The organism is Phaeobacter piscinae (genome assembly GCF_002407245.1).
Taxonomy (GTDB): domain Bacteria; phylum Pseudomonadota; class Alphaproteobacteria; order Rhodobacterales; family Rhodobacteraceae; genus Phaeobacter; species Phaeobacter piscinae.
In genome coordinates this window covers 3,343,334-3,570,956 of the sequence record NZ_CP010681.1, presented here as the reverse complement: position 1 = coordinate 3,570,956, position 227,623 = coordinate 3,343,334, and the positions used below count along the sequence as shown (strand labels likewise).

Annotated in this window: 218 protein-coding genes, 4 tRNA genes and 2 riboswitches (1 of these 224 only partly in view); of the genes, 126 read left to right on the top strand and 96 right to left on the bottom strand. The window is 58.8% G+C overall.

Annotated features, from left to right (window positions below):
- The first annotated feature begins 36 nt into the window (after positions 1 to 36).
- The 3 genes from phaeop14_RS16970 (at position 37) to phaeop14_RS16960 (ending at position 3,747) form a co-directional block, all read left to right on the top strand.
- Positions 37 to 1,191 carry a phosphoserine transaminase gene (locus tag phaeop14_RS16970; RefSeq protein WP_096790169.1) on the top strand — a complete coding sequence of 385 codons (1,155 nt, stop codon included), beginning with the start codon at positions 37 to 39 and terminating at the stop codon, positions 1,189 to 1,191.
- A 116-nt stretch (positions 1,192 to 1,307) separates the two neighbouring features.
- Positions 1,308 to 2,903 (top strand): phosphoglycerate dehydrogenase, encoded by a 1,596-nt coding sequence (gene serA / locus phaeop14_RS16965; protein WP_040174974.1) that lies wholly within the window; start codon positions 1,308 to 1,310, stop codon positions 2,901 to 2,903.
- Positions 2,904 to 3,006: 103 nt separating this feature from the next.
- The gene (locus phaeop14_RS16960; RefSeq protein WP_096790168.1) at positions 3,007 to 3,747 is read left to right on the top strand and encodes a metallophosphoesterase family protein; all 741 of its coding nucleotides are present in this window, start codon (positions 3,007 to 3,009) and stop codon (positions 3,745 to 3,747) included.
- A gap of 507 nt (positions 3,748 to 4,254) precedes the next feature.
- Here phaeop14_RS16960 and fzlA read toward each other — a convergent pair.
- The 4 genes from fzlA to phaeop14_RS16940 form a co-directional block, all read right to left on the bottom strand.
- Positions 4,255 to 4,920 (bottom strand): FtsZ-binding protein FzlA, encoded by a 666-nt coding sequence (gene fzlA, locus phaeop14_RS16955; RefSeq protein ID WP_040174976.1) that lies wholly within the window; start codon positions 4,918 to 4,920, stop codon positions 4,255 to 4,257.
- 66 nt (positions 4,921 to 4,986) lie between these two features.
- Positions 4,987 to 5,757 carry a monofunctional biosynthetic peptidoglycan transglycosylase gene (mtgA, locus tag phaeop14_RS16950; protein WP_167385681.1) on the bottom strand — a complete coding sequence of 257 codons (771 nt, stop codon included), beginning with the start codon at positions 5,755 to 5,757 and terminating at the stop codon, positions 4,987 to 4,989.
- A gap of 154 nt (positions 5,758 to 5,911) precedes the next feature.
- On the bottom strand, positions 5,912 to 10,444 hold the full coding sequence (gltB, locus tag phaeop14_RS16945) for a glutamate synthase large subunit (protein ID WP_096790167.1): 4,533 nt from the start codon (positions 10,442 to 10,444) through the stop codon (positions 5,912 to 5,914).
- Between the two features lie 63 nt (positions 10,445 to 10,507).
- A complete protein-coding gene (locus phaeop14_RS16940; RefSeq protein ID WP_040179080.1) occupies positions 10,508 to 11,953 on the bottom strand; it encodes an NAD(P)-dependent oxidoreductase in 1,446 nt (481 codons plus the stop codon).
- Positions 11,954 to 12,192: 239 nt separating this feature from the next.
- Between phaeop14_RS16940 and phaeop14_RS16935 the strand changes: the two genes are divergently transcribed.
- Positions 12,193 to 12,999 carry an undecaprenyl-diphosphate phosphatase gene (locus phaeop14_RS16935; RefSeq protein ID WP_096790166.1) on the top strand — a complete coding sequence of 269 codons (807 nt, stop codon included), beginning with the start codon at positions 12,193 to 12,195 and terminating at the stop codon, positions 12,997 to 12,999.
- Between the two features lie 80 nt (positions 13,000 to 13,079).
- Here phaeop14_RS16935 and phaeop14_RS16930 read toward each other — a convergent pair whose 3' ends face one another.
- A complete protein-coding gene (locus phaeop14_RS16930) occupies positions 13,080 to 14,069 on the bottom strand; it encodes a complex I NDUFA9 subunit family protein (protein WP_096790165.1) in 990 nt (329 codons plus the stop codon).
- A gap of 206 nt (positions 14,070 to 14,275) precedes the next feature.
- On the opposite strand from phaeop14_RS16930, the gene phaeop14_RS16925 reads away from it, so the two are divergent.
- From phaeop14_RS16925 to phaeop14_RS16880, 10 genes are all read left to right on the top strand, one after another.
- The gene (locus tag phaeop14_RS16925) at positions 14,276 to 14,686 is read left to right on the top strand and encodes a globin domain-containing protein (RefSeq protein WP_040174988.1); all 411 of its coding nucleotides are present in this window, start codon (positions 14,276 to 14,278) and stop codon (positions 14,684 to 14,686) included.
- A 141-nt stretch (positions 14,687 to 14,827) separates the two neighbouring features.
- Positions 14,828 to 14,914: transfer RNA gene (locus phaeop14_RS16920), tRNA-Leu, on the top strand.
- 191 nt (positions 14,915 to 15,105) lie between these two features.
- A tRNA-Leu gene (locus tag phaeop14_RS16915) sits at positions 15,106 to 15,192 on the top strand.
- A 222-nt stretch (positions 15,193 to 15,414) separates the two neighbouring features.
- Positions 15,415 to 16,029 (top strand): ribonuclease D, encoded by a 615-nt coding sequence (locus tag phaeop14_RS16910; RefSeq protein ID WP_040174989.1) that lies wholly within the window; start codon positions 15,415 to 15,417, stop codon positions 16,027 to 16,029.
- Complete coding sequence (locus tag phaeop14_RS16905; protein WP_040174992.1) at positions 16,026 to 16,997, top strand: KpsF/GutQ family sugar-phosphate isomerase; 972 nt, start codon at positions 16,026 to 16,028, stop codon at positions 16,995 to 16,997. Before phaeop14_RS16910 ends, phaeop14_RS16905 begins: the two co-directional genes overlap by 4 nt.
- Positions 16,998 to 17,013: 16 nt before the next feature.
- Complete coding sequence (gene lptC, locus phaeop14_RS16900) at positions 17,014 to 17,613, top strand: LPS export ABC transporter periplasmic protein LptC (RefSeq protein WP_040179073.1); 600 nt, start codon at positions 17,014 to 17,016, stop codon at positions 17,611 to 17,613.
- A gap of 24 nt (positions 17,614 to 17,637) precedes the next feature.
- Complete coding sequence (locus phaeop14_RS16895) at positions 17,638 to 18,117, top strand: LptA/OstA family protein (protein ID WP_096790346.1); 480 nt, start codon at positions 17,638 to 17,640, stop codon at positions 18,115 to 18,117.
- Positions 18,117 to 18,875: an LPS export ABC transporter ATP-binding protein gene (gene lptB / locus phaeop14_RS16890; protein WP_024098965.1), complete on the top strand. Its 759-nt coding sequence runs from the start codon at positions 18,117 to 18,119 to the stop codon at positions 18,873 to 18,875. The genes phaeop14_RS16895 and lptB overlap by 1 nt, the downstream gene beginning before the upstream one ends.
- A 338-nt stretch (positions 18,876 to 19,213) precedes the next feature.
- The gene (gene hpf / locus phaeop14_RS16885; RefSeq protein WP_014876480.1) at positions 19,214 to 19,777 is read left to right on the top strand and encodes a ribosome hibernation-promoting factor, HPF/YfiA family; all 564 of its coding nucleotides are present in this window, start codon (positions 19,214 to 19,216) and stop codon (positions 19,775 to 19,777) included.
- Positions 19,778 to 19,820: 43 nt separating this feature from the next.
- Positions 19,821 to 20,285 (top strand): PTS sugar transporter subunit IIA, encoded by a 465-nt coding sequence (locus phaeop14_RS16880; protein ID WP_014876479.1) that lies wholly within the window; start codon positions 19,821 to 19,823, stop codon positions 20,283 to 20,285.
- A gap of 21 nt (positions 20,286 to 20,306) precedes the next feature.
- Here phaeop14_RS16880 and phaeop14_RS16875 read toward each other — a convergent pair whose 3' ends face one another.
- The 6 genes from phaeop14_RS16875 to fliK all read right to left on the bottom strand — a co-directional run bounded on the left by phaeop14_RS16875 (position 20,307) and on the right by fliK (position 27,831).
- Positions 20,307 to 21,737 (bottom strand): nodulation protein NodH, encoded by a 1,431-nt coding sequence (locus tag phaeop14_RS16875; RefSeq protein ID WP_096790164.1) that lies wholly within the window; start codon positions 21,735 to 21,737, stop codon positions 20,307 to 20,309.
- A 6-nt stretch (positions 21,738 to 21,743) separates the two neighbouring features.
- Positions 21,744 to 23,444: a DUF5927 domain-containing protein gene (locus tag phaeop14_RS16870; RefSeq protein ID WP_040179069.1), complete on the bottom strand. Its 1,701-nt coding sequence runs from the start codon at positions 23,442 to 23,444 to the stop codon at positions 21,744 to 21,746.
- Positions 23,441 to 24,427 carry a glycosyltransferase family 2 protein gene (locus tag phaeop14_RS16865; RefSeq protein ID WP_096790163.1) on the bottom strand — a complete coding sequence of 329 codons (987 nt, stop codon included), beginning with the start codon at positions 24,425 to 24,427 and terminating at the stop codon, positions 23,441 to 23,443. Before phaeop14_RS16865 ends, phaeop14_RS16870 begins: the two co-directional genes overlap by 4 nt.
- Positions 24,428 to 24,610: 183 nt before the next feature.
- Positions 24,611 to 25,459: a phosphotransferase family protein gene (locus phaeop14_RS16860; protein WP_420874971.1), complete on the bottom strand. Its 849-nt coding sequence runs from the start codon at positions 25,457 to 25,459 to the stop codon at positions 24,611 to 24,613.
- 70 nt (positions 25,460 to 25,529) lie between these two features.
- Positions 25,530 to 26,222 carry a flagellar hook capping FlgD N-terminal domain-containing protein gene (locus tag phaeop14_RS16855; protein ID WP_040175009.1) on the bottom strand — a complete coding sequence of 231 codons (693 nt, stop codon included), beginning with the start codon at positions 26,220 to 26,222 and terminating at the stop codon, positions 25,530 to 25,532.
- 4 nt (positions 26,223 to 26,226) lie between these two features.
- Positions 26,227 to 27,831 (bottom strand): flagellar hook-length control protein FliK, encoded by a 1,605-nt coding sequence (gene fliK / locus phaeop14_RS16850; RefSeq protein WP_244905784.1) that lies wholly within the window; start codon positions 27,829 to 27,831, stop codon positions 26,227 to 26,229.
- Positions 27,832 to 28,067: 236 nt separating this feature from the next.
- Between fliK and phaeop14_RS16845 the strand changes: the two genes are divergently transcribed.
- The 5 genes from phaeop14_RS16845 (at position 28,068) to flbT (ending at position 30,591) form a co-directional block, all read left to right on the top strand.
- Positions 28,068 to 28,358 (top strand): rod-binding protein, encoded by a 291-nt coding sequence (locus phaeop14_RS16845; RefSeq protein WP_040179059.1) that lies wholly within the window; start codon positions 28,068 to 28,070, stop codon positions 28,356 to 28,358.
- Complete coding sequence (gene flgN / locus phaeop14_RS16840) at positions 28,351 to 28,710, top strand: flagellar export chaperone FlgN (RefSeq protein WP_040175017.1); 360 nt, start codon at positions 28,351 to 28,353, stop codon at positions 28,708 to 28,710. Before phaeop14_RS16845 ends, flgN begins: the two co-directional genes overlap by 8 nt.
- A gap of 208 nt (positions 28,711 to 28,918) precedes the next feature.
- Positions 28,919 to 29,731 carry a flagellin N-terminal helical domain-containing protein gene (locus phaeop14_RS16835; protein ID WP_040175019.1) on the top strand — a complete coding sequence of 271 codons (813 nt, stop codon included), beginning with the start codon at positions 28,919 to 28,921 and terminating at the stop codon, positions 29,729 to 29,731.
- Positions 29,732 to 29,812: 81 nt separating this feature from the next.
- Positions 29,813 to 30,184: a flagellar biosynthesis regulator FlaF gene (gene flaF, locus phaeop14_RS16830; RefSeq protein ID WP_040175021.1), complete on the top strand. Its 372-nt coding sequence runs from the start codon at positions 29,813 to 29,815 to the stop codon at positions 30,182 to 30,184.
- A gap of 2 nt (positions 30,185 to 30,186) precedes the next feature.
- Positions 30,187 to 30,591: a flagellar biosynthesis repressor FlbT gene (gene flbT, locus phaeop14_RS16825; protein ID WP_014876468.1), complete on the top strand. Its 405-nt coding sequence runs from the start codon at positions 30,187 to 30,189 to the stop codon at positions 30,589 to 30,591.
- Positions 30,592 to 31,287: 696 nt separating this feature from the next.
- Here flbT and phaeop14_RS16820 read toward each other — a convergent pair.
- The gene (locus phaeop14_RS16820; protein ID WP_096790160.1) at positions 31,288 to 32,616 is read right to left on the bottom strand and encodes a FliI/YscN family ATPase; all 1,329 of its coding nucleotides are present in this window, start codon (positions 32,614 to 32,616) and stop codon (positions 31,288 to 31,290) included.
- Positions 32,617 to 32,704: 88 nt separating this feature from the next.
- Between phaeop14_RS16820 and phaeop14_RS16815 the strand changes: the two genes are divergently transcribed.
- From phaeop14_RS16815 to phaeop14_RS16775, 9 genes are read left to right on the top strand one after another with little or no spacing between them, the layout of a single operon-like run.
- On the top strand, positions 32,705 to 33,094 hold the full coding sequence (locus phaeop14_RS16815) for a FlgB family protein (RefSeq protein WP_040175301.1): 390 nt from the start codon (positions 32,705 to 32,707) through the stop codon (positions 33,092 to 33,094).
- A 12-nt stretch (positions 33,095 to 33,106) separates the two neighbouring features.
- Complete coding sequence (gene flgC, locus phaeop14_RS16810; RefSeq protein WP_014876465.1) at positions 33,107 to 33,499, top strand: flagellar basal body rod protein FlgC; 393 nt, start codon at positions 33,107 to 33,109, stop codon at positions 33,497 to 33,499.
- Between the two features lie 44 nt (positions 33,500 to 33,543).
- Positions 33,544 to 33,840, top strand: a complete 297-nt coding sequence (gene fliE, locus phaeop14_RS16805) for a flagellar hook-basal body complex protein FliE (RefSeq protein ID WP_014876464.1) — start codon at positions 33,544 to 33,546, stop codon at positions 33,838 to 33,840.
- Between the two features lie 4 nt (positions 33,841 to 33,844).
- Positions 33,845 to 34,117 carry a flagellar biosynthetic protein FliQ gene (locus phaeop14_RS16800; RefSeq protein ID WP_040175025.1) on the top strand — a complete coding sequence of 91 codons (273 nt, stop codon included), beginning with the start codon at positions 33,845 to 33,847 and terminating at the stop codon, positions 34,115 to 34,117.
- A complete protein-coding gene (locus tag phaeop14_RS16795) occupies positions 34,117 to 34,833 on the top strand; it encodes a flagellar hook-basal body complex protein (RefSeq protein WP_040175026.1) in 717 nt (238 codons plus the stop codon). The genes phaeop14_RS16800 and phaeop14_RS16795 overlap by 1 nt, the downstream gene beginning before the upstream one ends.
- Before the next feature lie 10 nt (positions 34,834 to 34,843).
- Positions 34,844 to 35,629 (top strand): flagellar basal-body rod protein FlgG, encoded by a 786-nt coding sequence (flgG, locus tag phaeop14_RS16790; RefSeq protein ID WP_024098951.1) that lies wholly within the window; start codon positions 34,844 to 34,846, stop codon positions 35,627 to 35,629.
- The gene (flgA, locus tag phaeop14_RS16785) at positions 35,629 to 36,045 is read left to right on the top strand and encodes a flagellar basal body P-ring formation chaperone FlgA (protein ID WP_040179057.1); all 417 of its coding nucleotides are present in this window, start codon (positions 35,629 to 35,631) and stop codon (positions 36,043 to 36,045) included. Before flgG ends, flgA begins: the two co-directional genes overlap by 1 nt.
- Positions 36,045 to 36,785 carry a flagellar basal body L-ring protein FlgH gene (flgH, locus tag phaeop14_RS16780; protein WP_040175032.1) on the top strand — a complete coding sequence of 247 codons (741 nt, stop codon included), beginning with the start codon at positions 36,045 to 36,047 and terminating at the stop codon, positions 36,783 to 36,785. The genes flgA and flgH overlap by 1 nt, the downstream gene beginning before the upstream one ends.
- A 9-nt stretch (positions 36,786 to 36,794) precedes the next feature.
- Complete coding sequence (locus phaeop14_RS16775; protein WP_024098949.1) at positions 36,795 to 37,283, top strand: flagellar basal body-associated FliL family protein; 489 nt, start codon at positions 36,795 to 36,797, stop codon at positions 37,281 to 37,283.
- Positions 37,284 to 37,358: 75 nt separating this feature from the next.
- Here the strand turns inward: phaeop14_RS16775 and phaeop14_RS16770 are convergent, their stop codons facing one another.
- From phaeop14_RS16770 to phaeop14_RS16725, 10 genes are all read right to left on the bottom strand, one after another.
- Positions 37,359 to 37,760, bottom strand: coding sequence for a hypothetical protein (locus phaeop14_RS16770; protein WP_024098948.1), 402 nt, complete (start codon positions 37,758 to 37,760; stop codon positions 37,359 to 37,361).
- Positions 37,760 to 38,839, bottom strand: coding sequence for a flagellar type III secretion system protein FlhB (gene flhB, locus phaeop14_RS16765; protein WP_040175033.1), 1,080 nt, complete (start codon positions 38,837 to 38,839; stop codon positions 37,760 to 37,762). The genes phaeop14_RS16770 and flhB overlap by 1 nt, the downstream gene beginning before the upstream one ends.
- Complete coding sequence (locus tag phaeop14_RS16760; RefSeq protein WP_096790159.1) at positions 38,836 to 39,615, bottom strand: flagellar biosynthetic protein FliR; 780 nt, start codon at positions 39,613 to 39,615, stop codon at positions 38,836 to 38,838. The genes flhB and phaeop14_RS16760 overlap by 4 nt, the downstream gene beginning before the upstream one ends.
- On the bottom strand, positions 39,612 to 41,690 hold the full coding sequence (flhA, locus tag phaeop14_RS16755) for a flagellar biosynthesis protein FlhA (RefSeq protein ID WP_420874970.1): 2,079 nt from the start codon (positions 41,688 to 41,690) through the stop codon (positions 39,612 to 39,614). Before flhA ends, phaeop14_RS16760 begins: the two co-directional genes overlap by 4 nt.
- Positions 41,691 to 41,717: 27 nt before the next feature.
- Positions 41,718 to 42,308, bottom strand: coding sequence for a transglycosylase SLT domain-containing protein (locus tag phaeop14_RS16750; protein WP_420874964.1), 591 nt, complete (start codon positions 42,306 to 42,308; stop codon positions 41,718 to 41,720).
- 351 nt (positions 42,309 to 42,659) lie between these two features.
- The gene (locus phaeop14_RS16745; protein WP_096790157.1) at positions 42,660 to 45,116 is read right to left on the bottom strand and encodes a hypothetical protein; all 2,457 of its coding nucleotides are present in this window, start codon (positions 45,114 to 45,116) and stop codon (positions 42,660 to 42,662) included.
- Positions 45,116 to 45,985, bottom strand: a complete 870-nt coding sequence (motA, locus tag phaeop14_RS16740; RefSeq protein WP_024098942.1) for a flagellar motor stator protein MotA — start codon at positions 45,983 to 45,985, stop codon at positions 45,116 to 45,118. Before motA ends, phaeop14_RS16745 begins: the two co-directional genes overlap by 1 nt.
- Positions 45,986 to 46,062: 77 nt before the next feature.
- Positions 46,063 to 46,710 (bottom strand): MotE family protein, encoded by a 648-nt coding sequence (locus phaeop14_RS16735; protein ID WP_052463932.1) that lies wholly within the window; start codon positions 46,708 to 46,710, stop codon positions 46,063 to 46,065.
- Positions 46,710 to 47,174 carry a hypothetical protein gene (locus phaeop14_RS16730; protein ID WP_040175041.1) on the bottom strand — a complete coding sequence of 155 codons (465 nt, stop codon included), beginning with the start codon at positions 47,172 to 47,174 and terminating at the stop codon, positions 46,710 to 46,712. The genes phaeop14_RS16735 and phaeop14_RS16730 overlap by 1 nt, the downstream gene beginning before the upstream one ends.
- 9 nt (positions 47,175 to 47,183) lie before the next feature.
- On the bottom strand, positions 47,184 to 47,708 hold the full coding sequence (locus phaeop14_RS16725) for a flagellar basal body-associated FliL family protein (protein ID WP_040175042.1): 525 nt from the start codon (positions 47,706 to 47,708) through the stop codon (positions 47,184 to 47,186).
- A gap of 118 nt (positions 47,709 to 47,826) precedes the next feature.
- Here phaeop14_RS16725 and fliF point away from each other — a divergent pair, with 118 nt between their 5' ends.
- The 4 genes from fliF to fliP are packed head-to-tail and all read left to right on the top strand — an operon-like array spanning position 47,827 to position 51,137.
- The gene (gene fliF / locus phaeop14_RS16720) at positions 47,827 to 49,512 is read left to right on the top strand and encodes a flagellar basal-body MS-ring/collar protein FliF (protein ID WP_096790344.1); all 1,686 of its coding nucleotides are present in this window, start codon (positions 47,827 to 47,829) and stop codon (positions 49,510 to 49,512) included.
- Complete coding sequence (locus tag phaeop14_RS16715; RefSeq protein WP_040175043.1) at positions 49,512 to 50,108, top strand: hypothetical protein; 597 nt, start codon at positions 49,512 to 49,514, stop codon at positions 50,106 to 50,108. The genes fliF and phaeop14_RS16715 overlap by 1 nt, the downstream gene beginning before the upstream one ends.
- Positions 50,101 to 50,397: a FliM/FliN family flagellar motor switch protein gene (locus phaeop14_RS16710; RefSeq protein ID WP_040175044.1), complete on the top strand. Its 297-nt coding sequence runs from the start codon at positions 50,101 to 50,103 to the stop codon at positions 50,395 to 50,397. The genes phaeop14_RS16715 and phaeop14_RS16710 overlap by 8 nt, the downstream gene beginning before the upstream one ends.
- The gene (fliP, locus tag phaeop14_RS16705) at positions 50,394 to 51,137 is read left to right on the top strand and encodes a flagellar type III secretion system pore protein FliP (RefSeq protein WP_040179048.1); all 744 of its coding nucleotides are present in this window, start codon (positions 50,394 to 50,396) and stop codon (positions 51,135 to 51,137) included. The genes phaeop14_RS16710 and fliP overlap by 4 nt, the downstream gene beginning before the upstream one ends.
- A 437-nt stretch (positions 51,138 to 51,574) precedes the next feature.
- Here fliP and phaeop14_RS16700 read toward each other — a convergent pair whose 3' ends face one another.
- The 11 genes from phaeop14_RS16700 to phaeop14_RS16650 all read right to left on the bottom strand — a co-directional run bounded on the left by phaeop14_RS16700 (position 51,575) and on the right by phaeop14_RS16650 (position 64,912).
- Positions 51,575 to 52,678: a flagellar basal body P-ring protein FlgI gene (locus phaeop14_RS16700; RefSeq protein WP_024098934.1), complete on the bottom strand. Its 1,104-nt coding sequence runs from the start codon at positions 52,676 to 52,678 to the stop codon at positions 51,575 to 51,577.
- The gene (locus phaeop14_RS16695) at positions 52,675 to 53,682 is read right to left on the bottom strand and encodes a flagellin (RefSeq protein WP_040179047.1); all 1,008 of its coding nucleotides are present in this window, start codon (positions 53,680 to 53,682) and stop codon (positions 52,675 to 52,677) included. The genes phaeop14_RS16700 and phaeop14_RS16695 overlap by 4 nt, the downstream gene beginning before the upstream one ends.
- A gap of 3 nt (positions 53,683 to 53,685) precedes the next feature.
- On the bottom strand, positions 53,686 to 55,134 hold the full coding sequence (gene flgK / locus phaeop14_RS16690; protein WP_024098932.1) for a flagellar hook-associated protein FlgK: 1,449 nt from the start codon (positions 55,132 to 55,134) through the stop codon (positions 53,686 to 53,688).
- Between the two features lie 48 nt (positions 55,135 to 55,182).
- Entirely contained in the window at positions 55,183 to 56,505 is a 1,323-nt protein-coding gene (locus tag phaeop14_RS16685; protein WP_082035087.1) for a flagellar hook protein FlgE, read from the bottom strand.
- Between the two features lie 102 nt (positions 56,506 to 56,607).
- Complete coding sequence (locus phaeop14_RS16680; protein ID WP_040175048.1) at positions 56,608 to 57,444, bottom strand: flagellar motor protein MotB; 837 nt, start codon at positions 57,442 to 57,444, stop codon at positions 56,608 to 56,610.
- 201 nt (positions 57,445 to 57,645) lie between these two features.
- Entirely contained in the window at positions 57,646 to 59,265 is a 1,620-nt protein-coding gene (locus tag phaeop14_RS16675; RefSeq protein WP_096790156.1) for a long-chain-fatty-acid--CoA ligase, read from the bottom strand.
- Between the two features lie 25 nt (positions 59,266 to 59,290).
- Positions 59,291 to 60,907: a GMC family oxidoreductase gene (locus phaeop14_RS16670; RefSeq protein WP_096790155.1), complete on the bottom strand. Its 1,617-nt coding sequence runs from the start codon at positions 60,905 to 60,907 to the stop codon at positions 59,291 to 59,293.
- Between the two features lie 144 nt (positions 60,908 to 61,051).
- Positions 61,052 to 61,127, bottom strand: a tRNA-Thr gene (locus phaeop14_RS16665).
- 71 nt (positions 61,128 to 61,198) lie between these two features.
- Positions 61,199 to 62,722 (bottom strand): heme biosynthesis protein HemY, encoded by a 1,524-nt coding sequence (locus tag phaeop14_RS16660; RefSeq protein WP_096790154.1) that lies wholly within the window; start codon positions 62,720 to 62,722, stop codon positions 61,199 to 61,201.
- A 10-nt stretch (positions 62,723 to 62,732) separates the two neighbouring features.
- The gene (locus tag phaeop14_RS16655) at positions 62,733 to 64,091 is read right to left on the bottom strand and encodes a COG4223 family protein (protein ID WP_244905783.1); all 1,359 of its coding nucleotides are present in this window, start codon (positions 64,089 to 64,091) and stop codon (positions 62,733 to 62,735) included.
- Between the two features lie 53 nt (positions 64,092 to 64,144).
- A complete protein-coding gene (locus tag phaeop14_RS16650; RefSeq protein ID WP_096790152.1) occupies positions 64,145 to 64,912 on the bottom strand; it encodes a uroporphyrinogen-III synthase in 768 nt (255 codons plus the stop codon).
- 41 nt (positions 64,913 to 64,953) lie between these two features.
- On the opposite strand from phaeop14_RS16650, the gene tsaD reads away from it, so the two are divergent.
- The 5 genes from tsaD to phaeop14_RS16625 are packed head-to-tail and all read left to right on the top strand — an operon-like array spanning position 64,954 to position 68,146.
- Positions 64,954 to 66,051 carry a tRNA (adenosine(37)-N6)-threonylcarbamoyltransferase complex transferase subunit TsaD gene (gene tsaD / locus phaeop14_RS16645; protein WP_096790151.1) on the top strand — a complete coding sequence of 366 codons (1,098 nt, stop codon included), beginning with the start codon at positions 64,954 to 64,956 and terminating at the stop codon, positions 66,049 to 66,051.
- Entirely contained in the window at positions 66,048 to 67,010 is a 963-nt protein-coding gene (locus tag phaeop14_RS16640) for an NAD(P)H-dependent glycerol-3-phosphate dehydrogenase (RefSeq protein WP_096790150.1), read from the top strand. Before tsaD ends, phaeop14_RS16640 begins: the two co-directional genes overlap by 4 nt.
- A gap of 1 nt (position 67,011) precedes the next feature.
- Positions 67,012 to 67,284, top strand: a complete 273-nt coding sequence (locus phaeop14_RS16635) for a YciI family protein (protein WP_040179032.1) — start codon at positions 67,012 to 67,014, stop codon at positions 67,282 to 67,284.
- Positions 67,284 to 67,706, top strand: coding sequence for an EVE domain-containing protein (locus phaeop14_RS16630; RefSeq protein WP_096790149.1), 423 nt, complete (start codon positions 67,284 to 67,286; stop codon positions 67,704 to 67,706). The genes phaeop14_RS16635 and phaeop14_RS16630 overlap by 1 nt, the downstream gene beginning before the upstream one ends.
- A gap of 44 nt (positions 67,707 to 67,750) precedes the next feature.
- Positions 67,751 to 68,146: a DUF1761 domain-containing protein gene (locus phaeop14_RS16625; protein WP_096790148.1), complete on the top strand. Its 396-nt coding sequence runs from the start codon at positions 67,751 to 67,753 to the stop codon at positions 68,144 to 68,146.
- A 351-nt stretch (positions 68,147 to 68,497) separates the two neighbouring features.
- Here the strand turns inward: phaeop14_RS16625 and phaeop14_RS16620 are convergent, their stop codons facing one another.
- From phaeop14_RS16620 to phaeop14_RS16605, 4 genes are all read right to left on the bottom strand, one after another.
- Positions 68,498 to 68,839, bottom strand: coding sequence for a DUF2853 family protein (locus tag phaeop14_RS16620; RefSeq protein WP_024098919.1), 342 nt, complete (start codon positions 68,837 to 68,839; stop codon positions 68,498 to 68,500).
- A 249-nt stretch (positions 68,840 to 69,088) separates the two neighbouring features.
- Complete coding sequence (locus tag phaeop14_RS16615; RefSeq protein WP_040179023.1) at positions 69,089 to 69,748, bottom strand: PRC-barrel domain-containing protein; 660 nt, start codon at positions 69,746 to 69,748, stop codon at positions 69,089 to 69,091.
- 254 nt (positions 69,749 to 70,002) lie between these two features.
- Positions 70,003 to 71,394 carry an adenosylhomocysteinase gene (gene ahcY, locus phaeop14_RS16610; protein ID WP_040179021.1) on the bottom strand — a complete coding sequence of 464 codons (1,392 nt, stop codon included), beginning with the start codon at positions 71,392 to 71,394 and terminating at the stop codon, positions 70,003 to 70,005.
- A 144-nt stretch (positions 71,395 to 71,538) separates the two neighbouring features.
- The gene (locus phaeop14_RS16605; protein ID WP_040175077.1) at positions 71,539 to 71,853 is read right to left on the bottom strand and encodes a hypothetical protein; all 315 of its coding nucleotides are present in this window, start codon (positions 71,851 to 71,853) and stop codon (positions 71,539 to 71,541) included.
- 272 nt (positions 71,854 to 72,125) lie between these two features.
- Between phaeop14_RS16605 and phaeop14_RS16600 the strand changes: the two genes are divergently transcribed.
- Positions 72,126 to 72,722 (top strand): HD domain-containing protein, encoded by a 597-nt coding sequence (locus phaeop14_RS16600; RefSeq protein ID WP_040175079.1) that lies wholly within the window; start codon positions 72,126 to 72,128, stop codon positions 72,720 to 72,722.
- A 42-nt stretch (positions 72,723 to 72,764) separates the two neighbouring features.
- Here the strand turns inward: phaeop14_RS16600 and phaeop14_RS16595 are convergent, their stop codons facing one another.
- Both phaeop14_RS16595 and phaeop14_RS16590 read right to left on the bottom strand, forming a co-directional pair.
- A complete protein-coding gene (locus tag phaeop14_RS16595; protein WP_040175081.1) occupies positions 72,765 to 73,319 on the bottom strand; it encodes an ActR/PrrA/RegA family redox response regulator transcription factor in 555 nt (184 codons plus the stop codon).
- 81 nt (positions 73,320 to 73,400) lie between these two features.
- A complete protein-coding gene (locus phaeop14_RS16590) occupies positions 73,401 to 74,021 on the bottom strand; it encodes an SCO family protein (protein ID WP_096790147.1) in 621 nt (206 codons plus the stop codon).
- A 388-nt stretch (positions 74,022 to 74,409) separates the two neighbouring features.
- Here phaeop14_RS16590 and regB point away from each other — a divergent pair, with 388 nt between their 5' ends.
- The 10 genes from regB to phaeop14_RS16540 all read left to right on the top strand — a co-directional run bounded on the left by regB (position 74,410) and on the right by phaeop14_RS16540 (position 87,199).
- Entirely contained in the window at positions 74,410 to 75,807 is a 1,398-nt protein-coding gene (regB, locus tag phaeop14_RS16585; RefSeq protein ID WP_040175308.1) for a sensor histidine kinase RegB, read from the top strand.
- A 92-nt stretch (positions 75,808 to 75,899) separates the two neighbouring features.
- Positions 75,900 to 77,450, top strand: coding sequence for a PAS-domain containing protein (locus phaeop14_RS16580; RefSeq protein WP_040175086.1), 1,551 nt, complete (start codon positions 75,900 to 75,902; stop codon positions 77,448 to 77,450).
- Between the two features lie 100 nt (positions 77,451 to 77,550).
- Positions 77,551 to 78,030: a tRNA (adenosine(37)-N6)-threonylcarbamoyltransferase complex ATPase subunit type 1 TsaE gene (tsaE, locus tag phaeop14_RS16575; RefSeq protein ID WP_096790146.1), complete on the top strand. Its 480-nt coding sequence runs from the start codon at positions 77,551 to 77,553 to the stop codon at positions 78,028 to 78,030.
- On the top strand, positions 78,027 to 79,025 hold the full coding sequence (locus phaeop14_RS16570) for an aminoglycoside phosphotransferase family protein (protein ID WP_096790145.1): 999 nt from the start codon (positions 78,027 to 78,029) through the stop codon (positions 79,023 to 79,025). The genes tsaE and phaeop14_RS16570 overlap by 4 nt, the downstream gene beginning before the upstream one ends.
- Positions 79,026 to 79,048: 23 nt before the next feature.
- The gene (locus phaeop14_RS16565) at positions 79,049 to 79,723 is read left to right on the top strand and encodes a nucleotidyltransferase family protein (RefSeq protein WP_096790343.1); all 675 of its coding nucleotides are present in this window, start codon (positions 79,049 to 79,051) and stop codon (positions 79,721 to 79,723) included.
- A complete protein-coding gene (gene addB / locus phaeop14_RS16560; RefSeq protein ID WP_096790144.1) occupies positions 79,713 to 82,646 on the top strand; it encodes a double-strand break repair protein AddB in 2,934 nt (977 codons plus the stop codon). The genes phaeop14_RS16565 and addB overlap by 11 nt, the downstream gene beginning before the upstream one ends.
- Complete coding sequence (gene addA / locus phaeop14_RS16555; protein WP_096790143.1) at positions 82,643 to 86,011, top strand: double-strand break repair helicase AddA; 3,369 nt, start codon at positions 82,643 to 82,645, stop codon at positions 86,009 to 86,011. The genes addB and addA overlap by 4 nt, the downstream gene beginning before the upstream one ends.
- A gap of 62 nt (positions 86,012 to 86,073) precedes the next feature.
- Positions 86,074 to 86,394, top strand: coding sequence for a thioredoxin (gene trxA / locus phaeop14_RS16550; protein ID WP_014876414.1), 321 nt, complete (start codon positions 86,074 to 86,076; stop codon positions 86,392 to 86,394).
- A 92-nt stretch (positions 86,395 to 86,486) separates the two neighbouring features.
- The gene (locus phaeop14_RS16545) at positions 86,487 to 86,834 is read left to right on the top strand and encodes a Lin0512 family protein (RefSeq protein ID WP_040179013.1); all 348 of its coding nucleotides are present in this window, start codon (positions 86,487 to 86,489) and stop codon (positions 86,832 to 86,834) included.
- Positions 86,831 to 87,199, top strand: coding sequence for a Lin0512 family protein (locus phaeop14_RS16540; protein ID WP_040179012.1), 369 nt, complete (start codon positions 86,831 to 86,833; stop codon positions 87,197 to 87,199). The genes phaeop14_RS16545 and phaeop14_RS16540 overlap by 4 nt, the downstream gene beginning before the upstream one ends.
- 79 nt (positions 87,200 to 87,278) lie before the next feature.
- Here phaeop14_RS16540 and phaeop14_RS16535 read toward each other — a convergent pair whose 3' ends face one another.
- Positions 87,279 to 87,473: a DUF1127 domain-containing protein gene (locus phaeop14_RS16535; protein WP_024098903.1), complete on the bottom strand. Its 195-nt coding sequence runs from the start codon at positions 87,471 to 87,473 to the stop codon at positions 87,279 to 87,281.
- A gap of 334 nt (positions 87,474 to 87,807) precedes the next feature.
- Here phaeop14_RS16535 and hslV point away from each other — a divergent pair, with 334 nt between their 5' ends.
- The 4 genes from hslV to phaeop14_RS16515 all read left to right on the top strand — a co-directional run bounded on the left by hslV (position 87,808) and on the right by phaeop14_RS16515 (position 91,997).
- The gene (gene hslV / locus phaeop14_RS16530; RefSeq protein ID WP_024098902.1) at positions 87,808 to 88,371 is read left to right on the top strand and encodes an ATP-dependent protease subunit HslV; all 564 of its coding nucleotides are present in this window, start codon (positions 87,808 to 87,810) and stop codon (positions 88,369 to 88,371) included.
- Position 88,372: 1 nt separating this feature from the next.
- Complete coding sequence (locus phaeop14_RS16525) at positions 88,373 to 89,443, top strand: hypothetical protein (RefSeq protein ID WP_096790142.1); 1,071 nt, start codon at positions 88,373 to 88,375, stop codon at positions 89,441 to 89,443.
- 12 nt (positions 89,444 to 89,455) lie between these two features.
- A complete protein-coding gene (hslU, locus tag phaeop14_RS16520) occupies positions 89,456 to 90,766 on the top strand; it encodes an ATP-dependent protease ATPase subunit HslU (protein WP_040179009.1) in 1,311 nt (436 codons plus the stop codon).
- Positions 90,767 to 90,851: 85 nt separating this feature from the next.
- Positions 90,852 to 91,997, top strand: coding sequence for an alpha/beta hydrolase (locus tag phaeop14_RS16515; RefSeq protein ID WP_040179008.1), 1,146 nt, complete (start codon positions 90,852 to 90,854; stop codon positions 91,995 to 91,997).
- A 21-nt stretch (positions 91,998 to 92,018) separates the two neighbouring features.
- On the opposite strand, the gene phaeop14_RS16510 is transcribed toward phaeop14_RS16515, so the two are convergent.
- The 3 genes from phaeop14_RS16510 to phaeop14_RS16500 are packed head-to-tail and all read right to left on the bottom strand — an operon-like array spanning position 92,019 to position 94,329.
- On the bottom strand, positions 92,019 to 92,621 hold the full coding sequence (locus phaeop14_RS16510; protein ID WP_040175098.1) for a Smr/MutS family protein: 603 nt from the start codon (positions 92,619 to 92,621) through the stop codon (positions 92,019 to 92,021).
- Positions 92,621 to 93,676, bottom strand: a complete 1,056-nt coding sequence (gene mltA, locus phaeop14_RS16505; RefSeq protein WP_096790141.1) for a murein transglycosylase A — start codon at positions 93,674 to 93,676, stop codon at positions 92,621 to 92,623. Before mltA ends, phaeop14_RS16510 begins: the two co-directional genes overlap by 1 nt.
- A complete protein-coding gene (locus tag phaeop14_RS16500) occupies positions 93,673 to 94,329 on the bottom strand; it encodes a Tim44/TimA family putative adaptor protein (RefSeq protein WP_040175100.1) in 657 nt (218 codons plus the stop codon). The genes mltA and phaeop14_RS16500 overlap by 4 nt, the downstream gene beginning before the upstream one ends.
- 115 nt (positions 94,330 to 94,444) lie before the next feature.
- On the opposite strand from phaeop14_RS16500, the gene phaeop14_RS16495 reads away from it, so the two are divergent.
- The gene (locus phaeop14_RS16495) at positions 94,445 to 94,951 is read left to right on the top strand and encodes an FxsA family protein (RefSeq protein ID WP_096790140.1); all 507 of its coding nucleotides are present in this window, start codon (positions 94,445 to 94,447) and stop codon (positions 94,949 to 94,951) included.
- Between the two features lie 79 nt (positions 94,952 to 95,030).
- Entirely contained in the window at positions 95,031 to 95,525 is a 495-nt protein-coding gene (secB, locus tag phaeop14_RS16490) for a protein-export chaperone SecB (protein ID WP_014876402.1), read from the top strand.
- A 76-nt stretch (positions 95,526 to 95,601) separates the two neighbouring features.
- On the opposite strand, the gene dnaQ is transcribed toward secB, so the two are convergent.
- From dnaQ to phaeop14_RS16470, 4 genes are read right to left on the bottom strand one after another with little or no spacing between them, the layout of a single operon-like run.
- On the bottom strand, positions 95,602 to 96,339 hold the full coding sequence (dnaQ, locus tag phaeop14_RS16485) for a DNA polymerase III subunit epsilon (protein WP_040179004.1): 738 nt from the start codon (positions 96,337 to 96,339) through the stop codon (positions 95,602 to 95,604).
- Positions 96,332 to 96,925 (bottom strand): dephospho-CoA kinase, encoded by a 594-nt coding sequence (coaE, locus tag phaeop14_RS16480; RefSeq protein WP_040179001.1) that lies wholly within the window; start codon positions 96,923 to 96,925, stop codon positions 96,332 to 96,334. The genes dnaQ and coaE overlap by 8 nt, the downstream gene beginning before the upstream one ends.
- Positions 96,922 to 97,755, bottom strand: coding sequence for a shikimate dehydrogenase (locus phaeop14_RS16475; RefSeq protein WP_014881539.1), 834 nt, complete (start codon positions 97,753 to 97,755; stop codon positions 96,922 to 96,924). Before phaeop14_RS16475 ends, coaE begins: the two co-directional genes overlap by 4 nt.
- Positions 97,752 to 98,351, bottom strand: a complete 600-nt coding sequence (locus tag phaeop14_RS16470) for a Maf family protein (protein WP_096790139.1) — start codon at positions 98,349 to 98,351, stop codon at positions 97,752 to 97,754. Before phaeop14_RS16470 ends, phaeop14_RS16475 begins: the two co-directional genes overlap by 4 nt.
- A 405-nt stretch (positions 98,352 to 98,756) precedes the next feature.
- Between phaeop14_RS16470 and phaeop14_RS16465 the strand changes: the two genes are divergently transcribed.
- The 7 genes from phaeop14_RS16465 to phaeop14_RS16435 all read left to right on the top strand — a co-directional run bounded on the left by phaeop14_RS16465 (position 98,757) and on the right by phaeop14_RS16435 (position 106,156).
- Positions 98,757 to 99,212: a CopD family protein gene (locus tag phaeop14_RS16465; protein ID WP_040178994.1), complete on the top strand. Its 456-nt coding sequence runs from the start codon at positions 98,757 to 98,759 to the stop codon at positions 99,210 to 99,212.
- A 129-nt stretch (positions 99,213 to 99,341) separates the two neighbouring features.
- Positions 99,342 to 100,613, top strand: a complete 1,272-nt coding sequence (gene rho / locus phaeop14_RS16460) for a transcription termination factor Rho (RefSeq protein ID WP_014876396.1) — start codon at positions 99,342 to 99,344, stop codon at positions 100,611 to 100,613.
- Between the two features lie 32 nt (positions 100,614 to 100,645).
- On the top strand, positions 100,646 to 101,938 hold the full coding sequence (gene mnmE / locus phaeop14_RS16455) for a tRNA uridine-5-carboxymethylaminomethyl(34) synthesis GTPase MnmE (protein ID WP_096790138.1): 1,293 nt from the start codon (positions 100,646 to 100,648) through the stop codon (positions 101,936 to 101,938).
- A 12-nt stretch (positions 101,939 to 101,950) separates the two neighbouring features.
- Positions 101,951 to 103,825, top strand: coding sequence for a tRNA uridine-5-carboxymethylaminomethyl(34) synthesis enzyme MnmG (mnmG, locus tag phaeop14_RS16450; protein WP_096790342.1), 1,875 nt, complete (start codon positions 101,951 to 101,953; stop codon positions 103,823 to 103,825).
- Entirely contained in the window at positions 103,826 to 104,440 is a 615-nt protein-coding gene (gene rsmG, locus phaeop14_RS16445; RefSeq protein WP_096790137.1) for a 16S rRNA (guanine(527)-N(7))-methyltransferase RsmG, read from the top strand.
- The gene (locus phaeop14_RS16440) at positions 104,433 to 105,242 is read left to right on the top strand and encodes a ParA family protein (RefSeq protein WP_040175111.1); all 810 of its coding nucleotides are present in this window, start codon (positions 104,433 to 104,435) and stop codon (positions 105,240 to 105,242) included. The genes rsmG and phaeop14_RS16440 overlap by 8 nt, the downstream gene beginning before the upstream one ends.
- Positions 105,243 to 105,262: 20 nt before the next feature.
- Positions 105,263 to 106,156: a ParB/RepB/Spo0J family partition protein gene (locus phaeop14_RS16435; protein ID WP_096790136.1), complete on the top strand. Its 894-nt coding sequence runs from the start codon at positions 105,263 to 105,265 to the stop codon at positions 106,154 to 106,156.
- On the opposite strand, the gene phaeop14_RS16430 is transcribed toward phaeop14_RS16435, so the two are convergent.
- Genes phaeop14_RS16430 through rph form a run of 4 tightly spaced genes read right to left on the bottom strand, consistent with a single transcriptional unit; the run spans position 106,146 to position 108,974 of the window.
- Positions 106,146 to 106,499, bottom strand: coding sequence for a YbaN family protein (locus phaeop14_RS16430; protein WP_096790135.1), 354 nt, complete (start codon positions 106,497 to 106,499; stop codon positions 106,146 to 106,148). The two genes, phaeop14_RS16435 and phaeop14_RS16430, sit on opposite strands and share 11 nt — an antisense overlap.
- Before the next feature lie 3 nt (positions 106,500 to 106,502).
- Positions 106,503 to 107,657, bottom strand: coding sequence for a radical SAM family heme chaperone HemW (hemW, locus tag phaeop14_RS16425; protein ID WP_096790134.1), 1,155 nt, complete (start codon positions 107,655 to 107,657; stop codon positions 106,503 to 106,505).
- Positions 107,650 to 108,264, bottom strand: coding sequence for an RdgB/HAM1 family non-canonical purine NTP pyrophosphatase (gene rdgB, locus phaeop14_RS16420; protein WP_096790133.1), 615 nt, complete (start codon positions 108,262 to 108,264; stop codon positions 107,650 to 107,652). The genes hemW and rdgB overlap by 8 nt, the downstream gene beginning before the upstream one ends.
- Positions 108,261 to 108,974: a ribonuclease PH gene (rph, locus tag phaeop14_RS16415; protein WP_096790132.1), complete on the bottom strand. Its 714-nt coding sequence runs from the start codon at positions 108,972 to 108,974 to the stop codon at positions 108,261 to 108,263. The genes rdgB and rph overlap by 4 nt, the downstream gene beginning before the upstream one ends.
- A 154-nt stretch (positions 108,975 to 109,128) precedes the next feature.
- Here rph and hrcA point away from each other — a divergent pair, with 154 nt between their 5' ends.
- Both hrcA and phaeop14_RS16405 read left to right on the top strand, forming a co-directional pair.
- Positions 109,129 to 110,205, top strand: coding sequence for a heat-inducible transcriptional repressor HrcA (gene hrcA / locus phaeop14_RS16410; protein WP_040175121.1), 1,077 nt, complete (start codon positions 109,129 to 109,131; stop codon positions 110,203 to 110,205).
- Positions 110,206 to 110,214: 9 nt separating this feature from the next.
- Positions 110,215 to 110,778: a nucleotide exchange factor GrpE gene (locus phaeop14_RS16405; RefSeq protein WP_024098878.1), complete on the top strand. Its 564-nt coding sequence runs from the start codon at positions 110,215 to 110,217 to the stop codon at positions 110,776 to 110,778.
- 102 nt (positions 110,779 to 110,880) lie between these two features.
- On the opposite strand, the gene mutS is transcribed toward phaeop14_RS16405, so the two are convergent.
- Positions 110,881 to 113,496 (bottom strand): DNA mismatch repair protein MutS, encoded by a 2,616-nt coding sequence (mutS, locus tag phaeop14_RS16400; protein ID WP_193438278.1) that lies wholly within the window; start codon positions 113,494 to 113,496, stop codon positions 110,881 to 110,883.
- A gap of 162 nt (positions 113,497 to 113,658) precedes the next feature.
- On the opposite strand from mutS, the gene phaeop14_RS16395 reads away from it, so the two are divergent.
- Both phaeop14_RS16395 and phaeop14_RS16390 read left to right on the top strand, forming a co-directional pair.
- Positions 113,659 to 115,914, top strand: a complete 2,256-nt coding sequence (locus phaeop14_RS16395) for an NADP-dependent malic enzyme (RefSeq protein ID WP_040175129.1) — start codon at positions 113,659 to 113,661, stop codon at positions 115,912 to 115,914.
- A 4-nt stretch (positions 115,915 to 115,918) separates the two neighbouring features.
- The gene (locus tag phaeop14_RS16390) at positions 115,919 to 116,791 is read left to right on the top strand and encodes a ribokinase (protein WP_096790130.1); all 873 of its coding nucleotides are present in this window, start codon (positions 115,919 to 115,921) and stop codon (positions 116,789 to 116,791) included.
- A 78-nt stretch (positions 116,792 to 116,869) separates the two neighbouring features.
- Here phaeop14_RS16390 and msrA (phaeop14_RS16385) read toward each other — a convergent pair whose 3' ends face one another.
- Positions 116,870 to 117,535 carry a peptide-methionine (S)-S-oxide reductase MsrA gene (gene msrA / locus phaeop14_RS16385; RefSeq protein ID WP_082035291.1) on the bottom strand — a complete coding sequence of 222 codons (666 nt, stop codon included), beginning with the start codon at positions 117,533 to 117,535 and terminating at the stop codon, positions 116,870 to 116,872.
- A 144-nt stretch (positions 117,536 to 117,679) separates the two neighbouring features.
- On the opposite strand from msrA (phaeop14_RS16385), the gene phaeop14_RS16380 reads away from it, so the two are divergent.
- Entirely contained in the window at positions 117,680 to 118,588 is a 909-nt protein-coding gene (locus phaeop14_RS16380) for a D-amino acid aminotransferase (protein WP_096790129.1), read from the top strand.
- Positions 118,588 to 119,301 carry a sulfotransferase-like domain-containing protein gene (locus phaeop14_RS16375; protein WP_096790128.1) on the top strand — a complete coding sequence of 238 codons (714 nt, stop codon included), beginning with the start codon at positions 118,588 to 118,590 and terminating at the stop codon, positions 119,299 to 119,301. Before phaeop14_RS16380 ends, phaeop14_RS16375 begins: the two co-directional genes overlap by 1 nt.
- An 88-nt stretch (positions 119,302 to 119,389) precedes the next feature.
- On the opposite strand, the gene phaeop14_RS16370 is transcribed toward phaeop14_RS16375, so the two are convergent.
- From phaeop14_RS16370 to phaeop14_RS16360, 3 genes are all read right to left on the bottom strand, one after another.
- On the bottom strand, positions 119,390 to 119,674 hold the full coding sequence (locus tag phaeop14_RS16370) for an SCP2 sterol-binding domain-containing protein (protein ID WP_040175136.1): 285 nt from the start codon (positions 119,672 to 119,674) through the stop codon (positions 119,390 to 119,392).
- 91 nt (positions 119,675 to 119,765) lie between these two features.
- Positions 119,766 to 120,224 (bottom strand): DUF1810 domain-containing protein, encoded by a 459-nt coding sequence (locus tag phaeop14_RS16365; RefSeq protein WP_096790127.1) that lies wholly within the window; start codon positions 120,222 to 120,224, stop codon positions 119,766 to 119,768.
- Positions 120,221 to 121,447 carry an argininosuccinate synthase gene (locus phaeop14_RS16360; protein ID WP_096790126.1) on the bottom strand — a complete coding sequence of 409 codons (1,227 nt, stop codon included), beginning with the start codon at positions 121,445 to 121,447 and terminating at the stop codon, positions 120,221 to 120,223. Before phaeop14_RS16360 ends, phaeop14_RS16365 begins: the two co-directional genes overlap by 4 nt.
- Positions 121,448 to 121,566: 119 nt before the next feature.
- Here phaeop14_RS16360 and phaeop14_RS16355 point away from each other — a divergent pair, with 119 nt between their 5' ends.
- Both phaeop14_RS16355 and ilvA read left to right on the top strand, forming a co-directional pair.
- Positions 121,567 to 122,331 carry a hypothetical protein gene (locus tag phaeop14_RS16355; protein WP_244905782.1) on the top strand — a complete coding sequence of 255 codons (765 nt, stop codon included), beginning with the start codon at positions 121,567 to 121,569 and terminating at the stop codon, positions 122,329 to 122,331.
- Between the two features lie 72 nt (positions 122,332 to 122,403).
- Positions 122,404 to 123,630, top strand: coding sequence for a threonine ammonia-lyase IlvA (gene ilvA, locus phaeop14_RS16350; RefSeq protein ID WP_096790124.1), 1,227 nt, complete (start codon positions 122,404 to 122,406; stop codon positions 123,628 to 123,630).
- 12 nt (positions 123,631 to 123,642) lie between these two features.
- Here the strand turns inward: ilvA and phaeop14_RS16345 are convergent, their stop codons facing one another.
- Positions 123,643 to 123,966, bottom strand: a complete 324-nt coding sequence (locus phaeop14_RS16345) for an Hpt domain-containing protein (protein ID WP_014876374.1) — start codon at positions 123,964 to 123,966, stop codon at positions 123,643 to 123,645.
- Positions 123,967 to 124,143: 177 nt separating this feature from the next.
- Between phaeop14_RS16345 and phaeop14_RS16340 the strand changes: the two genes are divergently transcribed.
- Positions 124,144 to 125,415 (top strand): PP2C family protein-serine/threonine phosphatase, encoded by a 1,272-nt coding sequence (locus phaeop14_RS16340; RefSeq protein WP_040175149.1) that lies wholly within the window; start codon positions 124,144 to 124,146, stop codon positions 125,413 to 125,415.
- A gap of 51 nt (positions 125,416 to 125,466) precedes the next feature.
- On the opposite strand, the gene phaeop14_RS16335 is transcribed toward phaeop14_RS16340, so the two are convergent.
- Positions 125,467 to 125,919, bottom strand: a complete 453-nt coding sequence (locus tag phaeop14_RS16335; RefSeq protein ID WP_040178971.1) for an NUDIX hydrolase — start codon at positions 125,917 to 125,919, stop codon at positions 125,467 to 125,469.
- A gap of 78 nt (positions 125,920 to 125,997) precedes the next feature.
- On the opposite strand from phaeop14_RS16335, the gene hslO reads away from it, so the two are divergent.
- The 8 genes from hslO to phaeop14_RS16295 all read left to right on the top strand — a co-directional run bounded on the left by hslO (position 125,998) and on the right by phaeop14_RS16295 (position 135,387).
- A complete protein-coding gene (gene hslO, locus phaeop14_RS16330) occupies positions 125,998 to 126,999 on the top strand; it encodes an Hsp33 family molecular chaperone HslO (RefSeq protein WP_040178970.1) in 1,002 nt (333 codons plus the stop codon).
- Complete coding sequence (locus tag phaeop14_RS16325) at positions 126,992 to 127,588, top strand: CoA pyrophosphatase (protein ID WP_096790123.1); 597 nt, start codon at positions 126,992 to 126,994, stop codon at positions 127,586 to 127,588. Before hslO ends, phaeop14_RS16325 begins: the two co-directional genes overlap by 8 nt.
- Positions 127,585 to 128,739, top strand: a complete 1,155-nt coding sequence (locus tag phaeop14_RS16320; protein ID WP_096790122.1) for a CCA tRNA nucleotidyltransferase — start codon at positions 127,585 to 127,587, stop codon at positions 128,737 to 128,739. Before phaeop14_RS16325 ends, phaeop14_RS16320 begins: the two co-directional genes overlap by 4 nt.
- 211 nt (positions 128,740 to 128,950) lie before the next feature.
- Positions 128,951 to 130,789, top strand: coding sequence for an ABC transporter ATP-binding protein (locus tag phaeop14_RS16315; protein WP_040178964.1), 1,839 nt, complete (start codon positions 128,951 to 128,953; stop codon positions 130,787 to 130,789).
- On the top strand, positions 130,786 to 132,654 hold the full coding sequence (locus phaeop14_RS16310; protein WP_096790121.1) for an ABC transporter ATP-binding protein: 1,869 nt from the start codon (positions 130,786 to 130,788) through the stop codon (positions 132,652 to 132,654). Before phaeop14_RS16315 ends, phaeop14_RS16310 begins: the two co-directional genes overlap by 4 nt.
- Before the next feature lie 87 nt (positions 132,655 to 132,741).
- Positions 132,742 to 133,989 carry a class I SAM-dependent RNA methyltransferase gene (locus phaeop14_RS16305; RefSeq protein ID WP_096790120.1) on the top strand — a complete coding sequence of 416 codons (1,248 nt, stop codon included), beginning with the start codon at positions 132,742 to 132,744 and terminating at the stop codon, positions 133,987 to 133,989.
- Between the two features lie 5 nt (positions 133,990 to 133,994).
- Positions 133,995 to 134,804, top strand: a complete 810-nt coding sequence (locus tag phaeop14_RS16300; protein ID WP_096790341.1) for an ion transporter — start codon at positions 133,995 to 133,997, stop codon at positions 134,802 to 134,804.
- Positions 134,805 to 134,868: 64 nt separating this feature from the next.
- A complete protein-coding gene (locus phaeop14_RS16295; RefSeq protein WP_096790119.1) occupies positions 134,869 to 135,387 on the top strand; it encodes a L,D-transpeptidase family protein in 519 nt (172 codons plus the stop codon).
- Between the two features lie 112 nt (positions 135,388 to 135,499).
- Here the strand turns inward: phaeop14_RS16295 and dalA are convergent, their stop codons facing one another.
- Positions 135,500 to 135,991 (bottom strand): divisome-associated lipoprotein DalA, encoded by a 492-nt coding sequence (gene dalA, locus phaeop14_RS16290; RefSeq protein WP_040175164.1) that lies wholly within the window; start codon positions 135,989 to 135,991, stop codon positions 135,500 to 135,502.
- 167 nt (positions 135,992 to 136,158) lie between these two features.
- On the opposite strand from dalA, the gene phaeop14_RS16285 reads away from it, so the two are divergent.
- Positions 136,159 to 136,800, top strand: a complete 642-nt coding sequence (locus tag phaeop14_RS16285) for a L,D-transpeptidase (RefSeq protein ID WP_040175167.1) — start codon at positions 136,159 to 136,161, stop codon at positions 136,798 to 136,800.
- 141 nt (positions 136,801 to 136,941) lie between these two features.
- Complete coding sequence (locus phaeop14_RS16280; RefSeq protein ID WP_014876361.1) at positions 136,942 to 137,124, top strand: hypothetical protein; 183 nt, start codon at positions 136,942 to 136,944, stop codon at positions 137,122 to 137,124.
- A 99-nt stretch (positions 137,125 to 137,223) separates the two neighbouring features.
- On the opposite strand, the gene phaeop14_RS16275 is transcribed toward phaeop14_RS16280, so the two are convergent.
- The 3 genes from phaeop14_RS16275 to phaeop14_RS16265 all read right to left on the bottom strand — a co-directional run bounded on the left by phaeop14_RS16275 (position 137,224) and on the right by phaeop14_RS16265 (position 142,346).
- Entirely contained in the window at positions 137,224 to 140,253 is a 3,030-nt protein-coding gene (locus phaeop14_RS16275; RefSeq protein WP_096790118.1) for an aminotransferase class III-fold pyridoxal phosphate-dependent enzyme, read from the bottom strand.
- A gap of 73 nt (positions 140,254 to 140,326) precedes the next feature.
- Positions 140,327 to 141,388: a ferrochelatase gene (gene hemH, locus phaeop14_RS16270; RefSeq protein ID WP_040175172.1), complete on the bottom strand. Its 1,062-nt coding sequence runs from the start codon at positions 141,386 to 141,388 to the stop codon at positions 140,327 to 140,329.
- Positions 141,389 to 141,515: 127 nt separating this feature from the next.
- Positions 141,516 to 142,346 (bottom strand): methyltransferase domain-containing protein, encoded by an 831-nt coding sequence (locus tag phaeop14_RS16265; RefSeq protein WP_096790117.1) that lies wholly within the window; start codon positions 142,344 to 142,346, stop codon positions 141,516 to 141,518.
- Between the two features lie 14 nt (positions 142,347 to 142,360).
- Between phaeop14_RS16265 and phaeop14_RS16260 the strand changes: the two genes are divergently transcribed.
- From phaeop14_RS16260 to phaeop14_RS16245, 4 genes are all read left to right on the top strand, one after another.
- Positions 142,361 to 143,089 carry a ComF family protein gene (locus tag phaeop14_RS16260; RefSeq protein WP_096790116.1) on the top strand — a complete coding sequence of 243 codons (729 nt, stop codon included), beginning with the start codon at positions 142,361 to 142,363 and terminating at the stop codon, positions 143,087 to 143,089.
- 84 nt (positions 143,090 to 143,173) lie between these two features.
- The gene (gene grxC / locus phaeop14_RS16255) at positions 143,174 to 143,431 is read left to right on the top strand and encodes a glutaredoxin 3 (protein ID WP_014881502.1); all 258 of its coding nucleotides are present in this window, start codon (positions 143,174 to 143,176) and stop codon (positions 143,429 to 143,431) included.
- Between the two features lie 38 nt (positions 143,432 to 143,469).
- Positions 143,470 to 144,300 carry a carbon-nitrogen hydrolase family protein gene (locus phaeop14_RS16250; RefSeq protein WP_096790115.1) on the top strand — a complete coding sequence of 277 codons (831 nt, stop codon included), beginning with the start codon at positions 143,470 to 143,472 and terminating at the stop codon, positions 144,298 to 144,300.
- The gene (locus phaeop14_RS16245; protein ID WP_027248348.1) at positions 144,300 to 144,740 is read left to right on the top strand and encodes a MarR family winged helix-turn-helix transcriptional regulator; all 441 of its coding nucleotides are present in this window, start codon (positions 144,300 to 144,302) and stop codon (positions 144,738 to 144,740) included. The genes phaeop14_RS16250 and phaeop14_RS16245 overlap by 1 nt, the downstream gene beginning before the upstream one ends.
- A 269-nt stretch (positions 144,741 to 145,009) precedes the next feature.
- Here the strand turns inward: phaeop14_RS16245 and ubiG are convergent, their stop codons facing one another.
- On the bottom strand, positions 145,010 to 145,756 hold the full coding sequence (gene ubiG, locus phaeop14_RS16240) for a bifunctional 2-polyprenyl-6-hydroxyphenol methylase/3-demethylubiquinol 3-O-methyltransferase UbiG (protein WP_040175183.1): 747 nt from the start codon (positions 145,754 to 145,756) through the stop codon (positions 145,010 to 145,012).
- A gap of 49 nt (positions 145,757 to 145,805) precedes the next feature.
- Between ubiG and pip the strand changes: the two genes are divergently transcribed.
- The 6 genes from pip to infB all read left to right on the top strand — a co-directional run bounded on the left by pip (position 145,806) and on the right by infB (position 153,180).
- Positions 145,806 to 146,786, top strand: coding sequence for a prolyl aminopeptidase (gene pip / locus phaeop14_RS16235; protein ID WP_040175187.1), 981 nt, complete (start codon positions 145,806 to 145,808; stop codon positions 146,784 to 146,786).
- Positions 146,783 to 147,628: an ABC transporter substrate-binding protein gene (locus tag phaeop14_RS16230; RefSeq protein WP_096790114.1), complete on the top strand. Its 846-nt coding sequence runs from the start codon at positions 146,783 to 146,785 to the stop codon at positions 147,626 to 147,628. The genes pip and phaeop14_RS16230 overlap by 4 nt, the downstream gene beginning before the upstream one ends.
- Positions 147,629 to 147,828: 200 nt before the next feature.
- Positions 147,829 to 148,419, top strand: coding sequence for a ribosome maturation factor RimP (rimP, locus tag phaeop14_RS16225; protein ID WP_040178951.1), 591 nt, complete (start codon positions 147,829 to 147,831; stop codon positions 148,417 to 148,419).
- On the top strand, positions 148,419 to 150,044 hold the full coding sequence (gene nusA / locus phaeop14_RS16220; RefSeq protein ID WP_096790113.1) for a transcription termination factor NusA: 1,626 nt from the start codon (positions 148,419 to 148,421) through the stop codon (positions 150,042 to 150,044). Before rimP ends, nusA begins: the two co-directional genes overlap by 1 nt.
- Before the next feature lie 26 nt (positions 150,045 to 150,070).
- Positions 150,071 to 150,691, top strand: coding sequence for an RNA-binding protein (locus phaeop14_RS16215; RefSeq protein ID WP_014876348.1), 621 nt, complete (start codon positions 150,071 to 150,073; stop codon positions 150,689 to 150,691).
- An 8-nt stretch (positions 150,692 to 150,699) separates the two neighbouring features.
- Positions 150,700 to 153,180, top strand: coding sequence for a translation initiation factor IF-2 (gene infB / locus phaeop14_RS16210; RefSeq protein ID WP_040175196.1), 2,481 nt, complete (start codon positions 150,700 to 150,702; stop codon positions 153,178 to 153,180).
- 404 nt (positions 153,181 to 153,584) lie between these two features.
- Here the strand turns inward: infB and mutT are convergent, their stop codons facing one another.
- From mutT to phaeop14_RS16195, 3 genes are read right to left on the bottom strand one after another with little or no spacing between them, the layout of a single operon-like run.
- The gene (gene mutT / locus phaeop14_RS16205) at positions 153,585 to 153,983 is read right to left on the bottom strand and encodes an 8-oxo-dGTP diphosphatase MutT (RefSeq protein ID WP_040175198.1); all 399 of its coding nucleotides are present in this window, start codon (positions 153,981 to 153,983) and stop codon (positions 153,585 to 153,587) included.
- Positions 153,980 to 155,209 (bottom strand): bifunctional glutamate N-acetyltransferase/amino-acid acetyltransferase ArgJ, encoded by a 1,230-nt coding sequence (gene argJ, locus phaeop14_RS16200; RefSeq protein ID WP_096790112.1) that lies wholly within the window; start codon positions 155,207 to 155,209, stop codon positions 153,980 to 153,982. The genes mutT and argJ overlap by 4 nt, the downstream gene beginning before the upstream one ends.
- A gap of 2 nt (positions 155,210 to 155,211) precedes the next feature.
- On the bottom strand, positions 155,212 to 156,063 hold the full coding sequence (locus phaeop14_RS16195; RefSeq protein ID WP_040178946.1) for a peptidylprolyl isomerase: 852 nt from the start codon (positions 156,061 to 156,063) through the stop codon (positions 155,212 to 155,214).
- Positions 156,064 to 156,240: 177 nt separating this feature from the next.
- Between phaeop14_RS16195 and secA the strand changes: the two genes are divergently transcribed.
- From secA to phaeop14_RS16180, 3 genes are all read left to right on the top strand, one after another.
- Positions 156,241 to 158,940: a preprotein translocase subunit SecA gene (gene secA / locus phaeop14_RS16190; RefSeq protein ID WP_096790111.1), complete on the top strand. Its 2,700-nt coding sequence runs from the start codon at positions 156,241 to 156,243 to the stop codon at positions 158,938 to 158,940.
- 147 nt (positions 158,941 to 159,087) lie between these two features.
- On the top strand, positions 159,088 to 160,017 hold the full coding sequence (locus phaeop14_RS16185; protein WP_096790110.1) for a hypothetical protein: 930 nt from the start codon (positions 159,088 to 159,090) through the stop codon (positions 160,015 to 160,017).
- A 24-nt stretch (positions 160,018 to 160,041) separates the two neighbouring features.
- Entirely contained in the window at positions 160,042 to 161,598 is a 1,557-nt protein-coding gene (locus tag phaeop14_RS16180) for a substrate-binding domain-containing protein (RefSeq protein ID WP_040175212.1), read from the top strand.
- A gap of 4 nt (positions 161,599 to 161,602) precedes the next feature.
- Here the strand turns inward: phaeop14_RS16180 and radC are convergent, their stop codons facing one another.
- The 3 genes from radC to dnaK form a co-directional block, all read right to left on the bottom strand.
- A complete protein-coding gene (gene radC / locus phaeop14_RS16175) occupies positions 161,603 to 162,367 on the bottom strand; it encodes a RadC family protein (protein ID WP_096790109.1) in 765 nt (254 codons plus the stop codon).
- A 137-nt stretch (positions 162,368 to 162,504) separates the two neighbouring features.
- Entirely contained in the window at positions 162,505 to 163,668 is a 1,164-nt protein-coding gene (dnaJ, locus tag phaeop14_RS16170) for a molecular chaperone DnaJ (RefSeq protein WP_096790108.1), read from the bottom strand.
- A 76-nt stretch (positions 163,669 to 163,744) separates the two neighbouring features.
- The gene (dnaK, locus tag phaeop14_RS16165; RefSeq protein WP_040175219.1) at positions 163,745 to 165,664 is read right to left on the bottom strand and encodes a molecular chaperone DnaK; all 1,920 of its coding nucleotides are present in this window, start codon (positions 165,662 to 165,664) and stop codon (positions 163,745 to 163,747) included.
- A 212-nt stretch (positions 165,665 to 165,876) separates the two neighbouring features.
- On the opposite strand from dnaK, the gene phaeop14_RS16160 reads away from it, so the two are divergent.
- Positions 165,877 to 166,479: an alpha-ketoglutarate-dependent dioxygenase AlkB family protein gene (locus phaeop14_RS16160; protein ID WP_040178935.1), complete on the top strand. Its 603-nt coding sequence runs from the start codon at positions 165,877 to 165,879 to the stop codon at positions 166,477 to 166,479.
- Between the two features lie 19 nt (positions 166,480 to 166,498).
- On the opposite strand, the gene phaeop14_RS16155 is transcribed toward phaeop14_RS16160, so the two are convergent.
- Positions 166,499 to 167,320, bottom strand: coding sequence for an ABC transporter permease (locus phaeop14_RS16155; RefSeq protein WP_040175224.1), 822 nt, complete (start codon positions 167,318 to 167,320; stop codon positions 166,499 to 166,501).
- A 134-nt stretch (positions 167,321 to 167,454) separates the two neighbouring features.
- Here phaeop14_RS16155 and cysQ point away from each other — a divergent pair, with 134 nt between their 5' ends.
- From cysQ to phaeop14_RS16130, 5 genes are all read left to right on the top strand, one after another.
- Positions 167,455 to 168,252, top strand: coding sequence for a 3'(2'),5'-bisphosphate nucleotidase CysQ (cysQ, locus tag phaeop14_RS16150; RefSeq protein WP_096790107.1), 798 nt, complete (start codon positions 167,455 to 167,457; stop codon positions 168,250 to 168,252).
- Complete coding sequence (locus phaeop14_RS16145; protein ID WP_096790106.1) at positions 168,252 to 169,052, top strand: 3-deoxy-manno-octulosonate cytidylyltransferase; 801 nt, start codon at positions 168,252 to 168,254, stop codon at positions 169,050 to 169,052. Before cysQ ends, phaeop14_RS16145 begins: the two co-directional genes overlap by 1 nt.
- A 186-nt stretch (positions 169,053 to 169,238) precedes the next feature.
- Positions 169,239 to 170,132, top strand: coding sequence for a UTP--glucose-1-phosphate uridylyltransferase GalU (galU, locus tag phaeop14_RS16140; protein ID WP_040175230.1), 894 nt, complete (start codon positions 169,239 to 169,241; stop codon positions 170,130 to 170,132).
- Between the two features lie 97 nt (positions 170,133 to 170,229).
- The gene (galE, locus tag phaeop14_RS16135) at positions 170,230 to 171,213 is read left to right on the top strand and encodes a UDP-glucose 4-epimerase GalE (protein ID WP_096790340.1); all 984 of its coding nucleotides are present in this window, start codon (positions 170,230 to 170,232) and stop codon (positions 171,211 to 171,213) included.
- Between the two features lies 1 nt (position 171,214).
- Positions 171,215 to 172,276, top strand: coding sequence for a glycosyltransferase family 2 protein (locus phaeop14_RS16130; protein ID WP_096790105.1), 1,062 nt, complete (start codon positions 171,215 to 171,217; stop codon positions 172,274 to 172,276).
- A 3-nt stretch (positions 172,277 to 172,279) separates the two neighbouring features.
- Here phaeop14_RS16130 and phaeop14_RS16125 read toward each other — a convergent pair whose 3' ends face one another.
- The 4 genes from phaeop14_RS16125 to phaeop14_RS16110 all read right to left on the bottom strand — a co-directional run bounded on the left by phaeop14_RS16125 (position 172,280) and on the right by phaeop14_RS16110 (position 176,300).
- Positions 172,280 to 173,095 carry an ABC transporter permease gene (locus tag phaeop14_RS16125; protein WP_014876330.1) on the bottom strand — a complete coding sequence of 272 codons (816 nt, stop codon included), beginning with the start codon at positions 173,093 to 173,095 and terminating at the stop codon, positions 172,280 to 172,282.
- Entirely contained in the window at positions 173,092 to 173,973 is an 882-nt protein-coding gene (locus phaeop14_RS16120; RefSeq protein WP_096790104.1) for an ABC transporter permease subunit, read from the bottom strand. The genes phaeop14_RS16125 and phaeop14_RS16120 overlap by 4 nt, the downstream gene beginning before the upstream one ends.
- The gene (locus tag phaeop14_RS16115; RefSeq protein ID WP_040175237.1) at positions 173,973 to 175,100 is read right to left on the bottom strand and encodes an ABC transporter ATP-binding protein; all 1,128 of its coding nucleotides are present in this window, start codon (positions 175,098 to 175,100) and stop codon (positions 173,973 to 173,975) included. Before phaeop14_RS16115 ends, phaeop14_RS16120 begins: the two co-directional genes overlap by 1 nt.
- Before the next feature lie 114 nt (positions 175,101 to 175,214).
- Positions 175,215 to 176,300, bottom strand: coding sequence for a polyamine ABC transporter substrate-binding protein (locus phaeop14_RS16110; RefSeq protein ID WP_096790103.1), 1,086 nt, complete (start codon positions 176,298 to 176,300; stop codon positions 175,215 to 175,217).
- A 141-nt stretch (positions 176,301 to 176,441) separates the two neighbouring features.
- Between phaeop14_RS16110 and phaeop14_RS16105 the strand changes: the two genes are divergently transcribed.
- The 6 genes from phaeop14_RS16105 to phaeop14_RS16080 all read left to right on the top strand — a co-directional run bounded on the left by phaeop14_RS16105 (position 176,442) and on the right by phaeop14_RS16080 (position 183,792).
- Complete coding sequence (locus phaeop14_RS16105) at positions 176,442 to 177,128, top strand: GntR family transcriptional regulator (protein WP_175304803.1); 687 nt, start codon at positions 176,442 to 176,444, stop codon at positions 177,126 to 177,128.
- A 65-nt stretch (positions 177,129 to 177,193) separates the two neighbouring features.
- The gene (locus phaeop14_RS16100) at positions 177,194 to 178,588 is read left to right on the top strand and encodes an aspartate aminotransferase family protein (RefSeq protein ID WP_096790102.1); all 1,395 of its coding nucleotides are present in this window, start codon (positions 177,194 to 177,196) and stop codon (positions 178,586 to 178,588) included.
- 354 nt (positions 178,589 to 178,942) lie between these two features.
- The gene (locus phaeop14_RS16095; protein ID WP_024098818.1) at positions 178,943 to 180,043 is read left to right on the top strand and encodes an ABC transporter ATP-binding protein; all 1,101 of its coding nucleotides are present in this window, start codon (positions 178,943 to 178,945) and stop codon (positions 180,041 to 180,043) included.
- A gap of 89 nt (positions 180,044 to 180,132) precedes the next feature.
- Positions 180,133 to 181,239: an extracellular solute-binding protein gene (locus phaeop14_RS16090; protein WP_040175246.1), complete on the top strand. Its 1,107-nt coding sequence runs from the start codon at positions 180,133 to 180,135 to the stop codon at positions 181,237 to 181,239.
- Positions 181,240 to 181,339: 100 nt separating this feature from the next.
- Positions 181,340 to 182,611, top strand: a complete 1,272-nt coding sequence (locus phaeop14_RS16085) for an ABC transporter permease (RefSeq protein WP_096790101.1) — start codon at positions 181,340 to 181,342, stop codon at positions 182,609 to 182,611.
- Between the two features lie 5 nt (positions 182,612 to 182,616).
- On the top strand, positions 182,617 to 183,792 hold the full coding sequence (locus phaeop14_RS16080; RefSeq protein WP_096790100.1) for an ABC transporter permease: 1,176 nt from the start codon (positions 182,617 to 182,619) through the stop codon (positions 183,790 to 183,792).
- A gap of 66 nt (positions 183,793 to 183,858) precedes the next feature.
- On the opposite strand, the gene phaeop14_RS16075 is transcribed toward phaeop14_RS16080, so the two are convergent.
- Entirely contained in the window at positions 183,859 to 185,034 is a 1,176-nt protein-coding gene (locus tag phaeop14_RS16075; protein ID WP_096790339.1) for an acetyl-CoA C-acyltransferase family protein, read from the bottom strand.
- Positions 185,035 to 185,170: 136 nt separating this feature from the next.
- On the opposite strand from phaeop14_RS16075, the gene phaeop14_RS16070 reads away from it, so the two are divergent.
- The 5 genes from phaeop14_RS16070 (at position 185,171) to phaeop14_RS16050 (ending at position 191,377) form a co-directional block, all read left to right on the top strand.
- Positions 185,171 to 185,737, top strand: coding sequence for a helix-turn-helix domain-containing protein (locus tag phaeop14_RS16070; protein WP_014881477.1), 567 nt, complete (start codon positions 185,171 to 185,173; stop codon positions 185,735 to 185,737).
- A 121-nt stretch (positions 185,738 to 185,858) separates the two neighbouring features.
- Positions 185,859 to 187,046: a glycine C-acetyltransferase gene (locus tag phaeop14_RS16065; protein WP_096790099.1), complete on the top strand. Its 1,188-nt coding sequence runs from the start codon at positions 185,859 to 185,861 to the stop codon at positions 187,044 to 187,046.
- A gap of 14 nt (positions 187,047 to 187,060) precedes the next feature.
- Positions 187,061 to 188,089, top strand: coding sequence for an L-threonine 3-dehydrogenase (gene tdh, locus phaeop14_RS16060; RefSeq protein ID WP_040175319.1), 1,029 nt, complete (start codon positions 187,061 to 187,063; stop codon positions 188,087 to 188,089).
- Positions 188,090 to 188,239: 150 nt separating this feature from the next.
- Positions 188,240 to 189,292 (top strand): tRNA epoxyqueuosine(34) reductase QueG, encoded by a 1,053-nt coding sequence (queG, locus tag phaeop14_RS16055; protein WP_096790098.1) that lies wholly within the window; start codon positions 188,240 to 188,242, stop codon positions 189,290 to 189,292.
- A gap of 78 nt (positions 189,293 to 189,370) precedes the next feature.
- Positions 189,371 to 191,377, top strand: a complete 2,007-nt coding sequence (locus tag phaeop14_RS16050) for a hydantoinase/oxoprolinase family protein (protein ID WP_096790097.1) — start codon at positions 189,371 to 189,373, stop codon at positions 191,375 to 191,377.
- Between the two features lie 85 nt (positions 191,378 to 191,462).
- Here phaeop14_RS16050 and msrA (phaeop14_RS16045) read toward each other — a convergent pair whose 3' ends face one another.
- The 7 genes from msrA (phaeop14_RS16045) to phaeop14_RS16015 form a co-directional block, all read right to left on the bottom strand.
- Positions 191,463 to 191,984: a peptide-methionine (S)-S-oxide reductase MsrA gene (msrA, locus tag phaeop14_RS16045; RefSeq protein ID WP_096790096.1), complete on the bottom strand. Its 522-nt coding sequence runs from the start codon at positions 191,982 to 191,984 to the stop codon at positions 191,463 to 191,465.
- The gene (gene msrB, locus phaeop14_RS16040) at positions 191,981 to 192,430 is read right to left on the bottom strand and encodes a peptide-methionine (R)-S-oxide reductase MsrB (RefSeq protein WP_014876313.1); all 450 of its coding nucleotides are present in this window, start codon (positions 192,428 to 192,430) and stop codon (positions 191,981 to 191,983) included. Before msrB ends, msrA (phaeop14_RS16045) begins: the two co-directional genes overlap by 4 nt.
- Before the next feature lie 112 nt (positions 192,431 to 192,542).
- Positions 192,543 to 193,427: a DMT family transporter gene (locus phaeop14_RS16035; RefSeq protein ID WP_040175320.1), complete on the bottom strand. Its 885-nt coding sequence runs from the start codon at positions 193,425 to 193,427 to the stop codon at positions 192,543 to 192,545.
- Between the two features lie 209 nt (positions 193,428 to 193,636).
- On the bottom strand, positions 193,637 to 193,924 hold the full coding sequence (locus phaeop14_RS16030) for an HU family DNA-binding protein (RefSeq protein ID WP_014876311.1): 288 nt from the start codon (positions 193,922 to 193,924) through the stop codon (positions 193,637 to 193,639).
- Between the two features lie 141 nt (positions 193,925 to 194,065).
- Entirely contained in the window at positions 194,066 to 195,547 is a 1,482-nt protein-coding gene (locus phaeop14_RS16025) for an AMP nucleosidase (RefSeq protein WP_040178912.1), read from the bottom strand.
- A 70-nt stretch (positions 195,548 to 195,617) separates the two neighbouring features.
- A complete protein-coding gene (gene ade, locus phaeop14_RS16020) occupies positions 195,618 to 197,426 on the bottom strand; it encodes an adenine deaminase (protein ID WP_096790095.1) in 1,809 nt (602 codons plus the stop codon).
- Positions 197,427 to 197,534: 108 nt separating this feature from the next.
- A complete protein-coding gene (locus tag phaeop14_RS16015; RefSeq protein WP_096790094.1) occupies positions 197,535 to 198,479 on the bottom strand; it encodes a GlxA family transcriptional regulator in 945 nt (314 codons plus the stop codon).
- 91 nt (positions 198,480 to 198,570) lie between these two features.
- Between phaeop14_RS16015 and phaeop14_RS16010 the strand changes: the two genes are divergently transcribed.
- The 3 genes from phaeop14_RS16010 (at position 198,571) to phaeop14_RS16000 (ending at position 202,684) form a co-directional block, all read left to right on the top strand.
- A complete protein-coding gene (locus tag phaeop14_RS16010) occupies positions 198,571 to 199,734 on the top strand; it encodes an acyl-CoA dehydrogenase family protein (protein WP_040178908.1) in 1,164 nt (387 codons plus the stop codon).
- 105 nt (positions 199,735 to 199,839) lie between these two features.
- Positions 199,840 to 201,906, top strand: a complete 2,067-nt coding sequence (locus phaeop14_RS16005) for an acetate--CoA ligase family protein (RefSeq protein WP_096790093.1) — start codon at positions 199,840 to 199,842, stop codon at positions 201,904 to 201,906.
- Positions 201,899 to 202,684: a carnitinyl-CoA dehydratase gene (locus phaeop14_RS16000; protein WP_096790092.1), complete on the top strand. Its 786-nt coding sequence runs from the start codon at positions 201,899 to 201,901 to the stop codon at positions 202,682 to 202,684. Before phaeop14_RS16005 ends, phaeop14_RS16000 begins: the two co-directional genes overlap by 8 nt.
- A gap of 197 nt (positions 202,685 to 202,881) precedes the next feature.
- Here phaeop14_RS16000 and phaeop14_RS15995 read toward each other — a convergent pair whose 3' ends face one another.
- Positions 202,882 to 203,517 (bottom strand): class I SAM-dependent DNA methyltransferase, encoded by a 636-nt coding sequence (locus phaeop14_RS15995; protein WP_040175274.1) that lies wholly within the window; start codon positions 203,515 to 203,517, stop codon positions 202,882 to 202,884.
- A gap of 73 nt (positions 203,518 to 203,590) precedes the next feature.
- On the opposite strand from phaeop14_RS15995, the gene phaeop14_RS15990 reads away from it, so the two are divergent.
- Positions 203,591 to 204,478: an SDR family oxidoreductase gene (locus phaeop14_RS15990; RefSeq protein WP_096790091.1), complete on the top strand. Its 888-nt coding sequence runs from the start codon at positions 203,591 to 203,593 to the stop codon at positions 204,476 to 204,478.
- On the opposite strand, the gene dxs is transcribed toward phaeop14_RS15990, so the two are convergent.
- The 6 genes from dxs to phaeop14_RS15960 form a co-directional block, all read right to left on the bottom strand.
- Entirely contained in the window at positions 204,475 to 206,403 is a 1,929-nt protein-coding gene (dxs, locus tag phaeop14_RS15985) for a 1-deoxy-D-xylulose-5-phosphate synthase (protein ID WP_096790090.1), read from the bottom strand. The genes phaeop14_RS15990 and dxs overlap by 4 nt on opposite strands.
- Positions 206,404 to 206,450: 47 nt before the next feature.
- On the bottom strand, positions 206,451 to 207,353 hold the full coding sequence (locus phaeop14_RS15980) for a polyprenyl synthetase family protein (protein ID WP_096790089.1): 903 nt from the start codon (positions 207,351 to 207,353) through the stop codon (positions 206,451 to 206,453).
- A 3-nt stretch (positions 207,354 to 207,356) separates the two neighbouring features.
- A complete protein-coding gene (locus phaeop14_RS15975) occupies positions 207,357 to 207,611 on the bottom strand; it encodes an exodeoxyribonuclease VII small subunit (RefSeq protein WP_040175280.1) in 255 nt (84 codons plus the stop codon).
- Positions 207,608 to 208,534, bottom strand: a complete 927-nt coding sequence (locus tag phaeop14_RS15970; protein ID WP_096790088.1) for a histone deacetylase family protein — start codon at positions 208,532 to 208,534, stop codon at positions 207,608 to 207,610. Before phaeop14_RS15970 ends, phaeop14_RS15975 begins: the two co-directional genes overlap by 4 nt.
- A gap of 93 nt (positions 208,535 to 208,627) precedes the next feature.
- On the bottom strand, positions 208,628 to 209,329 hold the full coding sequence (locus phaeop14_RS15965) for a response regulator (RefSeq protein WP_040175285.1): 702 nt from the start codon (positions 209,327 to 209,329) through the stop codon (positions 208,628 to 208,630).
- Entirely contained in the window at positions 209,326 to 209,838 is a 513-nt protein-coding gene (locus phaeop14_RS15960; RefSeq protein ID WP_024098794.1) for a MarR family winged helix-turn-helix transcriptional regulator, read from the bottom strand. The genes phaeop14_RS15965 and phaeop14_RS15960 overlap by 4 nt, the downstream gene beginning before the upstream one ends.
- A 158-nt stretch (positions 209,839 to 209,996) precedes the next feature.
- Here phaeop14_RS15960 and phaeop14_RS15955 point away from each other — a divergent pair, with 158 nt between their 5' ends.
- Positions 209,997 to 210,863, top strand: a complete 867-nt coding sequence (locus tag phaeop14_RS15955; RefSeq protein ID WP_040175287.1) for a branched-chain amino acid aminotransferase — start codon at positions 209,997 to 209,999, stop codon at positions 210,861 to 210,863.
- A 114-nt stretch (positions 210,864 to 210,977) separates the two neighbouring features.
- Here phaeop14_RS15955 and phaeop14_RS15950 read toward each other — a convergent pair whose 3' ends face one another.
- The gene (locus tag phaeop14_RS15950) at positions 210,978 to 211,406 is read right to left on the bottom strand and encodes an organic hydroperoxide resistance protein (RefSeq protein ID WP_040175289.1); all 429 of its coding nucleotides are present in this window, start codon (positions 211,404 to 211,406) and stop codon (positions 210,978 to 210,980) included.
- A 119-nt stretch (positions 211,407 to 211,525) separates the two neighbouring features.
- On the opposite strand from phaeop14_RS15950, the gene phaeop14_RS15945 reads away from it, so the two are divergent.
- Positions 211,526 to 211,972, top strand: coding sequence for a MarR family winged helix-turn-helix transcriptional regulator (locus phaeop14_RS15945; RefSeq protein WP_096790087.1), 447 nt, complete (start codon positions 211,526 to 211,528; stop codon positions 211,970 to 211,972).
- Positions 211,973 to 211,980: 8 nt separating this feature from the next.
- Here phaeop14_RS15945 and phaeop14_RS15940 read toward each other — a convergent pair whose 3' ends face one another.
- Entirely contained in the window at positions 211,981 to 212,916 is a 936-nt protein-coding gene (locus phaeop14_RS15940) for a DMT family transporter (protein WP_096790338.1), read from the bottom strand.
- 116 nt (positions 212,917 to 213,032) lie between these two features.
- Between phaeop14_RS15940 and phaeop14_RS15935 the strand changes: the two genes are divergently transcribed.
- Positions 213,033 to 214,535, top strand: a complete 1,503-nt coding sequence (locus tag phaeop14_RS15935; RefSeq protein ID WP_096790086.1) for a malonate--CoA ligase — start codon at positions 213,033 to 213,035, stop codon at positions 214,533 to 214,535.
- 55 nt (positions 214,536 to 214,590) lie between these two features.
- Here phaeop14_RS15935 and aroC read toward each other — a convergent pair whose 3' ends face one another.
- Positions 214,591 to 215,697, bottom strand: coding sequence for a chorismate synthase (aroC, locus tag phaeop14_RS15930; RefSeq protein ID WP_096790085.1), 1,107 nt, complete (start codon positions 215,695 to 215,697; stop codon positions 214,591 to 214,593).
- A 280-nt stretch (positions 215,698 to 215,977) separates the two neighbouring features.
- Positions 215,978 to 216,070, top strand: a riboswitch (TPP riboswitch).
- Positions 216,071 to 216,101: 31 nt separating this feature from the next.
- Between aroC and thiB the strand changes: the two genes are divergently transcribed.
- From thiB to phaeop14_RS15915, 3 genes are read left to right on the top strand one after another with little or no spacing between them, the layout of a single operon-like run.
- Positions 216,102 to 217,079 carry a thiamine ABC transporter substrate binding subunit gene (thiB, locus tag phaeop14_RS15925; RefSeq protein WP_040179167.1) on the top strand — a complete coding sequence of 326 codons (978 nt, stop codon included), beginning with the start codon at positions 216,102 to 216,104 and terminating at the stop codon, positions 217,077 to 217,079.
- On the top strand, positions 217,055 to 218,611 hold the full coding sequence (locus phaeop14_RS15920) for a thiamine/thiamine pyrophosphate ABC transporter permease ThiP (RefSeq protein ID WP_096790084.1): 1,557 nt from the start codon (positions 217,055 to 217,057) through the stop codon (positions 218,609 to 218,611). The genes thiB and phaeop14_RS15920 overlap by 25 nt, the downstream gene beginning before the upstream one ends.
- Positions 218,598 to 219,290 (top strand): thiamine ABC transporter ATP-binding protein, encoded by a 693-nt coding sequence (locus tag phaeop14_RS15915; protein WP_096790083.1) that lies wholly within the window; start codon positions 218,598 to 218,600, stop codon positions 219,288 to 219,290. The genes phaeop14_RS15920 and phaeop14_RS15915 overlap by 14 nt, the downstream gene beginning before the upstream one ends.
- Before the next feature lie 19 nt (positions 219,291 to 219,309).
- On the opposite strand, the gene phaeop14_RS15910 is transcribed toward phaeop14_RS15915, so the two are convergent.
- Positions 219,310 to 219,747 (bottom strand): 6,7-dimethyl-8-ribityllumazine synthase, encoded by a 438-nt coding sequence (locus phaeop14_RS15910; protein WP_040178887.1) that lies wholly within the window; start codon positions 219,745 to 219,747, stop codon positions 219,310 to 219,312.
- 80 nt (positions 219,748 to 219,827) lie between these two features.
- A riboswitch (FMN riboswitch) is annotated at positions 219,828 to 219,977 on the bottom strand.
- 188 nt (positions 219,978 to 220,165) lie between these two features.
- Here phaeop14_RS15910 and phaeop14_RS15905 point away from each other — a divergent pair.
- The 4 genes from phaeop14_RS15905 (at position 220,166) to phaeop14_RS15890 (ending at position 223,709) form a co-directional block, all read left to right on the top strand.
- A complete protein-coding gene (locus tag phaeop14_RS15905) occupies positions 220,166 to 220,768 on the top strand; it encodes a glutathione S-transferase (RefSeq protein WP_040178884.1) in 603 nt (200 codons plus the stop codon).
- Positions 220,769 to 220,992: 224 nt separating this feature from the next.
- Complete coding sequence (gene petA, locus phaeop14_RS15900) at positions 220,993 to 221,553, top strand: ubiquinol-cytochrome c reductase iron-sulfur subunit (RefSeq protein WP_040169956.1); 561 nt, start codon at positions 220,993 to 220,995, stop codon at positions 221,551 to 221,553.
- Between the two features lie 11 nt (positions 221,554 to 221,564).
- Positions 221,565 to 222,899 carry a cytochrome b gene (gene petB, locus phaeop14_RS15895; protein ID WP_040169957.1) on the top strand — a complete coding sequence of 445 codons (1,335 nt, stop codon included), beginning with the start codon at positions 221,565 to 221,567 and terminating at the stop codon, positions 222,897 to 222,899.
- Positions 222,900 to 222,917: 18 nt separating this feature from the next.
- Positions 222,918 to 223,709, top strand: coding sequence for a cytochrome c1 (locus tag phaeop14_RS15890; RefSeq protein WP_040169959.1), 792 nt, complete (start codon positions 222,918 to 222,920; stop codon positions 223,707 to 223,709).
- Positions 223,710 to 223,881: 172 nt separating this feature from the next.
- Here phaeop14_RS15890 and phaeop14_RS15885 read toward each other — a convergent pair whose 3' ends face one another.
- The 3 genes from phaeop14_RS15885 to dapF are packed head-to-tail and all read right to left on the bottom strand — an operon-like array spanning position 223,882 to position 226,557.
- Entirely contained in the window at positions 223,882 to 224,406 is a 525-nt protein-coding gene (locus phaeop14_RS15885) for a chloramphenicol phosphotransferase CPT family protein (protein ID WP_096790082.1), read from the bottom strand.
- Between the two features lie 43 nt (positions 224,407 to 224,449).
- The gene (mtaB, locus tag phaeop14_RS15880; RefSeq protein ID WP_096790081.1) at positions 224,450 to 225,715 is read right to left on the bottom strand and encodes a tRNA (N(6)-L-threonylcarbamoyladenosine(37)-C(2))-methylthiotransferase MtaB; all 1,266 of its coding nucleotides are present in this window, start codon (positions 225,713 to 225,715) and stop codon (positions 224,450 to 224,452) included.
- Entirely contained in the window at positions 225,712 to 226,557 is an 846-nt protein-coding gene (gene dapF / locus phaeop14_RS15875) for a diaminopimelate epimerase (protein WP_040169965.1), read from the bottom strand. Before dapF ends, mtaB begins: the two co-directional genes overlap by 4 nt.
- A gap of 211 nt (positions 226,558 to 226,768) precedes the next feature.
- On the opposite strand from dapF, the gene phaeop14_RS15870 reads away from it, so the two are divergent.
- Positions 226,769 to 226,844: transfer RNA gene (locus tag phaeop14_RS15870), tRNA-Lys, on the top strand.
- A 217-nt stretch (positions 226,845 to 227,061) separates the two neighbouring features.
- A protein-coding gene (locus phaeop14_RS15865; RefSeq protein WP_040178879.1) for a fumarylacetoacetate hydrolase family protein crosses the window boundary here: on the top strand, positions 227,062 to 227,623 show its 5' portion. 128 nt of this gene lie beyond the right edge of the window; 562 of the gene's 690 nt are visible here — the first part of the coding sequence; it begins with the start codon at positions 227,062 to 227,064; its stop codon lies beyond the right edge, outside the window.

The window sequence follows — 227,623 nt, the reverse complement described above, 5'->3', positions numbered from 1 at the left end:
CCCAACGAGAGGCGCTTATCTGGAAGGATAGCAGTAATGGCTATTGAACAACCGGCAACGCGGCCGGGTAATCCGCGTTTTTCTTCTGGCCCCTGCGCCAAACCCCCCGCATTTGATCTGACCAAACTCGCAGGCGCGCCCTTGGGCCGCAGCCACCGTTCTGCCGTTGGTAAGGACAAGCTGCTCGCCGCGATTGAAGGCACGCGCGAAATCCTTGGCGTACCCGCTGACTACAAGATCGGCATTGTGCCCGCTTCGGACACTGGTGCGGTCGAGATGGCGATGTGGAACCTGCTGGGCGCACGCGGCGCGGAGATGCTGGCTTGGGAAAGCTTTGGCGCGGGCTGGGTTACGGATGTTGTCAAACAGCTGAAACTGGACGCGGTTGTGAAGACTGCCGACTACGGCGAGCTGGTCGATCTGGCCTCTGTCGATTTCAACAATGACGTCGTTTTCACCTGGAACGGCACCACCTCCGGCGTACGGGTTCCCAATGGCGACTGGATCCCAGCAGATCGTGCAGGGCTGACCATCTGCGATGCGACCTCTGCCGCCTTCGCGCAGGATCTGCCGTGGGACAAACTGGATGTGACCACCTTCTCCTGGCAGAAAGTTCTGGGCGGTGAGGCCGCACATGGCATGATCATCCTGTCCCCGCGCGCCGTGGAGCGACTGGAGAGCTACACCCCAGCCTGGCCCCTGCCGAAGATCTTCCGTCTGACCAAAGGCGGCAAGCTGATCGACGGTATCTTCAAGGGGGCGACGATCAATACACCGTCCATGCTGGCGGTTGAGGATTACCTGCTGGCGCTGGACTGGGCGCGGTCTGTTGGTGGTCTGGGAGGGTTGAAGGCGCGCGCGGACGCAAATGCCCAGGCGATCTTCAACTTTTGTGCCAACCGCCCCTGGATCGCCAATCTGGCAACGGATGTCGCGACACGGTCAAACACCTCAGTCTGCCTGAAGTTCACCGATCCCCGCATTCAGGACGGCGCTGGATTTGCCAAGGCAATCGCCAAGCGGCTGGAAACGGAGGACATCGCTCTGGACATCGGCGCCTATCGCGACGCGCCGGCCGGCCTGCGCATCTGGTGCGGCGGCACGGTTGAGACCTCGGATATCGAGGCCATGCTGCCCTGGCTCGAATGGGCCTTTGAGGTCGAAATCGCAGCACAATCGGCAGCGGCCTGATCAAGACGCCGCCTGCCCGACCAACCACATCGGGCAGGCACCATATACCCTGACGTCTAGCGCGGCGTCATTCCAGACATTCGGCCCAACCGGCCCCCGCATGAAGGACCTAACCCATGGCTCCCAAAGTTCTCATTTCCGACAAGCTGTCCGAAGCCGCTGTTCAGATTTTCCGTGATCGCGGTATCGACGTTGATTTCCAGCCCGACCTTGGCAAAGACAAGGACAAGCTGGCCGCAATCATCGGCGATTACGACGGGCTTGCGATCCGCTCGGCGACCAAAGTCACGCAGAAAATTCTCGACAACGCCACCAACCTCAAGGTGATCGCCCGCGCCGGCATCGGCACCGATAATATCGACAAGGATGCTGCCTCGCAAAAGGGCGTGATCGTGATGAACACGCCTTTTGGCAATATGATCACCACCGCCGAGCATGCCATCGCCATGATGTTTGCTGTCGCGCGACAGATCCCTGAGGCCTCCACCTCGACCCATGCCGGAAAATGGGAGAAATCCAAATTCATGGGGGTTGAGCTGACCAACAAAACCCTTGGCGTGATTGGGGCTGGCAATATCGGCGGCATCGTCTGTGATCGCGCGCGTGGGTTGAAGATGAAAGTCGTCGCTTACGATCCCTTCCTCAGCCAGGAGAAGGCTGACAAGATCGGCGTGGAGAAGGTCGAGTTGGATGAGCTGCTCGCGCGGGCCGATTTCATCACCCTGCATGTGCCGCTGACCGATCAGACCCGGAATATCCTGTCCAAGGAAAACCTGGAGAAGACCAAGAAAGGCGTGCGGATCATCAACTGTGCCCGTGGCGGGCTGGTAGATGAGGCCGCCCTGGCAGAGTTGCTGACCTCTGGCCATGTCGCCGGCGCGGCCTTTGATGTCTTCTCCGAAGAACCGGCCAAAACCAACCCATTGTTTGGGTTGCCGAACGTGGTCTGCACCCCGCATCTGGGCGCCGCCACCAGTGAGGCGCAGGAGAATGTTGCCTTGCAGGTCGCGGAACAGATGTCCAACTATTTGCTGGATGGCGCTGTCGAGAATGCGCTGAACATGCCCTCTATGACCGCTGAGGAAGCCCGCGTCATGGGCCCATGGGTCGCCCTTTCCGGCCATCTCGGCGGCTTCATCGGGCAGATGACGGATGAACCCATTCAGGCGATCAACATCCTATATGACGGTGTTGCCTCCGAGATGAACCTTGCCGCACTGAACTGCTCGGTTGTCGCAGGCATCATGAAGAAGCTGAACCCGGACGTGAACATGGTCTCCGCCCCGGTGGTAGCCCGCGAACGCGGCATACAGATTTCCACCACCAATCAGGATAAATCCGGCACTTTCGATGGCTATATCAAGGTCACGGTGGTCACCAGCAAGCGCGAGCGTTCGGTGGCCGGGACGGTCTTCTCCGACGGCAAGCCACGCTTCATCCAGATCAAAGGCATCAACATTGATGCCGAGGTCGGGGCGCATATGCTCTATACCACCAACGAAGATGTTCCGGGTATCATTGGGACACTGGGGCAGATCCTGGGCGATATGGGCGTCAATATCGCCAACTTTACCCTTGGCCGGTCCGAGGCTGGCGGAGAGGCCATCGCGCTTCTCTACGTTGATGAACCGGTGCCCGCAGCTGCCCGCGCCGCTTTGGCAGAAACCGAGTTTTTCAACCAGATCAAGCCCCTGCAGTTCGATGTCAGCTGATGTCTAGCTCAGTTTTGGTTTAAGCAGATGCGTCGCCCGAGTATAAGGGCGGCGCATTTTCCGTTTTACCTCTGTTGATGACGCCCTGAGGAGCCCCTGCCCTATGACCAGATCTACGACCAGCCCAATCTACGCCATTGGTGATATTCACGGCCAGCTGGAGATGTTGGAACAGGCACTGGAACGTATCGAAGCAGACGGCGGTCGTGACGCACCGGTCGTGTTCCTGGGGGATTTTATCGACCGCGGCCCTGATAGTCGCGGTGTCATTGATCTGCTGATCCGTGGACAGGCTGAAGGACGGGACTGGATCACGCTCCTTGGCAATCACGACCGCATGTTTGCATGGTTCATGGAAGATATTCCCCGCCAAGATCCCCATATGCTGGTTGGCTATCACTGGCTGCATGAGCGTATCGGCGGGATCGAAACCCTGGAAAGCTATGGCGTTGCCGTCGCTGAACGCACTCGACTGGAGGAGGTCCATGCCGCAGCAAGAGCTGCCGTACCCGATCGCCACATCACCTTCCTTCAGGCGTTGAAAACAATGCACCAGACCGATGATCTCGCCTTTGTCCACGCCGGGATCAAGCCTGGCGTTCCTTTGCACAAGCAAGCCGAAAACGATCTGGTGTGGATCCGCCAGCCCTTCCATAAACACACCGAGCAGCATCCAAAACTAATCATCCACGGCCATACACCGGTCGATACACCCACGCATTACGGCAATCGTATCAACCTCGACACAGGGGCGGGCTACGGCAAACCGCTCACCACAGCTGTCTTTGAAGGCACGTCAGCCTGGTCGCTCAGTGACACTGGCCGACAAAGCCTCACCCCATAGCCGTCAGTAAAAGAGCAAGAATCGCTACCAAATTACTGCCTGAAATTTGTCTTGCAGGTGGTATCCTTTCCATTCAACCAACGCCCGCGAAACTGTGCCGACAACCCACCTCTTCGCACAATGTCCTTGCTGTACACGCCCGCAATATCACCGGTGGCAACGTCGAAACCTCCGAAGAAATTGCAGAGGTTCAAGCGAGGTTTGGCTATCTAACGATTAGTCAACGCGCGAAGCATAGGAGAAAAATGCTAGGTATCGGCCTTGTTAGACGTATCGATATTGGTGTGTGATCCCTGAGCTAGGCAGGGTGCCGTCGGCATATGATCCGCTGCAAAGGGCTACCGCCAAATGACAATTGCTTAGCCCCAATGTGTAAGCGACTGCGCCTAATCTCAGAGAAAAAACTGACAGAAGTTGTTGCGCGCTGACTTTTGAGAGAACAGAGGTCGAAATTCTCGATGAGAGGGCAAATGGCCTCCCCCCCATGTATCAGACATCCAGATCGTATCAAAAATCCAAGTCGGCGTAATGCGCAGGTGGGCTGAAGCCTGGGATCTGGTCGGCGAGGATTGAGCGGAAGGCCGGGCGCGATTTGATCTTGGCGTACCAGTCCTTAACCACGGCCGAGCGGTTCCAGTCCACGTCCGAAATATAATCCAGCGACGACAGATGCGCAGCGGCTGCGAAGTCTGCCAAAGTCATCTGATCTCCGGCCAACCAGCGGCGGTGATCAAGCAACCACGCCAGATAATCCAGGTGGTATTTGATTGCGCGGGCGCCCGCTTTGACGTTGCCGCTGTCAGGATAGCCCTGTCCTGTCACCTTTTTGTTGACCCGCTCATAGAGCAGTTTGGAGGTGACCTCATGGTGGAATTTATCGTCGAACCAACTGACCAGACGACGCACCTCATAACGGCCTTCGGGATCGCTGGGCATCAGGGACGGGTCCGGGCGGGTCTCTTCCAGATATTCGCAGATTGCCGCGCTTTCGGCCATCAGCTTACCATCGAGACGGATGACCGGCACTTTGGCGGCAGGGTTGCGGCGCAGGAAATCCGCCTCTTGTTCCCAGTAACGCTCCTCGACCAGCTCAACCTCGATCCGCTTTTCGGCCAGCGACAGGCGCACTTTGCGGCAAAAGGGGGAGAGGGGCACATGATAGAGGCGGGCCATGGGACAGCGGATCTCCTGTTGCGGGTGGCTGGGGTCAGACAGCAATGCCCAAAAGCGGCAGAAGTTTCAATCCTCGAAACAGGCGGCGCGGCCATCTGCGCGAATGGTGGCCGCACCATCCATGATCTGCGCAGCGCGTTTGCGCATGAACGCTGTGGGTTTTGCTGCCGAGCGCTCCTTCGGGTTGGGCAAAACGGTGGCCAGAAGGGCGGCCTGCCCGCGGCTCAGCTCATCCGGACCGACACCGAAATAATGCCGCGCCGCAGCCTCGGCGCCAAACACCCCCTCGCCCATTTCCGCGACATTCAGATAAACCTCAAGGATACGCCGCTTGGTCCAGATCGCCTCAACCATCGGGGTCATTAGTGTTTCCAGCGCCTTGCGGAACCAACTGCGCCCCTGCCAGAGAAAGACATTCTTTACCACCTGCTGGGAAATGGTCGACCCACCGCGCTGGCCGCCCTCGGCAATCGCGGCGCGGATAGCCTGCGCATCCAAGCCCCAATGTTGGCAGAAACGGGCATCCTCCGCCGCGACAACTGACCGCCCCAGCGCCGGTGCGATATGTTCGATCGGCACCCACTCACGATCAATGTCCCCAAGGCGGCGATATTCGGACCAGATCGTATGGGTGGTTGGCGGGTTGATTACCGAAAACAGAAGGATCGGCAGCAGCGTCACAACTAGAAAACCCAAAGCAGCCCGCCCCAACCAACGCCGCAACAGGCGACGGGGAGAGAGCTTTGCGCGGACCTTGCCCTTGGCAGTTGCCTTGCTGCGGGGTTTGCCCTTGGTCGAGGATTTGCTTGCCCCGGATGATTTTGCTGCCTTCGCCATAAGGTCTCTATACGGCAGAGATCAGGCTTGCTCCAACCGGGAAATCCTTTCGCCCGCAAGAGATTGCCCAGCAACAGCCTCCAGATGTGAAAAGGCCCCGGCCGCAGCAGCGGTCGGAGCCCATCCAAGGCACATGCAGAGGAGGTGGCGGGGCCTATTCCGCCGGAACGGCTGTCGCCTCGAGCGTCAGAGGCTGCGGCAGTTTGTTCAGCATTTCCTTCGGGCAGATTTGCAGGAAATTGCCCTTCTCATTGTCCCAATGCTGCAGGATTTCAGCGGCCTTGCGGCTGCCGGTTTCCTCCAGATGGCGTTCGACCAGACCTTTCAGCTGATTTTCCCAATGGGCGACAGTCACCGGACAGGTCACCAGCGACTCCATGTTCATCAGCGTCTCGGACTTGCCCTCTGGATCATAGATATAGGCCATGCCGCCGGTCATACCCGCGCCGAAGTTGGCACCGATAGACCCGAGGATCACCGCGATACCGCCGGTCATGTATTCACAGCCACAGGCGCCACAGCCCTCAACCACCACGCTCGCACCGGAATTACGGACGGCAAAGCGTTCACCGGCACGGCCCGCAGCAAACAGATAGCCATCCGTTGCACCATAAAGCACGGTGTTGCCAACGATGGTGTTTTCACTCGCATTGAGCGGCGACGCCATTGGCGGGCGCACGACGATGGTACCGCCGGACAGACCCTTACCAACATAGTCATTGGCATCACCTGACACTTCCAGCTTCAGACCCGGTGCGGCAAAGGCACCGAGCGACTGACCAGCGGAGCCCTGCAGCTTCACCGTCAGGTGATCGGACTGCAGCGTATTGCGCATGCCGAAGTTGCGAACGATATGGCTGGAAGTGCGGGTGCCAACGGTCCGATGCGTGTTCTGCACCGCATAGGACAGCTGCATCTTCTCACCATCCTGAAGGAAACGCGCGGCATCGCGCACAATTTCCTTGTCCAGCGTATCGGGCACCGCATTGCGGTCCTTGTCACGGTTGTAGACGATATTGGCAGAGCCATCGACGGTGATCAGCAGCGGGTTCAGGTCCAGATCATCCAGGTGCGCAGAGCCACGGGACACCTGGGCCAGAAGATCCGCCCGACCGATCACCTCGTCCAGAGAACGGGCACCGATGGAGGCAAGGATCTCGCGGACTTCCTGCGCATAGAAAGTGATGAGGTTCACGACCTTATCGGCATTGCCGGTGAACTTACCACGAAGGGCTTCATCCTGGGTACAGACGCCCACCGGGCAAGTGTTGGACTGGCACTGGCGGACCATGATGCAGCCCATGGCGATCAGCGCTGCGGTACCGATGCCATATTCCTCGGCGCCCATCATCGCGGCCATCACGATATCGCGGCCCGTGCGCAGACCACCATCGGTGCGCAGGGTGACACGGTCACGCAGGTTGTTCATCGCCAGAACCTGATGCGCCTCCGTGAGGCCCATCTCCCACGGCAGACCGGCATATTTGATCGAGGTCGCAGGCGAGGCGCCAGTGCCGCCGTTGTGACCTGAAATCAGGATGATGTCAGCCTTGGCCTTGGCAACACCGGCGGCAATCGTGCCAACGCCGGAAGACGCCACCAGCTTCACCGTCACCTTGCAGCGCGGGTTGATCTGCTTCAGGTCATAGATCAGCTGCGCCAGATCCTCGATCGAGTAGATATCGTGGTGCGGCGGCGGCGAGATCAGCGTCACACCCTTGGTCGAATGGCGCAGGCGGGCAATCAGGTCGGTGACCTTCATCCCCGGCAGCTGGCCGCCCTCACCAGGCTTGGCGCCCTGGGCCACCTTGATCTCCAGCTCTTCACACTGGTTCAGATATTCCGCAGTCACACCAAAGCGACCCGACGCCACCTGCTTGATCTTGGCAGAGGGGTTGTCGCCGTTCGGCTCCGGCACGAAATGCGCCGGATCTTCACCACCCTCGCCCGAGTCGGATTTGGCACCAATCCGGTTCATCGCCACGTTCAGGGTCTTGTGCGCCTCAGGCGACAGCGCGCCGAGGGACATGCCCGGTGTTACGAACCGCTTGCGGATCGAAGTGATTGATTCAACTTCCTCAATCGGAACGGCCTCACCCATCGGTTTGATCTGCAGCAGATCGCGCAGATGGATCGGTGGGTTCGACTGCATCTTGGCCGAATACTGCTTCCACAGCTCAAACGAGGCGCGGTTGCAGGCCATCTGCATCATATGCATGGAGGTCGCTTCCCACGCATGGGTCTCACCGGATTTGCGGGCTTTGTAGAATCCACCGATGGGCAGAACATCCTGACCGCTCTGCCAGGCGGTGGCGTGGATCTCTTCCAGCTTGGTCTGGATGCCGGTTACGCCAATGCCCGAAATCCGGCTGGTCATGCCAGGGAAAAACTCGGCACACATGGCGCGGCTGAGGCCCACCGCCTCAAAGTTCAGGCCGCCGCGATAGGAGGAAATCACTGAGATCCCCATCTTCGCCATGATCTTCAGAAGGCCTTGGTCGATGGCCTCGCGGTAGCGCGCGACGTTCTCGGTCAGGCTGCCATCCAGCAGACCACGCTCAATCCGGTCGGCCAGCGAATCCTCGGCCAGATAGGCGTTGACCACAGTGGCGCCGCAGCCGATCAGCACCGCAAAGTAATGCGGGTCGATACATTCCGCAGAGCGCACATTGAGCGAGCAGAAGGTGCGCAGCCCCTTGCGGGTCAGATGCGAATGCACGGCAGAGGTTGCCAAGATCATCGGCATCGCCACCCGGCCCTCACCCGAATGCTGATCGGTCAGAACAATATGGCCGGCACCGGAGCTGACAGCCTCTTCCGCCTCGGCGCGGATCCGGGCAAGGGCCGCGTTGAGCGATCCCTGACCAGGCGCAAAGCTACAGTCGATTTCAGCCAGCGGCGCGTTCAGGTTCTGGACCAGCTCATCCCACTGGGAATTGCCGACAAAGGGACTTTCCAGCACGATGATTTCGGTCTGGGAGCTGTCCTCATCCAGCACGTTCTTGAGGTTACCAAAGCGGGTTTTCAGCGACATCACGCGATATTCGCGCAAGGAGTCGATGGGCGGATTGGTCACCTGAGAGAAGTTCTGACGGAAAAAATGGCTCAGCGGGCGGTACATTTTCGACAGCACCGCAGAAGGCGTATCATCGCCCATGGAGGCCAGCGTTTCCTTGCCATCCTCAGCCATCGGCGCGAGGATCTGCTCCAGCTCTTCGACGGTATAGCCCGCGGCAATTTGGCGACGACGCAGCGCATCACCGGTGAACAGCGGCTTTTCGGTAGCGGTGGCCAGCGTGCTGTCCAGATCGTTGATCTTCTTCACCCAGTCACCAAATGGGAGCGCGGCGGCCAGTTTGTTCTTGATCGCGGTGTCGTGGAACAACTTGCCCTTTTTCATGTCGACAGCCAGCATCTGGCCGGGGCCAAGCGCACCTTTCTCAACCACGGTGGCCTCGTCAATCGGCACCATGCCTGCCTCGGACCCGGCAATCACCAGCCCGTCCCCGGTCACGACATAGCGCATCGGGCGCAGGCCATTGCGGTCCAGACCAGCACAGACCCAGCGGCCATCGGTCATCGCCAGCGCGGCGGGGCCATCCCAAGGTTCCATAACGGAATTGCAGTAGGAATACATGTCACGCCAGGCCTGCGGCAGCTCAACCGCCTGTTTCGACCAGCTTTCAGGCACCATCATGGTCTTCGCCATCGGCGCAGAGCGCCCGGCCCGCACCAGAACCTCAAACACCGAGTCCAGCGCCGCCGAATCCGACGAACCACTGGCCACGATCGGTTTGATGTCCTCGGCGTAGTCCCCAAAGGTCGATGAGGCCATGCGGATCTCATGGCTCTTCATCCAGTTCATGTTGCCCTTCAGCGTGTTGATCTCGCCGTTGTGGGCCAGCATGCGGAACGGCTGCGCCAGCCACCACTGCGGGAAGGTGTTGGTCGAATAACGCTGGTGGTAGATCGCAAAGGCGCTCTCGAACCGCTCATCCATCAGGTCGGGGTAGAAAACGGCAACCTGTTCAGCCAGCATCATGCCCTTGTAGATGATCGACCGGCAGGACAGTGAGGCCACATAGAGCTGCCCGACCTGCGCGGCGGCGGCGGCTTTCTCAATCCGGCGGCGGATCACGTAAAGCTCGCGTTCAAAGGTTTCCTCGTCCACACCCTTGGAATTGGAGATCAGGATCTGCTCAATTTCCGGGCGGGTTGCGTTGGCTTTTTCGCCGAGACAAGTCACATCCACCGGCACATGACGCCAGCCATAGATGTAATAGCCCATCCGCAGAACTTCGCTTTCGACGATGGTCCGGCAGCGTTCCTGCGCTCCAAAATCGGTGCGCGGCAGGAAGACCTGGCCCACTGCCATCAGCTGATCTTCGCGCGGCTCATGACCGGTGCGACGCACCTGATCATAGAAGAACGGTGCTGGGATCTGCACGTGAATGCCGGCACCATCACCGGTCATGCCGTCCGCATCCACCGCGCCACGGTGCCAGATCGCTTTCAGCGCATCGATGCCAGCCTCAACCACCTTGCGGCTGCGCTTGCCGTTGACCGAAACAACCAGGCCAACACCACAGGAAGAATGCTCTTCCTCCTCGGCATAGAGACCGTTTTCGGCCATCCACTGACGCTTTGCCTCTTCGGCGCGCACCCATTCTGCATCATATTTTGTCATGTCTTGCTCCCGTTCCGGTGGGCGGCCCCAAGGGGGCGGCACCTGCCCGGTAGAATATCTGTCTTACTCGGCGGCCATGCTGCTGGCGGCGGTGTTGAAGCGGTTCAGGATCGCCTCGGCGCAGTCGCGCCCATCCTTGATGGCCCAGACGACCAAGGAGGCACCACGAACGATATCACCGACCGCATAAACGCCATCCAGCTCGGTCGCGCCGGACTGGAACGCCGCCTTGACGGTGCCCCAACGGGTCACTGGCAATTCCGGCTGATCCCAGAGCGTCGGCAGAGCTTCCGGTTCAAACCCGAGCGCCTTGATCACCAGATCGGCGGGTTCGATATAGTCGGCACCTTCGATCACCTCGGGGGCCTGACGGCCAGACGCATCGGGCTGGCCCAGGCGCATTTTCTGCACCATCACACCTGCGACCTTGCCGCCGTCATCGGTGAAGCCTTTGGGCGCCGATAGCCATTCAAACACCACGCCTTCTTCCTCGGCGTTCTGGGTTTCGCGCTGCGAGCCCGGCATATTGGCGCGGTCACGGCGATAGAGACATTTCACCGAGGTTGCGCCCTGGCGGATGGAGGTCCGCACGCAGTCCATCGCGGTGTCACCACCGCCGATGACGACAACGCGTTTGCCCTCGGCATTCAGTGTGCCGTTGTCGAACTCTTCAATGCTGTCGCCGAAGTTCGACGCCTTGTTGGACACGGTCAGGAAGTCGATCGCTTTCACGATGCCGGTGGCACCAGAACCGGGCATTTCCAGATCGCGGGATTTGTAGACACCGGTGGCGATGATCACCGCATCATGTTTGGCGCGGATATCATCAAAGGAAATATCCTGACCGACATTGCAGTTCATCACAAACTCAACACCGCCATCCGCCAGCAGCTGATTGCGGCGCATCACCACGTCTTTCTCCAGCTTGAAGCCGGGGATGCCGTAGGTCAGCAGACCACCGGCGCGGTCATACCGATCATAGATGGTGACCTTCACGCCAGCGCGACGCAGCATGTCCGCCGCGGCCAGACCGCCCGGGCCTGCGCCAATGATACCAACAGATTCGCCACGCTCATGCGCCGGTTGGATTGGCTGCACCCAGCCCTGATCCCAGGCTGTATCGGTGATATATTTCTCAACCGCACCGATGGTGACCGTGCCATGACCCGACTGCTCGATCACACAGTTGCCTTCACAGAGGCGATCCTGCGGGCAGATCCGACCACAGATCTCAGGGAAGGTATTGGTGGCCTGGCTGGTCTCATAGGCTTCGTGCAGGCGACCCGTGGCGGTCAGGCGCAGCCAATCCGGGATATTGTTGTGCAACGGGCAATGCGACTGGCAATAGGGCACACCACATTGGCTGCAGCGGCTGGCCTGTTCTTCAGCCTTTGCGGCCGCGAATTCGGCATAGATTTCGTCGAAATCTTCCCTGCGGTCTTCTGCGGCCCGTTTGCTGGGCATGTCGCGGTCGATCTGCACGAATTTGAGCATCGGTTGCTTGGCCACGGGGCGGACTCCATGTTGGGCTGGCTACGATAATTGAGTGATCGGAGCGGAGCGAATTAAAAGTCAACTATACTGACCTAATCTGGCAGCAGTTATGTTCTGATACTCTCTTGAGCGGAAATGTACAGTAATTTTAGGTCCACTTCGGACCAATTTGTGTCAGCGGTCAATAAAATCAACGGATTTACACGCCTGCTGTTCTTTGCCATCCCTGCGGGATCCCCAATCGGACGAGCATAATGCCCCTCTTTCAGCTGATCCTTATCGCCCTGATTCAGGGCATCACCGAATTCCTGCCGGTGTCTTCCTCCGGCCATCTGATCCTGCTTCCCGGACTGACAGGGCTGGACGATCAGGGGCAGGTGATCGACGTCGCCGTCCATCTGGGCACGCTGGCGGCGGTGGTGCTGTTTTTCTGGCAGGATGTGCGTGCGGGGCTGATTGGCCTGCCGCGCGCCCTGACCGGACGGATGGACACACCCGGCGCCCGGTTGGCCATGGGGTTGATCGTTGCGACCATTCCAACCGTTTTGTTCGGCGCGTTTCTGCATTTCAGCGGACTGAGTGACGCCCTGCGCTCGATGAAGGTGATTGGCTGGACAATGCTCGGCTTTGGCTTGGTCCTCTACGTCGCGGATCGCTATGGGCCAACACATAAGCGAGGCAGCGACTGGAACCTGCGCGATGCGCTGATAATGGGGCTGTGGCAGATGCTGGCGCTGATCCCCGGCACCTCAAGATCTGGTATCACCATCACTGGTGCCCGCCAGCTGGGGTACACCCGGATGGATGCGGCGCGCCTCTCTATGTTGATGTCGGTCCCGACAATCATCGCCTCTGGCGTATTGCTGGGCGCTGAAGTGGCCATAGATGCCAACGCGGCGGTGATGCGAGATGCGGCCATAGCGGCGCTACTGTCGATGATTGCCGCGCTTGCGGCCCTGACCCTGATGATGCGGCTACTGCGCTCGGTCAGTTTCACACCCTATGTCATCTATCGCGTAATTTTGGGTACTGTATTGCTGACCATCGCTTACCTGAGCTGATCAGCCTGCGCCAAACGACGCCCAACAAAAAAGGCGCGGACCAGTGCCGCGCCCTTGCTATTTTGAACCGGACTGAGAGATCAAAGATCGTTGCGCAGGTTGCGCGCTGAATCCATCAATTCACGATATTGACCGGAGGGGCGGAACTTCCACAGGTAATCCGGCAAAACCGACGCCAGAGAAACCGGGTGGATCCCCAGCTCATCAAAACCTTTAGCGTCCTCAGAGACCACATTATCAGCCTCAAGGTTCTTCAGCTGGTCGCGGGTCAGCATCTTGTTCTCGATCAGCTGGAAGCTCACGAACTGCAACACGTCAAAGCCAAGCGCCACCAGCTTTGCGATCGGACCGGGCAGCGACAGCACCAGGCGACGACGATCAATCACCTCAAGCATCTGCTGCATCAGCGCGCCAAAGCTTTTCACCTCAGGACCGCCCAACTCATAGACGCCCGGTTCCGCCTGACCAAGCACCGCAGCAACGGCAGCCTTGGCGACATCGTCGACATAAACCGGCTGGAACTTAGTATCGGCATGGGCGATCGGCAGCACCGGCGACAAACGTGTCATCGCAGCAAACCGATTGAAGAACTGATCCTCGGCACCAAAAATGATCGACGGGCGCAGAATCACCGCCTCTGGCATATGTTCCAGTACAGCCGCTTCGCCTGCGGCCTTCGACTGGGCGTATGCGCTGTCGCTATCCTGATCCGCACCAATGGCAGACACATGCACCATGGCGCTGACGCCCTGACCGGCAGCGATTCGCGCGATGCGCTCAGCACCATCTGCCTGAACGGCATCAAATGTGTTCTTGCCCAGCTCATTCAGGATGCCAACGCAGTTCACCACCGCATCCGCCCCCTGCATCACCGCGGCAACCGACGCATCATCGCGGATATTGCACAGAACAGGCTCCACCTGGCCGGGCACGCCATAGGGTTTGACATACATCGCCTCATTCGGGCGGCGTACGGCGACGCGTACACGCCAACCTTCCTTGGCCATGCGGCGCGCGATGTAACGGCCGACAAAACCGGACCCACCATAGATCGTGACCAGTTTGGACATCTTTTGGCTCCTACATTAGCTGTTGATCCGATTTACCGCCCTGCGCCCTTTGGAACAAGGCGCAAATCGACCCACAACGACACAACTCTCTCTGCGCCTTATCCCACAGGGCCATTAACGGCTGATTTAGCTCCGTGAGCTATGTTGGGGTCCAATCCTGAATACCAATTCGTCGACTACCCGCGACAGATCGGAGGACTGGCATCATGGTGTCAGAGGACGACAGAAGCCTGATTCACAGAAGTGTTGAAAGCGAACGTATGGAGCTGGATCACTTTGTGCGCCTGTTCTACGCGAAATTTTTTAAAATCTGCCCTGACGTGCGCGCGGTGTTCCCCGACGATATGGCGGGTCAGCACGAAAAATTGCTGACGTCGCTCACCCATATTATCGAAGCCTTGGACCATCCGGAAAAACTGTCGGCGATCCTGAAACATCAGGGAGAGCGCCATCGTGCGATCCAGATCACCGATGCACATTTTGATGGGTTCATTCACAGCTTCACCAGTGCGTTGGCAGACATCCTCGGCCCGGAATGGAGCGACGACACACATAGCGCCTGGCGCAGCTTTCTGACTGATATCGCGCTCAACATGAACTTTCTCAGAACCGCGTGACGGCCAGCGCCAGTTCGACGAACAACATACGCAGTCGCGGACAGCTGCCGCTCGCCCTGGGCGATGTGACGAGCCCCAGAAACCATGAATTTTCCGTTTGACGCCCCCGTCGCTTCTGCTTATACGCCCCTCACGACACCTGCCCAGGTGGCGGAATTGGTAGACGCGCTAGCTTCAGGTGCTAGTGTCCGTATGGACGTGGAGGTTCGAGTCCTCTCCTGGGCACCATATCCCCCGATATTCAAGAAATCTATGATGCCGCTCTCATGGAGCGCTGAGTCGGTTCACGCCCGTGATACGTCGCCCAAGATTTCCCCGCTATTCCTGCTGATCAAGCATCGAATTCCCAGATCCGCTGCGCGGTGAATTTTCCGTTTGACGCCTCTGCCGCTTCTGCTTATACGCCCCTCACGACACCTGCCCAGGTGGCGGAATTGGTAGACGCGCTAGCTTCAGGTGCTAGTGTCCGTATGGACGTGGAGGTTCGAGTCCTCTCCTGGGCACCATATCCCCGACAGCATCATTTGCACGAACAGCATCCCATGGTGCTGGGTATTGTGTATCTGCCTGTCCATGGCCCACCCTGCTCCGCCTTGACCTGACATGAGGTTCAGCCTGAGTGCAGACGCGTCGATGGATCCTACGCCCTGCAAGAGTTGAGTTTGCCCGCCGAAACCCCTATCTCGGTGCCAAACACGCCGCATCGGCAAGACAAAGGATCCTGTCACTTGGCCAATCACCTCTATCAAAACGACCTGCCCGACGGGCTCGATCTGGGGCCGGTGGTCGCGATCGACTGCGAGACGATGGGCCTCAACCCGCATCGGGATCGGCTCTGTGTTGTCCAGCTGTCGGGCGGTGACGGCAATGCCCATATGGTGCAGATCGCCAAAGGTCAGACCGCAGCGCCGAATCTTTGCGCGATGCTGGAGGACCCCAAGGTTCTGAAATTGTTTCATTTTGGCCGGTTCGATATTGCCGCGATGTATCATGCCTTTGGCGCATTGGCTGCCCCGGTCTATTGTACCAAGATCGCCAGCCGCCTGGTACGCACCTATACGGATCGCCATGGGCTGAGAAACCTGACACAGGAGCTGATCGGCGTGGATATTTCCAAACAACAGCAGATGAGCGACTGGGGTGCCGCGCAGCTGAGCGACGCACAGCTTGATTATGCCGCCTCTGACGTGCTGCACCTACACCGTTTGCGTGCCGCTCTGGACAAGCGTCTGGATCGCGAAGGCCGCAGTGAAATGGCCCAGGCCTGCTTCGATTTCCTGCCAATGCGCGCCAAGTTGGACCTCGCAGGTTGGCCCGACACAGACATCTTTGCACACTCATGAGCAGCGCAGAGACATTCCTCGCCACCGCGCGACAGGTGATCACCGACGAATCCCGCGCGCTTGATGCGCTGGCAGACGGGCTGGATGCACGCTTTGCAGAAGCGGTTGATCTGGTCTTGCAGGCCGAAGGCCGCGTTATCGTCAGCGGGATCGGCAAATCCGGCCATATCGGGCACAAGATCGCCGCCACCCTCGCATCAACCGGGACACCCGCCTATTTCGTGCATCCGGCAGAAGCCAGTCATGGCGACCTCGGCATGTTGTCCAAGGGAGATGTGGTTCTGGCGATCTCCAATTCCGGCGAAGCGCCTGAGCTGGCCAACCTTCTGTCGTTCACCCGTCGCTTCGGCATCCCGCTGATCGGCCTGTCCAGCCGTATGGACAGCACCCTGATGAAAGAGGCGGATGTGCATCTGCAAATTCCCGCCTTGGGGGAGGCCTGCGGCTTTGGCATGGTGCCGTCGATTTCAACAACGCTGACGCTGGCTATGGGCGACGCGCTGGCTATCGCCCTGATGAAGCATCGCGATTTCCGCCCTGAGAACTTCCGCGCCTTTCATCCCGGTGGCAAATTGGGCGCGCGGCTGTCAAAGGTTGACGATCTCATGCACGACGGGGCGGCGCTGCCGCTGGTCGGTGCCGACACCCCGATGTCCGATGCGCTGATCGAAATCAGCCAAAAGGGATTTGGCGTCGCAGGCGTTACGGGTGCCGATGGCACCCTGCAGGGCATTATTACCGACGGTGACCTTCGGCGACATATGGATGGGTTGCTGGACAAAACAGCGGCTGATGTGATGACCAGCGATCCGACAACGATTGCCCCCGGTTCACTGGCCGAAGAAGCCGTCGCAATCATGAATGACCGTAAGATTACCTGCCTGTTTGTCGTCGATCCGGAGGGTAACACCGCGCAGGCGGTGGGGTTGCTGCATATCCACGACTGCCTGCGCGTCGGGCTGGGCTAACGGAGACTAGGGGACGATGGACGGCTATTCCCGCCTTGTGGCCTACCTGAAGGTCTTGCTGCCGCTGATGGCTTTGGCGTTGATGTCGACCATGTTTCTGATTTCGCGCGGCGTGAACACTGATGCGGTGATCCCTTTTGCGGAGCAGGATCTGGAAGACCGCACCCGTGGTCAGCAGATCACCGCGCCATTTTTCTCAGGTACCACGGCGCAGGGTGATGAAATAATGGTAACCGCTGCCCTCGCCCGCCCAGGCGGCGCAGATGCGCCGGCGACGGCTGTGAACCTTGAGGCAGAGATCAAGATGACCGGCGGTGGCCGTTTCCTGCTAAGTTCCGACACCGGCGCCTTGCGTCCGGATAAGGATATGGCAAACTTTCACGGTAATGTTGAAATCCTGTCCAGCGATGGTTTGCGTGTCACCACTCAGGAATTGAATGCAGCGCTCGATGGTGTGCGCGCGGATAGCCCCGGCCCGGTTCAGGCCAGCGGTGCCATGGGGGATCTGACCGCCGGCGCCATGCAGATCGATACAAAAACCGATAGCGGGGCGGTACATATGGTTTTCAACAAAGGGGTCAAGCTGCTATATGACCCGCAACAATCGGAAAGATAACCTGTGTTGTATCTGCGTGTTTTGATGTTCTGCCTGCCGGTCACCCTGTTTTCCACAGGACTTTCGGCGCAATCTGCGTCCATTGCATTTGGCGCGGTCAAGGCAGACCCCTCCCAGCCGGTTGAGGTCACTGCAGAAACACTGGATGTAAATCAGGCTGATGGCTCGGCGCGGTTTATCGGTGATGTGGTGATTATTCAGGGTGTGATGCGCCTGTCGGCCAATGATGTTCTGGTGATTTACAAACAGGACGAAACCGGAAAGACCGGCGTCGAGCGGCTGGAAGCCACCGGAGACGTGATCCTGGTCAATGGCCCCGACGCTGCTGAGGCCGACAAGGCCGAATATACCATCGATTCCGGCACTGTGGTGATGACGGGCAATGTCCTGCTGAGCCAGTCAACGGGTACGTTGACCTCCAACCGTCTTGTGGTGGATCTGACCACTGGCACCGCAAGCCTGTCCGGCCGCGTCAAGACCATCCTCAACGGCGGCAGCGACTGATGGCAAAACCGGAACTGACAGTCACCAACGGCAGCTCGGGCCTGCGCATCGAGAAGCTGCGCAAATCCTACAGCAAAAAGGTGGTGATCCGCGACGTCTCCATGTCGCTGGACCGGGGCGAAGTCGTGGCTCTGCTCGGCCCCAATGGCTCGGGTAAGACCACCAGCTTCTACGCCATTGCCGGGCTGGTGTTCCCGGAGGCAGGCTCTGTCACGATTGACGGGCAGAATGCCACCACCCTGCCGATGTATCGGCGCGCCCGCATGGGGATCGGTTACCTGCCGCAGGAGATGTCGATTTTTCGTGGTCTCTCGGTGGAGGACAATATCTCCTCCGTGCTGGATATCGCGGTGAAGCACGCTCACAAACGACGCGAACGGCTTGAGGAATTGTTGTCAGATTTCTCGATTGAGCATCTGCGCCGCGCGCCGGCCCTGGCCCTGTCGGGTGGTGAGCGTCGCCGCGTTGAAATCGCCCGCTGCCTGGCGGCAGACCCAAAGTATCTGCTGCTGGATGAGCCCTTCGCCGGGGTGGATCCGATCTCTGTCGGCGACATTCGCCATCTGGTCGGCGATCTGAAAAAACGCGGTATCGGTGTACTGATCACTGACCACAATGTGCGCGAAACACTAGAGATTGTGGACCGGGCATATATCCTGCATGACGGAAAGGTGCTGATGTCCGGCACCCCGGCCGAGGTGGTCGACAATGAGAATGTCCGCCGCGTCTATCTCGGCGATAATTTCCGAATTTCCTGATCGCACCAGCCGCAATTCCGGATGGGTCGCCTCTGCATCCTATCGCCGTTCTTGCTGAGTGCCATTCGTCAACTATCTGACAACAGGTGGAAACCCGCTACCTCCTCATATTTGGGTAACCGATTGACGCCGATTTGCATTGACTCTCCCGCCTCGTTGGCATCGAATTGAGACATGGCAAACCCGCAGTCCGATGCTGTCCTCGCTCCAGCCTTGTTAACAAGGCCCAGACGAATGCAATCGACTGTCTTGCCTAAATCCCACTTTCAAAACTGAAGCGAGAGCAGCCAGGCTTGGCCTGGACTGGGTTTTGAAGGTCTATTTGTGAAGGAGATCACATGCGTTACCAAATCAGCGGAAAACAGATCGACATTGGCGAAGCGTTGCAGTCCCATGTGCAATCGGAGCTTGGAGCGGCGGTCGCGAAATATGCTGAACGTCCGACTGACGCCAATGTCGTCTTTTCGCGGTCTGCGCATGAATATGTTTGTGAAACGACCGTGCATCTGTCCACTGGTCTGACCGCACAAGCAAAAGCGCATGCCACTGAAATTTATGCCGCATTTGAGGCCTGCTGTGAAAAAATGGAAAAACAGCTGCGCCGTTACAAGCGCCGTTTGAAGGACCATCACCGCGACCGGAGCGAGCCGGTTGAACTCTCCGGCGCTAGCTCTTATATCCTCGCCTCTGAAGACGCCGGCACCGAGTCTGAACCAGAATCATTGCAGCCAATCATCGTCGCCGAGATGGAAACGCAAATTCCATCCCTCTCGGTTGGTGAGGCCGTGATGCAAATGGAACTGGCAGGCGCCCCGGTTCTGGTGTTTCGCAAGGAAGGCAAAGACGGCCTGAATGTCGTCTATCGTCGGGAAGACGGGAATATCGGGTGGATCGATCCGTAACCTGTCACGGCGTCTTACGTGAGTTGAGCGGAGCGATCGAAGTATGCAGATTTCTAACATCCTGAAGCCAGAGGCCGTTCGTGTCTTTGGTGCTGCATCCAGCAAGAAGCGTCTGTTTCAAGAGATTGCAGATGTTGCTCAACTCGCCTACGGGCTGCCCGCGCAACCAACGGTCGAGGCTTTGCTGGATCGCGAAAGCCTTGGCCCCACCGGGGTCGGACACGGCGTTGCCCTGCCCCACGCACGTCTGGATGGACTGGACAAGGTGGTTGGCGTGTTTCTGGTGCTGGACACTCCGCTGGAGTTTGGCGCTGTAGACCGCCAGCCAATCGACATCGCATTCGCGCTGTTTGCACCTGAAGATGCCGGTGTTGAGCATCTGAAGGCCCTGGCACTGGTGTCGCGCACCCTGCGCGAGCAGAGTTTCTGCACGAAACTGCGGGCAAATCCGGATCCGGCAACACTCCACACCATCCTGACCGAAGATCAGTCCGTTCAGGCAGCCTGATCCGATCTGGTCATCTGGTGGTCATGCACCCCAGTCTCCAAATCCAAACAACAAATAATCGCGCTGATACACCGACGCGATCTGTGCCTCCAGCTCGGCATCATAAATATCTGCCAGACTGTAGGGATGATCCATCTCCGGCGCAGCAGGCAAAACACTCTCTGACCCTCCAAGCCAACTGGCCAAATCCGGCAGCGTGAGCGCCAAATCTGCCTCCCGCAGGATCAGGTCAGGCGACTGGATCGTTGCGAACCCGGCAATCGTTTGTGCCTGCGTCGCCCAAGACGCATCGGTGCGAAACCCGGTCTGGCCCGCAAGATTGGCGCCAATCACCTCAATAAACTTCGCAAAGGCCGCACAGTGCTGGTCCCGCGTGTATGACCCATCTGCGGCATCTTTCGGCAGAGGCACCTTGAACTGATTGCGCATCAGATTGCGAATCTGGCGCAGCGATCCCGGCCCGGTGTCCAGAATACGGGTGCAGAAAACATGATGCAGGCGAGCGACGGGATGGCGCAGCACGGTCAGGCTGCGAAATCCGGGATGGCCCCGCTTCCACTGGCGCAGCTGTTTCTGGTTCATCCCCGAGATCAGCGCCTCTCCGCCATCGGGTTCCTGCCCGGCCATCCAGCCGCAGACAATATCAGTTGGCCCGCCACTGACCGGCAGAAACAGCAACGGCAGCTGTTGCCCGGCAACATATTCAGGGACCGCCGGCCCGCGCCGCGGTTCGAAATTCGGGGTACGCGACAGGTTGAACCGATCCAACCCTGCCATCGCGCGGTCCAACTCCTGCGGGTTGGCGACTTTCTCCTCAAGCGAGGCGGGGTTCTGCGGCTTGAGACTGTCATCAAGCCGGTCCAGCCGGGCCTCAATCCCCAGCCATTTGGCCAGACCATTGAGAACCTCCAGATCCTGCAGATCCTCATAGGCGACATAGAACGCCGTCTGCCCAGATTTCTGCAACCGGTTCAAAAGGGTAACCTGAAAGCTCTGCAGCTCTGCCACATGTCGCGCGAACTCTTCCGCATTGATCGTTGCCAACCCCGTTTTGCGACGTTTCACGTTTGTCAATTTCCACTGGCCGGTGTTCTGAGCGATCTGGTGGGAGACATAGCTGTCAGCCGGATTTCGGGTCAGGATAATCTTGGCGCAACGCGGATTGTCCAGGATCTGGTCCAGCACGCGCGGATCATGGTCATGGAAATAACGAAACCCGTTCAGCCCCCCCTCTGCACTGTGAAAACGGTTCAGAAACCCCAGTGCATCACCGTCACGCCGCTGCTGCGTCCACCCCAGCGTCGTCTCGCGGTTTGGGTAGCTGATAAAATGCGGGTTAAACGCCTCACCGTGGCAGGTGACTCCATCCAGCGCGTTCAGGTTGGCTTCAAGAAAATTCGAGCCGGTGCGCATTTCGGCAAACACAACGAAGTAATCAAAGTTCTGAGGCATGGTTCGTTACTGTACCAGATAAGGTTTGCGCGGCGTTTTGGGCATGTTCAACGGCCCTTGTTCCGCCGGAAAATCGCCCATCAGATAGGGGTGCATCCCCTGGTTCTTGAGGTTTTGCAGAAACTGGCCAAAACCCGCCAGATCCACCATTGTCGGCGCGGTATTCAGATGACGCTGCGCCTGCGCCCCAAATTCATCCAGGATGGTCTGGATCGGCTCCATCGGCGACTCGACAAATTCCGCCATCGACCAGATCCGCACCCGCGCCTTCACGTATTTGGAGCGGAGGATCTCAATATGCTTGGCCTCAATCTGCTGCAATCGCGCCGCCTCGCGTCGCAGGTCAGCGAAATTTCTGTTGGACCGGAACAGAGGCACCGCCCAGGCGCCGGAAATCACCGAGACCTGCGCATTGGGATCACGCGCCACCAGCCAGTTGATGGCCTGATTGTCCTGTGGCCCAAACTGAAAACACTGTCTCTCCCCGCGTGTGTTCCAGATCAGATTGGTCAGAAACCCCTTCGGATGGTAATCACGCAGCTTCGCACTATCGCTGAGACCGCCGTTGATCAGCGTCTGGCGATCGGCAAATTCAACGCTATCAGGTGCAAACAGATGCCCGTGTACCTTGGCGCCCGTTACCTGCGTAAGCCACTCCTCAAAATTCTCGAACAGCTCAGAAAATCCCTGAAACATCGAATAGGGATTGCAGGTAATGCCATTTTCCAGCCCGTTGGCGGGAAGTCGGCTTTGCATATACAATCCTGGACGTCCTCGGGTCCGGCGCTCAACCGCCTTAGCAAAAATCCGATCAATTTTGCCCGGATTGGGTTCACTGGTCTTCATCACATCCGGCCGATCCCCCAGAAACGTTGCATAAAGCCGGTCCGCATGAGGCCAGATCTTGCGCGCAACAAAACAATCCGAGCGGCGCAAAAGCTGAAGATGATCATCGTAGAAATTATGCGGTTTGCCCTGAAAATCAAACTTGGACAGAGTCAGGGACCGGCTTTCGATATTACCGGAATAGAGCCGCGCAAGCGTCTGGTAGTAACTTTCATCCGGGATCCAGACCTTGCGGAAATATCGGTCATACCGTGGCCGGTCCGGATCCTCCAAAATGGCCGACAGGGTCTGCCGCGTCAGGCACCACCACTGGCTGCCCATATGCGGGACCAACCCGTCGGGGATCTTGCGCCGGATGCCCAATTTGCGTTGCAGCGAGACGTATCTGTCAAAGAGATAGCGCCGTTTTTTCCATGAGAAGGGGAAGCGCAGTGTAAAACGCTCGACATCCAACCCCCCGACAATCCACGGCACATCAGCGGTGGTGGCGCTCTCGATAAAGTCAGTACGCGGTCGCGCGGCGAGATAGTCGACCAGATCTGCTATTGGCCGCAGCGGCAAGCAGGATCCGGAAGCCAGAAAAACATGTCGCACTGATGGGTATGTGGCCAACAGTAGCTCCGAAGCAGACTGCGACGCCGCGACAATTCCCCAAGTGCCCCATTCGCAGCGATGCCGGCGCGAAAACCGCACCATCGGGTCACCGGAGAACGCAGCCTTGAACGCCGCATACGTTGCCTGTGGGACCTTCCTGTCGACATGCAAAACAACAGGGCACCCCCCTGCCACCCAATGCCGGGCCACCTGTTCTGCACGATCCAGCGCCGTGTGGACCAGCATGACGATTCCGACAGCGCTCATGCCCAATTCCCCTTGGACATCAGGCCCAGAATCTCCAGCTGGCGCCAGTTGATATATTTCTCACTCCACTTGCACCAAAGCTCGGGCTGATCTTCGGCGACCTCAGCATAGGCTTTGTATTCGGCAGACCCGGCGTAGTGCTGCCCACGCAGCATCTCTTCCTCAGCTTTGGAGACAAACGTGTGCAGAAACTTGGTGTGCAAGAGCGCGCCGCTGGCCTTCTCACCGCCGTCGGTCTCATAGACCTGATTTAGGCCGCGCGGCAGCAGGGCATGGGTCGAGCTGACGTAGGTATAGCGCCGATCCCATTTTACCAGCGGGATCTTGTTCAAGGCTGGCGCCTTCTTCGGTTGATCCGAAAAGAACACCCGCGCCCGTGGACCCCCTTGTATCCAGAGGTTGCCATAGGTCGGATTGCGCTTGAACGAGTAATTGCCGCTATCGAACCAATTGGCGATCTCCAGCGGATCCTGCCCGGCGTGGTAGGACACAGCATCCAGCTTACCCTTGGGGTAAACATCAATCAGCATCGCGGAGAAGCTGCGGATAGCCGAACTGTCCAGCCAGTCCGTCAGCGCGCGCAGGGGTCGACTGTCGCAGAAAGGGTAGATGAACAGCTCATCCGGATCGACCACCAGAACCCAATGGCCATGAGCATAGCGTCGTTTCAAATGGTTCATCCAGTCAATGCCGAATCCAGCGCGCTTGTAGCTTGCCATAGTGTGCCAGACAGAGACATCCGGCATGCCGCGCAAATACTCGCGCGCGCCGTCCACCGATCCGTTGTCGACAATAAGGAAGTGATTGACGCCCAGTTTACGGTAGTAGTCGAGAAAATAGGGCAACCGGATCTGCTCATTGCGCAGGGTGGTTACCAGCAGGATATCGCCCGGCCGGATATTATCCGTCTGGTCCTGAACCGCTGACAGCTCGCGGGACTTGCGCATGGCACGCAGGATGCGACGTTTCCGCCGCAGCCGCATGCGATAAGACTCCCAAAGGCTCAAGACTGCTTCCATCCCCGGTTGCAAAGGTGCCATCTCGGACTGCCGTCAACCCGACTGCATCACCGCCAGCGACATTCCGCACAATATGCCATGTAAGCTATTTGGAAACAATGAATTTGGGATTGACGCTGTTGTTGCGAGATCATGTCCCTGAGTGGGTCACACATGCTCCAGGCAGGCCTCCAGGGCGGCCCGTTCCAGGCGATAGGCAAGGCTGTTTTGCTCACCATCCCGTTCGCCGCGCCATTGGCAGTAGGCGGCCATGCGCCAGTGGTACCAAGGTTTCAGCGACAGGTAGCGCGCGGTGATCTCCGGATCCGGATAGGCCGCAAGGAAGGTTGCCTCCTCTGCCCCTGTCAGGGGCGCACCACGATAGACCTGCTGCATTGCGGGAGACAGGAACAGCGCAAGATCCTCAGCCGGGTCTCCGATCTGCGGGCATTGCCAGTCGATCAGCGTCAGACAGCCGGCGGAGGCCACGATATTTCCGGGTACAGGATCGCCGTGGATCAACACCCTGCGCCCTGCTGCCGGTATCTGCCTGCCGGGCTCAAGCCGGTTCAGATCACCGGCATTGCCGCAATTGGCCAGAATGGACTGGGTCTGGTCTTTGATCGCCGCACTGCCGGACACACCTGCCGGCAAACCCGGTATCACGGGCTGTGCATGCAACCGGCCAAGTAGTGCCGCCACCTCTGCGCTGCCCGACGACCAGGTCACGCCCGGCGAGTGCCGGTATGCCAGCCAATCATGCCCCTCAAACTGACCGGATGTCAGCAGTTCTGGCACAAATGCTGTGCCATTCAGGGCCTGAAGCGCTGCGTATTCGCGTGCGGCATCATTGGCAAAGAGCGGGTTGGCATGACTGTCGCCATAGAGTTTCACCACAATCCCGCCCAAACGCCAGACACGGTTGGAGCGCCCCCCCAGAAGAGGTGTAGGTCTGGCATCGCTCACGCCGCAGTCCGACAGATATGCCAGAAAGCGGGCGATAAAATATGGCGACAGGTTTGGCAGGTCAGGCTCCGTGGTTTCGGCTCATGCTACCCACGAGCCAGGTCTCCGGTGCCCTTGTGCGTCAGACTGCGGGTGCCACAGGTTCGCGCAGCGCTGTCACCGATGATGCCAAGATCGCCGAGCCGCCTTCCAGGATCAAGGCCACTTCGTTGCCACGCATCTGGGTTTCTTTCACCCGGGTGTAGGTCTCCGCAGTATCGGAGAGGACAACTTCACCGTTTTTCTGGCTCTCCAGCGTGAAGCTGTAGCTGCCTGGATCAAACGCATATCCGTCGTCATCAATACCCTGCCACTGATAAGGTTCAGCCGAAACCGGAAGGCTGATTCTCTGCACCTCCTTGCCAGTGTCATCCTTGACCACCAGATGCACAGTGTCAGCGATCTGGGCCGGGTTCGGCGAGACGGTTACTGGGTTGGCCCCGTCAAAGTAGGCGGGTGCTGCCGACCGGGTTTCCATACCCACCCAGCCGGACATGGCAGCCATGTTTGCCAAACCCAACTGTGCTTGGATCCCCTCCAGAACCTCATTGCCCTGAACCTGTTGTTCAACCATTGAGAATTGCGCCAACTGCGCCGAGTATTCTGTTGAATCAATCGGTTCCAAAGGATCCTGATACCGCGCCTGTGCGGTAAGCATCTTCAGGAAGGTCTCAAAATCAGAGGCGATCCCTGTGGTTTTCTTTGGCTCAGCCGAGGCGGTCGACGCCGCTTGCTGTTGTTGCGATGCAGACGCACCCGTTACGCTCGTCGTCATAATCTCAAATCCTCATATCAAGCCCAACCTCACCGAGGTTGAGTGATTGCGTCATCGGTTCTGCAGGAAGGTCGGCCAGATCCTCATCACCAAGCCCGGCGGATCGGCCGGCTTGGGTATGCGCCTCGCCACGGCCACCGCTTTGATTCGAAGCTTCATCGCCCGAGAACTGGAACGAAATATCCTCAAACCCCATCCGCTTAAATTCATCCGCCAGCTCATTGATATGACGCCGCATCAGGTCACCAGTTTCAGCGCGCTCAGTCTGAATCATGACACTGACTCCCGTCTCGGTGACAGAGACGCGCATATTCACATGCCCCAGCTCCTTGGGATTGAGCGCAACATCGACGTTACGCTCTCCCTTCGTTGCCAGCGCTTCGGCCATCTGATTCGCGATCAGGCGGGGCGTTTCAGGTTTATGCACAGTCCCTGGACTTAGCGTTGCTTCTGTCAGCAGCTGTGACAGGCCAGGCAACTCAAACCCGCTGCTACCACCGGACACCGCGCTGCCGCCCACCTCCGCTGAGAGCGCCGGATCGATAGCAAGCGCCGAGGTAGATGTCGGCATAGCCGCGGAAAGAGCCCCTGCGCCGAGACCAAAGCTGGCAACCGAATATGTACCCTGAGGCAGTATCGCAGCGGTCTGCGTGGGCGTGGGTGAACGCATCTGTTCAACAGCTGTGCGCCGCGCCTCCAGGTTTTCCCGCACCGGCGAAGGCGTCCCCTCCAGCGGTGTCGGAGTGGCCGCCGTGTTCGCCTGTTGCACCGGTTGGGTTTGCCCCACCACCGACGGTTTCGCAGCGTCCTTCACCATCTCGGATTGCGCTGCCGCCGTTGCAGAAGCCGCGGCGGGTTTCACCTCTGGCTGAGTGCTTGTTGCAGGATTGGAGACGGCATCGGTTTGCACGATCCGACCTCTTGGCCCGAGTGGTGTAATGTTTGCCTGGGCCCCAGTTCTACGCCCATCCACAGCGACATCACGCGCCGCCTCGGCCTCAGCGGCTGCCGAATCGCTGCGCAGCCCCGGTGTTGATTGGCCTTCCGCATCTGCGACCAACTGCTGCGAGGGGCTGCCCGTTTCCGTAGACGCTTTTGGTGCATTGCCAGGGCTGCCCTTAGATCCATCGCTTTTTACCTCAGACGGCAAACCGACCTTTGCAGAGACCTCAGCAGCGGCCGCTGCATCAGTACCTGTACCCGGCGCCACAGCGGCACGATCCGGCGAACCCTCGGCAGATGAATTGACTTCACCCGCTGCCCCCGCGCCTTCAACATCTGGCTGAGGCAAAGCGGCGGACTGGCGTTCGGCGTTCTCCGCAGTTGCGCCATCGCGTCGACCGTTTTCAGTCAACTTTTGCGGGGTTACATTGACATTCAGCTGCGCGGGAATCGCCGGAACCTCAGGATCTGCTGCGGCCTCCTTGGCCGCCGCCTGATCCACTGCCTCTTGCGGAACCTCGCCCCTGGCCGCCTCAGCGTCACCATCCTGTGTTGTCTGATTTGTCTTTTCCGACGCACCCGCAGTGGTGGCCTGCTGTTCAGCAACCTCCTCTACCTGCGCTACGTCGCTTCCTGCGTCTTCTGACGAATTTGCAGTCTTTGCCATAACCGCGTCAAAGCTTGCGCCTTTACGCGATTTTGCCGATTCGCCTTGCTGGATCTTCTCCGATCCCTGAGCGCCACCAGAGGTGGGGCTTGTAACTGCGTTGATAAACATTGGCTTCCAGACATTCTATCTCGATGCCAACACCATAACGCCAATCGGTTACGGCAATTTTAACCGATCATCCGCCAAAATAGAAAAAATCGAAGCAATTTCGACATCTCAGAACGAGGTACATCATGGAACCGATTGCTCAACTTCCGGCGATGCAGCGTCCAGCTGCCATCACCCCCCCGCCACAAGATCCGCTGCGCAAGGCCGCACAGGAACTTGAGGCGACTTTCCTTACAGAAATGTTGAAATCCGCCGGTCTTGGCGAAAGTCGCGAGACAATGGGCGGCGGCGCTGGTGAGGACCAGTTTTCCAGTTTTCTGGTGCGCGCGCAGGCGGAGCAAATCACCAAAGCGGGCGGCGTCGGCTTGGCAGAATCACTTTATCACGCATTGAAAGAGGCACAGGACAATGACTGAACAAACACCGCAACAGCTGATCGAAGAACTTGATACCCTCCTGGATGCTGAGCGCGCGGCGCTGGTGAGTGGCAATCTGCAGGAGCTGGAACCTCTGCTTGCCAAGAAGGAGGCGATCATAACGACACTTAATACGACCGCTGATCTGGAGCGTGAAGCGCTGGAACATGTTCAGGGCAAAGTGTCTCGCAATCAGGTTCTGCTGGACAGCGCCATGGAAGGCATCCGAGCGGTCGCGACCCGGATGGCGGAACTGAGACGTGTGCGCAAGGGGCTCGATGTCTATGATCAGTCAGGCCGCAAAACCCGCTTTGCAACCGGTGGCACGCCCAGCCTGGAGAAACGCGCATAACCAACCCAATTTAGAGAAAATTCTAGCAATGGAATTTCCGGCATTAGCACTCCTTTAGCACATAGTAGGCCAATGTCACTTTGCACCTTCAACAGAGGGTGGCGCGGAAGCCGGACGGCGGAACGCATGGTCAGAAAGACGTCAGAGAGCGCCCTTCGGGGCAGGGAAACCAGAGGTCAAAACGCCTCGAATCAAAGGAATACATGCTATGTCCAGCATTCTGACTAACAATGGCGCAATGGTTGCACTGCAGACTCTGCAGTCCGTGAACAACAACCTTGACGACACCCAGAGCCAGATCTCCACCGGTAAACGGATCGGTTCGGCCAAGGACAACGCCGCGGTTTGGGCGATCTCCAAAACCATGGACTCTGATATTTCCGGCTATAAGTCGGTTCAGGAGTCTCTGGGCGTTGGCGAAGCGACTGTTGCCGTGGCTCTGTCCGGTGCCGAGCAGATCGTTGAAACTCTGACCGAGATGAAGCAGCTGGCGATTTCCGCAAACTCGGAGAACGTTGACCACGCAAAGATCCAGGATAGCATCGCCAAGAAAGCAGCACAGATTGAATCCATCATCGATTCAGCTGAATTCAACGGTGCAAACCTGCTTGATGACAACGTCACTACATCGCTGACCGTTCTGGGTGGCCTGGATCCATCTGCGGATGCCATCACCGTGACCGCGATCGACTCTGCGACAAATATCAGTACCGCCGGGATCACCGCAATTTCTGACGTTGCAACTGCTTCGACTGCTCTGACCGAGATCGAGACCATGCTCGGTAACGCCATCGATGCAGCAGCCCAGCTGGGTGCGGATTCCAACCGACTGTCTGACCAAGGCATGTTTGTATCGAAACTCTCCGACTCCCTGACGATGGGTGTCAGCACGATGACCGACACGAATATGGAAGAATCTTCTGCGAGGCTTAAAGCCCTTCAAACTCAGCAACAGTTGGCGGTGCAATCCCTGTCGATTGCAAACCAGGCGCCGCAAACCCTGATGCAGCTGTTCCGTTAATAGCAGCTTGACTAGGGGCGTCGTCAGGCGCCCCTGGTTCCCTATCGCAGAGAATCTGTAGATTACATGTTAGGATAACACGTGAATGCCCTTCTAAAGGCGAAGAGCGCCTATTCGGCGGCAAAGGCCCCGACTCGAACTGCAAAAAACCTCGAATACGAAGTCATCGCCCGCGTAACCCGTCGCATCGTCGCCGCAGCCCAAAAAGGTAAGCCAGGCTTTACCGAACTTGCCGCAGCGCTGACCGACAATCGCAAACTCTGGTCGATCTTTTCCGTCGAAGTTGCCAGTCCTGGAAATCCTCTCCCGGACGAATTGAAAGCTCAGCTGCTCTCGCTTGGGGAATTCACCCATCAACACACCAGCAAAGTCCTGGCCCGCAAAGCGGATGTACGACTTCTGGTGGAAATCAACACGGCCATCATGCGTGGCCTTCGCAGCGGAGCGTCCTGAATATGAGCGGATTGGTCCTGAAACTTGCCCCGAAAGAGCGGGTATTGGTGAACGGTGCAGTGATTGAAAACGGAGATCGCCGTAGTCGATTGTCCATCGTAACCCCGGATGCAAATATCCTGCGGCTACGTGATGCCATCCACCCGGAAGAAGCAAATACTCCTGTACGCCGGGTATGTTACGCGGCCCAGTTGGTACTGTCTGGCGATGTCGATGGCGAGGAGGATCGCCTTCAGATGCTACGCCGAATCGAGGAACTGAGCCAGGTGTTCACGGACCCTGACAGTCGTGCATCCCTGGCAGAGGCCACCGATGCCGTCCTCTCCGACAATCACTATCGATGCTTGAAAGCGTTGCGCACTTTGTTGCCACGTGAGGATCGGTTGATGGCCGTACGCCCATCATGAGTTCTCAGCCGACTGTGTGGCAAAGCTGCACTGTCGGCTGGAATTATTCCGCGCTCAAGGAACCTGGACATTACCTGTCGCGGTAACCTTATATTTATAAAGAAAAATTGACGAAATTCGGCCACTGAAGACTCCTCTCCGATAACTGCGGAAAGTGCCTTCGCTGCGCTGCCGTGCTTCACGGTTCCGTTTTGGATTGCCGCCTTCAGGTCGGTAAGCTCATTCTGAAATGCGTTCCGCATCAACCATGCCGACAACACGCCTCACCAAATTGTGGGGTGGGCGGCAGCGATGTTGACTTAGGCGCAGGTGCCCGAGCCGGGTATCGAAATCCCTGGCGCGCACATCACGCTTTCGGCGTTACAAGTCCATCGGTCCAACCAACACCAACGAAGCAATCACCTTGCGATTCTTTGGGGATAGAGCCATTCGGCATGAGGAGACGTCCTCGAGGCCACAATCTCCTTTCAGCAACAGTGCAGGAGCTGCCTCCAGCGTGACGAATTGCGCAGGCCCGCAGGTTCAAATGTATCGACCCTACAATTTTACCGGTAGTCCGCACCATATCGATGGGATAGAATTTTTCCCAACCCATCACAATATGACCACCTCAATGAACGCCTCAGCGCCTACTATACCTACTTCACGGAAAAGCGTTTGATTTGTTTCAGGCTTGCCTGCCACTACACAGCAGACTTACCGGATCGCCACTGCTCGACGCATCATCAGCATCAGGCGGTTAAAACTGCTTTGCACACCTTCAGGATCTGACCTGCCAAAAAACGAATCCAACTCTGGCCAGAGTTTCACAGCCTGATCCAGGGTCACATCATTGCCTTCGGAATACAGGCCCGCGCGGATCATAACCTCAGATTGTTCGTAAGCACCGAGATATTTCCGAACGTCCAGGATGGCTGAATTTTCATCCGCTGTAGCAGCCGCAGGCAGGCTTCTGGAAACCGATCGCGAGACATCTACAGCCGGGAATCGCCCTCGTTCCGCAATCTCACGGTTGAGCACGATATGTCCGTCCAGAACGCCGCGCAGGATATCAGCGATCGGCTCATCCATATCGGAACCTGCGACGAGCACGCTGAAAATAGCGGTGATGTCGCCTTGGTCGCCACTGCCGGGACCCGCACGCTCACAGAGACCGGTAATCAAGGGTGTCACCGAGGGCGGGTATCCGCGCAGGGCCGGCGCTTCGCCAGATGAAACGGCGATCTCGCGATGTGCTTCAGCGAATCGGGTCACCGAATCTGCTAGGAACAGCACATTTTTTCCCTGATCGCGGAAATGCTCTGCCACGGCCATTGCCGACCAAGCGCATCGGCGGCGCACCAGCGCTGATTGGTCTGATGTGGCGGCGATGACAACTGCACGCCGCATTCCTTCGTCGCCCAAGACATCCTTTACGAAGTGGTTGACCTCACGTCCGCGCTCCCCGATCAGCGCGATAACCACGACATCAGCCTCCATATTCTGTGCCAGCGTGGCCAACAGCGTCGATTTCCCCACACCTGACCCAGCAAAAAGACCGACACGCTGTCCTTTTACGATCGGCAGGATTGTGTTGAAAACCGCGAGACCTGTTGCGAGTCGCTCTCCCATCGGACGGCGTGAGGCGGCTTTTGGTGGCTCGGCCATCAAATCCCGCGTCGCCTCGCCACGCATCATCGGCCGCCCGTCCAGAGGTGCACCAAAGGGATCGATCACGCGTCCGATCCAACTGTCAGCCGGGGCGAAATCCGGTGTAGGGTGCAATAGAACGGCATCCCCGACGGCGACGCGATCCGGCGCTTTATCTGGTAACATGCTGACTTCACTACCAGAAATTCGCATAACCTCACCTTCCAATGGATCGCTCCCCGCCCGACGAAGAATCAACCGATCCCCGATACGTGCCTGGCCATTCAACCCCGACACCGTGATCGCGCCACCTGAAATTTCGGACACGCGACCTACGGCTGACGACAGCTTCTTGTTCGCCAAATCCTGGGTCAATGCGTTGAGGGCTGAGATCATGTTCTGGTGTCTCCAACTGTTCCTGAAAACAATTTCTAAAGGAATCAGGGTTAAGCCTTGATTGAAATTGATCGAGGGAGAAGCCCCGGTGTTTAAAGAACTGAACGTCTTTAAGATTGCCTACTCAATGGCCACCCATGCAGGGAAGCGCCAGGCCTTGGTGTCGCAGAACATCGCCAATGCCGATACACCTGGCTATCACGCCAAGGACATTAAGCCTTTCAAAGAAGTCTATGCGCAAGGGCCCCGCGCGGGTGATATGATCGCCAGCCGATCCAACCATCTGCATGGCACCGCCGGCTCCGGCATGGACTGGGCTGTCACGACAACGCGCGGCGGCGGTGATCCTAATGACAACACCGTCTCGATCGAAGGCGAGATCCTGAAGGGGGTTGAGGTCAAGCGACAGCATGACCGTGCATTGGCGATCTACAAATCTTCGATGAACGTGTTGCGCAGCAGCCTTGGCCGGAACTGAGAAGGTTAGAACATGAGCGAATTTTCCAAATCCCTCTCTGTCTCTGCAAGCGCATTGAAAGCCCAGGCGAGCCGCCTGCGTCATGTGTCGGAGAATATATCCAACGCAGATACCCCCGGGTATCGCCGCAAGACCGTCCCCTTTGAAGCGGTGCGCGATCTGCGCTCCGATGTTGAGAAGGTAGAGGTTGGTCCTGTACGTCTGGACCGATCAGATCTGGAGCAGGTTTTTGACCCCTCTCACCCGCTGGCTGACGAGAGCGGCCATTATGAAGGATCGAATGTAGACCTGATGATTGAGATCGCCGACGCCCGCGAGGCTCAGCGCAGCTACGAGGCCAACCTCAAAATGTTCGAACAGGGGCGGCAAATGTCGTCATCACTGATGGACCTGTTGCGCAGATAACACCGAGATTTACTGAAACACACTGACATACTTGGAGATCCAGAATGGATATTCGCAGTCTTTCCGCCACCACTGGCTACGCCGCCGCACGCCCCGCGACTAAGGTCGATCCGGAGCACATGCCCAGCAGCGCTGAGGCCAAGATCAAAGCCAGTTTTGAGGAATTCGCCGGCACACTGCAGCAAAGCGAGCAAGTTTCAGTCACCGCAATGACAGGCAATGGCGACCCTCACGCGCTGGTTCAAGCATTGGCCCAGACCGAACTTGCGGTGGAAACCGCAGTGACAGTCCGCAACAAGGTAGTGGAAGCCTACCAGGAAATTCTGCGGATGCCGGTATAAGCCCATGATGAGCGATGGGCTTTTCTACGACACTCTGCGCCAGGCTCTCTGGGCAGCCGTAATGATGTCGACACCGATTTTGCTGGTTGCGTTGGTTGTTGGTCTCGCCATCGGCCTGTTTCAGGCCCTGACATCGGTGCAGGAAATGACCCTGACCTTTGTACCTAAGCTTACTGCTATTCTTGTCGTTTTTTGGATGACCATGGGTTTCATGACGCAGACCTTGGTTGCCTTTTTTGATGGGCACGTCGTGCCGCTGATCTCAGGAGGTCTGTAATGGGAGACACCGGTTACACCACCCTGTCCCGCCAATCCGGTCTGATGCGCGAAATGCGCGTGGTCGCAAATAATATCGCCAACTCAGCCACCACCGGATACCGGGCCGAAGGGGTTATTTTTTCCGAATTTATTCAATCCGCTCCCGGTCAGGAATCCCTGTCGATGGGGCGGGCAAATATCCGCAACACCTCAATGGCCCAGGGGGCCCTGACCCAATCGGGCGGTGACCTGGATCTTGCCATTGAAGGCGATGGGTATTTCATGGTCGAAACCCCAATGGGTGAGCGGCTGACGCGGTCGGGCGCGTTTTCCACCAACGCCCAAGGTGACCTGGTCACCATGGACGGTCATCGGGTCCTGGATGCCGGTCGCGCGCCTGTGTTCATTCCTGGCGATGCCAAATCAATCAAATTCGGCGCCGACGGCACACTGAGCGCAGATGGACGAGCGCTCGGGCAAATCGGTATTTTTAAGCCGGAAGAGAATTATCAGATGGTCCGCGAAGACGGGGTTATGTTCCGCGTCGATGGCGAAATCGAAGGCGCTGGCGAAGCCCGCGTGCTCCAGGGTTTTCTGGAGGGATCCAACGTCAATGCCATCTCCCAACTGGCACGAATGGTCGAAATTCAACGCGCCTATGAAATGGGCCAGAGCTTTCTCGAGACCGAAGACGAACGTGTCCGCAATGCCATCAAAAACCTGACGAAGTCGTAGGAGTAAGCCCATGCGCGCCCTGAAGATCGCCGCAACCGGAATGACCGCGCAGCAGCTGCGCGTTGAGACAATTTCAAACAACCTCGCGAATATGAACACTACGGGCTATAACGCTCGGCGTGCGGAATTTGCGGATCTGCATTATCAACAGGTTACGCGGGCCGGCACGGTAAATGCCTCCGACGGAACGGTGCTGCCCACTGGTGTGCAGGTGGGCCTTGGCGTCCGTGCCTCTGCCATCTCCATTCATCTGGCGCAGGGGGCCCTGACACAGACCGGGAATGATCTGGACGTTGCCATCGACGGCAAAGGCTATCTTGAGGTCACACTCCCCTCCGGGCAGTCCGCCTATACCCGAGACGGGGCGCTGAAACGGTCGGCCGAAGGTCTGGTTGTCACCTCCGACGGTTTCACTGTCTCCCCGGATATCACCATCCCCAGCGACGCGCGCAATGTCTCGATCAATGCCGATGGTGAGGTCTACGCCTATTTTGACGAAACCGCCGAAGGGCAGCTGATGGGACAGCTGACGCTGGCTGGGTTCTCCAACCCCAAAGGCCTGGAAGCCCTGGGTAGCAATCTTTTTGTGGAGACCGAAGCCTCGGGTGCGGCCACCGTTGCCTCTCCCGGTGAGAATGGCCTCGGCACCCTGCGTCAGGGCTATCTGGAGGCCAGCTCGGTGGATGCCGTCCGCGAGGTCACGGAACTGATCGAAGCCCAGCGCGGCTATGAAATGAATGCCAAGGTCATCTCTGCCGTCGATCAGATGATGGGCGCAACCACGCAGGTACGCTAATGAACCGGATCCTCGCCATTGTTATGCTGTTCTGTGCCCAGCCCGCCTGGGCCGACATCCTGGTCCCGGTGCGAACCATCCGGGCCAAGGAAATCGTGACGGCCGAGGATCTGGTTCTGAAGCAGGCCGAGGTGCTGGGCGCGATCTCCGATCCGTCTTTGGTAATTGGCCAAGAAGCCCGCGTGGCGCTTTATGCAGGGCGGCCCGTGCGCCCGGGCGATGTTGGCCCGCCAGCCATCGTCGAGCGCAACGACTTGGTCACCATTCGGTTCAAACGTGGTGGTCTGACCATTCTGGCCGAGGGCCGTTCGCTTGGTCGCGGTGCTGATGGCGAAGCAATCCGCGTCATGAACTTATCGTCACGCACGACCATCAGCGGGCGTATCGCCGCAGATGGAACAGTTGAGGTAAACTGATGAAAAATAAAACCCTTTTGGCGAATTCGGCCCTTGCGGCTATGATCACGCTGAGCGCCTGCGGACGACTGGATCATGTTGGCAAACCACCGACATTCAGCCCCGCAAGTGAATCTCCTGAACATGTCGCTATGCTGTTTCAGGGCTTGCCTGTAAACACGCAGACCCAACGCCCGGTTGATCAGGCGTCCCTCTGGAGCGGATCGCGTCAGTCTCTGCTGGGGGATCGTCGGGCAACCAAACAGGGTGACATCCTGACCGTCGTTATCGAAATCGACGAAGAGGCAGAAATCTCCAACGATACCAAGCGGTCGCGCTCCGGCTCCGAAAGTCTGGCGGTTCCGCAACTGCTCGGTCTGCCCCAGCGATTAGATCGGAAACTGCCCGAAGGGGCGTCGATGGCTGATGCCGTTGATATCGGCAGCAGCAGCAGCTCCGGCGGCAAAGGTTCTGTGAAGCGCAGCGAGAAACTGGAACTGCGAGTCGCCGCAACCGTGGTGGATGTGTTGCCAAACGGTGTACTGTCGATCAGCGGCACACAAGAGCTGCGCGTCAACTTCGAGATGCGCGAATTGTTGGTGACAGGCTACGTGCGCCCCGACGATATTAGCCGCCAGAATGAGATCACCTATGACAAGATCGCCTCCGCGCGGGTCTCATACGGTGGCCGCGGCCAAATCACCGATGTTCAACAACCCCGTTACGGCCAGCAGGTGCTGGACGTGATCCTGCCATTCTGAGGCCTGCATATGTTGTCAAAACTACTGCCCGTCATTCTGCTCCTTGTAGGGACCGCCGGTGGAATCGGCGCGGGGGTCATGCTGGCCCCGGCCCCCGCCCCGGAAGAGCACGCCGAGGACAGCGGCGAGCACGCCGAAGAAATCACCCCTGAACTGCCGGGCGAAGAGGAAGAGCAGCGCGAATACATCAAGATGGCGAATCAATTCGTCGTTCCAGTTGTCGAGCGTGAACAGCTCTCCTCACTGGTGGTGATCTCTCTCAGCCTGGAAACCAAGGCCGGGATGAACGAGAAAATCCACGCCTACGAGCCAAAGCTGCGGGATGTCTTCCTGCAAGTGCTGTTCGATCACGCCAATATGGGCGGTTTTCGCGGTGCCTTCACCCGGTCGGACATGTTGACGCCCCTGCGAACCGCTCTGCGCGAAGCTGCACAGAAGCAACTGGGCAAGGATATTTATGATGTGCTGATCGTGGAAATGTCACGACAAGATGTCTGAAGCTCGGTTCTACATCAACGAAAAGGCCGGTTCAGATGAACCGGCCTTTTTTGATACAAACATGTTGCGTTAATTTCATTCCATATTCATCAACCGGTTGTGCAGCTTTTGCGCCCTGTCCTTCTTCACCCGCTGGCGCTCCTGGATCGCCATCGTCTCTACCGCGTGCTTGCGGCCGAACGCTTTGCGCAGATTGTCCATTGCCCGCAGCTTCTGCGCGGTAATCTGCGCCAATTCCATATTCAGTTGGCGGCGGGTGCGGCTGTGCCAGCCCTGCCACAGAAGATCCGCGCCAAGTGCTTTCATCGCGTGGTCGGAATTAGCCATTTCGCGACTGTCCTTGATCTGCTGATCCAGTTTTGCCAGTTGGCCGCGCACCCGCGCCTCAGCATCCAGAACCGGTTTCACCTTGGCATGCTCCTGCAGGTACATGGCCTCTGTCACATCTGCCATCTGGTCCAGCATCTTCTGTTTCATTACACCATCCCCTTAGCCCGTTGACGCATTTTTTCCGCAAAGCGGATGGCAGCGGCAACTGGTGCATAATGCTCTTCGTGAATTTCCTGGCCGATATCGACCGCCGCATGCAACGCGCGCGCGGTGGGCGGATCACTGTGGATCGGAACACCGTTCTCATTGGCAACTTCTCGGATAACGGCGGCCACCTCATCCACACCTTTGGCCACGCATATGGGGGCCTGCCCAGGTGCGCGGTCCCACTTCAGCGCCACCGCGTAGTGGGTCGGGTTGACGATCACGACATCAGCTTCGGCCACATCGGCGACACCCTGGCTCATAGCAATTTCATGTGCCTTCTGCCGACGCGCGCCCTTCAGATGCGGATCGCCCTCAGCTTCCTTGGCTTCGTCCATGACCTCCTGGCGGGACATCATGTTCTTTCGATTGTGCTCTGCCTGCTGAAAGGCCGCATCAATCACACCGATACCCAGCGCGATGATCAACGCAAGGATCAGGAACTCCAGCGCCAGCTGCGCCATCATCATCACAACAACAAACGCCCCGGTGGCCGAAGAGGCAATCATGTCTGGCAGCCGAAAATTGAGGTAGATGCCCATGCAGACCGAATACAGCACCAGCTTGACCGTACTTTTGAAAAACTCGAACAATCCCGAACGCCCGAATTTGTTCTTTGCGTTAGAAATAATCGAAATTTTTGAGAGCTTTGGTTCCAGCTTACTCGGCGCAAAAACCAGAGCACGCTGCGCGATGATCGAGAGCAAAACGGCGGCCATCGGTACAATGAATATCGGCAGGCTGGACGTGCCGACCGCCATCAATATGCCACCAAGCGGGACAGTGCCCGCGCCGCCGAAGAACAAATCGGCCAAGCGATCGGGTTGGTCCAGGAACGACATCAATATCGTCCCGAGCTCCTCCACCACATCCGCGCCCGATACATAGATTGCAACAATCAGACCAAGATAGGCTGCTGCCACATTGAGGTCCGTCGACTTCGGAACCTCCCCCTTCTTACGAGCTTTCTCAAGCTTTTGCGGTGTTGGCTCATATGACTTGTCTGAATCGTCGTCGCTCATGGCATCCCCTCACCCGGATTGGCGAAAAAGCCCATGAGCGCCGTGCTCCAGATATCCAAGATCATCGGGCTGGCCACCATCAGAATTGCCAGACCTCCGAAGGTCACAACCGGGGCACCTACAAAGGCCACCATAAGCGCAGGCATCGCGCGGTTAATGACACCCAATGTCAGGTTATAAACCATCGAGCCGATCAGGAATGGTGCTGCCAGCGAGAAGCCCATCGCAAAACTACGCGATACCCGGTGCACCCCCCAGTCCGACAGCCCTGACGCGCTCGGAAATTCACCCACCGGAAACATCATGTAGCTGTAGATCATGAATTCAGCCACCCGGATGTGCAGACCCAACATCACCGCTAGCGCCAGACCAGAGATCAGCAAGACCGCACCGATTGCCGGCATGGGTTCTGCGCCGATACCTCCCAATACCTGCGCGAGAGAGGTCGACTGTGCGGCAATAGTGCCGGCAATCTGAATAGCATGAACAAACATGCGGATCGCCATTCCCAGCGCCAAACCGACAACCGCTTCGCTGAGTGCGAGGCTGCCATAATGCAATGGGCTGGCCGGTGGCGGAAGTATCGGCAAGGCCGGCGCCACGATGAATGTGAACGCCAGGGAAATCGCCAGTTTGATCCGTACCGGTACATATTTTTCGCCAAAGGCAGGCAGCACAGAAACCATTGCCCCAATCCGCAGAAAGACGATGGCCCCATGCCAAAAGCCGGCGCCCAGAAGGGCGACCAGCTCAGGTGGCAGAAAGTCGAGATTCATGCGGGAACCATACCAACGAGCGCCGGTCTGGCTTCTAGTCCGATCTCCTCGAATGACAGGACCGGGTTGAGGATGCCACGCGATTTGAGGATTGTCCGCAAATATCGACGGCGCCGGGTTGAGGTCACAACCGCTGCAAATACGCCCTGTTCCGTGGTGGTGTTCAGCCGCTCACTCAGCCCTTCGGCCAGCCGGTTGAACTGTTCCGGCGGCAGCGCAATATCGACGGCACCGCCCTGGGCATCGATCTGGTAGGTGGAGAATGTCTCCTCCCACTCAGGCGCCAGCTGGATCAGCGGAATGGTCCCATCTTCGCGTTTCATCTCACCAACCAGCTGGAACCCCAGCCGCTGGCGTACATGTTCACAGATGATCTCAGGCTGTGGCGTGTGCAGGCGGGCCTCGGCGATGGTCTCCAGAATCAGCGGCATATTTCGGATAGAGACGCGTTCCTCCAGAAGCAGCCGCAGGACTGTGTGCAATGTGTCGATCGGAACCTTGTCCGGCACCAGTTCATCCAGCAGCTTTCGATTGGCTTCGGCGCGGAACTCATCCGTCAGTTCGGTCATCTCATTCAATAGACGGCGAAGCGATTTCAGTGTCAGCAGGCGGGGGAAGTTCTGTTTGATCACTTCCAGCAGATGCGTTGCCAAAATTTCTGGCGCCGTCACAATTGTCGCCCCCGACAGTGCAGCATCTTCCTGCGCCTTTGAGGAAATCCAGCGCGCCGGAGCACCATAGACGGGTTCGGTGACATCTGTGCCCGGCGGCAGGGCATCATGATTGTCCGGCATCAGGGCCAGAACCATTTCCGGATGCAGAATGCCGCGCACCTGTTCGACGCCCTGAACCTTGATCACATAGGTGCCTGTCATCAGTTCCGGCTCATCCGTCAGGCGGATTTCAGGCAGGATCAGCCCGAATGTCGTGGCCACATGCGTTCGCATGTTGGCGATACGGGCATCAAGGCCGGTCCCTGCGTCCAGCACCATGCTCACCAGATCGGGCGCAAACTCCAGGTGCAGGTCGTCCAGATCAAGGATATCGCCAAGGGCCCGGTTTTCCTTGGGCTCCATGACCTCTTCGATCTGCTCTTCCATCTCGGCTTCTTCGCGGTCCTTCAGGTTTTTGCTCATCCGGTAGGCGGTGTAGCCCAGCACAGCCGCACCAGCCATGAAAGGAATGAAAGGCAGGCCGGGAACCAAAGCAAACAGCGCCATGAGAATGGCCACAGTGGCCAAGGCCGCCGGGTGTTTGCCCAACTGGTCAGCCAGCGCGATATCGGTGGACCCGGTGGCACCCCCGCGCGCCAGCAGCAGCGCCGCGGCGATGGAAATAATCACGGACGGAATTTGCGATACCAGACCATCGCCAACCGTCAGGATCGCATAGGTTTCAAACGCGGAGACCACCGGCATTCCGTGGATCAGAACGCCCATGATCAGGCCCATGATCAGATTCAGCAAAGTGATCAGCAGACCAGCAATCGCGTCGCCTTTCACAAATTTGGACGCACCATCCAGAGAGCCAAAGAACGTCGTCTCGCGCTGTTCCGTCTCCCGGCGGTCGCGCGCGGTTGCGTGATCAATGGCACCAGCGGACATGTCGCTGTCGATGGCCAGCTGTTTACCCGGCATAGCATCCAGGGCGAAGCGGGCGCCAACCTCGGCCATCCGTGCGGCACCTTTGGTGATGACCATAAAATTCACGATCAGCAGCACGCCGAACACCACGAGACCAAGGAAAACACTGCCGCCCATCACAAATTGCGCAAATCCTTCGATCACGCCCCCTGCCGCATCGGTACCGGTGTGCCCCTGACCGATGATCAGTTTTGTCGACGACACATTGAGCGACAGACGCAGCATCAGGGAGGCCAGGAGAACCGTCGGAAAAGACGAAAAATCCAGCGGACGTTCAATAAATAGCGTGATGGTGAAGATCAGAATCGCCAACCCAAAGGAGGCGGCCAGCCCGATGTCCAGCACCCAGGCGGGCATCGGCAGGATCATCATCACGATGATCGACATCAGCGCAATTGCCAGCAGTACGGTTGGGCTGAACAGTTTTTGCATATCAATGTTTGGCACGAAAATCAGCCCTTATTTCAGTACGATGAGCGCTTGCGCCGAAGTGCCGCCGCCGGTCAATGGAACCAGAGATCCCAGGCGGGCAGCACCAGACGGTGCCCCACCCTGAGCGATCAGCGGCGAAGGATTGTGAAGCATGGCGAGGGGTTGTGGGGCGGTAAACGTGGCTCGGCTGCGCTCTACCGGCATTGCTGCGACCGTCTCCACCGGCTTTAGGTCCGCACGCACCCTGTCAAAACGCGCAGTATAGCGGTTTGCATAGGTGGGTGTGCGCGAGTGATAGGCGCCGGCAGCCTGTGACCAGTCACCAAATTCATCGTGCAGTTCACGCAGGAACCGCGCCGCATATTGCGCATTCGCAAGCGGGTCGAACATCTGGTCGATCGAATCGAAAGCCTGACCATGCCATTTGAAATTGATCTGGAAACACCCGACGTCAAAGCTCCGTGCACCGCGTTTGAAGTGGGAGAAGACATAGGCCCGGGCCTCATCTTCTGTCTGAAACCACTTGCCGGCACCTTCCATATTGACGGTCCAAGGCCAGGGCTGGAGCCCTTGTTTTCCACCGCGGCCGGTCTCCGTCCTGGTGATGGCGCGCAACACGTCCAGCGGAACGCCCTGATCACGCGCTGCCCGTCGCGCGGCAAGATCACATAGGGCCGATACCTGCGGTGAAGCCGCGTATATTGTCTGAGGAATAAGCAGCCCCAGGAGGCCAAATACTGCGACAAGCAGCACGGACCACTTTGGCAAACTGCCTGCGCAGCGGACACACCGCCGCTGTTGTCGGAAATAATAGCTCGATTTCGGCATTCTGCCTGTCCAAATGAGGATTCACCCTAGGTTCGAGCGTAAGCTGAGAGCGTTGACAAACCGTTATCACCAAACGCGCAAAGACCGCCTCGATCAGGCGATCTTTGCAAATGCTCCGCTCAGATACGTGGTTCTTGGACGCTACGATCCATCGTCGGAAGGATCCGCCTGCGGCGTTACTTTCTGCAACAGATCTGCGATGCCGCCACGCGTCCCCTCGCTGCTTTCAACAAGCGCCCTCGCATGGGCCAAGGGCGGCAGACCGGTGGGTTCTTTCGCCGTCTCTTCGATTTGTGTTGTCACGCGCGCGACGCCACCGAACTGTTCCGTGTCATCCGCATCCATCGTGGCAAGCGTATCGCGATCCTCGGAATGCCAGAATCCACGCGTGGCAGCATCTTTTTCTTCTTCTTCAAGCAGATACTCACCAGCCCTGGCGTATTCTCCATTGCGCCAAAGTGCCTCTGCACGCAGCTTGTTTGCTGCAGAACCTGACAGTCCCATCAACTCAACCAAAGCGGAATGCGGCTTGTCCATCGCCAACGCTGCTTTGGCCAGGATCAGCCGACGTTTCGTGTTTCCAGGCTCCATTGCCAGCTTTTTCAGGATTGATTGAGCCTGCTGTGCAAACCCCAGATCCAGCAGGCGTTCGGCCACGATATCCGCGACTGGTGCGACCTCTGCGGTGGTACCATTGGCCGCGATAACCAGCGCATATTGCAGGAAGGTGACATCATCTGCCCGCTCTGTCAGCAAGGTTAGCAACGGTTCCAGCGCCGCAGTACGCGCGGCTGGACCGTCGCGTCGGCTTAGCGCTTCCAGTTCACTGAAACTGTCATGAAACTCACCAGTCAACGCCAGGGCGGCAACCACTGCGCGCCTGAGATCAGCGCCCAGCGGACTGTCGCGATTCTCGACCTCATAGGAGGCGGCCAGATCCGGCACATCCGGCGACAGTGCGCTGCGCTCAGCAAAACTGAGGTCGATCAGTTCGATCAGGGCCCGCGGTGCGTTTTCCGTCCGTTCGGCCACCTCATCCGTCAACTCTTGGGCGACGGTTTCAACGTCGCCTTCCAGTCTGGCAATCTCCGCCTCGGCCAAGTTGATTTCAGGGACATGTTCGACACCTGTACGATCAACAGACCGCAAAGCCGCGCCCGCCAGATGGGGATCACCCGCCTTAGCAAACAAAGTGCTGATGCGCGGACCAACTTGCACCCGCAGATGGGGTGGTAGCTTGGCAAAAGCCTGTTGAATCGCATCCGTTTTGGCATTTTTCTTGATCGTTCCATCTGCCAAGGCCGCCCAAAGCGCCACTTCGCTATCGCAAACCTGCTGCCCCGCGAACGTGTGATTGACCTCCATCGGCTGGCCATCCAGCACAGCCCCCATGGCCGTCAGCGCCACGGCATCGTCGTGCTCCGCAGCACCAGATGGCATCATCCGCAGAATCGCCTGCGCCTCAGCACCAAATCCAAAGAAAAGATATGCCCGCGCCAGGGTCAAAACCGCTTCCGGATCGACGTCATCAAATTCACGCACCAAATCCGCGCGCAATGGCGAAATCTGATCCGCAAACGGCTCGTCCGTGCCCCATGCATGCACCGCCAATTGTCGGCTTGGCAGGCAATGCGTTGGCTGGCCCGACGTGTCGGACCTGCGTGCAATAAGACCGGTTTCCCGATCCACCGAGGAGGTGACGGAAATCTGGTCCAGCGGATTAAGGGGGCGGTCTCGGCCGCTCAGAGGATCAAGGACATGCCCGTCCGTGCCATCGTGCACCTCAACGCCGACCAATTCCAATAACCCTTGATTGGTGGCACGGCTGATTTGTTGCAACAGCCGCTGTTCGGATTCGTTGACCGTTGCCGCTCTTTCGGTTTCCGACAAATCAAGCAGCATGTCCGTGTCAACTTGGACCGGAACCGGTTTCGGCTCAGTGGCAGACTCCACCGCAACGCGGGCCTCTTCAACCGGCGCGGCAGGTACCTCAGCGCGTGGGGTTCGGGTCAGGTCTAGGGGCAGTTGGATCGCTGACGGTGTATCCGCCACAGCGACAGGAAGACGCTGCACCTGATCAGCACCGGTAGTGCTGCGAGACGTCACACCAGCAAGATCAAGTGCGGCACGCGCGTCCGCAGCTGCCCGCGCCGCAAGATTAAACCGATATCCGGTACTATTGATATTTCCGGGCAAGAGCGGCAACGGCGATCCGGCCGTCAAAGGCTGATCGGCACGGGGCGTGCCATCGGCGATATCGACCACCAGATACCCGTCCTTCTGAACGAAGGAGCTGACATCGCAGTTACACCCAAGCTGCAGCTGCAACGGTTGCCCAGGCCCGGCTTGGGAGACCGACTGCAGCCGCGTACGCGGGATCAGGTCAAAGACTCGCGAGGTGTCGAACACGACTGTGGGCGTATCGATCACCACCTGGGCTGACTGCCCAGACTGACGCAGAGACCAAGGCGCACCAGCGGGAAGCCGCATGACCAACCGGGAAAACCCGGCATGCTCTCCCGAACGGGCGACCACTGTCTGAGCATCCGCGGATGCCGCAGCCAGGGTCAATGCTGCAATGGTCAGCGCGCGCCACATCATGCTGCGTCCTGTTTCACCGATTTCAAGGCATCTTCCAGTTCAGAAAATCCGGGGCGGATGTGGGATGGGGTGTTCTGACGCCCCACTTCGATACAGATCGCCGCTGCGTGATTGTGCAGGTTGGCCACCAGAACTTCGCGGATGAGCGAATAGAAATGCGCGTCCTCTTCGACAACCGATTTCACCTTGCCTGCGAAGGGGCCGACCAGACCATAGGCAAGGAAAACACCAAGGAATGTCCCAACAAGCGCACCACCGATCAGTTTACCCAGAACCTCAGGCGGCTGATCAATTGATCCCATGGTTTTAATAATGCCGAGAACAGCCGCAACAATGCCCAGCGCCGGAAGACCATCGGCAAGCGATTGCAGCGCATGGCTGGAGTGCAGGGCGTGGTGCAGATTCGCCTCAATCCGTTTTTCCAGAACTTCCTCAACCTGATGCGGATCATCATAGTTCATCGAGGCTGACCGCATGGTGTCGCTGATCAGATTTACCGCCTCTTTATCCGCGAGGATTTTGGGATAGCGATTGAATACCGAAGAATTTTCCGGATCTTCGATATGCTGTTCAACCTCAACCGGGTTCGCCCTTGCGATCCTGATCAATGAAAAGAGCAGACACAGAAGATCGCGGTAGTCATCGGGCTTCCATTTGGGACCCTTGAACACCTTGCCGACGTCTTTCAGCGTATGTTTAACGCCGCCCATATCATTGCTGATCAGAAAGGCGCCAACACCAGCGCCGCCAATCATCATGAATTCGAATGGCAGAGCTTTGATGATGATCGCAAACTTGCCACCTGCGAGGAGATATCCCCCGAACACCATGACAAAGATAACCACGATGCCTACAATACCGAGCATTAGGTCCACTCCGAATTTCGTTTGTTTCTACAAGTTTAGGCGATTCACGTTAAAAAAGCCTGAGGAGCAGCACTTGCTTACTCCTTTGGAACAGACCCATTGCGACCCGCCAGGACCACGCTGATTGTATAGGCCGCCTGCGGGCTGAGCCCTGCCATGATGCCGGCCGCTGCCTCGGGGCGCATGCGTGCGAGGAAGCCCGCTGCAAAGGCTGGATCCATCTCCTCAAAAAGGGCAGACGATTCTTTTGGTTTCATCTGTTCATAGACCGACGTCAGCCGCGTCAGATCTGCCTCAGTTGCACCATCCGCAAGAGCGAGTGTCGATTTCAGCTCTTGCTCTGCCTGCTCCAGCGCCACCAGTTTTTGCTCAATCGCTTCGTCTGCGATTTCGAGCGCCTTCATACGGTCTTCGATCTCAGCCTCACGGGCAGATAGAACAGCTTCACGTTCCTGAAAGGCCGCGAGCATGTTCTGCAGTTCGGCAGAAGAGGGCATCGACTGACCATTCAGCGTGCCTTTCGGCTCTTCTTTCAGGGTCGATTCGTCCTGCAGATTCGCAACCTCACGCGCGATAGCCGGACCAGCCTCCAGACCGAGACGCACAATTGCTGACCCCATCAACAGCAACGCCAGCATCATGAGAGCGCTGCTACGCGACCGCCTGATGCGCTTTGCCTTCTTCGGCTTCACCGGGGCGGCTTTTGTCTTTGCTGTCTTGGCCATTATGCAACCCGACCCTGAGACCGGTTATGACGGACAAACATCAGACCTGCGGGTTTCGCAGGTTCCGGCTCCGCCGCCACTTCCGGCTCCGCGTCGGCCTCATATGCCGCTGCCAATGCATCGCTTTCTTCGGCGACAGCAGACGGAGCGACAGTGGATTTCGGCTCAGTCGCCGCCGCCTCAGGCATATCATGCATGGAAGCCATCATTAGCTCCAACCGCTGTGCGACCGATTCGGCGCGCCCGGTCAGTTGGTCGAGCGCCTTGCTGGAACCATCCGACACATGACGCGCGGCCAGCAGCGACTTGTTGAGATCATCGACCTGCGCAGAAAGCACCGCAACTGCACCGCCAACCCCCTTTTCCAGATCATTAAAACGCTTCAGCCGACGCGAGAGCACCAGGCAGTAAAAGCCCGCCCCCATGGCCCCGGCCGCAAGCAGGATATCTGCAATCAGTTCCATCCCGTTCTCCTAGTTCAATACGAAGTCCATAATCAGCAGATCACGCACCCGGCCCTGGCCAGCTGCAATATTGATCCGCCGCAGCATCTGTGCGCGCAGTTTGGGCAGGGCCATTGGATCGGTCAGATCCTCCAGCTCCAGTGCCCTGAGATAACTGTTGAGAACATCGACAATCCGCGGGAGGATTTTCTCAACCTCAGCCCTGTGGGCGAGGTCAACCTCCAGCTGAGAGCGGAATCGAAGGTGCTTTAGACCACTTGCCTTGCGCAAACTGATCACAATCGGTTCCATTTCGATAAAAGCGAGATTGGCGATATCTTCCGCCGACTCACCATTGTCCACGCCTTCTGGCGCCACTTCGGTCGCATCCACCCCTTCTGGGGCTGCGCTCTGACCAAAGGGAAGAAGGCCTGACTGGACAGCGAAGAATCCCCCACCGGCTCCAACAAGTGCAAGGACAACCCCGATAATAAGGGGCAACTTGCTCTTCTTGGCCGGGGCGTCCTGTTCTGTGTCTACTACAGCGTCTGTCATGACTATCCCTAATACGTCGTGCCTCATCTTCTTAGCTGGCGGACACTAACCGAATGTTAAGGGCAATCCGGCAAAAGGGTTGCACATCGGACAGAACGCCGATGCTACGGAGGTTAATGTGCAGCAGATCAAGAATGTCTGGGCAGGTTTGGACACGCGAAAGCGCCTGATTGCCGTGGGGGCCACGGTGATCGTGATTCTCAGCGTCCTGGCGATGTCCCGTGTGGCGAATACGCCCACGATGCAATTACTATATGCCGGGCTGGAAAGCGGTTCGGCTGGGGATGTAGTGCGCGCGCTGGAACAGCGCGGCACCGAATATGAAGTGCGCGGCGGATCAATTTATGTTCCGGCTTCGGCACGCGACGAACTCCGCATGACGCTGGCGAGCGAAGGCCTGCCTGCAAACGGCGGGCGCGGTTACGAACTGCTTGATTCGCTCAGCGGGTTCGGGACCACATCGCAAATGTTTGATGCCGCCTACTGGCGCGCAAAGGAAGGGGAGCTGGCCCGTACCATCGTGGCCAGCCCGCATGTGACCCAGGCCCGGGTCCATATCGCAAATACCGGATCAAATCCGTTTCAACGCACGGCTGAACCGACTGCCTCTGTGTCGGTTGTGCCGATGGGCTCGCCCATCACGCCCGCGCAGGCCAATGCGATTCGCTTTCTGATTTCCTCGGCTGTGACAGGTCTGGCGGTGGAAAACGTAGCGGTGATTGATGCCAATGGCGCGCTGATCGGCTCTCCCGAGGCCGCTGCCGCTGTCGGCGCCGGAACCGATGATCGCTCGCAGTCGATTCGTGAACGGGTCATGCGGTTGGTCGAAGCACGCGTTGGCCACGGCAATGCTGTGGTTGAGGTGAGCGTCGAAACCGTGACCGACACCGAGTCTATTCGCGAGAAACGCATTGATCCCGAAAGCCGTGTCGCCATCAGCACCGATGTGGAGGAACGTGCGGATTCTTCGCAAAATCAGTCGGGTGAGGTGACCGTAGCCTCCAATATACCCGATGGCGATGCCGCCTCGGGCGATGGGTCAAAGGCCAGTACCAGCGCAACCCGCGAACGGGTGAACTATGAAATATCCGAGACCGAAAAAGAAATCCTGCGTGGGCCTGGCGCGATCAAGCGTCTGACTGTCGCTGTACTGTTGAACGGTGTGCCGACGACAACAGCAACCGGTGAAACTGTTATGGTCCCACGGGCCGAGGAAGAGCTTGGCGCCCTCCGCGAATTGATCTCTGCTGCGGTAGGATTCAGTGAGAAACGTGGTGATGTTATCACACTGAAATCGATGGAAATGCCCACAGTAGAGCCACAAGGCACCGTGGTCAGCGCCTCCGTCTTCGACAACATCTATCTGGATGCGATGTCACTGATCCAGATGGCTGCTCTTGCTCTTGTCACTTTGATCCTCGGTCTCTTTGTCATTCGTCCCATTCTGTCGAACCCGAGCAGTGCTCCGGCACTCGGTGCACCGGTAGGCGACGCCATGGATGAGCTGCCCGCGCTTGGCGGTGGCGGTTTCATGGCCAACCCAAATCTGGGCGCTGACCTCGCGCTGGATGGCGAAATAGAGAACAACGATACCGGTCAGTTCGAACCCATGGGTGGCATGGGCATGGGCAGCGGTATGGGCATGGGAGACATGGGCGGAATGGGCGATATGGGTGGCTTGCCTGCGCTTGGAGGCGGTGGTGACAACCCTGTTGATCGCCTCCGCTCGATGATTGGCGAACGCCAGGAAGAAACCGTTCAGATCCTGCGCGGTTGGCTGGAAGAGAATGAGGAGAGAGCCTGATGACCATTGCCCATCTTCTTGAAGATTTTGCCATGGACACACCTGCGGTGCCGGTTGCAGAAGTCAGTGAAGAACTGCTGGAGGAGAAACGGCTGGAATCCTATGAAAAGGGCTACAGTGCGGGCTGGGACGACGCGGTAACGGCCAAGGACAAGGAGACCACACATGTTTCCTCCGAATTGGCCAACTCGCTCGAGGATCTTAGCTTCACCTTTCATGAGGCACAGACCCAACTGCTGGAATCTCTGGATCCGATGTTCAAGGTTCTGACCAGCGCAGTTCTTCCCGATGCCATGGCCGCCAGCTTTGGCCATCACATCGTCGATCAGCTGACGGATATGGCCAAGAGCCAGGCCGATCAGGCGATAAACATCGTTGTCTCACCTGGCGAGGGTGCAACGGTGCGCGCCCTATTGACGAAGAGCTTCACCGTTCCTGTACAGGTCCGGGAAGATGTCATGCTGTCGTCTGGTCAAGCCTATCTCAAAGTCGGTGGCATCGAGCGGGAGATCAACAGCTCAGCACTAATCAATTCTATACAGGACTCTATCGAGGCCTTCTCTTTCCACATCACAGAGGACAGCAAATATGGATAAGTCTGCTGAAATGAACAGGAAGTCTGGCGATGCAGGTAATCCATTTGTATCGGTACCGGTCGAGGTTGTCGTCTCTGTTGGCAAGGCAAGACCGTTGATCCGGGATCTGGTAAACCTTGGCGAGAACGCGATCCTGACACTCGACAAGCGGGTAGAAGATCCCGTGGATCTCTATGTTGGTGACCGGCTTGTCGCAAGGGGACAGCTGGAGGAATTGGAAGGCGAGCAGGCTGGTCAATTGGCCGTTCGACTGACCGAAATCGCGGATTTGCAAAGCGGTCTGGGATGACACGCACCGCCCTTTTTGCCGCCGTTCTGGCTGCCATGCTGGCCATCGGCCTGCCAGAGGCTGTGAGCGCGCAGGATCTCAACCTGTCCTTGGGCGATGGGCAGTCGATCTCAGCCCGCTCGATCCAGTTGATCCTGCTGATCACCGTCCTCAGCCTCGCTCCGGGGCTGTTGATTATGATCACCTGCTTCCCGTTTCTTGTCACCGTATTGTCGATACTCCGGCAGGCTATTGGTTTGCAGCAGGCACCACCGAACATGCTGATGATCAGCCTTGCGCTGTTCCTCACCTATTTCGTCATGGAACCGGTTTTTACCGAAGCCTGGACCACCGGAATCAATCCACTGATTGAGGAACAACTGGATGTGGAAACCGGGCTCGAGCGTGCGTTGCAGCCGTTTCGAGTGTTCATGGCCGCGCGTCTTGACCCCGATACATTCTACGCGATTGCGGATCTGCGACCCGCCACTGCGGGTATAGACCCTACCGCTGAGGCCCCTTTGTCGACCCTGGTGTCGAGCTTTATGCTCTCGGAAATTGCCCGAGCCTTTCAGGTTGGCTTTCTGGTCTTCCTGCCGTTTCTGGTCATCGATCTGGTGGTTGCGGCAGTTCTGATGTCGATGGGGATGATGATGGTTCCGCCAGCTGTTGTGTCCATGCCCTTCAAACTGGCGTTTTTTGTTGTCGCCGACGGTTGGAGCCTTATAGCAAGCGCCTTGGTCCGCAGTTACTTCCCCTGAAACACACCCGTTTGCAGGAAGCCCCCTGCGAAACGCCCCGGTCACAACAGTGGCCGGGGCGTTTTGCATTGGCGCGACAAACGTGATCTCGACAGCTTCTCGACCTAACGCCATGCACCTCTCCCTCAGCGGCGTCTCTATCGGACGGTCAATCATGCGGCCACCAAAGGGGCTACATGCGCGCCGGACTAGCAGTTGAAACGAATACTCTAAATCCAGCACTCTGGTGTCCCCTTGTTCAAGTCAGACAAGAGGATCAGGCCAAGCTGAGATAGCTCCCGGCCGGGCATTAGATTCACCTTGTATCATGAAGCCGGTCAGGGTCGAAAAATAGCCAGGCAGTGAATGAACGTGGCGGCCCATAGCCCAAGCAAAAACCCCCGGAACGCTAAGGTCCGGGGGGTATATCTGCTTGACGGTAGCTTTATGTCGACGCGCTACCGCACCACGAATTCAGCATGTAGCGCACCAGCCGCCTTCAGGCTCTTAAGGATATCAATCATATCCCGCGGCGACACTCCCAGCGCATTGAGACCCGCCACCACTTCCGACAACGATGTGGTTTCCGGGACCTCTGCCAGCTGAATGCCTTCTTCTTCTTCGATCGCAGCGCCAGTGCGCGGCACAATCACCGTCTCACCGTCGGCGAATGGATTAGGCTGCACAACCAACGGTGTTTCCTCAATCCGCAAGGTCAGATTCCCCTGCGCGACGGCAACCCGCGAGATACGCACATCGCTGCCCATCACAATGGTACCAGAGCGTTGATCGACAACCACACGTGCCTTGCGCTGAGGTTCAACCAGAATATTCTCGATCCGCCCGACAGCATGGGCGGTGGAGCGGGTGTTCGTCCGCTGCACGTCGATCTCAACCGTCCCGGAATCACGCATCAGTGCCACGTTACGTCCAAATTCCGCGTTGATCGCGCGTTCGATGCGGCCAGCGGTGGTGAAATCAGGCTCGCGCAACGCAAGACGCATGGACGAGAGCGAGGACAGATCGAAGTCGATCTCACGCTCAACCCGCGCACCCGAAGGGATGACACCAGCAGTGGGGACACCCTGTGTGACAGAGGCGCCTTCCCCCTCCGCGACGGCTCCGCCTGCCAGAATGGTACCTTGGGCGACCGCATAGATTTGGCCATCTGCGGCATTCAACGGTGTCATGACCAGCGTCCCACCCAGCAGGCTCTTTGAATCGCCGATCGCGGACACTGTCACATCAACAGTGCCGCCTACGCGAGCAAACGGCGGCAGCGTGGCGGTGACGAATACCGCAGCAACATTCTTGGGCCGAAACTGTTCGCCGGTCACATTGACGCCCAGCCGCTCCAGAATATTCGACATGATCTCTTCGGTGAAGGGGGAGTTCCGCAGACCATCACCTGTCCCGTTCAACCCTACGACCAGACCGTAGCCAACCAGATCGTTACCGCGCACACCATCAAACTCAACCAGATCTTTTAGCCTGATCGCATTCGCCTGAGCCATTGCCGGCAGCAGCAGTACAGCAAGAAGAACCCGAATGAACCGCATCATGACAGGAACCTCATCAGCGACAGCTGCGATGTGCGCGCGGTGACGGTGAACAGGCTTTCCAGTTGGAACTGCGCCTCATCCAGACGGGTGGATGTTTCATAGGGGTCAGCCTGAACAAGCTCATTGAAGACCAGGCTGAGGCTGGTCTGGGCGGCGCCATTGCGGGTCGCGGTCTCTTCAATGCGGCCCTCCACAAAACCCAGATCCGACTGCATCTGAATCAATTGGACCTGACTTTCGCGCAACTCAACTCCTGTGCTGCGCAACATCTCGAACTTCACATCTGAGGTGAGGCTGAGCCCTGGGTCATTAACCAAAGTTGCGATGGCAAGGCTCTGCAGAGTCTGTTTAAACGCATCGTCATTGGCCTTCAGAGAGACGGTGACCTCTTCTGTCGGACCGATTCTCACCGGATCCATCAGGTCCGACGCGCCCTGATACATAACCGCATCAAACCCAAGCGGATCGGCGAACCAATCTTTAACGGCCTGCACGATATCTGGCGCAGTGGTGAATGGCGTCACCTCCGTCACCAGTGCCGACATCAATGTGTTGATATCAGCAAGGGGTTGGGCCTCGGTATCTTTGCCGGAAAACAGGCTTCGGCCAGCGACTTCGCCATTCAGCGAGCGGATGGCTTCGGTCAGGTACACTTCAGCCTGCTTTGACAATTGCTGAGATGTTTCGTCATTCGGCGAGGTCGTGACTGAAAAAATATCGCCCGTGAGCTTGACCACATTGTCAGAAATCAATTCGATATTGTTCTGCATGGACGATGCAAACAGCGCTGCCTCGGTGTTCGCAACCTGAAACGATTTGAGGCGATCCAGGTTACGCTCAACATCCGAGAGATATGTCAGATCCCCCCCTAGTTTCTGTGTCAACTGCGAGGTTTTTCCCGAGCTCAGCTCCTGGGTCAGGGTTGAGATATCATTCTTCAGACCAACCGACCGATTGCGCAGGAACAAGTGTTGAGCCATATCCCCATAGGAATTCATAATCATTCGTTAAATCCTCAGAAGTGTTTCCATCAGCTCATCAACCACGGAAATCATCCGCGCATTGGCCTGATAGACTTTTTCAATCACAATAAGGTTCTGCAGCTCAGCATCACTGTCGACGCCCTGCGCCAACTCTCGCTGGTACATTTCGGTATAGGTTGCTGCCGCAAAGGCGACGTTCTGTTCGGCAGAATTTTCACTCTGCGCGAAGCGAGACAACAGGTTCGCACTCAGCGTACTAGCATCCAGATTTGCCGTCCCCAGGCCGACGGATGACACCGTGCGCTTGGCGTCCAGAGCATCCGCATATCCGCGCAGCAGCGTCGCATCCCCGGCATTACCGGGCGAGGCTGCATTCAAGCCGTCGCGTAGCCGCCAGGTTTCGGCCTGCCCCTGCATGGCAATCTTGTCATTCAGCTCGATACGGTTGGCGATGCCGACAGTATTGACCGGATCGAAAAATGCACCCTGATCGGTGAAGATGCCAGGATCCGTTGCTGCCAAGGTTGGATCCAGCGCAGGATCTTGAAAGCGTTCGATAAGATCCTTTGCCATAGCGTCCAGATCTTCCTGCGCCTCGACGGTCAGGACATCGCGCACCTCAAATTGGGCGGCAAGTGTGCCGCCGCGGATAGGCCCGCCGGGCCCTGTTGCGACATCAATACCATTGATCTGCAACCCGGAGAGCAGACCGTTGCCCAGAGTCATGTATGGCAGTGTATCGGCCTTACCGTCAAAACTCAGCTCAGCTGCTTGGCCGTCCAGCAGCACAGCGCCCCCTTCGGAGAACAGGGCAACCTGACCCCTGTCACGATTGACGACCTTGACCGGAATGATCTTGTTCACTTCGTCAATCAGCAGGTCTCGTTGATCCAGCAGCGACGCCGAATCAGACCCGGTTGATTGGCTGACCGCAATTTTTGCATTCAGTTTTTGAAGCTTTTCCAGTGACTGATTGACCGTATCGACTTGTACGTCAATTGCTCTGTCGGCAGCCGTGCGCTGATTGCGTAGACCCTCTGCCGCATCCGCAATCGACCGCACCAACTCTTCCGCTTGGATTGCGAGATCATTCAGCCGCGGTCCGGAATCGGGTCGCGAAATCACCTCGATCAGTCCGGAATCGAAATCCGTTAGTCGCTGCGTGATTGAATAGGGGTCGTCGGCGCTACCAACCAATTCGGTCATGCGACCAAAAAAAGCGGATTTCACCTCTGCAACGCCGACCTCTGAATTGGCAGAACGCACGCTGGATTGCAGCGCCGGATCGTTGATCCGCTGCACGTGACCGACCTTGACCCCGCTGAACCCGTCGCCGGCGCTGGTAAGCGCAAGGCTCCGGCGCGAATACCCCGGCGTCAGGACATTCGACAGGTTTTCGGAGACGACCGATGTCGAGCGACCAGCCGCCGTCAGTCCGGTCATTGCGGAATTGAGAGCACTTGTAATGGACATGGGTCATCCAGCCTTTGCGCGAATGTTAATCAGAAGGAAGGACGCCTATCAGCGCTTGATGTTGGTGGTTTCCTGCAACATCTCATCCACGGTCTGAATGACTTTTGCGTTAGACGAATAGGCCCGCTGGGTCTGAATCATATTGGTCAGCTCACCCGCCACATCCGTTGCGGATTCCTCGCGGGCATAGCCGAGGATGTCGCCTGTCGGACCTTCACCAGCATTCCACAGGAAATAGGAGCCACTTTCACTGGACGGCATATAGGTCTGTCGGTCCATAGCGATCATGCCATTCGGGTTCGGCAGGTCAACCAGTGGAACCTGATAAACCACGCGGCTGACACCGGTGTCGTAGTTGGCATGCACATAGCCGGCCTCATCAATCTCTACGCCGGTGAAGTTGCCGACCGGAGCCCCATCCTTGGAGATCGAGGCGGGGGCAAAGGTGTCCGACAATTGCGTCAACCCGTTGTCGTCACCCAGCGTGCCGATATTGATCTCCATCGGGCCACCAGCGACGTTTACAATGATGGAGCCCGTTGCCGGGTCATAGGGACCACCGGTCGTATCCGTGACTGCGTTCAGTGCGCCGCCTGACGTTCGGTTGTCATCGAAGGTCAGAGTGTACTCCCCGATCGGGGTCGCACCGGTCGCGGTATCGGTGATGATCATGGTCCATTCGTTCGACTCGCCCGTTGCCGGAACGGTGGGCACAAATTCGATCTGCAGGCTCTCGGATTTACCCAGGTTGTCGTAGTATTCGATCGAAAGGTTCTCACTGGTGCCCGCCGCTGTGGACTCTGTCGCTGTCGCGGGCAGGTTCACGCCTAGGGACATCTCGGTCGTCGGCTCTCCGGACAGTTTGTTCACATTGAACCGTACCGGCTCCAGCGCATCAGATGTGTCGCGCGCATAGGGTGGAATGGTACCATCAGATTGCGCAGGCCAGCCCATCAGAACCAGACCGGACTCAGTTGCCAGCAGGCCATCGGCATTGGTTCTGAACGACGCCGTAGTTGTCAGCATCATCTGGGGGTTGGTGGCGCCCGTCTCAACCTCGTTCATCGAGGTGACAGGCAGCATACCACGGCCTCGCACAGCAAGATCGGTTGCATTGCTGGTTGACACCAGCGGTCCCCGCTCGTCGATCAGGCGCACATTGGTCGTGCGCACACCGCCGGCCGAATAGGTGCCGCCAGAGGAGCTCATAACCATCGAATGGAAATCCGTCTGAACGCGCTTGTAGCCGGCGGTCGAGGAATTCGCGATATTGTCTGAAATGGAGGCCAGTCGGCTGGCATTCGCGGTAAGTCCGGCAACGCCGGCATTAAGCGAGGAAGAAATCGTCATGGATACGCCTTTCTGCTGCATCGAATCTTTCTTGATGCAACAGCTAGCCGATTGCCCATTAACGGGCGGCTAACAGATAAAATTGTCTGGTCTGTTGGCCGCCCATTCCTGGCGTTCTTGCGCTCATTTCCGCAAAAGGATGATTTCGACCCGATTGTTTCGCGCTGACATCGGGTTGTTATCCGTCAGTTTGCGGTCTGCATGGCCGGTCACACGATGCATGCGTTTGGACTTGGTTCCACCTGATTCGAGCATCATTCGGGTGGCATCCGCCCGCGCGTGGGAGAGTTCCCAGACCGGATTATTCGCGACGACAACCGCATGAGATCTGATATGCCCGCCAATGGCGATGTTGTTTTCAACAACCCCTGTAACGCGCGATACCATCTTCACAATATCCCTGAACAGAAGCGTCGGTTCTGCGGTGCCGTCTTTGAACAGCGGTGATTCCTCAGTATCGAAGAGCTCGACAACCAACCCCTCATCCGTAACACGAGTAATGATATGTTGCGCCATTTCGATCGAGACCATGCTTTCACCGCCACGACCTTTTAGCTGTTCTTCCAGGGCGCGGAACTGCTCATCAGCGGCTTCACGCTCCTTATCCTGCTCGGTTCCCGAATCCCCTTTCGCCTGCTGCGCGTCGGTAGGATTAATATCAGTCGCACCAGTTCCGTTCTGAGGCTTGATCTCCTCAGTGAACATACTGTCACCGCTGAATGCCCCGTTTCCGCCACCCGACACCCGGCTCAGCGGTATGGATGGCGAAAAGTAATCCGCCAGCCCTTTTCTCTGTTTTTCAGTCGTTGCGTTGAGCAGCCACATCAACATGAAGAACGCCATCATAGCCGTCACGAAGTCCGCATAGGCGACCTTCCAGGCTCCACCGTGGTGGCCATCGCCACCACCTGACTTTTTCTTCTTGATGATAATGGGCGCCACATTTCCTTGTGCGCTCATAATCCACCACCTATTTTCACCCACTACTGGGATATCAGGCGGGGTCTTAAGCGGCCCTTAACAGATAAATTTGCCGGCAGTTATGCTGTCCGGCGCGCCTCAACCGGGCTTTTCACCTGCAAAATATGCGCCCATTAAAAGGGACAGGCGCCGCCACCGGGCAAAATACTCGGTGGCGGTACTCGGTGGCGGTACAGGATATCAAGAGTCCAGCAGGATGCCTTCGTATCTCTCCCGGAGTGTATTCTTCTGAACCTTGCCGGTGCCGCCCAATGGCAAGGATTCAACAAAAACCACACGGTCGGGGATCTGCCAGCTGGCGACCTTGCCCTGATAATGTGCCAACAGATCAGCCTCAGTGACATCGGCAGACCGTTTCACAGCGATCACCACCGGGCGTTCGTCCCATTTGGGGTGTTTCGCCGCAATTGCCGCCGCCTGAGCGACATCAGGGTGCGACATGGCGATATCTTCCAGCTCCACAGTGGAAATCCATTCGCCACCAGACTTGATGATATCCTTAGAGCGGTCGCGAATGATCATATAGCCGTCACCGTCAATTGTGGCGACATCGCCGGTATCAAACCATCCATCCTCTGTCAGGGCGGATTCTCCGGCGCGGAAATAGCTGTCGATCACCCAATGTCCGCAGATCTGCAGGTTACCTTGCGTCTCGCCATCATGCGGCAAGATCGCGCCGCCATCGTCGACGATCCGCAGATCGATGCCATACATTGGTCGCCCCTGCCCTTCGCGCAGCTTGGCCTGGGCTTCGGCATCCAACTCATTGTGTTTCTGCAGCAGCTGGTTCAGCGTTCCAATGGGGCTGGTTTCCGTCATACCCCAGGCATGCACCAAATCGACGCCATATTTGTCTCGGAAGGTCGGGATCATGACTGTCGGCAGGGCAGACCCGCCCACAATCGTGCGTTCAAGGCTCTCGGCGGTGCAGCCGGTTTCCTCCAGCCCCTGCAACAAGCCCATCCAGATCGTCGGCACGCCCAGCGCCACAGTCACCTTTTCCGCATCAATCAACTTGGCCAGGCTCGCCCCATCAAGGTGCGGACCCGGCAGCACCAGCTTTGCCCCAACAGCTGCGGTCATATACGGCGTGCCCCAGGCATTCACGTGAAACATCGGCACCACCGCCAACACCGTATCCCGCGCCCGCAGGGCCAGACCGTCGGGTTGATTACCACCAATCGTGTGCAGCACGCTGGTCCGGTGGGTGTATTCGACGCCCTTGGGGTTGCCGGTGGTGCCTGAGGTGTAGCACAGGCTAGAGGGCAGATTTTCATCCAGATCGGGCCAGTCATAATCGGCGGTCTCCGCATCCAGCAAATCATCGTAGAACAGCACGCCCTCAATCTGCGCTGCGATATCGGCATCTTTCGATCCCATCACCACGATATGTTGCACAGTGGTGAACTGCGCGCGCAACTGCGCCACAGCCGGAACAAAGGTCGTGTCAATAAACAGCACCTGATCCTCGGCATGGTTGATGATGTAGATCAGCTGCTCCGGCTTCAGACGCGGGTTAATCGTATGGCAGACATACCCGCCACCTGACACGCCAAAATAGATCTCAAGATGACGGCGGTTGTTCCAGGCGATGGTGCCGCAACGGGCGCTTTGGACGATACCGAGGCGCCCCAGAGCCGCCGCAAGTTTACGGGCATTGGCATCGATGTCACCCCAGGTCACATGCTCGGTTTCACCCGACGTTTCAACCGAGGTGACCGTCGTTGAGCTGTGGAAACGCCCCGCATGTTCTATCAGCGAGCCTATGGTCAGCTGTTTGTGCATCATCTTGCCAAGCATCGTCGTCTTCTCCGAAATTGAAATGTCAGTCGCGGGCCGAAGCACCGCGTATAATATCTGCGGCTTTTTCGGCGATCATAATGGTGGGGGCGTTGGTGTTGCCACCAATCAGGCGGGGCATGATCGACGCATCAACCACACGCAGCCCCTGCAGCCCGTGCACCCGAAGCGAGGGATCAACCACCGACAGCGGATCGGTGCCCATCTTACAGGTGCCAACCGGATGATAAATCGTATCCGCCCGCGCACGAATGTGCTGCTCCAAGGCAGCGTCATCCGGCTCATCGTTTATGAACAATTCCTTGTCTGCGTAGCCCGCCAGTGGCTCTGCCGCCATGATCTGCCGCGTCTTGCGGACGCCCTTGATCAACACGGCCAGATCCTCTGGATCGGCAAGGAACTGCGGATCAATTCGAGGGGCAGCCTTGGGATCAGCGCTGTTGAGGCCAACAGAGCCGCGGGACTTCGGTCTCAGCACACAGATATGACAGCTGAACCCATGTCCCATGTGCAGCTTGCGCGCGTGGTCATCGACAATTGAGATGACGAAATGCAGCTGTATGTCAGCCCGTTCGTCATTGGGGTTGGTCTTTAGAAACGCGGCCCCTTCGGCGAAGGGCGTGGCGATCATACCGCGCCCGGTCTTGCGCCAATTCCAGATATGGCGCAGCAGCGAAACACTGCCAGGCAAGGAGATACCAAAATTGTCCCGATCCCGCGACTTATAAGCCAGTGTGAAATCGAGGTGATCCTGCAGATTCTGGCCAACTCCCGGCAGTTCGTGCACCATATCGATCCCATGCGGGCGTATGTCTTCGGGACGGCCAACACCAGACAGTTGCAGCAGCTGGGGTGAATTGAACGCCCCACCGCTCAGGATCACTTCGCGACGGGCACGCACCATATGCGCGCGACCACCCCGACTATAGCGCACCCCAACTGCCCGCTTGCCCTCAAATGCAACAGAGGACGCCTGCGCGCGGGTGATCACCGTCAAATTTGGCCGATCCATGACCGGATGCAGATAGGCCGCCGCAGCCGAGCACCGCTCGCCATTGCGATCATCCCGGTGAAACTGCGTCACCTGATAGTGGCCGATGCCTTCGTTATCGCCTGAGTTGAAATCCTCACGGTGCCGGATTTGGAGGGACTGCCCGGCCTTCACAAAAGCCTCTGTGATCGGGCGAGGCGATTTCTGATTGCTGACCTGAAGCGGACCAGCCGCGCCATGCAAAGCATCATCACCACGTTCGTTGTTCTCAGACTTTCGGAAATAGGGCAGCACCGATTGCCAGTCCCACCCGTCACACCCCAAGGCCGCCCACTCGTCATAATCTTTGGCATGGCCACGAATATAGAGCATGGCATTGATGGCGCTGGATCCACCCAACCCCTTGCCACGTGGCTGATAACCCCGCCGCCCGTTCAGACCCGGCTGCGGCACCGTCTCATAGGCCCAGTTATTGATCTTTGGGCGACCCGGCAGCATGGCAACAACCGCAGCCGGGGCCCGCACCAACAGACCGTCACCGCGCCCGCCGGCCTCCAGCAGGCAAACCGTCACATCGGGATCTTCACTCAGTCGGGACGCCAGCGTCGACCCCGCCGAGCCACCGCCAACGATCACATAGTCCGCCTCCATCACGACCTCCCCGCACACCTACATCAACAGCTCTCCCAGGCTGCCAGCAGATCAGCGCCGCTTTTGTGAGAACTGTCCACTCTGACGGTACGTCATCGCGCGGGCGGAGTGGGTGGACAAAAGTCGGTCTTGAAAAAGAGAAATTGGTGCCGCTGAAGGGACTCGAACCCCCGACCCCATCATTACGAATGACGTGCTCTACCATCTGAGCTACAGCGGCGACTGGTGCAGGTGAGCCCCGCAACGGTCTGTGCGGCGCGCTTTAGCATCGGCGCACCGCTTGGAAAAGATCTATTTCACGCTTTGGGTTTTGGGTTTCCCATCATCCGTGTCCGAGGCCTCGGGCAGTGTTTCGCCCATGTCGGACGCAGAAGTATCGTCCCCATCCAACAGCTCCACCTCTGGAATATCAGAGGTATCCGGGCCAGCTGCGCCTTCCGGCGTGCCGGTGATCAATGGCAGAACCTGCGCCCCTGTGGCACCAACAACCTCCGGTGCCTCCGGACGGCGCCAGCTGAGGGTATCAAAGCTGGCGCAGTTCTCGCAGACCGGCGCCCATTCTGCATGGATGTGGTTGCAGTTTCCACAGACCCACTGCGGCCCGCGTGGCGCATTCAGCGCCCGTGCCAGCCAGCCCTGGATCACCGCATCGCTGGCGCCCTCCCCCTTTTCGATCGCCGCCATCAGGGTCAACGCACGTGCGTCCGGTTCGCGTTCAACCAGATCGCCCAGCGCGCGGCGCGCCTCTGGGAAATCCTCAGCCACGATATGCAGTTCGGCCATCACCAAACGGGTCTCATCATGTTGCGGCGCAAGACGTGACAGCTGGGCAAACCGTTTCACCCGCTCCTGTGCGGTTTCAGTCGGCTCAACCTCTGCAAACGCGTGGGCCAGATCAGGGTGCGGCTGCGCCTCCCAGGCTTTCTTCAACACCCGGATTGCATACCGTTTCTTGTCCCGGGCCAGATAAGCCCGTGCCGCCATGGCTGCCGCCGGAACCAAATCCGGCGAAAGCCGGTTTGCTTCTATCGCCTGTTCCTGCTGCTCGACCGTCGCGCCCTCTTCAACGATCGCCTTGGAGGCCGACAGCGCCAGCACAGCATCGCGGCGTTTGTAGACATCACGTGGCAGGGTGCCGGTCTTCAGCTTGGTGGTCAGCGTCTTGCGGGCCCCGGCCCAGTCCTGCGCCCGTGCCTGAAGCGTCAGCAGGGTATCTTGCACCTCCTCATGCTTGGGCCGCAGGCTGAGCGCCTTTTCCGCCAGTTGGCGCGCGGTGTCGGTATCCCCTTCAGACAGCTTTTGCTTCATGATGCCTCGGACACCAACAAAGCGGGTCGACTGGTTGCTTACCAAGCGTTTGTACGCCTCGGCCGCCTTTTTTGTGTCCCCGGCCAGTTCCGCCGCCTGCGCGGTCAACAGATCCGTCAGTTCCGGCTTCTCCAGATATTTCTCCGCCCGCGCAGCCTTGGCCATCGCCAGGCGCCCCTCACCGGAGGCCAGCGCCATCAGACCGTCAGAGAGCGCCTGATATCCCTTCCGCTCGCGACCCTTGTCAAAATAGCGCGAAATTGCGGTTTCATCTCCATTGAGAAACCGCAGCGTTGCCAGCAACAGTGACAACAGTTTGAACAGGACCCAGACTGCAAACACCAGAATGGCCAATGCGATTACCGACTGCAGCGCACTCAGGGTATATTCGGTACCGGCGACAGTGATCTGCACGCCTCCTGCCGTCTCCGTCAGCAAGGCAGCACCAAAGGCCAGCACCGCCACGATGGCGACAAATACGAGGATCTTCAACAACGACCAGAGCATGGCAGCTTCCTTATTTGGCGTTCAGGCTTTGGGCCAGTTCATTCACGGCAGCAACAGCGGCCAGACGGGCGCGCGCAGCGGCCTCCCAATCGGCCAACGGTCCACGGGCGGTTTCCGGCAGAGCTTGCAACTCAGTCAGGGCGCCTTGCAGATCGCCGCTCTGCACGGCGGCTTCGGCGCGCGAAAGCACCGCATCCGGGTCATCTCCATCACGCGGGGCGACCGAACGCGCGCCGAGCTGACGCCGCACATAGGCCGTAATGCCACCTGTTCCCTTGGTTTCCTGACGGGCCGAAGCCAGGGCCTCACGCGCAGCCGGGGCAAAACCATCACGCAGGCTTGCACGTGTGCTGACGCCTGCCTCTGCGGACCCGGTCAATGCCTCCGGCGCGATCACGCCAACGGCCTGCAACTCTTCGATCAACCCGCCAAAGCTGGTACCCGCATCAATCGACGACCGCAGCCGGGCGACGATTGTCTGGGCGCTTGCAATACGGGCGGCTTCGGCACTGGCAGCATCCATCGCCCGCGCCTCCTCGACCATCTTTTCCACTTCGGCGCGCTGTTCGGCGAGGCTGTCCTGCAGCTTGCTCAGCTCAGCCTCAAACGCGGCAACAGCGGCCGGGCTGGCAGCATCCGTGATGGGTCGGCTCTCCAGAGCATCCACACGGACCGCCAATGCCTCAATCGCCCCTGCCAATTCATCAGATCCAGTCGCCGTCTCACTGGACCGCAGGGAGGCAACCTCTTCTGTCAACGCATCGATTTGCTGCGTGAGCGGCGCGATATCCGGGGCATCGTCAGCGGCAACCCGCTCCTCCAGCTCCGCAATCTGAGCGCTGAGGCTTTCCTTCAACTGCTCAAGCGCGGCTGCATCGACGGGCGCTGAACTGCGCCAAGAAGGCGGCATAAAATCATTCAGCACATTCGACTGTCCCGCCACAAAGCCAAGCCCGGCGGCAACGACCCCCCCTAGGAGAGCGGCTCCAAAACCACCACGTTTTTCGACAACACGTTCGACCTCATGGACCGGTGCCGCAGCAACAGGCGGGGTATCAACTGTTTGGTCCCCCGACGCATTTTCAGCAGTCTTGCCCTCAGCTGTCTCAATGGGATCGAGATCCCCGTCCCCGAGCGCAGCATCGTCATCCGACACATTGGAGACAGCATTCTCTTCGGCAGGCGCGGGATCCGTGTTGTCCGGATCGGTCAAGTCCGCCACAGCAGCCGTATCGGAAGTCTCATCATCTTCAACACTCAAGCTGTCAGAGACCGCATCACCAGCAGTTGTGTCGTCGATATCCGGTTTGGAGACAGACGTCTGGCTCTCTTCTGCCTGCGTCTCATCGGATGTTTTCTTGTCAGCCACGCCGACGTCCCCCTCGATTCTCAAAATCTCTTAACAGCAACTCAGCAATAAACTTACTGTGCCGATGGCCCACCCTCAACCCGCGCCAGACCAGCTGCGGCATCACGCACCAATGTACGCATTGCTGCCGCGGTTGGAGACTTACATATCTGTAAGCCCTTGCATTTCAAGCCTTTCAGAGGCTCTGCAACCGCCTTGCTGAATGCAATCAGATGCAGGCCTGCGCGATATGGCGCCAATTTGACAAATTGCTGAGCGGTCCGCGGTGAAAAAAGCGGCACGATCAGCGACGCTTGCGCATCCATCGCAATCCGCGCCTCGTCTTCATAGGGAAGCAAAACCTGATCATAAATCACCTGTTCCCGGCAATTGACCCCGGCCAGGCGAAGCCGCTCGGCTATGTCGCCGCGGCTATGGACGCCGCGCAAATGTGTCAACAGGCCTGTAGGCGGCGCCTCGGTTAGATTCTGCACCAACGCGTCAGCGTCCTGCCCACAGCAAATCGCGCGCCACCCTTTCGCCGTTGCGGCCTGCGTTGTGCGTTGCCCGACGCAATAGGCGCTCTGCCCCGCAAACGGCGCAGTCGCATACCGCACCCCATTGGCGGATGAGAAGATCACATCCCCTGACGAAAGCTCCCATTCAGAGGCATCAGGTCGCGGGTTCAGCGGAATTGTTTTGATTAACGGCGCGTAGATCACCTGCACAGTCGCTTGGGTCGAGGTGGGCAGATCTTCGACAAATCGCTCTGCCACCCCACGGGGGCGCGTCATCAATAGGCCGACCATCACACGCCCCTCGGGATTGTTCGCCACTGTCATAGGTGGTAGCCCCGGCAGAGACAGGATGCAACGGTAACACCATGAAACAAAGCCTCACCCTTCTGGGATTGGAAAGCAGCTGCGACGATACGGCGGCTGCCGTGGTGCGCCAGTCCGGGCAAGCCCCGGCAGAGGTGCTCTCCTCCGTCGTGTTTGGCCAAACCGAACTCCACAGCGCCTTCGGCGGTGTGGTGCCGGAAATTGCAGCCCGCGCCCATGCGGAGAAGCTCGATCACTGCGTCCGCGATGCGCTGGCCGCGGCCAATCTGCGCTTGCAGGATATGGATGCCATCGCCGTCACCGCAGGTCCGGGACTGATTGGCGGCGTGATTTCCGGCGTGATGTGCGCCAAGGGGCTGGCGGCCGCAACGGGGCTACCGCTGGTTGGCGTCAACCATCTGGCCGGCCATGCGCTCACGCCCCGACTGACGGATGCGGTCCCCTATCCCTATCTGATGCTGCTGGTCTCAGGCGGGCATTGTCAGTACCTGATCGTACGGGGGCCGGATGAGTTCAAGCGACTGGGCGGGACAATCGACGATGCGCCCGGCGAGGCCTTTGACAAGACTGCCCGCCTGCTCGGCCTGCCGCAACCCGGCGGCCCCTCGGTGCAGAAAGAGGCCGAAAGCGGGGATCCCCGCCGCTTCCGTTTTCCCCGTCCGCTATTGGACCGTCCCGATTGCAACCTCTCATTCTCCGGCCTGAAAACCGCACTGATGCGCATGCGGGATCAGGTGATGGCTGAGAAGGGCGGTTTGACACGACAGGACCGCGCCGATCTCTGTGCCGGTTTCCAGGCTGCTGTCGCTGACGTCCTGGCGGAGAAAACGCGCCGCGCAATCCGACACTATCTTGAAGAAGCCCCGGCGACCCGCACCGTCGCCGTCGCAGGTGGCGTCGCAGCGAATACAGCTATTCGCGCCGTGTTAGAGACTGTTTGCTCTGAGGTTGACGCACAGTTCCTTGCCCCGCCTCTGGCGCTTTGCACGGACAATGCGGCGATGATTGCCTACGCCGGGCTTGAACGGTTCCGCAATGGCGCGCAGGACGGCATGGGCCTGACCGCCCGGCCACGTTGGCCACTGGATCAGAGCAGCCCCGCCATGTTGGGCAGCGGCAAAAAAGGCGCAAAGGCATGAGTGTTTCGGTACTGGGATCCGGCGCATTCGGCACGGCGCTGGCAATTTCGCTCGCAGGTAATGGCCCGGTTACCCTATGGGCGCGGGACGCTGATCAGGCGCGCGATATGCAGGCGACCCGGCGCAACACCCGGCGCCTGCCCGGCGCCGATCTGCCCGAAACACTGTCGGTGACCAGTGATCTGGAGCGCGCGACGCAGGCTGATACCATATTGCTTGCCGTGCCGATGCAGACCCTACGGAGTTTTGTCAGCACCCATGCTGATCTGCTGCGCAACCGGGCTCTTGTGGCCTGCTGCAAGGGGATTGAACTCAAGACCGGTCAGGGTCCCTTGGTGGTTCTCCACGGCTGCCTTCCGACGGCTCGAACCGCCTTGTTGACCGGCCCCAGTTTCGCCGCCGATATCGCAAAAGGCCTGCCAACGGCGCTGACGCTGGCCTGTCGTGACCCGGAAACAGGGGCGCAATTGCAACAGCAGCTGACCACGAAAAACCTTCGGCTCTACCGCACTACGGACACCAGCGGCGCCGAAATTGGCGGCGCGCTGAAAAACGTGATGGCGATTGCCTGCGGTGCCGTCATCGGCGCTGGACTTGGCGACAGCGCCCGCGCCGCACTGATGACCCGCGGCTATGCGGAGATGCAGCGCATGGCACTGGCGTCCGGTGCGCAGGCCGATACGCTGGCAGGTCTTTCCGGGTTTGGCGATCTCACTCTGACCTGCAGCTCAGAGCAGTCGCGGAACTATCGTCTTGGGCTGGCGATTGGAGGGAACGAAACGTTTGACCCCAATATCACGGTTGAAGGCGCCGCTACGGCGCGTGCCGTCCACGCCGAAGCCCAGGCGCGAAATCTGGACATGCCCATCACCGCCATTGTCGTGGCTCTGCTCGATCAGCGCTTGACGATTGCCGACGCCACCGCTCAACTGCTTGCAAGACCATTGAAAGAGGAATGACATGCTGATTGCCCTGATCGCGCGCGATAAACCCGATCATTTGCAGACCCGGATGGACAACCGGGCGGCGCATCTCGCGTATATTGAGGAAACCGGTGTTGTGGCGCAGGCCGGTCCCTTGCTGGACCAGGATGGTGGTATGGTTGGCTCGCTGATCATCCTTGATGTCGAAGACATGGCCGTCGGTCAGGCCTGGGCCGACAACGACCCCTACGCCAAGGCAGGTCTGTTTGAGGCGGTTGAGCTGATCACCTGGAAGAAAGTCGTCGGCTGATGGCGTATTGGCTGTTCAAATCCGAGCCCTCCACCTGGAGCTGGGCTGACCAGCAAGCCAAGGGCGAGACGGGTGAGGAATGGGACGGCGTGCGCAACTATCAGGCGCGCAATTTCATGCGTGAGATGAAGCTCGGCGATCGCGGGTTTTTCTATCATTCGATGAAGGAAAAATCCGTGGTCGGGATTGTTGAAATCTGCGCTGAGATTCATCCGGACAGCACCACAGATGATCCCCGCTGGGAATGCGTTGATATCAAAGCGGTGCGCAGCTTTGCTGTGCCAGTGACGCTTGATCAGATCAAGGGGGACCCCCGTCTTGAGAATATGGTTCTGGTGAAGAACTCCCGGCTGTCAGTACAGCCTGTCACCGCAGAGGAATGGGCCCATATCTGCGCGTTGGGGAAGACAGATCCCGATTGATCTGACAAAATTCTCTCACTGATGCTGGTTTCAGGGAGAGATCAATGGAAATTCTGAATGTTATTGCCGCGGCTATCGCTGGCTTTGTTCTAGGCGCAGTCTGGTATGGCCTGCTTGCCGAACCCTGGATGCAGGCGGCGAAAGTTCCGCGTGATGAGGCTGGCAAACCTACGGGGGGGCAGACACCAGCGGTGTTCGCCGCGACGTTTGGTCTGCAGATTGTCGTGGCCGGTATGATGCGCCATGTCTTTGCGCTCTCGGGTATCGATACGGTTGGCGGCGGTCTGGTCAGCGGTCTGGGCATCGGATTGTTTTTCATTACGCCGTGGATCATGATCAACAACCTCTACGCCGTTCGCCCATTGCGTCTCTCGATGATCGACGGTGGCTACGCGACGCTTGCCTGTGGCGCCATCGGTCTGGTCCTGACGCTATTCTAAGATCCGTGGCCAGCAGCCGTGCAATAAAAAAGGGAAGATCCGAGCATATGCCAGGATCTTCCCTTTCACCCCACGTGCTCCAATTCCACCACACGTGTTCGTAAATCTGTGATCCTGGCCATCCTGACCGGTCTTTAGACGATAGTCCGGTCAGCGGTGATTCCGCAAAGGCAATACAGGTAAAATGCAACACATGTACAACCTGAGACTGTCTTCTTGGCGTTGCAGCGTCCCGCGAAGCCCACTGGATCACAGACGTGCCTCCAGTGTTTCAGAGGCAAGATGGCAACGACAAAGAAGCCCGCCGGATCCGTCCGACGGGCCTTTTCGATCGATCGTTCGGCTGATTGATCAGCCGTAGACGGATTCTTTTCCGAAGTGTTTGGTCAGCATATAATAGACAACGGCGCGATATTTGTTCCGCTCTGATTTACCGTAGGTTTCAATCACGCTGTCAATCGCAGACATCAGCTCGGGCCCATCAGACAGTCCCAGCTTTTTGATCAGGAAGTTGTTTTTGACGGTTTCCAATTCCGCCGGCTGACTGGAGGCGACGGTCGATGCATCAGCATCATAAATAGCCGGACCACAGCCGATGGTGACCTTTGTGAGCAGATCCATGTCCGGATCCATGCCACATTTGGTTTTCAGATCATTTGCATATTGCTCGATCAGATCGTCGCGTTTTCCCAAAGCTCTCTCTCCCATGTTACTCGCGGAACTATTGTTATCGCCAGGCGCAGCGCCTGATCGGTTCTTATTCCAGCAGCTTAGCCGCAGATCGGAACAGGGCAACTGGGAATTTCGAAGACCGCCTCTCATTTCTGCGAACACGCCCTGGATTACCCGCTACCAAATGCAAAAAGGCGCCCCTACAAGAGGGGCGCCAGTTGCTTCAGTCGGCACCGTAGTCAGGTGCCGGATCAAAAGATCAGAGCGTCATTAGACGCTGTTACCGATCAGGCGATCATCCTGCAGCGGTTTGATCATGTCTTCGTCGATCTCCGGCATGGAACGCAGCGCCGCTTCGGTGCGGGTGCTCAGCTTCAGCTGACCATTGCGGGTGAAATCCATATCGGACAGCGGCACGGCGACAGTATATTCGTTCATACCAAGAAAGCCGCCAACACCGATGACACCTGCGATTTTGCCATCCTGCTCAATCACATAATCGATTTCACCGACGTCCTTGCCAGTGGCGGAAAACACGTTTTTCCCAACCAGATCAGCGACGGTCATCTCATCCAGGGGCGGCAGTGGTTCACCTGCCGCGTCCGAGCTGTCGTATTCGCCGCGTGGGATGGTGGTGGAAGCGTCAGAACTTGCATTGACGTTTACATCGCCATCCGCAGGCATTTCGTCGTTCACGGTCTCCACGCCGCTGTCGATTTTATATTCACCACGCGGAATGGTCGTACCCTCGGTGGTGTCAAGCGACGCGCCGCTGGTGGTGTCTTGACCGCCAACAGTCTCGATCTCGGTGTCCGACTTGCTTTCACCGCGCGGGACGGAAGTGCCCGCCTGTGCGATCCCTGCGCCCGCCATCAATGCAGCAGCAGTAACACCAGCCAGAATACGGGTTTTGGTTTTCAGTTCGGTCATGTCGTTTTCTCCTTTGCTTGAAGTACGCCAACCAAACGTCACCAACCTTGCAGACGTTCCAAGATTTCCGTGGAATTTCGCCCCTAAATTTTTGGAACTTCTGCGTGCAGGATTGCGTTGCGCGTCCGCGGAGCGCGTTAGATCAATCCAAGAAAAAGGCAATTAAAATACAGTCACATAACCGAAAACACCCCGCCAATGGCGGGGTGTTGCTTTGGTCACTCACCTGCGCAATTGCACAGGGTGACTGATGATCAATACCGGTAGTGCTCAGGCTTGAACGGGCCTTCCGGTGTGACGCCGATATAGGCGGCTTGTTCAGGCGCCAGTTTCGACAGTTTTACACCGATCCGCTCCAGATGCAGACGGGCGACTTTCTCGTCCAGGTGCTTGGGCAGAATGTAGACATCGTTTTTGTAGGTCTCACCACGGGTCCACAGCTCAATCTGGGCCAGAACCTGGTTGGTGAAAGAGGCCGACATCACAAACGACGGATGCCCGGTTGCGTTGCCAAGGTTCAACAAGCGACCTTCGGAGAGCAGGATCAGACGGTTGCCCGAGGGCATCTCGATCATGTCGACCTGCTCTTTAATGTTCGTCCACTTGTGGTTCTTCAGATTGGCAACTTGGATCTCATTGTCGAAATGGCCAATGTTGCCAACAATCGCCATATCCTTCATCTCGCGCATATGCTCGATCCGGATGACGTCTTTGTTGCCAGTCGTGGTGATAAAGATATCGGCGCTGTCGACAACATCCTCCAGCAGCACCACCTCAAAACCATCCATGGCTGCTTGCAGGGCACAGATCGGGTCGACTTCGGTAACCTTAACCCGGGCGCCAGCACCACGCAGCGACGCGGCGGAGCCTTTGCCCACATCGCCATAACCGCAGACCACCGCTACCTTGCCAGCCATCATCGTATCCGTGGCGCGGCGGATCCCGTCGACCAGCGATTCCTTACAGCCGTATTTGTTATCAAACTTCGACTTGGTGACCGAATCGTTCACGTTGATCGCCGGGAAGGGCAGTTGCCCCTCTTTCACCAGCTCATACAGGCGGTGGACACCAGTTGTGGTTTCCTCAGAAACGCCCTTGATCGCGTCGCGGGTCTTGGTGAACCAGCCCGGGCTTTCAGCCATGCGCTTCTTGATCTGGTTAAAGATCGCCTCTTCCTCTTCCGAGGTTGGGATTTCGATCAGATCCGTTTCACCCGCCTCAACGCGCGCACCCAGCAGCACATAGAGGGTGGCATCACCACCATCGTCCAGAATGAGGTTGGCACCTTCGGGGAACTGGAACGAGCGATCCAGATAATCCCAATGCTCAACAAGGGTCTGACCCTTGATCGCAAACACAGGCGTGCCACCAGCGGCGATGGCCGCTGCGGCGTGATCCTGTGTCGAGAAGATGTTGCAGGAGGCCCAGCGCACATCGGCGCCCAGCGCCACCAGCGTTTCGATCAGAACTGCGGTCTGAATGGTCATGTGAAGCGACCCGACGATCCGGGACCCTTTCAGCGGCTTGCTATCGCCGTATTCGTCGCGCAGGGCCATCAGCCCCGGCATTTCTGTCTCAGCGATATCGAGTTCCTTGCGGCCAAACTCGGCCAGCGCGATGTCCTTGACGATATAATCCCCGGGCATTGCCTGCTCCATTCCGGTTACAATTTGTCTACCGCAGCAGGTAACACCGCAATGGTTTATAAGCAACGAAGATGCCCAAAAGCGCCGGGGCGCGGTGACCAGCGGTCATGCGCCCCGGCCTTCCCAACGGTCCGGGGGGACAGGTCAGCTGGGTGTGCCTTGTGGTTCGGGGTCGTCCGTCACTTGGAAAAACCCCGTACCAGAGGCCACGACACAGCTGAGCCCGTTGGGATGGGAAACCAGCACAGTAAATGTACCGGTTGTCGCGGAAGCCCAGAACTCAATCACGGTGGACACAGGCTGGCTGGATTGCAGCCCGCCTGCGGTCAGCCGCTCCGCGTACGAGGATTGCAGGCGATCCACAATATGATCGCGCGGGCTACACCCCGCCGCCAGCGCAGGTGGCGCGGTTGCAAGCATTCCAAAGACAAGCGAGGTACAGGCAAGACGTTTAAACATGGCAGTCTCCTTTCGTGTGCGTCTCAGCGACGAAAGAGGCCTGCCAAGGGAGCAAGAGCCCCTGTCGTATCTATAAATATGGGGTCTTGGCATGGTGTTATCAAATGCCAAGCGGTCAACTGTTTGTGGCGATCCGCGTGATCAGGCAGGGGCAATCAGCCATATTCTCTGCAAAACCGCATCGATGATCAGCGCCCACTGCACCACAAGCAATTGCACGACGATCCTCCACCAGCTAGTCAGAAAGCAGCGTCAACAAGAAGGCACAGACCATGCCCCCCACACCTCCGCGCGCCTGGCAACGGATGCTCTCTGGACGTCGGCTGGACCTGCTCGACCCGACGCCGGTTGATGTCGAGATTGAGGATATCGCCCACGGATTGGCCTTTGTGGCGCGCTGGAATGGTCAGACCATCGGTGATTTTGCCTATTCCGTCGCAGAGCATTCGCTGTTGGTCGAGACGATCTATGGTCGCCTCAATCCCAAGGCTCCTGTGCGCTGGCACTTGGCCGCGCTGCTGCATGATGCCCCGGAATATGTCATCGGCGACATGATCTCACCCGTGAAAAACGCGGTCGGCCCCAGCTATGGCGAACTCGATCAGCGGCTGACGGCTGCGATTCACATCCGCTTTGGCCTGCCTGCGGCCCTCCCCAAAACAATTAAGGCGCAGATCAAAAAGGCAGACCGGATCAGTGCCTGGATGGAAGCGGTGGAGATTGCCGGATTTTCCCGCCGCGAGGCAGATCGGCTATTTGGAAAGCCGGATCAAACACTGCTGGACGGTCTCTCCATCCGCCTACGGCCGCCGGTTGAAGTGCGTAGGGACTACGTGACCCGTCACGCCAAGCTCTTGGCGCAGCTCTGATCTCGAGAAAAAAGCCTCTCCAAGTTAGGAGAGGCTGAGGCCCTATTTGGGGCTGCGTTTTGCAAGGATCCGCTGCAACGTGCGCCGGTGCATATTGAGGCGCCGAGCGGTCTCGGAAACGTTGCGGTCACAAAGCTCATAGATCCGCTGAATATGCTCCCAACGCACGCGATCCGCGCTCATCGGGTTTTCCGGCGGGGGTGGCAGCTCTTCCTCATTGGCGAGCAGCGCATTCATAATGTCCGACGCATCCGCAGGCTTTGACAGGTAGTCAGTTGCACCAATTTTCACAGCAGCCACGGCGGTCGCAATCGCACCGTAGCCGGTCAGTACAACCACACGACTGTCAGGACGGCGTTCCCGCAGGATCTCAACCACATCCAATCCGTTGCCATCCTCAAGTCTGAGATCCACCACCGCAAAGGCGGGTGGACGTGCTGTGGCAATCGCACTGCCTGCCGCAACAGAGCCAGCGGTTTCAACCTCAAATCCCCGTTTTTCCATGGCTTTGGCCAGACGCCGCAGAAAGGGCTCGTCGTCATCGACCAGCAAGAGTGTCTTGTCTGGTCCTATCTCCTGCATAGCAGCTTCGCCCATACTGTCGGTCCCCCGCAATGTCGTCAGGTCGTGAGGCTTGATATTACGTCTCACCCCGGAAACGTCAAACCTTCATCCAGGTTACAGATTTTCCAGGAAGCAACCGACCTTATCAGCGATCTGCTCCGGGGTCTCGTCGCGGCGGAAGAATTCGACAAACCCCTGCTCTGGCAAGACCAGATAGGAAAAGGTCGAATGATCAACAAGATAGTAGTCTTCATCACCATCCTGTTTCTTGTAGTAGGTCTTGTAGGCACGGCTGGCGGCCTTGACCTGCTCATGCGATCCGGTGAGGCCAATCATACGCTCATGCAGATTGGCGGCGAAGTCGCCGACCACTTCAGGCGTATCGCGATCCGGGTCGATGGAGATGAACACCGGCGTCACATCCTGCCCGCGTTCATCGAGCAGATCGATGGCCTCCGCATTGCGCGCAACATCCAGCGGGCAGACGTCAGGGCAGAAAGTATAGCCGAAGTAGACCAGCGACGGCTTGGCGATCACATCTTTCTCTGTCACGGTTTCACCTTTGGCGTTCACCAATTCAAACGGACCGCCAATGGTATCCGAGCCGCCAGCGATCTGACTGGCGCGGCATTGCGCGAAGTCATCGCCCGCGCCGCCACCTCGTGTGGCAAACCAGGCGCCGCCCACTAGGGCGGCAACAACAACGGCAGCAAGGATAGCGTAGAGACGGGTCATGAGATCACACTTTGCGCAAGGAATAGGTTTGTCGACAGGCTGCGCCAGACCTACCAAGAATTTCAGGCGATGCAACGGGCGGAGCGATGCAACCGCCGCGCATCAACCAGACCGGGTCATGGCGATCCTGCGCGGGGTCGGACCTATCGCAGGCCACCCCCCAATGACCAGACGGACAAAACAGCGCAGCCGAGGTTGGTCCACAGGTTTTCACGCCAAAGAAAGGCCCGTAAATCTACTGGTCAATTGTCTGTGAGCGCCAGGAGTGCGAGACTGCCGCAACGGTTCTGCTTCGTCATTTTCGGTTTCACCTTGCTAGGGACCGGCCTGTATGCAAGCAGATTCCAACAAGACCACCAATGCCCCCCTTTTCGCCATGGAGTGCGAGATGAGCGCGACAAATATCGATCTGCTGAGCGGTCAGGAACGCAGCCACTGGATCCGCCTACGCACCTTGATCCTGCTGCGCTGGGTGGCGATTGTTGGTCAGGTTTCAGCGATTACCGTGGCCCAGCAGCTGTATAATCTGCAGCTGGAACTGGTGCTGTGCTATATCGCTATCGGTGTGTCCGTGCTCGGCAACCTGATCGCAATTATATTGTTTCCCCAGAATAAGCGCCTGTCGGAGTTCGAGAACTTTCTGATGGTTCTATTTGATCTCTTACAGCTGAACTTCCTGCTGTATCTGACCGGCGGGCTGAACAATCCCTTCGCGCTTCTGGTATTGGGTCCTGTGACCATCTCAGCCTCGATGATGCGGCTCCGCTCTACGCTGATCATCGGGGCAACCGCGATCATTCTGGTGACACTGCTGGCAGAATTTCATCTGCCATTGCGCACACCGCAAGGTTTTGTGCTGCGGGTGCCGGACATCTTCGTCTTCGGCAACTGGACAGCCATTGTGATCGCGGTACTGTTTATTGGCGCCTACTCCTATCGTATCAGCGCCGAGATCCGGTCGATGTCTGATGCGCTGGCCGCAACCCAGATGGCCCTGTCCCGCGAACAGAAGCTGACCGATCTTGGCGGTGTGGTGGCTGCCGCGGCGCATGAGTTGGGCACGCCACTGGCCACGATCAAACTGGCCAGTGCTGAGCTGATAGATGAACTTGATGACCGGCCTGATCTGCGCGAAGATGCGGCGTTGATCCGCGAACAGGCAGACCGCTGCCGTGATATCCTGCGGGGCATGGGCCGCAGCGGCAAGGACGACCTGCATCTGCGCCAGGCCCCTCTTTCCACCGTGATCAACGAAGCGGCTGAGCCCCATATGTACCGGGGCAAGACTATCCAGTTCAAAGAGGCCCCCGAAAGCGATGGCGATCTTCAGCACCCGACTATTCTGCGCCAGCCGGAGATCATTCATGGGCTGCGTAATCTGGTTCAGAATGCCGTGGATTTCGCCCGCTCAACCGTCTGGATTGATGCCAGTTGGAATGATGAGACCATCACACTGCGCATCAGCGATGATGGACGGGGATACCCGTCACATCTGTTGGGCCGAATTGGCGACCCCTTCGTGCGCCGCCGTCGCAGCGACAGCGACCGGCGCCAGCGACCGGAGTATGAGGGCATGGGTTTGGGACTGTTCATTGCCAAAACTCTGCTTGAGCGCAGCGGTGCTCAGCTGACGTTTGCAAATGGCTCAGATCCAAATCAAACGCTGACCCGTGATCCCGCGCGGCGCGGAGCTTTGGTACAGGTCAGCTGGCCTCGCAGCAAAATTGACGCTCTGACGGGCGAAAATGCCGTTCCCATCGGGGAAAATAAACGTATAGAAATTTAACTATTCACTTTTAGGCAACCAATTAAACTTCATTTAACCATTATCAGGAAACATCGGGGGCAAGAGCGAAACACTTGTGGGTAACGGACATCATGCAGCAGATCCTATCGACCGACTGGCTTGTATTGGCGACGCTTTGTGCGGCAACGGCAGCGACCGCTGTCTGGTGGTTGTCTCCCAACCCCAAACCCAAGGGGTTTGAGCAGGACCTGCTGCAGGGGGATGGACGGTCCGACGCCGTGTTTCTCTTTGATGATACGACGCTGATCGGCTGGTCCTCTGGCGCGCGCCGTTTCATTGGAGAACAGGCCGAAACCTTCAGCTGGGCGAACCTGCGCGAACAACTGGCCCGCAGTTATCCCGGCTTGCCGCAATCCCCCGGCTTCCTGAAGGATGTCGGCCCGCTAGTGCTCTCTGGCACAGCCAACGCCGAAAGCCGCGAAGCGCTTTGCGAATGGATCGACGGTGTGACCCGCGTGCAGCTGCGCAGCACCACATCCGAAGAACATAATCACAGCATCGACCAGGAGCTGACCACCCTGCGCTCCGCCGTGCATCAAGCGCCCTATCCGGTTTGGTTGCAGTCCGATGACGGTGCCGTCACCTGGTCCAACCTCGCCTATGATGATCTCAGCCAGAAGATCCGTGGTCGCAATGTCGATTTCTCCGAACCTTTGTTCACTGATCTCGATGACCCGATGGCCAGCGGCAAGCCTGAGCGGATCTCGATCCCGCTGCCCGAGAGCAAGAAAAAACTCTGGTACAATATCTCGACCACCGAAACCGAGTCTGGCTGGCTCTGCCATGCGGTCGATGTGAACGCGGTTGTTGACGCCGAGATCGCCCAGCGCAACTTTGTGCAGACGTTGGCAAAAACCTTTGCCCAGCTGTCCATTGGCCTTGCGATCTTTGACCGCAATCGCCAGCTTGTTCTGTTCAACCCCGTGCTGATCGACCTGACCGCCCTGCCCGCCAACTTCCTCAGCTCACGTCCGAATCTGCTGACCTTTTTTGATCGGCTGCGCGATCAGCGCATGATGCCGGAACCGAAAAACTATTCCAGCTGGCGTCACCAGATGGCTGATCTGCTGGAAGCAGCGGCTGAGGGGCGCTACCAGGAAACATGGTCGCTGCCATCTGGATCGGTTTATTCCGTCTCCGGTCGCCCGCACCCCGATGGGGCCATCGCCTTCCTGTTTGAGGATATCACCGCCGAGATCACCCTGACCCGACAGTTCCGCTCGGAGTTGGAAATGGGTCAGTCGATCATGGATCAGATGGACGAAGCCATCGCGGTTTTTGCCAATGATGGCACCATGACCTTCTCCAACGCCGCCTATCATGATCTCTGGCAGATGGATCCCGACGGCAGCTTTGCCAAGATCACCATCATGGACTCCAGCCGCGTCTGGCAGGACATGTGTGCTGCAACGCCTGCCTGGGGCGAGATCCGGGATTTTGTTGCCGGCAGCGAGAATCGCACAGCCTGGTGGGCTGATGTACAGCTGCGCAGTGGCACGCCTCTGGTCTGCAAGGTCAGCGCCATCCAGAATGGCGCCACCATGGTAAGCTTCCGCTCCCCTGAACCAGCCCCCGCTCCGGTTGATCAACAGCGGTTTGCGATTACAAAACAGGGCAAATAGAACAGCCCTCATTGTCTGAAATCAAAGAGATTGCCCGGTTCGATCCCGGGCTTTTTCGATCCAGCTTGCAGCGCCGCGCGCAGGGCGGCATTGTCGCGCCATGACAATCCAGAAGACCCTCGTAATCCCCCTGCCCTCGCCCGAAGCGACTGCCGATCTGGCCACCCGTTTGGGCGCAGAACTGAGCAATGGTGACTGTCTGCTTCTGTCGGGCATCATCGGCGCCGGCAAAACGCATTTTGCCCGCAGCCTGATCCAGTCGCAGATGACGGTGCCTGAGGATGTGCCCTCACCGACATTCACCCTTGTTCAGACCTATGATCTGCCAACTGGCGAATTGTGGCATGCTGATCTCTATCGCCTGTCGTCGCTGGATGAGATTGAGGAACTTGGCCTGATCTCCGCCTTTGAGACCGCCATATGTCTGATCGAATGGCCGGATCGGCTGGCCGAACTGACGCCAGCTGCCGCTTTGCATATATCGCTGGCCTTGGATCCGGACGAAAACGACGCCCGTACCGCTACGCTGCGCTGGAGTGACGCGCGTTGGGAGCCCTTGATGAAACAGATTGCCGCATGACCGACCGAGAAAACCTCATTGCCACCTTCCTCACCGATACCCCATGGCACAGCTGGACCCGCGTGCCGCTCGCTGGGGACGCCTCCAACCGGCGCTATGAGCGGCTTCGCGATGCAAATGGCGCCACCGTGGTGTTGATGGACGCACCGCCGGATCAGGGAGAGGACGTCGCCCCATTTGTCGCGATTGCGACCTACCTGCGGGAGCAGGGTCTGAGTGCGCCGGAAATTCTGGCCGAGGATCATGACAATGGCCTCCTGATCATCGAAGATCTGGGAGACGCGTTGTTTGCGCGCGTGATGCGCGACACCCCTGCGCAGGAGCGTCCGCTATATCAGGCGGCAACGGATGTGCTGGTCGCGTTACATGAGGCCCCGATGCCGGAACTGGAACCGCTCGGACCACGGTTGATGGCGGAACTCTCCAGCCTCGCCTTTGCCAAATACCGCGATGTGATACGTGAGGAGGCCTCACCGGAACATGCCGCCCGCTTCACTGATCAGTTCGAGGATATTCTACGCCGCACGATCAAAGGCGACGTGGTGCTGGTTCAGCGCGATTACCACGCCGAAAATCTGATCTGGTTGCCGGAGCGCAGCGGCGTTGCACAGGTCGGTCTGCTGGATTTTCAGGCCGCGCGCGCCGGTCATCGCGCCTACGACCTTGTGTCACTGCTACAGGACGCCCGTCGCGATGTCCCTGCAGTGATCGAAATGCAGATGATGGAACGGTATATCGCTGCAACCGGTGTCGATGAGGGCAGCTTTCGCGCCGCCTACACCGTGCTGGGCGTGCAGCGCAACATGCGTATCTTGGGCGTTTTTGCCCGCCTCGGGCGTGACTATGGCAAACCGCATTACGTTGATCTGATCCCCCGCGTCTGGGACCATTTTCACCGCGGGTTGGATCACCCGGCGATGGCACCACTGGCGGAATTCCTGCATCAGGAAATGCCTGCGCCCACCCCCGATGTACTGGACCGGTTGCGCGGCTGATGGCAGAGATCGCTTATCCCGTTATGATCTTCGCTGCCGGATTTGGCACCCGGATGCGGCACCTGACCAACCACCAGCCCAAACCGATGATCCCGGTCGCCGGTCGCCCACTGATCGACCATGCGCTGGATCTGGCGCTAGAGGTCACACCGCCGGTGATCGTGGCCAACAGCCACTATAAGAGTGACGTTCTGGCCAACCATCTTGCAGACAGCGAGGTGGCGATCAGCCGTGAGGATCCTCAGATCCTCGACACCGGTGGTGGGCTGCGACATGCGCTGCCGCTGCTCGGAACGCAATCGGGACCGGTCTATACCGTGAACCCCGATGTGGTCTGGCGCGGGCCGAACCCGCTTTGCCTGTTGCGCGACGCGTGGGACCCTGCGCGCATGGATGCGCTGCTGACCTGTATTCCCATCAGCCGAACTGTCGGACGCAGCGGCGGTGGTGATTTCCGCACAGACGAAGACGGGCGACTGCATCGCGGCGGCGATCTTGTCTATGGCGGTGTTCAGTTGCTGCGGACAAACAGGCTGGACGAAGTTATCGAGACCGTGTTTTCGCTGAACACCCTGTGGGATTTGATGGCTGCCGAAGGACGCCTGTTTGCGCTGGAATATCCCGGCCATTGGTGCGATGTCGGCACCCCCGAAGGGATCCCCCTGGCTGAGGACCTGATAGCCCAAGATGAGATTTGAGCCGCAAGACACACCACGCCTTTTCGCAGTTCCCTGCGGCGTCGATTTCCCACGCGCTCTGGTCGACGGGCTGGTTGCCCGCAGTCGGAACACGCCGCCAGAAGCGCTGGCCAAGGTCGAACTGATCGTCAACACCTCCCGCATGGCACGCCGGGTGCGGGATCTGTTTGATCAGGGGCCAGCTCTGCTTTTGCCGCGGATCTCGCTGCTGAGTGATCTCGACATGCGCGCCACCTTACGGGGTCTGCCGCCAGCCCTGCCGCCGTTACGGCGACGGCTGGAGCTCTCACAGCTGATTGCCAAATTACTGGAAGCACAGCCAGATCTGGCCGCCCGATCCTCCCTCTATGATCTCTCAGATAGTCTCGCAGCATTGTTTGATGAAATGCAGGGCGAAGGCGTCAGCCCGGAGACGATCCGCTCGCTGGATGTCTCCGACATGTCCGGCCATTGGGCGCGCGCGCAGCAGTTCATCGCCATCGCCGACGACTTTGCCGAGACCCACGAACACGCAATGGATGCACAGGCCCGTCAGCGACAGGTTGTGCTTGATCTGATCGAAGAGTGGCAGGACTGCCCACCGCAACACCCGGTCATCCTGGCCGGCTCCACCGGATCGCGTGGCACCACACTGATGCTGATGGAGGCAATTGCGCGCCTGCCGCAAGGCGCGGTGATCCTACCCGGTTTCGATGACCAGCAGCCGGGCCACGTCTGGGAACATCTAGATGATCCGCTGATGTCAGAAGACCACCCGCAATATCGGTTTTTCAAGATCATGCGCGATCTAGACATGACCCCGGATCAGGTGCGTCCATGGGTCGATGCACTACCAGCCTCCACGGCGCGCAATCGGCTGGTCTCTCTGGCGCTGCGCCCGGCGCCTGTTACCGATGCCTGGATGCGCGAAGGGCCGGAGCTGCGCGATATCGATCAGGCCACCGCCGATGTAACCTTGGTCGAGGCACCCAATCCCCGCGCCGAGGCGCTGACCATTGCCCTGCGACTGCGCAAGGCCGCCGAGAATGGACAGACAGCCGCGCTGATCACACCGGATCGTATGCTGACCCGACAGGTGGCGGCCGCGCTGGATCGCTGGGATATTCTGCCGGACGATTCCGCTGGCCAACCACTACAACTGTCACCTCCGGGCCGGTTTCTGCGCCACATCGCGGAACTGTTCTGCAAGCCGCTGGCCTGCGATACGCTGTTGACGCTGCTGAAACATCCGCTTTGTCATGATGGGGCAGGGCGCGGTGATCACCTGCGCCACACCCGCGAATTAGAGCTGCGGCTGCGCCGCTACGGCCCCCCTTTTCCGGATGCCGACAGTTTTGCCGCGTTTGAAATCGGGCGGGAGCTGATGCCTGGGTGGACCGCCTGGATGACGCAGTGTTTTGCCGACAAACCCATCCGTGGAACGCAGCCCCTGTCACAATGGGTTGAAGCCCTCAGGAATCTCGCCGAGGCAATCAGCCGTGGCAGTCAGGAGGCTGCTGCCGGTGGCCTCTGGGACAAGAAGGCTGGGCGCAAAGCGCTGGAAATCATGAACAACCTTCAGGCGGAGGCTGGCTATGGCGGTGAGATGACCGCCCGCGATTTTGCCGATCTTCTGCGCGCGCTGCTGTCGCAGGGGGAGGTGCGGGACCGCGATGCGCCCTATGGCTCCATCCTGATCTGGGGAACGCTTGAGGCGCGCGTGCAGGGGGCTGATCTGGTGATCCTTGGCGGCCTAAACGAAGGCAGCTGGCCGGAAGCTGCTGCACCCGATCCATGGCTCAACCGACAACTGCGTCATCAGGCGGGGCTGTTGCTGCCGGAACGTCGCATTGGGCTGTCGGCGCATGATTTCCAACAAGCCATCGCTGCACCCGAAGTCTGGTTGACTCGCTCCGAACGGTCGGATGAAGCGGATACAGTTCCGTCACGCTGGCTCAACCGAATGACCAACCTTCTGTCCGGCTTGCCGGGGCAGGGCGGCCCTGCAGCGCTGACGGATATGCGGACCCGTGGTCAGGAATGGTTGGGCTGGGCGGAGGTGTTGGAGGCGCCTATCTCTCTGCCCCCCGCAAAACGACCGGCACCACGCCCCCCCATCGCCGCGCGCCCCCGACGCCTGACGATTACGGAAATCCCGCGTCTGATCCGCGATCCTTATGCGATTTACGCCAAACATGTGTTGAAGCTACGTCCGCTTGATCCTCTGGTGCAGGAACCCGACGCCTTGCTGCGCGGCATCGTGCTCCACAAGATCCTGGAGGACTTTATCAAGGCAACCGTCGCTGACCCCGGTAGACTGACAGCACAGGATTTCCTTGCGACAGCGGCAGCCCATCTGGAGGCAAAGGTTCCATGGCCCATAGCGCGCAGCCTCTGGCTGGCCCGGCTTGAACGCATTGCAGATGACTTCATCAATGGAGAACGCCAACGGCAGCAAACCGCACGCCCGACTGGTTTTGAAGTCTCCGGTGCCGTGCGCGTTGCGCCGCTTGATTTTGAGATTGCAGGCACTGCCGATCGAATTGATGTGGATGAACGCGGCGGCCTGCATTTATTTGACTACAAAACCGGCGATCCGCCAACTGAAAGCCAACAGAAAACCTTTGAAAAACAACTGCTGATCGAGGCCGCCATGGCCGAACGCGGTGCGTTTGAGCGCTATGGCGAGGGCAGGGTGGAACGGGCGCTGTTCCTTGGCCTAAAAAGCCCGCTGAAAGAGGTCGCAGCCCCGCTCATGGATGAGCCACCGGGTAAGGTTTGGGAAGAATTGACCAAGCTGATTTCAGCCTATTTCGAGCCGGATCAAGGGTATAGCAGCCGTCGCATGGTGTTTCAGGACACCCAGACGGGCGATTACGATCATCTGGCACGCTACGGAGAATGGGACCGAAGCGATCAACCGGTATCGGAGATTTTGACATGACCGCCCGCGACGCCGCCTCAGAGGCGCAGTTTCGCGCCGCGCGCCCCGATGCCTCAACCTGGCTGGCCGCAAATGCCGGCTCTGGCAAGACCAAGGTGCTGACAGATCGCGTGGCCCGTCTGTTGCTGCGTGGGGTCCAGCCGCAGCATATCCTGTGCCTGACCTACACCAAGGCCGCTGCCAGCGAGATGCAGAACCGCCTGTTCAAACGGCTCGGCGAATGGGCCATGCTGGGCGACGATGCGCTCACTTCTGCACTGACAGATCTGGGCGCCCATGATGTCATCTCGGCCGAGGGTATGGCGCAAGCCCGCACCCTGTTTGCGCGTGCGATTGAGACGCCCGGTGGCTTGAAAATCCAGACCATCCATTCCTTTTGCGCCTCGCTGCTGCGCCGGTTCCCGCTAGAGGCCGGCGTCAGCCCGCAGTTCTCCGAGATGGATGACCGCGCCGCGGTATTGCTGCGGGGCGAGGTGGTTGAAGCCATCGCAAACAGCGAAAACCCGGAGGAGGCCGGTCTGATCGCGAGACTGGCCCGGCAGGTGACCGATAGCGATTTTGAGACGCTGACCGCCGCAATCTGTCAGCGCCGCTCCGATTTCGAGGTGCCACTGGATCGCGCCGGATTGCGTGCGCTGTTCGATCTTCCGACGGACTTTGACGCCAAAATGTTGGAGCAAAGCGTCTATCTGGGGGGTGAGGGGGACCTGCTGGCGCGCACCTGTACCATGTTGGAACAGGGTGGCAGCACCGATGCCAAGGCCGCTGCGAAGCTGCATAAAATCACCGAGCCGACGCTTGCAGATTTACCCGTTCTTGAATCGGTGTTTCTGACCGGGGCCTCCGCCAAGGCGCCCTTTACCGCCAAAATCAACGCCTTTCCCACCAAGAAACTGCGGGAAAGCAATGTCGCGCTGATGGATCAGCTGGAACCACTGATGCGTCGGGTTGAGGCGGCCCGCGCCCAGCGCCTCGCCTTGGCCGCAGTTGAGAAATCGCTGATTCTGCATGACTTCGCCGCCGCATTCCTGCCGGAATATGATCGCCGCAAACAGCTGCGCGGCTGGCTCGACTTTGACGATTTGATCCTTAAGGCACGCCAGCTGCTGAATGATCCGGCCGTGGCTGCCTGGGTTCTCTACCGGCTGGACGGCGGCATTGATCACATACTGGTGGATGAGGCGCAGGATACCAGCCCGGTGCAATGGGATGTGGTTGAGAAGCTGGCGCAGGAGTTTACCGCAGGGGAGGGCGCGCGATCCGAGGTCGAGCGTACGATTTTTGTCGTCGGCGACAAGAAACAGTCGATCTATTCCTTTCAGGGGGCAGATCCGGACGCCTTTGACAGGATGCAGGCCGAATTCGCCGACCGGCTCGCGGAAACCGGCAGTGCGCTGCAAAACGCGGCGCTGGAATTCTCGTTCCGGTCCTCCGCGGCGATCCTTGGGCTGGTTGATCTGGTGTTCAAGGATAGCCCCGGCGCCGGGTTTCACCGCGATGCCCTGCACCGCGCCTTTAAATCGGAATTGCCGGGTCGCGTCGATCTTTGGCCAGTCGTGGACAAAGTTGACACCGAAGAAGAGCGTGACTGGACCGACCCAGTCGATCGCCCCGGCGCGCGCCATCACACTGTCATTCTGGCGGACCGGATCGCGACCACGATCAAGGAGATGATCGACAGCAAGGTTACCCTGCCGGAGGATGGGCCCGAGCGTGGCAGTTTCCGCCGTCGCCCGGTACGGGCCGGTGATTTTCTGATCCTCGTGCAGCGCCGGTCCGAGCTGTTCTCAGAAATCATCCGCGCCTGCAAGGCTGCAAGACTGCCCATCGCCGGCGCGGACCGGTTGAAGATCGGCGCAGAACTGGCGGTGAAGGATCTGGCGGCGCTGCTGTCCTTTCTCGCTACGCCTGAGGATTCCCTGTCGCTGGCTGCAGCGCTGAAATCGCCGCTGTTTGGCTGGGACGAACAGACCCTGTTTGATCTGGCCCACCGGCGCGAGGGCGGCAGTTATCTCTGGACCGCGCTGCGGGATCGCGCAGCGGAATACCCTGACACGATGGCCATCATAGATGATCTGCGCAGTCAGACCGATTTCCTGCGTCCCTATGACCTGATTGAGCGGATCCTGACACGTCACGGCGGACGTCAGCGCCTGCTTGGCCGATTGGGACCTGAGGCGGAGGATGGCATTAACGCTTTGCTCAGCCAGGCACTGGCCTATGAGCGCACGGATATTCCCAGCCTGACCGGATTTCTTGTCTGGATGCAGGCCGACGATCTGGAAATCAAACGCCAGATGGGCGCGGCGGGCAATATGATCCGGGTGATGTCGGTGCATGGATCAAAAGGCCTCGAAGCACCGATTGTGATCCTGCCCGACACCGCAAAACGCAAACCTCCACGCGATGATGAAATCATGCGCGCTGAGGCTGGGCCGATGTGGAAACTACCCAGCGCCCAGATGCCCGATGTGATGCAAGCCGCCCGCGAGACCGCGCAGGAGAAGGCCCGGAATGAACGACTGCGGCTGCTCTACGTGGCGCTGACACGCGCAGAAAAATGGCTGATTGTTGCCGCTGCGGGTGAGCTGTCCAAGGATGGGGACAGTTGGTACCAGATGGTTGAGCGCGCGCTGCAAGAGGCCGGTGCCAACCCCTATGATACCGGCAATGGCGAGGGACTGCGGCTGCAGCATGGGGATTGGGACGGGTTACCGTTCCACGCAGATCCCCCGGTGGTCACGTCCACGCCGCAATTGCCGGAGGTATTCAAACAGTTGCCACCGCCTTATCAGCCACCAACCTCAACACTCAGCCCGTCGGAATTGGGCGGGGCCAAGGCCTTACCGGGGGATCTGGGACAGGACGAAGATATCGCCAAGGCACGCGGCAGCCGGCTGCACAGCTTACTGGAACATCTACCCAGCGCAGATCAGGATAGCTGGCCCCAACTGGCGGATGCTTTGCTCGCGGGGCATGAAGACACCGCAGATCTTCTGGCTGAGGCAACACGTGTTCTGACCAATCCGGACCTGGGTGCGATCTTCGCTCCTGACACTTTGGCGGAGGTTGCGATAACCGCAGATCTGGATGGCCGTCGCATTCATGGCGTGATTGACCGGCTGATCGTGACGCCGGACCGGGTTCAGGCGGTTGATTTCAAATCGAACGCCACCGTTCCCACCAGCGTGGAGGCCTGTCCGGAGGGGCTGTTGCGGCAGATGGGGGCTTATGCCCATGCGCTGGCAGCCCTCTACCCAGATCGGCGGATTGACACGGCGTTGCTCTGGACCCGTACCGCGACGCTGATGGACCTGCCACACGATATTGTGTCATCCGCTCTTAAGCGCCGCCAGATACCTTGACGATCCGTTAAGGCGTTCATAGGTTCACAGCCGAACTGCCACACTCTTAGGGAGACATTCCAATGTCCACCGTCGCCGTAACCGATGCCACTTTCGATGCCGAAGTGAAGAATTCCGAAGTCCCCGTCGTGGTGGATTTCTGGGCCGAATGGTGCGGTCCCTGCAAACAGATTGGCCCCGCTCTGGAAGAGCTGGCGGCTGAATACGGCGATAAGGTCAAGATCGCCAAAGTCGATGTCGACAGCAACCCCAACGCAGCTTCGGCCATGGGTGTACGCGGCATTCCTGCGCTGTTCATTTTCAAGAATGGCGAGGTTGTCTCCAACCGCTCTGGTGCCGCGCCCAAGGCTGCGCTGCAAAGCTGGATCGACGAGTCGATCTGAACCAGACAGACGATCAGAAATATCAGAAGGCGTCCCATTGGGGCGCCTTTTTCATAACTGGCTTTCAAAACGACAGAATTGGAGGAGGGATCATGGCTGAAACGCGGGTGTTGGTAGAGTTCGGGATGGGGACATCGCTGCGGCGACAGGACTATACCGAGGCCGCAAAACGGGCGATCAAGGACGCGCTCTGGCACAACTCGGTCAATGTTGCCGAACTGTTCGATTTCCCAAAATCCGCCATGCGCATCCGTGCTGAAATCGGCGTGCAAAACCCCGACGCCATCGACTGCGACGCGCTTAGCGCGGTCTTTCCATATGGCACAGCGGAGATTCATGTGACCAAGGGCGGCCTTGATATCGACAAACCCGGCACTGGCCACACGGTGATCGCCAATGCAGCCATCATCGTCTCATTTGACATGGAGCCGACAGAATGACCGAGGAGAAACGCATTATTCTGGAAATGGGCACCGGCAATGATCTTTATGGGCAGGATTACACCAAGGCGGCCCGCCGCGCGGTGCAGGATGCGCTGCACCACTCCTCGATCACGCTTTTTGCGAAACTAGGTATAGACCATACTGAAATGAGGGTTGAGGTCACAATCGGTGTTCAGGAACCCGACAAGGTAGACTGCGATCTGGTCGCCGCCGATCTGCCACGTGGACGCGCCACTGTGCGGGCGGTTTTTGGAGGGTTGAATGTGGATGATCCTGCGGACGGCAACAAACATGTGGTCGCCACAGCTGCGGTAGAAGCCTGGTTACCGGATCAGGCTGGGCGCTTTCAATTGCGCTCCTGATCGCAAAACAGACTCTAACAAAAGAAAAAGCCGCCCTGAAAGGAGCGGCCAAATCATCTTGGTGCTGAGGAACCTGTCCTCAGATCTTTGCGATATCCGCGCGTGTCAGGCCGATGTCTTCCAGCTGGGTATCGGTCAGCTCGGACAGGGCGTTGCGGGTGTCGCGTGCTTCTTTCCACGCCAGGATCGAAGACTTGGCGTTGAAGACTGCGTCCACCAGGCGGAGTACGGTCACTGCACCGATCGGCGCATGGATGTTTGCTGTGGTAGCCATTTGCGCATCCCTTATGAGAACCAGCCGACACCGTGTCGGTTGTGAGCCTCATGTAGGGTGGGCTGCCGAGTCTCACAATTGCCGGTTCGACAGCCCCGAATTGCAGTTTTTGCATAGCATGTTTTTTAGGCAGCCTGCCCGCATACCGGGCACAAGTCTCTTCTCAGCCATCGTCGGCGAGCGGTCGTCGTCCACTCGACAGGCGCTTGTCAGATGGGCCGCGCAAGGCGCCGGAGGTGGCTATTCACTTGATCCCCGGCCCCCGCAACGGATAGCACCCGGTTGAGGTATAAATGACCAGTGCCCATATAGGCCTGGAAACGAGGAGAACATGATGGCAGACGATCAATTTCCGGGCTGGCACGGCACCACGATCATTGGCGTGAAAAAAGACGGCGAAGTCGTCATCGCCGGCGACGGGCAGGTGTCCCTGGGCCAAACCGTGATCAAGGGCTCTGCCCGCAAGGTGCGCCGCCTGTCGCCTGGTGGATTTGATGTTGTGGCAGGGTTTGCCGGCTCCACCGCCGATGCCTTCACTTTGCTGGAACGGCTGGAGGCGAAACTGGAAGCCACTCCGGGGCAGCTCGCCCGCGCCAGTGTTGAACTGGCCAAGGACTGGCGCACTGACAAATACCTGCAAAAACTGGAAGCCATGCTGATCGTGACCGACGGGGCGGATATGTTCGTGATCACCGGCGCCGGCGATGTGCTGGAACCCGAACATGACGTGGCCGCCATCGGATCAGGCGGCAACTTCGCGCTGGCGGCCGCACGCGGCATGATGGACAGTGATCGCAACGCCGAGGCTGTGGCCCGGGATGCCATGGCGATTGCCGCTGATATCTGCGTCTATACCAACGGTCGTCTGACAGTTGAAAGCATCAGCCAAAAGGACTGACATGAGCCATATCGATCAAAACGATATTCGCGCAGCAGTTGGCTCGGGTCTCTTGAGCGAGGCCCAGGCGGCCTCTCTCATGGCCTTGGCGCATAGCCGACGGGGGGCGCGTGAAAATCTCGCTCCCGGTGATGAACCTTTTGAGCTGTTCAAAGGGTTCAACGAGATCTTCATTGTCATCGGTTTGATCATTCTGGCCACCGGATGGGCCGCCGTCACCGGCATTTCCATGGCCGAAGGGTTGGGTGGTCTGGTTCAAAAGGCGACCATGTCCTCTCTGGTTGGGGCCGTGGTATTATGGGTGCTGAGTGAGTATTTCATCCGCCGTCGTCGTATGGTCGCGCCGGCGATTGCGCTTTCGATCCTTTGGACCCTGAATGCCGGCGTCGGGCTTTCGGCGGAATATTCGCAGGTGTTCATGGTCGCGCAGGGAGACTATTCCAGCCTGCCGCTGGCTGTTGCGTTAACCACCGTCTCAATTGCGATCTACTGGCTGCGGTTTCGCGTTCCCTTTGCGATGGCGCTGATCGCGCTTGGCGTGTTCACGCTGGCGCTGATGCTGGCTGCAAACCAATCCGGCAGCCTGACTGGCATGAGTGATCTATTTCTACTGTCAGCCTCCGGCCCCTTTGCCTGGGTAACCCTGCTGGTTGGCGTCGGCGTCTTTGCGGTGGCGATGCTGTTTGATCTGAGCGATCCGCACCGGGTGACCCGGCGCTCTGCGCAAGGTTTCTGGCTGCACGTGGTCGCCGCCCCCGCCTTGGTCAACACCATCGCTCTCAGCCTGCTGGACAGCGGCACGTCCAGCGCAAATCTGGCGCTGATGGCCGTGCTCTTCGCCTTCGCGCTGGTTGCGATCATCATTGACCGGCGGTCATTTCTGATTGCTGCGATCGGTTACAGCGTTACCTTGGCGGCCACAGTCTTCGACGGCGACGGCGCCGCGACAACCATTCTTGTGCTGGGCCTGTTCCTGGTGATCCTTGGTGCCTTCTGGGCACGGATCCGGGCCTTGCTGATTTCCCCTCTCTCACGGGTGTTGCCGCTGGACCGGCTGCCGCCCGCTCACTGAAACGGACCTCTCATGACTGACCTCACCCCTCGCGAAATCGTCTCTGAACTGGATCGCTTCATTATCGGCCAGACTGATGCCAAACGGGCGGTTGCTGTCGCACTGCGCAACCGCTGGCGCCGCAAGCAGCTGGGCGATGACCTGCGCGACGAAGTTTACCCCAAGAATATTCTGATGATCGGACCCACCGGTGTCGGCAAGACCGAGATCTCTCGCCGGCTGGCAAAACTGGCTCGCGCGCCCTTCATCAAGGTGGAAGCCACCAAATTCACCGAGGTTGGCTATGTCGGTCGCGACGTGGAACAGATCATCCGGGATCTGGTGGATATCGCCATTGTCCAAACGCGCGAACACATGCGCGATGACGTAAGGGCCAAGGCCCGTCAGGCTGCTGAAGAACGGGTGATCGATGCCATCGCCGGCACCGACGCCCGAGATGCCACCCGCGATATGTTCCGCAAGAAGCTGAAAGCCGGCGAGCTGGATGATACCATCATCGAACTGGATGTTTCTGACACCTCCAACCCGATGGGGGGCATGTTCGAAATCCCCGGCCAGCCGGGTGGCAACATGGGCATGATGAACCTCGGCGATCTGTTCGGGAAAGCGATGGGCGGACGCACCACGCGCAAGAAGATGACTGTTGCTGACAGCTATGATGTGCTGATCGGCGAAGAAGCGGACAAGCTCTTGGACGATGAGACCGTGACCAAGGCGGCGCTTGAATCTGTTGAACAGAATGGCATCGTGTTTCTCGACGAAATCGACAAGGTCTGCACCCGCCAAGACGCGCGTGGCGGCGACGTCAGCCGCGAGGGGGTGCAGCGCGATCTGCTGCCCCTGATTGAAGGCACCACCGTGTCGACCAAGCACGGTCCGATCAAAACCGACCATATCCTGTTTATCGCTTCGGGTGCATTTCATATTGCCAAACCATCAGATCTGCTGCCCGAACTGCAGGGCCGCCTGCCGATCCGTGTCAATCTGCGCGCGCTTAGCGAAGAGGATTTCGTGCGTATCCTCACCGAGACGGACAATGCGCTGACGCTGCAATATACTGCTCTGCTGGGTACTGAGGAGGTGACTGTCAGCTTCACCGATGACGGGATCGCATCGCTGGCAAAGATTGCAGCCGAGGTCAATCAGACCGTTGAGAACATCGGCGCACGGCGTCTTTATACGGTGATCGAACGTGTGTTCGAGGAACTGTCCTTCAGCGCACCGGATCGTTCAGGTGAAACGGTCACCGTGAATGCCGAATTTGTCCGCAAGAACCTGGGTGAGCTGACCAAATCCGCAGATGTCAGCCGATACGTACTCTGATCGCCGTTAGGGCGCCTGCGCAACCAGTGGACATGGCGGTGGGCGCCCAGTAGCCTGCCGCCATTGTCAATTGGTGGTCCGAAACATGCGTTTTTCACGAGTCCTTTCCCGTCTTTGCATCGTGTTGATTGTTGCAGCTGGATGCACTGATAGATCCTTTACCCCAACCGTTCCGGACGCTTTGGAAATCGGCAAAGCCAAAACCATATTCGGCGCAACCACTCGTGAACCGCTGCCCAATGGCACCTTTGGCCCGGAACGATCTGATACTCTGCGCCTGCTGGAGCTGACAGTATCCATCCCGCCCACTCATTCTCCGGGGCAGTTGGATTTTGCCTATGCCGAGCCCAACCCCGAAACCCAGTTCACCATGGCCGGCCGGAAGCGGCTGGATGGGATGGCTGAGCTGAACCGTCGGATCGCTCAAGAACTGTCAGCCTATCCTGTCGGGGAGCGCGACATTACGGTGTTTGTGCATGGGTTCAACTCAACCCAGGCCGAGACTGCATTCCGGGCCGCACAGCTAACCAATGACATCGACATTCCCGGCGCCACGATCATTTATTCCTGGCCCAGTCAGGGCAATCCTCTGGGCTATGCCTACGACGGCGACAGCGTGTTATTCGCACGTGATGGCCTGGAACAATTGCTGCGCAATCTGAAACCCGGTGTGTCCAACCGCGTGGTGCTGGTGGCACATTCCATGGGATCGCAGCTGGTGATGGAAACCATGCGCCAAATGGAGATCAAGACACCCGGCTGGAGCAGCAAAAACCTTGGTGCGGTGATCCTGATGTCGCCGGATCTGGATGTCGAAGTCTTCCGCAGCCAGATGCGCAGGATTGATCCGGTGCCGCAGCCATTTGTCGTAATGGTGTCGCGCAAGGACAATGTGCTGAACCTGTCGCAACGCCTGCGTGGAACCCACAACCGGGGCCGGCTCGGCAATCTGAAATCACTGGATGACGTGTCTGAGCTGCCCATCGAAGTGGTCGATACAACGGCCTATGCCGATACCGCGGAATCCGGGCATTTTGTGGCTGCAACCTCACCGGCGGTGCTGTCCATCCTCAATTCGGCGCGCCAGACTGCTGCGGCCTTCGACCGCGAGGCGCTCTCGATCCAGCGCCTGTTCCCCGGTCGACTGGTGGTCGACAAGGAGGACAACGCCGTCGAGATTACACTGTCAGAAAACTATCAAGCAAATGTCTATCGCGGCGAAGATCGCTGAGCCAAGCGCCTTGAACCGGTCTCAGCGGTGGCGGCGCAGATAGACGTAATATGCCCCGCCGCCACCATGGCTGACATGGGCCGGCGTCACCTGAAGCACCACCTGCGACAATGGCGGCAGCGACAACCACTGCGGCACCTGGTGCCGCAACACGCCACGGGGAACCGGCATCGGGCCGGGTTCGTCGCGATCCTTCCCCTTGCCGGTGATTACCAGCACCAGCCGCTTGCCGGCAGAATGCGCTGACAGGACAAAACCAACCAGCGCCGGATGGGCGGAATCAACCCGCATTCCATGGAGATCCAGCTTACCCTCAGGCTTCAGTTTGCCGCGTTTCATCTTGCGGTAGGCCTTGCCGTCCATCTGCATCGGCGCGGCGATCAGACCACTGGTGACACTTGGCTTCAGATCATGCCTGGCCGGCTTTGATCCCGCCTTGGACCCCAACTCGAACAGCTCTGGCGTGAACCGCTCCTGCGGCGGAAGCGGCGATTTTGTCGGCTTTGGTTTTGGCAAATGGGCAGTGGCAGGAGCGGTGCGTGTTTTGGGATGTAGCCGCTCCGCCTGTTTGGCGACGCGGTGCCAGAGGTCGATTTCCTCAGATGTCAGTTTGCGGCGGGTCATCAATCGTCTCCCGGTAGCAACGCATAGGCACGCTGAATAGGCAGCAGAACCACCATGCGGCCGGGATCTCGCAGCTTGCCGGCCTCAATTCCGGCTTCGTCACCGCTGCCAAAAAACACATCGGCCCGCTGCGCGCCCTTAATCGCTGATCCGGTATCCTGCGCAATCATCAGCCGGCGCATCGGCTTTGCTCCGTCTTTTTCCAACCAGACCGGCGCACCCAGCGGCGTGAAACGTGGATCAACTGCCAGACTGCGTAGGGTGGTCACCGAACGGTTCATTGCCCCCAGCGGGCCGGCAGAGGCGGGGATGCGGCTCACCTCGCGGAAAAACACATACGAGGGATTGTGCATCAGGAGATCCTCGCCGGCGAGAGGGTTGCGCCGCACCCAGCGTTTGATCACTGCGGCGCTGACCTGATGGATATTGTAGATACCGCGACGGACCAATTCGGTGCCGATGGACCGGTATTCATGGCCGTTTGCACCACCGTAGCCGACACGGATCGACGACCCATCAGGCAGGCGAATTCGCCCAGATCCCTGAATTTGCAGAAAAAACAGCTCTACCGGATCGTCCACCCAGGCGATTTCCAATCCGCGCCCCTCCATCACACCGCTTGTCAGCATCTCGCGTCGTGTCAGCCACTGGCTGATCTTGCGCGCCTCCGGTGGCTGGCGATAAACCGGGTACCGGTAACGCGAGCTGGGCCGGCGCGCACCCGAGAGTTCGGGTTCAAAATAGCCGGTGAACAGCGCTGGCGCGCCGTCTTCAATCAGGACTGGGCGAAAGAACAGCTGGAAGAAGCCGCGCGCGGCCTTTGGGTCTTGTTCGTTGGCCAACGCACAGAGCGCACGCCAGTCGGGATCATTCAGATCCCGGCAAGTCTGCAGAAATGCACCCAACGCCGCTTTGTGGTCATCCTCTGCCCAGCCCTCCAGCTGAGCGAAGGACAGCATGGTGTAGCTGGTTTCCGCCTGTCCGCCCTGCGGAAACAAATATGCGCCAGCTCCAAGAGCCAGCGCACAAAGTGCCCGCCGAAGCCCACGCATCATGCGTCCGTGGCGACCAGATGCCAGTTCGGGTCCGCGCTACCCATGGTACGGCCAAAGACCCAAGTGTCTTTCTGGCGTTTCACCGCCTTGGGATCACCCTCAACAATATCTCCACCGCGATCACGCACAACCGAGGTCAACTCAGCGACAAACCGCATCGTAATCTGTGCATCGCCAGTTGCCGGATCAAAGCTGGTGTCGGTCAACGTCGTCTCGCGGACACCGATAAATTCCGCCTCAATCGTCAGCCCCTGATCCTCACGATGGGCAACAGCGGTGACAAAACTGTCAAAGACGTCGGGCGCGAGGAAAGCTTCAATATCATCCAGCTCGCCGCGTTCAAAGGCCATCAGGATCATTTCATATGCGCCGCGGGCACCCTGCACGAACTCGCGCACCTCGAAGGATGGTTCGGCCTTCTTCATCGCGGCAAGATCGCTGGCCTGGGGGCTGTCCTCAGGGACGTAGTCAACGATGTCGTGATCCGGCCCGCCTTCGATCACCTCAAGTTCGGGGCGTCGGTTCTGGCGATCAGCCTGCGGCACAGCCGGCTTTTCAAACCCTTCGCGGGTGCCCAAAACGCTTTTCAGGCGTAGGATCAAAAACACGGCAATACCGGCCAAAACCAACAGCTGAATCACGGGCGACTCCATAACAACCTCTACGGTAGATGTTCATGCTTCGTTTGAAACTAAAGCGTTCCAACCTTATGTAGGTGACGGGTCGGCGCAAGTCCACCGTCCCGCGCAAGTTCTGAGGAAACCCAGCATGTATCTCTTTCTCGCCTTTCTGATGGTTCCGATCATTGAAATCGCACTTTTTATTCAAGTCGGTGGCGCGATCGGCCTCTGGCCAACGCTGGCCATCGTGGTGCTGACAGCCGTGTTGGGAACCTGGCTGGTCCGTACGCAGGGCCGGCTGGCCCTCGGCCAGCTTCGTAGCTCTTTCGAACAGCTGAACGACCCCACCGAGCCGCTGGCGCATGGCGCCATGATCCTGGTGGCCGGTGCCCTGCTGCTTACGCCTGGGTTTTTCACAGACGCGGTTGGCTTCGCCCTTCTGGTCCCGCAGATACGTATTGCCGTTTATCGCTACCTCCGCTCAAAAATGACGGTGGCCCGGTTCCAGATGGGCCCTGGCAGCATGCACGGCCGCAGCTATCCGAGCGACAATTCCCCTAAACCGCAGGGCGATATCATTGATGCAGACTATGAAGACGTCAGCAAGGATCGACCGCGAAAAGGCCCCTCCGGCTGGGTTGATGGGCAAGGCTAGGCGGGTGGCGCGACACCCCCGTTGAGGTACCGCCGCCAAGCTGATAAGCACGGGCAAAACATAGTTTAGGAGTAGCTTCATGGCCGAAAACGGCGCAACAGAAGGCGTGCAGCAGCCGCAAGTCCAGATGAATATCCTGGGCCAGTTCATCCGCGACATGTCGTTCGAAAACGTCATGGCACAAAAAGGCGTCGGCGCTGACGTTCAGCCCGATGTCAGCGTGCAGGTTGCCCTTGATGCAAAGAAGCGTCAGGCGGAAAACCAGTATGAGGTGATGACCAAACTGAACATCGAGTCCAAGGACAAAGAAGGCAATGTCGTCCTCTTCGTTCTGGAACTGGAATACGTCGGGATTTTCAACATCTCCGGCATTCCCGAAGATCAGCTGCACCCGTTCCTGCTGATCGAATGCCCGCGTATGCTCTTCCCGTTCCTACGTCGCATCGTGTCCGACGTCACCCGCGACGGTGGTTTCCCGCCGCTGAACCTCGACAATATCGATTTCGTCGCGATCTACCGCAACGAACTGGCGCGCCGTCAGCAGGCTGAGGCCGCTGAACAGCCGCAGCAATAAGAGCTCGCCAAATTCGGATATGGAAAACGCCGCTGTTTTCAGCGGCGTTTTTGCATTCAGGACCTAGGGTCAGGGATCAGCTACCGGCGCCGTTCCAAAGGGCGTCATCCCCCATTTTTGCAACAAACTTGGCATGTGCCTCCTGTTCCTTCTCTGTCAACCGCGACGGCAGCGGGGAGGGCCGGGCGGTCGGGCGCCAGTCATCTGTCACCGTCGCCCCGCTGCTGGCCTTGTCATTGGAGGTTGAAAGGCCAAAATCAGGCTGCCGCCCCCCGATCAGTTCCAGATAGACATCGGCCAGGATTTCGGAATCGAGCAACGCGCCGTGCAATGTTCGATTGCTGTTGTCGATATTGAAGCGGCGGCAGAGCGCATCCAGCGTCGCCGGCGAGCCAGGAAAGCGTTTGCGGGCAATCGCCAGCGTATCAACCGCCTGTTCCATCGGCAGCTTTGGTAGCCCCATCCAATCCAGCTCCGCATTGAGGAACTTCATATCGAAGGCCGCGTTATGGATCACCATTTTGGAATCCCGGACGAAATCCAGAAATTTCTGGCCCACTTTCGCGAACACGGGCTTGTCGCGCAGTGTTACAGCGCCTGGACCGGGTTGCTGTGGCGGCTCCAGAAGATCCGGCCCGATGCCGTGCACCTTAAACGCGTCCTGCGGCATGGAGCGTTTAGGGTTGATATAGACGTGAAATGTCTCACCCGTCGGCATGTGATTGAACAGTTCAACCGCACCGATTTCGACAATCCGGTCACCAGAAAACGGATCAAAGCCGGTGGTTTCCGTATCAAGAACGATTTCACGCATCTGCGATCTGCCTTCTAATTTGTGCGAGGATGGACCGTACCTGTGCTTTGGCGTGATCCGGGGTGTCGGTCTCGATCAGATAATCGGCCCGCGCTTTCTTATCCTCTATCGGCATCTGTTTTTGCAGGATTTGTTCAAATTGCTCAACCGTCATCGTCTTGCGCGCAAGGACCCGCTGGCGCTGGGTCTCGGCATTGATCCAGACGCAGGCGACGGCATCCATTCCTGCGTCACCACCAGTTTCAAACAGCAGCGGGATATCAAACACCAGAACATCATGTGACGACGACGCTCTGAAAGCCTCGCGATCAGCCGCAACAAGCGGGTGCACGATTGTCTCAATCCGGGGCAGGGCGCTGCCATCGCCGGCGATGATGTCACGCAAGCGACCCCGGTCAACCCGTCCTTCGATAACAGCCGCTGGCCATGCATCCCCGATGGGGGCAACCGCTGCGCCGCCCACATCATAAAGACGGTGAACCGCAGCATCCGCGTCCCAGACTGCGCAGCCTTCTTCGGCAAAGATTTGCGCAGTTGCGCTTTTCCCCATACCGATGGATCCGGTTAACCCTAACGCGTAGCTCATGCCAATGCGGCCTCCCGCGTTGCAGCGTCCACCTCAGGTCGTTTGCCAAACCAGCGCTCAAACCCCGGTACGGCCTGATGCAACAGCATTCCCAGACCATCAACGGTGGTACAGCCGATATCCTCGGCCCATTGCAGCATATCCGTTTTCAGCGGTGTATAGACCAGATCCGTCACAACAGTGCTGGAGCGCAGCCCGTCCAAGGGCACACGCAGGCGTGGCTTTCCGACCATCCCAAGAGAGGTTGTATTCACCAGGAGTGCAGCCTGTTCGATCACGTTGCCAACCTGCACCCAGTCGACGACCTGAATGCGGGAGCCAAATTCACTGCGGAACTGATCCGCGCGTTCCCGCGTGCGATTGCTCAGCAGAATCTCTGGTACGCCTGCCTCAAGCAGTGAAGCGATCACCGCGCGACTGGCACCGCCGGCCCCAAATACTACGGCTGGACCGGTGGCAGGATCCCAATCCGGCGCGGCCTGGTGCAGATTGGTGATAAACCCGTAACCATCTGTATTATCAGCAAGAATTGAGCCGTCAGGACGGAAGATCAGCGTGTTGGCCGCACCGATCAATGTCGCACGATCCGTCACCTGATCGGCGATCTCCATAATCTGTTCCTTATGCGGGATGGTGATGTTGGCCCCAACAAATCCCATCTTGGGCAGACTGCGGACAACCTCCTCCAACTGACCGGGTTCGACATGCAGCGGCACATAGTGACCAGCAATCCCATAAGTCCGGAGCCAATGGCCGTGCACCAATGGCGATCGGGAATGGGCCACCGGGCTGCCGATCACGCCAGCCAGCGGAATCCGAGTATCATTCATTGCTCAATCACTCCCTGAAGGGCCAGATGGTTCAGCAGCTCCAACAACGGTAATCCAAGCACGTTGAAATAGTCTCCCTCGATGGCGCTGAACAATCGAACCCCTTCTTCCTCCAGCTTATATCCGCCAACGGCATGCTGAATGCTGTCCCAGTTTCGCGCAACATAACTGCGCAGATATGCATCCGAACTGGACCGCATCCTAAGCCGCACCTGGCCGATATGCCGCCACAGCGGCTCATTGTCGCGATAGATGACCGCAGCGGACAATAACATATGTCGCTTACCGCGCATCATCTTCAGCTGAGCAAAGGCGTCATCCGAATCTTTTGGTTTTGATAACAATTTTCCATCAAACTCGAGGACCTGATCACAGCCCAACACCAGGGCACCGGGGAACTTGGCGCTGACCTTGCGCGCCTTCGCCTCTGCCAGCGTATCGGAGATATCACGCGGCGTGGCCTCCTCAGCCAGAAGCGCCGCCTTGATCGCCGCTTCGTCGATGCGGGCCGCGGCGACCTCAAACGGAACGCCAGCCTGCCGCAGCAGCTGGGCGCGTATCTGCGATCCGGAAGCCAGAACGATGTGGGTAGACATGTGGAAAACCCCGTGGGCAAGAGTGTGATGAGCTTAGGATGGTTTGTATGAAATTTCGGCCATTTCGCAAGCCGTGGAGAACCTCAAAATCCCCATTTGCTTGCCGGCAGATTCGCCCTGAGAGGATAGGGATAACTTTGAAATCGTGGATATCTCAGTTGCTCCGATTTCACCCCAGGTTTATCCCCACATCCAAACCCCAAAATGAACGTGATATTTCTCATGTTTTTATAGCCTGCCGGCAAGAGGCATCATGTCGCTGGGGGTAATGCTGGTAAGTTATCCCAAGCGGGGATAAGCCGGTGGACGAGTCAGTTATCCACCGTTTTTAGGGTGCACTACTAAAACATCATCCTTTTAAAATACTTATATTTTAAGGGGAGAGAGGGAACCGAGAGGCCTGCCATGGATCTGAGCGATCTGCTCTTTGAAATTTACCCCTACGCCAAATCTCTGCACATCATGGCAGTGATTAGCTGGATGGCAGGACTGTTCTACCTCCCGAGGCTTTTCGTTTATCACGTGGAGCAGGCAGAGAAGGTGCCGGACAGCCTTCCCATCTTTGTCATGATGGAAGAGAAGTTGCTCCGCATCATCATGAGGCCCGCTATGTACGTCAGCTGGGCTGCAGGGCTGTTAATGGTGCTGACGCCGGGGTTGGTCGACTGGAGTAGTCTTTGGCCCTGGACGAAGGGCCTGAGCGTTCTGGGGATGACCTGGTTCCACCACTGGCTGCTGATCCGTCACCGTGACTTCGCAAATGGGAAGAACACCCGCAGTGGTCGCAGCTATAGAATGATGAACGAAGTCCCGACACTGCTGATGGTGGTCATCGTCATATCGGTCATTTTCAAGTTCTGAGCGGGGATTTGACTCAGCAGGGTGGACCCCTTATGTATGCGGCTAACGGGCCCGTCCGGGCACTCGTGTCTTCCTTATACCTATGACACCGCTCCCCAGATCTCAGGGGAGAACAAAGGCCGTATATATATGACCGTTCAATCCCTGAACCTTTCCGATCTTAAGGCCAAGAGCCCTAAGGACCTTCTGTCCATGGCCGAAGAGCTGGAGATCGAAAACGCCTCCACCATGCGCAAGGGTGAGATGATGTTCCAGATTCTCCGCGAACGCGCGGATGAAGGCTGGGAAATTGCCGGCGATGGTGTGCTTGAGGTTCTTCAAGATGGATTCGGGTTCCTGCGCTCGCCCGAGGCCAACTATCTGCCGGGTCCCGACGATATCTATGTTTCGCCCGATATGATCCGGCAATATGCGCTGCGGACCGGCGATACGGTTGACGGCCAGATCAAATCGCCGCTGGAAAACGAACGGTATTTTGCGCTGACGAATGTCACCAAAATCAACTTCGAAGAGCCGGAGAAGGCCCGTCACAAGATCGCTTTTGACAACCTGACACCGCTCTATCCTGATGAGCGCCTGAAGATGGAGATCGAAGATCCGACCATCAAAGATCGCTCTGCCCGCGTGATCGATTTGGTCTCCCCGATTGGTAAAGGCCAGCGATCCCTGATCGTGGCGCCACCGCGGACCGGTAAGACAGTTATTCTCCAGAACATCGCGCATTCCATCGCGAAGAATCACCCCGAATGCTATCTGATCGTTCTCCTGATCGACGAACGCCCGGAAGAGGTCACCGATATGCAGCGCTCGGTCAAGGGTGAGGTCGTGTCCTCCACCTTCGACGAACCTGCGACCCGCCACGTTGCGGTGTCCGAAATGGTCATCGAGAAGGCCAAGCGTTTGGTAGAGCATAAACGAGATGTTGTTATTCTTCTCGACTCGATCACAAGACTTGGTAGAGCATTCAACACAGTGGTGCCGTCTTCTGGTAAAGTCTTGACTGGTGGTGTTGATGCAAACGCGCTGCAACGTCCCAAACGATTCTTTGGTGCGGCCCGAAATATCGAAGAAGGCGGCTCTTTGACGATCATCGCGACGGCTCTCATCGACACCGGTAGTCGGATGGACGAGGTGATCTTTGAAGAATTCAAAGGGACCGGTAACTCTGAAATCGTCCTTGATCGGAAGATCGCAGACAAACGCGTGTTCCCAGCGATCGATATTCTCAAATCCGGTACACGGAAAGAGGATCTGCTCGTTGACAAAGGCGATCTCGCCAAAACATTTGTGTTACGCCGGATTCTGAACCCAATGGGTACCACCGACGCGATTGAATTCCTTTTGTCTAAGTTGAAGCAAACGAAGACAAATTCCGAATTCTTCGACTCAATGAACACCTAGTAGACTGGCCGGCACGAAAGGAAGGTCACCTGATGGACACGATCTTTGCGCTGGCCTCCGCCCAAGGGAAGGCCGGCGTTTCGGTTATACGTCTCTCTGGCCCAAAGGCTATCAGCACCGCTTCTGTTATCAGTGGCGGTGCTTTGCCCTGTCCTGGTCGGGCGTTGCGCGTTCTGTCTGATCGCAGTAAGGCGCGTATCGACGAAGCCTTGGTGCTCACTTTCGCCGGCCCGAATAGCTTCACTGGTGAGGATACCGTTGAATTTCAGGTCCATGGCAGCACGTCGGTTGTCAGTGCCATGCTTGATCTATTGGGTCAGTTTGAAGATGTGCGACTGGCGGACCCAGGTGAGTTTACCCGCCGTGCGCTTGAAAATGGTAAGCTGGACCTCTCCCAGGTTGAGGCATTGGCGGATTTGATCGATGCAGAGACCGAGGCGCAGCGGGTACAGGCGCAAGCCGTACTCGCCGGCGGGCTTTCTGATTTGGCTGAGCGCTGGCGAAAAGACCTTATTCGCGCTGCATCCCTGATTGAGGTAACAATTGACTTTGCCGATGAAGATGTTCCCGTAGATGTCACTGAGGAAGTCAAAGAGCTTTTGGCCGGCGTAACAGCGGATTTGGAACCTCAGATTTCTGGTGTACAGATGGCTGAACGGATTCGCAGCGGATTTGAAGTTGCAATCATCGGTGCACCAAACGTTGGCAAGTCAACACTACTCAATGCTCTGGCCGGCCGCGAGGCTGCTATCACGTCGGAATATGCCGGCACGACCCGGGACGTGATCGAGGTAAGGATGGATTTGGCGGGTCTGCCCGTGACTCTTCTTGATACCGCCGGCCTGCGCGAGACTGACGATCATGTCGAAGGGATCGGCATCAAAATAGCGAAGAAACGGGCAGAGGCGGCAGACCTTCGCGTGTTTTTGACCAATGATCGAGATGCAATTGATATCGACATCCTTGAGGACGATATTGTTGTTACCCCAAAGGCGGATCTGATCGGCAATGATGCTTCTAAAAAGGCGGTTTCCGGACAAACCGGGCAGGGCATAGACGTGCTGATCGCGGACATTACCAAAGCGCTGAAAAATCGTGCTGGTAAGGCAGGTATTGCCACGCGTGCGCGACATCGAGAGACAATGAAGACGGCATATGACCGCCTGAAGACCGCGCAAGATGTGCTAAACTACGGTCCAGAGTTTTATGATGTCGCTGCTGAAGATCTGCGTTCGGCCCTTCGCGCCTTGGAGATGTTGGTTGGCCGTGTAGGGGTAGAGAACCTTTTGGATGAAATCTTCTCCAGTTTTTGCTTGGGAAAGTAAGGAGTGTTTCACGTGAAACATCCAGATTACGATGTCATCGTTGTTGGTGGGGGGCATGCAGGGACAGAGGCCGCCCATGCGGCCGCCCGTATGGGCGCAAAAACAGCTCTTGTTACCCTCACAAAGGACAGCATTGGTGTGATGTCTTGCAATCCCGCAATTGGCGGATTGGGTAAGGGGCATCTGGTTCGTGAGATCGACGCACTCGATGGCGTTATGGGGCGTGTCGCTGATAGAGCTGGCATACAATTCCGCCTCCTCAATAGACGCAAGGGGCCGGCTGTGCAGGGCCCAAGGGCGCAGTCAGATCGGAGGATCTATCGTCGTGAGATGTTGGCTGAGACAGAAGCCCAGCCTAACCTTGATATTATCCCAGGCGAAGTCACCGATTTTATGATGACTGGCAACAAGGTCAATGGGGTGTGTCTGGCTGACGAAAGCAAGATCAAAAGTCACGCCGTCATTCTGACATCCGGAACCTTCCTGAGGGGCGTTATTCACATCGGTGATGTATCTAAACCAGGCGGCCGTATGGGGGATAAGCCTTCGATCCGCCTTGCAGAGAGACTTGACAGTTTCGATGTGCAACTCGGGCGGTTGAAGACAGGCACGCCACCGCGACTGGATGGCCGCACCATCGCATGGGAGAAGCTGGAGGGGCAGCCCGGAGATGATGATCCTACGTTCTTCAGTTTCTTGACAACATCTACATCGGCAGCTCAAGTCGTTTGTGGGATTACACATACCAACACGCAGACACATGACATTATTCGGGACAATCTCGGAAAATCGGCCATGTATGGCGGGCACATCGACGGCGTTGGTCCGCGCTATTGCCCGTCAATTGAAGATAAAGTGGTACGGTTCGCTGACAAAGAAAGTCATCAAATCTTCCTCGAACCGGAAGGAGCAGATGATCATACCGTCTATCCAAATGGTATTTCGACAAGTCTGCCACTAGACATCCAAGAGAGTTATGTTCGCTCCATTTTCGGTTTGGAAGATGCCGTGATCTTGCAGCCAGGGTATGCAATTGAGTATGATTATGTGGATCCGCGCGCTTTGGGACTAGATTTGGCCCTAAAGTCGCATCGGGGTCTATATCTTGCAGGGCAAATCAACGGTACCACAGGATATGAGGAAGCTGCAGCACAGGGTCTTGTAGCGGGGTTGAATGCCGCACGGTATTCAAAAGAGATGGAACCGGTCACGTTTAGTCGCTCCGACAGCTATATTGGCGTGATGATCGATGATCTCACAACAAATGGAGTGACTGAACCTTATCGAATGTTCACGTCTCGGGCCGAATTCAGGCTATCTTTGCGTGCGGACAACGCTGATCAGCGGTTGACTGGTATCGGGCTTGATCTTGGGTGCGTCGGTGAGGTGCGTCGTGAGTTCTTTTCCAAAAAAATGGAGAAACTCGAGGCGGCCCGATCCCAAATGGATAATCGACGGTTCACACCGAAAGAGATCAATGAAGCTGGTATCACGGTAAATCAGGACGGAAACCGACGGACGGCGACCGACGTATTGGCATTTCCTGATGTGGTGTTCGAAGATATCTTGCGCCTGCTACCCGATCTTGGAACCTGCGAAGACCCTATTCGTCGTCAAATCGAGCGAGATGCCCTGTACGCGAACTACATCATTCGCCAGAAACGTGAGATCGAAGCGCTGAAACGAGACGAGGGGTATCGTATCCCATTTGACTTTTCCTACGATTTTGAGGGCTTGTCGAACGAGCTGCGTGGAAAGCTGGAAAAATCCAGACCTGAAACCCTGGCCCAAGCGGGAAGGGTCGATGGAATGACACCAGCGGCGCTGGCACTGATCCTGGCAAGGCTACGCCGCGGCGATACCACGAGCCATGGGAAGACTGCATAAATGGGTGAGATTAATATCGGACAGTCATATGTTTCACGTGAAACATATGAGCGACTTAAGCACTACGAAGCTCTTGTTAAAAAGTGGTCTCCGAAAATCAACCTTATCGCCAAATCCACATTGGCCGATGTATGGGATCGCCACATCGTAGATTCGGTGCAGATTTGCCAAGGGATTGATTTTCCGCGGTCCTGGCTTGATATCGGGAGTGGCGGTGGCTTTCCAGGTGTTGTTGTCGCGATTCTGGCCGCGGAGCGAGCGCCAGATTGCGCAGTTACTCTGATCGAAAGTGATCAGCGGAAGTGCGCATTTCTTCGCACGGCTATTCGTGAATGCGGCGTGACGGCAACGGTGGTATCTGAGCGTATCGAAAAGGTGCCGCCGATGGCGGTTGATGTTATCTCAGCACGTGCACTAGCCGATCTTTCGACGTTGCTTGGCTTTGCCGAACGACATCTCCAACCGAAGGGAATTGCACTTTTTTCCAAGGGAATACAGTGGAAAAAAGAAGTGGATAACGCGCGGAGCCAATGGCAATTTGACCTGAAATCCACTAAGAGTTGGACTGAACCCGACGCGGTTGTTTTGGAAATCAGGGGAGTTACGCGTGTCTGATTTGTCCCGGCCGGCTGGGCCACGAATTATTGCCGTGGCCAATCAAAAGGGTGGCGTCGGCAAGACGACAACCGCAATTAATTTGGCAGCAGCTCTGGTTGAAACGGGGTATAGGGTCCTGGTTGTCGATCTGGATCCCCAAGGCAATGCCTCGACAGGTCTTGGAATCGAGGCCACAGATCGCACTCTTACAACCTATGACCTTCTTGTAGATGATGTTGCATTGAATGAGGTTATCCGCGAGACGGAGATTGAAGACCTTTGCATTATCCCGGCGACCGTTGATCTGAGTTCGGCGGATATCGAACTTTTTACAAATGAAAAGCGCAGCTTCCTGCTGCACGATGCGTTGCGTCAGCCGGCAATGGATGACTACGATTGGGATTACGTCCTGATCGACTGTCCTCCATCTCTGAACCTATTGACCGTCAACGCGATGGTTGCGTCCCATTCTGTGCTGGTCCCATTGCAAAGCGAATTTTTCGCCCTTGAGGGGGTCTCACAACTGATGCTTACAATCCGTGAGGTGCGTCAGACAGCAAACCCGAACCTTCGGATTGAGGGAATTGTGCTGACGATGTACGACCGGCGGAATAACCTGTCTCAGCAGGTAGAGCAGGACGCCCGTGGGCATCTGGGGGAATTGGTCTTTGAAACGAAGATTCCTCGGAATGTGCGTGTCAGTGAGGCGCCGTCGTACGCGTTGCCGGTATTGACCTACGACACGAACTCGCTAGGGGCGAATGCGTATCGCGCCCTTGCAGAAGAACTGATTGCGAGACATCAGAAACTCGCAGCCTAACCACAGCTGGAGGCGCAGTAATGTCAGAAAAGAAAAACAAACCCAGAGGATTGGGAAGAGGCTTGTCAGCTCTAATGGCGGATGTGAACCCGGAACCTGTTAGCACAGAAAAACAGGCAGTCAGAAGCACCGAAGTCATGGTGCCAATCGAGAAAGTTATCGCGAACCCAGATCAGCCGCGTCGCCAGTTTTTGCAGGAAGATCTGGATGACCTAACCGCGTCGATCCGGGAGAAGGGGGTTCTTCAGCCTCTTATCGTGCGGCCTCGTCCTGGCGGGCAGTATGAGATTGTTGCCGGCGAACGCCGCTGGCGTGCTGCGCAAGGCGCAAAACTGCACGAAGTACCGGTCATTATTCGGGACTATTCCGATGTCGAGATGATGGAAGTTGCCATCATTGAGAACATTCAACGCTCTGACCTTAACGCCATGGAAGAGGCGCAAAGTTACAAGCAGTTGATGGATAAATTTGGCCATACGCAGGAGAAAATGGCCGAAGCGCTTGGTAAAAGCCGGAGCCATATCGCCAATCTGGTCAGGCTGCTGCATCTGCCGGATGATGTACAGTCTTTGGTTCAAGAACGACGTCTCTCAGCTGGTCATGCCCGTGCTCTTATCACTTCTGACAATGCGTCAGATTTGGCGAAGAAAATCGTTAAAGGTGGTCTGTCAGTACGTGCGACTGAGGCGCTGGTGAAGAAAGATGCGGCCGGCCTGCAGGTTGCAACAGCGCGTTCGGCCAAGAAAACAGCAGAAAAAGATGCGGATACGCGCGCCTTGGAAGCAGATCTCTCAGCCGCGCTGCGCATGAAAGTGTCGATTGATCATCGCGCGGGTGGTGAAAGCGGTGTTCTGTGCGTTAGCTACGCATCTCTGGATGAGTTGGATGATCTTTGCGGGCGCCTTAGCCGCTAGGGCGTGACCATATGAATATCATCACGGCACCAAGTGTAATGGCCTGAATGATCAGGACGTGATTTGGTACTGAAAAAACAACCGACAAACCGAACACGGCGGCAACTGAGATGGTTGCCGCCTTTTTTGCGGCGGGTCGAATAGCGCCTCGCTCATGCCAATCCTGGATCATAGGGCCAAATAGTTGATGGTTTATGATCCACTCGTGCAGCCGCTCGGAAGAATTGGCAAAGAAAAAACTGGCGAGCAGCAAAAATGGAACGGTGGGTAAGAGAGGAAGGACGACTCCTACAATAGCCAATCCAACACATACAAGCCCAAGCGCGGCGTAGAGAAGACGCATAAACTACTCCACTAGAAGATCGCGGAGAACGGCATTTAGGACCGCGCGGCCGGCGTCAGTTGCCTGAATACGATTTTCCGAGAGATCTAACATTCCAATTTCGCAGAGGTTGGAGATTCGCTCGGAAGAGAGAGTATGGCCGGACAAGGCGCGGAACCGATCTAAATCGAGCCCCTCAACCAATCGCATCCCCATCATAAGGTATTCAGCACCCGCATCTTCAGGAGTAAGTGGCGTTCGCGAAGACTCCCCAGTTTGGCTTTCTGCAGCTGCCAGCCAGGCGCCAGGTTGCAGATAGGTTTCCGTGGCGTACCGGGTACCGTCCAAAGTCAGGCGCCCATGCGCTCCTGGCCCAATACCAAGGTAATCGCCATAGCGCCAATAGATCAGATTGTGCCGCGACTCCGCGCCGGGGCGCGCGTGGTTGGAGACCTCATAGGCGGGCAGACCATGCTTGTCGCAGATGTCCTGGGTGGCGAGATACATGTCAGCGGCGTTGTCGTCGGTCGGAAGATCGCGCAACTTGCCCCGCGCGTATCGATCGCCGAACGCTGTGCCCTCCTCAATGGTCAATTGATAGAGGGACAGGTGGTCAATCGCCATGGACAAGGCTTGATCGAGTTCCTGTTGCCAGCCGGCCAGTGTCTGACCCTGACGCGCATAGATCAGGTCAAAACTGACTCTGTCAAAGCAGTTCCGAGCCACATCAAAGGCCTTTTGTGCCTCAGAAACACTGTGCATCCGCCCAAGACGGCGCAGGTCATTGTCGTTAAGCGCCTGAATACCCATAGAAATTCGGTTGACGCCAGCATCCCGGTATCCTGTAAAGCGACCAGCCTCGACTGAGGTTGGGTTTGCTTCAAGAGAGATCTCTATGTCATTGGAAAAAGGCCATATTTCCCGAGCAGTCTCAACAATTGTGGCTACAGTATCGGGATGCATCAGGGACGGTGTCCCACCCCCGAAAAAAATCGTATTCAGAACGCGTCCGGATAGAGACGGGGCCGCGCGCAGCATGTCCGATCGATAGGCTGCAGCCCAACGATTTTGGTCGATCTGCGCGGTGACATGGCTGTTGAAATCGCAATAGGGGCATTTGGCCTGACAGAAGGGCCAATGCACATAGAGACCAAACCCCCCGTTGCGCCAATCATCCACCGAAACACGCCTCGACAAATTTTGCGACGGCCTGTCCGCGGTGGCTGATCTTGTTTTTAGCCCAACGATCCATTTCGGCACAGGTTTGATCATGCCCATCTGGCTGGAACATTGGATCATAGCCAAACCCATCCTTGCCGCGAATAGGCCAAACCAGCTGGCCGGGCATCACGCCTTCGAACACCTCATCGTGACCATCGGGCCAGGCGAGAACAAGCGTGCAGCGAAATTGGGCAAGGCGGGGGTGGGCTGCACCCTTGGCTTCCAGTTCATTATGGGCGCGGGTCATGGCCATCATGAAATCGCGGCCATCACCGGTTTCCGCCCAGTCAGCGGTGTAAACGCCGGGGGCGCCATCTAGCGCATCAATGGTGATTCCGGAATCATCGGAGAGAGCCGGCAAACCAGTTGCCTTAGCGGCGGCATGGGCCTTGATCCGGGCATTCCCGACAAATGTATCTTCGGTTTCGGCGGGTTCAGGAAGTTCCATCTCGCCGGCACCAACGACACTCACGCCAAAGGGTTGGAGGAGATGTTTCATCTCCTCCAGCTTGCCTTTGTTATGGGTGGCGACCAGCAGCCGGTCGCCGACAAATTTGCGGGTCATGCGCAGGCTGCCTTCTGTAGTTCTGCCAGTTCGGCGGTGCCCTTGGTTGCGAGATCCATCAGTTTGTTCATCTGCTCGCGGCTGAACATGGATCCTTCTGCGGACATCTGAACTTCGATGAGTTGGCCAGAACCCGTCATGATGAAGTTGCCATCGACGCCGGCCTCTGAATCTTCCGGGTAATCGAGGTCCAGCACCGGCTGACCTGCGTAGATACCGCAGGAAACTGCGGCTACGGGATCAACGAGGGGATCAATCTTGACCTCACCGGTTTTCATCAGCTTGTTCACCGCAAGACGTAGGGCAACCCAGCCGCCGGTGATGGAGGCGCAGCGGGTGCCGCCGTCGGCCTGCAGCACATCACAGTCGATGCTGATCTGCCGCTCACCGAGTGCAACGCGGTCGACGCCGGCGCGCAGTGCGCGTCCGATCAGGCGCTGAATTTCTACGGTGCGGCCGCCCTGTTTCCCCATCGCGGCTTCGCGGCGCATACGGGTGTTGGTCGCGCGGGGCAGCATGCCGTATTCTGCGGTTACCCAACCTAGACCTGAACCTTTGATAAACGGCGGCACACGATCCTCAATGGTGGCGGTGCAGAGCACATGGGTATCGCCCATCTTGATCAGGCAGGATCCCTCAGCGTGTTTGGTGAAACCGGTTTCGATGGAAACGGCGCGCATTTGGTTTAGATCTCGTCCGGAGGGTCGCATGGGTCATCCTTTGTTTGGTTACCCATCGGGATAGCGTCCGCAGGGTCGGCGATGCAAGCATGATTGACCTTTTGGTGCTGCGCTCTTTAATGACACCTGTAGGACAGGGAGCCAAGGCTTGCGGAACTTCGGCAGTGACCACACATAGAATGCGATGAACAGCAGTACCGACATATTGAAGGATATGAACGACCGGTCCCGGGATGTATTCCGTGCAGTCGTGGAATCCTATCTGGAGACGGGAGATCCCGTCGGCAGCCGTACTCTGACGCGATCACTGAATGAGAAAGTGAGCGCCGCGACTGTGCGCAACGTGATGCAGGATCTGGAGCATCTTGGATTGTTGAACAGTCCGCACACCAGCGCCGGTCGGGTTCCCACGCAGGTCGGATTGCGGATGTTTGTGGATGGTCTGCTTGAAGTTGGGGATTTGAACACCCAGGACCGCCAGAAAATTGATGAAACCATGGGCGGGACTGCTGGCGGTGGGGCTACGGGTCTGGCCGGTATGCTGGATCGTGTCGGTTCGGCCCTGTCGGGGGTGACACAGGGGGCCTCCTTGGTGCTGACCCCGAAACATGAAGCCGAAATTCGCCATATTGAATTCGTCACTCTGGCCCATGATCGTGCGCTGGTCGTTCTGGTGTTTTCAGATGGTCACGTGGAAAACCGCCTGTTTACGCCACCGCCCGGACAGACGCCCAGTTCAATGCGGGAGGCGGCGAATTTCCTCAATGCGTTGATCGAGGGACGCACATTGGGCGACGTGCGCGGCGCTATTCAGGAAGAGATCAAGGCCCGGCAGCAGCAGATCGACGTTCTGGCCCGTGAAATGATCGAAAGCGGTTTGGCCGCTTGGGAAGATGACGGCAGCGATTCTGCGCGGCTGATTGTGCGCGGTCGGGCGAATCTCCTATCCGACGGTGGGGCTGCGGAGGAGCTGGACCGGATCCGGAACCTGTTTGATGACCTGGAACGCAAACGCGATATCGAAGAGTTTCTTCAGCTGACAGAAGATGGCGAAGGTGTGCGCATTTTTATCGGTTCGGAGAACAAACTTTTTTCACTTTCGGGTTCCTCTTTGGTGGTGTCTCCCTATATGAACGCGGATCGAAAGATCATTGGTGCGGTGGGCGTGATTGGCCCGACCCGCCTGAATTACGGCCGGATCGTGCCGATCGTGGACTATACGGCGCAACTGGTCGGGAAGCTGCTTTCCGACCGGAGTTAGAGGTGAAATATGGCAGAGCCCAAGAACGACGATTTTTTGGACGACATCACAGAAGCCGAAGCAGAGGAGCTCTCTGCGCAGACTGAAGAATTTGATGATGCAGCGCTGGAGCTGGACAGCCTGCGGGCTGAACGGGATGAGCTGAAAGATCGGTTCATGCGGGCCCTGGCTGACGCGGAAAACGCGCGTAAGCGTGGCGACAAAGCGCGCCGTGAAGCTGAGCAATACGGCGGTTCCAAACTGGCGCGGGACATGCTGCCGGTTTACGACAATATGAAACGTGCGATCGAAGCTGCCAGCGATGAACAGCGCGAAGTTTCCGCCGCTTTGATTGAAGGCGTGGAACTGACCATGCGCGCACTGCTTGGTGTGTTTGAAAAGCACGGTATGCAGGTGATCGCGCCGGAAGTTGGTGAGAGATTCGATCCGCAGGTGCATGAGGCGATGTTCGAGGCCCCGGTGCCAGGTACCAAAGCCGGCGATATCATTCAGGTTTCTGCAGAGGGCTTCATGCTGCACGACCGTCTGCTGCGCCCGGCGCAGGTTGGTGTTTCCTCGACGCCGGCGAGCTGAACCATAGCAGTGACGGGCCTTGTGGCCCGTGCCTGCGGCGCGAGTATTTTTGAAAAGATGACAAGCGGCCCCGTGGTGATCCATGGAGGCCGCTTTTCTGTATCAGCTCGCGGCTTCTTTCAGACGATAAAGCGCTTCCAGTGCTTCCCGTGGTGAGAGATCATCAGGGTGGATGTCGTCCAGAAGCATTTCGACTGGTGAGGGGCCGACCGGTGCTGCTGGTTGCGGCGGTGGGGCGGCAGCGAAGAGGGGAAGATCGTCGATCTGGATTTTGCCGGCGCCACTGCGGCTGCCCTCTTCCAGCATGTCCAGAACGTCCCGAGCCCGTGCAACAACCGATCCGGGCAGGCCGGCAAGCTGCGCGACCTGTACCCCGTAGGACCGATCTGCGGCGCCTTTCTTAACCTCGTGCAGAAAGATGACTTCGCCTTCCCATTCCTTGACCGAAACGGTGGCATTATCGACGCCGGGCAGCTTGCCGGCGAGCTGGGTGAGTTCGTGGTAATGGGTCGCAAACAGCGCGCGGGCGCGATTGACCTCATGCAGATGTTCCAGCGTGGCCCAGGCGATCGACAGCCCGTCATAGGTCGCAGTACCGCGCCCAATTTCGTCGAGAATGACCAGTGCGCGATCATCTGCCTGATTGAGGATGGCCGCGGTTTCAACCATCTCAACCATGAAGGTCGAGCGCCCGCGTGCCAGATCGTCCGAGGCACCAACCCGGCTGAACAACTGGCTAATCAGTCCGATATGGGCGCTGTCCGCTGGGACGTAGCTCCCCATTTGGGCGAGGATGGCAATCAGGGCATTCTGGCGCAGAAAGGTTGATTTACCGGCCATGTTCGGACCTGTCAGCAGCCAGATGGCAGCCCCTGTATCGGCGGTTAGATCGCAGTCGTTGGCAACGAAGCTGCTGCCACCCTGTTGCCGCAGTGCCTGTTCCACAACGGGGTGTCGCCCCCCTGAAATACTGAACTCGCGCGAGGTGTCTACCGTTGGACAGGACCAGTTTTCGCCTAGAGCGAGATCGGCCAAGGCGGTGACCAGGTCAAGTTCTGCCAGTCCCCGCGCTGCTGCATTCAGCAAGGCCGCATTTGCCAGAATAGCGTCTGATAGCCTTGTATAGAGCCGCTTTTCAATCTCCAGTGCCAGATTGCCGGCATTCAGAATACGGGCCTCGATTTCGCTCAGTTCCACCGTTGTGAACCGAACCTGATTGGCTGTCGTCTGGCGGTGAATATAGGTCTCCGATAGGGGGGCGGAGAGCATTTTCTCTGCATGGGTCGCGGTGGTCTCGATGAAGTAGCCGAGCACATTGTTGTGCTTGATTTTCAGCGAATTGATGCCCGTGTGATCGGAGTATTTCTTTTGCAGCGCTGCAATGACGGAGCGACCTTCATCACGCAGTGTGCGGGCCTCGTCCAGCTCGCTGTCGTAGCCCTCTGCAATAAACCCGCCGTCGCGAGCCAAGAGGGGGGGCTCTGCAATCAACGCGGCATCAAGCAGGGGTAACAGATCGTCAAATCCGGTGAGCCCGGAGAGCGCCTGTTGTAGAAGTGGCGGCATATCTGCCCTGTCGCAGAGGTCCGAAATAGCCTCAGACTGGATCAGCGTGTTGCGTACCGCAGCGAGATCCCGTGGGCCGCCGCGATCCAGGGCAAGCCGGGACAGCGCCCGGTCCAGATCGGGTGTCTTGCGCAGAGCAGCGCGCAGAGATTGCGCGAGTTGCGTTTGCTCCACCACGAAGTCCAGCGCCGTCAACCGGGATCGGATCACATCGAGGTTGCGCGATGGGCTGGACAGCCGTTGTTCAAGAAGCCGACCCCCGGCGGGGGTTACGGTGCGATCCACCACCGCAAGCAGTGAGCCGCTGCGCCCGCCAGTCAATGAGCGGGTGAGTTCTAGGCTACGACGAGTCGCAGCGTCGATCTGCACAACCCTGTCCTCGGCCTCCTGCTGCGGGGGCTGAAGCAGTGGCAGCTTACCCTTTTGTGTGATGTCGAGATAGTCGATGACCGCGCCCATGGCCGAAATCTCTGCTCGGTTGAAAGAGCCGTAAGATTCCAGTGTTGAGACTTTGAAGAGATCACAGATGCGTTTTTCAGCGGCGGTGCTGTCGAAGCTGGATTTCGCCAGAGGGGTCACCGGGATCTGATGGTCCTCTGCAATGGCGCGCAGCTGGTCCAAGGCAGGGCCATCGGGGACAATCAACTCCGATGGCGCCAGCCGGGCCAGTTCAGGGGACACCCGGACGGATGCGACGGGCATCACATGGAACGCGCCCGTGGAGATATCTGCCCAAGCGAGGGCGGACTGGTCGCGTAGCTCGCAATAGGCGGTGAGGAAATTGTGACGGCGCGCCTCCAGCAGGGAGTCTTCGGTGATGGTGCCGGGGGTGACCAGCCGCACCACATCCCGTTTCACAACCGATTTGGAGCCACGTTTCTTGGCCTCTGCAGGGCTTTCCAATTGTTCGCCAACGGCGACACGAAACCCCTTTCGGATCAATGTCAGCAAATAGCCCTCGGCGGCATGAACCGGGACACCACACATCGGAATGTCGTTGCCATCGTGTTTGCCGCGTTTGGTCAGTGCGATGTCGAGGGCCTCTGCCGCGTTGACGGCATCGTCAAAGAACATCTCGTAGAAATCGCCCATGCGGTAGAACAAGAGGGCATCCGGGTACTGCGCCTTGATGTCGAGGTATTGGGCCATCATCGGCGTGACTGTGGACAAAGTTCGGCTCCGTAAAATGGGGGATTTCTTTGGCGCGACCTTACAAATCAGGCGACTGCGACGAAAGGTGAAAACGCAACTTCGTTGAGAAGAGGCGCGCGCTGGGCTATGACGCTTGAGACAGTGAGAGGACACCCAAAGCCAATGCCCAAAGCGAAGATTACCAACGAAGAGGCGCTTGCCTTCCATCTGGAACCGACCCCCGGCAAATGGGAGATCAACGCAACGGTCCCGATGACCACGCAGCGGGATCTGTCGCTGGCCTATTCCCCCGGTGTTGCGGTGCCCTGCGAGGCGATCGCGGAAAACCCGGAAACCGCGTATGACTATACAAACAAGGGCAATCTGGTTGCGGTCATCTCCAACGGGACTGCGGTTCTGGGGTTGGGCAATCTCGGGGCGCTGGGCTCCAAACCGGTGATGGAGGGTAAATCTGTCCTGTTCAAACGGTTTGCCGATGTGAATTCCATCGATATTGAGCTGGATACCGAAGACCCGGATGAGTTCATCAAGGCGGTGCGCCTGATGGGGCCAACGTTTGGCGGGATCAATCTTGAGGATATCAAGGCGCCGGAATGTTTCATCATTGAGCAGCGTCTGAAAGAAGAGATGGACATCCCGGTGTTCCACGATGACCAGCACGGTACGGCGGTGATCTGCGCCGCTGGTCTGATCAATGCGCTGCATATTTCGGGCAAGAAGATCGAGGATGTGAAAATCGTCCTCAACGGAGCCGGCGCCGCAGGTATCGCCTGTATTGAACTGCTGAAGGCAATGGGCGCGCGGCATGAAAATTGCATCGTCTGCGACACCAAAGGCGTGATCTATCAGGGCCGTACCGAGGGGATGAACCAGTGGAAGTCCGCCCATGCGGTCAAGACGGATCTGCGCACGCTGGAAGAGGCGATGAAGGACGCGGATGTGTTCCTTGGCGTATCTGTCAAAGGGGCGGTGACACAGGATATGGTGAAATCCATGGCCGACAATCCGGTGATCTTTGCGATGGCAAACCCGGATCCTGAGATCACCCCGGAAGAGGCGCATGAGGTGCGTGTGGATGCGATTGTCGCCACCGGCCGGTCTGATTATCCCAATCAGGTCAACAACGTGCTTGGCTTTCCCTATCTGTTCCGTGGCGCATTGGATATCCACGCCCGCGCCATCAATGACGAGATGAAAATTGCCTGCGCCCATGCGCTGGCCGGTCTCGCGCGGGAGGATGTGCCGGATGAGGTGGCGCTGGCCTATGGCAAATCGTTGTCCTTTGGCCGCGATTACATCATCCCGACACCGTTTGACCCGCGCCTGATCCACCGGATCCCACCCGCCGTGGCAAAGGCAGGGATGGACACCGGCGTTGCGCGTCGTCCGATCATCGACATGGATGCCTATGAGCATGGGCTGCGTGGCCGGATGGATCCGACCCAGTCGATCCTGCGTGGTCTGAACGCCCGTGCCCGTGCCGCACAGTCGCGCATGATATTTGCCGAGGGCGACGACCCTCGCGTTTTGCGTGCGGCGGTGATGTATCAGCGATCTGGCTTCGGCAAGGCGCTGGTTGTTGGTCGTCCGGAGGATGTCCGCAGCAAGCTGGAAACAGCGGGTCTGGGCGATGCGGTGCGTGAGCTGGAGATTATCAACGCGGCCAATACCCAGCATTTCGAGACCTACAAGGACTTCCTCTATGAGCGGCTGAACCGCAAAGGCTTTGATCGCAAGGATGTCCACCGCTTGGTTGGGCGCGACCGACATGTGTTTTCAGCGCTGATGTTGGCGCATGGGCATGGCGACGGTCTGGTCACCGGAGCCACCCGGAAGTCTGCGCATGTGCTTGATCAGATCAACCACGTGTTTGATGCCGATGCGACCAATGGATCAGCCGGGGTGACCGCGCTGCTGCACAAGGGGCGCATTGTGTTGATTGGCGATACGCTGGTGCATGAATGGCCGGATGAAAATGACCTCGCCAATATCGCCGAACATGCCGCAGGCGTGGCCCGGCATATGGGGCTTGAGCCTCGGGTGGCGTTTGTCAGCTTCTCGACCTTTGGCTATCCGGTGTCGGAACGTGCGGAGAAGATGCATATCGCCCCCACGGTGCTGGACCAGCGCGGTGTCGATTTTGAGTATGAAGGCGAAATGACCGTCGATGTGGCGCTGAACGCCAAGGCGCAGGAGGCCTATCCCTTTCAGCGCCTGACCGGTCCGGCCAATATCCTGATCGTACCCGCGCGCCACTCCGCGTCGATTTCGGTCAAACTGATGCAGGAAATGGGTGGGGCAACTGTTGTTGGTCCGATCCTGTCAGGTGTCGATAAGCCGATCCAGATCTGCTCGACCACCTCGACGGCAAATGACGTTCTGAACATGGCGGTTCTGGCTGCCTGCAATATCGGGTGATCTCATGGCGATCTGGAACCTAGGCTCAATCAATGCCGACATGATTTATGCGCTGCCTCATATGCCGACTGCGGGGGAAACCCTCGCGGCGACGGGGCTGGAGCAGTATCTGGGCGGCAAAGGGGCCAATATGTCGGTCGCGGCGGCGCGTGCCGGCAGCCATGTTTGCCATTTGGGTGCCGTCGGGCCGGAGGGAGGCTGGGCTGTCACGCGTTTGTTGGAATACGGTGTCGATACGCGGCATATCGCCCAGTTGGAGGTGCCGACCGGCCACGCCATCATTGCCGTGGATCCAACAGGTGAGAACCAGATCATCCTGTTCCCGGGAGCAAACCGTGAGATCAGTGCGGATCAGGTTGGCGCCGCGCTGTCTGCCGCCAGTGCTGGCGATATTCTTGTGATCCAAAACGAAACCAACATGCAGGCCGAGGCAGCCCGAATGGGGCGTGATCTGGGATTGAAGGTTGCCTATGCCGCGGCGCCGTTTGATGCCGCGGCGGTTCAGGCGGTCCTGCCCTACCTCGACTATCTGTTCCTGAATGAGGTCGAGGCCGAACAGCTGCGTGATGCGACAGGCAAAACGCCTGAGGCGCTGGGCGTTGCGGATGTGATTGTGACGCTGGGTGCCAAGGGCGCGCGCCACTACGACACGACGGCGGGAACCACCCATGATGTCGCGGCGCATTCCGTTGTCCCGGTTGATACAACAGGGGCTGGTGATACCTTCACCGGCTATGTGCTGTCCGGTCTGGATCGTGGACTGCCGATGGCGCAGGCGTTGGCGCAGGCCAATCGCGCCGCTGCATTGATGGTGACGCGGAAGGGCACCGCCGATGTGATCCCTGACCTGAAGGAGGTTCAGGACGCAAGCTTTTGATCCTGCCAACAGGGTCTGCATAGGAAAAGGCGCGGTATCATCCGCGCCTTCTTCATATCAATCGCCTCAGGTGCGTTGTTAGTGCCCTTTTGCAAAAGGCGCTGCATCCCCCCAAAGCTGCAATACACGAGCGTCCCGCCCACAGGCCTTTCGATAGCGCTTATAGGCCTCTGACTGACGTTTGGGGCCAAAGCGTGTGAGAACCAGTTTGCGACCCTTGTAGTAGTCCTGATGGTAGGCTTCGGCCGGGTAGAAGGCCGTTGCTGGCAGGATTGGCGTGACGATAGTCTGACCAAGTGCCGACTGCGCCTCGGTCTTTGCGGTCTTGGCAATGGATGTCTGATCTGCGCCAGAGACAAATATCGCTGTCCTGTAGCTGTCTCCGCGATCACAGAACTGGCCACCCGCATCCGTTGGATCAACGGAGCGCAGGAACATCGACAGCAGTTGCTTGCGCGTCACCTTGGTAGGATCAAACCGGATCTGGACCGCCTCATAATGACCGGTGCCACCGGCGGTGACCTGTTTGTAGGTGGGCGATTTGGTGCTGCCGCCGGTATAGCCGGATACTGCCGAGAGCACGCCAGGGACGCTTTCGAAATCACTCTCAACACACCAGAAGCAGCCGCCGGCGACGGTGAGTGTTTCGATATTCTGGGCATGGGCCTGATGTCCCTTCAGCGCCACGGCCAGCAGCATGAACAGGGTCAGGACAATTGGTCTTGCGGTGTTTGTCGAACGCATCATCGCCTCCATCGTTGCGCTACATTGGCCCGTGGGTTGTTCAGGCTCAATCACATGACATGGTTTGTCACGGCTTGGTGACGGGAAGTTACCGCTTGGAAATAGGATCCAATCCTTCTAGCGTGCGCCTCGCAGGAGGAGCAGATGACCGAAAAAATGAGCACGCATCAAGCGCAGGAAGATCAGCGCAACGAAGAGATCCTGATCTATCTGAATGGTGAGATTGTTCCCAAAGCCGAGGCCAAGGTCAGCGTCTATGACAGTGGTTTCATGCTGGGGGACGGTGTCTGGGAGGGGCTGCGGCTCTATAACGGGACCTGGGCGTTTATTGACGAACATCTCGACCGCCTGTTTGAGGCTGCGAAGACTATCGATCTGGACATCGGGATGGACCGGGATCAGGTCAAACAAGCCGTGTTAGACACACAAAATGCCAATGACATGACCAGCGATGCCCATGCGCGCCTGATGGTGACGCGGGGGGTGAAGTCCCGCCCGTTCCAGCACCCATCGCTGTCGCAGCAGGGGCCAACCTTCACCATTATCATGGAGCATTCGCGCCCAAACCTGCCGCGCCCGATCCGGCTGGCGACAGTGCCGCATCTGCGCGGGCTTCCGATGACACAGGATCCGAAGCTGAATTCGCATTCCAAGCTGAACTGCATTCTGGCCTGTATCGCGGCAGAGAAAGCGGGCGCCGATGAGGGGCTGATGCTGGACGTGAACGGGTTTGTGAATACGACCAATGCCTGCAATTTCTTTATCGTGCGCAAGGGGGCGGTTTGGACCTCGACCGGCGACTATTGTATGAACGGGATCACCCGGCAGAAGGTGATCGATCTGTGCCGTGCCAATGACATTCCGGTGTTTGAGCGCAACTATTCCCTGGTGGATACCTACGGCGCTGATGAGGCGTTTCTGACCGGCACATTTGGGGCACAGACGCCGGTGGGTGACATTGACGGACGGCAGATTGGCGACGGCGTGATGGGGCCGGTGACCAAGCGTCTGCGCGCGCTGTACAAGGATCTGATCGCGCAGGAGTGTGCCTGATGCGGATTGCCATGTGGTCTGGGCCACGCAACCTGTCGACTGCAATGATGTATGCCTTTGGCAACCGTGGCGATTGTGCTGTGGTGGATGAGCCGTTCTATGCCGCCTATCTGGCAAAGACCGGGCTGGAACATCCCATGCGGGCTGAAATCTTGGACAGCCAGCCAAGGGATGCTGACGTTGTTGCCGCATCTCTGCTGGGGCCAGTGCCCGCTGCAAAACCGTTTTTCTATCAAAAACACATGACCCAGCATATGATAGACGGGGTGCCGCGCGCCTGGATGCGGGAGGTCAAAAATGTGTTTCTGATCCGTCATCCGGCACGGGTCATCGCCTCATACGCCGAGAAACGGGAGAATCCGACGCTGGATGATATCGGGTTTCGCCAGCAGGCGGAGCTGTTTGATCTGGTGACACGCTGGGGTCAGTCGCCCGTGGTGGTGGAGAGCGATGATATCCGCAGCGATCCCGCAGCGGTATTGGAGCGGCTGTGTGAGAGCCTGGGTGTCCCGTTTTCCCCGAAGATGCTGTCATGGCCAATGGGCGGACATAAGGACGATGGAATCTGGGCCGCGCATTGGTACGGGTCCGTCTGGCAGTCGACCAAATTTGCAGGACCCGAGGGGCCGTTTCCTGAGGTTCCTGCAACTTTGCAGCCGGTTTTGGACGCCGCTATGCCCTATTATGATCGGTTGAAAGCGCATAAAATCTGATCGTGTAGGGGGCGCTGCCCCCTCGCGCCTCTGGCGCTTCACCCCCGGAGTATTTTCGGAAAGGTGACACACGTAGAGTGCGTTTCGCTTAGCTGATCAGCTTGCCCAGCTTCATCGCCACGCCCATATCACCTGAAATTTTCAGCTTACCCATCATCACGCCGGTCATCGGGTTCAATTTCCCGGTCAGCAGCTTTTTCAGATTTTCGGTGCTGATGCGGATGGTGCAGTCAGTATCGCGATTTTCCATTGAAGCATCGCCATCCGCAAGGACGATGACACCATCATCACCGCAGTCGAATTTCAGCGATCCGTCAAAGGTTTTCCCGGTCAGACCAGCGCGGATGCCTTCTGCCAGCGGTTGTAATGCCATGATGTCCCCCTCGGTGTCTCTCGTTGTGCCAAGGGTTAGGCACCGGGGTGTCGGCGGGCAAGGGTGACCAAAGGGGAGGTCGCGTCAACTGTCAGCCAAGCGCATCACGGGTGAGGGGGCAGGGGGCGCCATCGAAAAACGTCTTAAACACCGCGTCGAACACCTGTGGGGCGTCGGGCACAGCAGTAAAAAGCGTCATGGAGGAGCGCAGTTTCTTGGCATCGGTTTCGCCCAAGATATCCTCAGCGCTGCGGTCGGTGTGGCTTAGCAGCAGTTCGCTGGCTTCGATCAACCGTGTGCGCAGTACGGGATGGGCAAGGTAGGCGGTGGCCTCTGTCAGGTCCTCGATCCCGTAAAGCTGGGCCATATGGGACTGACCAAGGTCGGCCAGTTGCGGAAAGACGAACCACATCCAGTGGCTCGTCTTTTTTCCGGCAGAGAGTTCGGCACGGACATCGTTCCACACGGTGTCCTGCGCTTCGACGAACATCTCCATCTCTTCGGTCAGATCGTCGTCTATATCGTCTGTGATATCGACGCGGTCGCTCATTTTTTCAACCGACGCTCGCGGGCGGCGAGCAGCTTCAGTCGCAGCGCGTTCAGCTGGATAAAGCCGGCAGCGTCTTTCTGATCGTAGGCGCCCGCGTCATCTTCAAAGGTCACATGGGCCTCTGAATAGAGTGAGTGATCAGACCAGCGACCCACGGTGGTTGCGGAGCCTTTGTAGAGTTTCACGCGGACGGTGCCGGTCACATGCTCTTGGCTGCGATCAATGGCGGCCTGCAGCATTTCACGCTCAGGCGAGTACCAGAAACCGTTGTAGATCAGCTTAGCATATTGCGGCATCAGCTGGTCTTTGAGGTGCATCGCGCCGCGGTCCATGGTGATGGATTCAATGCCGCGATGGGCCTCAAGCAGGATGGTGCCGCCGGGCGTTTCGTAGATGCCGCGGGATTTCATGCCGACAAAACGCCCCTCGACAAGGTCGAGACGGCCGATGCCGTGTTTGCCACCGTATTCATTGAGCTGGGTCAGGATGGTTGCCGGCGACATTGCTTCGCCGTTGATGCTGACCGCGTCGCCTTTTTCAAAACCGATCTCGATGAATTCGGCCTCGTTCGGGGCGTCTTCCGGGTGCACGGTGCGTTGGTAGACGTAGTCGGGCGCCGCCACGGCGGGATCTTCCAGTACTTTGCCCTCAGAGGAGGTGTGCAGAAGGTTCGCATCGACAGAGAAGGGGGCTTCGCCGCGCTTGTCCTTGGCCACCGGGATCTGATGAGCCTCTGCGAATTCCAGCAAGCGGGTCCGCGACGTCAGATCCCACTCACGCCAGGGGGCAATCACCTTGATGTCGGGGTTCAGCGCATAGGCCGCCAGTTCAAAACGGACCTGATCGTTGCCTTTGCCGGTGGCGCCATGGGCGACCGCATCAGCGCCGGTGGCTTCGGCGATCTCAACAAGGCGTTTGGAGATCAGCGGCCGGGCAATGGAGGTGCCCAGAAGATAGAGGCCCTCATAGACGGCGTTGGCGCGGAACATCGGGAACACGAAATCCCGCACGAATTCCTCCCGCACATCTTCGATGTAGATGTTTTCCGGCTTGATACCCAGAAGCTCGGCTTTCTGGCGTGCGGGCTCCAGTTCCTCACCCTGACCGAGATCGGCGGTGAAAGTCACAACTTCGCAACCGTATTCGGTCTGCAGCCATTTCAGAATGATTGACGTATCAAGACCGCCGGAGTAGGCGAGGACAACTTTCTTGGGCGCGGACATTGGATTTCCTCTTGATCAGAACGTCTGCGGCCTACCCGGTTTTTGTCAGAAGGGCAAGGTTTTCCCCGGATCGGAGCCTGAGCGTGCGCATTATGGTCACGCGCGACGATTGAGCAGTATTGGAGCATGAAAAAATGATTGGCTGGAAGCTATTTCTACACTCGGTCAGCATGGTGCAGCGGAACGTGCCGCAGTTGTTGCGGATCTTTCTTGTGCCCGCGCTGATAGGGTTGGCGATCGCCTATTTGGCCATTGGTGGCCTGCTTGGCGATGTCGGACTTCAGGCGCGAGGGTTTGACGGCGACATGTTCTTTTCAGTTCTCTGGCGCATCGTTGGACTGTGGCTGGTGATTGGCGTGATCTGTGCTTGGACTGCTGTGTCCTGGCATCGCTACGTCCTACTGGAAGAACATCCGCAGGGGTGGATTCCGGCATTTCGCGCGAAGGAGGCTCTCTGGTATTTTCTGCGTCTGCTTCAGCTGGTCGTAATCGGTAGCGTTGTTTACGGCGTGGCGATGTTTGTTGGTATCGCCCTGATCAGCGGCATGGGGATGGTTGGCCTCGCTTTCTTGCTCGTGATCGCCGCACTGATTGCTGTTTTTATGTATCGGCTTGTTCTGATCTTGCCGGCGGCGGCGCTGGGCAAACCCATTGGGGTCAGTGAGTCGCTGGAACTGACAACAGGAGCTTTTGGAACGCTGTTTATCCTTGCGCTTTGCCTTTTGGGTCTGCAACTGCTGTCCGAACTGATCCTGTATCTGCTGATCGATGCCGTGCTGATTTCGACCATCCTGCAACTGATATTCTCGGTTGGACTCGCAGTACTGAATATCAGCGCTCTCACCACGCTTTACGGCTACTACGTCGAGAAACGGCCGATCTGATCGGCGGTATTCTTCCGTATGCTTTGACCTTGCCCCCTTGTCTTGGGGGCGGGGTTGGGTCACTCAAGTGACATGAGTGATTTTCAGACCCAGGCCCGGGCCGCCGAACAGGCCATGCGCGCGATTTTCCCTGCCACACCGCTGCAGCGTAGCGCGCTATTGTCAGAGCGGTTTGGCGCTGAAATATACCTCAAGCGCGAAGACCTGAGCCCGGTGCGATCCTACAAGATCCGCGGCGCCTTTAATGCGATGCGCAAGCAGCTGGAGCAATCGCTGTTTGTCTGCGCGTCAGCAGGCAATCACGCGCAGGGCGTCGCCTATATGTGCCGCGAGTTGGGTAAGCGGGGCGTGATCTTCATGCCGGTGACCACGCCGCAGCAGAAAATCCAGAAAACCCGGATGTTTGGTGGCGACAGTGTCGAGATCCATCTGGTTGGCGATTATTTCGATGACACTTTGGCTGCGGCGCAGAAGTGGTGCGCGGATGAAGGTGGCCATTTCCTCTCGCCGTTTGACGATGACGATGTGATCGAGGGGCAAAGCTCTATCGCGGTCGAGATTGAGGCCCAGCTGGGTGGGGCTCCGGATCATGTGATCCTGCCAGTAGGTGGCGGGGGTATGTCGTCAGGTGTGGCCCGTTGGTTCGAGGATCGGGTGCATTGCCTGTTTGCGGAACCTGCTGGCGGGGCATGTCTGCGGGCCGCGCTGGCTGCAGGGCATCCCGTTGCATTGGATCATGTTGATACATTTGTTGATGGCGCGGCCGTTGGTCGTGTTGGCGCACGACCGTTTGAGGTCCTGAAACAGGTCCCCTTGCCCGATGTGCTGTCGATTGCCGAAGATCGCATCTGCACAACAATCCTCGAGATGCTGAACGTCGAAGGTGTGGTGTTGGAACCTGCCGGGGCGCTGGCGATCGAAGCCCTGCGTGATGTGCGCTCCTGGATTCGCGGCAAAACCGTGGTCTGCCTGACGTCTGGCGGCAATTTTGATTTTGAACGCCTGCCGGAAGTGAAGGAGCGCGCGCAGCGCTACATGGGGCTGAAGAAGTATTTTCTACTACGCCTGCCGCAGCGGCCCGGTGCGCTGAAAGAGTTTCTGGGCATTCTGGGTCCTGAGGATGATATCGCCCGGTTCGAATATATGAAGAAATCCGCGCGCAACTTTGGCTCGGTGCTGATTGGTATTGAAACCAAGCGACCTGAGAACTTTGCTGATCTCTATGCCCGTCTGGATGCCGCAGGCTTCGCCTATACCGATATCACCAGCGACGAAACCCTGGCACAGTTTGTGATCTGAGCCGGTGTCGGCTCAGAGTTGGCTGCTCATATCGCGTAGAAACTCTTCCTTGGAGTTTTCATAGCTGGCAATGATGGCACCGGTGTCGACGTCTTTGGCTTCGCCTTGGGCGGAGCGACGCTCGCCCTCTTGGCAGAGGCGGGAGAACTGACGGAACCCCAGATTCAATGCGCTGCCCTTCAGGAAGTGGAGGTCCTGTTCCAAAGTTGCCAAATCGGGGGATCGCAGCTTTTCGATGACACCTTCGACCTCCTCTAGGAAAATTTCGACAACCTCAGAGAAGTCCTCAGCGCCGACTTCCTCGTGCAACTCTTTCGCGCGTGACCAATCAATCATCTTAGCAAACCTTGTTTTGATATCGCATTTTACGATTGCTTTACTTATAAACTCGTAAATCACCGATTAACGTGAGGCTAGGCCGATTATTTGCAAACTTCACCTCCTGTTAAGCGAAGAGCGCGATAGTGACTTGCGTTTAAGGTATCTTGCGCTGTTTTTTGTGGGGTTCACTCGGTGTTGCCAGACAGTTCGATCGAAATAAACCAAGAGGTTACGACCAATTCGATCCGCCGTGTTCTGGTGGTTGATGATAGCCGTCTGCAGCGGCGAATCTTGGTCGCATCGCTGAAGAAATGGGGATTTGATGTTGTCGAAGCCGAGAGCGGCGAGGCGGCAATGGAGATCTGTGAGAGTGATCCGCCGGATTTGATCCTCAGCGACTGGATGATGCCGGGGATGAACGGTCTTGAGTTCTGCCGCGCGTTTCGCAATCAGTCTCAGGACAACTACAGCTATTTTATTCTGCTCACCTCCAAGAGTGAAAAAAACGAGGTGGCACAAGGGCTTGATGCCGGTGCTGATGATTTTCTCACCAAGCCAGTGAGTTCAGACGAGTTGCGCGCCCGGATATCTGCGGGGGAGCGCATTCTACGCATGCAGCGCGAGCTTTCCGAGAAAAATCGAATCGTATCGGACACGCTGGATGAACTGCAGCGGGTCTATGATGCGATCGACAAGGATTTGATCCAGGCTCGAAAAATTCAGGAGTCTCTGGTCCCCGAGCTTTCGCGCGATTTCGGAGCCTCGACCGTGAGCCTGCTGCTGAAACCCTGTGGCCACATCGGCGGCGATCTTGTCGGCATGTTCTCACCTGGTGTGAACAGGATCGGATTCTACTCCATCGATGTTTCTGGGCACGGCATCACCTCTGCGATGATGACAGCGCGGCTCGGTGGGTATCTGTCGTCGACCTATTTTGATCAGAATGTTGGGATGGAAAAGCGGTTCAACCGCTTTTATGCGCTGCGCCAGCCGGAAGAGGTCGCCAGTCTCCTAAACGCACGGCTGATCGCCGACACCGGGATCGAAGAATATTTTACCATGGCCTATTGCATCGTCGATCTGCGCAGCGGCGTGCTGAAGATGGTGCAGGCAGGTCATCCGCATCCTTTGTTGATCCGCAAAGATGGCAGCACCGAGTTTATCGGCAAGGGTGGCGTTCCGGTTGGTCTGGTCCCGGACATCACCTATTCGCAGGAAGATGTGGTGATGGAGAAGGGCGACCGCCTGCTGCTGTATTCCGATGGCTTTACCGAGGCCCGTCTGGAAAATGGCGAGATGCTTGAGGCGGAAGGTCTGGTTGAGCTTATTGGAAAGTGCAACGCGGAGCAGACCGGTCAGGAGTTTTTGGATGACCTTTATTGGAATCTGACACAGGTGATGTCATCGCAATACGGTCTGGAGGATGATGTCTCCGCGACCTTGTTTGAGTATGAAGGCCCTTAAAACGTCAAGCGGCGCGCCACAGGCGCCTGCTTTTGTACGTTGCCTGACAGGTTAGGTCTGCGCCATCCATCGCGCTATGATGCTGGCGAAATGTCGATCACCAGCATTCCCGAGGATTTCGCATGCGGCGTCCGCGCGCATCCAAATCGCATCATGCAAGGGTTCGGTAGGTGCGCAGATCCGACGCGCCGGACGCGCGATATAGATATGACAGAGTTTCTCTGCCCAGAGATCATACTCTGGCATATAGGCATATCGGCGAAACGCGCCCAGCTTGCGTGGCTGAGAGATGGTCCAGCCGGTTTCTTCCATCACCTCACGGTGTAACGCCGGAATGGGCGACTCTCCCGGGTCAATACCCCCTCCGGGAAGCTGAATATCAGGACCGGGCTCACGTTGACAGGTCAGCAGCAGTTCGCCATCGCGCGGCAACAGCGCATAGACTCCTGGCCGTCGCCGATAGCTTTGCGATTTTTCCGGTGTATCGCCAAAACGTCTGATCACGGCGCTGACCTCTTCACTCTGATGATGTAAACCCTATATAGGCCCGATATGCCAATCCACGGCGCGTAAGGAAACCCCATGACACTTGTATCGAAAATCGCGTGGGACGATACCGTCCTGCCCTTCCAGCTTGATGTATCGGACATGCGCGGCCGCGTCGCGCGGTTGGATGGTGTGCTGGATGGCATTCTGAAGCAGCATAACTATCCGCCCGTTGTCGAAGCTCTGGTAGCTGAAATGGCGTTGCTGACGGCATTGATTGGCCAAACCATGAAACTGCAGTGGAAACTGTCGTTGCAGGTCCAGTCCAAAGGGGCGGTGCGCATGATTGCCACCGATTATTACGCACCCGCAGCCGAGGGCGAGCCAGCGCGTATTCGTGCCTATGCAAGCTATGATGATGCGCGGCTGACCAATGGGGCGCCGTTTGATCAGGTGGGCGAGGGGTATTTTGCCATTCTCGTTGATCAGGGAGAGGGCATGAAGCCCTACCAAGGGATCACACCACTTGCTGGTGGGTCTTTGTCGGCCTGTGCCGAGGCGTATTTTGCGCAGTCCGAGCAGCTGCCGACACGTTTCTCGCTCAGCTTTGGTCGCTCGGCTGAACCTGGGGTTCCGGAACACTGGCGCGCTGGCGGTATCATGCTGCAGCAGATGCCAAAGGCCTCTCCATTCGTTGCGGATGGTGAAGGCAATGGTGCGACGCTTGCCGCAGAGGATCTGGTCAGCGGCGAAGAGGGCGAGAACTGGAACCGTGTGATGCACCTTGTGGCAACCGTAGAAGACATGGAGTTGATCGGCCCGTCCGTAACACCAACAGATCTGCTATTGCGATTGTTTCACGAGGAACAACCGCGGGTCTTTGATGCGCAGGCGGTCAAGTTCGGCTGCACATGTTCCACCGATCGCGTGCGCGAAAGCCTGTCGATCTATTCGGCCAAGGACATTGCGACCATGACGACCGACGAGGGGCGCGTGACAGCCGATTGCCAGTTCTGTGGTGCACATTACGACCTCGATCCGGCAACGCTGGGTTTTGAGGCAGATGCAGGCGACAGCGAACAGGGTGAGAGTGCCTGATCTTCGGGCACAGCTGACCGCCGCGCTGGGCACGAAGGGGGGAGGGTCCTCGGATTTCGACCTGAACCCCGACGTGGTCCTGCCCGCTGACCGCAAACTGCGGCCAGCAGGTGTCCTCGTGGCGATCAGCACCGCGGCGGGCGCGCCGCGTGTTATTCTGACCAAACGCTCGTCTGCCTTGAAGCACCATCCGGGTCAGATCGCCTTCGCCGGCGGAAAGCAGGACGCTGCAGACACGAGCGTGACCGATGCCGCCCTCAGGGAAGCCTGGGAGGAAATCGGCCTGCCGCGCCACTTGCCGCAGATTGTCGGGGCACTGCCGATACATGAAACTGTCACCGGTTTTACAGTGACACCGGTTGTAGCGCTGATTGACCAACCGTTTGATATCGTGGCCGAAGCGGGCGAGGTGGCCGAAGTCTTCAGCGTGCCGCTCTCGCATCTTTGCGATCCGTCGAACTATCAGATTCAGTCCCGGCGTTGGCGTGGGATACGGCGGCATTACTTTGCGGTGCCCTACGGTCCCTATTACATTTGGGGTGCCACCGCGCGCATGTTGCATGGCCTTGCCGAACGGATGCAGGGATGACCCATATACAGGCCAAATGGCTGGAGGATCCAGCTGTGCAGCACGTCTGCGACGTCCTGACAAAGGGCGGTGCAGAGGTATATTTTGTCGGCGGCTGTGTGCGCAATGCGCTATTGGGGGCACCGGTTTCGGATCTTGATCTGTCAACCAATGTGCCACCACAGCGTGTCATGGCCCTTGCTGAAGGGGCCGGGATCAAGGCCATACCAACAGGCATTGACCACGGCACCGTGACATTGGTCCATCGCGGGACCCCTTACGAGATCACCACGTTTCGCCGTGATGTCGCCACTGATGGCCGACGCGCTGTTGTGGCATTTGCCGACCGGATCGAGGAGGACGCTGCGCGGCGCGATTTCACCATGAATGCGCTTTATGCCCGCCCCGACGGGGGGCTGGTTGACCCGCTGAATGGCCTACCGGATCTGCGCGCAAGACTCGTCCGGTTCATTGGCAGTGCGGCGCAGCGCATTCGTGAGGATTATCTACGCTCGCTGCGCTATTTCAGGTTTCATGCCTGGTATGGCAACCCAGATGCCGGATTTGACCCGGACGCCCTGTCGGCCATCGCAGAAAACCTGGATGGGATTGGCAGCCTCTCGCGTGAACGGGTTGGCAGTGAAGTGCTGAAGCTGCTTGCGGCGCCGAATCCGGCGCCGGCAATTGCGGTGATGCGGCAGATTGGGCTGCTACCTCTGATTCTTCCAGGAAGCGATGATCGCGCCCTGGGGCCGCTCGTCCATCTGGAAGCGGGGAGGTCTGCCAACCCGCTTTGCCGCCTGGCCGCGCTGGGCGGAGATGCGCCATGGGAGGCCTTGCGCCTGAGTAAAGCCCAAGCTGCGGATGTGCGTCTGCTGCGTGCAGCTGCGGAGGGTACGGATGGACCGGCGGCACTGGCTTATCATCACGGCGCGACCACCGCGCGCAACGTGACGATGTTGCGATCTGCTTTGTTCGAGGTACCGGTTGCCCCTGATTTAGAGGCTGAAATTACCAAAGGAGCCGCAGCCGTATTCCCGCTTTCCGCCAAGGATTTGATGCCAGACCTGCAAGGCCCGGCGCTGGGTGCAGCACTCAAATCCTTGCAGAAGGACTGGATCAAATCTGGGTTCATGCTTGACCGCGATGCGTTGCTGAAACGGCTGCTCTAACCTGCCCTATTGGCCGCGCCCCATCAAAAGGGGTGACAGAGCGGATTTTTTTTCCTACCCATAAGGGGACCATCTTATGACGGGAGGAATACGCATGTACTACGGGATCTGGCACGACTGACGCCTGACCTGTCCGACGCATGTCGGGGGGCCACGGCGATGGCCTCTATTCGCATGACTATTCCCTACGCTCAATTATTGGAGCACCCGTATGTTTCGTTTTTTCGAAAACCTCATCGACCCTTATTGTGACTATCCGGAAACAGATACACCGCCGCGGCAGCTGTGGCCGTTCCTGAAGGATTACTCGCAGCCTTTCAAAAAAGTGTTCGCAGTCACCGCGCTGATGTCGGTGATTGTCGCTGGCGTGGAAATTGGTCTGATCCATTACATGGGGCGGGTGGTTGACCTCTTGTCTGGTGAACCGGCCAGGGTGTGGCAGGACCATGGCACGGAATTCATCCTGCTGGCGGTTTTCATTCTGACCGTGCGCCCGATGTTGCAGCTGTTCGATGTGCTGTTGCTGAACAATGCGATCCTGCCAAATTTCGGCACTCTGATCCGTTGGCGGTCGCATAAACATGTTCTGCGTCAATCCGTTGGCTGGTTCGAAAATGATTTTGCCGGACGGATCGCCAACCGGATTATGCAAACCCCGCCCGCCGCAGGGGAGGTGGTGTTTCAGGTTTTCGACGCGATCACCTTTGCGCTTGCCTATTTGGTGGGGGCCGCGCTGTTGCTGTGGCTGGCGGACGTCCGGCTGTTGTTGCCGCTCTTGGTTTGGTTCGCGCTCTATGCGGTGTTGATCCGCTGGACCGTGCGCCGGGTTGGGCCGGCCAGCCAGGCGGCATCTGATGCGCGCTCCACCGTGACGGGCCGGGTTGTGGACAGCTATTCCAATATTCATTCGGTGAAGATGTTCGCCCATCACAACACCGAACTGACCTATGCCAAAGAAGCCATCGAAGGCACACGCAAGACGTTCCAGGCTGAGATGCGGCTCTACACTATTATGGATGCGGCACTGGTGACGTTGAACGGTTTGTTGATCGTCGGTGTTGTCGGTTGGGCAATTCTGCTGTGGATGCAGGGGCTTGCCTCGGTCGGGGTGGTTGCAGCTGCGACTGCGCTGACGCTGCGCCTCAATGCGATGACGGGTTGGATTATGTGGGCGCTGACCACCTTCTTCCGCCAGCTGGGTGTTGTAGCGGAGGGGATGGAAACCATCGCCCAGCCGATCGATCTGGTGGATGCGGCCAATGCAACACCGCTTGATCTGCGTGACGGCGCGGTGGAACTGCGTGAGCTTTCGCATCACTACGGGCGCGGCTCTGGTGGTCTGGATCGGATCAGCCTGAACATCCGCGCGGGCGAAAAGATCGGCCTGATCGGGCGCTCCGGTGCGGGGAAATCCACGCTGGTGAAGCTGTTGCTTCGGTTCTACGATCCTGAGGGCGGTGCGATCCTGATCGACGGTCAGGACATCCGCATGGCGACGCAGGATAGTCTGCGCAGCCAGATCGGCATGGTGCAGCAGGATAGCGCATTGCTGCACCGCTCAGTCCGGGACAATCTGCTTTACGGTCGGCCTGATGCCACCGAGGCGGAGATGATTGAGGCCGCCAAGCAAGCGCGGGCGCATGAGTTCATCCTTGATCTGGAAGACCCTGAAGGCCGTCGCGGCTACGACGCACATGTCGGGGAGCGTGGGGTGAAATTGTCGGGTGGCCAGCGGCAGCGGGTTACCTTGGCCCGAGTCATTCTGAAAGATGCGCCCATACTGATCCTGGATGAGGCCACATCTGCTCTGGATTCTGAGGTGGAGGCTGAAATTCAGCAAACGCTTTATGGGATGATGCAGGGCAAAACGGTGATCGCGATTGCGCATCGCCTGTCCACCATTGCTCAGATGGATCGCATCCTGGTGCTGGATGATGGGCGGATTGTTGAAGAGGGGACGCATGACGTGCTTTTGCGTTCAGAGGGCCTATATGCCCAGTTCTGGGCACGTCAATCCGGCGGGTTCCTGAATATCGAGGCAGCAGAATGAAACTCGGCAATCTGATCGACGCATTTCAACCCGCCAAGGGCCCGCCGCCCAATCGGCTGGGGGGCTTCCTGCGCTGGTGCCTTTCAGGTGCCTGGCCAATGCTTGCGCTTGCTGCGCTCTGCTCGGCGCTGGCTGGCGGGATGGAAGCAGGGACGGCCTATATTCTGGGTCTGGTGATTGATACCGCGATTTCCAGCGGGCCGGGGCAGTTTTTTTCTGCCGGTAATCTTGTGATCATTGCCGGGGCGCTGGGATTTTTCCTTCTGCTGCGGCCGATCCTGTTTGGCCTGTCTGCGGCATCCAATGCAATCATCGTCCAGCCAAACGTCAACCCGCTGGTGCTGTCGCGGCTCAACCGCTGGACCATGGGCCAATCGGTGCGCTTCTTCGACGATGATTTCGCGGGTCGTATCGCGCAGAAACAGATGCAGACAGCCAATGCCGTGACCTCGGTTGCGGTTGAGATGATCAACGTGGTTGCCTTTGCGCTGGCCTCGCTTCTGGGGGCGCTGGCGCTGTTGGGCGCGATTGACTGGCGGATTACCGGCCTGTTCGTGGTCTGGCTGGTCGGCTATTTCGCCACCATCCGCTGGTTTCTGCCCCGTATTCGCAAACGCTCCGCTGCGCGCGCTGGGGCGCGGGCAATGGTGTCGGGGCAGGTGGTTGATACGATCACCAACATCAAAACGGTGAAGCTGTTTGCGCATGCCGATTTTGAGGAGCGTACGGCGCAGGATTCCATGGCGGATTTCCGCACCAAGGCACTGCATTTCGGGTATCTGTCTGCGAGTTTCCGGTTTTGTCTGATGACGCTGGCGGGTGTGCTGCCGGTGTTGCTGATTGGTGCGACGCTGGTGCTGTGGCGCGATGGGCTGGCGAGCGAAGGCGATATCGTCGCGGCTGGTGCGGTGTCCGTGCGCATTGCCCAGATGACCGGGTGGGTCAGTTTCACCCTTATGGCGATCTATTCCAACATTGGTGAGATTGAAAATGGCATGACGACCCTGACCCGTCCCGACCGGGTTGAGGATCAAACCGCGGCTGAGGTGCTGACAGTCACTGAGGGGCAGATTGCGTTTCGCGAGGTCGGTTTTGCCTATGGGCGTGATATCGGCGGCATTCAGAATGTCTCGCTGACCATTGCGCCCGGGGAAAAACTTGGGATCGTTGGCGCCTCCGGGGCGGGGAAATCGACGCTCGTTTCGCTTTTGCTACGGCTCTATGATGGGGAATCTGGTCAAATCCTGATCGACGGAAAGGATATCGCAGAGGTCACCCAAAACTCGTTGCGCAGTCAGATTGGCATGGTCACGCAGGAAACTGCGATGTTCAATCGTTCGGCGCGGGACAACATCCTATATGGTCGACCTGACGCCAGTGAGTTGGAGCTGATCGCCGCCGCGCAAAAGGCCGAAGCGCATGAGTTTATCCTTGATCTGGAGGATGGTCAGGGCCGCACCGGCTATGATGCTCATCTCGGCGAACGCGGGGTGAAGCTGTCTGGTGGTCAGCGGCAGCGTATCGCCTTGGCGCGCGCGATCCTGAAAGATGCGCCTATTCTTGTGCTGGATGAGGCAACTTCGGCCCTGGATTCAGAGGTGGAGGCAGCCATTCAGTCCGCGCTTGAGCGCGTGATGCAGGGGAAAACCGTTCTGGCGATTGCGCACCGACTGTCCACGTTGAGTGAAATGGACCGGCTCATCGTTATGGATCAGGGCCGCATCGCCGAGGCAGGCACGCATGACGCATTGCTGGAACAGGGCGGTTTGTATGCGCAGTTCTGGGCGCGGCAGTCTGGTGGTTTCATCCGGACGGAAGCTGATGATCAGGCCGGGAGCTCACTGCCGCGGGATGCTGCGGAATAGGCGCCGTATGACCCACCGCAGCCGTCGTTCCCGCGAGGGCTGCGCATTTTTCTTTTGCATGCGGCGGTCGCAGGGTATGCAGCGCCCATGACACATGCAGCTAGAACCACAGCCACAATCATTCGTCTGGGCCATCAGGGCGACGGGGTCGCCGAAGGCCCGCTTTTTGCACCGCGCACGCTGCCGGGAGAGACCGTCAGCGGTATTCGCGACAGGCACCAGCTTAGCGATATTCGCATCGAAAGCCCGTCGGAGATGCGCGTCCAGGCGCCCTGTCGGCACTATAAATCCTGCGGTGGTTGCCAGCTGCAACATGCGACAGATGATTTTGTTGCGAACTGGAAAGTCGACATCGTTCGTAATGCGCTGGCGGCACAGGGGCTTGAGGCGGAGTTCCGCCCGATCCACACCTCACCACCACAATCGCGTCGCCGCGCCACCTTGTCCGTGCGCCGCACCAAAAAGGGCGCGATGGCCGGGTTCCATGGGCGCGCCTCCGGGGTGATCACGGAAATTCCCGACTGCCAATTGCTGGCGCCGCAGCTGCTGTCCGCCATCCCCATGGCTGAGGCACTGGCCATGGTTGGCGCCAGTCGCAAGGCGCCGCTCTCGGTGACCGTGACCCTGTCTGAGGTTGGTGTGGACGTGCTGGTGACCAATGGCAAACCGCTGGACGGTCCCTTGCGTATTGCGTTGGCTCAAGTTGTTGATGCCCATCATATCGCACGTCTGACCTGGGAGGATGAGCTGATCGGTATGGAGCAGCCACCAATCCAACCGTTTGGACCGGCCCATGTCTGCCCGCCGCCCGGTGCCTTTTTGCAGGCGACGCGCGACGGCGAAGCCGCACTTCTTGCGGCGGTTGAGAACTGTGTGGCCGGTGCGAAACGCATCGTGGATCTATTCGCTGGCTGCGGCACCTTCACCCTGCCACTTGCGAAACATGCAGAGGTGCACGCGGTCGAGGGTGAAGGCAGCATGCTGCGCGCGCTTGATGCCGGCTGGCGGCAGGCCAAGGGGCTAAAAAAGGTCACAACCGAAACCCGTGATCTGTTTCGCAATCCGCTTCTGGCAGAGGATCTGAACCCTTTTGGCGCGGCTTTTGATGTCGCCGTGATCGATCCACCCCGTGCAGGTGCCGAAGCACAGGTAACGCAGTTGGTTGCCGCACGGACCAAGCGGGTGGCCTATGTGTCCTGCAATCCCGTCACCTTTGCCCGCGATGCCAAAATCCTGACGGATGGCGGCTACCGTCTGGATTGGGTACAGGTGGTCGATCAATTCCGCTGGTCTTCGCATTGCGAACTGGCGGCCAGCTTTTCCTACGTGGGGTGAAACCGGTGAGCATCAGCGCAAAACAATCCCTGACCCAGCGGCTCGGGACGCTTATTTCCAGCGATGGCTTTGGCAACTTCATCACGGCTGTGATCCTGATCAATGCGATCACGCTGGGGATGGAAACCTCAGATACGATCATGTCCCGATTTGGGGCCGCTGTCCTTTTCGTTGATCAGCTGTGCCTGGCGATTTTTGTTGTCGAGCTGCTGGCGAAACTTTGGGTGCAGCGGCTGCGGTTTTTCCTGCGCGGCTGGAACATCTTCGACTTTGTGATTGTCAGCATCGCCTTTCTGCCTGGTGCGCAGGGAATTTCGGTGCTGCGGGCGCTGCGTATCCTGCGGGTGCTGCGTGTCATCTCCGTCGCGCCGCGCCTGCGCCGCGTGGTCGAAGGGTTTATCACCGCTTTGCCGGGCATGGGATCGGTGTTCCTGCTGATGGCGATCATCTTCTACATCGGGTCAGTTATCGCGACGAAGCTCTTTGCGGAGAGTTTTCCTGACTGGTTCGGCAATCTCGCGCTAAGCGCCTATTCCCTGTTCCAGATCATGACCTTGGAAAGCTGGTCCATGGGGATCGTGCGGCCGGTGATGGAGATCTACCCCTACGCCTGGGCTTTCTTCGTGCCATTTATCATGGTGACCACCTTTGCGGTTGTGAACCTGCTGGTTGGTCTGATCGTGAATTCCATGCAGGATGCCCATCACGAGGAAGAAGGTGAACGCACCGATGCCTACCGCGATCTGGTTTTGGCCCGGTTAGAGGCCATTGAGCAGCAAATCGCGGCCTTGCAGCCGCCGCACGAGAAGAAGTGATTTTGTTTTTCCCGACGAAGATAGTAGTTGGAAATTGAGGCAAATCAGGCAGAGACCTAATATAATGGACAGACGTACATTCGGACTGGGCGCTGCGGCGGCCCTTGGGCTGGCAGGGTGCAGCTCCGGCCCAAGCAAATTTCGCAGCTATAACGGGCCCGAGGTCACCTCGGTCGTCGTGAACAAGGGCGCGCGTAAGGTCTATCTTCTTCATCATGAGGATATTCTGCGCGAATATGATATGGAGCTGGGCTTTGCCCCGCTTGGTCACAAGCAAATCGAAGGGGACGGTAAAACACCCGAAGGCACCTATCTGATTGACCGGCGCAATCCCAATAGCCGCTATCACCTGTCGATCGGGATTTCCTATCCCAACGCGCAGGACCGGGCCAAAGCTGCGGCGATGGGTAAAAAACCGGGGGGTGAGATTTTCATCCACGGTGAGCCTAACATTGCAAAAGAGCGCAAGCGCGCGGCGCGCGTGGACGACTGGACCGCGGGCTGTATTGCCGTCACCAATGATGAGATTGAAGAGATCTACGCGATGGTTCGCGATGGTACGGTGATCACCCTACGCCCGTAACCGCGTGGACAGCATGTCCATCACCGCAGGTTGCAGCTCAATAGAATAGGCCCGATTGCCGGAATGGCAGATCGGGCCTATTTCATTTTTGGTTTTAGGCGAAAGCGCTGGATCAGCTGCCCATCACCAGGGTCCACCAGATCTTGCCGTTGGATTCCTGAAACCAGGAAAAGCCCATCGTGCGCGCTTTGGGGTCCATAATGACAGACCGGGTCGCGGGCTGTTCCATCCAGGCCGTCAATGTCTGCAGCTCGGATTCATAGGTTTCCGAAATCGTCTCGCCAATCATGGTGCCGGTGAAGCCTGCTCGGGCTACACGGTCCAGCGGCGACGAGCCATCGGAGCCAAAATGCCAGGGACGGTTCTGCACGGACATATCGCGTGAATGGGTGGCCGCCGCAGCGGTCAGTTGCGGGTTCAGCTGGACAGTGGGGCGACCTGCCGCCTCGCGGAGGGCATTGACCGAGTCGAGCATCCGCAGCTGTACCTTGTCGGCGTTACGGATCCGGTACACGTTGCCGCCTGTGCTGCCATCAGGAGCAGGGGCACAGGCTGCGACGAGGGTCATCAGCCCGGCGATAAGGATCAGAAATACACGTGTCATACTACACCTTGCTTCATTTGCTGGCTGCTCCAATACCCCGGCTGTGACATAGGCGCAAACCTGTCAGCGGTGAATTGATCATCGCCGGATTGTTTGATTTGCGACTGAGGCATTCGCGCCATAAGATACGGCATAACGAATGCATATCTCCGCAGTTTGGAAAAGTCATGACCCGCAGCCCCTTCGATCCTCTCTCAAGACGGCAGTTTATTGCCGGTTCCGCGTTTGCCGGCGCCTCGCTGGTTGGTGGTGGTGTTGCCAGCACAGGCTGGGCTCAGGATGCAGCGGATACCGTCGCGGAGGGGTTTGACCCCCTGCGCCCACCGCCTGAGCCCGAACCGCCAGTGCAGCGCAATATTTCCGCTTTCCGCTCCAAGGACTGGCGCCCCTATTTCGACAGCCTGCGCAATGGTGCGGTGTTGGTAGACATCGACAGCCGTGCCCTGCATTTTTGGTCCGAGGATCAAAGCGTCTATAAGCTGTTCCCATCTTCGGTACCGCTTTCGGATGATCTGACGCGGCGCGGCCGAACGAAGATCATCCGCAAGGTTGATGGGCCCGGCTGGGCACCGACTCCAAATATGCTTAAACGCAATCCAGAATGGCCGGCCTATATTCCGCCGGGACCAGACAATCCGCTCGGAACCCACGCTTTGTATCTCAGCTGGAAGTATTACCGAATTCACGGAACCCACGACACACGCAAGATCGGACGTAAGTCGTCCAATGGCTGTATCGGCCTTTATAATGAGCATATTTCAGAGCTATTTGGACTGACGAAAGTGGGCACTCAAGTGTTGCTAATTTGACGACATTGGCTCGTTCCGGGGGCCGAATCATGCAACAAGCAATTGCAATGCCGGGATTTTGCTGATTAGAAAAATATCACGAGGTAAGTCTTGGGCGCGTGGTTCAGGTGGACTGAACTGCGCATATTTTTGGAGGTTAACATGAAAAAACTCGTTATCGCTGCTGCTCTGACTGCTGCTGCTTCGACCGCTTCCGCGGGCAACTTGGCTGAGCCGATCGTTGAGGCGCCGGTTATTGTTGAGCAGACCGAAAGCTCCTCCAGCGGCATCCTTCTGCCGCTGCTGCTGCTGGTTGTTGTCGGCGCGGCTGTTGCAAGCAACTAATTGCTTGTCTCAGAACGTTAAGAAAGGCGGTGGATTTCCACCGCCTTTTTTCGTGGCAACTGATGGCATCGGAACAGGCCGATGCCGTCTGCGCGTGACCTAGTTTTCAGACAGCTCTGATAGGATGCGGTCCATTGTTTTCAGGATCATCTCAATCCCCTCTGCATCTATCGTCAGCGGCGGGCGGATTTTCAGGATATTATCGCTTGGGCCTTCGCTGCCGATCAAGATGCGGTGGTCCCGCATCCGGTTTTTGACATAGGCGCAGATCTCGGAGGCCTCTGATCCGTCAGCGCGGATCAGCTCGACCCCGACAAAAAGCCCCATACCCCGAACATCACCGATTGCCTGATGGCGCGACTGCAGGTTACGCAGACCGGTGATCAGATCTGCCCCGCGCTGGCGGGCGTTTTCCTGCAATCCTTCGTCGTCGACAATATTCAACACTTCGTTACCGATGCGGCAGGACAGGGTGGAGCCACCAAAGGTCGAGAAAAACTCCGGCCCCTGGGCAAAGCTATCGGCGATGGCGCGGGTGGTGACGAGGACGCCAAGCGGATGGCCATTGCCAATCGGTTTGCCCAGAACAACGATATCCGGTGCAGCCCCCTGGTGTTCAAAGCCGAAGTAATAATCACCCAAGCGCCCAAGCCCGGTTTGCACCTCATCGGCGATACAAATCCCGCCTGCAGCCCTGATTTTCTCATAGACTGCTGGCAGATACCCCTTGGGCGGGATGATCTGCCCGCCCACCGAGGGGAAGGTTTCGGCGATGAAACCAGCAACACCGTGGCCGCTGGCCTGTAGCTTCGTAATGGCGGGATCAACCAGATCAGCGTATTTCTGCGCACGCTGCGGATCATCACGACGGTAGGTGCCGCGATAGTCATCCGCGACCTCCACCAGCTCAACCCAATCGGAGGGGCCAACCCCGCCCTTGGCATTGAACTTATAGGCCGAGATGTCGATGACACCGGTTGTATTGCCGTGGTAGCCGTGGTCGGGGGTCACCATCCCCTTGGCGTTGGTGTGCGCCCGGGCCAGTCGCAGGGCCAGCTCATTTGCTTCGGTGCCTGAGTTGACGAAGAAGCAGACCTCCAGATGATCCGGCATTTTGGACAGTATTTTGTCAGCAAAAGCAGTCTGTGCCGGATGCAGATAGCGGGTGTTGGAGTTCATCCGTTTCAGCTGGTCGGCTGCGACCGCCTGAATGCGCGGATGGGCATGTCCGACATGCGGGACATTGTTATAGGCGTCCAGATAGGGGCGTCCCCATTCGTCGAACAAATGATGCTTCCAGCCGCGCAACAACATCACCGGGTCGCTGTATGTCAGGCTGAGGTTGCCACCAAAATGAGCACGCCGCCCGGCCAGAACCGTTGCTCTATCGGTTGGTTGATAGCTCACTTGAGCGGCAGGCAGGTTCAGGAGTGGCGCCGGATTGGGGCAGAGCGCGGTCCAGAGTGCGAGGTCGTCCGGGTCCGCAACCCCGGGCCAGTCAGCTTCGATGCCTTCTGTTGACAGGGCAAGCTGGAAATGAACATGCGGCGCCCATCCCCCGTTTTGGTCAGCCGTGCCGAGCTTGCAAAATGGTGCGCCCTTGGCGATTTTGTCGCCAACAGACAGACGCGTGCAGCACTCCGGATCAAGGTGGCCATAGAGCGTATAAAACGCGTCGCCGCTATCTGTGTGGTGTTTCAGGATTACAACACCACCGTAGTCCAGGTGATTGGCGCGATCCTCAACAACCAGCACTTCCCCTGCCAATGGGGCATGAAGCGGTTGTCCGGCGGGGGCGAAAACATCCACCGCTAGATGCACGGTCCGGCGATCGCTGGCTTTATACTCGCCCTTGCGGAAGGCTGGCGCAGTGTAGATCAGACGGGGCTCGCCGTAGTAGCCAAGCCACCAATCGCGGCCATCCTCGCCGGAAAACTCACGTCCAACCTCCGCGGCCTCGGCCAGTGGCATGTCAAACGGGTTCTGCGGCCAAGTGGACTCTTCGACAGAGAGGGATCCCATTGGCAGATCCGCCAGATCCCGCCCCATCAGGGGGGCGAAATCAGCTGAATGTGTCTCTAAATAGGCCAATACGCGGTCTGCACCATCGACAACCGTCAGGCCGCAGGTTGCCCGCAGCCGCGCTGTGATCAGGGCGGGATGTTCACTCGGCTGGTCCAGAAACCGCCACGCCGGTTCTTGCGATATTGTCACATAGGGATCATCAGGATTGTCTTGAGCCTCCAACGTGGAGTTGACGACACTGACGGCCAGCCGCATCCGCAGCAGCGGCCAGAGAAGACCCAGTTCTTCTGTCGTTAGCGGGGTTATAGCGTGATATCCCGACACCAGCGCCGCAAGCGCCCCCTGCGGTTGGGGGTGGTCAAGCACGATATAGGCAGCCGCAATGGCGAGATCACAGATCCGCGGTGCGGCACACATATCGCCAAGGTCAATCAGGCCGCTGACGGCGCGTGGCTCCGACAGTGCACCAGTGACCAGAATGTTGTAGTCATTTGCATCATTGTGGATCGCTTGTTTTGGCAGAGCATTGAGCCGCGGTTTCAGGGATGCAAAATCGGCGCAGATCTCCGCAATCACTTGCTGCCTGCGGCTATCCGTGATGCAGGTTATGTCATCCTTGATCCAGTCTGCGGTCATCAAATCCCATTTGAAGCTACGCTCCAAGGCGGGATGCGCAAATTCTTTGAGCGCGTGGGTGGTTCCGGCAAGGGTCGCGCCGACCTCGCGAATCAGATCTGCGGATTTTGGCGCGCTTTTGGCATAGCAGCGGCCGGGCAGCAGGGTTTGCACCCACACCAGCCGGTTTTCGCCGGTATCATCCTGGAGACTGAGGCACAGCTCTCCGGTGGTTGCCGCAACGATGCGGGGGACCGGCAGACCAGGATCAGTTTTGTGGATATGCGCCAGTGCCGCGATTTGCATATCGACAAGATCGGAGGCACAGCCGGGGCGCATGGCTTTCAGGATATAGCCCCGGCCGTCAGACGTAAGTGCGCGATAGTTAAGGTCATATTCTCCGTCCAACCGGGACAATTCGGCACGGATGCCCCAGTGGTCGTGCAGGACGGCGGCCCAGTGATCTTCGGCCAAACGGATTGCGGTCATGAAATGCCCCTGTTCAAAACTCCCAAGCCCCGTTGGCCGGGGCGTTTGGGCTATTTGGACCGGGGCGTGGCGATTAGTCCAGCCACCCTTTCAAATTGCGTTCGATCACACCAGACAGCGCGTCGATATGCTCTGCATCGTCGTTCAGACAGGGGATATAGAGAAAATCCTCTCCGCCTGCATGCTCAAAGCTCTCGCGGATTTCCTCGTTGATTTCTTCAAGCGTTTCAATGCAATCGGCCGAGAAGGCCGGGGCGATCACGGCGATATTCTTCTTCCCATCCTTGGCGAGAGTGGCGACGTGATCCACGGTGTAGGGTTTCAGCCATTCCTCAGGTCCAAAAACCGATTGGAACGTGGTTGTGATCTCGGTGTCGGTCCAGCCGAGACGCTCCTTCAGAAGGCGTGTCGTTTTCTGGCACTGGCAGTGGTAAGGGTCACCCTGCATCAGATAGCGTTTTGGCATGCCGTGATAGGAAACCACGAGGATTTCGGGCTTTTTCTCAGCGGCGGCATAGGCCTTCTCGACTGAGCGGGCCAGCGCGTCGATATAGGCAGGATCGTCAAAGTAGGGGGCCACTGTGCGCGCAGCCGGCTGCCAGGTCTCCTCCATCAGGGCGCGGAAAAACTGGTCATTGGCAGTTGCTGAGGTGGCGCCCGCGTATTGCGGATAGAGCGGCACGAAGAGGATTTTCTGGCAGCCCGCCTCAATCATTTCGCGGACCTTCGATTTTGTCGACGGATTGCCGTAGCGCATACAGAAATCCACCATAACCTCGTTGCCGTAGCGGTCTTGCAACGCTTCCGCCATAGCAGCGGTCTGGTCTTTGGTAATGGTCATCAGGGGGCTTTCGCCCTTGTCGTGGTTCCAGATGGATTTATAGGCCGCCCCCGATGTGAAGGGCCGTTTGGCCAGAATGATCAGCTGAAGCAGCGGCTGCCATTTCCAGGCCGGATAATCGATCACCCGTTTATCAGAGAGAAACTCGCTAAGATACCGGCGCATGGGCCAGTAACTGTAGTCGTCAGGCGTGCCGAGATTGGCCAACAGAACGCCAACTTTCGCCGGGGCGATTTTTGGGTGGTCTGCCGGAGCGTGAGCGGGGCAGGTGGCGGGGGCAGTGGCGTCCAGCATCTGTCAGGGTCCTGTGCGGTAATCGGTCAGCGGATCGTGGTCCGCCCTAGCAATATGAAGATACGACGGAAATAGCCAATTGGATCATTCCACCAGAGCCATAGGATAGAACTATGACCGGGACTGTCTACTTGGGCAGCGGTGTTTCTGGCACCTTAAGCGCATCTGCCAGACGAGCCTTCGCCGATCCAGGACGCAGCGGTTTCTGCTGGGTTTCCGATGGCGACCAACCGGTCAAGCAAATCAGTTCGAATGTAGCGGGCAAAAGACCGTCCGCAGTGGCGTAAGTGGTGCGATAGATTTCTTCTGCTTCTGCAAAGAGATGGCGCGAGGGCGGCACCTTCAGTCGTTGGGTCATCGCATTGGTTTCGCCCATGCCACGCAATTCATGCATCAAATGTTGCAGGTCGCGGTATTTTGCCGTCAGCGGCACCACATCCGCAACGGGCAGCGCAAATCCGGCCCGCTGCAACAAGGCGCCCAGATCACGCACCTCGGCCATTGGGGCCACACGTGGGGAAAGCCCGCCAAGAAGCCGTGTTTCGGCGGTTGCCAGGGCGCTGCGCAATTCATGCAGGGTTTGCCCGCCCAGCATCACAACCAGCAGCAACCCATCTTCGCGCAAGGCGCGGTGACATTGGATCAGTTGGCCCACAGGATCATTGGCCCAATGCAGGGACATTGCATGGACCACAAGATCATGTGCGCCCACCGCCAGATCCAAGGTTTCGTCATCGACCACATGTTTCGCATCGGGCAGACAACTCTCCCAGCCTTCGGCGAAAGGCGCCACCAGCGCTGGGCTGGTAAAGCTTCTGTTAACCATGGATAGCCGATCCTCAATCTCATCGCGGGCGATGTCATGCAGGAACAAGGCCTGAGGCGTCAGGCGGTTGCGATGGGCGGCGATGGCGCGGCGGTCGAACAGCTGCGGTCGGGGCGTCGTGGCTTGGGTCATGAGGGCTATTTAGGATGTTGAAGGCGCGGATACAAACGGCTGTTTCATTGATCTACCCCCCGCGTTGTCTGGCCTGCGGAGATTGGGTCGACAGTGATTTCGGACTCTGTGGTCCCTGTTGGCGCGACACCCCTTTCATCAGCGGAACCTGCTGTGACGGTTGCGGCGTTGCACTGATCGGAGAAGAGGACGGCTTCCGGCTTGAGTGTGATGACTGTATGGAACATCCGCGCCCTTGGCAGCAGGGGCGCGCGGCATTGTCTTACGACGGCACCGCGCGGCGTTTGATTCTGGCGTTGAAGCACGGAGACCGCACAGAAATAGCACGGCCTGCGGCGCGCTGGCTGGCGCGGGCCGCAACTACCTTATTGGCAGATAATCCGCTGGTGGCGCCGGTGCCGTTGCATTGGTCGCGGTTTTTGCGCCGTCGCTACAATCAGTCTGACCTATTGGCCAAGGTCATAGCCCAAGACGCCGACCTGGATTATTGTCCGGATCTGTTGCGTCGGACACGGCGTACCCCGTCGCTGGAGGGGCAGAGTCGCCATCAGCGCTACACGACATTGACGCAGGCGATAGCTGCGCATCCCAAACATGCCGAGCGGATCAGTGGCAGAATTGTCCTGTTGGTGGATGATGTGATGACCAGCGGCGCGACGCTCAGCGCGTGTAGCGAGGCCTGTCTTGACGCCGGGGCGACGGCGGTGCGTGTCGCGGTGCTTGCACGGGTCACGCACTCGTGATCTGAACGCGCTGGGGCTGGCAATTTTATCATGGACTGCCCAAGTTCGTGCCAAGCCAACAGATATGTCCAAACGGAGACCCGAATGAAACCGGTCGAAATCTACACATCCCCGCTTTGCGGGTTCTGCCATGCCGCCAAACGCCTTCTGACGCAAAAAGGTGTAAGCTTTGACGAAATCGACGTTTTGGCAAACCCGGACCGCAAAGCTGAAATGATTGAGCGTGCCAATGGCGGACGCACAGTGCCGCAGATTTTCGTGGGTGAGACCCATGTGGGCGGATGCGACGATCTTTATGCGCTGGACCGCTCCGGGAAGTTGGATCCGCTGCTCGCCGCCTGAATTGCGGTACATAAAGTGACAGCCTGAGGAGGTGACAGATGCGTGCTGCTCTGCTTCAAATGACGTCAAGCGACCAACCCGCCGATAATCTGGCGATGGTGCAGCAGATGATCGCCGACGCTGTCGCGGGCGGCGCGGGGTTTGTGCTGACACCGGAGGTGACCAATTGCCTGTCCGGCAACCGCAGTCATCAGCAATCCGTCCTGCATCACGAGGCTGATGATCCGACATTGTCGGCCTTACGGGACACGGCGTCGCAGCATGAAATCTGGCTGTCGCTGGGGTCACTGGCGCTGAAGACGACGGACGCAGATGGGCGCTTTGCCAATCGCCAGTTTTTGATTGATCCGAAGGGTGAGATTGTCGCCCGCTATGACAAGATCCACATGTTCGACGTGGATGTCACGCCTGAGGAAACCTACCGCGAATCCGATGGATACCGCCCCGGCCACGAAGCGGTGGTTGCAGAAACCCCTTTTGCCGCGTTGGGGATGACCATCTGCTATGATGTGCGCTTTCCCTATCTGCATCGGCGACTGGCCAAGGCGGGGGCGCAGGTTCTCTTGGCGCCTGCGGCGTTTTCCCATGTCACAGGCGCCGCTCATTGGCACGCCTTGTTACAGGCGCGGGCCATCGAAACCGGCTGCTACGTGCTGGCTGCGGCACAGACTGGCACGCATCCGGCCACCCGTGGGCCGTCACGTCGCACCTATGGGCATTCGCTTGTTGTTTCGCCCTGGGGGGAGATCCTTGCAGATGGTGGCACGGATATCGGCATCACCTACATTGATCTTGACCTTGAAAAAGTGGCACAAGCGCGCCGACAGGTGCCTTCCCTGTCGCATGACCGAGAGTTTGACGGCCCCTGATGGATGATACAAATTCCCTTGCGGTTTCGCTGTTTAGCGAAATTTTGATGGCAGATCAGCTGGCGCGAACACGGCTGGGACAGGTGCTGCCCAAGGGAATGGAGCTGTCGCATTTTTCCGTATTGAACCATCTGGCACGTACAGGCGTGGAGCGCTCCCCCGCGCAGCTGGCGAAGGCGTTTCATGTGACCCGCGGCGCGATGACCAACACGCTGGGCAAGCTGGAGGCTGCCGGGTATGTCCACATTCGCCCTGATTGGGATGATGCGCGGCGTAAAATGGTTGCCATCAGCCCGGCCGGGCGGCAGGCACGCGATGCGGCGCTGGCGAGCATTGTGCCGATGATTTCCGAAGTGGTTGAGGAACTGGGCGGTGACCGGGTCAAATCTGCGCTGCCAATTCTGCGAGAATTTCGCATCAAACTGGGCAGTCGTGACTGAACAGAGGTATTTGCGCTGAGCTTAGCTCCCTCACAACGGAAAAGGACGCCTGCGAACAGACGTCCTTGGTGCCCCCGTCAGGCTGGTCCGTGAGTGGTACGCTTAACGACAGGGCGACCCGGAACAAGGGCCTCTGTGCATTCACTCGGTGACAGGTCAGAACTTTTTGACCCTTAAGAACAATCTACCACGGGCAGCCTATTGGCCCAACGGCGCAGAAGGATGATCACCTATCCTTAAGTATAGGTGCAGCTGGTTTTCGGTGCGTATCAGTGTGGTTTTGTGCTTGCAGTGACGTAATTGACGCTGAGATCACGGTTCGAAAGGGACCATGTCCAAAATACTGGGTTGAAGACAAATCCCTTGCGATCGACCGGCGTCAGTCCAGCCTTTTCCAGCAGGTCGAATAGCTCATCTGGGGTGATGAACTTCGACCATTCATGGGTGCCGCGTGGTAGCCAGCGCATCACCACTTCTGCACCAAAGATGGCCATGGCATAGCTCTTGGGATTGCGGTTGATGGTTGAGCAAATCTGCAATCCGCCGGGTTTCAGCAATTGCCGTGTGGCAGTCAGATAGCTGAGCGGATCGGCCACATGTTCGACCACTTCCATGTTGAGAACCACATCGAATTGTTCGCCCGCCTCGGCCAGTGCCTCAGCTGTGGTATGACGATAGTCGATATCCAGCCCGGATTGCTGGGCGTGGACCTGCGCCACCGGGATATTGCCCGCTGCGGCATCCGCACCGACGACCTCTGCGCCCAAGCGCGCCATGGGTTCGCTCAAAAGACCACCGCCACACCCGATATCAAGCAGACGCAGACCTGAAAATGGCGCATCTGACGACAGGTCACGGTCGAATTCTGCTGCGATCTGCTGCGTGATGTAATCAAGGCGACAGGGGTTCAACATATGCAGAGGCTTGAATTTTCCGGTCGGATCCCACCATTCAGCAGCCATGGCTTCGAATTTTGCGATCTCGGACGGATCTACCGTGGATTGAGGCGCTTGCATTCCTGTCTCCGTGTGTTCTTTTATCAGTCAGGACTAAGTTAGGTCAGTAATGGACAAATACCCGTATCAAAAGCGCGCAGTGCAGTATTTATACCCGCCCATCGAACCCTTCGACCAACGTATGATCGATGTTGGGCAGGGGCACCATATCTATATGGAGCAAAGCGGCAATCCGGATGGCATCCCTGTGGTGGTCTGTCACGGGGGGCCGGGTGGCGGATCCAGCCCGGCGATGCGACGGTATTTTGATCCGGAGCGTTACAGGATTATCCTGTTCGATCAGCGGGGGTGCGGGCGGTCGCGGCCACATGCCTCCTGCGAGGACAATACCACCTGGCATCTGGTTGCGGATATGGAAATCATCCGACGCCTGATCGGAGTGTCGCAATGGATGGTGTTCGGTGGCAGCTGGGGGGCGACGCTGTCGCTGATCTATGCCCAGACCCATCCAGAGAGAGTGCGCCAGCTGATCCTGCGCGGCGTTTTCCTGATGACCAAGTCGGAACTGGACTGGTTCTACGGAGGCGGCGCCGGTCGGTTCTGGCCGGAAACCTGGTCGCGATTTGTCTCGCTGATCCCGGACGATGAGCGCAGCGACCTGATCGCGGCCTATAACCGGCGGTTGTTTTCGGGCGATATGGCAGAGGAGATACGTTTCGGGCGGGCTTGGTCCGCTTGGGAAAATGCTCTGGCCTCTATCCACTCCAACGGCGTCTCAGGAGAAAGCCCCGGCGACTACGCCCGTGCCTTTGCCCGGTTGGAGAATCACTACTTCATCAACGGCGGCTTTCTCGACTACGACGGCCAGATCTTCGCCAATATGAGCCGCATATCGCATATTCCAGGCATCATCGTGCAGGGGCGGTATGATATGATCTGCCCGCCAACCTCGGCCTGGCGATTGAAGGAGCTGTGGCCAAATGCAGAGTTGAAGATGGTACGCAATGCCGGCCATGCTCTGTCGGAACCGGGAATCAGCGCGGAACTGGTGCGCGCGATGGACCAGATTGCCGAGGAGCAGGAGCCATGACACGGATCGACAGACGTGCGCTGTTTACATCGGGGGCCGCCGCAGCCTTGCTGGCTGCCACCGGTGCGGCGCTTGCGGATGCCCCGCGGCCGGGCGGAATTCTGCGATTGGCTGTGCCGCGGGATGGTGATCTGATGGATCATGTGGCTCGTGGTGCTGTCTTTGATACGTTGACGGAAATTGGCCCGGATGGGTCATTGCGCCCTGAGCTGGCCACACGGTGGAGCAGCAGCCCGGATGCGCGGATCTGGCGATTTGATATCCGGTCCGATGTGGCATTTCATAGCGGGGCGCAGCTGCAAGCCCAGGATGTGGCCGCCAGCCTGCGCAACAGCGTTGTTGAGGCTGGTCATGTGGCGCGGGTTGAGGTGCTTTCCAAGGAGAGTATTCAGATTGCGCTGGGCGCCTCGAATCCGCATCTGCCTTATCTGTTGGCGGATGGCCGCTTTTCCATCGCTGCGGGGGGTGAGGTTTCATGCGATCTCTCTGCCGCAGATGGCACCGGATGCTACCGGGTGGAACGCGCGCGCGCTGGGCGTGATTTTCGGGCGACGCGGGTGATGGATCACTATAAATCCGGTCAGGCAGGTTGGGTCGACACGGTCGAGCTGATTGTGATTCCGGATGCAGAGGTTCGGGCAGAGGCCTTGCGGGAAGGCTACGTTGATGTTGCGGCCTTACCTGCGCCCGATGGGGTGTTGTCGCACGGCAGTTTTCACTACCATCCGTCGGCGAGCGATATGGCGCTGGCGGCGCGCCGGGATGTCGGCCTTCCCCGCAGGATCGGCGCCCGCTCAGCGCTGGATGATGGCCGTATCGCTGAACGCTGGTGGCGCGTCTGATCGGTGAATTTGCGATGTCTGGCTTGCGGGCCGCCTGGCGCCTGACAGGCGACTGGGATCTGCCCCTTGCAGTTTGACCTGATACGGCGTATATGCCTGTCGTAACAGCGGCGCGTCGGGTTTACCCCTCAGCTCCACCGGAAAATTCAACGGGCCGCGCGCCCGTTTTTTTGTGCCCGAATCACAGATCTGGAATTCGTATGACCAATGACCTGATAGCCAAGGCAGCCATCGACCGTCGGCTTGCCGAGATCATCACTCCGGTGATCGAAGATCTCGGCTTTGAGCTGGTGCGTATTCGGCTGATGTCTGGCAAGACCACCACGCTGCAAATCATGGCGGATAAGCCGGACGGCGGCATTGAGGTTGATGGCTGTGCCGAGATCTCCAATGCGGTTAGTGCGACGCTGGATGTCGAGGATCCGATCCTCGACAGCTACGCACTGGAGGTGTCCAGCCCCGGTATTGATCGCCCTCTGACCCGCCTCAAGGACTTCGAGATGTTCGAAGGCTATGAAGCCAAGATTGAAACCAGCGAGCTGATCGATGGCCGCCGCCGTTTCAAGGGCGAGCTGGCCGGTGTTGAGGAGGACGAGGTTCTGATCAACATCCAGGAGCACGGCGAGACCATCACCATCGGTTTGAAGTTCGACTGGTTGAGCGACGCCAAACTGGTTCTGACCGACGATCTGATCAAAGAAATGCTGCGCCAGCGCAAAGCTGCGGGCACCCTGAACGAAGACGCATTCGACGAAATCGAGGCCGATGGGTCCGAAGAGGAGAAAAAGTAATGGCTATCACATCAGCAAACCAGTTGGAGCTTCTGCAGACCGCAGAAGCCGTGGCGCGCGAAAAGATGATCGACCCCGGTTTGGTTGTCGATGCGATGGAAGAAAGCCTGGCCCGGGCCGCCAAGAGCCGCTACGGCAGCGAAATGGATATCCGTGTGTCCATTGACCGCAAGACCGGTCGTGCGACCTTCACCCGTGTGCGCACCGTGGTCGAAGATGACGCGCTGGAAAACTACCAGGCGGAAATGACTGTTGAGCAGGCCAAACAGTATATGGCCGATCCGTCGGTTGGCGATGTTTTTGTCGAGGAAGTGCCTCCGGTCGAAATGGGCCGTATTGCCGCCCAATCCGCCAAGCAGGTGATCCTGCAGAAGGTGCGCGAAGCCGAGCGTGATCGTCAGTACGAAGAGTTCAAGGATCGTGCAGGCACCATCATCAATGGTCTGGTGAAGCGCGAAGAATACGGCAATGTTATCGTCGATGTGGGCGCTGGCGAAGCCATCCTGCGCCGCAACGAGAAAATTGGCCGCGAGAGCTACCGCCCGAACGACCGTATCCGTTGCTTCATCAAGGACGTGCGCCGTGAACCCCGTGGCCCGCAGATCTTCCTGTCGCGGACCGCGCCGGAATTCATGGCTGAGCTGTTCAAGATGGAAGTGCCGGAAATCTATGATGGTGTCATCGAGATCAAGGCCGTGGCCCGTGATCCCGGTTCGCGCGCGAAGATCGCTGTGATCAGCTACGACGGGTCCATTGATCCGGTCGGCGCCTGTGTCGGTATGCGTGGTTCGCGGGTGCAGGCCGTGGTCAATGAGCTGCAGGGTGAGAAGATCGACATCATCCCGTGGAACGAAGATCAGCCGACCTTCCTTGTGAACGCTTTGCAACCTGCTGAAGTGTCGAAGGTTGTTCTGGATGAAGAAGCTGGCAAGATCGAAGTTGTCGTGCCCGAGGAGCAGCTGTCGCTGGCCATCGGCCGTCGTGGTCAGAACGTGCGTCTGGCATCCCAGCTGACTGCGCTGGACATCGACATCATGACCGAGGAAGAGGAATCGGCCCGCCGTCAGAAGGAATTCGAGGCGCGCACCAAACTGTTCATGGAAACCCTGGATCTGGATGAGTTCTTCGCCCAGTTGCTGGTCTCCGAAGGTTTCACCAACCTCGAAGAAGTTGCCTATGTCGAGCTGGACGAACTGCTGGTCATCGACGGTGTTGACGAAGGCACCGCCCAAGAGCTGCAGGCCCGTGCTGCGGACTATCTGGAAGCGCAGGCAAAAGCAGCAATTGACGCGGCCCGTGCCTTGGGTGCTGAGGACAGCCTGATTGACTTTGACGGTCTGACGCCCCAAATGGTTGAAGCGTTGGCCAAGGATGGCATCAAGACGCTGGAAGATTTCGCCACCTGCGCGGATTGGGAGCTGGCCGGCGGCTGGACCACCAACAAAGGTGAGCGCGTCAAGGATGATGGTATTCTTGAACCCTTCGATGTGTCGCTGGAAGACGCCCAGACGCTTGTCATGACCGCCCGCGTTCTGCTGGGTTGGGTGGATCCCACCGAACTGGAAGCGGACGCCGAAGAAGACGCCGACATTGAAGACGGCGAAGCAGAAGAAGGCGAAGCCTGATATCAGGCCTCGCAGCGAGGGTAGCAATGGCACGCGGTGGCAGTGACAAAGACCGGTCCGACGGACCGGAGCGAAAATGTCTGGCGACAGGCGAGATTCAGCCCAAGGAAGGGCTGATCCGCTTTGTTGTTGGTCCTGAAGGTCAGGTCGTCCCTGACGTGATGGGGAAGTTGCCGGGGCGTGGGGTCTATGTGACCTCAACCGAGGCTGCGCTTCGCACCGCGATAAAGAAGAAACTCTTTGCGCGCGGCTTCAAGGCGCCGGTAACGGTGCCTGATGGGCTGGAAGATGAAATCAAAGGTCAGGTGCTGCGGCGCCTGATCGAACTGATCAGCCTGGCGCGCAAGTCGGGCGATGCGGTCTCTGGCTATGAGAAGGTCAAGGACTGGCTGGCTAAGGAACATGCTCGTGTCTTGATTCAGGCTTCGGATGGATCGGGACGGGGCAAATCAAAATTAAGCACGCCGCACCGTGGGAAATTCATCGGATGCCTCACTGCGGATGAGCTGGGCATGGCCTTTGGGCGCCAAACTGTGATACATGCGGCGCTGGCCTCTGGTGGACTCGGCAAACGTGTTGTAGAGGAAGCGCAACGACTACAAGGTTTGCGCGAAACGGTGGGCGGCAAGGGCCGCACGGAAGGATAAAGAGCTTTATGAGCGATAGTGACGGCAAAAAGACGTTGGGTCTTCGTGGTGGGTCCCGGCCCGGGAATGTGAAACAGAGCTTCAGCCACGGTCGGACCAAGAATGTCGTGGTGGAAACCAAGCGCAAACGCGTTGTGGTCCCCAAGCCGACCGCGGCAAAAGGGGGCTCCGGTGCGACGCCCTCCGGCGACGCATCGCGGCGTCCGGCTGGCATCAGCGATGCAGAGATGGCGCGCCGCCTGAAGGCGTTGCAGGCCGCCAAGGCCCGCGAAGTGGAAGAAGCGGCACAGCGCGAAGCTGAGGAGAAGGCCCGCGCTGAAGAGCGTGAGCGCCGCCGGGCCGAGCAGGAAGCCAAGGAACGCGAACAGCGCGAAGCTGAAGAGCGTGCCCGTCAGAAGGCTGAAGACGAAGAGCGCAAGCGCGTCGAGGCCGAAGCCGCTGCAAAACGCGCAGCCTCTGACGCTGAAAAGAAAAAATCTGAACCAGCCTCGGTACGCCCGGCCCCCGGCCCGTCCTCGCAGCCCCGCAAGGGTGACCGCGATCGCGACGACCGGCAGAACCGCAATGCCAAAGGTCGCAATGATGGTGGCGGTCGCCGCTCCGGGAAGCTGACACTTGGTCAGGCCACCGGTGGCGAAGGCGGTCGTCAGCGCTCCATGGCGTCAATGAAGCGTAAGCAGGAGCGTGCGCGTCAGAAGGCGATGGGCTCGGTTGAGCGTGAAAAGGTAATCCGTGACGTTCAGCTGCCTGAGGCAATTGTTGTCTCTGAGCTGGCCAACCGGATGGCGGAGCGTGTCGGCGAAGTTGTGAAATCGCTGATGAACATGGGCATGATGGTCACGCAGAACCAGACCATTGATGCCGATACCGCTGAGCTGATCATCGAAGAATTCGGCCACAAAGTTGTGCGTGTTTCCGATTCGGATGTCGAAGACGTCATCAAAGAAGTCGAGGACAAGGACGAGGATCTTCAATCGCGTCCGCCTGTGATCACCATCATGGGTCACGTTGACCACGGCAAAACCTCGCTGCTGGACGCAATCCGCGATGCGCGGGTTGTTGCTGGCGAGGCTGGTGGCATCACCCAGCACATCGGTGCCTATCAGGTGAAAACCGAAGGTGGCGCAGTACTGAGCTTCCTCGATACACCGGGTCACGCGGCCTTTACCTCCATGCGTTCGCGTGGTGCTCAGGTGACAGATATCGTGGTTCTGGTCGTCGCTGCTGACGATGCCGTGATGCCTCAGACGATTGAAGCGATCAACCACGCCAAGGCGGCGCAGGTTCCGATGATCGTCGCGATCAACAAGATCGACAAACCGGCAGCTGACCCGAACAAGGTCCGTACCGATCTGCTTCAGCACGAAGTGATCGTGGAAGCCATGTCTGGTGAGGTTCAGGATGTCGAAGTCTCTGCCGTTACCGGCCAGGGTCTTGACGAGCTGCTGGAAGCGATTGCGCTGCAGGCGGAAATTCTGGAACTGAAAGCCAACCCTGATCGTGCCGCGCAAGGTGCCGTGATCGAGGCGCAGCTGGATGTGGGCCGCGGCCCCGTTGCCACCGTTCTGGTTCAGAACGGGACGCTGCGTCAGGGCGATATCTTCGTTGTGGGTGAGCAATACGGTAAGGTCCGTGCGCTGATCAACGATAAGGGTGAGCGCGTGCAGGAAGCCGGGCCCTCGGTGCCGGTTGAGGTTCTTGGCCTCAACGGGACACCCGAAGCGGGCGATGTTCTGAACGTGACCGACACTGAGGCTCAGGCCCGTGAGATCGCTGAATATCGTGAGCAGGCAGCGAAAGACAAACGCGCTGCTGCGGGTGCTGCGACCACGCTGGAACAGCTGATGCAGAAGGCCAAGGAAGACGAGAACGTCTCCGAGCTGCCCATTCTGGTCAAGGCTGACGTGCAAGGCTCCGCCGAAGCTATCGTTCAGGCGATGGAGAAAATCGGCAACAACGAGGTACGCGTGCGCGTGCTGCACTCAGGCGTAGGTGCGATCACCGAGACCGATATCGGTCTGGCCGAGGCCTCCGGCGCGCCGGTCATGGGCTTCAACGTCCGTGCCAACACATCGGCGCGGAACTCCGCCAACCAGAAGGGTGTGGAGATCCGTTATTACTCGGTCATCTATGACCTTGTGGACGACGTGAAAGCTGCTGCCTCGGGTCTGCTGTCCGCAGAAATCCGCGAGAACTTCATTGGCTACGCCGAGATCAAGGACGTTTTCAAAGTGTCCAACGTCGGCAAGGTTGCGGGCTGTCTGGTCACCGAAGGTGTGGCACGCCGCTCCGCCGGGGTTCGTCTGCTGCGCGACAACGTCGTGATCCATGAAGGCACGCTGAAGACCCTCAAACGCTTCAAGGACGAAGTGGCCGAGGTTCAGTCGGGCCAGGAATGCGGCATGGCGTTTGAAAACTACGATGATGTCCGCAAGGGCGATGTGATCGAGATCTTCGAGCGCGAGGAAGTGACCCGCACGCTCGACTGATCGGCAGTTCGACGATGAAATTAAAAAACCCCGGCCAATCTGGTCGGGGTTTTTTGTGGCAGGTTTGGGGGAGGACAAACCCGCCAAGGAGAGGCTGTGTTGGTGCCGTCAGGCCGCGCGGCTGACTGGTTCACCTTCGTAGGTTTTGTTTCCGACGCGGACTGAGATCTTTCCATTGGGCAGGCTTCGGACAAACGTGCCCTGTATAAAAATGAACGCGCCCTGTTTAATCGTTCGGATCATGATCGCTACCACCTTTGGTCGCCAAGACTTCAGAAAATTACTTCCGCTTGGCTCTCAGGGTTGACGAAAAACGTTAACGATTGATTGACGCGGGGATCGAAGCCCCGCCACAGAAGCTGGCGGAGCCACGCGATCGCGACATGAAACAGGGGAATTCCGGGCTACAGCCAGTCGCGCAGAATCGGGATCAGAGGAATGTCGGCGGCTGGCATCGGGTAGTCCCGCAGGTTCTGCGCGCGCACCCACTTCAGGGTTTGCCCTTCTTTGGCTTGCGGGATGCCCTCCCATTTGCGGCAGGCAAACAGGGGCATCAGCAGATGAAAATCATCATAGCCGTGGCTGGCAAACGTCAGCGGCGCCAGGCAGGACTCCCAGGTGTTGATGCCAAGCTCTTCTTCCAGTTCGCGGATCAATGCGGCCTCTGGGGTTTCGCCCGCTTCCACCTTGCCGCCTGGAAATTCCCATAGGCCTGCCATGGATTTTCCTTCCGGGCGTTGCGCAAGCAGCACGCGGCCTTCCACATCAATCAGGGCGACAGCGGACACAAGAACCATCTTCATGACCGGTAATCCGCGTTGATGGAAATGTACTGATGCGTCAGGTCGCAGGTCCAGACGGTACTCTTCCCTTCTGCCAGTCCCAGATCAACCTTGATGACAATCTCTGTTTTTGCCATCTCGGCGGCGCCGTCGGCCTCTTTGTAGTCGGGCGAAACCCAGCCTTTTTCGGCGACCAGCACCTCTCCGAAGGAGATCGACAGCTTGTCCCGGTCGGCAGCAGCGCCGGATTTTCCGATGGCCATCACCACACGGCCCCAGTTGGGATCCTCTCCCGCGATGGCGGTCTTCACCAAAGGTGAGTTGGCAATCGAGAGGCCGTGGACCTTGGCGTCGTGATCATTCATCGCGCCTGTGACTTGGATTTCGACAAATTTGGTCGCGCCTTCACCGTCACGAACCACCTGATGCGACAAGTCCAGCATCACGCCCTCCAGCGCGAGGGCGAAATCTGCATTGCCGGTTACATCAACGCCAGCGGCGCCAGAAGCACAGAGCATCAAACTGTCTGAGGTCGAGGTATCGCTGTCCACAGTGATGCAGTTGAACGTGCGATCGCAGATCTGCGACAGGAGGGCTTGCAGGTCTTCCTGTGCGATCTTTGCATCAGTGAAAATGTAGACAAGCATGGTGGCCATATCTGGCGCAATCATGCCGGAGCCTTTGGCAATCCCCGCAATAGAGACTGTTTTACCGTCGACCTCAACCGTGGCGCCGGCCCCTTTGGCGAAGGTGTCCGTCGTCATGATGGCTTCGGCAGCGCCTTCAATCGCTGACCCGTCCAGCCCGTCGTTCAGGGTCGCAATCTTCGACACGATCCGCTCATGGGGCAGCGGTTCACCAATGACGCCGGTGGAGGCGGTGAACACCCGAGCTGTCGGAATACCCGTGATATCTGCAACCGTGCGGGTAATCTCAGCAACGGAGGTCTGGCCATAGTGCCCGGTAAAGGCATTTGAATTGCCTGAGTTAACCAAAATGGCGGCGCCATGCGCGGTGTCATTGTCGTTTGAGGCCAGTTTTGCCTGACAGTCCAAAACCGGTGCAGAGCGGGTCGCGGACCGGGTGAACACGCCTGCCACGGCGCTGCCCGGATCCATCACGGCGAGCATCACATCTGTGCGATCTTTGTATTTTACACCAGCCGCAGCGGAAGCAAATCGAACCCCAGCGATTTGCGGAAGCGTGGGAAAGTGATCCGGTGCAAGCGGAGAGCGGGGCAATGCCATTGTCAGTTCCTTACCAGATCGAGGTTTTTCAGGATTGAGGGATCCAGATCTTCGATTTCCGGGCGTTCAATGGTGGCGGCTGTGGTCAAAGAGAGCACGCGCTCTTCTACCGCGTCCTGACGCATCTGCGCCGCCAGCTCTTCGCGAACCTCATCAAAGGTTGGCGCAGCGGAAGTACGCCGATCATTGAGCTTGATCACGTGCCAGCCAAATTGGGTCTGTACCGGATCGGAGACATCGCCAGCCCCCATCACCAGAACCGCTTCCTCGAATTCTGGGACCATGCGGCCCTTGCCGAACCAGCCCAGTTCACCGCCGTTGGGACCGGACGGGCCAGTGGAGCGTTCGCGCGCCAGAGTGGCAAAATCTGCACCGGCATCCAGTTCCGCGCGAATTTCGGCGGCATCTTCCTCGGTCTCGACCAGAATATGCGAGGCGTTGAATTCATCGCCGCCTGTACCGTCGGTATATTTCTCATCATAGGCCGAACGCAGATCTTCGTCCGAGGCTGCGTTTTCCATGACCTTTTCAATGACATCTGCCGCCAGCAGGGACCGCGCCTCGTTCTCCAGCGACAGAGCCACGTATTTTGGCACTTCGCCATTCAGCTCCTGCTTCAGACTGGTCTGCTGGATCAGCTGATCCAGGATCGCGTCATAGAGAACATCATCGGGCAGCTGCTGATACTGCTGGGGCAATGTCGCGCGGGCAATGATCATGTGACCGATTGTGATCTCTTCACCGTTTACCGTAGCCACCACCGTATTGGCATGGGGTTCAGCAGTTGCGGACATGGGCAGTGTCAAAGCGGCTGCCAGGGCCAGTCCTGACAAATAAGTGAGACCTTTGCGCATTGAATTCTTCCTATTATCTGGCCACGGCGGGGCGTAGCGTTGACACTGTATTTGCGGGACCTTACATCGCCATGAGGCCTTTGGCAGGACCGCTGTTCCATCATTGTTTATGGGTTGCGAGCGGGGCGGGCAAGCCTGCCAACGCCAGGGGTCAATGACAGGACGGTTGGAGAACACATGCTGGGTATCGGAACACTCGCCAAAAAGGTTTTCGGCACGCCGAATGACCGCAAAATCAAGGCGACACGGCCGCTGATTGCCAAGATCAACGCGCTGGAGCCCGAGTTCGAGAAACTCAGCGATCAGGATTTGCAGGACAAGACCGCCGAGCTGCGCAAACGCGCGCTGGACGGGGAAAGCCTGGATGACCTGCTGCCAGAGGCGTTCGCCAATGTGCGCGAAGCGGCGCGCCGGGCGTTGGGTCTGCGAGCCTTTGACACCCAGCTGATGGGTGGCATCTTCCTGCATCAGGGCAACATCTCCGAGATGAAGACCGGCGAGGGTAAGACCCTTGTTGCGACCTTCCCGGCCTATCTCAATGCGCTGACCGGCAAGGGTGTGCATGTTGTCACCGTCAACGAATACTTGGCCAAGCGCGACAGCGAATGGATGGGCAAGGTGTTTGCACAGTTGGGCATGACCACCGGTGTGATCTGGTCGGGTCAGCCTGACGCCGAGAAAATGGCTGCCTACCAAAGCGATGTCACCTATGCGACCAACAACGAGCTGGGCTTTGATTATCTGCGCGATAACATGAAGCCGTCGCTGGATCAGGTGTTCCAGAAACATCATAACTTCGCGATTGTGGATGAGGTCGACTCCATCCTGATCGACGAGGCCCGCACGCCGTTGATCATCTCCGGCCCGGCGGAAGACCGCTCCGAACTCTACTCCACCATCGACAAGCTAATCCCGCTGCTGAGCGATGATCACTACGAGCTGGACGAGAAAACCCGCGGCGTCACCTTCACCGAGGATGGCAACGAATACCTCGAACAGCAGCTGATCGCCCATGGTTTGCTCGAAGAGGGCGCGTCGCTCTATGATCCTGAGAGCACAACAGTCGTGCATCACGTCAACCAGGCCCTGCGCGCGCACAAGCTGTTCCAGCGCGATAAGGACTATATCGTACGTGATGGTGAAGTGGTTCTGATTGATGAATTCACCGGACGGATGATGGCGGGTCGCCGTCTCTCCGAGGGTCTGCATCAGGCCATCGAGGCCAAGGAAGAGGTGAAGATTCAGCCAGAAAACACAACGCTGGCCTCCGTGACCTTCCAGAACTACTTCCGCCTTTATGGCAAGCTGTCGGGCATGACCGGTACCGCAATGACCGAAGCCGAAGAATTTGCCGAAATTTACGGGCTTGGTGTTGTCGAAGTGCCAACCAACCGTCCGATTGCACGCAAGGATGAGGACGATCAGGTCTATCGCACCGCCATGGAAAAATACCAGGCGATGATCAATGAGACCAAGAAAGCCCATGAAAATGGGCAGCCGGTTCTTCTGGGCACTACCTCGATTGAGAAATCTGAACTGCTGAGCCAGCTTCTCCAGAAGGAGGGCATCAAACACAACGTGCTGAACGCCCGCCACCACGAGCAGGAAGCACAGATCGTCGCTGATGCTGGTCGCCTGGGTGCGGTGACCATCGCCACCAATATGGCGGGCCGGGGCACCGACATCAAACTGGGCGGCAACGTTGAGTTTAAGGTGCTTGAGGCGATCGCAGAAGACCCTGATGGGGACCATGAGGCCATTCGCGCCCGCATCGAAGAGGCGCATGTCGCCGATGAGGAAGCGGTCAAACAGGCCGGTGGTCTGTTTGTCATGGCCTCTGAGCGTCACGAAAGCCGTCGCATCGACAACCAGCTGCGGGGTCGTTCCGGCCGTCAGGGGGATCCGGGTCGCACGGTGTTCTACCTCAGCCTTGAAGATGACCTGATGCGGATCTTTGGGTCTGAGCGGCTGGATAAACTGCTCTCAACCCTGGGCATGAAGGAAGGCGAAGCGATTATTCATCCGTGGGTGAACAAATCTCTGGAGCGCGCGCAGGCGAAAGTCGAAGGCCGCAACTTCGACATGCGCAAGAACGTGCTGAAATTCGACGATGTCATGAACGACCAGCGCAAGGTGATCTTTAACCAGCGTCGTGAAATCATGGCGGCTGAGGATCTCTCGGAAATTGTCGCTGACATGCGCCACGAGGTGATCGACGACCTGCTGGATGCACACATGCCCGCCAAGACCTACGCGGATCAATGGGACAGCGAGGGGCTGCAGGAGCAGGTTCGCGAGAAGCTGGGTCTGGATGTTCCGGTTGTGGACTGGGCCGCGGAAGAGGGTGTCGATGACGAGCAAATTCGCGAACGTCTGGTGGAAGCCAGTGACGCGAAAATGCTCGAGAAGACTGAGGCCTTTGGCCCGGAAACCATGCGCAACATCGAAAAACAGGTTCTGCTGCAGACAATCGATGCGAAATGGCGCGAACATCTGCTGACGCTGGAGCATTTGCGCTCTGTCGTGGGTTTCCGTGGCTACGCGCAGCGCGACCCGCTCAACGAGTATAAAAACGAGAGTTTCCAGCTATTCGAGAATATGCTTGATACGCTGCGGGAAACCGTCACTCAGCAGCTGGCCCATGTACGCCCGATCAGCGAAGACGAGCAGCGCCAGATGATGATGCAGATGGCCGCGCAACAGGCCGAACTGCAGAAGGCTGCGGCGGGTGGTAGTGCAGCAGCAGCGCTGCAAGAGGCACCAGCAGATGGTTTTGTCGAGGACGATCCCTCCACTTGGGGCAATCCATCACGTAACGACAAATGCCCCTGTGGCTCCGGCAAGAAGTTCAAACACTGTCACGGCAGCCTCAGCTGAGGTTTCGAGGCGGAAGTATTTGGCGACATAATTCAGAGAAATCAGTGACAATTGCACGGTTTCGCCAGATTCTCTGCAAGGGGCGGCCATCAATTGGCCGCCTTTCTGCGTCACGGTTCCTTAACCTTTTTGGGTAAGGAGTCGGTAATGATCAGCAAACGCACAGCCCTGATGAGCGCGGCGACCCTCTGTAGCGCCCTGGCGATTGGTCTTGTTATGCAGCATACCGCTGGCCCGTCGCGGACGGCCGCAGCGATGGCAATTCCTACTCCCGATCCGACAGCCATTACGGAAACAGCGCTGCCTGATCTGCCGACGGATGCTCCGCTTCAGATTGACGCCATCAGCCTGACGGCAGCAACACCCGAGGTAGGTGACAGCGACGCTCTGCAACTCCTGCGTCAAGATCCCGAAACCACCTGCGAGATGACCGCTGAAGCGGTTCCCGGTCCGATGGCTGAGGTTCGATTGACGGTGTTGTCGCTGTGTCGGCCGGGCGAACGTTTGACCATCCATCATAATGGCATGATGTTCTCCAGCCGACTGGATGCAACGGGCGCGCTGACGGTGCAGATCCCAGCTCTGTCGTCTTCCGCGGTGTTTATCGTTGAACCCAAAAGCGGGCGTGGTGCGGTAGCGACAACATCGGTTCCGGATCTGGATCTTGTCAGCCGGGTTGTGCTGCAATGGGCGGGTAACAGCGGGTTTGAATTGCATGCGCGGGAATTTGGTGCGGGCTATGGCAGTGCCGGTCATGTTTGGCATGGCGCCGATCTGACGGCGGGGCGTGGAAGCGTCGTGCAGCTTGGTGACGCCACGCAGTTGGCCCCGCGTTTGGCGGAGGTCTATAGCGTGCCACGTCTTGGCGGCGATCAAAGCGGTTCGATTGATCTGACCGTGGAGGCCGAAGTGACAGCTATCAATTGTGGTCGCGATGTTTCGGCGCAGACGCTGGAATTGCGCAATGGGAGTTTGCGGACCCGTGACCTGACCCTGGCAATGCCGGATTGTGCTGCCACAGGTGACTTTCTTGTGTTGAATAATCTTCTGGAAACCCTGAAAATCGCCGCAAATTAACTCGCGGTTTATTCAGGATTTCTCATGGCTTTGTTTCGTGCGGCAATATGCGCCGCACTCTTTCTTGTCACCGGGATCCTGCCGCTGAAGGCGCAGGACGTGACACTTTCGTCGCCGGATGGAGCTGTTGAGATCACCGGGAATATTCTGGGGTTCGATGGCGAATTCTATCGTGTGGACACCAAATTTGGAGAGCTGACAGTCGACGGCTCCGGGGTGAGCTGCGAGGGGCCGGGCTGCCCCAGCTTGTCTGATTTCGTTGCAGAGATCAGCCTGTCGGGATCGTCGACCATGGCAGAGGTCCTTTTGCCGGCCCTGATCGAGGGGTTTGCGCTGCGAAACGGGTTTCAGACACGGCGCGATCCGATGCCTGACAATAATTTCGACTATGTCCTGCTGCGCGATACTGGCCGGGTTGCGGCGAGGTTCAGCTTCTTTGTCAGCAACACGGACGAAGGATTTGCCGACCTCCTCGCGAATGAGGCCGACATTGTCATGGCCTTGCGTGAGATCCGCAGCGCCGAGCGCGAGCGGGCCCGTGAGGCGGGGATGGGCGACATGACCGGCGCGCAGCGTAGCCGTGTTCTGGCGCTGGATGCGATGGTGCCTGTTGTGGCACCGGGCAATCCCGTCCGCTCAATCTCGGTTGCAGATCTGGCAGGGGTGTTGTCTGGCAACCTCAGCAATTGGTCGGAGCTGGGGGGGCCGAATGCGCCGATTTCACTGCATCTGCCGGTGGCAGGCTCCGGCCTGGCGCAGGCAATCTCGGACCGGTTGGAGGCGCCGAACATAGCGGCACTGGGGACCCGTCTGCGGCGCCATGATCGTGGCAGTACTCTGGTGCGCGTGGTTGCAACGGATCCCTTTGCGCTTGGGTTGGCCAGTTTTGCCGAGACATCGACTGCGCGGGTCCTGACCTTACGAGGTGCCTGCGGGTTTTCGCTGCGCGCCAACCGCCGTTCGATCAAGACCGAAGACTATCCGCTGACCGCGCCCATGTTTCTTTACCTGCCGTCCCGGCGGCTGCCCAAACTGGCGCGGGATTTCCTAAGCTATGTGCGTGGTCCCGGTGCGCAGATCGTAATTCGCAGGGCCGGCTTCGTCGATCAGGCGCCCGAGCGGATTTCCATGAACGTACAGGGCGACCGCCTGGCCAATGCGATCACGGCAGCGGGGTCGGAGGTGCCGCTGGAAGAGCTTCAGCGGCTTGTCTCTCGTTTGGATGGCTTACAGCGTCTGACCACATCTTTTCGGTTTGAGCCGGGCTCGACCCGCCCGGATGCACAATCGCGGAGCAATATCACGCAACTTGCGCGTTCGCTTGAGGCGGGCGCCTATGATGCGCGGGAGCTGGTTTTTGTTGGCTTCTCTGACGGGGATGGACCGGCGAGTGGCAATAGAGCCATCGCCATGAAACGTGCAGAGGCGGTGCGTGATGCTGTGATTGCAGCTGCGGAAACCGCGAATTTGGAGCGCACAGAAATTGAGATTGCAGCATTCGGTGAAGCGCTGCCGATGGCCTGCGAGGATCAGCGGTGGGGGCGTCAGGTAAATCGCCGGGTTGAGGTCTGGGTGCGTTAGCCAGCTATAGGTATCCCGCCGACCGAAAGCTGAGTTCGCTGGATTTGCCGATGATAAGATGGTCATGCAGCACGATATCCAACGCGGCGAGGGCGCGGGCAACCCGGTCGGTCATTTCAATGTCGCTGGGCGATGGTGTCGGATCGCCTGATGGATGATTATGCACCAATATCAGGGCGCTGGCGCAGATCTCCAAAGCGCGCTTTGCGATTTCGCGTGGATAGACAGGCACATGGTCAACGGTGCCTTTGGCCTGTTCCTCGTCCGCAATCAATGTGTTCTTACGATCAAGATATAACACCCTGAATTGCTCGGTTTCGCGGTGGGCCATGACCGTATGGCAATAATCCAGCAATGCATCCCAAGAGGACAGGATGTGGCGTTGCAGGACCTTTGCACGGGCCATGCGATGGGCAGCGGCCTCCAGCACCTTAAGATCGGTGATCACCGCGTCGCCAACTCCTGCAACCTGTGCGAGCCGTTCGGGGGGCGCAGTGATCACACGGTTAAAATCCCCAAAACTGTCGAGCAACTGACGCGCTAGCGGCTTCACATCCCGGCGCGGGATAGAGCGGAACAGCACCAATTCCAGCAACTCGTAGTCCGGCATCGCTGCGGCACCCCCCGTCATGAACCGGTCCCGCAGTCGGGCGCGGTGATCCTTGATGTAGGAGGGGGGCGATGGTGATTTTGCGGTGGGCGCAGTGATTTTTGCACTGTCAGGAAACAGCGGCAGAGAGACGTCCTCGAATGCGGGCTCCTTGGGCATGTCGCAATGCTCGCGCCATCAGGGTTGCGAAAGGGTTAATCCGTCAGGCCAAAGCAGTCCGGTACCAAAAAACCATCAAAAAAAGCGCCCCTTTTGAGGGCGCTTTAACTTGGTCTAATGGTGTGAACGAGCTGGTCTCAGCCCTTCATCCCATCCCAGAAACTTTTGACTGAGGAGAAGAAACTCCGCGATTCCGGGTTGGTGTTGTCCTCGGAGAGATCCTCGAATTCCCGCAGCAGCTCTTTTTGCCGTGAGGTGAGGTTTACCGGGGTTTCTACCGCGAGTTCGATGAACATGTCACCGGTGACACCACCACGCAGCGCAGGCATACCCTTTCCGCGCAGGCGCATCTGGCGGCCAGATTGACTGCCTTCGGGGATCTGAACCCGCCCGCGACCACCGTCGATGGTGGGCACTTCGATCGCTCCGCCAAGGGCGGCCTTGGCCAATGACACCGGAACGCGGCAATAAAGATTGTTGCCATCCCGCTCAAACAGATCATGCGCGGCCACCTCTACGAAGATGTAGAGATCACCGGGAGGGCCGCCACGCATGCCGGCCTCACCTTCGCCAGCAAGACGGATGCGGGTGCCGGTTTCCACGCCAGCCGGGATATTCACGGATAGGGAGCGATCTTTCTCGACGCGACCGTGGCCCTGACAGGATTTACAGGGATTCTTGATGATCTGGCCAAGGCCGGAACAGGTGGGGCAGGTGCGCTCCACCGTGAAGAAGCCCTGTTGCGCGCGCACTTTGCCCATGCCTGAGCAGGTCGGGCAGGTGGTTGGCTCCACGCCGCCCTCGGCGCCAGTGCCCTCGCAGGACCCACATGCCACAGCAGTCGGCACGTTGATGGTTTTGTGCATTCCTGCAAAGGCATCCTCAAGCGAGATGCGCAGGTTGTAGCGCAGGTCTGAGCCGCGCGCGGCCCGTTGCCGTCCGCCACCCTGGCCGCCACGACCACCCATGAAGTCGCCGAACAGATCGTCGAATACATCAGAGAAGGCAGAGGAGAAGTCACCGCCGCCAAAGCCCTGGCCGCCCTGGCCACCGCGCTGACCGCCGCCCATGCCATTTTCAAAGGCGGCGTGGCCGTAGCGGTCGTAGGCCGCTTTCTTTTCTGGGTCTTTCAGAACATCATAGGCCTCATTGGCCTCTTTGAACTGCCCTTCGGCTTCGGGATTATCCTTGTTCCGGTCAGGATGCAGCTCTTTGGCCTTCTTGCGAAAGCCTTTCTTGATTTCATCGGCGGTGGCCCCTTTGGACACCCCGAGAATGTCATAGTAATCTCGTTTGGACATCGGAATACCCTTCTTGCCGCAACGAAAGCGGGCCGGCCCGGAGTTCGGACCGGCCCGCTCTGGCCAAAATCAGACCTTAACGCTTGTTGTCGTCCAGATCTTCGAATTCGGCATCGACAATGTCATCATCACCGGGGCCTGCCGCGTCGTCTGCGGCGGTAGGTTCATCCGCAGCCTCTTCTTGGCTCGACTTGTAGATCGCCTCACCCAGCTTCATCGCAGCTTCGGTGACGTTCTGAACGCCGGATTTGATCTTCTCGGCGGTGGACTTCTCGTTTTCGAGATCGTCCTTCAGTGCCGCAATCGCCAGTTCGATCGCTTCGATAGTGGTCGGATCCACCTTGTCGGCGTGCTCTTCCATCGACTTTTCGGTGGAGTGGATCAGGCTTTCGGCCTGGTTCTTCGCTTCGATCAGCTCGCGGCGTTCCTTGTCCGCCTCGGCATTGTCCTCGGCATCCTTGACCATCTTTTCGATATCGTCGTCGGACAGACCACCGGAGGCCTGAATGGTGATATTCTGCTCTTTTCCGGTTGCCTTGTCCTTTGCACCGACCGAAACGATGCCGTTTGCGTCGATGTCAAAGGTGACTTCGATCTGCGGCATGCCACGCGGTGCGGGCGGGATGTCTTCGAGGTTGAACTGGCCGAGCATCTTGTTGTCAGCCGCCATCTCGCGCTCACCCTGGAACACACGAATGGTCACGGCGTTCTGGTTGTCTTCCGCGGTGGAGAACACCTGGCTTTTCTTCGTCGGGATGGTCGTGTTGCGGTCGATCAGACGGGTGAACACACCGCCGAGGGTTTCGATGCCCAGCGACAGCGGGGTCACGTCGAGCAGAACAACGTCTTTCACGTCGCCCTGCAGAACGCCGGCCTGAATAGCGGCACCCATGGCAACAACCTCATCCGGGTTCACACCCTTGTGCGGCTCTTTACCGAAGAATTTGGTGACCTCTTCGATCACCTTGGGCATGCGGGTCATACCGCCAACCAGAACAACCTCGTCAACGTCAGATGCGGAGAGGCCCGCATCCTTCAGCGCAGCGGCACAAGGTTTCATGGAGGCTTTGATCAGATCGCCAACCAGGCTTTCCAGCTTCGCACGGGTCAGTTTCATGACCATGTGCAGCGGCTGGCCCGAGGACGGATCCATCGAGATGAACGGCTGGTTGATTTCGGTCTGGCTGGAGGAGGACAGCTCAATCTTGGCTTTTTCAGCGGCTTCTTTCAGACGCTGCAGGGCCATCTTGTCCTTGGTCAGATCGACGCCGTGCTCTTTCTTGAACTGCTCCGCCAGATAGTTGACGATGCGCATGTCAAAGTCTTCACCACCGAGGAAGGTGTCACCGTTGGTGGATTTCACCTCGAACAGGCCGTCGTCGATTTCCAGGATGGTCACGTCGAAGGTACCGCCGCCAAGGTCATAGACCGCGATGGTTTGGGTTTCTTCTTTGTCCAGACCATAGGCCAGCGCGGCAGCTGTCGGCTCGTTGATGATGCGCAGCACTTCAAGGCCGGCAATTTTGCCTGCGTCCTTGGTGGCCTGACGCTGAGCGTCGTTGAAGTAGGCAGGCACGGTGATGACGGCCTGGGTTACTTCTTCGCCGAGATAGGATTCGGCGGTCTCTTTCATTTTGCCCAGGATGAAGGCGGAGATCTGCGACGGGGAGTATTTCTCACCCTTGGCTTCGACCCATGCGTCCCCATTGCCGCCGTTGATCACGGCGAAGGGCAGGTTTTTCTTGTCTTTGGCCAGATCGCTGTCGTCAAACCGGCGGCCAATCAGGCGCTTGACGCCAAAAACGGTGTTGTCCGGGTTGGTGACGGCCTGACGTTTGGCCGGTTGGCCCACCAGACGTTCATCGTCGGTGAAGGCTACGATCGACGGCGTGGTACGGGCGCCCTCAGCGTTTTCGATAACGCGAGGCTGCGAGCCGTCCATGATGGCCACACAGGAGTTGGTGGTCCCGAGGTCGATTCCGATAACTTTGCTCATGTTCGATCCCTTTTTACTTTCTAAGGCGATTACCCGAGGTCTGAACCCATTTTGGCATTCCGGCCCCGATTCAGTTGCGGTTTGGTCTGCACCTCACCGCTTCCCGGCGTATATAGGGAGCGCAAATGCCCCCTGCAACCGCCAGATCGCGTCCTGTTTCGCGAATTACAGCGGTTTTTGACAGGGGAGTGGTTAAGAACGGGCTAACAGTGATGATGAAGTTGCGATTGCGGGGGTTTGAGCTGACAAAACCCCTTCTGGATATGGACGGGCAGCAGCGGCTGATTGAGTGCCTGCGCCCGGTTCTGCGCGCCGCACCGCTGTTTTCGCCCGAGGTGCCCGGTGGCGGTAAGATGTCTGTGCGGATGACGTCAGCCGGGGCCTATGGCTGGGTCAGTGACCGGGACGGGTACCGGTATGAAGAGCGCCATCCGGCCGGGCAGCGCTGGCCTGAGATCCCAACAGAGATTCTGGACATCTGGCATGCGACCACCGGTTTAGAGCGGCGCCCTGATTGTTGTCTGATCAACTATTATGGCGAAGGGGCACGGATGGGCTTGCATCAGGACAAGGACGAGGCCGATTTCACCTATCCGGTGGTGTCAATCTCTCTTGGGGACGACGGTCTGCTGCGGATTGGCAATCAAACGCGCGGTGGCAAAACCGACACCGTCTGGCTGAATTCGGGCGATGTGGTCGTGATGGGCGGGGATGCCCGGCTGACTTATCACGGGGTGGACCGTATTCGGTTCAAATCCTCACGTCTGCTGCCAAAAGGGGGGCGGATCAATCTGACCCTGCGCGTGGTGACCTGAATGGTGGGCTCTCCGTGGTCTAGCGCTTCGCTCCCCAACTGATCGAAGCACGGCGACGCGTGTAAAACTCCCCCATCAGGCCAATCATGATCAGTATCAGGGCGACCCAGCAGGCATACTGCCAATTGCTGAAATGCGGATTGTAGTTGATGAACACAAACCCGCGGGCCTGATCAATGCAGTGAAACAGCGGGTTCCAGTCAAACATCGAGAGCATGAAACTGGGCAGGGTATTGGCCAGAAACATCTTGCCCGAGGCGATCATATTGGCCCGCTGATAGATTGTGGAAATGATGCCCACGGTCCCTGGTGACCATGGTTTCATTACCAATAGAATCAGACCAACAGCCGCACCTGTAATCCACGATAGCAAGACCATACCAAAGGCCGCGATTGGCTCTTCAATTTCAATCGGGGTGAAAGCGACGTGATAAACAAACAGGATGATCAGCATCGACAGCACCTGAATGTAGAGAGAGCCGAGTGCTGCTGAAAGAATAGCAACGATGGTGTTCATCGGCGCATGTTGCATCATTGGGCTGCTCGGCCCCTCGGCGCCTGAGACAGCCGCGACAGCCTTGGTGTGGGTCAGAAACAGAAAGACGCCTGACATGACATAGAGCAGGAAATCACCACGAATGGCTGCGCCGCGCAGACCAAGCAATGAGAACATCAGATAAAAGACAACGACAAACATCACGGCCTGCGTCAAATTGAGGGCAAGCGCCATGAAGGCATTGTTATGCTTGGACCGCACACTGCGCGCCACGGAATGAAACACAACCTCGCCCATGGCGATGAGGCTGCTGAGGTGGGACCGTTTGTGGCGCTGCTCGAACATGAAGTTGCTTAGCCAGACCTGCTTTAGGTGAAACTCTGCTTATCGTTACCACGGAAATCTTGCTGTTCCCTTTCCCCGCGACCATAAGGGGGACAACTGCTGTAATCAACCAAACCCGGTCAGGGAGAGCGTTTGTGACATATAATGACCTTATTCCGGTGATCCGCCGATTGGCGATCGAGGCCGGAGAGAAGATCATGGAGATCTACAACTCGGATGAATTCGAGGTGAAGGTGAAGTCGGACGAAAGCCCGGTCACCGCCGCCGATGAGGCCGCAGATGCGCTGATCTCCGCCGGGCTGCGGGCGGCATTTCCGGATGTAATGCTGGTCACCGAAGAACAGGCCGACTCGCATAGCAAGAGCGGCGACACCTTTCTCATTGTTGACCCCTTGGATGGAACCAAGGAGTTTATCCATCGCCGCGGCGACTTCACCGTGAATATTGCGCTGGTCGAGAAGGGCGTGCCGACTCGCGGTGTGGTCTATGCTCCGGCGCGGTCGCGAATGTTCTTCACATTGGCGGATGGCTCTGCGGTTGAGGAAACCGGTGCGTTTGATCCCACCACGATGGGAGAGATCAAACCCATTCGCGTCGCAGATAGCGACAATGATGCATTGATGGTGGTTGCCTCCAAATCGCACCGCGATCAGGCGACTGATGACTACATCAATAAATATGTAGTGAAAGACAGCAAAAGCGCAGGCTCGTCGTTGAAGTTCTGTCTGGTCGCCACCGGGGAAGCCGATCTTTACCCACGGGTTGGCCGCACAATGGAATGGGACACCGCAGCTGGTCATGCCGTTCTGGGGGGCGCCGGTGGTCAGGTGGTGCGTTTCGATGATCACAGCCCACTCACCTATGGCAAGGAAGGATACGCAAACCCCTTCTTTATTGCCTATGCGCCGGGTGTGGAGCTGAAGAAAGCCTGATGTCCGTTCTGATTGTCATCCCCGCCCGTTTCGCCTCCACACGGTATCCTGGCAAGCCGCTTGTTGCCTTGACCGGTGCCAGCGGAGAACGCCAAACGCTGATTGAACGATCCTGGCGCGCTGCCATGGCCGTCAATGGTGTCGACCGTGTGGTGGTGGCCACCGATGATGAGCGGATTCGTGATGCTGCGACAGGGTTCGGCGCTGAGGTGGTCATGACTTCCGAAAGTTGCGGCAACGGGACCGAGCGCTGTGCGGAGGCGCTAGCTAACCTCGGCGGGGATTACGAAATCGTGGTGAACCTGCAAGGGGACGCGCCGCTGACGCCGCATTGGTTTGTTGAAGATCTGATCTCGGGTCTGCGCGGTGCCCCTGACAAGGGGCTGGCAACACCGGTGTTGCGTTGCGATGGGGCGACGCTGAACAGCCTGCTGGCCGACCGTAAGGCCGGTCGCGTCGGAGGCACCACCGCTGTGTTCGGGCGGGATAACAACGCGCTCTACTTCTCAAAGGAAGTGGTGCCGTTCACCTCCACGACGTATGAGGCCGATCAGGACACCCCGGTGTTCCATCACGTCGGGGTCTATGCCTATCGGCCAGACGCGCTGAGTGCTTATCCAGGGTGGCTTGTCGGCCCCTTGGAGACGCTGGAGGGGCTGGAGCAGCTGCGTTTTCTGGAGAACGGGCGCAAGATCCTCTGCGTCGAGGTTGAGGCGCGCGGACGTGAATTCTGGGAGCTGAACAACCCCGAAGACGTGCCGTTGATTGAGGCGATGATGAAAAAGATGGGTCACAAATAGGCCTGAATTGTCGATAAGATGAAACATCTTATCGAAGGTCGTGAGCGAAACGTGACTGGGGGTATATTTTTTGAATTGCCTGCGGAATACTTGAGCCGGCCTTTCAAGGCAGGTTGTGTCACCAAATCGGCCACCACTGACGAACCGCATCAGAACGGTTTGGGAAATAGACAATGAGAGTGCGATATGCGTAGAAAAGTAACGAAGGCAATTTTTCCGGTGGCCGGTCTTGGAACGCGATTCCTGCCAGCCACCAAATCGGTTCCCAAAGAAATCATGACGCTGGTGGATCGTCCGCTGGTCCAATACGCCATCGATGAGGCGCGTGAAGCTGGGATCAAGGAATTCATCTTTGTCACCTCGCGTGGCAAAGGCGCGCTTGAGGACTATTTCGACCACTCGCCCATGCTCGAACAGGAGCTGCGCAAGAAGGGCAAGGACGACCTGCTGGATATCCTGAAGGCGACCAATATGGACTCCGGCGCGATTGCCTATATTCGTCAGCATCAGGCGCTGGGCCTTGGCCATGCAGTGTGGTGTGCGCGTCGCCTGATTGCGAATGAGCCCTTTGCGGTGATCCTGCCAGACGACGTGATCGCGGCGGAAACGCCCTGCCTCAAGCAGATGGTGGAAGCCTATGAAGAAACCGGCGGCAATATGGTTGCGGCCATGGAGGTTCCGCCGGAGCAGACATCCTCCTATGGCGTGCTGGATGTGCGCGATGACATGGGATCGGTCGTTTCCGTGAATGGCATGGTCGAAAAACCCAAATCTGAAGAGGCGCCATCCAATCTGGCGGTGATTGGCCGCTATATTCTGGCGCCTTCTGTGCTGCGCAATCTCAACAAGAAGAAGCAGGGCGCTGGCGGTGAGATCCAGCTGACTGATGCCATCGCGGAAGACATTGCCGCTGATGTTCCAGTCTATGGCTACCGGTTCCGTGGTCAGCGATTTGATTGCGGGTCCAAGGCGGGCTTCCTGCAGGCAACGGTTGCCTTCGCGCTGGCGCGCGAGGAACTGCGTGATGATCTGATGTGCTATATCAATCAGATTGCCCAAGTCGATAAGGCGGCGCAATAAGACCTGCCACTTTGCTGCGATGGGCGAAGATTGGTGAGATGTGAATTTTGGGTGGCCGGGCAGCAACGTCCGGCCTTTTGATCAGGAAAACGCTGCTTTGACATATATTCTGGTGACCGGTGGGGCCGGCTATATCGGTTCCCACGCTTGCAAGGCGCTGCGCGCGGCTGGGTTCACACCTGTGACCTATGACAATCTGGTAACGGGCTGGCAGGATGCGGTGAAATTCGGCCCCTTCGAGAAGGGGGACCTGAGCGATCGCGCGCGACTGGACGAAGTATTTGCTAAGTATCAGCCTGCCGCGGTTATGCATTTCGCCGCCCTGAGTCAGGTGGGTGAAGCCATGAGTGAACCTGGCCGTTACTGGGCCAACAACGTAGGTGGCTCGCTGACACTGATTGAGGCCGCAGTGGCCGCCGGTTGCCTCGATTTCGTCTTTTCCTCCACCTGTGCCACCTACGGTGAGCACGACAATGTGGTGCTGGACGAAAGCACGCCGCAGGTGCCTTTGAATGCCTATGGTGCGTCCAAACGTGCGGTTGAGGAAATCCTGCGTGACTTTGGCGCGTCGCACGGGCTGCGATCGGTGATTTTCCGGTATTTCAACGTGGCGGGTGCTGATCCGGAGGCTGAGGTGGGCGAATTCCATCGCCCCGAGACCCACCTGGTGCCGCTGGTCCTGGATGCGATTGACGGCAAACGCGATGCGCTGACCATATTCGGAACCGATTACGACACGCCAGATGGGACTTGCGTACGCGACTACGTCCATGTCTGCGATCTGGTTGATGCCCATGTTCTGGGTCTCAACTGGCTGAAAGATGGCAAGGGCAGCCAAGTCTTCAATCTGGGGACAGGCACCGGGTTTTCTGTGCGCGAAGTGATGGACAAGGCCGAAGCGACAACCGGAAAATCTGTGCCGCATTCCATCGGGCCGCGGCGTGCCGGGGATTGCACCAAACTGGTCTCGGGCTCTGTGCGGGCGGCAACGCTGCTGGGGTGGGAGCCGACCCGGTCCGACCTTGAGACGATGATTGCGGATGCCTGGGGCTGGCACAAAGCCGGCGCATACGAGCGCTAGGGTGACGGGGCCTGCTTTGGCTCCGGGCTCTGTGCCGCTGCCGGAGATTTCGCTGGCGGCGGCCTATCGATTGAGATGGCAGCGCCGTCGGCTTCTCTGGCGGGCATTTCGATCGCGTCACCAACTTCGCAGGGTGACGGATCATACCGCCATCCTGCCAGATAACGCGCTGATCGCCATCACAGTGCTGCGGAACGAGGCGACCCGGATCCCCTTTTTCCTGCAATTTTACCGGGAGTTGGGTGTTGATCACTTCCTTATTGTCGACAACAACAGCGACGATGGGGGCGCGGAATATCTTGCCGCCCAGCCCGATGTCTCGCTCTGGCACACGACCGCCAGCTACCGCGATGCGCGATTTGGTCTGGACTGGGCGACCTGGCTGCAGATCCGCTATGGTCACCGTCGTTGGTGCCTGAGCGTTGACGCAGATGAATTGCTGGTGTTTGGCGGTGATGCGCAACACGGCTTGCGTGGCCTGACCCATTGGCTTGACCGCAAGGGCAGGGTTGGGTTTGGTGCCTTGATGCTGGATCTTCTCCCCAAGGGGCCGCTGGGAAAGGTGAGTTATTCCCCCGGCGATGATCCCCGTACTGTGTTGCCGTGGTTTGATCCCGGTCCCTATCGCGCAGTACGTCAGGCACCGCGCGGCAATCTGTGGGTGCAGGGCGGCACGCGGGACCGGGTGTTTTTCGCTGCTGAGCCGCAGCGGGCACCGACGTTGAACAAAATCCCGTTGATCAAATGGGATCGCCGCTACGCCTACACTAACTCCACTCATGCGGCGCTGCCGCGACGGCTCAATGCGCTCTATGATGGACCGAATGCTGTGCTGCCATCCGGGGTGCTTCTGCATAGCAAATTCCTGCCTGAGATCACGGAGAAGGCGCGGGTCGAAAAACAGCGCGGTCAGCATTTCGGTCAGCCGCATCAGTTCGAAGGTTACTATGATCAATTGGCGGCTGGCCCGGACCTCTGGCACGACAAGGCGTTGCGCTATGAGGGGCCGGATCAGCTTGAGGCGCTGGGGCTGGCCCGCGCCCCGGAGTGGGACGCGGACTGATGCTTAGCTGCGTTCGGCGTTTTGCTCATCGCGGCGCTGGCGTACCAGCTGGCGTTTGGTGACCAGCGAGGCAGTGACCACGCCGACGGTTACGATGGCGATCATGATCGTGGAAAGCGCGTTGATCTCCGGGCTGACCCCCAGCCGCACGGCTGAGAAAATCTTGATCGGCAGGGTCGTTGCGGCTGGACCGGAGGTGAATGACGCGATCACCAGATCGTCCAGCGACAGAGTGAAGGCCAAGAGCCAGCCAGAGATGACCGCAGGTGCGATGATCGGCAACGTCACAAGGCGGAATGCTTCAGCCGCGGAGCAGCCCAGATCCAGCGCGGCCTCTTCCAGCGATCGATCAAAGGTCACCAGCCGTGACGACACGACAACCGAGACGTAGCACATTGAAAATGTCGTATGTGCCAGCACGATGGTCATCACGCCGCGATCGAGACCGATGCCGATGAACAGAAGTAGAAGCGACAGGCCGGTGATCACCTCTGGCATAACCAGCGGCGCATAGATCATGCCGGAAAACAGCGTACGGCCCAAAAACCGCCCGCCGCGCACCAGAACATAGGCCGCCATGGTGCCCAGAACCGTCGCGATGGTCGAGGACATCACAGCCACCTTCAGCGTTACCCAGGCCGCATTCAGAAACGCCTCGTTCTGTAACAATTCACCATACCATTTGACGGAGAACCCCGCCCAGACGGTGACCAGTTTGCTTTCATTGAAGCTGAAGATGATCAGGATCACCATCGGGATATAAAGAAACGCAAACCCCAGTGTCAGCGAAACCGTGTTGAACCAGCTCAATCGGGTCATTGGTCCGCCTCCTGTTGTTTCTGCTGGTTGCGCTGGAACAGCACGATGGGCACGATCAGGATCAGCAGGAGCACAACCGCCACCGCTGATGCCACCGGCCAGTCACGGTTAGAGAAGAACTCTTCCCACAGCACTTTGCCAATCATCAGTGTATCAGATCCACCCAGCAGCGACGGGATCACGAATTCGCCCAGGGTCGGAATAAAGACGAGGAAACAGCCCGCGATGATACCTGCGCGGGACAGGGGAATAGTGACCAGCCAGAAGGCCTCCATGCGCGAGCACCCCAGATCTTCGGCAGCCTCAATGAGCGAACCATCCAACCGTTCCAGCGCAGAATAGATCGGCAGGATCATGAACGGCAGATAAGTGTAGACGATGCCGATATAGACGGCGGTATTGGTGTTCAGGATCGTCAGCGGTGTATCAATCAGCCCGGCCCATATCAGGAACTGATTCAAAAGGCCCTCGTTCGACAGGATTCCCATCCAGGCATAGACCCGGATCAGAAAGCTGGTCCAGAACGGCAGGATCACCAGCATCATCAGCGTTGGGCGCCATTCCGAAGGCGCGCGTGCCATGCCGTAGGCCATCGGATAGCCGACCAGTAACGTCAGAATCGTTGAGACGACCGCAATGCGCAGCGAGCTGAGATAGGCTTTCCAGTAGAGATCATCTTCGGTCAGCCAAGTGAAATTCTCAAAATCAAGCTCCGCGAGGAAGGCGCCGATACCGGTGACCCAGTCGAACTGCGGCATATAGGGCGGGCGGGCAACGGCGGCATCCGAGAGCGAGATTTTGAAGACGATTGCGAAGGGCACAAGAAACAGTGCCAATAGCCAGGCATAGGGTATGGCGATCAGGATGAAGCGGCGCATCAGTTCGCCAGCAGAACACCGGCGGTGGCTGTCCAAGACAGCCAGACCGGGTCTTCCCAGGTAAAGGCGCGGCGTGCGATGCGGCGGGTGTTGGCGGCCTGCGCCTTGATCACCGCTCCGGAGGGCAGTTCAACATGATAGGTGGAGATATTGCCAAGGTAGGCAATATCCAGAATGCGCCCCTGCACCGTGTTGTCAGCCTCCGCCGGGCGCTCCGCGCTGATCGTGACTTTCTCCGGGCGGATCGCCAGATGGCAGTCCTGCCCATCGGAGAAGGATGCCTGACTTTTGACCGTGAGCGGGGCGGCGCCGTCTTTCCAGTTCACTGCGTATTGTTCGGGGCCGGTGGGGGTGGCTGTGCCGCCGATGATGTTCACATCGCCGATGAAATCCGCAACATACAGAGAATTTGGGGTCTCATAGATCCGGTCTGGCGTGGCCACCTGCACGATCCGGCCATTGTCCATCACCGCCACGCGGGAGGCGACAGTCATTGCCTCTTCCTGATCATGGGTGACAATGACAAAGGTGGTGCCGGTTTTCTCCTGAATATCCATCAGTTCAAACTGAGTATCCTGGCGCAGTTTTTTATCGAGCGCGCCGAGCGGTTCGTCCAGCAACAGCAGTTTCGGAGCTTTTGCCAGCGACCGGGCCAAGGCAACCCGCTGACGTTGGCCGCCGGAAATCTGGTGCGGTTTGCGGCGGGCGAATTTCTCAAGCCGGGTCAGTCGCAGCATTTCCTGCACCCGTTCGGCGATGTCATGCTTGGGCTTATTCTCGCGCTTCAGTCCAAAGGCGATATTGTCCCAGACGCTCAGATGCGGGAACAGCGCGTAGGACTGGAACATCATATTCACCAGCCGCTTATTCGGGGGGACCGGGGCAATGTCCTGACCTGACAGGAAAATCTTGCCTTCGGTTGGGGTCTCAAACCCGGCAAGCATCCGCATCATTGTCGTTTTGCCACAGCCCGAAGGGCCAAGTAGGGCAAAGAACTCTTTCTCATAAATCCCGAGCGTCAGATCATCGATGGCGGTGAACTCGCCAAAGCGTTTGGTGACGTTCTGGAATTGGATCAGGGGCTTGGCCTCCGGATCGTTCCAGGGTTCAAAAACAGGAATGGTCACGCGAGCCCCCAGTAATAGACACAGGTTGTGGAACGGGCACGGAACAGCTGCCGACGTCCCCAAAAGGTAAAACGCGGGGCACATACGATGCCCCGCGTGATCAGCAGTGCCGGATCAGGTCCCGGACTTGATCTTGGTCCACATGCGGGTGGCCTTGCGCTGTACCTTGGGCGGATAGGCTTCTTTGATGTAGAGGTTTTTCAGGGTCTCTTCGCTTGGGTAGATCGCGGGATCGCCGATCACATCTTCCTCAAGGAATTCCTGGCTCGCCTTGTTGCCATTGGCGTAATAGACATAGTTCGACGCCGCCGCCATATTCTCGGCTTCCATGATGAAATTCAAGAACTTATGCGCAGCCTCCGGGTTTGGGGCATCCACGGGGATTGCCATCTGGTCGAACCACATCAACGCGCCTTCCTTGGGGGCGTTGAAGACGATTTCGACGCCGTTGTCTGCCTCATCCGCCCGGTCACGCGCCTGTAGAATGTCGCCAGACCAGCCAAAGGCCACGCAGATATCGCCGTTTGCCAAGGCGTTGATGTATTCGGAGCTGTGGAATTTCTTCACATAAGGACGGATCGCCATCAGCACCGGCTCTGCCTTGGCCACCACATCGGGGTCCATGCTGTTGGGATCTTCGCCAATATACTTCAGCGCCGCTGGGATCATCTCATCAGGCGCATCCAGGAAGTAGACGCCACAATTGGCCAGTTTTTCCATGTTCTCCGGGTTGAACACCAGGTCAAGCGAGTCGATCGGTGCATCGGCCCCCAGCGCTTCCTCGACCTTGGCTGTGTTGGCGCCGATACCGGTGGTGCCCCACATGTAATTCACTGAATAGAGGTTGTCGGGGTCGTAACGGGCGGTGCGATCCTCGATCACATCCCACATATTGCCTGCGTTCGACAGTTTGCTCGCATCCAGTTTCTGAAACGCGCCGGCCTGGATCTGTCGCGCCAGGAAAGACCCGGTTGGGACAACCACGTCATAGCCCGATCCGCCGGCCAGCATTTTGGTTTCCAACAGTTCGTTGCTGTCAAAGACGTCGTAAATAAGATCAATGCCGGTTTCGGTTTCGAATTTTTCCAGCAGGTCTTCGTCGATATAGTCGGACCAGTTGTAAACGCGAACTTCTTCGGCGACGGCGGCCGCACTGCTCAGCGCCACGATGGCGGTCAATGTCATCGTCTTGAGTGTCATGAGTATCTCCCTGTGCGTGCCGGTTTCCGTGCCCGGCTGGTAAGGATTTGATCAAGTTTTGCCTCATTCGGCAATACTGTTTATGTTTTCACCTGGGAAAACTTGGTGCAAGCTGCCCAAAATTTAGGAGGGATTCCGAAGGTGAACCTGAGCCAACCAGACGCATCATCCGTCAGTCAGCCGACCGCGAAACTGCCGGCGCATGAAACCGTCTATCAGACCCTGCGCGGGCAGATTCTGTTCGGCGATCTGGCCCCGGGACAGGCGGTGACCATCCAAGGCCTGGTCGAGTCGCTGGGGGCCGGCATGACGCCTGTACGAGAGGCGATCAGGCGGTTGATTTCAGACGGGGCGCTGGTGTTTCAGGGCAATCGGCGCGTCTCTGTCCCGATGCTGCGGGAAAGCGACCTTAGTGAGCTGATTTATGCAAGGAAAACAATTGAGTGTCAGCTTGCGCGATTGGCGACAGAACGGGTATCCCCAGCGGATATCGCCGCCTTGGAGGCGATAGACACAGCCTTGGACCAGGCGATCTCTGCAGGGGATGTGGCGGGTTATCTGGTGCAGAATTACCAATTCCACACACGGCTCTATGCCCATGCCGACGCGCCAATCCTTACAGATCTTGCGGATCGCCTCTGGCTACGCTTCGGGCCGTCGCTCCGGGTGGTCTGCGGGCGGCTTGGCACCCAGAGCTTTCCTGATCGCCATAAAGACATTCTGGAAGCCCTACATCGCAAGGACGCAGATCTGGCCGCCCTGGCGATGGAGAGAGATGTAGCCCAGGGGATGGATCAGGTGCGACAGGGGCTAACACAGGCTGGCTGATTCGATTGACATGGTGGAATTTGATCATATTCTGAGGGCAATCTCTTCTTTCAGGAGTCTGTCCCATGACTGCGATTACAAATCACCTGCCCACAGCCGAGCTTCAGGCGCTGGACGCGGCCCATCACATGCATCCTTTCACCGCCAATGGCGAGCTGGCTGAAAAAGGTGCGCGGATCATCACCCGCGCCCGTGGCGTCACGCTGACGGACAGCGAAGGGAATGAGATCCTGGATGCCATGGCCGGCCTTTGGTGTGTGAATATCGGCTATGGCCGTGACGAGCTGGCCGATGTCGCGGCGCGCCAGATGCGTGAGCTGCCGTATTACAACACCTTCTTTCAGACCACCCATGCGCCAGCTATCGCGCTGGCAGCGAAGATCGCTGAACTGGCGCCGGAGGGGCTGAACCATGTGTTCTTTGCCGGGTCAGGATCTGAGGCAAATGACACCAACATCCGCATGGTGCGCCACTACTGGGCGATGAAGGGAAAACCGACAAAATCGGTGATTATCAGCCGCAAAAACGGCTACCATGGTTCCTCTGTTGGCAGTGGCAGCCTCGGCGGTATGACGGCGATGCATGAACAGGGCGGCCTGCCGATCCCGGATATCCACCATATCAATCAGCCGAACTGGTGGGCCGAAGGTGGCGATATGTCGGCTGAAGACTTCGGTCTCGCTCGGGCGCAAGAGCTGGAGCAGGCAATTCTTGAACTGGGCGAAGATCGCGTTGCGGCGTTTATTGCCGAACCGGTGCAGGGTGCCGGCGGTGTGATTGTCCCTCCGGCAACCTATTGGCCGGAAATCCAGCGCATCTGTGACAAATACGAGATCCTGCTGATTGCAGATGAGGTGATTTGCGGGTTCGGGCGGACCGGAAATTGGTTTGGTAGCCAGACTGTGGGCATTCGTCCCGACATCATGACAATCGCCAAGGGGCTGTCCTCCGGCTATGCGCCGATTGGCGGCTCGATTGTCAGCGATGAGATCGCGTCGGTGATCGGGTCCGGCGAATTCAATCACGGATACACCTATTCGGGTCACCCGGTGGCGGCGGCTGTTGCACTCGAAAACTTGCGTATCCTGGAAGAGGAAGACATCGTTGCCCATGTGCGCGATGTGGCCGCGCCTTATCTCAAGGAAAAATGGGAGGCGCTGGCAGACCATCCGCTGGTGGGGGAGGCCAAGATTGTCGGCATGATGGGCTCTATCGCGCTAACCCCGAACAAGGAGACACGTGCGGCGTTTGCTGCTGAGGGTGGCACTGTCGGGTATATTTGCCGTGAACGTTGTTTCGCCAACAATCTGGTGATGCGCCATGTCGGTGACCGGATGATCATCTCGCCGCCGCTGGTCATCACGCCGGAAGAGATCGACACCCTCATCGCGCGGGCGCGTCAGTCCCTCGATGAATGCTATGCGGCCTTGCAGGATCAGGACATGCTGCACAGCGCCTGACATCAGGCTTGCCACTGAATGAAGAGGGTGCCAGTTCCAGCTTGGGACTGGCGCCCTTATTACGTTTGCGAATCCGTGCCGGGTGGTCAAATTCATTTCTTGAAGTGTTTCCGGTAACGATCGGGCACTATCAATCACGGCGTGTGGGAATAGATTTTCTATCTGATTTCCGCGCAGAATATTGTCGTTTTTCAGTGGTGGTTCGTCGTAAAACGTACCGTTTGTTGAACTGTCGGCCCTAAGGTAAACTGCAGAGATGATCCGGACGATCCGGTTGCGCACCGACACTCGGGTGTGCTTACATCGCGACAGAAGTGCAGAGCCAATCTGCCGAACCAAACCAGGGAGCCTCACTTGGCTGATGCGTCAAACACGAGCGCGTTCGTTGAATTCGAACGCGTGCAGAAGAGCTATGATGGCGAGAACCTCGTTGTCAAAGACCTGAACCTCACCATGCCGAAAGGCGAATTTTTGACAATGTTGGGCCCGTCCGGTTCGGGTAAGACGACCTGCCTGATGATGCTGGCAGGATTTGAGACTGCGACCCATGGTGATATCCGACTGGGCGGCGTCTCGATCAACAATATCCCACCCCACAAGCGCGGCATCGGGATGGTGTTTCAGAACTATGCGCTGTTCCCCCATATGACCATTGCCGAAAACCTCAGCTTTCCGCTGGAGGTTCGCAATATGGGCAAATCTGAGCGTGAGCAGAAGGTGAAGCGCGCGCTTGATATGGTGGAGATGGGCGCCTTCGGGGGCCGTCGGCCGGCCCAATTGTCCGGTGGTCAGCAACAGCGGGTCGCCCTGGCACGGGCACTGGTGTTTGAACCGGAACTGGTTCTGATGGACGAACCGCTGGGGGCGCTGGACAAGCAGCTGCGGGAAAAGATGCAGTTCGAAATCACCCATCTGGCACATCAGTTGGGCATCACCACGGTTTACGTGACGCACGACCAGACCGAAGCGCTTACCATGTCGGATCGCGTCGCTGTCTTCAACGACGGCCGTATCCAGCAGCTGGCGCCGCCGGATCAGCTGTATGAAGAACCGTCCAACAGTTTCGTTGCGCAGTTCATTGGCGAGAACAACACGCTGGAAGGCACTGTCAAAGAGGTCAACAACGGTATCGCGCTGGTGCAGCTGGACGATGGCGAGTTGATCGACTGCAAACCGATCAACGTGTCCAAGCCAGGTGAGCGGACCCGTGTTTCGATCCGTCCCGAACGCGTCGAATACAATAAGGACCGGATGCAGGAAGGCGCTCATACGCTGAAAGCGGAAGTGCTGGAATTCATCTACATGGGCGATATATTCCGCACCCGCCTGCGGGTTGCCGGCAATGATGAGTTTATCATCAAAACTCGTAACGCCCCCGATCAGGAAAGGCTAAAGCCCGGTCAGCAGATCGAAATCGGCTGGCTGCCTGAAGATTGCCGCGCGTTGGACGCCTAAGCCTCCACGCGTGCCCGAACCCCCGGCAGTGAACGACCGGGGGACGACGATCAAGACAAATAATAATTTCAACAAGGAGTAGAGTGTCTATGAAACTCACCAAACTGACTGCCCTGGCGGCCACCACGGCGTTGTGTGCGCCGATGGCAATGGCTGCCGATATGGCCAACGAAATGACCATCGTGTCCTGGGGCGGCGCCTATCAGGAAAGCCAGCTGAAGGCATATGTCGAACCCTATCAGGAGATGCACCCTGATCTGAAAGTGATCTGGGACGAAAGCTCGGCTGAAGCGACCGCAAAAATGCGCGCGATGACCGAAGCGGGCAATGTGACCTGGGATCTGGTCGATGTGGTTGCCTCCGACGCCATGCGTATGTGCGACGAAGGTCTGGCCGCTGAGCTGGATCACGACGAAGTGCTGGCTACGGCGCCCGATGGCACCCCCGCAAGCGAAGACTTCGGCGAGCTGATCGTCAGCGACTGCTTCGTACCGCAGATCGTGTATTCGACCACCTTCGGCTACCGCATGGACAAAGTGGGTGACACCCCGCCGTCCTCCATCTGCGATATCTTTGACACTGCAAAATATCCGGGCAAGCGCGCCCTGCAGAAGCGTCCGATCGACAACGTTGAATGGGCTCTGTATTGCGATGGCGTTGCCAAGGACGAGATTTATGATGTGCTGAGCACCGATGAGGGTGTGGAGCGCGCGCTGGCTAAGCTGGACAGCATCAAGGATCAGGTTGTCTGGTGGACTGCTGGTGCAGAAACGCCCCAGCTGCTGGCCGACGGTGAAGTTGTGATGGGCTCGACCTTTAACGGTCGTCTGTTCTCCGCAATCGCCGAGCAGAACCAGCCAATCGACATGCTGTGGGACATGCAGTCCTTTGACCTCGACGGTTGGATCGTGCCTGCTGACCTGCCCGAAGATCGCAAGGCTCGCGTGATGGACTTCCTGAAGTTCGCCACCGACACCCAGCGTCTGGCCGATCAGGCGAAATTCATCTCCTATGGTCCGGCTCGTGCATCGTCGGCACCGCTGGTTGGGAAGCACGCCGTTCTGGGTATCGATATGGCGCCGCACATGCCGACCGATCCGGCAAATGCCGGCAACGTGCATGTCTATGACTACGAATGGTGGGCCGATAACCGCGATGATCTGGACGCAAAATTCCAGGCTTGGCTGGCCAAGTAATCTGTTTCTGAACAGACACTGACATCATCGGGAAAGGGCTGTGTGCCTATCGCACGGCCCTTTCTCCACCAACAAAAAATTCCGACGGGGGCTCCTACCCATGAGCGATACCACCCACACCGGACCGGTCCTGGCCGCCGATGGCACGCCGCTAAAGCGTAGCCTGGCCCGAGCTCTCCGGATGCAGAAAATCCGCGCCCTGATGTTGATCGCGCCGCTTCTGCTGTTTGTTCTTCTGACTTTCATTCTCCCGATTGCCGACATGTTGTTCCGCTCGGTTGAGAATAGGATCGTCTCTGATACCTTGCCCAAGGCCGTGGTTGCGCTCCAGGACTGGGATGCAAATTCGGGCGTGACGCCGGATGAGGCTATATTCGCGGCGCTGGCTGCTGACCTTCAGGTGGCCGCGCAGGAAAAAACTCATACCCGTGTCGGTTCGCGTCTGAACTACGAAAACCCGGGTATCTCCTCGCTGTTCCGCAAGGCTGGGCGCAAGGTCAAGCGCTGGGATCTGGCTGAGGATGGCCCGTTCAAGGAGCAGTTCCTCAAAATCGACGAAGATTGGGCCGATCCCGAAGTCTGGCGCACCATTCAGACCTATTCCGGCGCCTATACCAACGGGTACTTCCTGAATGCTGCCGATTTCCAGAAAGGTGCCGAAGGCGCTGAACTGCGACCGGAAAACGAACGTATCTATGGCACGCTGTTCTTGCGCACCCTGATCATGTCGCTGGCGATCACTGTGAGCTGTATTATCCTGGGCTATCCGGTGGCCTGGATCCTGGCGAATTTGCCGTCGCGTACTGCAAACCTGCTGATGATCCTGGTACTCCTGCCGTTCTGGACATCGCTGCTGGTGCGGACCTCCGCCTGGAAAGTCATGTTGCAGCAACAAGGTGTTATCAACGATACGCTGGTCTGGTTGGGACTGGTTGCAGATGACGCACGTCTGGTGATGATCAACAACCAGTTCGGCACGATTGTGGCGATGACCCACATCCTGCTGCCGTTCATGATCCTGCCGATGTACTCTGTGATGCAAACGATCAACCCCTCCTATCTGCGCGCGGCCAAATCTCTGGGCGCGACCAATTGGACAGCCTTCTGGCGGGTCTATTTCCCGCAGTCGGTGCCGGGTATCGGTGCGGGGTCGATCCTCGTCTTCATTCTGGCGATCGGCTACTACATCACGCCGGAGCTGGTTGGCGGCACCAAGGGTGTCTTCATCTCCAACCGGATTGCCTTCCACATCTCGCAATCGCTCAACTGGGGTCTTGCTGCGGCACTTGGCAGTATTCTGCTGGTCGTCGTCCTCGCGCTCTACTGGGCCTATGACAAGATTGTCGGCATCGACAACGTGAAACTGGGATAAGACACATGGCTTTGACACCTGTTGAAAACCAAACTCCCGGTTTTGTCGCGCTTGTTGCGGCGGCTGCCGGGGCCTTCTTTGGCCTCTTCGTGGGGACCGCCCAAGGCTCCGGGCTTCTCGGGGTTCTGATTGGGGCAGCTCTTGTCGGCGGGCTTGGATTTGCCCTCGCCGGGATGCGCGATCAGGAGCGGCCGATCCGCTGGGTCTTGATCGCAGCCTTCGCTGTTGCGGGCTTCGTGATGGGCGGTCTGCCGGCCGCCGTGATGGGGCTCCTGTTCGGCGCTTTTGTCGGTTGGTTCATTTTCTGGCTCTCGACCTCGCGCTACCGCGTGCATCTGGCGCCATATCTCACTCCGGGGCAGGTGCTGTGGCACTATACGTTCCGGGTGATTTGTGGGGCGATCTTCATTTTCCTGATTACGCCGATTCTGGTGGTGATGCCGCTGTCGTTCAACGCGCAGGACTTCTTCACCTTTACGCCGGAAATGATCCGCTTCGATCCTAAAGGCTATTCGCTGAAACACTACCGCGATTTCTTCACCAACGCGGATTGGCAGCAGGCGATGTGGAACTCCATCAAGATCGCGCCGATGGCGACCATCCTGTCGGTGGGCTTCGGCACGCTTGCCGCGATTGGCCTCAGCCAACCGCATGTGCCGTTCCGTCGCGCCATCATGGCCATTCTGATCTCGCCCATGATCGTGCCGCTGATCATTTCGGCTGCGGGTATGTATTTCTTCTACAGCCGGATTGGCCTGCAGGGGACATATTTTGGTGTGGTTCTGGCCCATGCGGCATTGGGGATTCCCTTTGTGATCATCACCGTGACTGCAACGCTGGTTGGTTTTGATCGCTCGCTCACACGGGCTGCGGCGAATATGGGGGCTGGTCCTGTGACCACCTTCTTCCGCGTGCAGATGCCCCTGATCCTGCCCGGCGTGATTTCCGGCGGTCTGTTTGCCTTCATCACTTCGTTTGATGAGGTTGTTGTCGTGCTCTTTGTCGGCTCGGCCGGGCAGAAGACGTTGCCCTGGCAGATGTTTATCGGTCTGCGCGAACAGATTTCCCCCACCATTCTGGCGGTGGCGACCATTCTTGTTGTGGTCTCAATCTGTCTGCTCACAGTGGTTGAGATGCTGCGCCGTCGTTCCGAACGCTTGCGCGGGATGAGCCCGAGCTAAGACATATGTTGTCCAATGAAAAAGGCCCCGGTGAAAACCGGGGCCTTTTACGTTTCGGGGCCGGAATCAGAGACGTTCGATTGCCAGGGCAATGCCCTGACCGCCACCGATGCACATGGTGATAAGCCCTTTGGAGCCACCGATGCGCTCCAATTCATAAAGTGTCTTCAGCGTGATGATTGCACCGGTCGCACCGACAGGATGGCCAAGCGCGATGGCACCGCCGTTCGGGTTCACCTTCGCAGGATCCAGCCCCAGCTCCTTGTTTACGGCAAGCGCCTGCGCCGCAAAGGCCTCGTTTGATTCGATGACATCGAAATCAGAGGCGGACAATCCGGTTTTCTTCAGCAAGTTCTGCACAGCGGGAACCGGGCCAATGCCCATGACCTCGGGGCGGACACCGGCATGCGCGTAGCCCAAAATGCGCGCTTTGGGCTTCAGCCCCGCCTTTTGCGCTGCGTCGGCGGTGGCCATGACGATGGCGGCTGCGCCGTCGTTGATACCGCTGGCATTGCCGGCCGTGACACGACCGTCCTTTTTGAACACAGCTTTCAGCCCGCCCAATGTCTCCAGCGTGCTGGCTTTGGGGTGTTCGTCCACCTCAAACGGGACCATGTCCCGCTTTACCTTCACTTCAACCGGAGTGATCTGGCTGGCGAAATATCCGGCCTCAATCGCCGCGGCAGCACGGGTCTGGCTGGCGAGAGCAAATTCATCCATCTGGGCGCGGGTAATGTCATGTTCATCCGCGACGTTTTCCGCCGTCACCCCCATGTGGCCGGTGCCGAACGGGCAGTTGAGCGCGCCCAGCATCATGTCGAGGGCCCGCGCATCACCCATTTTCTGACCCCAGCGCGCGCTTGGCACGATGAAGGGGCTACGCGACATATTTTCGGCACCACCGGTAAGGGCAAATTCCGCATCGCCCAGCATGAGGGACTGGATGCCGGAGACAATCGCCTGCGCGCCAGATCCGCAAAGCCGGTTGACGTTCATCGCTGGCGTGCCGTTGGGGATGCCGGCCTGCATCGCCGCCACGCGGCTCAGGTACATGTCGCGGGGCTCGGTGTTGATCACATGGCCAAAGACCACATTGCCGATCTGTTCGGGCGCGACGCCGGAGCGTTCCATTGCGGCCTTGGAGGCCACGGTTGCCAGATCAATCGGCGTGGTGCCGGCAAGCGACCCGCCAAAGGTGCCGATGGCGGTGCGGGCGCCATCCAGGATCACGATATCGGTCATTTCTCTCTCCTCATAGGTTTGGCGCAGAGTATGCAGATGCAGCATGGCCTGTCCCGCAGAACGTGCCGTCAAAACACGACGGCCGTGCCACGGCGTCTGTTTGACAAATAGGTCGTAAAGGCGCAGTGATTCCGTCATGACGGAACATGTAGACGATATCCTGACCTTGTTGCCTGCCCGCCTGAAAGAGGCGCGCCGGGCCCAGGGTCTCAGCCTTGAGGCGGTGGCGAATCTCTCTGGGGTGAGCCGCTCTATGGTGAGCCAGATTGAACGCGGTGAAAGCTCCCCGACGATTGCGACCCTATGGAATTTGACGCGCGCGCTTCAGGTTGATTTTGCCGGGCTGTTGGACAGCAATGAGGCGCAGGACAGTATCGAAATCCTGCGTGATGGCGATGTCCCGTCGATTGAAAATATGGGCGAGGGGTGCTTGATTCGCATTCTGTCCCCTCCGGAAGACGCTGGTGGACACGAGGTCTACGATATCCGGCTCAAGGATGGCGGTGCGCTAAACAGTCAGCCGCACGGGCGGGGGACGGTTGAGCATGTAACCGTGCTGGAAGGGGCCGTGGCGCTCACCTCCGGCAGTGCAACCGATCGGCTGCATGCAGGGGATACCGCACGATATGCCGCAGATGTGACCCATTCCATTGCAGCATTGGGCGGTGCGGCCCGCGTTTTCCTGATCGTGAAAAACGCATGACGCAAGTTTGTCGCGGGGATTGTCCATTTTGACGGATATACATCCGCTATCCTGAAATCTCCTATTTCGGAAATTCATCCGTTATGCTAGAACCCCGACTCGAAAGAGAAGGAGTTCCCGCATGTCTACTGATTTTCTGACCGACATCTCCAAGACCCTGGAAGAGATCAAAGCCGATGGTCTCTACAAGCGGGAACGAATGATCACCTCCCCTCAGGGGGGCGAGATCCGGGTTGGGGATGCTGAGGTCATCAACCTTTGTGCCAACAATTACCTTGGCTTGGCGGATCATCCCGATCTGATCGCGGCTGCTCGTGGCGTGATGGATGACAAGGGTTTTGGCATGGCCTCCGTTCGCTTTATCTGCGGCACCCAGGATATTCACCGGGAGTTGGAGCAGCGTCTGGCCAAATTCCTGGGCAAGGATGATGCGATCCTGTTTGCCGCCTGTTTCGACGCCAATGGCGGGTTGTTTGAGCCGCTGTTGGGGCCGGAGGATGCGATTATCTCCGACAGTTTGAACCATGCCTCGATCATCGACGGCATCCGCCTTTGCAAGGCGAAGCGCTATCGTTACCTGAACAGCGATATGAACGACCTTGAGGCCTGGCTGAAACAGGCCCGCGAGGACGGCGCGCGGCATATCATGATCGCCACCGACGGGGTGTTCTCGATGGATGGCTATCTGGCAAAACTGCCTGAGATCCGCGCGCTGGCTGACAAATACGATGCCATCGTGATGGTGGATGACTGCCATGCCACCGGCTTCATGGGCGCCACGGGGGCGGGCACGCCGGAGCATTTCGGGGTGGATGTGGATATTGTCACCGGAACATTGGGCAAAGCACTTGGGGGGGCCATTGGCGGCTATATCGCCGGGCCGCAGCCAGTGATCGACCTCCTGCGGCAGCGGGCGCGGCCCTATTTGTTCTCCAACTCGCTGCCGCCCTCGATTGTGGCCGCCGGGCTGGAGGCGATCCGGCTGGTCGAGGAAGGGAACGACCTGCGGGCGCAGCTGTTTGAGAATGCGCGCTACTGGCGTGCGGGGTTGGAAAAACTGGGCTTTGACCTTTTGCCCGGTGAGCATCCGATCATTCCAGTGATGCTGGGCGAGGCACAGTTGGCGCAGGATATGGCCTCCCGGCTGTTTGACGAGGGTGTCTATGTCTCCGGCTTCTTCTTCCCGGTGGTGCCACGTGGCCAGGCCCGCATCCGCACGCAGATGAATGCAGCGCTGACGCGGGACGATCTGGACCGCGCATTGGCCGCATTTGACAAGGTCGGCAAGGAGTTGGGGATCGTGTCATGAGCGTGCCCAACACGATGAAGGCGCTGGAGAAGAGCCATCCGCAGGAAGGCCTGTGGATGGTGCAGGCGCCGGTGCCGGAGATCGGTCCAGACGAAGTGCTGATCAAGATCAGAACCACCGGCATCTGTGGCACGGACATTCATATCTGGAACTGGGACGAATGGGCTTCCCATACGGTGCCGGTCCCGATGATCACCGGTCATGAATTCGCGGGCGAGATTGTCGAGATCGGCCGCAATGTCACCGATCTGGCGGTTGGGCAGCGCTGCTCGGGCGAGGGGCATCTGATCCAGACGGATTCACGTCAGAGCCGGGCGGGCAAGTTCCACCTGGATCCCGGCACCCGCGGCATCGGGGTGAATGAGCAGGGCGCGTTTGCGCAGTATCTGAAGCTGCCGGCCTTCAACGTGGTGCCGCTGCCGGAGGAGATCCCGGATGAGATTGGCGCCATCCTCGACCCGCTGGGAAATGCTGTCCACACGGCGCTCAGCTTTGATCTTCTGGGCGAGGACGTGCTGATCACCGGGGCTGGTCCGATTGGTATTATGGCGGCTGCGGTGGCGCGGCATGCCGGCGCGCGGCACGTGGTGATCACCGACATCAACCCAGACCGGCTGGCGCTAGCGCAGCACGTGGTGCCGACCGTGCGCGCGGTGAATGTCGCACAGGAGGATCTGCAGGACGTGGTGCACGACCTCGGCATGAAGCAGGGTTTTGACGTCGGGCTGGAGATGTCAGGGTCGCAGGCGGCGCTGGATCAGATGGTGGAGGCGCTGGTGATGGGTGGCAAAATTGCCCTCTTAGGCATTCCGCCTGGCAAATCTCCCGTTGATTGGTCGCGCATCGTGTTCAAGGCGATCACCATCAAAGGCGTCTATGGCCGCGAGATGTTCGAGACCTGGTACAAGATGATCGCAATGTTGCAGAATGGGCTGGATGTCAGCCGGGTCATCACCCATCGGTTTGATGTCGAGGATTTCGCGGAAGGCTTCGCCGCAATGAAGTCCGGCCGCAGCGGCAAAGTCGTGCTGCACTGGACCTGATAGGCTGGGGTGATCGAGTTCGGGCCTGTGAGCGCCGCGATCTTATAGTGCCTCACACGGGCATTTTGACATGCGATCTATCCGGTCACAGCCACAGCTTTACCGTTTCCGGATGTTGACCGAGGCAACACGGTATATATGTCTAGCCAGATGATAGAGACAGCCGACATAAAAGACCGCTTGATCGCGCAGGCGCTGGCGGAGGGGTTTGTAGCGTGCCGGATCTGCCGCCCGTCGGACGTGCCGGAGGTGCCAGAGCGGCTGCAGGCGTTTCTGGACGCGGGGTATCATGGCCAGATGGGCTGGATGGAGGAACGCAGCCATTGGCGTGGCGACCCAGCCCAGCTTTGGCCTGAGGCACGTTCTGTGATCATGCTTGCCGAAAGCTATACACCTGACGTCGATCCGATGGACATTGTCGGACAAGCAGATCGGGCAGCGATTTCGGTCTATGCGCGCAACAAGGACTACCACGATCTGGTGAAAAAGCGCCTGAAGCGTCTGGCCCGTTGGCTGATTGCGGAGGCCGCGCGTACCGGTGATCCTGCCGAGGTCAAGGTTTTTGTCGACACCGCGCCGGTGCCTGAGAAACCGCTGGGGCAGGCGGCGGGTCTTGGCTGGCAGGGAAAACACACCAATCTGGTAAGCCGGGACTGGGGAAATTGGGCCTTCATAGGCTCTGTTTTCACGACGCTCGACCTTCCCGCCGATACTGCTGAACCTGATCACTGCGGCTCGTGCCGGTCCTGCCTGACTGCCTGTCCGACCGATGCCTTCCCGGCGCCCTATCAGCTGGATGCGCGGCGTTGCATTTCCTATCTGACGATTGAGCATAAGGGGCCCATCGATGAGGAGCTGCGCGGCAAACTGGGCAACCGGATCTATGGCTGTGACGATTGTCTTGCGGCCTGCCCTTGGAACAAATTTGCCGTGGCCGCCAGTGACATCCGCTATGAGGCGCGCCCGGAATTCAACGCGCCCAAGCTGGCGGAACTGGCCGCTCTCGATGATCCGGGCTTCCGCGCGCTGTTTTCCGGCTCTCCGATCAAGCGGATCGGCCGGGACCGGTTTGTGCGCAACGTGCTTTATGCAATCGGGAATTCCGGTCTGCTCAAACTGCGCCCGACAGCAGAAACCCTGACCGAAGATCCTGATCCCACCGTGGCGGATGCCGCCCGTTGGGCCGTTCAGCGACTGACGTGACGCAAACAGGATGGATCGGCGGCAGGGCTGCGCTAAACCGGTGACCAAGACCAAAGAGATGGTGAAGGGAGAACGGCCATGGCGCTTTTGCTTGGGGTCGATACAGGCGGCACCTATACGGATGCGGTTCTGATCCGCGATGATCGCGATGTGCTGGCCAAGGCCAAGGCGCTGACCACCCGGCAGGATCTGGCCATCGGCGTGGGGGAGGCGGTTGCCGCAGTGCTGGCAGAGGCTGCGGTGGAACCGGGAGAGATTGCGCTGGCAGCGCTGTCCACAACGCTGGCGACCAATGCGCTGGTGGAGGGGCAGGGAGGGCGCGTCGCGCTGATCTATATCGGCTTTGGTGAGGCGGATCTGGATCGACACGGGCTGCGTGAGGCGCTGAAGGGTGACCCGGCGCTGGTTCTGGCTGGGGGACACAGCCATTCCGGCAGTGAGGCTGCGCCACTGGACACAGCGGCGCTCCGCGGGTTTCTGCAACGGGAGGCGGCCTCGGTCAGCGGGTTTGCCATTGCCGGTCAGTTTGCGACCCGAAACCCCGCCCATGAGCTGGAGGTGGCCCGCATAATTACTGAGGAAACCGGCGTTCCCGTCACCTGCTCACATCAACTGTCCGCGCGGCTGAATGGGCCGAAACGCGCATTGACGGCGGTTCTGAATGCGCGGCTGATCGGGATGATTGACCGGTTGATCGGGCGCGCTGAGACGCGTCTGGCTGACCTTGGGATCACAGCGCAGATGATGGTGGTGCGCGGCGATGGCGCGCTGATGTCCTCAGCGCAGGCACGGGCGCGCCCGATTGAGACAATCCTCAGCGGCCCGGCGGCGTCTTTGGTGGGGGCGCGCTGGTTAACTGGCGTCGACAGTGCCTTGGTCAGTGATATTGGCGGCACCACCACCGACGTGGCGCTGATCGAAAACGGGAAGCCCAAGATCGACCCGGCAGGCGCGCAGGTGGGCGGGTTTCGCACCATGGTGGAGGCGGTCGCGATGCGCACCAGCGGTCTGGGTGGCGACAGTCAGGTGCATCCGGTTGCCGCCGGGCTGAGCGGCGGCGTCAGCCTTGGGCCGCGCCGGGTGCTGCCGGTCTCCCTGGTCGCGACGATGGCACCGGATGTGGTGCATGCCGCGCTGGATACGCAGTTGCGCGCCGCCACTGTCGGTGAATACGACGGTCGCTTTGTGCGCGCCATTCCCGGCCAGCACTCTCTTGGTCTCAGCGACAGGGAAGCCCGGGTGTTGGACCGGATCGGAGACCAGACACATCCCATTGGTGCTGTGCTACAGAGCCGCATCGAGCAGGGCGCATTGATGCGGTTGGTGGACCGGGGGTTGGTGCAGGTGGCCGGGGTCACGCCGTCGGATGCCAGCCATGCGCTTGGGCGGCTGTCCAGTTGGGACAGTGCGGCAGCTGAGAAGGCGCTGACGCTGTTTGCCCGCCGCCGGGTTGGGTCCGGGGATCGTCTGGCCCCGGATGCGGAGACCTTGGCGCAGATGATCGTTGATCAGATGACGGAACAGACCTCTTTGACCTTGTTAGAGACTGCATTTGCGGAAGAGAGTAACCCCTTTGGACCGCCGCCGGATCAGCTTGCGCGCCATGTTCTGATGCAGCGTGGGCTGACCGGACATCGAGGGCTTGTCGCCATCAAGGCAGGACTGAATGTGGATGTCGTGGGCCTTGGCGCCTCCGCGCCCAGCTACTACCCCGCTGTTGGGGCTCGCCTTCACTGTCGGATGATCCTGCCGGATCATGCCGGTGTCGCCAATGCCATCGGGGCAGTGGTGGGCCGCATCACCATGCGGCGCAGCGGCACCGTGACCGCGCCGGAGGAAGGCCGATACCGGGTGCATCTGGAGCACGGCCCGCAGGATTTCGCCGCCTCGGAGGAGGCCCTGATCTGTCTGGAAACCGAATTGCGCGCGGAGGCCCGCGCCGCGGCGGAGGCTGCGGGTGCGCAGGATATCTCCATCCAGGTGGACCGTGATATTCGCGTTGCCGAGGTGGAGGCACGGCAGGTGTTTGTCGAGGCGTTCCTGACGGTGGAGGCCAACGGTCGCCCGCGTATAGCCCAGGGTTAACCACCACTGCTGACCACCGCCTTAACGCAGAAGGCCCCGCCGGATGACGGGGCCTTTGTGGCTTGGGGTTACCTTTACAGACGACTTACTCGGCAGCAGTCTCGCTGCGCTTGGGGAGCACCCAATCGGGACGGGCAAAATGGCAGGTATAGCCGTTGGGCTGCCGCTCCAGATAGTCCTGATGCTCAGGCTCCGCTTCCCAGAAATCACCTACCGGCTCGACCTCTGTGACCACCTTGCCGGGCCACAGCCCCGAGGCATCGACATCAGCGATGGTGTCTTCGGCAATCGCCTTCTGGTGGGCATCAACATAATAGATCGCAGAGCGATAGCTCATCCCCAGATCGTTGCCCTGCTGATTGACGGTGGTTGGGTCATGAATCTGAAAGAAGAACTCCAGCAGTGCGCGATAACTGGTTTGGCTGGGATCGAACATGATCTCGATCGCCTCAGCATGGGTGCCGTGGTTCCTGTAGGTCGCATTGGGCACATCGCCACCGGAGTACCCGACGCGGGTGCTGACGATGCCCGGGCGCTTGCGGATCAGGTCCTGCATGCCCCAGAAACATCCACCGGCCAGGACGGCACGTTCTGTGGTGCTGCTCATCTTCTATCCTCCACTTGATCTATGTAATCGCCGTAGCCTTCTGCCCGCATGTCGTCCAGATGCACGAACCGCAGGGAGGCTGAATTGATGCAGTAACGCAGGCCGCCACGGTCTGCCGGACCGTCCGGGAACACATGCCCCAAATGGCTGTCCCCATGGGTCGAGCGGACCTCGGTGCGGATCATGCCAAGGGTCCGGTCCTCCAGCTCCTGCACATGAGCAGGCTCAATGGGCTTGGTGAAACTCGGCCAGCCGCAGCCGGATTCATATTTGTCGGCAGAGGCAAACAGCGGCTCGCCAGAAACGATATCGACATAGATACCGGGTTCCTTGTTGCCGAGCAGCTTGCCGGTGCCGGGGCGTTCCGTACCGGCGTTTTGGGTGACGTAGAATTCTTCTTCCGAGAGGGCCGCAATGGCGTCCGGGTCTTTGGAATAGCTGCGCATCATGTCCTCCGATCGTGCTTGTGTTGCTGTAAATGGGGTCGTTCGGGGCAAAAGCAAAGCTGTATTTCAGCGACTCGCGTTTGCGTGTGTGGTATCAGAGCGCAGGGCAGCGTCATGGCTTTGGTGTGCGCTGCGCGGACTGCCGCGCCAATTGCACCGCCAGAATGCCAAAGGTGACGATCCCGACGCCGATGATATCCAAGAGCCCCAATTGCTCTCCCAGCAGGGCACTGGCCACCGCGACGCCGAAGACCGGGTTGAGAAAATGGAACGTCGCGGCGCGCACTGCGCCAATCCGGTTCAACAGCAGCACCCAGATGAAAGTGGCGGTCAGACCGGGAACAAGCGTGGTGTAGACAAAGGCCAGCGCCAGCGGCCAGCTGGGGGTCAGGCGGAAGGTCTCCACCATCGGGGCTGCCACAAACAGAACGGCCGAACCGACCAGCATTTGCAGCCCCACCACCATCATGTAGTTGCCGCCGGAGGTCGCACCGCGCAGGGCCAGCGTCGCCAGTGTCAGGGCCAGCACACCGATCCCGCAGAGCAGAACACCAAACAGATCAACCCCGGCGCTGATACGGGTGCCCATGATCAAGGCGACGCCCAGCACCCCTGCCAGCAGTCCCACAACTCCCAGCGCAGGCAGCCGTTCGCCGTAAACCAGCCACAGCGCAATGGCGACCAGCATCGGCATGGTTGAGGCGATGATCGCCGCCAGCGAGGCCTCGATGGTTTCCATCGCGACGAAGTTCAGGCCGAGATAAAGCGCGTTCTGGCAGATGCCAAAGATGATTGTTGCCTTCAGCTGGCCGCGCGTCAGACGCCAGCTTTGTCCCATGTAGCGGGCAACCGCGACGCCGATCAGACCGGAAATCAGAAATCGGAACGCCAGCGAATACAGCGGAGAAGCATCGGCCACGATGATCCGCGCCGATGTGAAGGCAGACGACCACATGAAGGCAAAGGCCAGCCCCATCGCCAAAGCGCGCAGATCCATGAATTTGTCCCCCTGCCGGTCAGCCACCGGTCCCCACCGTCGCCTGGTCAGGCGCAGTTTGGATAGGTTTAGCAAGGCAAGCATTCGCAGGGAACCGAATTCGCGTCCCACGTCCGTTCACCTGCATCAGCAGTGCGATTGACGCGGTGGCACAAAAAAGGGCCGCCTGTAAAAGGCGACCCGCAACACGGTCAACCGTGCCTTGACCCTTAGCCGTTCACGCTGTCTTTCAGCGCTTTGGCGATGGTCATCTTGACCACCTTGTCGGCCTCTTTGGTGAACTTCTCACCGGTGGCCGGGTTGCGCACTTCACGCTCGGGGCGCTCGCGGCAGTAGATCTTGCCAACACCGGGCAGAGTCACAGCGCCACCGCCGGATACTTCGCGAGTGATCAGCGCGCAAACAGCGTCAAGTGCTGCGCCTGCGGCCTTCTTGTCGCTGTCCATCTCTTCAGCCAGTGCGGCAACAAGCTGGGTCTTGGTCATCGGTTTGGACATTCTTAGGTCTCCTTGTCACTGCCCGAGTTATGGGGCCTCATTGCGTAACTCTAGCGTTATGTAGTGTACGAACACAACGAGTAGTGTTGTCAAAAACCCCATAAAATAGGGGTTTTCGAAGAATTAGAGGCAAAATAACTCTCAAAGAAAGGCAGTTTCGTCAAAGGATCGCAGTTTTCGGCTGTGCAATCGTTCCAGAGGCATGCCGCGCAGCTGCTCCATCGCCTTTATCCCGATCTGCAAATGCCGCGCAACCTGGGTGTGATAGAACTCAGACGCCATACCGGGCAACTTCAGCTCGCCATGCAGCGGTTTGTCGGAGACACACAGCAGCGTGCCATAAGGCACCCGGAAGCGATAGCCGTTGGCGGCGATGGTGGCGCTCTCCATATCCAGCGCAATCGCGCGGGATTGAGACAGGCGCTGCACCGGACCGGACTGGTCGCGCAGCTCCCAGTTGCGGTTGTCGATGGTCGCGACGGTGCCTGTCCGCATGATCCGTTTCAGGTCGTAGCCCTCCAGCTCTGTCACCTCTGCCACCGCATCCTCAAGAGCGACCTGAATCTCCGCCAGCGCCGGAATTGGCGTCCAGATCGGCAGGTCGTCATCCAGCACGTGATCTTCGCGTAGATAGCCATGGCCCAGCACGAAATCGCCCAGCGTCTGGGTGTTGCGCAGCCCGGCACAGTGGCCAACCATCAGCCAGGCGTGGGGTCGCAGAACCGCGATATGATCGGTGGCGGTCTTGGCGTTGGACGGGCCAACGCCAATATTGACCAGCGTGATGCCACTGCCGTCTTCCCGTTTCAGGTGATAGGTCGGCATTTGTGGTAGTTTTGCAATCGCAGGGATCTCCGCCTCGGCCTCGGTGATCTCATGATCGCCGGTGCTGACAAAGCTGCTGTAGCCCGATGCGGGATCCGCCAGTTGCGCACGGGCGTAGGCTTCGAATTCGGCCACATAAAACTGGTAGTTGGTGAACAGAACGTGGTTCTGGAAATGGCTGGCATCGGTCGCGGTGTAATGGGCAAGGCGGGCCAGCGAATAATCCACGCGCTGTGCCGTGAACAACGCCAACGGCCCGGTGTCATCGGTTGATTTATAGGTGCCGTTCACAATGTCATCATTGGTCGTCGCCAGATCCGGCACATCAAAGACATCGCGCAACGTGAACCCGGCCGCACCTTCCTGCGGAACGGTCAGGCTGGGATCTGCCGCCACCGCAAAATGCACCGGGATCGGCGTGTCAGAAACCGCGATGGTCACTGGCTGGCCGTGATTGCGGATCAACAGGCCGATCTGCTGGGTCAGATAATGGCGGAACAGGTCGGGGCGGGTCACCGTGGTGGCATAGGTGCCGGGGGCTGAGACATGGCCGTAACTCAACCGGCTGTCCACCTGCGCAAAGGACGATGTGGTAAAGCGGATCTCGGGGTAGAACGCACGAATACGATGGGTGGTGCCGGTGCTGCCGACCGCTGGGCCATCGCTCAAAATCCGCGAGAATTCAGCGCAGAGAAACTGTGTCGCCTCGCGGTACAGAAGCTCCAGTCGGGCGACAGCTGCCGCCGCATCCGTGAACTCTTCCGCCGCCGGGAGTTGAGGGGTTTTAACTGTTGTCATGAGTATGCTCGATCACTGGAAAACGGGGTCCGCTGTGCGGCTCAGAAGGTCGGTTGAAACGGGTGGGCGGTCAGGCGGGTTGGGCACTCACGATCACCGGGATCTGTTCAAAACTGCGCACATCCACCAGCCCCAGATCGGAAATCCGCAACTCGGGGATCACCACCAGCGCCAGCAGCGAATGCTGCATATAGGCGTTGTTGAGGCTGCAGCCGCAGGTCTCCATTGCCTCCATCATCTTCTGCGCCTTTGCAGCAACTTCGGTGGCGGGGCTGTCGGACATCAGCCCGGCAATGGGCAGCTCCACCAATGCCAGTTCGGCGCCATCGCGGAAAATGGAGATGCCGCCGCCGACCTCGGCCAGACGATTGGCGGCCAGCGCCATCTGGTCGCGGTCTGTGCCGACGACAATCATATGATGGCTGTCATGCGCCACGGTGGAGGCCATCGCCATCCGTCCATTGTACCCAAAACCAGAGACAAAGGCGTTGGTTACACCGCCCGTCGCACGGTGCCGTTCCACCAATGCGATCTGGCAGACCTCCTGGTTGCCCTCAACCAGCCCGTCGACCACCGGCAGCTCTGCCTGTAGCGCCTTGGTGGGGGCCTGGTTCTCCACGACACCGATCACATTCGCAGTCACGGCATTGGCGCCGTCCGGCGCGCTGATTTCGAAATCCGCCGCACTCAATTCATGCCCCAGATGCACCGTGCCCCGCGCGCTGTCGGGCCAGTCCAGATGCGGGCAATCCACGGTGATCTGACCATCCTTGGCAACAATCTGACCACGGGCCATCACCACCTCAATCGGCAGGGTTTTGAGGTCGGATGTCAGGATCACATCGGCGCGCCGCCCCGGTGTGAGGGAACCGATATCCCGCTCCAGCCCGAAATGTGTCGCGGTGTTGATCGTCGCCATCTGGATCGCAATCAACGGATCACAGCCACAGTCAATGGCGTGGCGCACCACCCGGTTCATATGGCCATCATTGACCAATGTGCCGGAATGGCAGTCGTCGGTACACAGGATGAAGTTGCGCGGATCCAGCCCCTTCTCGGTGATTGCGGTGATCTGCGCCTCAACGTCGTACCAGGCCGATCCCAGCCGCACCATCGCGCGCATCCCCTGCCGCATCCGGGCGATGGCATCCGCCTCGCAGGTGCCCTCGTGGTCATCTGCCGGACCGCCCGCCACATAGGCTGCGAAATCCGGCCCCAGATCAGGGGAGGCGTAATGCCCGCCCACGGTTTTGCCCGCGCGTTGTGTCGCCGCGATCTCCGCCAGCATCTTCGGATCCCCCGCCGCCACGCCGGGGAAATTCATCATTTCACCCAGCCCGATAATCCCCGGCCAGCTCATCGCCTCGGCAACATCCTCGGGTGAAATTTCATAGCCGGTGGTCTCCAACCCCGGCGCGGAGGGCGCGCAGCTGGGCATCTGGGTGAAGATATTGACCGGCTGTAACAGCGCCTCGTCATGCATCAGACGCACACCTTCCAACCCCAACACATTGGCGATCTCATGCGGGTCGGTGAACATTGATGTCGTGCCGTGCGGGATCACTGCACGGGCGAATTCTGCGGGGGTCAGCATCCCGGATTCAATATGCATATGCGCATCGCAGAGGCCGGGGATCATATAGCGCCCATCGGCTTCAATCACCTCGGTGTCAGGACCGGTGCAATAGCTCGCGTCGGGACCGACATAGGCGATGCGCCCTGCAACGATGGCGATGTCATGATCGGGCAGTTGTTCGCGGGTGTGAACATTGACCCAGATCCCCTTGCGGATCACCGTATCCGCAGGGCGGCGACCTGCCGCGACTTCGATCAATTGGGGGGCAACGTCGGGCCAGCTTGGGAATGCGATATCTGTCATGGCCCAATTGTTCTGATAACCCGGGTAAGCGCAAGGCCTCTTAACTGCGAGCGCAAACAATAGCTGCTTTTTGCAAAACAAGAAGACCGCTGCCGGGAGCCGCCAGTGCTATCTTCGGGCGGCGCGCAGGGCGCGCGGCGTGGTCGCAAAGGCGCTGCGAAAGGCGCGGGTCAACGCGCTGGGATCCTCATATCCGCAACGTAACGCAATCTCGGCGACACTGAAATCAGTCTCTAAGACAAGGCGTTTCGCCTGTTTTAGCCGTAAATGCCGATAAAGCGCCTGCGGTGTCGTGCCCAACTCGCCCCGCGTACGGCGCGCCAGATCCCGCAGGCTGCGCCCTGCATGACGTGCCACGTCCTCCAGCGGCAGTGGCGTTTCCAGATTGGCCTCCATCGCCCGGATGGCCCGGGCCACGGAGGTGCTGCGCACAGGGGCTGACCGGCTGCTCCCGGTTTGGCTTTCGCTTAGAAACAGGGCTGCCACATCCAGCCGCAACGCTTGCCCGTGCTGCTGTGCAATCATGTAGAGGACCCCGTCAAAGGCCGCCATGGCGCCGGAGCAGGTCAGCCGGTCACGATCCCAAAGAAACCGATGTGTCTCCGCCTGAACCGCCGGAAACATGTCGGCAAAAGCCTCCAGTTCCGAGCTGTGAATGGTGGCGCGATAGCCATCCAGCAGCCCGGCCGCCGCCAGCAGCCAGGCGCCCGTGTCAAACCCTGCCAGAACGTCATAGCGTTGCTCTGCCGCCCGCAACCCCCGCGCGGTGGTCTCAGTTGCGTGGCGCATATAGCCATAGCTGGGCATCGCAATCAGCATATCACCCTCGGCCTTGCGCAGCGGCATCTGCGCGGTGACCTCCATGCGGGCAGACGACATCGCGGTGCCGCCGTCCACCGTAACAAACCGCCAGGAATACACCTGCCGCCCGGCAAAGCTGTTCGCCGCACGCAGCGGCTCAACCGTATTGGCGAGGCAGTGGCCGGAGAACTGATCAAACAGCAGCAGGTCGATCTGCTGCGGTGCGGCGTGAGGTTTCTTCCAATTTGGCATGAAAATGTCCGTTTCTGCACGATAGCAGCCTCTCCCAGCCCTAGGCTCGGGTCAAGAGCAACGCAGAAAGCCACCAAAGGGGGGAGCGGAAATGCAATTTGGCCTGTCCGAAGAACAGTCGATGATCGTGGACACCACACGCGCCTTTGTCACCAAGGAGCTTTATCCGCATGAACTGGAGGTGGAGCGCAGTGGCCATTTGCCAATGGAGCTGGTGCGCGAGATCCAAGCCAAGGCGATTGAAGCCGGATTATATGCCGCCAATATGCCTGAGGAGGTCGGCGGTGCAGGCCTCGATACGCTGACATGGCTGCTCTATGAAAAGGAGCTAGGCCGCGCCAATTATGCCCTGCATTGGACCTGCGTTGCGCGCCCGTCGAACATCCTTCTGGCGGGCACCGAGGAGCAGAAAGAGAGATATCTCTACCCCTGCATCCGAGGCGAAAAATGGGACTGTCTGGCGATGACAGAACCAGGTGCCGGTTCCGATCTGCGCGGCATGACCGCCACCGCCCATCGCGATGGCGATGACTTCATTCTGAACGGCACCAAGCATTTCATCAGCCACGCGGATATCGCCGATTTCGCCATCGTGTTTATGGCCACCGGTGAGGAGGACACCCCGCGCGGGCCCAAGAAGAAAATCACTGCCTTCTTCGTTGATAAAGGCACGCCAGGTTTCACCATCCGCGATGGCTACCGCAATGTGAGCCACCGAGGCTACACCAATGCGGTGCTGGAATTCGACGATTGCCGCCTGCCCAAATCTGCGGTTCTGGGTGAGGTCGACAAAGGTTTTGATGTGGCCAACACTTGGCTGGGCGCCACCCGGCTGCAGGTGGCCGCGACCTGTATCGGACGGGCAGAACGCGCGCTGGATCATGCGATCTCCTATGCCGCTGAACGTCGCCAGTTCGGCCAGCAGATCGGTAAATTCCAGGGCGTTTCTTTCAAACTGGCAGATATGGCAACGGAGCTGAAGGCCGCGAACCTTCTGACTTGGGAGGCCGCCTGGAAGTTTGATCAGGGCAGTGTGACCGAAGCCGATATGTCGATGGCCAAACTCAAGGCCACGGAGATGCTCGCCATGGTGGCGGATGAGGCGATCCAGATCCATGGCGGTATGGGGCTGATGGATGAGCTGCCACTGGAACGCATCTGGCGCGACGCGCGGGTGGAACGGATCTGGGAAGGGACCAGTGAAATCCAACGCCATATCATCAGCCGCGAGTTGCTGCGTGCGAGGGGAGGGTGATGACGGGCAGGCATGGTGCTGTCCCCGTCATGCGGCAGGGGTGTCAGCAGCCGGGTCCATTTCGCCGAAGGCATCCTTACTTCAGACTGATCGGGAGCATCCGTGATGAGGCGTGATTTCAACAGGCTGTTCCGCCCCCGCACAATCGCCGTTATCGGCGGTGGGGCCTGGTGCCGCCAGGTGATCCAGCAGCTGCAGAAGATGGGATTTGCCGGAGAGATATGGCCTGTTCACCCCAAGGCTACGGAGCTTTGCGGTTTGCCGGTTTTTGCCTCTGTCGAGGCTCTGCCTGCAGCCCCTGATGCAAGTTTCATTGGGGTCAACAGATACGCAACCGTTGAAGTTGTGGCCGCACTGTCCCGGTCTGGAGCCGGGGGCGCCGTCTGTTTTGCGTCCGGTTTTCTTGAGGCGCAGAAAGAGGCATCCGACGCCGCTGATCTGCAGCAGGATTTGCTACAGGCGGCTGGTGATATGCCAATCCTTGGCCCCAATTGCTATGGGTTCATCAACTATCTGGATGGCGCCCTGCTTTGGCCGGATCAGCATGGCGGTGCACAGGTCGCGCAGGGTGTCGCCATTCTCACCCAAAGCTCCAATATCGCCATCAATCTGACCATGCAGGCGCGTGGGCTGCCAATAGCCTATATGATCACCGTTGGAAATCAGGCGCAGAGCGATATGGCGGAGATCGCGCGGGGCCTGCTGGAGGATCCTCGCGTCACCGCCATTGGCCTGCATATTGAAGGTATCCGTGATCTGCGCGCGTTTGAGGCGCTGGCGCAGGAGGCCGCCGCCTGTGGCAAGCCGATTGCGGCGCTGAAGGTGGGGCGCTCGGATCAGGCCCAGGCCGCGACCCTGTCGCATACCGCATCGCTGGCGGGACAGGAGGCGGGGGCGGCAGCCTTCCTGCGGCGCTGTGGGATTGCGCGGGTCGATGATTTGCCGGTGTTCTTGGAAACGCTGAAAATCCTGCATGTGCTTGGTCCCCGGCGGGGATCACAGGTTGCTACGATCAGTTGTTCCGGTGGGGAGGCCAGTCTCGCCGCGGATCTGGGACAGGCGCAGGGCGTCACCTTTCCGCCGCTGTCCGACGGGCAGCATCAGGCGCTGCGGGCCGCACTTGGGCCTATGGTGGCGCTGGCCAATCCGCTGGACTATCACACCTACATCTGGCGCGATGTGCCTGCGATGACACAGGCGTTCAGTGCGATGGTTAATCCTGATCTGGATCTGTTGATGCTGATTGTGGATTTCCCACGCGAGGATCGGTGTAGTGCTGCAGATTGGGCGTGCGCAATTGAGGCCACTGTGGCCACGCGGATGCACACTGGCGCTCCTTTGGCCATGGTTGCGACACTGCCCGAACTTATGCCTGAAGAGATCGCGGACCGCCTGCTCGCAGCGGGGGTGGTGCCGCTTTGTGGTCTGCGGGAGGCGATGAGCGCCGCGATGGCCGCCAGCCAGATCGCAAGCCCGTCGGATGTGCCTGCGCTCCTGCCCCGGCCGGACCCTGATGGGGTGATCTCTGACATACCACTTGTGCCGGAAGGCATCGCCAAACAGCGCCTTGCCGCAACCGGTCTGCGCATTCCACGGAGCTGCCGTTTGTCCCGCGAAACGCTGGATGAGACGCTGGCTGAGGTAACATCAGAAGTTGGCCTCCCCCTCGTATTGAAGGCCGAAGGCCTTGCCCACAAAAGCGAAGCTGGCGCGGTGCGCCTTGCCCTTGGATCACAAAAGGCTGTCGTCGACGCCGCGCGGGAGATGCCGGGAGATCAACTGCTGCTGGAGGAGATGATCACCGGGACGGTTGCGGAACTGCTGATCGGGGTGACGCGCGATCCGGCACATGGGTTTGTGCTGACGCTGGGTGCCGGTGGTGTGTGGACCGAGCTGCTGGAGGACAGCGTGTCGCTGCTGCTGCCGGTCAGCGACACCATGCTGGAGGCGGCGCTGGATCAACTGCGGATCACCCGGTTGCTTGACGGGTATCGCGGTGCCCCGGCAGCAGATCGTCCGGCTGTTCTGCGGGCGGTGCGGGCGGTGGAACGCTATGTGCTTGCCCATTCGGACACAGTTGAAGAAATTGAAATCAACCCGCTGATTTGTACGCCCAGTGACGCCATTGCGGTGGACGCGCTGCTGCGAGAGAAGGAATTGACCTATGACTGATACCCCCATCCGGACGCGCCGCGACGGTGCCATTCTGGAAATCACACTGGATCGGCCAAAGGCCAACGCCATTGATCTGAAAACCAGCGTTGCCATGGGCGAGGTGTTTCGGGAGTTTCGCGATGATCCTGAACTGCGTGTGGCGATTCTGACCGGCGGCGGTGAGAAGTTTTTCTGCCCCGGTTGGGATCTGAAAGCGGCGGCCGACGGAGATGCGGTTGACGGCAATTACGGTGTTGGCGGCTTCGGCGGGCTGCAGGAGCTGCGCGATATGAACAAGCCGGTGATCGCCGCCGTGAACGGTATCGCCTGCGGTGGCGGGCTGGAACTGGCGCTGTCGGCGGATATGATCATTGTCGCAGATCACGCCACCTTTGCGCTGCCGGAAATTCGCTCCGGCACGGTGGCGGATGCCGCCTCGATCAAATTGCCCAAACGCATTCCCTATCACATCGCCATGGAGCTGTTGCTGACGGGACGTTGGTTTGATGCTGAAGAGGCCCATCGCTGGGGCTTGGTGAATGAAATCGTAGCGGCTGATCAGCTGTTGGACCGCGCCTGGGAATTGGCCCGCCTGCTCGCGTCAGGCCCGCCGCTGGTTTACGCCGCGATCAAGGAGATTGTCCGCGACGCTGAGGATAGCAAATTTCAGGACGCCATGAACCGCATCACCAAACGCCAGCTGCGCAGTGTTGATGTGCTCTATGACAGTGAGGACCAGATGGAAGGCGCGCTGGCCTTTGCCGAGAAACGGGATCCGGTCTGGAAGGGCCGCTAAGAAGGAGCGTGATCCGGTTTTCGGGGCCCTATGCGGCGATGAATGGCGGGGGGTTTTGGATGGCCGGCACTCCCGCCCGCTTCGGGTGACCTGATGGCCCCCCTGTGCCGTTGGGCGTGGCGCTGCGCCCTATGGCGCAGCGGGTCCCGCAACATATCAGACCGAATCGTGGATCACGGGTATCGTACGCGCTGGCGCTAGACCTTGGAAAACAAAGCAATCAGTGCCGTGTCCGCGCTATGGGCGCCGGTCGCCTTTGCACCGTAGATGGCGACCTCAGGCAGAGTCAGGTTGCGGATCCACCCCCCGTCCTGCAACCGCTCCAACGCTGAGGCAAAGCCGGACCGGGCCGAGAACCGCGCATTCACAGCCAGTGCAAACACCGCGCCGGGGCGCGCAAGGCGCAGCAGGCCCGGCAGCACCTCAGGGCCAACATGGCCATGGGTGAAGGTGCCAGAGGAAACCACCCCGGCATAAGCGGCACGCGGTACCGGCACGCCCACCGTCAAATCCGCCTCGATCACATCGCGATAGACATCCTTGCGCAGCGCCTGTGCCAGCATCTCGGGACTGATATCCGTGGCATCGATCGGCGCGATCCCGCGCCGGTTCAGCGCCACGCCACATAGTCCCGTGCCCGCCCCGACGTCCAGAACCGGGCCATATCCCTCTGCCGCAGCAAACAGCCCGGCCACCTGATCCGGCAGGATATAGCCCGTCTCCTGTGCAAAGCTTTGGTCGTAACTTTCGGCCCAGTCGGCATAGAGCTGCCGGGAATGGTCCGGCGTCTCCAGCCCGTAGGCTGTGGTCAGGGTGATCGGTTTTTCCGCCATGGGTACAGGAAATGCGGTTTTGGCCGTTGAATCAACCCTTGCACCCAAGAAGAGCCGCGCGCATCTATGAGCCATGACAAAAACGCTGCTCTGTCTTGGATTTGGCTATACCGCCCGCGCATTGGCTCCCCGGCTGCTTCAGGCCGGTTGGCGCGTGATCGGCACCACCCGGTCGGTCGAGGATGCGGTGCCGGTGCCCGGTGTCGACCTGATCACCTGGCCCGGTGTGCCTCTGTCGCTTGACGGGATGACGCATATCCTGTCGTCGGTAGGGCCGACCGAGGCGGGGGATCCGGTGCTGGCAGAGCTGGCGGATGCGCTGGCAGCCGCCGCCCATGGCGATACTTTGGAGTGGGTCGGCTACCTCTCCACCACCGCTGTCTATGGTGATCATGATGGCGCCTGGGTGGATGAGGACACTGCCGTCACCCCCTCCAGTCAACGCGGTCGCTGGCGCGCCGCCGCTGAGACGGGTTGGCAGGCCATTCCCGATCTGCCGCTGCATATCTTTCGCCTCGCCGGGATCTATGGCCCCGGTCGCGGTCCCTTTGCCAAGCTGATGGCCGGGAAGGCGCGGCGTATCGTGAAACCGGGGCAGGTGTTCTCACGCATCCATGTCGAGGACATCGCGCAGGTTCTCGCTGCCTCAATTGCGCAGCCCAATCCCGGCGCAGTTTACAACCTTTGTGATAATGACCCGGCCCCGCCGCAGGATGTGCTGGGCTTTGCCGCCGAGCTGCTGGGCCTGCCAGTCCCTGCCGAGGTCCCTTTCGATGAGGCCGGCATGACCCCCATGGCGCGCAGTTTCTACGGCGAAAACAAACGCGTTGCCAATCAGCGCATCAAGGAAGATCTGGGGGTGGAGCTGCTCTATCCCACCTACCGAGAAGGCCTCCGCGCGGTCCGCGCCGCCGAGGATCTGGAAACCTTCGTCCCCCCGCCGGAGACGACGGGGGTTTAAGCCCGCTTCTCTCCAATCGACGCCACGCCCAGAACCTCCAGAACCTTGGCTTCGATCTGCGGTGCGTTCATGGCGGCGACATTGTACATATCCGCCGGGCTGGCCTGATCGATGAAGGTATCGGGCAGCACCATGGAACGATACTTCAGCCCACTGTCAAAGATGCCCTCTTCGGCCAGGAGCTGCGCCACGTGGGAGCCAAAGCCGCCCACCGCGCCTTCCTCAATGGTGATCAGCGCCTCATGGTCTGCGGCGAGCTTCAGGATCATGTCTCGGTCCAGCGGCTTGGCAAAGCGGGCGTCGGCAATCGTCGGGGTGATGCCCTTTGCGCTTAGCGCCTCGGCGGCTTTCCTGACCTCACCCAGACGGGTGCCAAAGGACAGGATCGCCACGCGTTTGCCCTCTTGGATCATGCGCCCCTTACCGATCTCCAGCACCTCGGGCGCCTCCGGCATATCGACGCCTTCGCCCTCACCACGCGGATAGCGGAAGGCAATGGGGCCGTCGTCATAGGCCGCGGCCGTGGCCGTCATATGCGCCAGCTCGGCCTCATCGGCGGCGGCCATCACCACCATGCCGGGCAGGTTGGCCATATAGGCAATGTCGAAACTGCCCGCATGGGTCGCCCCATCCGCCCCCACCAGACCGGCGCGGTCGATGGCAAAGCGTACCGGCAGGCGCTGGATCGCCACGTCATGCACCACCTGATCATAGCCGCGCTGCAGGAAGGTGGAATACATCGCACAGAACGGTTTCATCCCGCCCGCCGCAAGCGCGGCGGCGAAGGTCACGCCATGCTGTTCTGCAATACCGACGTCGAAGGTGCGCGACGGGTAACGTTCAGCCATCAGGCTCAGACCGGTGCCATCGGGCATCGCGGCGGTGACGGCGCAAATTTTGTCATCCTCGGCTGCCAGCCGCACCAGTTCCTTGCCAAAGACGGAGGTATAGGAGGGCGCGTTGGAGGGCGCTTTCTTCTGCTCGCCTGTCACCATGTCGAATTTGGCAGTGGCATGACCTTTGTCGCGGGCGGCCTCAGCGGGGGCATACCCCTTGCCCTTCTTGGTCAGCACATGGATCAGGATCGGACCGGTGGCGCGGGCCTTCACGGTGCGCAGCACCGGCAGCAGCTGGTCCATATCATGGCCATCAATCGGCCCGAGGTAGGAAAAGCCCAAGCTTTCAAACAAGGTGCCACCTACCGCCATGCCCTTCAGCATATCTTTGGCGCGCTTGGCCCCCTCGCGGAACGGCTCCGGGAGCAGGGATGCAGCGCCCTTGGCCACCGCTTTCAGCTCCTGAAATGGTTCTTCGGCATAGAGGCGCGACAGATAGGAGGACAGCGCGCCCACCGGTGGGGCAATCGACATCTCATTGTCGTTCAGAATGACAATCAGCCGCTTGCCCAGATGGCCGGCATTGTTCATCGCCTCAAACGCCATGCCAGCCGACATCGAGCCATCGCCGATCACCGCAATCGCATCGCCCAGCCCCTCGGGCACCACACCGCCCAGATCGCGCGCCACGGCAAAGCCAAGCGCCGCACTGATCGAGGTGGAGCTATGCGCCGCCCCAAAGGGGTCAAAAGGCGATTCAGAGCGTTTGGTAAACCCGCTCAACCCGTCCTTCATCCGCAGGGTGCGAATGCGGTCGCGTCGGCCTGTCAGGATCTTGTGCGGATAGCACTGGTGCGAGACATCCCAGATGATTTTATCGCGTGGCGTGTCAAACACCGCATGCAGCGCGGTGGTCAGCTCCACGACCCCCAGTCCGGCGCCCAGATGGCCACCGGTGACGGAGACGGCGGAAATCGTTTCCTGGCGCAACTCCTGGGCAACCTGCGTCAGCTGCGCATCGCTCAAGGATTTCAGATCTGCCGGGCGGGTGATCTGATCCAGAAGGGGGGTCTGAGGCCGGTCTGACATGGCAGCTCCTTGGGCGTGTTGCTTTGGCGGTGCACGCATTGTGCGGCTCAGCTATCGCGCGAGATAACGAAGCGCGCGGCGTCCTTCAAGGTTTCTGCGGCATCGCCATAGGGGGTCAGCGCCTCACAGGCCTGTTCCATCAGGGCGCTGGCGCGTGTTTTTGCGGCGTCCAGTCCCAATAGCGACACAAAGGTGGCTTTGCCCGCATCAGCATCTTTTCGGACGGCTTTGCCAACCTTGGCCGCGTCGCCTTCCACATCCAAGATGTCATCTACGATTTGAAAAGCAAGGCCAAGCGCATCGGCATAGCGTCGCAGCGGGGTCTCATCCGCCCCGGCCATCACGGCACCCGCAGTAGCGGACCAGGAGATGAGACAGCCGGTCTTACGGTTTTGCAGCTGCGTGATCTGTTCCAGATCCAGCGGCGTGGTGGCGGTCTCTGCAGCGATATCCAGCATCTGCCCAGAGACCATCCCATCCTTGCCAGAGGCTTGCGCCAGACCACGGATCAGCGGCAGCGCCTGCGGGCCGATCCTGGGGTTGGCGAGCAGCTCAAACGCAAATGTCTGCAGGCTGTCGCCCGCCAGCACCGCCATCGCCTCGTCCCATTTTTTGTGAACGGTGGGCTGGCCCCGGCGCAAATCGTCATCATCCATGCAGGGCAGATCATCATGCACCAACGAGTAGGCGTGAATACATTCGATCGCCAGTGCCGCCTCTAGCGCGGCCTCCTCAGTGATGCCATGCAGGCGGGCGCTCTCCAGCACCAGAAACCCGCGCAGCATCTTGCCGCCGGTGACGGCATAGCGCATCGCAGCGTGCAGCGCATCGCCGCCGCCCAGCCGCGCATCCATATGCGCTGTGACCCGGGTCTGCGCGTCCTTCAACGCCTGCGCAAAGGGGCGCGCAGAACTGTGGTGTTGCGCGGTGGCATCTGCGGCAGCAGCCATGGGTCAGCCAGCATCCAGAGGCTGGGTGCCGGTCGGCGTGCCTTTGGCATCCAGCGTGATCGCCGCCACTTTTTCCTCGGCCCGCTTCAGCTCATCCTCGCAGCGTTTCTTCAGCTTGGCCCCACGGTCATACAGAGCGATGGAGGCATCCAGCGCCACATCGCCACGTTCCAGCTGGTCCACCACGGTTTCAAGCGCGCGCATCGCCTGTTCAAAGCTCAGCTCTTCAACGGGGGTTTCGTTGGATGTGTCGGTCATGTGCCTGCCTCTATCAATTCTTCCACATGGGCTTTGGCCGCTGCGGCCAGCGCGTTCAGATCATATCCCCCCTCCAAAGTCGAGACGATACGACCACCGCACAGCTCTGCCGCCAATGTGCAGAGTTCGCGGGTCAACCAGCGGAAATCCTCTGTGCTCCACATCAGTTCTGCCAGCGGGTCGTCCTGATGGGCGTCAAATCCGGCCGAAACTATGATCAGCTCCGGTTTGAAGGCCCGCAACCGGGGGAAGGCCTGATCGACATAGGCTGCTTTCATCTGCACGCCGCCTGATCCGGGCGACAATGGCAGGTTCAGGATCTGGCCGTGGGCGCCATCTTCCTCCGGTCGGCCTGATCCGGGCCAAAGCGGCATCTGCTGGCTGGACATGAACAGCGCGCGGGGCTCATCCCACAACAGATCCTGCGTACCATTGCCGTGATGCACATCGAAATCCACCACGGCTACACGGGCCAGACCATGGTGATCCAGGGCATGTTTGGCCGCCAGTGCGGCATTGCCGAACAGGCAAAACCCCATGGCAGTGTCGATTTCCGCGTGATGTCCGGGCGGGCGCACGGCGGCAAAGGCATTCTGGACCGCGCCGCTGACAACCAGATCCACCGCCCGCACAGCCGCGCCCGCTGCGCGAAAGGCCGCATCCAGCGAGCCTGGTGACAGGAACGTATCGCCATCAATCCGCCCAAACCCCTCCTGCGGCAGCGCCCGGCGCAGATCCGCGAGATAGCTGGCCGGGTGAATGCGCAGGATATCATCCTCCGCCGCCATCGGTGCGGTCACCCGGCGCAGCTCCAGTCCTTCAAGCGCATGCAGCACATGTTCCAGTCGGGCCACTCGTTCGGGGTGGCCGTCAGGTGTGACATGGGTCAGGCAATCAGCATGGGTGATCAAGGCAGTCGTCATGAGGCGTCCCCGTTTCTTCTGGCCGCTTCTTCTGGCCACAAATATCCCCGCCGGAGGCTCAAAATACCGTGCAGCGGTTCCCGGCCCTGAGGCTTAGTCCGGTGCCAGCATATAGCCCGCACCGCGCACCGTCTGCAGATATTGCGGCTGTTTCGGATTGGGTTCGATCTTGCGCCGCAGGCGGGTGATCTGAACGTCCACCGCCCGTTCCTGCGCCTGCCCTCGATCGCGGCCCAGATCCTCGACCAGTTTGGTGCGGCTCACCGGTTCGCCCGGACAGGCGGAAAAGATCTTCATCAGCTGGTTTTCGGTGCCGGTCAGGCGGATCAGCTCCTCGCCCTGCCACATCTCGCCGCGTTCAATATCATAGCGTATTGGCCCCAGATGCAGCACCTTGGGGGCGGCCTCGCTGGCGGCCGGCTCCGGCATCCGCCGCAGGATCGCGTTGATCCGCAACAGCAGCTCCTTGGGTTCAAACGGTTTGGCCAGATAATCATCCGCGCCCGCTTCCAGCCCTTCGATGCGGTCTTCGGTCTCTCCCTTCGCCGTCAAAAGCAGAATCGGCGTGGCGATGGTTTCGCGCAGCGACCGGGTGAGAGAGATCCCATCCTCGCCCGGCATCATCACATCCAGCACGATCAGATCGAAATCCAGCCCCGACAGCACCCGCCGGGCATGGGCCGCATCGCGCGCGGCGGTGACCAGAAACCCGGCCCGCATCAGGAATTTCTTCAGCAGGCCACGGATGCGCTCATCATCATCGACAATCAGCAGATGGGAATCGAACTGGGTCATGTGCCACTCTCCCGCAGCTTGGCGTAGGCGCGGCGCATATCGGCATCCATCATCGCCTCCAGCACCCGTTTGAAGCCCTGAACCGCTTCCGGTCCGGCATCCTTATACGCGGTGCGCATCCGGGCGCGCTGGGCATCCGACAGGGTGGCCTCCAATGCGCGCCCCTTATCGGTCAGGAACAAATGCCGTTCCCGTTTGTCGGTGACCCCAACCCGGCTCTCGACCAGACCGTCGCCGATCAGCGCCCGGAGCACGCGATTGAGCGACTGTTTGGTCACCCCGAGAATGGACAGCAGGTTATTCACCGTCGTGCCCGGTGCGCGATTGATGAAGTGGATGGCCCGATGGTGCGCCCGGCCATAGGCCATCTCCGCCAGGATCCGATCCGGGTCTGCGGTAAATCCGCGATAGGCAAAGAACATCGCCTCGATGCCCTGCCGCAACTGCTCATCCGTCAGAAACAGCAGGCTTTCGCCGCCAAATCCCTGCCCCGGTCGCCCTTCTGCCATGGGTCTCTCCCTGTTGTGCTGGGGTCATTTTAAGTCAGCGTTGTTGACATTCCAAGTCCGAAGATGTATCGAATCGCAGGTTTAGCGCAATATTATGTCCGAACCGGTCATATGCGGCGCAACTTATGAAAATTCGGCGAGACATTAGGAGGTGCGCCATGGCTGGGTATGATGATCGGGACGGTTTGATCTGGATGGATGGTGAGATGGTCAACTGGCGCGATGCCAAGGTCCACATCCTCAGCCACGCCATGCATTACGCCTCCTCCGTCTTTGAGGGCGAGCGGGCTTATAACGGCAAAATCTTCAAAAGCCGCGAACATTCCGAGCGGTTGATCGCCTCGGCCGAGGCGCTGGATATGCCGATGCCCTACACCGTCGATCAGATCGAAGCGGCGAAGGAGGAAACCCTCAAGGCCTCTGGTCTGCAGGATGCCTATGTGCGCGCGGTTGTGTGGCGTGGCTCGGGCGAGGATATGGGTGTCGCATCGGCGAAAAACCCGGTGCGCATGGCCATCGCGGTCTGGGGCTGGGGCGCCTATTATGGCGACGCCAAGATGCAGGGCGCCAAGCTGGACATCGCGGAGTGGAAACGCCCAAGCCCGGAAACCATCCCGGTGCACGCCAAGGCGGCGGGTCTCTACATGATCTGCACCATCTCCAAGCACAAGGCTGAGGCCAAGGGCTGCTCGGATGCGCTGTTCATGGACTATCGCGGCTATGTGGCGGAGGCGACCGGCGCCAATATCTTCTTCGTGAAGGACGGCGAGGTTCACACGCCGACACCCGACTGTTTCCTGAACGGCATCACCCGTCAGACGGTGATCGGCATGCTGAAAGATCGCGGCATCACCGTGCATGAGCGTCACATCATGCCTGAAGAACTCGACGGGTTTGAGCAATGCTGGCTGACCGGCACCGCGGCAGAGGTCACCCCCGTTGGCCAGATCGGCCCGCACAGCTTTGAGGTGGGGGAACTGACCCAAGACATCGCCAAGGCCTATGAGGAACTGGTGCGTAGTTGATCATCCAGCCGTTTCAGGTCTAGTTAAAATGAAAAAGCGCGGAGGTGACTCCGCGCTTTTTCCGTATGCGCCCAGCCCCTGCGTACAGGGACCAGGCGTGCATCAAACCGGGTCTCAGACCAGCTCAGTTGTGACGGTCACATTGCCGCGCACAGCGTTGGAATAAGGACAGATCTTGTGGCCTGCCTCGGTCACGGCCTGTGCCTCCTCGGGGGAGAGGCCGGGCAGCGCCACCTTCAGCGCGACCGTCAGGCCAAAACCGCCCTCGTCACGCGGACCGATGCCGACCTCGGCGTGGACCGACACATCATTCGGGACCTTGGCCAGGCTGTCATCCTGCGTGGTCGCAAATTTCATTGCGCCAATATAGCAGGCCGCATAGCCGGCTGCGAACAGCTGCTCGGGGTTGCTGCCGTTGCCGCCGCCACCCATCTCCTTGGGCGGATCCAGATCAAAGCTGAGGTCGCTGTCGTGAATGCTGGCCTTGCCATCGCGGCCACCGGTTGCAGTGGCTGATGCGGTATAGACGGGGGAGACGCTCATGGCGGGATCCTTTCCTGGGTCACTGTCGGAGTTATTTATATCGTGTGCGATATAAATGGGTCTCCTTGCGCCAAGGTCAAGTCCTTGCAGATGGATCGTGCGCGATTTAAATTATACCCATGACCAATGCGCTGCCTCCTGACATCCCGGATACGCCGGACCTTTTGTGTTTTGCCATCTATTCGGCAAATCATGCGTTGACCCGGCTTTACCGTCCTTTGCTGGCGCCTTTAGGGCTGACCTATCCGCAATATCTGGTGCTGATCTCGCTCTATCACGCCGACGGGCAGACGGTCGGCGCATTGGGCCAGCGGCTGGATCTGGAGACCAATACGCTGACGCCCTTGCTGAAACGGATGGAGGTGGCGGGCTTCCTGTCCCGGGTTCCCAACCCGGAGGATGACCGCAGCCGGTTGGTCCAGCTCAGCGCAAAGGGCCGGGATCTTGCGGTGCAGGCAGGCGAGATCACCGCGTGCGCGGTTGAGGAGATGGGCGGCGATCTTCAGGATATTCTGGACCTGCGCGACCGGGTCAATGCGCTGCGGGCACAAATGGTGGCCAAGTAGAGCGCAGCTTACCCCTTGGGATCGCTGACGGACCGCGCCTTGCCACGTTCCAGCCCCAACCGGCTTTCACGCCAGATCACCAGCACATTGCCGGCAATCACCAGTCCGGCGCCGATCAGCATCACCAGCGTCGGCAGCTCGTTGAACCAGATGTAACCCAAGAGGATAGCAAACAGCATCGAGGAATAGTCATAGGGTGCCAGCATGGAAGCGGGCGCAAAACGGTAGGAGGATGTGACAAGGATCTGCGCCACGCCCCCGACCAGACCCGCGCCGATCAAGAGTGCCAGCGTGGTTGGATCAGGCCAGACCCAGCCGAACGGCAGCGTGCACAGCGACAGGATCGAGGCGGTGAGCGAAAAATAGAACACGATGGCGGCGGTATGCTCCGTCATCACCATGCGGCGGATGTGGATCTGCACCAGTCCGCGCGCCATCGTGGCGATGAGGATCAGAATGGCGCCGATAGTCGCCGTATCCCCCAGATCGCCACTGCCCAATCGCGGCCAGAGCATCACAAGAACGCCAATCAGCCCGATGGTCACGGCGCTGATTCGGATCAGCCTGATCCGCTCGCCCAGCAACAGGGCCGCCAGAATAAGTGTGAAGATCGGGGTGGCATAGCCAATTGCCGTGACCTCGGGCAGCGGCAGCATTCCCAGCCCCATGAAGGTCATGCCCATCGCAGTTGTGCCCAGAATGCCGCGCAGGAAATGCTTGCCCGGATGGGTCGTTCGCAGTCCGCGCCCCAGTTCGCCCCGCATGGACAGCCAGACGAGAATAACGGGGATGGCAAAGAAGGAGCGGAAAAACACCGCCTCACCGGCGGGCACCACGTCGGAGGTCGCCTTGATAATCGCCGACAGCCCGGTGAACAGGGCAATCGCGGCCAGTTTCAGCGCGATGGCGCGGCCGGGTTGATGCGATGTTAAGGATTTGACCATGGCCAGACCCTGCGCCGCCGCGTCGAAAAGTGCAACGGGTTGATTTTCCCGCCCGGCTTTGTCCAAGGTCACGCAGCACCGCAATCATCTGTCACCCGCCGCAAGGAGCCCTCCGAATGTATGACGCCAATCCGCTGATCTGCCACCTGCGTGCGGCGTCCCTGGGGCGCGAGGACGCTCTGTTTGCCACCCGTCCCGGCGCGGATCCGGTCAGCTATGGCGATCTCTTTGCGGGGGCGGAGCGTATGGCAGCCGCACTTGTTTCACGTGGAGTCGCGCCGGGCGATCGTGTGGCTGTGCAGGTGAATAAATCCCTTGCGGCACTCCAGCTTTATCTGGGAACAGTGATGGCGGGGGCGGTGTTTCTGCCACTCAACCCCGCCTATACCGATGCTGAGGTTGCCTATTTCATCGGGGATGCCACGCCATCTGTGTTTGTCTGTGATCCTGCGCGGCTGGACGGGGTGCAGGGGGTGGCAGGAAGGGCGCATCTTCTGACGCTGGATGGGACGGGGCAGGGCAGTCTCGCGGATCTGGCGATAGGCCAAAGTGGGTTTGACCCGGTCGCGCGCGCGCCCTCCGATCTGGCGGCGATCCTTTATACCTCTGGTACCACCGGGCGCTCCAAGGGGGCGATGCTCAGCCATGAAAACCTCTATTCCAACTCGCTGACCTTGCGCGATTACTGGCAGTTCACCGCTGAGGATGTGCTGATCCACGCCCTGCCGATCTTTCACACGCATGGGCTGTTTGTGGCGACCAACGTGGCGCTTCTGGCAGGCGCGCAGGTGGTGCTGCTGCCCGGTTTCGATGCGGAGGCGATTCTGGCAGCGATGCCAACATCTACCGCGCTGATGGGGGTGCCGACCTTCTATACGCGGCTCTTGGCGGATGCACGGCTGACCCCGGATCTGGCGGCCAATATGCGGCTGTTCATTTCTGGCTCGGCGCCGCTGCTGGTGGAGACCCACGAGCAATGGCAGGCCCGCACCGGTCACCGTATTCTGGAACGCTACGGGATGACGGAAACCAATATGAGCACCTCCAATCCCTATGATGGTGAACGGATTGCAGGCACCGTTGGCCCCGCATTGCCGGGGGTGGAGGCGCGGGTGACACTGGACAATACGGAGATCCCGCTGGGCGAAATCGGCGTGCTGGAAGTGCGCGGTCCGAATGTCTTCCAGGGCTACTGGCAGATGCCGGAGAAAACCGCAGAAGAGCTGCGCCCGGATGGCTGGTTCATCACCGGTGACCTCGCCAAGATCGACAGCAGCGGCTACGTCACCATCGTGGGCCGGGAAAAGGATCTGGTGATCTCCGGGGGGTTCAATGTCTACCCGAAGGAGGTCGAGACGCTGATCGACGATCTGCCGGGGGTGCTCGAAAGTGCGGTGATCGGCGTGCCACATCCCGATTTCGGCGAGGCGGTTGTGGCTGTGGTGGTCCCGATTGGGGAGGGCACCGATGCGGCTACCATCCAAGCGGCGCTGTCAGAGCATCTCGCGAAGTTCAAACGGCCCAAACACATCGCGCTGATGGAGGAACTGCCGCGCAACACCATGGGCAAAGTGCAGAAAAAAGCGCTGCGCGAAACATTCGCCCAGCTGTTTACCTGACTGGAGAAGGTGCCGCCGTCTCGCGTCTGACATCGCAGGCGAGACGGCGATCAGATCAACCGCCGATGTGGCCTTGGTTCTCCCCCACCTGACCGCGATGCAGCAACAGGTGGTCCAGGATCACGCAGGCCATCATCGCCTCTGCCACCGGCACCGCACGAATACCGACGCAGGGGTCATGGCGGCCTTTGGTGATGACCTCGGCAGCGCTGCCATCCTTTCGGATCGACTGGCGCGGCGTCAGGATCGAGGAGGTGGGTTTGACCGCAAAGCGCACCACGACATCCTGCCCGGTGGAAATGCCACCCAGAATGCCGCCCGCATGGTTCGACGAATAGACTGGCTGGCCATCCTCACCGAGGAAGATCTCATCAGCGTTTTCGGAGCCTTTGAGGACCGCCGCATTCATGCCTTCGCCGATTTCGACGGCTTTGACGGCGTTGATCGACATCATCGCTGCGGCCAGATCGGTGTCCAGTTTGCCATAGATCGGCGCGCCGATGCCTGCGGGCACACCGCGGGCGACGACCTCAATCACCGCGCCGACGGACTCGTGATCCTTGCGCAGCCCTTGCAGGTAATCTTCCCATTCCTGCACCGCAGCAGCATCGGGGATCCAGAAATCATTCTGGTCGATTGCCGCCCAGTCAAACCGGCTGCGGTCGATTTCCATCTCCCCCATGCGGGTCATGTAACCTTTGATCTCCAACCCGGGGACCAGCGCCTTGATCGCTTCCCGCGCCACACCGCCGGCCGCAACACGGGCTGCGGTTTCGCGGGCTGAGGACCGGCCACCTCCGCGGTAGTCGCGGTTGCCGTATTTCTGGAAATACGTGATGTCCGCATGGCCGGGGCGGAAGGTCTGGGCGATCTCGCCATAATCCTTGGAGCGCTGATCGGTGTTTTCGATCATCAGCTGGATCGGCGTGCCGGTTGATTTCCCCTCGAACACACCGGACAGGATTTTGACCGCATCCGGTTCGTTGCGCTGGGTCATATTCTTGTTCTGACCGGGGCGGCGCTTGTCCAGCCACTGCTGCAGCATTTCAGGGTCAATCGCCACATTCGGCGGGCAGCCATCAACCGTCGCACCCAAGGCGGGTCCGTGGCTTTCGCCCCAGGTGGTGACGCGGAACAAATGGCCAAAGCTGTTGATCGACATGGGCGCGGTCTCCTTTGCGAGATTGCTTAGCGGGGGAGGGCGGCTCTCTCAAGGGGTTTCCTGTGTTGCGCAGATCGTTGTGGGCGCTGCCCCCGCCGCCCGTTGGGCGACTCCCCGGGGATGTTTCCTGCCAAAAGATGGGGGGTGTTAACCCGGCAGAAAGGACAGGCAGACTCCCCCAATGTTTCGCGTGCGAAACAATTGGTCAGCCCTTCTGTCGTTCTTTGAGCATATGTAACACCGCAATCGCTTGTCTTTCGCGGGTCTGCCGCTTAGGGTCCGCGCCACCTCGGGGTGCGCCTTCGGCGCTGAGATCACACCCGTAGAACCTGAACCGGCTAGAACCGGCGGAGGGAAGGTATGGACTGGCTCCTCCCTTGCCCCTCGTCGCGATGGAGGATGCCATGAAACATCTTGTACTTGCAGCGGGGCTGCTGGGCGCAACGGCAGCCTATGCCGATACGCCTGAATTGATTGTCTACACCTACGACAGCTTCGTCTCTGACTGGGGACCGGGTCCGGCCGTCGAGAAAGCCTTTGAGGCGACCTGTGGTTGCGATCTGAAGCTGGTCGGCGCAGGCGACGGCGCGGCGCTGCTGGCGCGGGTGAAGCTGGAAGGCGCGCGGTCTGACGCTGATGTGGTGCTGGGGCTGGATACCAATCTGACTGCGGCGGCCAAGGAGACGGGCCTGTTTGCGGATCATTCGGTCAGTGCCGATTATGCGCTGCCCTTCGCCTGGGAAGACGCCACTTTCGCCCCTTATGACTGGGGGTATTTCGCATTTGTGCATAAGGCCGATGCTGTCGCGCCGCAGAACTTTGGCGAACTGGCTGCGAGCGATCTGAAAATCGTCATTCAGGATCCGCGTTCGTCTACGCCGGGTCTGGGATTGCTGATGTGGGTGAAGGCTGCCTATGGCGACAAGGCGCCTGAGGTCTGGGACGGGCTGGCAGATAATGTGCTGACCGTGACCAAGGGCTGGTCGGAGGCCTATGGTCTGTTTCTGGAGGGTGAGGCGGATATGGTGCTGTCCTACACCACCTCGCCCGCCTATCACCTGATCGCCGAGGAAGACGCCAGCAAGGCGGCAGCGGTGTTTGACGAAGGTCACTATATGCAGGTCGAAGTTGCCGGGAAGCTGGCGAACAGCGATCAGCCGGAGTTGGCGGATCAGTTCCTCGCCTTCATGGTCAGTGACGCGTTCCAGTCGGTCATCCCGACCACCAACTGGATGTATCCGGCAGTGACCCCGGCAGAGGGTTTGCCCAAAGGGTTTGAGACCCTGGTGTCGCCAGAAAAATCACTGCTGCTGAGCGAAGACGAGGCGGCGGCGCTGCGCGATGTGGCGCTGGATGAATGGCTGACCGCGCTCAGCCGTTAAGATCCCGCTGGGGTCTGGGCGTCGCTGCCTGTGTGGCGGCGCTGATCCTTGGCGCGCTGGCCGCAGTGGTCTGGCGTGCCGAGGTGGGGCGGGGCATCGGCCCTGCCGATTGGGCTGCAATCCGGTTTACCCTGATGCAGGCTGTTCTGTCCGCCCTGTTCAGTGTGGTATTGGCGGTGCCGGTCGCTCGCGCGCTGGCGCGACGGCGGTTTGTCGGGCGACGGGTGCTGATTGCCCTCATGGGTGCGCCGTTTATCTTGCCGGTGATCGTGGCAATCCTTGGCATTCTTGCGGTGTTTGGCCGTTCGGGCTGGCTGAGCGATCTGCTGGGCCTGTTCGGGTTTGAACCGCTGCAGATCTATGGGTTGCACGGGGTTGTGCTGGCACATGTGTTTTTCAATCTGCCACTGGCGACGCGGTTGATCCTGCAGGGCTGGCAGGAAATCCCGGCAGAACGGTTTCGTCTGGCGGCGCAGATCAATGCAGATCGCCGGGCGATGTGGCAGCTGCTGGAGGCGCCAATGCTGCGGCAGGTGGTGCCCGGCGCGCTGGCGGTGGTCTTTGCGATCTGCCTGTCGAGCTTTGCCGTGGCGCTGACGCTGGGGGGCGGGCCGCGCGCCACCACCATTGAACTGGCGATCTATCAGGCGTTTCGATTTGATTTCGATCTGGCGCGGGCGGCGCTGTTGTCGGGCGTGCAGCTGTTGTTGACCGGCGCGGCGGCGCTGGTGGCCCTGCGGGTGGCGACGGGCGAGGGGTTTGGTGCCGGATTGGACCGTCCGGTACGGCGTTGGGATGGGCAGGGGGCGCTGGCGCGGGTACTGGATGGTACCTGTCTGATTGCGGCGGCGCTGTTTTTGCTGTTGCCGCTGAGCGCGATTGTGATTGCGGGTCTGCCGGGCCTGCTGTCGATGGGGGCGTCGGTCTGGCTGGCGGCGGGCAATTCGGTGCTGATTGCAGGGGTGAGCACGCTTGTGCTGCTGGCGATTGCCCTGCCGATGGCGGTGGCCGTGGCGCTGGGCCGGGGTGGGTTGGTGGAGCTGTCGGGCCTGTTGGGGCTGGCGGTATCGCCGCTGGTGATTGGCACCGGCCTGTTTATTCTGATCTATCCGGTGGCGGATCCCTTTGCGCTGGCGCTGCCGGTCACAGCGGTGGTGAATGCGCTGATGTCGCTACCATTTGCGCTGCGCATTCTGATCCCGCGGGTGCGGGAGGTGCTGGCGCGTTATGGCCGTCTGTCGCTCTCGCTTGATATGCGCGGCGGGGTGTTTCTGCGCCGGGTGCTGCTGCCCCGTCTGCGCCCGCAGATCGGTTTTGCTGCTGGGCTGGCGGCAGCGCTGTCGATGGGGGATCTGGGCGTGATTGCGCTGTTTGCCGATAGCGAAACCGCGACATTGCCTTTGCAGATCTATCGCCTGATGGGGGCCTACCGGATGGAAGCGGCCTCGGGTGGGGCGCTGTTGCTTTTGTGCCTGTCCATGGGGGCGTTTTACATTCTCGACCGGGGAGGGCGTCGACATGCTGAAACTTGAGAACTGCCTATTGGACAACGGCGGTTTTATCGTGCGTGCGGATCTTGCGATCGAGGCAGGCCATCGGGTGGCGGTGATTGGTCCCTCCGGGGCGGGCAAGACCACCCTGATCGAGGCCATCGCGGGGTTTGTTCCCATCACGGCCGGAACGCTGTCCTGGCAGGACCGTGCGCTGACCGATGTATTGCCGGGGCAGCGGCCGATTGCGATGCTGTTTCAGGACGGCAATCTGTTTCCGCATCTGAGCGTGGCACAGAATGTGGGGTTGGGGATTCGCCCGAACCTGCGTCTGAGTGTTGAAGAACAGGAAAAGGTGCGCGCGGCGATCACACGGGTTGGTCTTCAGGGTATGGAAGAGCGCAAGCCCGCCGCCCTGTCCGGTGGCCAGCAAAGTCGCGTGGCGCTGGGCCGCGTATTGGTGCAGGGGCGTGATCTTCTGCTGCTGGATGAGCCATTTGCGGCGTTGGGGCCAGCGTTGAAGGCGGAGATGCTGGATCTGGTGGCGGACCTGGCGGCAGAGACCGGGGCGACCGTGCTGATGGTCAGCCATGATCCGGCAGATGCGCGCCGGATTGCCGATCAGGTGGTGTTGGTGGCGGATGGCGTGGCCCACCCGCCAATGGCGACGGCGGAATTGCTGGACAATCCGCCGCCTGCGCTGAAGGCCTATCTGGGATAGGCCCACGCACCCTGAGGATTTAGGCGCCTAGTGCCGCCTTGCGGGTTTTGACGATCATGAGCGCGGCATTGGCTGCCTCGCGCCCCTTGTCAACAAAATGGGCGCGGTAGATCGCGTTGTGATGATCGGTTTCCTGATAGTGGTGCGGCGTCAACGAGACGGACAGGACCGGCACGTTGGTCTCCATCCCGGCCTGCATCAGACCGTCCACGACAGCCTGGGCGACAAAATCATGGCGGTAGATGCCGCCATCCACCACAAAGGCCGCGCAGGCGATGGCGTCGTATTTACCGGTCTTGGCCAGTTCTTTGGCCAGAAGCGGCATTTCAAAGGCACCGGGCACGTCAAATACGTCGATCTGCTCGGCGGGGATCAGCTCCTGAAAGCCATCCAGCGCACGGTCGACGATATCGGAATGCCAATGCGCCTTGATGAAAGCGAAGCGGGTGTGTGTCATGATCGATAACTCCTATAGGTTTGACACGTCACCCAAGGCGATCACGAGTGATGAGGGCACACGTTCCCCGTGGCCCTGTCACACGTTCTCTTCCATCCGGACTATGACCGTCGGCTCTGGAGTTGCACCAGATCTGCTGACACTTCCAAAAATCTGGAAGCCGCTCGCGGGCTTGCGGGACTGGCCCGCCTACCGCCGGTGGGGAATTCCGCCCCGCCCTGAGAACAGCGCGACCATGGCTGCAAGACAGGTCAAAGGCAAGAGAAAGAGCGCCCGCGTCACGCGGCAAAGGGGGTTTTCCCCGCCGAGGTTGTGGCTAGAGTGCGTGATGTTCGATCTGGCGCAGGGCGCATACTGATTGCCCTGCCAAAGAGTCATCTCCGACCGGTTATTGGGTCCAACGAAAAGGATAGTCGATATGAAACTCTATCACGCGCCGACCTCCCCCTATGTGCGCAAGGTCATGGTGCTGCTGCACGAGACAGATCAGTTGGCAGATGTGGAGTTGCGCCCGGTGGCCACGACACCGATTTCCCCGGCGAGCGACCTGAAAGCGGCCAATCCGCTGGCCAAGATCCCGGCGTTGGAACGGGCCGATGGGGCAACGCTGTATGACAGCCGGGTGATCTGCGCCTATCTGGCCGAGCGTGCGGGCAATGCGCTTTATGCCGGCGGCTGGGACACGCGGGTGCTGGAGGCCACGGCCGATGGCATCATGGAGGCGGCGGTATTGCTGTCCTACGAAAAGCGGCTGCGCCCGGCGGACAAGCAGTGGCCAGAGTGGATCGAAGGGCAGAGTGGCAAGGTGCTGGGCGGTTGTGCGGCGCTGAACACCCGCTGGATGTCGCATCTGCAGGGTCCCTTGCGGATTGGCCAGATCGCGGTGGCCTGTGCGCTGTCCTATGTGGATTTCCGCCATCCGGATATGGGCTGGCGCAACGGCAATGAGGCGCTGGCAGAGTGGTTTGCCGCATTCGATTCGCGCCCGTCAATGCAGGCGACACGGCCGCCGGAAAGCTGAGATCTGGCGCAGGCGACCCCTTGAATTCGGGGGCGCCTGCGCAAATATGTGAGGCTGTTTGCAACAGTTGCGCATAATTACTTGCGGATGCGTCCATCTGCGCGCCTATGACCGCTGGACGAAAGCCCTTCTCCCCGCTAGATACCCGCGATGAGTCACTGCGTTCTTTGCGCAGTGAATGCGCATGTTTGCCCTAAACGGGCGCTGGAATTGGAGAAAACCTCGTGTCCCACGCAGAAGACAACGAAGGAACCCGGAGAGATTTCCTCTACTACGCCACTGCCGGCGCCGGGGCAGTGACTGCGGGTGCCGCAATTTGGCCCCTGGTCAACCAGATGAACCCCTCGGCTGACGTTCAGGCTCTGTCCTCGATCATCGTGGATGTGAGCGGCGTGGAAGTCGGAACACAGCTCTCGGTTATGTTCCTCGGTAAGCCGGTGTTCATTCGCCGCCGTACCGAAGAAGAAATCGAGCAAGCCCGTGCTGTCGATCTGGCGGAGCTGCCCGATCAGCAGGACCGAAATGCAAATAAGCCCGGTCTGGATGCATCTGACGAAAACCGCACCTTGGATGACGCTGGCGAATGGCTGGTGATGATGGGTGTGTGTACCCACCTTGGCTGTGTGCCGCTGGGTGACGGTGCAGGCGAATTCAACGGTTGGTTCTGCCCCTGCCATGGTTCGCACTACGACACTGCCGGTCGTATCCGCAAAGGCCCCGCACCCGAGAACCTGCCGGTTCCGACCGCGGAGTTCATCGACGAAACCACCATCCAACTGGGATAAGGGAGGCACATATGTCCGGCATTCCGCACGATCATTACGAGCCGAAAACCGGTGGCGAGAAGTGGCTTCACAGCCGCCTGCCCATCGTCGGCCTGATCTACGACACCATCATGATCCCCACGCCCAAGAACCTGAACTGGTTGTGGATTTGGGGCATCGTTCTGGCCTTCTGTCTGGCCCTGCAAATCGTCACCGGTATCATCCTGGTGATGCACTACACCCCGCATGTGGATCTGGCGTTTTCCTCTGTTGAGCATATCATGCGCAACGTGAACGGCGGCTTTATGATCCGCTACCTGCACGCAAATGGCGCGTCGCTGTTCTTTATTGCGGTTTATATCCACATCTTCCGTGGTCTGTACTACGGCTCCTACAAGGCGCCGCGCGAGATCACGTGGATCATCGGCATGCTGATCTATCTGATGATGATGGGCACCGCATTCATGGGCTACGTTCTGCCCTGGGGTCAGATGTCCTTCTGGGGCGCGACCGTGATCACCGGCCTGTTTGGCGCGATCCCGTTCATCGGCGAGCCGATCCAGACCCTGCTTCTGGGTGGTCCGGCCGTCGACAACGCGACGCTGAACCGCTTCTTCTCGCTGCACTACCTGCTGCCATTTGTGATTGCCGGTCTCGTGATCGTCCATATCTGGGCATTCCACACCACAGGCAACAACAACCCGACCGGTGTTGAAGTGCGCCGCACCTCCAAGGAAGAGGCTGCGAAAGACACGCTGCCGTTCTGGCCGTATTTCGTGATCAAGGATTTCCTTGGTCTGGCGGTTGTGCTGGTGATCTTCTGGGCCATCGTCGGCTTCATGCCGAACTACCTCGGGCACCCGGACAACTACATCGAAGCCAACCCGCTGCAGACCCCTGCGCATATCGTTCCGGAATGGTACTTCCTGCCGTTCTACGCGATCCTGCGGGCCTTCACCTCTGAAGTCTGGGTTGTGCAGATCGCGTCCTTCGTGACCGGTGGTATCGTGGATGCCAAGTTCTTTGGTGTTCTGGCGATGTTTGGTGCGATTGCCGTGATGGCGCTGGCGCCTTGGCTGGACACCAGCCGCGTGCGCTCGGGTCGTTTCCGTCCGCAGTTCAAATGGTGGTTCCTGTTGCTGGTTATCGACTTCTTCGCCCTGATGTGGCTGGGTGCGATGCCGGCGGAAGAACCCTATGCGTCGTTCTCGCTGGTCGCTTCGGCCTATTGGTTCGGTTACTTCCTGGTCATTCTGCCCCTGCTGGGCGTGATCGAGAAGCCGCAGGCCATTCCCGAGACCATCGAAGCCGATTTTGATGCCCATTACGGCAAAAAATCTGGCGCTGACGCCACGCCGGCTGAGTAATTGAGAAGGACAGCAACCATGTTGAAAAAACTTGCAACCGGTGCCGCCTTCGCTCTGGCGCTCGTTCCTGCCGCATCTTTTGCGGCAGGCGGGGCAGGCCATGTCGAAGACTACGACTTCTCTTTTGAAGGCCCGTTCGGCACCTATGACACCAACCAGCTGCAGCGCGGCTTGCAGATCTACACCGAGGTCTGCGCGGCCTGCCATGGTCTGAAACAGGTGCCACTGCGCACGCTGGCAGACGAGGGCGGACCGAACCTGCCTGCGGATCAGGTCCGGGCCTATGCGGCTGACAACTTCAGCGTTTATGACCCGGAACTGGATGAGGATCGCCCGGCGAAGCCGACGGATCACTTCCCAGAGAACAACAACGCCGGTGCTCCTGACCTGTCGCTGATGGCGAAGGCGCGCGCAGGCTTCCACGGGCCTTATGGCCTGGGTCTGAACCAGATGTTCAAGGGCATGGGCGGTGCTGAATATATCGCCTCCCTGTTGGCGGGTTACACGGGTGAAACCAAGGAAGAAGCTGGCACCACCTTCTATGAGAACACCGCTTTCCCGGGTGGCTGGATCTCCATGGCGCCGCCGCTTTCGGATGAGCAGGTCGAGTTCATCGATGGCGCACCGAATGATGTGGAAAGCCTGTCCAAGGACGTCGCGGCTTTCCTGATGTGGACCGCGGAGCCCAAGATGATGGCACGCAAGCAAGCGGGTTTTGTCGGCGTGCTGTTTCTGACGCTGCTGTCGGTTCTGCTGTATCTGACCAACAAGCGCCTCTGGGCTCCGCATAAAGGCAAGAAATCCAGCTAAGCCGGTTCTCTGCCATTTAAGATCATGAAACCCCCGCACGGTCCGGCCCTGCGGGGGTTTCTTTTTGATCCTTAGGACGGGGCGCTGCCCCTCTGCCCTGCGGGCATTCACCCCGGAGTATTTTGGGAAAGGTGACGGGGGCAGAGGGCAGGGGCAGGGCGCGCTGAGCCTGCTACCCGGCGAAGAAGCAGGAGCGGGGCCTTGGGGTCTGAAGATGCGTGAGGAGCGTTTGGGCCATATCTGCGACCGGGGTGCTGCCGTCAAACTCCAGATCATAGCGGAGCCCATCATGGGCATGCGCCGCATCTCGTGCGGCGCTGCCTGCTGGTCTGTTGCCACGGATCTTCTCGCGCTGAGTGAGCGGTGCGAGCGGTGGGCGCAGCCCAACAAAGACAATATCATGGCGGCTCAGCAGGGCCTGTAGCTCCGCGTGCCAGCCGGGAGTGTCGAGGATATGTTCGACAATCAGGTCGTTCCCGGCCTCGGCAAAGCCGGCCAGCATGCGGTGGAAGCCGGCAAAGAACGCCGGACGCGCTGTGCTCCAATCAGGATAATCCGCAGGCCGCCAGGCGCCACTGTCGCGCAGGTGATCAATGGAGAGATGCAGAAAGGGCCGCGAGGCCTGATCCCGCAATGCGTTTGCAAGTGTGGATTTACCGCTGCTGGAGGCGCCATGAAGAAAGAGAATGAGAGCCATTGATGCATCTGTCTCCCAACGTATAGGCGCGGTCAGCGCGCAATCAGACCGTGAGCTGCGTGCCTGTGATCCCGGTTGGTGTGGCGGTCACGATCTGCCCTTCGACCTGGGGCGTGGCAAAGGTGACTTCGGTGAATTGTTCGGTGCGGCCCATGTGGGGATTTTCCATCAGAATCTGATGAGCTTTGCCCCTTGCGGCGGCCAGATGCGTCCGAACCTGGGTGTCCCCAGCGGCGCGCAGGCGGGCGGCGCGGTCCTTGATCACAGTGCCATTGACCTGGTTGGGGATCCGGGCTGCGGGTGTGCCCTCGCGCTTTGAGTAGGGGAAAACATGCAGCCAAGTGAGATCACAGTCGGTGACCAGCTTGAGCGAGTTCTCAAAATGGGCATCGGTTTCGGTCGGAAAACCCGCGATGATATCGGCACCGAAGGTCATCTCCGGGCGCAGTTTGCGAGCCTCCTCGCAGAAGCGGATCGCATCGTCGCGCAGGTGACGCCGGGCCATGCGTTTTAGAATGAGATCATCGCCGTGCTGCAGGGACAGATGCAGATGCGGCATTAGACGGGGTTCTGTTGCGATCGCCTGCATCAGGTTGTCATCAACCTCGATCGAATCGATTGAGGAGATCCGCAAGCGGGGCAGATCCGGAACCAGCTTCAGGATGCGCATCACCAGATCGCCCAGCTTGGGCGTGGCGGGCAGATCCGCGCCCCAGGAGGTGAGGTCGACGCCGGTCAGCACCACCTCATTATAGCCCCGGTCCACCAGCCGTTTGATCTGATCCACCACCACGCCCGCCGGAACCGAGCGCGAGTTGCCGCGACCATAGGGGATGATGCAGAAGGTGCAGCGGTGATCGCAGCCATTCTGGACCTGTACATAGGCGCGCGAGCGGGTGCCGAAGCCATCAATCAGGTGGCCTGCGGTTTCCGTCACGGACATGATGTCGTCGACCTGCACCTTTTCGGTGGTGCCGATGAAATCAGGTCCCTTGGCGATTTGCTGCCAGGTGCCCGCCTGCATTTTTTCGGTATTGCCGATGACCTGTGTGACCTCGTCCATGGCGGCAAAGGTCTCGGGCTCGGTCTGGGCGGCGCAGCCGGTGACGATGATCGGCGCATCCGGGTTTTCGCGGCGCAGCTTGCGAATCTCCTGCCGGGCCTTGCGCACCGCCTCTGCCGTGACAGCGCAGGTGTTCACCACGACGGCATTCTGCAGCCCGGCCTGCTGGCTCAGCTCCTTCATGGCCTCGGTCTCATAGGCGTTCAGCCGACAGCCGAGTGTTGTGAACTTGGGGGCGTTGGTCACTTGGAGAGGCTTTCGAGGAATTGGCGGGTGAAATGGCCGTCGGCCACATGCATGGTGGGGCCGGTCATCCAGACGCCGTCTTCGCGCCAGTCGATCCAGAGCGTGCCGCCGTCCAGATCAATCTGCACCTTGCGTCCCGTCAGCCCGCGACGCACAGCGGCCACGGCTGTTGCGCAGGAGGAGGAGCCGGAGGCCAGCGTGATGCCGACACCGCGTTCCCAGACCCGCATCCGCAGATGGTCCGGGGCGACAACATGGGCGACCTGCACATTGGTGCGTTCGGGATACAGCGGGTGGTGTTCGTAGCGGGCGCCAAATTCAGCGAGCGGAATCACCTCTGCGTTCTCCACAAAAAAGGTGCAATGCGGGTTGCCCATGCCGGTGGCGGTCGGCGCCCCTTCGATGGGGAGTTCGAGCGTATCGACATCCTCGGCCAGCGGGATATCCTGCCAGTTGAGCTGCGGTTGACCCATGTTGACGGAGGTGAGCCCGTTTCCGGCATCTTCCGCCAGAAGGAGGCCACGATCGGTGGTCAGGCGCAGGTGGGTCTTGCCGCTTTCATCCAGCAGATGGCGTGCAATACAGCGGGTGGCATTGCCACAGGCGGCGGAGGTTGATCCATCGGCGTTGTAGAACGTCAGATGTGCGTCCTCGTCGCCCTTGGTGATGACCGTCAGCTGATCAAATCCGATCCCCATCTGGCGATGGGCGATTCCCTCAGCCATGGCCGGGGTGATGTCCCAGGTTTGATCGCGCGCGTCCACCACAACGAAATCGTTGCCGAGGCCATGCATTTTCATAAAGGGCAAGCGGGTGTCTGATCCTATGGTCATTTCGGGCATATAGACCTCCGCCGAAGATGAATCCACCCTTGCAGCAAGAAACTTGAAAAAAGGGGTTGACCGTCTCAGCCCTTACCCCTAGATACGCCGCCTATCGGGACAGCAAGACTGACACGGTCGCGCCGCTCCGAAGCAAATTAAGTGCTTGATCCTTCTGGATTATGTCCTTAAAGAGCGACCAAGGAACGACACATCGTTCCGACGAAGAAGTGGGCCGTTAGCTCAGTTGGTAGAGCAACTGACTTTTAATCAGTGGGTCGCAGGTTCGAATCCTGCACGGCTCACCACTTCCTCTCTCTCCACTGAAAATTGCCAGATAATCTATCGACCACCGCAGCTGTCGCTGCCGGGTGTTTTTCAGTCTTTTCTTGCAAAAGTCCTCTGTTTTCGTGGCTCTGTGGTCGCCGGGGCTTCCTTGGGTTGCTAGGGTGCGGCGAGCGCTAACGCAAAGCGGTGCGGCCTGCGGGCGGTTGCCGGTTTTGTCCCAGAGGTAAGGAGCCTGTGATGGTGTCGCCTATGTTTGAGCTGCCTGCGAATCCCGTGATTCCGGTGGAGGGTCAGGAGACCGGGTTTCCGGTAGGCCGAATCTTTTGTGTCGGGCGCAACTATGCTGCCCATGCGGCCGAAATGGGCGTTGAGGTGGATCGTGAAAAGCCGTTCTATTTCACCAAATCGGCAGCCAACGCGGTGCTGAGCGGTGCCGAGGTGCCCTATCCGCAGGGGACAGAGAATTTTCACCACGAGATGGAGCTGGTGGTGGCGATTGCTGCGCCGTTGCAGGATGCGACGGTGGCGCAGGCGCGGGCGGCGATCTGGGGCTACGGCTGCGCGCTGGATATGACACGGCGGGATCTGCAACTGGGTGAGCGGCAAAAGCAACGCCCGTGGAGCCTGGGAAAGGATCTGGAGAACGGCAGTGTCTTTGCGCCGCTGCGCGCGGCGGAGGAGTGGGGCGCGCCGGGGGAACAGCGGATCTGGTTGCGGGTCAACGATGAGATTCGCCAGGACGCCTCGCTTGCGGAGCTGATCTGGTCGGTTGAGGACATACTGTGCCACCTGTCACGGT

Coding starts and splice junctions, on each gene's coding strand:
- phaeop14_RS16970 (WP_096790169.1), top strand. CDS start 37: ATGGCTATTGAACAACCGGCAACGCGGCCGGGTAATCCGCGTTTTTCT.
- serA (WP_040174974.1), top strand. CDS start 1,308: ATGGCTCCCAAAGTTCTCATTTCCGACAAGCTGTCCGAAGCCGCTGTT.
- phaeop14_RS16960 (WP_096790168.1), top strand. CDS start 3,007: ATGACCAGATCTACGACCAGCCCAATCTACGCCATTGGTGATATTCAC.
- fzlA (WP_040174976.1), bottom strand. CDS start 4,920: ATGGCCCGCCTCTATCATGTGCCCCTCTCCCCCTTTTGCCGCAAAGTG.
- mtgA (WP_167385681.1), bottom strand. CDS start 5,757: ATGGCGAAGGCAGCAAAATCATCCGGGGCAAGCAAATCCTCGACCAAG.
- gltB (WP_096790167.1), bottom strand. CDS start 10,444: ATGACAAAATATGATGCAGAATGGGTGCGCGCCGAAGAGGCAAAGCGT.
- phaeop14_RS16935 (WP_096790166.1), top strand. CDS start 12,193: ATGCCCCTCTTTCAGCTGATCCTTATCGCCCTGATTCAGGGCATCACC.
- phaeop14_RS16930 (WP_096790165.1), bottom strand. CDS start 14,069: ATGTCCAAACTGGTCACGATCTATGGTGGGTCCGGTTTTGTCGGCCGT.
- phaeop14_RS16925 (WP_040174988.1), top strand. CDS start 14,276: ATGGTGTCAGAGGACGACAGAAGCCTGATTCACAGAAGTGTTGAAAGC.
- phaeop14_RS16905 (WP_040174992.1), top strand. CDS start 16,026: ATGAGCAGCGCAGAGACATTCCTCGCCACCGCGCGACAGGTGATCACC.
- lptC (WP_040179073.1), top strand. CDS start 17,014: ATGGACGGCTATTCCCGCCTTGTGGCCTACCTGAAGGTCTTGCTGCCG.
- phaeop14_RS16895 (WP_096790346.1), top strand. CDS start 17,638: ATGTTCTGCCTGCCGGTCACCCTGTTTTCCACAGGACTTTCGGCGCAA.
- lptB (WP_024098965.1), top strand. CDS start 18,117: ATGGCAAAACCGGAACTGACAGTCACCAACGGCAGCTCGGGCCTGCGC.
- hpf (WP_014876480.1), top strand. CDS start 19,214: ATGCGTTACCAAATCAGCGGAAAACAGATCGACATTGGCGAAGCGTTG.
- phaeop14_RS16880 (WP_014876479.1), top strand. CDS start 19,821: ATGCAGATTTCTAACATCCTGAAGCCAGAGGCCGTTCGTGTCTTTGGT.
- phaeop14_RS16875 (WP_096790164.1), bottom strand. CDS start 21,737: ATGCCTCAGAACTTTGATTACTTCGTTGTGTTTGCCGAAATGCGCACC.
- phaeop14_RS16870 (WP_040179069.1), bottom strand. CDS start 23,444: ATGAGCGCTGTCGGAATCGTCATGCTGGTCCACACGGCGCTGGATCGT.
- phaeop14_RS16865 (WP_096790163.1), bottom strand. CDS start 24,427: ATGCGGCTGCGGCGGAAACGTCGCATCCTGCGTGCCATGCGCAAGTCC.
- phaeop14_RS16855 (WP_040175009.1), bottom strand. CDS start 26,222: ATGACGACGAGCGTAACGGGTGCGTCTGCATCGCAACAACAGCAAGCG.
- fliK (WP_244905784.1), bottom strand. CDS start 27,831: ATGGCAAAGACTGCAAATTCGTCAGAAGACGCAGGAAGCGACGTAGCG.
- phaeop14_RS16845 (WP_040179059.1), top strand. CDS start 28,068: ATGGAACCGATTGCTCAACTTCCGGCGATGCAGCGTCCAGCTGCCATC.
- flgN (WP_040175017.1), top strand. CDS start 28,351: ATGACTGAACAAACACCGCAACAGCTGATCGAAGAACTTGATACCCTC.
- phaeop14_RS16835 (WP_040175019.1), top strand. CDS start 28,919: ATGTCCAGCATTCTGACTAACAATGGCGCAATGGTTGCACTGCAGACT.
- flbT (WP_014876468.1), top strand. CDS start 30,187: ATGAGCGGATTGGTCCTGAAACTTGCCCCGAAAGAGCGGGTATTGGTG.
- phaeop14_RS16820 (WP_096790160.1), bottom strand. CDS start 32,616: ATGATCTCAGCCCTCAACGCATTGACCCAGGATTTGGCGAACAAGAAG.
- flgC (WP_014876465.1), top strand. CDS start 33,107: ATGAGCGAATTTTCCAAATCCCTCTCTGTCTCTGCAAGCGCATTGAAA.
- fliE (WP_014876464.1), top strand. CDS start 33,544: ATGGATATTCGCAGTCTTTCCGCCACCACTGGCTACGCCGCCGCACGC.
- phaeop14_RS16800 (WP_040175025.1), top strand. CDS start 33,845: ATGATGAGCGATGGGCTTTTCTACGACACTCTGCGCCAGGCTCTCTGG.
- phaeop14_RS16795 (WP_040175026.1), top strand. CDS start 34,117: ATGGGAGACACCGGTTACACCACCCTGTCCCGCCAATCCGGTCTGATG.
- flgG (WP_024098951.1), top strand. CDS start 34,844: ATGCGCGCCCTGAAGATCGCCGCAACCGGAATGACCGCGCAGCAGCTG.
- flgA (WP_040179057.1), top strand. CDS start 35,629: ATGAACCGGATCCTCGCCATTGTTATGCTGTTCTGTGCCCAGCCCGCC.
- flgH (WP_040175032.1), top strand. CDS start 36,045: ATGAAAAATAAAACCCTTTTGGCGAATTCGGCCCTTGCGGCTATGATC.
- phaeop14_RS16775 (WP_024098949.1), top strand. CDS start 36,795: ATGTTGTCAAAACTACTGCCCGTCATTCTGCTCCTTGTAGGGACCGCC.
- phaeop14_RS16770 (WP_024098948.1), bottom strand. CDS start 37,760: ATGAAACAGAAGATGCTGGACCAGATGGCAGATGTGACAGAGGCCATG.
- flhB (WP_040175033.1), bottom strand. CDS start 38,839: ATGAGCGACGACGATTCAGACAAGTCATATGAGCCAACACCGCAAAAG.
- phaeop14_RS16760 (WP_096790159.1), bottom strand. CDS start 39,615: ATGAATCTCGACTTTCTGCCACCTGAGCTGGTCGCCCTTCTGGGCGCC.
- flhA (WP_420874970.1), bottom strand. CDS start 41,690: ATGCAAAAACTGTTCAGCCCAACCGTACTGCTGGCAATTGCGCTGATG.
- phaeop14_RS16745 (WP_096790157.1), bottom strand. CDS start 45,116: ATGTGGCGCGCGCTGACCATTGCAGCATTGACCCTGGCTGCGGCATCC.
- motA (WP_024098942.1), bottom strand. CDS start 45,985: ATGCTCGGTATTGTAGGCATCGTGGTTATCTTTGTCATGGTGTTCGGG.
- phaeop14_RS16735 (WP_052463932.1), bottom strand. CDS start 46,710: ATGGCCAAGACAGCAAAGACAAAAGCCGCCCCGGTGAAGCCGAAGAAG.
- phaeop14_RS16730 (WP_040175041.1), bottom strand. CDS start 47,174: ATGGAACTGATTGCAGATATCCTGCTTGCGGCCGGGGCCATGGGGGCG.
- phaeop14_RS16725 (WP_040175042.1), bottom strand. CDS start 47,708: ATGACAGACGCTGTAGTAGACACAGAACAGGACGCCCCGGCCAAGAAG.
- phaeop14_RS16715 (WP_040175043.1), top strand. CDS start 49,512: ATGACCATTGCCCATCTTCTTGAAGATTTTGCCATGGACACACCTGCG.
- phaeop14_RS16710 (WP_040175044.1), top strand. CDS start 50,101: ATGGATAAGTCTGCTGAAATGAACAGGAAGTCTGGCGATGCAGGTAAT.
- fliP (WP_040179048.1), top strand. CDS start 50,394: ATGACACGCACCGCCCTTTTTGCCGCCGTTCTGGCTGCCATGCTGGCC.
- phaeop14_RS16700 (WP_024098934.1), bottom strand. CDS start 52,678: ATGATGCGGTTCATTCGGGTTCTTCTTGCTGTACTGCTGCTGCCGGCA.
- phaeop14_RS16695 (WP_040179047.1), bottom strand. CDS start 53,682: ATGATTATGAATTCCTATGGGGATATGGCTCAACACTTGTTCCTGCGC.
- flgK (WP_024098932.1), bottom strand. CDS start 55,134: ATGTCCATTACAAGTGCTCTCAATTCCGCAATGACCGGACTGACGGCG.
- phaeop14_RS16685 (WP_082035087.1), bottom strand. CDS start 56,505: ATGCAGCAGAAAGGCGTATCCATGACGATTTCTTCCTCGCTTAATGCC.
- phaeop14_RS16680 (WP_040175048.1), bottom strand. CDS start 57,444: ATGAGCGCACAAGGAAATGTGGCGCCCATTATCATCAAGAAGAAAAAG.
- phaeop14_RS16675 (WP_096790156.1), bottom strand. CDS start 59,265: ATGCTTGGCAAGATGATGCACAAACAGCTGACCATAGGCTCGCTGATA.
- phaeop14_RS16670 (WP_096790155.1), bottom strand. CDS start 60,907: ATGGAGGCGGACTATGTGATCGTTGGCGGTGGCTCGGCGGGGTCGACG.
- phaeop14_RS16660 (WP_096790154.1), bottom strand. CDS start 62,722: ATGCTCTGGTCGTTGTTGAAGATCCTCGTATTTGTCGCCATCGTGGCG.
- phaeop14_RS16650 (WP_096790152.1), bottom strand. CDS start 64,912: ATGACAGTGGCGAACAATCCCGAGGGGCGTGTGATGGTCGGCCTATTG.
- tsaD (WP_096790151.1), top strand. CDS start 64,954: ATGAAACAAAGCCTCACCCTTCTGGGATTGGAAAGCAGCTGCGACGAT.
- phaeop14_RS16640 (WP_096790150.1), top strand. CDS start 66,048: ATGAGTGTTTCGGTACTGGGATCCGGCGCATTCGGCACGGCGCTGGCA.
- phaeop14_RS16635 (WP_040179032.1), top strand. CDS start 67,012: ATGCTGATTGCCCTGATCGCGCGCGATAAACCCGATCATTTGCAGACC.
- phaeop14_RS16630 (WP_096790149.1), top strand. CDS start 67,284: ATGGCGTATTGGCTGTTCAAATCCGAGCCCTCCACCTGGAGCTGGGCT.
- phaeop14_RS16625 (WP_096790148.1), top strand. CDS start 67,751: ATGGAAATTCTGAATGTTATTGCCGCGGCTATCGCTGGCTTTGTTCTA.
- phaeop14_RS16615 (WP_040179023.1), bottom strand. CDS start 69,748: ATGACCGAACTGAAAACCAAAACCCGTATTCTGGCTGGTGTTACTGCT.
- ahcY (WP_040179021.1), bottom strand. CDS start 71,394: ATGCCCGGGGATTATATCGTCAAGGACATCGCGCTGGCCGAGTTTGGC.
- phaeop14_RS16605 (WP_040175077.1), bottom strand. CDS start 71,853: ATGTTTAAACGTCTTGCCTGTACCTCGCTTGTCTTTGGAATGCTTGCA.
- phaeop14_RS16600 (WP_040175079.1), top strand. CDS start 72,126: ATGCCCCCCACACCTCCGCGCGCCTGGCAACGGATGCTCTCTGGACGT.
- phaeop14_RS16595 (WP_040175081.1), bottom strand. CDS start 73,319: ATGGGCGAAGCTGCTATGCAGGAGATAGGACCAGACAAGACACTCTTG.
- phaeop14_RS16590 (WP_096790147.1), bottom strand. CDS start 74,021: ATGACCCGTCTCTACGCTATCCTTGCTGCCGTTGTTGTTGCCGCCCTA.
- regB (WP_040175308.1), top strand. CDS start 74,410: ATGAGCGCGACAAATATCGATCTGCTGAGCGGTCAGGAACGCAGCCAC.
- phaeop14_RS16580 (WP_040175086.1), top strand. CDS start 75,900: ATGCAGCAGATCCTATCGACCGACTGGCTTGTATTGGCGACGCTTTGT.
- tsaE (WP_096790146.1), top strand. CDS start 77,551: ATGACAATCCAGAAGACCCTCGTAATCCCCCTGCCCTCGCCCGAAGCG.
- phaeop14_RS16570 (WP_096790145.1), top strand. CDS start 78,027: ATGACCGACCGAGAAAACCTCATTGCCACCTTCCTCACCGATACCCCA.
- phaeop14_RS16565 (WP_096790343.1), top strand. CDS start 79,049: ATGATCTTCGCTGCCGGATTTGGCACCCGGATGCGGCACCTGACCAAC.
- addB (WP_096790144.1), top strand. CDS start 79,713: ATGAGATTTGAGCCGCAAGACACACCACGCCTTTTCGCAGTTCCCTGC.
- addA (WP_096790143.1), top strand. CDS start 82,643: ATGACCGCCCGCGACGCCGCCTCAGAGGCGCAGTTTCGCGCCGCGCGC.
- trxA (WP_014876414.1), top strand. CDS start 86,074: ATGTCCACCGTCGCCGTAACCGATGCCACTTTCGATGCCGAAGTGAAG.
- phaeop14_RS16545 (WP_040179013.1), top strand. CDS start 86,487: ATGGCTGAAACGCGGGTGTTGGTAGAGTTCGGGATGGGGACATCGCTG.
- phaeop14_RS16540 (WP_040179012.1), top strand. CDS start 86,831: ATGACCGAGGAGAAACGCATTATTCTGGAAATGGGCACCGGCAATGAT.
- phaeop14_RS16535 (WP_024098903.1), bottom strand. CDS start 87,473: ATGGCTACCACAGCAAACATCCATGCGCCGATCGGTGCAGTGACCGTA.
- hslV (WP_024098902.1), top strand. CDS start 87,808: ATGGCAGACGATCAATTTCCGGGCTGGCACGGCACCACGATCATTGGC.
- phaeop14_RS16525 (WP_096790142.1), top strand. CDS start 88,373: ATGAGCCATATCGATCAAAACGATATTCGCGCAGCAGTTGGCTCGGGT.
- hslU (WP_040179009.1), top strand. CDS start 89,456: ATGACTGACCTCACCCCTCGCGAAATCGTCTCTGAACTGGATCGCTTC.
- phaeop14_RS16515 (WP_040179008.1), top strand. CDS start 90,852: ATGCGTTTTTCACGAGTCCTTTCCCGTCTTTGCATCGTGTTGATTGTT.
- phaeop14_RS16510 (WP_040175098.1), bottom strand. CDS start 92,621: ATGACCCGCCGCAAACTGACATCTGAGGAAATCGACCTCTGGCACCGC.
- mltA (WP_096790141.1), bottom strand. CDS start 93,676: ATGATGCGTGGGCTTCGGCGGGCACTTTGTGCGCTGGCTCTTGGAGCT.
- phaeop14_RS16500 (WP_040175100.1), bottom strand. CDS start 94,329: ATGGAGTCGCCCGTGATTCAGCTGTTGGTTTTGGCCGGTATTGCCGTG.
- phaeop14_RS16495 (WP_096790140.1), top strand. CDS start 94,445: ATGTATCTCTTTCTCGCCTTTCTGATGGTTCCGATCATTGAAATCGCA.
- secB (WP_014876402.1), top strand. CDS start 95,031: ATGGCCGAAAACGGCGCAACAGAAGGCGTGCAGCAGCCGCAAGTCCAG.
- dnaQ (WP_040179004.1), bottom strand. CDS start 96,339: ATGCGTGAAATCGTTCTTGATACGGAAACCACCGGCTTTGATCCGTTT.
- coaE (WP_040179001.1), bottom strand. CDS start 96,925: ATGAGCTACGCGTTAGGGTTAACCGGATCCATCGGTATGGGGAAAAGC.
- phaeop14_RS16475 (WP_014881539.1), bottom strand. CDS start 97,755: ATGAATGATACTCGGATTCCGCTGGCTGGCGTGATCGGCAGCCCGGTG.
- phaeop14_RS16470 (WP_096790139.1), bottom strand. CDS start 98,351: ATGTCTACCCACATCGTTCTGGCTTCCGGATCGCAGATACGCGCCCAG.
- phaeop14_RS16465 (WP_040178994.1), top strand. CDS start 98,757: ATGGATCTGAGCGATCTGCTCTTTGAAATTTACCCCTACGCCAAATCT.
- rho (WP_014876396.1), top strand. CDS start 99,342: ATGACCGTTCAATCCCTGAACCTTTCCGATCTTAAGGCCAAGAGCCCT.
- mnmE (WP_096790138.1), top strand. CDS start 100,646: ATGGACACGATCTTTGCGCTGGCCTCCGCCCAAGGGAAGGCCGGCGTT.
- rsmG (WP_096790137.1), top strand. CDS start 103,826: ATGGGTGAGATTAATATCGGACAGTCATATGTTTCACGTGAAACATAT.
- phaeop14_RS16435 (WP_096790136.1), top strand. CDS start 105,263: ATGTCAGAAAAGAAAAACAAACCCAGAGGATTGGGAAGAGGCTTGTCA.
- phaeop14_RS16430 (WP_096790135.1), bottom strand. CDS start 106,499: ATGCGTCTTCTCTACGCCGCGCTTGGGCTTGTATGTGTTGGATTGGCT.
- rdgB (WP_096790133.1), bottom strand. CDS start 108,264: ATGACCCGCAAATTTGTCGGCGACCGGCTGCTGGTCGCCACCCATAAC.
- rph (WP_096790132.1), bottom strand. CDS start 108,974: ATGCGACCCTCCGGACGAGATCTAAACCAAATGCGCGCCGTTTCCATC.
- hrcA (WP_040175121.1), top strand. CDS start 109,129: ATGAACAGCAGTACCGACATATTGAAGGATATGAACGACCGGTCCCGG.
- phaeop14_RS16405 (WP_024098878.1), top strand. CDS start 110,215: ATGGCAGAGCCCAAGAACGACGATTTTTTGGACGACATCACAGAAGCC.
- mutS (WP_193438278.1), bottom strand. CDS start 113,496: ATGATGGCCCAATACCTCGACATCAAGGCGCAGTACCCGGATGCCCTC.
- phaeop14_RS16395 (WP_040175129.1), top strand. CDS start 113,659: ATGCCCAAAGCGAAGATTACCAACGAAGAGGCGCTTGCCTTCCATCTG.
- phaeop14_RS16390 (WP_096790130.1), top strand. CDS start 115,919: ATGGCGATCTGGAACCTAGGCTCAATCAATGCCGACATGATTTATGCG.
- msrA (WP_082035291.1), bottom strand. CDS start 117,535: ATGCGTTCGACAAACACCGCAAGACCAATTGTCCTGACCCTGTTCATG.
- phaeop14_RS16380 (WP_096790129.1), top strand. CDS start 117,680: ATGACCGAAAAAATGAGCACGCATCAAGCGCAGGAAGATCAGCGCAAC.
- phaeop14_RS16375 (WP_096790128.1), top strand. CDS start 118,588: ATGCGGATTGCCATGTGGTCTGGGCCACGCAACCTGTCGACTGCAATG.
- phaeop14_RS16370 (WP_040175136.1), bottom strand. CDS start 119,674: ATGGCATTACAACCGCTGGCAGAAGGCATCCGCGCTGGTCTGACCGGG.
- phaeop14_RS16365 (WP_096790127.1), bottom strand. CDS start 120,224: ATGAGCGACCGCGTCGATATCACAGACGATATAGACGACGATCTGACC.
- phaeop14_RS16360 (WP_096790126.1), bottom strand. CDS start 121,447: ATGTCCGCGCCCAAGAAAGTTGTCCTCGCCTACTCCGGCGGTCTTGAT.
- ilvA (WP_096790124.1), top strand. CDS start 122,404: ATGAGTGATTTTCAGACCCAGGCCCGGGCCGCCGAACAGGCCATGCGC.
- phaeop14_RS16345 (WP_014876374.1), bottom strand. CDS start 123,966: ATGATTGATTGGTCACGCGCGAAAGAGTTGCACGAGGAAGTCGGCGCT.
- hslO (WP_040178970.1), top strand. CDS start 125,998: ATGACACTTGTATCGAAAATCGCGTGGGACGATACCGTCCTGCCCTTC.
- phaeop14_RS16320 (WP_096790122.1), top strand. CDS start 127,585: ATGACCCATATACAGGCCAAATGGCTGGAGGATCCAGCTGTGCAGCAC.
- phaeop14_RS16315 (WP_040178964.1), top strand. CDS start 128,951: ATGTTTCGTTTTTTCGAAAACCTCATCGACCCTTATTGTGACTATCCG.
- phaeop14_RS16310 (WP_096790121.1), top strand. CDS start 130,786: ATGAAACTCGGCAATCTGATCGACGCATTTCAACCCGCCAAGGGCCCG.
- phaeop14_RS16305 (WP_096790120.1), top strand. CDS start 132,742: ATGACACATGCAGCTAGAACCACAGCCACAATCATTCGTCTGGGCCAT.
- phaeop14_RS16295 (WP_096790119.1), top strand. CDS start 134,869: ATGGACAGACGTACATTCGGACTGGGCGCTGCGGCGGCCCTTGGGCTG.
- dalA (WP_040175164.1), bottom strand. CDS start 135,991: ATGACACGTGTATTTCTGATCCTTATCGCCGGGCTGATGACCCTCGTC.
- phaeop14_RS16285 (WP_040175167.1), top strand. CDS start 136,159: ATGACCCGCAGCCCCTTCGATCCTCTCTCAAGACGGCAGTTTATTGCC.
- phaeop14_RS16280 (WP_014876361.1), top strand. CDS start 136,942: ATGAAAAAACTCGTTATCGCTGCTGCTCTGACTGCTGCTGCTTCGACC.
- phaeop14_RS16275 (WP_096790118.1), bottom strand. CDS start 140,253: ATGACCGCAATCCGTTTGGCCGAAGATCACTGGGCCGCCGTCCTGCAC.
- hemH (WP_040175172.1), bottom strand. CDS start 141,388: ATGCTGGACGCCACTGCCCCCGCCACCTGCCCCGCTCACGCTCCGGCA.
- phaeop14_RS16265 (WP_096790117.1), bottom strand. CDS start 142,346: ATGACCCAAGCCACGACGCCCCGACCGCAGCTGTTCGACCGCCGCGCC.
- phaeop14_RS16260 (WP_096790116.1), top strand. CDS start 142,361: ATGTTGAAGGCGCGGATACAAACGGCTGTTTCATTGATCTACCCCCCG.
- grxC (WP_014881502.1), top strand. CDS start 143,174: ATGAAACCGGTCGAAATCTACACATCCCCGCTTTGCGGGTTCTGCCAT.
- phaeop14_RS16250 (WP_096790115.1), top strand. CDS start 143,470: ATGCGTGCTGCTCTGCTTCAAATGACGTCAAGCGACCAACCCGCCGAT.
- phaeop14_RS16245 (WP_027248348.1), top strand. CDS start 144,300: ATGGATGATACAAATTCCCTTGCGGTTTCGCTGTTTAGCGAAATTTTG.
- ubiG (WP_040175183.1), bottom strand. CDS start 145,756: ATGCAAGCGCCTCAATCCACGGTAGATCCGTCCGAGATCGCAAAATTC.
- pip (WP_040175187.1), top strand. CDS start 145,806: ATGGACAAATACCCGTATCAAAAGCGCGCAGTGCAGTATTTATACCCG.
- phaeop14_RS16230 (WP_096790114.1), top strand. CDS start 146,783: ATGACACGGATCGACAGACGTGCGCTGTTTACATCGGGGGCCGCCGCA.
- rimP (WP_040178951.1), top strand. CDS start 147,829: ATGACCAATGACCTGATAGCCAAGGCAGCCATCGACCGTCGGCTTGCC.
- nusA (WP_096790113.1), top strand. CDS start 148,419: ATGGCTATCACATCAGCAAACCAGTTGGAGCTTCTGCAGACCGCAGAA.
- phaeop14_RS16215 (WP_014876348.1), top strand. CDS start 150,071: ATGGCACGCGGTGGCAGTGACAAAGACCGGTCCGACGGACCGGAGCGA.
- infB (WP_040175196.1), top strand. CDS start 150,700: ATGAGCGATAGTGACGGCAAAAAGACGTTGGGTCTTCGTGGTGGGTCC.
- mutT (WP_040175198.1), bottom strand. CDS start 153,983: ATGAAGATGGTTCTTGTGTCCGCTGTCGCCCTGATTGATGTGGAAGGC.
- argJ (WP_096790112.1), bottom strand. CDS start 155,209: ATGGCATTGCCCCGCTCTCCGCTTGCACCGGATCACTTTCCCACGCTT.
- phaeop14_RS16195 (WP_040178946.1), bottom strand. CDS start 156,063: ATGCGCAAAGGTCTCACTTATTTGTCAGGACTGGCCCTGGCAGCCGCT.
- secA (WP_096790111.1), top strand. CDS start 156,241: ATGCTGGGTATCGGAACACTCGCCAAAAAGGTTTTCGGCACGCCGAAT.
- phaeop14_RS16185 (WP_096790110.1), top strand. CDS start 159,088: ATGATCAGCAAACGCACAGCCCTGATGAGCGCGGCGACCCTCTGTAGC.
- phaeop14_RS16180 (WP_040175212.1), top strand. CDS start 160,042: ATGGCTTTGTTTCGTGCGGCAATATGCGCCGCACTCTTTCTTGTCACC.
- radC (WP_096790109.1), bottom strand. CDS start 162,367: ATGCCCAAGGAGCCCGCATTCGAGGACGTCTCTCTGCCGCTGTTTCCT.
- dnaJ (WP_096790108.1), bottom strand. CDS start 163,668: ATGTCCAAACGAGATTACTATGACATTCTCGGGGTGTCCAAAGGGGCC.
- dnaK (WP_040175219.1), bottom strand. CDS start 165,664: ATGAGCAAAGTTATCGGAATCGACCTCGGGACCACCAACTCCTGTGTG.
- phaeop14_RS16160 (WP_040178935.1), top strand. CDS start 165,877: ATGATGAAGTTGCGATTGCGGGGGTTTGAGCTGACAAAACCCCTTCTG.
- phaeop14_RS16155 (WP_040175224.1), bottom strand. CDS start 167,320: ATGTTCGAGCAGCGCCACAAACGGTCCCACCTCAGCAGCCTCATCGCC.
- phaeop14_RS16145 (WP_096790106.1), top strand. CDS start 168,252: ATGTCCGTTCTGATTGTCATCCCCGCCCGTTTCGCCTCCACACGGTAT.
- galU (WP_040175230.1), top strand. CDS start 169,239: ATGCGTAGAAAAGTAACGAAGGCAATTTTTCCGGTGGCCGGTCTTGGA.
- phaeop14_RS16125 (WP_014876330.1), bottom strand. CDS start 173,095: ATGACCCGATTGAGCTGGTTCAACACGGTTTCGCTGACACTGGGGTTT.
- phaeop14_RS16120 (WP_096790104.1), bottom strand. CDS start 173,973: ATGCGCCGCTTCATCCTGATCGCCATACCCTATGCCTGGCTATTGGCA.
- phaeop14_RS16110 (WP_096790103.1), bottom strand. CDS start 176,300: ATGACACTCAAGACGATGACATTGACCGCCATCGTGGCGCTGAGCAGT.
- phaeop14_RS16100 (WP_096790102.1), top strand. CDS start 177,194: ATGACTGCGATTACAAATCACCTGCCCACAGCCGAGCTTCAGGCGCTG.
- phaeop14_RS16090 (WP_040175246.1), top strand. CDS start 180,133: ATGAAACTCACCAAACTGACTGCCCTGGCGGCCACCACGGCGTTGTGT.
- phaeop14_RS16085 (WP_096790101.1), top strand. CDS start 181,340: ATGAGCGATACCACCCACACCGGACCGGTCCTGGCCGCCGATGGCACG.
- phaeop14_RS16080 (WP_096790100.1), top strand. CDS start 182,617: ATGGCTTTGACACCTGTTGAAAACCAAACTCCCGGTTTTGTCGCGCTT.
- phaeop14_RS16075 (WP_096790339.1), bottom strand. CDS start 185,034: ATGACCGATATCGTGATCCTGGATGGCGCCCGCACCGCCATCGGCACC.
- phaeop14_RS16070 (WP_014881477.1), top strand. CDS start 185,171: ATGACGGAACATGTAGACGATATCCTGACCTTGTTGCCTGCCCGCCTG.
- phaeop14_RS16065 (WP_096790099.1), top strand. CDS start 185,859: ATGTCTACTGATTTTCTGACCGACATCTCCAAGACCCTGGAAGAGATC.
- tdh (WP_040175319.1), top strand. CDS start 187,061: ATGAAGGCGCTGGAGAAGAGCCATCCGCAGGAAGGCCTGTGGATGGTG.
- queG (WP_096790098.1), top strand. CDS start 188,240: ATGATAGAGACAGCCGACATAAAAGACCGCTTGATCGCGCAGGCGCTG.
- phaeop14_RS16050 (WP_096790097.1), top strand. CDS start 189,371: ATGGCGCTTTTGCTTGGGGTCGATACAGGCGGCACCTATACGGATGCG.
- msrA (WP_096790096.1), bottom strand. CDS start 191,984: ATGAGCAGCACCACAGAACGTGCCGTCCTGGCCGGTGGATGTTTCTGG.
- msrB (WP_014876313.1), bottom strand. CDS start 192,430: ATGCGCAGCTATTCCAAAGACCCGGACGCCATTGCGGCCCTCTCGGAA.
- phaeop14_RS16035 (WP_040175320.1), bottom strand. CDS start 193,427: ATGGATCTGCGCGCTTTGGCGATGGGGCTGGCCTTTGCCTTCATGTGG.
- phaeop14_RS16030 (WP_014876311.1), bottom strand. CDS start 193,924: ATGTCCAAACCGATGACCAAGACCCAGCTTGTTGCCGCACTGGCTGAA.
- phaeop14_RS16025 (WP_040178912.1), bottom strand. CDS start 195,547: ATGACAACAGTTAAAACCCCTCAACTCCCGGCGGCGGAAGAGTTCACG.
- ade (WP_096790095.1), bottom strand. CDS start 197,426: ATGACAGATATCGCATTCCCAAGCTGGCCCGACGTTGCCCCCCAATTG.
- phaeop14_RS16015 (WP_096790094.1), bottom strand. CDS start 198,479: ATGCCAAATTGGAAGAAACCTCACGCCGCACCGCAGCAGATCGACCTG.
- phaeop14_RS16010 (WP_040178908.1), top strand. CDS start 198,571: ATGCAATTTGGCCTGTCCGAAGAACAGTCGATGATCGTGGACACCACA.
- phaeop14_RS16005 (WP_096790093.1), top strand. CDS start 199,840: ATGAGGCGTGATTTCAACAGGCTGTTCCGCCCCCGCACAATCGCCGTT.
- phaeop14_RS16000 (WP_096790092.1), top strand. CDS start 201,899: ATGACTGATACCCCCATCCGGACGCGCCGCGACGGTGCCATTCTGGAA.
- phaeop14_RS15995 (WP_040175274.1), bottom strand. CDS start 203,517: ATGGCGGAAAAACCGATCACCCTGACCACAGCCTACGGGCTGGAGACG.
- phaeop14_RS15990 (WP_096790091.1), top strand. CDS start 203,591: ATGACAAAAACGCTGCTCTGTCTTGGATTTGGCTATACCGCCCGCGCA.
- dxs (WP_096790090.1), bottom strand. CDS start 206,403: ATGTCAGACCGGCCTCAGACCCCCCTTCTGGATCAGATCACCCGCCCG.
- phaeop14_RS15980 (WP_096790089.1), bottom strand. CDS start 207,353: ATGGCTGCTGCCGCAGATGCCACCGCGCAACACCACAGTTCTGCGCGC.
- phaeop14_RS15975 (WP_040175280.1), bottom strand. CDS start 207,611: ATGACCGACACATCCAACGAAACCCCCGTTGAAGAGCTGAGCTTTGAA.
- phaeop14_RS15970 (WP_096790088.1), bottom strand. CDS start 208,534: ATGACGACTGCCTTGATCACCCATGCTGATTGCCTGACCCATGTCACA.
- phaeop14_RS15965 (WP_040175285.1), bottom strand. CDS start 209,329: ATGACCCAGTTCGATTCCCATCTGCTGATTGTCGATGATGATGAGCGC.
- phaeop14_RS15960 (WP_024098794.1), bottom strand. CDS start 209,838: ATGGCAGAAGGGCGACCGGGGCAGGGATTTGGCGGCGAAAGCCTGCTG.
- phaeop14_RS15955 (WP_040175287.1), top strand. CDS start 209,997: ATGGCTGGGTATGATGATCGGGACGGTTTGATCTGGATGGATGGTGAG.
- phaeop14_RS15950 (WP_040175289.1), bottom strand. CDS start 211,406: ATGAGCGTCTCCCCCGTCTATACCGCATCAGCCACTGCAACCGGTGGC.
- phaeop14_RS15945 (WP_096790087.1), top strand. CDS start 211,526: ATGACCAATGCGCTGCCTCCTGACATCCCGGATACGCCGGACCTTTTG.
- phaeop14_RS15940 (WP_096790338.1), bottom strand. CDS start 212,916: ATGGTCAAATCCTTAACATCGCATCAACCCGGCCGCGCCATCGCGCTG.
- phaeop14_RS15935 (WP_096790086.1), top strand. CDS start 213,033: ATGTATGACGCCAATCCGCTGATCTGCCACCTGCGTGCGGCGTCCCTG.
- aroC (WP_096790085.1), bottom strand. CDS start 215,697: ATGTCGATCAACAGCTTTGGCCATTTGTTCCGCGTCACCACCTGGGGC.
- thiB (WP_040179167.1), top strand. CDS start 216,102: ATGAAACATCTTGTACTTGCAGCGGGGCTGCTGGGCGCAACGGCAGCC.
- phaeop14_RS15920 (WP_096790084.1), top strand. CDS start 217,055: ATGGCTGACCGCGCTCAGCCGTTAAGATCCCGCTGGGGTCTGGGCGTC.
- phaeop14_RS15915 (WP_096790083.1), top strand. CDS start 218,598: ATGCTGAAACTTGAGAACTGCCTATTGGACAACGGCGGTTTTATCGTG.
- phaeop14_RS15910 (WP_040178887.1), bottom strand. CDS start 219,747: ATGACACACACCCGCTTCGCTTTCATCAAGGCGCATTGGCATTCCGAT.
- phaeop14_RS15905 (WP_040178884.1), top strand. CDS start 220,166: ATGAAACTCTATCACGCGCCGACCTCCCCCTATGTGCGCAAGGTCATG.
- petB (WP_040169957.1), top strand. CDS start 221,565: ATGTCCGGCATTCCGCACGATCATTACGAGCCGAAAACCGGTGGCGAG.
- phaeop14_RS15890 (WP_040169959.1), top strand. CDS start 222,918: ATGTTGAAAAAACTTGCAACCGGTGCCGCCTTCGCTCTGGCGCTCGTT.
- phaeop14_RS15885 (WP_096790082.1), bottom strand. CDS start 224,406: ATGGCTCTCATTCTCTTTCTTCATGGCGCCTCCAGCAGCGGTAAATCC.
- dapF (WP_040169965.1), bottom strand. CDS start 226,557: ATGCCCGAAATGACCATAGGATCAGACACCCGCTTGCCCTTTATGAAA.